Source organism: Aestuariispira insulae (assembly GCF_003385955.1).
Lineage (GTDB): Bacteria > Pseudomonadota > Alphaproteobacteria > UBA8366 > Aestuariispiraceae > Aestuariispira > Aestuariispira insulae.
The window spans coordinates 56988-287673 of sequence record NZ_QRDW01000002.1; the positions used below are offsets into that span (position 1 = coordinate 56988).

222 protein-coding genes and 2 tRNA genes (2 of these 224 only partly in view) are annotated in these 230686 nt (G+C 56.4%); 125 read left to right on the forward strand and 99 right to left on the reverse strand.

Annotation, left to right across the window (positions count from 1 at the left end; genetic code table 11):
* On the forward strand, positions 1–690 hold the 3' portion of the coding sequence (locus DFP90_RS06230) for an FAD-dependent oxidoreductase (RefSeq protein ID WP_115935599.1). The gene continues 561 nt to the left of window position 1, outside the view; the window shows 690 of its 1251 coding nt (coding positions 562–1251); the start codon falls outside the window, past its left edge; it ends in the stop codon at positions 688–690.
* Positions 691–848: 158 nt separating this feature from the next.
* Positions 849–1394, forward strand: a complete 546-nt coding sequence (locus DFP90_RS06235; protein WP_115935600.1) for a hypothetical protein — start codon at positions 849–851, stop codon at positions 1392–1394.
* A gap of 110 nt (positions 1395–1504) precedes the next feature.
* On the opposite strand, the gene DFP90_RS06240 is transcribed toward DFP90_RS06235, so the two are convergent.
* Entirely contained in the window at positions 1505–2152 is a 648-nt protein-coding gene (locus DFP90_RS06240; RefSeq protein ID WP_218044599.1) for a LysE family translocator, read from the reverse strand.
* A gap of 499 nt (positions 2153–2651) precedes the next feature.
* On the reverse strand, positions 2652–3362 hold the full coding sequence (locus DFP90_RS06245) for a response regulator transcription factor (RefSeq protein WP_181905221.1): 711 nt from the start codon (positions 3360–3362) through the stop codon (positions 2652–2654).
* A gap of 317 nt (positions 3363–3679) precedes the next feature.
* Here DFP90_RS06245 and DFP90_RS06250 point away from each other — a divergent pair, with 317 nt between their 5' ends.
* On the forward strand, positions 3680–4018 hold the full coding sequence (locus tag DFP90_RS06250; protein ID WP_147300951.1) for a hypothetical protein: 339 nt from the start codon (positions 3680–3682) through the stop codon (positions 4016–4018).
* Between the two features lie 544 nt (positions 4019–4562).
* On the opposite strand, the gene DFP90_RS06255 is transcribed toward DFP90_RS06250, so the two are convergent.
* A tRNA-Met gene (locus tag DFP90_RS06255) sits at positions 4563–4638 on the reverse strand.
* A gap of 156 nt (positions 4639–4794) precedes the next feature.
* Positions 4795–5916, reverse strand: a complete 1122-nt coding sequence (gene mnmA / locus DFP90_RS06260) for a tRNA 2-thiouridine(34) synthase MnmA (protein WP_115935603.1) — start codon at positions 5914–5916, stop codon at positions 4795–4797.
* Between the two features lie 184 nt (positions 5917–6100).
* Between mnmA and DFP90_RS06265 the strand changes: the two genes are divergently transcribed.
* The 5 genes from DFP90_RS06265 (at position 6101) to DFP90_RS06285 (ending at position 10789) form a co-directional block, all read left to right on the forward strand.
* On the forward strand, positions 6101–6985 hold the full coding sequence (locus DFP90_RS06265) for a hypothetical protein (RefSeq protein ID WP_115935604.1): 885 nt from the start codon (positions 6101–6103) through the stop codon (positions 6983–6985).
* Between the two features lie 75 nt (positions 6986–7060).
* Positions 7061–7915, forward strand: coding sequence for a hypothetical protein (locus tag DFP90_RS06270; RefSeq protein ID WP_147300952.1), 855 nt, complete (start codon positions 7061–7063; stop codon positions 7913–7915).
* Positions 7916–7937: 22 nt separating this feature from the next.
* Positions 7938–8435 carry a hypothetical protein gene (locus DFP90_RS06275; protein WP_115935606.1) on the forward strand — a complete coding sequence of 166 codons (498 nt, stop codon included), beginning with the start codon at positions 7938–7940 and terminating at the stop codon, positions 8433–8435.
* 127 nt (positions 8436–8562) lie between these two features.
* Positions 8563–9177 carry a hypothetical protein gene (locus DFP90_RS06280; protein ID WP_115935607.1) on the forward strand — a complete coding sequence of 205 codons (615 nt, stop codon included), beginning with the start codon at positions 8563–8565 and terminating at the stop codon, positions 9175–9177.
* Between the two features lie 106 nt (positions 9178–9283).
* Positions 9284–10789 carry a hypothetical protein gene (locus tag DFP90_RS06285; RefSeq protein ID WP_115935608.1) on the forward strand — a complete coding sequence of 502 codons (1506 nt, stop codon included), beginning with the start codon at positions 9284–9286 and terminating at the stop codon, positions 10787–10789.
* Between the two features lie 2 nt (positions 10790–10791).
* Here DFP90_RS06285 and DFP90_RS06290 read toward each other — a convergent pair whose 3' ends face one another.
* The 3 genes from DFP90_RS06290 to DFP90_RS06300 form a co-directional block, all read right to left on the reverse strand.
* Positions 10792–11688: a tetratricopeptide repeat protein gene (locus DFP90_RS06290; RefSeq protein ID WP_115935609.1), complete on the reverse strand. Its 897-nt coding sequence runs from the start codon at positions 11686–11688 to the stop codon at positions 10792–10794.
* A 127-nt stretch (positions 11689–11815) separates the two neighbouring features.
* On the reverse strand, positions 11816–14719 hold the full coding sequence (locus tag DFP90_RS06295) for an endonuclease/exonuclease/phosphatase family protein (protein ID WP_115935610.1): 2904 nt from the start codon (positions 14717–14719) through the stop codon (positions 11816–11818).
* 370 nt (positions 14720–15089) lie between these two features.
* The gene (locus DFP90_RS06300; protein ID WP_115935611.1) at positions 15090–15407 is read right to left on the reverse strand and encodes a hypothetical protein; all 318 of its coding nucleotides are present in this window, start codon (positions 15405–15407) and stop codon (positions 15090–15092) included.
* A 212-nt stretch (positions 15408–15619) separates the two neighbouring features.
* On the opposite strand from DFP90_RS06300, the gene DFP90_RS06305 reads away from it, so the two are divergent.
* From DFP90_RS06305 to hisD, 6 genes are all read left to right on the forward strand, one after another.
* Positions 15620–16111 carry a hypothetical protein gene (locus DFP90_RS06305; RefSeq protein WP_115935612.1) on the forward strand — a complete coding sequence of 164 codons (492 nt, stop codon included), beginning with the start codon at positions 15620–15622 and terminating at the stop codon, positions 16109–16111.
* Positions 16112–16127: 16 nt separating this feature from the next.
* Positions 16128–16499, forward strand: a complete 372-nt coding sequence (locus tag DFP90_RS06310; protein ID WP_115935613.1) for an MmcQ/YjbR family DNA-binding protein — start codon at positions 16128–16130, stop codon at positions 16497–16499.
* Between the two features lie 83 nt (positions 16500–16582).
* Entirely contained in the window at positions 16583–17680 is a 1098-nt protein-coding gene (locus DFP90_RS06315; protein WP_115935614.1) for a TRAP transporter substrate-binding protein, read from the forward strand.
* 142 nt (positions 17681–17822) lie between these two features.
* On the forward strand, positions 17823–18647 hold the full coding sequence (locus DFP90_RS06320) for an amidohydrolase family protein (protein ID WP_115935615.1): 825 nt from the start codon (positions 17823–17825) through the stop codon (positions 18645–18647).
* 267 nt (positions 18648–18914) lie between these two features.
* Positions 18915–19577, forward strand: a complete 663-nt coding sequence (gene hisG / locus DFP90_RS06325; protein ID WP_115935616.1) for an ATP phosphoribosyltransferase — start codon at positions 18915–18917, stop codon at positions 19575–19577.
* Positions 19567–20871 carry a histidinol dehydrogenase gene (gene hisD, locus DFP90_RS06330; RefSeq protein ID WP_115935617.1) on the forward strand — a complete coding sequence of 435 codons (1305 nt, stop codon included), beginning with the start codon at positions 19567–19569 and terminating at the stop codon, positions 20869–20871. The genes hisG and hisD overlap by 11 nt, the downstream gene beginning before the upstream one ends.
* A gap of 78 nt (positions 20872–20949) precedes the next feature.
* Here hisD and DFP90_RS06335 read toward each other — a convergent pair whose 3' ends face one another.
* On the reverse strand, positions 20950–21600 hold the full coding sequence (locus tag DFP90_RS06335; RefSeq protein ID WP_115935618.1) for a hypothetical protein: 651 nt from the start codon (positions 21598–21600) through the stop codon (positions 20950–20952).
* Between the two features lie 277 nt (positions 21601–21877).
* On the opposite strand from DFP90_RS06335, the gene DFP90_RS06340 reads away from it, so the two are divergent.
* From DFP90_RS06340 to DFP90_RS06355, 4 genes are all read left to right on the forward strand, one after another.
* Positions 21878–22645, forward strand: coding sequence for an SDR family NAD(P)-dependent oxidoreductase (locus DFP90_RS06340; RefSeq protein ID WP_115935619.1), 768 nt, complete (start codon positions 21878–21880; stop codon positions 22643–22645).
* A 142-nt stretch (positions 22646–22787) separates the two neighbouring features.
* Positions 22788–25805 carry a response regulator gene (locus tag DFP90_RS06345; RefSeq protein WP_115935620.1) on the forward strand — a complete coding sequence of 1006 codons (3018 nt, stop codon included), beginning with the start codon at positions 22788–22790 and terminating at the stop codon, positions 25803–25805.
* Entirely contained in the window at positions 25802–26218 is a 417-nt protein-coding gene (locus tag DFP90_RS06350) for a response regulator (protein ID WP_115935621.1), read from the forward strand. The genes DFP90_RS06345 and DFP90_RS06350 overlap by 4 nt, the downstream gene beginning before the upstream one ends.
* Positions 26219–26307: 89 nt before the next feature.
* The gene (locus DFP90_RS06355) at positions 26308–26742 is read left to right on the forward strand and encodes a hypothetical protein (protein WP_147300953.1); all 435 of its coding nucleotides are present in this window, start codon (positions 26308–26310) and stop codon (positions 26740–26742) included.
* 91 nt (positions 26743–26833) lie between these two features.
* Here DFP90_RS06355 and DFP90_RS06360 read toward each other — a convergent pair whose 3' ends face one another.
* Positions 26834–27556, reverse strand: coding sequence for a PEP-CTERM sorting domain-containing protein (locus tag DFP90_RS06360; RefSeq protein WP_115935623.1), 723 nt, complete (start codon positions 27554–27556; stop codon positions 26834–26836).
* Positions 27557–27894: 338 nt separating this feature from the next.
* Between DFP90_RS06360 and DFP90_RS06365 the strand changes: the two genes are divergently transcribed.
* The 6 genes from DFP90_RS06365 to DFP90_RS06390 all read left to right on the forward strand — a co-directional run bounded on the left by DFP90_RS06365 (position 27895) and on the right by DFP90_RS06390 (position 31281).
* Positions 27895–28386 (forward strand): UPF0262 family protein, encoded by a 492-nt coding sequence (locus DFP90_RS06365; RefSeq protein WP_115935624.1) that lies wholly within the window; start codon positions 27895–27897, stop codon positions 28384–28386.
* A 50-nt stretch (positions 28387–28436) separates the two neighbouring features.
* Positions 28437–28925: an arsenate-mycothiol transferase ArsC gene (locus DFP90_RS06370; RefSeq protein WP_245956991.1), complete on the forward strand. Its 489-nt coding sequence runs from the start codon at positions 28437–28439 to the stop codon at positions 28923–28925.
* Positions 28926–28944: 19 nt separating this feature from the next.
* A complete protein-coding gene (locus DFP90_RS06375; RefSeq protein ID WP_115935625.1) occupies positions 28945–29529 on the forward strand; it encodes a Maf family protein in 585 nt (194 codons plus the stop codon).
* The gene (locus DFP90_RS06380) at positions 29526–30899 is read left to right on the forward strand and encodes a ribonuclease E/G (RefSeq protein ID WP_115935626.1); all 1374 of its coding nucleotides are present in this window, start codon (positions 29526–29528) and stop codon (positions 30897–30899) included. Before DFP90_RS06375 ends, DFP90_RS06380 begins: the two co-directional genes overlap by 4 nt.
* 4 nt (positions 30900–30903) lie before the next feature.
* Positions 30904–31092, forward strand: a complete 189-nt coding sequence (locus DFP90_RS06385; RefSeq protein WP_115935627.1) for a DNA gyrase inhibitor YacG — start codon at positions 30904–30906, stop codon at positions 31090–31092.
* Between the two features lie 113 nt (positions 31093–31205).
* Positions 31206–31281 (forward strand) — tRNA-Phe (locus tag DFP90_RS06390).
* 101 nt (positions 31282–31382) lie between these two features.
* Here the strand turns inward: DFP90_RS06390 and DFP90_RS06395 are convergent.
* The gene (locus tag DFP90_RS06395) at positions 31383–31871 is read right to left on the reverse strand and encodes a tyrosine-type recombinase/integrase (RefSeq protein ID WP_115935628.1); all 489 of its coding nucleotides are present in this window, start codon (positions 31869–31871) and stop codon (positions 31383–31385) included.
* Between the two features lie 139 nt (positions 31872–32010).
* Between DFP90_RS06395 and DFP90_RS06400 the strand changes: the two genes are divergently transcribed.
* Positions 32011–32673, forward strand: coding sequence for an SEL1-like repeat protein (locus tag DFP90_RS06400; RefSeq protein ID WP_115935629.1), 663 nt, complete (start codon positions 32011–32013; stop codon positions 32671–32673).
* A 24-nt stretch (positions 32674–32697) separates the two neighbouring features.
* Here DFP90_RS06400 and DFP90_RS06405 read toward each other — a convergent pair whose 3' ends face one another.
* Positions 32698–33552: a ThiF family adenylyltransferase gene (locus DFP90_RS06405; RefSeq protein WP_115935630.1), complete on the reverse strand. Its 855-nt coding sequence runs from the start codon at positions 33550–33552 to the stop codon at positions 32698–32700.
* Between the two features lie 243 nt (positions 33553–33795).
* Here DFP90_RS06405 and DFP90_RS06410 point away from each other — a divergent pair, with 243 nt between their 5' ends.
* From DFP90_RS06410 to DFP90_RS06420, 3 genes are all read left to right on the forward strand, one after another.
* Entirely contained in the window at positions 33796–34458 is a 663-nt protein-coding gene (locus DFP90_RS06410; RefSeq protein ID WP_115936091.1) for a class I SAM-dependent methyltransferase, read from the forward strand.
* A 33-nt stretch (positions 34459–34491) separates the two neighbouring features.
* Complete coding sequence (locus DFP90_RS06415; protein WP_115935631.1) at positions 34492–35442, forward strand: PEP-CTERM/exosortase system-associated acyltransferase; 951 nt, start codon at positions 34492–34494, stop codon at positions 35440–35442.
* Positions 35443–35527: 85 nt separating this feature from the next.
* On the forward strand, positions 35528–36601 hold the full coding sequence (locus DFP90_RS06420; RefSeq protein ID WP_115935632.1) for an OmpA family protein: 1074 nt from the start codon (positions 35528–35530) through the stop codon (positions 36599–36601).
* 57 nt (positions 36602–36658) lie between these two features.
* On the opposite strand, the gene DFP90_RS06425 is transcribed toward DFP90_RS06420, so the two are convergent.
* The 5 genes from DFP90_RS06425 to DFP90_RS06445 form a co-directional block, all read right to left on the reverse strand.
* Positions 36659–37165 carry a hypothetical protein gene (locus DFP90_RS06425; RefSeq protein WP_115935633.1) on the reverse strand — a complete coding sequence of 169 codons (507 nt, stop codon included), beginning with the start codon at positions 37163–37165 and terminating at the stop codon, positions 36659–36661.
* A 113-nt stretch (positions 37166–37278) separates the two neighbouring features.
* Complete coding sequence (locus tag DFP90_RS06430) at positions 37279–38097, reverse strand: substrate-binding periplasmic protein (RefSeq protein WP_115935634.1); 819 nt, start codon at positions 38095–38097, stop codon at positions 37279–37281.
* Between the two features lie 87 nt (positions 38098–38184).
* The gene (locus tag DFP90_RS06435; RefSeq protein WP_115935635.1) at positions 38185–40749 is read right to left on the reverse strand and encodes a GcvT family protein; all 2565 of its coding nucleotides are present in this window, start codon (positions 40747–40749) and stop codon (positions 38185–38187) included.
* 149 nt (positions 40750–40898) lie between these two features.
* Entirely contained in the window at positions 40899–43667 is a 2769-nt protein-coding gene (locus DFP90_RS06440) for a cation-transporting P-type ATPase (RefSeq protein ID WP_115936092.1), read from the reverse strand.
* Between the two features lie 169 nt (positions 43668–43836).
* Positions 43837–44676 carry a helix-turn-helix transcriptional regulator gene (locus DFP90_RS06445; RefSeq protein WP_115935636.1) on the reverse strand — a complete coding sequence of 280 codons (840 nt, stop codon included), beginning with the start codon at positions 44674–44676 and terminating at the stop codon, positions 43837–43839.
* Between the two features lie 163 nt (positions 44677–44839).
* Between DFP90_RS06445 and DFP90_RS06450 the strand changes: the two genes are divergently transcribed.
* Entirely contained in the window at positions 44840–45475 is a 636-nt protein-coding gene (locus DFP90_RS06450; RefSeq protein ID WP_115935637.1) for a trimeric intracellular cation channel family protein, read from the forward strand.
* Positions 45476–45526: 51 nt separating this feature from the next.
* Here the strand turns inward: DFP90_RS06450 and DFP90_RS06455 are convergent, their stop codons facing one another.
* Complete coding sequence (locus DFP90_RS06455; RefSeq protein ID WP_115935638.1) at positions 45527–46630, reverse strand: mandelate racemase/muconate lactonizing enzyme family protein; 1104 nt, start codon at positions 46628–46630, stop codon at positions 45527–45529.
* A gap of 160 nt (positions 46631–46790) precedes the next feature.
* Here DFP90_RS06455 and pdxR point away from each other — a divergent pair, with 160 nt between their 5' ends.
* The 7 genes from pdxR to DFP90_RS06490 all read left to right on the forward strand — a co-directional run bounded on the left by pdxR (position 46791) and on the right by DFP90_RS06490 (position 54676).
* Positions 46791–48293 (forward strand): MocR-like pyridoxine biosynthesis transcription factor PdxR, encoded by a 1503-nt coding sequence (gene pdxR / locus DFP90_RS06460; RefSeq protein WP_115935639.1) that lies wholly within the window; start codon positions 46791–46793, stop codon positions 48291–48293.
* A 172-nt stretch (positions 48294–48465) separates the two neighbouring features.
* A complete protein-coding gene (locus DFP90_RS06465; protein ID WP_115935640.1) occupies positions 48466–49539 on the forward strand; it encodes an extracellular solute-binding protein in 1074 nt (357 codons plus the stop codon).
* Between the two features lie 81 nt (positions 49540–49620).
* A complete protein-coding gene (locus DFP90_RS06470; protein WP_115935641.1) occupies positions 49621–50730 on the forward strand; it encodes an ABC transporter ATP-binding protein in 1110 nt (369 codons plus the stop codon).
* 10 nt (positions 50731–50740) lie between these two features.
* A complete protein-coding gene (locus DFP90_RS06475) occupies positions 50741–51607 on the forward strand; it encodes an ABC transporter permease (protein ID WP_115935642.1) in 867 nt (288 codons plus the stop codon).
* Positions 51608–51611: 4 nt separating this feature from the next.
* Positions 51612–52463: an ABC transporter permease gene (locus DFP90_RS06480; RefSeq protein WP_115935643.1), complete on the forward strand. Its 852-nt coding sequence runs from the start codon at positions 51612–51614 to the stop codon at positions 52461–52463.
* Positions 52464–52469: 6 nt separating this feature from the next.
* Positions 52470–54098, forward strand: coding sequence for a GMC family oxidoreductase (locus tag DFP90_RS06485; protein ID WP_115935644.1), 1629 nt, complete (start codon positions 52470–52472; stop codon positions 54096–54098).
* Between the two features lie 140 nt (positions 54099–54238).
* Positions 54239–54676 carry a hypothetical protein gene (locus DFP90_RS06490; RefSeq protein WP_115935645.1) on the forward strand — a complete coding sequence of 146 codons (438 nt, stop codon included), beginning with the start codon at positions 54239–54241 and terminating at the stop codon, positions 54674–54676.
* Between the two features lie 34 nt (positions 54677–54710).
* On the opposite strand, the gene DFP90_RS06495 is transcribed toward DFP90_RS06490, so the two are convergent.
* A complete protein-coding gene (locus DFP90_RS06495) occupies positions 54711–55553 on the reverse strand; it encodes a substrate-binding periplasmic protein (RefSeq protein WP_115935646.1) in 843 nt (280 codons plus the stop codon).
* 184 nt (positions 55554–55737) lie between these two features.
* A complete protein-coding gene (locus DFP90_RS06500; protein WP_115935647.1) occupies positions 55738–56004 on the reverse strand; it encodes a hypothetical protein in 267 nt (88 codons plus the stop codon).
* A 65-nt stretch (positions 56005–56069) separates the two neighbouring features.
* On the opposite strand from DFP90_RS06500, the gene DFP90_RS23335 reads away from it, so the two are divergent.
* Positions 56070–56201: a hypothetical protein gene (locus tag DFP90_RS23335; RefSeq protein WP_281269691.1), complete on the forward strand. Its 132-nt coding sequence runs from the start codon at positions 56070–56072 to the stop codon at positions 56199–56201.
* 162 nt (positions 56202–56363) lie between these two features.
* Positions 56364–56594 carry an EF-hand domain-containing protein gene (locus tag DFP90_RS06505; protein WP_115935648.1) on the forward strand — a complete coding sequence of 77 codons (231 nt, stop codon included), beginning with the start codon at positions 56364–56366 and terminating at the stop codon, positions 56592–56594.
* 76 nt (positions 56595–56670) lie between these two features.
* Here DFP90_RS06505 and DFP90_RS06510 read toward each other — a convergent pair whose 3' ends face one another.
* From DFP90_RS06510 to DFP90_RS06525, 4 genes are all read right to left on the reverse strand, one after another.
* Positions 56671–57792 (reverse strand): MBL fold metallo-hydrolase, encoded by a 1122-nt coding sequence (locus tag DFP90_RS06510; RefSeq protein ID WP_115935649.1) that lies wholly within the window; start codon positions 57790–57792, stop codon positions 56671–56673.
* Entirely contained in the window at positions 57792–58553 is a 762-nt protein-coding gene (locus DFP90_RS06515) for an SDR family oxidoreductase (protein WP_115935650.1), read from the reverse strand. The genes DFP90_RS06510 and DFP90_RS06515 overlap by 1 nt, the downstream gene beginning before the upstream one ends.
* A gap of 164 nt (positions 58554–58717) precedes the next feature.
* Positions 58718–59440 carry a polyamine aminopropyltransferase gene (locus DFP90_RS06520; RefSeq protein WP_115935651.1) on the reverse strand — a complete coding sequence of 241 codons (723 nt, stop codon included), beginning with the start codon at positions 59438–59440 and terminating at the stop codon, positions 58718–58720.
* Between the two features lie 70 nt (positions 59441–59510).
* Positions 59511–60104: a DUF1287 domain-containing protein gene (locus tag DFP90_RS06525; protein WP_115935652.1), complete on the reverse strand. Its 594-nt coding sequence runs from the start codon at positions 60102–60104 to the stop codon at positions 59511–59513.
* Between the two features lie 112 nt (positions 60105–60216).
* Here DFP90_RS06525 and DFP90_RS06530 point away from each other — a divergent pair, with 112 nt between their 5' ends.
* Entirely contained in the window at positions 60217–60681 is a 465-nt protein-coding gene (locus tag DFP90_RS06530; protein ID WP_115935653.1) for a GNAT family N-acetyltransferase, read from the forward strand.
* An 8-nt stretch (positions 60682–60689) separates the two neighbouring features.
* Here DFP90_RS06530 and DFP90_RS06535 read toward each other — a convergent pair whose 3' ends face one another.
* A complete protein-coding gene (locus tag DFP90_RS06535) occupies positions 60690–62012 on the reverse strand; it encodes an acetyl-CoA hydrolase/transferase family protein (RefSeq protein WP_115935654.1) in 1323 nt (440 codons plus the stop codon).
* 103 nt (positions 62013–62115) lie between these two features.
* Here DFP90_RS06535 and DFP90_RS06540 point away from each other — a divergent pair, with 103 nt between their 5' ends.
* Positions 62116–62778 carry an HAD family hydrolase gene (locus DFP90_RS06540; RefSeq protein ID WP_115935655.1) on the forward strand — a complete coding sequence of 221 codons (663 nt, stop codon included), beginning with the start codon at positions 62116–62118 and terminating at the stop codon, positions 62776–62778.
* Positions 62779–62831: 53 nt separating this feature from the next.
* Here DFP90_RS06540 and DFP90_RS06545 read toward each other — a convergent pair whose 3' ends face one another.
* From DFP90_RS06545 to DFP90_RS06560, 4 genes are all read right to left on the reverse strand, one after another.
* A complete protein-coding gene (locus tag DFP90_RS06545) occupies positions 62832–63872 on the reverse strand; it encodes an HD-GYP domain-containing protein (protein ID WP_115935656.1) in 1041 nt (346 codons plus the stop codon).
* Complete coding sequence (locus DFP90_RS06550) at positions 63841–65430, reverse strand: ATP-binding protein (protein WP_115935657.1); 1590 nt, start codon at positions 65428–65430, stop codon at positions 63841–63843. Before DFP90_RS06550 ends, DFP90_RS06545 begins: the two co-directional genes overlap by 32 nt.
* Positions 65391–66548, reverse strand: a complete 1158-nt coding sequence (locus tag DFP90_RS06555) for a histidine kinase dimerization/phospho-acceptor domain-containing protein (RefSeq protein ID WP_181905222.1) — start codon at positions 66546–66548, stop codon at positions 65391–65393. Before DFP90_RS06555 ends, DFP90_RS06550 begins: the two co-directional genes overlap by 40 nt.
* 77 nt (positions 66549–66625) lie before the next feature.
* The gene (locus DFP90_RS06560) at positions 66626–67456 is read right to left on the reverse strand and encodes a phosphate/phosphite/phosphonate ABC transporter substrate-binding protein (RefSeq protein ID WP_181905223.1); all 831 of its coding nucleotides are present in this window, start codon (positions 67454–67456) and stop codon (positions 66626–66628) included.
* Between the two features lie 346 nt (positions 67457–67802).
* Between DFP90_RS06560 and DFP90_RS06565 the strand changes: the two genes are divergently transcribed.
* Positions 67803–68111 carry a DUF6984 family protein gene (locus tag DFP90_RS06565; RefSeq protein WP_425452149.1) on the forward strand — a complete coding sequence of 103 codons (309 nt, stop codon included), beginning with the start codon at positions 67803–67805 and terminating at the stop codon, positions 68109–68111.
* Here DFP90_RS06565 and DFP90_RS06570 read toward each other — a convergent pair.
* A complete protein-coding gene (locus tag DFP90_RS06570; RefSeq protein ID WP_115935661.1) occupies positions 68108–68917 on the reverse strand; it encodes a polyphosphate kinase 2 family protein in 810 nt (269 codons plus the stop codon). The genes DFP90_RS06565 and DFP90_RS06570 overlap by 4 nt on opposite strands.
* 93 nt (positions 68918–69010) lie before the next feature.
* On the opposite strand from DFP90_RS06570, the gene DFP90_RS06575 reads away from it, so the two are divergent.
* Positions 69011–69715 carry a hypothetical protein gene (locus DFP90_RS06575; RefSeq protein WP_147300955.1) on the forward strand — a complete coding sequence of 235 codons (705 nt, stop codon included), beginning with the start codon at positions 69011–69013 and terminating at the stop codon, positions 69713–69715.
* A 67-nt stretch (positions 69716–69782) separates the two neighbouring features.
* On the opposite strand, the gene DFP90_RS06580 is transcribed toward DFP90_RS06575, so the two are convergent.
* The 6 genes from DFP90_RS06580 to DFP90_RS06605 form a co-directional block, all read right to left on the reverse strand.
* Positions 69783–70442 (reverse strand): EF-hand domain-containing protein, encoded by a 660-nt coding sequence (locus DFP90_RS06580; RefSeq protein ID WP_115935663.1) that lies wholly within the window; start codon positions 70440–70442, stop codon positions 69783–69785.
* Between the two features lie 142 nt (positions 70443–70584).
* Positions 70585–71493 carry a substrate-binding domain-containing protein gene (locus DFP90_RS06585; protein ID WP_115935664.1) on the reverse strand — a complete coding sequence of 303 codons (909 nt, stop codon included), beginning with the start codon at positions 71491–71493 and terminating at the stop codon, positions 70585–70587.
* A gap of 212 nt (positions 71494–71705) precedes the next feature.
* On the reverse strand, positions 71706–73244 hold the full coding sequence (locus tag DFP90_RS06590) for a tripartite tricarboxylate transporter permease (protein WP_115935665.1): 1539 nt from the start codon (positions 73242–73244) through the stop codon (positions 71706–71708).
* Positions 73244–73723, reverse strand: a complete 480-nt coding sequence (locus DFP90_RS06595) for a tripartite tricarboxylate transporter TctB family protein (protein ID WP_115935666.1) — start codon at positions 73721–73723, stop codon at positions 73244–73246. The genes DFP90_RS06590 and DFP90_RS06595 overlap by 1 nt, the downstream gene beginning before the upstream one ends.
* Before the next feature lie 49 nt (positions 73724–73772).
* Positions 73773–74756 carry a Bug family tripartite tricarboxylate transporter substrate binding protein gene (locus DFP90_RS06600; RefSeq protein ID WP_115935667.1) on the reverse strand — a complete coding sequence of 328 codons (984 nt, stop codon included), beginning with the start codon at positions 74754–74756 and terminating at the stop codon, positions 73773–73775.
* Positions 74757–74982: 226 nt separating this feature from the next.
* Positions 74983–76092 (reverse strand): ABC transporter substrate-binding protein, encoded by a 1110-nt coding sequence (locus DFP90_RS06605; protein WP_115935668.1) that lies wholly within the window; start codon positions 76090–76092, stop codon positions 74983–74985.
* Between the two features lie 211 nt (positions 76093–76303).
* On the opposite strand from DFP90_RS06605, the gene DFP90_RS22795 reads away from it, so the two are divergent.
* Positions 76304–76480 (forward strand): hypothetical protein, encoded by a 177-nt coding sequence (locus DFP90_RS22795; protein WP_181905224.1) that lies wholly within the window; start codon positions 76304–76306, stop codon positions 76478–76480.
* Here the strand turns inward: DFP90_RS22795 and DFP90_RS06610 are convergent.
* Positions 76477–77229 (reverse strand): substrate-binding periplasmic protein, encoded by a 753-nt coding sequence (locus tag DFP90_RS06610; RefSeq protein WP_181905225.1) that lies wholly within the window; start codon positions 77227–77229, stop codon positions 76477–76479. The two genes, DFP90_RS22795 and DFP90_RS06610, sit on opposite strands and share 4 nt — an antisense overlap.
* Positions 77230–77449: 220 nt before the next feature.
* Between DFP90_RS06610 and DFP90_RS06615 the strand changes: the two genes are divergently transcribed.
* From DFP90_RS06615 to DFP90_RS06640, 6 genes are all read left to right on the forward strand, one after another.
* Positions 77450–77590 (forward strand): periplasmic nitrate reductase, NapE protein, encoded by a 141-nt coding sequence (locus DFP90_RS06615; RefSeq protein ID WP_115935670.1) that lies wholly within the window; start codon positions 77450–77452, stop codon positions 77588–77590.
* A 103-nt stretch (positions 77591–77693) separates the two neighbouring features.
* Positions 77694–78251, forward strand: coding sequence for a ferredoxin-type protein NapF (gene napF, locus DFP90_RS23420; protein ID WP_181905262.1), 558 nt, complete (start codon positions 77694–77696; stop codon positions 78249–78251).
* Positions 78238–78525 carry a chaperone NapD gene (locus tag DFP90_RS06625; RefSeq protein WP_218044601.1) on the forward strand — a complete coding sequence of 96 codons (288 nt, stop codon included), beginning with the start codon at positions 78238–78240 and terminating at the stop codon, positions 78523–78525. The genes napF and DFP90_RS06625 overlap by 14 nt, the downstream gene beginning before the upstream one ends.
* 11 nt (positions 78526–78536) lie before the next feature.
* A complete protein-coding gene (gene napA / locus DFP90_RS06630) occupies positions 78537–81029 on the forward strand; it encodes a nitrate reductase catalytic subunit NapA (RefSeq protein WP_115935673.1) in 2493 nt (830 codons plus the stop codon).
* A gap of 8 nt (positions 81030–81037) precedes the next feature.
* Positions 81038–81511, forward strand: coding sequence for a nitrate reductase cytochrome c-type subunit (locus DFP90_RS06635; protein WP_115935674.1), 474 nt, complete (start codon positions 81038–81040; stop codon positions 81509–81511).
* An 11-nt stretch (positions 81512–81522) separates the two neighbouring features.
* Complete coding sequence (locus DFP90_RS06640; RefSeq protein WP_115935675.1) at positions 81523–82110, forward strand: NapC/NirT family cytochrome c; 588 nt, start codon at positions 81523–81525, stop codon at positions 82108–82110.
* Positions 82111–82184: 74 nt separating this feature from the next.
* Here DFP90_RS06640 and DFP90_RS06645 read toward each other — a convergent pair whose 3' ends face one another.
* Together DFP90_RS06645 and DFP90_RS06650 are read right to left on the reverse strand one after the other, a co-directional pair.
* Positions 82185–83156 (reverse strand): fatty acid desaturase, encoded by a 972-nt coding sequence (locus DFP90_RS06645; protein ID WP_115935676.1) that lies wholly within the window; start codon positions 83154–83156, stop codon positions 82185–82187.
* A gap of 262 nt (positions 83157–83418) precedes the next feature.
* Positions 83419–83850, reverse strand: a complete 432-nt coding sequence (locus DFP90_RS06650) for a GlcG/HbpS family heme-binding protein (RefSeq protein WP_115935677.1) — start codon at positions 83848–83850, stop codon at positions 83419–83421.
* A gap of 332 nt (positions 83851–84182) precedes the next feature.
* Between DFP90_RS06650 and DFP90_RS23340 the strand changes: the two genes are divergently transcribed.
* Complete coding sequence (locus DFP90_RS23340; protein ID WP_281269693.1) at positions 84183–84311, forward strand: hypothetical protein; 129 nt, start codon at positions 84183–84185, stop codon at positions 84309–84311.
* A gap of 147 nt (positions 84312–84458) precedes the next feature.
* A complete protein-coding gene (locus DFP90_RS06655) occupies positions 84459–84953 on the forward strand; it encodes a response regulator (RefSeq protein WP_181905226.1) in 495 nt (164 codons plus the stop codon).
* Positions 84954–84974: 21 nt separating this feature from the next.
* Here the strand turns inward: DFP90_RS06655 and DFP90_RS06660 are convergent, their stop codons facing one another.
* Positions 84975–85610: a glutathione S-transferase family protein gene (locus DFP90_RS06660; protein WP_115935679.1), complete on the reverse strand. Its 636-nt coding sequence runs from the start codon at positions 85608–85610 to the stop codon at positions 84975–84977.
* Positions 85611–85876: 266 nt separating this feature from the next.
* On the opposite strand from DFP90_RS06660, the gene DFP90_RS06665 reads away from it, so the two are divergent.
* Positions 85877–87088 (forward strand): YHYH protein, encoded by a 1212-nt coding sequence (locus DFP90_RS06665; protein ID WP_218044602.1) that lies wholly within the window; start codon positions 85877–85879, stop codon positions 87086–87088.
* A gap of 74 nt (positions 87089–87162) precedes the next feature.
* On the forward strand, positions 87163–87741 hold the full coding sequence (locus tag DFP90_RS06670) for a hypothetical protein (protein WP_147300956.1): 579 nt from the start codon (positions 87163–87165) through the stop codon (positions 87739–87741).
* Positions 87742–87826: 85 nt separating this feature from the next.
* Here DFP90_RS06670 and DFP90_RS06675 read toward each other — a convergent pair whose 3' ends face one another.
* The 5 genes from DFP90_RS06675 to DFP90_RS06695 form a co-directional block, all read right to left on the reverse strand.
* Positions 87827–88183 (reverse strand): DUF6188 family protein, encoded by a 357-nt coding sequence (locus tag DFP90_RS06675; protein WP_115935681.1) that lies wholly within the window; start codon positions 88181–88183, stop codon positions 87827–87829.
* A 60-nt stretch (positions 88184–88243) separates the two neighbouring features.
* Entirely contained in the window at positions 88244–88456 is a 213-nt protein-coding gene (locus DFP90_RS06680; protein WP_115935682.1) for a hypothetical protein, read from the reverse strand.
* Between the two features lie 430 nt (positions 88457–88886).
* Complete coding sequence (locus tag DFP90_RS06685) at positions 88887–89363, reverse strand: HNH endonuclease signature motif containing protein (RefSeq protein ID WP_115935683.1); 477 nt, start codon at positions 89361–89363, stop codon at positions 88887–88889.
* Between the two features lie 269 nt (positions 89364–89632).
* Positions 89633–89878, reverse strand: coding sequence for a hypothetical protein (locus DFP90_RS06690; protein WP_115935684.1), 246 nt, complete (start codon positions 89876–89878; stop codon positions 89633–89635).
* 59 nt (positions 89879–89937) lie between these two features.
* Positions 89938–90702, reverse strand: coding sequence for an XRE family transcriptional regulator (locus tag DFP90_RS06695; protein ID WP_115935685.1), 765 nt, complete (start codon positions 90700–90702; stop codon positions 89938–89940).
* 143 nt (positions 90703–90845) lie between these two features.
* Between DFP90_RS06695 and DFP90_RS06700 the strand changes: the two genes are divergently transcribed.
* The 4 genes from DFP90_RS06700 to DFP90_RS06715 all read left to right on the forward strand — a co-directional run bounded on the left by DFP90_RS06700 (position 90846) and on the right by DFP90_RS06715 (position 93311).
* Positions 90846–91067 (forward strand): hypothetical protein, encoded by a 222-nt coding sequence (locus tag DFP90_RS06700; RefSeq protein WP_115935686.1) that lies wholly within the window; start codon positions 90846–90848, stop codon positions 91065–91067.
* Between the two features lie 19 nt (positions 91068–91086).
* Complete coding sequence (locus DFP90_RS06705; protein WP_115935687.1) at positions 91087–91533, forward strand: hypothetical protein; 447 nt, start codon at positions 91087–91089, stop codon at positions 91531–91533.
* Between the two features lie 145 nt (positions 91534–91678).
* Positions 91679–92461, forward strand: coding sequence for a cyclic nucleotide-binding domain-containing protein (locus DFP90_RS06710; RefSeq protein WP_115935688.1), 783 nt, complete (start codon positions 91679–91681; stop codon positions 92459–92461).
* Positions 92462–92495: 34 nt separating this feature from the next.
* Positions 92496–93311, forward strand: a complete 816-nt coding sequence (locus DFP90_RS06715) for a class I SAM-dependent methyltransferase (RefSeq protein WP_115935689.1) — start codon at positions 92496–92498, stop codon at positions 93309–93311.
* A gap of 85 nt (positions 93312–93396) precedes the next feature.
* On the opposite strand, the gene DFP90_RS23345 is transcribed toward DFP90_RS06715, so the two are convergent.
* From DFP90_RS23345 to DFP90_RS06730, 3 genes are all read right to left on the reverse strand, one after another.
* Entirely contained in the window at positions 93397–94884 is a 1488-nt protein-coding gene (locus DFP90_RS23345; protein ID WP_115935690.1) for a M10 family metallopeptidase C-terminal domain-containing protein, read from the reverse strand.
* Positions 94885–95090: 206 nt separating this feature from the next.
* Positions 95091–95891 (reverse strand): type 1 glutamine amidotransferase, encoded by an 801-nt coding sequence (locus tag DFP90_RS06725; RefSeq protein WP_115935691.1) that lies wholly within the window; start codon positions 95889–95891, stop codon positions 95091–95093.
* A gap of 104 nt (positions 95892–95995) precedes the next feature.
* On the reverse strand, positions 95996–96304 hold the full coding sequence (locus DFP90_RS06730; RefSeq protein WP_115935692.1) for a hypothetical protein: 309 nt from the start codon (positions 96302–96304) through the stop codon (positions 95996–95998).
* Positions 96305–96667: 363 nt separating this feature from the next.
* On the opposite strand from DFP90_RS06730, the gene DFP90_RS06735 reads away from it, so the two are divergent.
* Both DFP90_RS06735 and DFP90_RS06740 read left to right on the forward strand, forming a co-directional pair.
* Positions 96668–97933 carry a sulfite oxidase gene (locus DFP90_RS06735; protein WP_115935693.1) on the forward strand — a complete coding sequence of 422 codons (1266 nt, stop codon included), beginning with the start codon at positions 96668–96670 and terminating at the stop codon, positions 97931–97933.
* A gap of 85 nt (positions 97934–98018) precedes the next feature.
* Positions 98019–98327, forward strand: coding sequence for a hypothetical protein (locus DFP90_RS06740; RefSeq protein ID WP_115935694.1), 309 nt, complete (start codon positions 98019–98021; stop codon positions 98325–98327).
* A 7-nt stretch (positions 98328–98334) separates the two neighbouring features.
* Here DFP90_RS06740 and DFP90_RS06745 read toward each other — a convergent pair whose 3' ends face one another.
* The 3 genes from DFP90_RS06745 to DFP90_RS06755 form a co-directional block, all read right to left on the reverse strand.
* Entirely contained in the window at positions 98335–99159 is an 825-nt protein-coding gene (locus tag DFP90_RS06745) for an anti-sigma factor family protein (RefSeq protein ID WP_115935695.1), read from the reverse strand.
* On the reverse strand, positions 99156–99641 hold the full coding sequence (locus DFP90_RS06750; RefSeq protein ID WP_115935696.1) for an RNA polymerase sigma factor: 486 nt from the start codon (positions 99639–99641) through the stop codon (positions 99156–99158). Before DFP90_RS06750 ends, DFP90_RS06745 begins: the two co-directional genes overlap by 4 nt.
* 94 nt (positions 99642–99735) lie before the next feature.
* Entirely contained in the window at positions 99736–100989 is a 1254-nt protein-coding gene (locus DFP90_RS06755) for an MFS transporter (protein ID WP_115935697.1), read from the reverse strand.
* 151 nt (positions 100990–101140) lie between these two features.
* Between DFP90_RS06755 and DFP90_RS06760 the strand changes: the two genes are divergently transcribed.
* Positions 101141–101602, forward strand: coding sequence for a hypothetical protein (locus DFP90_RS06760; RefSeq protein WP_115935698.1), 462 nt, complete (start codon positions 101141–101143; stop codon positions 101600–101602).
* Between the two features lie 220 nt (positions 101603–101822).
* The gene (locus tag DFP90_RS06765) at positions 101823–106004 is read left to right on the forward strand and encodes a PAS-domain containing protein (RefSeq protein ID WP_147300957.1); all 4182 of its coding nucleotides are present in this window, start codon (positions 101823–101825) and stop codon (positions 106002–106004) included.
* Between the two features lie 29 nt (positions 106005–106033).
* Here DFP90_RS06765 and DFP90_RS06770 read toward each other — a convergent pair whose 3' ends face one another.
* A complete protein-coding gene (locus DFP90_RS06770; RefSeq protein ID WP_181905227.1) occupies positions 106034–106813 on the reverse strand; it encodes a substrate-binding periplasmic protein in 780 nt (259 codons plus the stop codon).
* Positions 106814–107321: 508 nt separating this feature from the next.
* On the opposite strand from DFP90_RS06770, the gene DFP90_RS06775 reads away from it, so the two are divergent.
* The gene (locus tag DFP90_RS06775) at positions 107322–108056 is read left to right on the forward strand and encodes a substrate-binding periplasmic protein (RefSeq protein WP_181905228.1); all 735 of its coding nucleotides are present in this window, start codon (positions 107322–107324) and stop codon (positions 108054–108056) included.
* A gap of 14 nt (positions 108057–108070) precedes the next feature.
* Here DFP90_RS06775 and DFP90_RS06780 read toward each other — a convergent pair whose 3' ends face one another.
* On the reverse strand, positions 108071–108865 hold the full coding sequence (locus DFP90_RS06780; protein ID WP_115935702.1) for a substrate-binding periplasmic protein: 795 nt from the start codon (positions 108863–108865) through the stop codon (positions 108071–108073).
* Between the two features lie 200 nt (positions 108866–109065).
* On the opposite strand from DFP90_RS06780, the gene DFP90_RS06785 reads away from it, so the two are divergent.
* From DFP90_RS06785 to DFP90_RS06805, 5 genes are all read left to right on the forward strand, one after another.
* Positions 109066–109857 (forward strand): substrate-binding periplasmic protein, encoded by a 792-nt coding sequence (locus DFP90_RS06785; RefSeq protein WP_115935703.1) that lies wholly within the window; start codon positions 109066–109068, stop codon positions 109855–109857.
* 139 nt (positions 109858–109996) lie between these two features.
* Complete coding sequence (locus DFP90_RS06790) at positions 109997–111952, forward strand: bifunctional 2',3'-cyclic-nucleotide 2'-phosphodiesterase/3'-nucleotidase (protein WP_115935704.1); 1956 nt, start codon at positions 109997–109999, stop codon at positions 111950–111952.
* Positions 111953–112176: 224 nt separating this feature from the next.
* On the forward strand, positions 112177–112425 hold the full coding sequence (locus DFP90_RS06795; protein ID WP_115935705.1) for a helix-turn-helix domain-containing protein: 249 nt from the start codon (positions 112177–112179) through the stop codon (positions 112423–112425).
* 32 nt (positions 112426–112457) lie between these two features.
* A complete protein-coding gene (locus DFP90_RS06800) occupies positions 112458–113720 on the forward strand; it encodes a type II toxin-antitoxin system HipA family toxin (protein WP_245956992.1) in 1263 nt (420 codons plus the stop codon).
* Positions 113721–113884: 164 nt separating this feature from the next.
* The gene (locus DFP90_RS06805; RefSeq protein ID WP_115935707.1) at positions 113885–115099 is read left to right on the forward strand and encodes a multidrug effflux MFS transporter; all 1215 of its coding nucleotides are present in this window, start codon (positions 113885–113887) and stop codon (positions 115097–115099) included.
* 49 nt (positions 115100–115148) lie between these two features.
* Here DFP90_RS06805 and DFP90_RS06810 read toward each other — a convergent pair whose 3' ends face one another.
* Both DFP90_RS06810 and DFP90_RS06815 read right to left on the reverse strand, forming a co-directional pair.
* The gene (locus tag DFP90_RS06810) at positions 115149–116651 is read right to left on the reverse strand and encodes a DEAD/DEAH box helicase (protein ID WP_115935708.1); all 1503 of its coding nucleotides are present in this window, start codon (positions 116649–116651) and stop codon (positions 115149–115151) included.
* 309 nt (positions 116652–116960) lie between these two features.
* Entirely contained in the window at positions 116961–117176 is a 216-nt protein-coding gene (locus tag DFP90_RS06815) for a helix-turn-helix domain-containing protein (protein ID WP_115935709.1), read from the reverse strand.
* A 120-nt stretch (positions 117177–117296) separates the two neighbouring features.
* On the opposite strand from DFP90_RS06815, the gene nhaA reads away from it, so the two are divergent.
* Complete coding sequence (nhaA, locus tag DFP90_RS06820; protein WP_115935710.1) at positions 117297–118481, forward strand: Na+/H+ antiporter NhaA; 1185 nt, start codon at positions 117297–117299, stop codon at positions 118479–118481.
* Between the two features lie 339 nt (positions 118482–118820).
* Here the strand turns inward: nhaA and DFP90_RS06825 are convergent, their stop codons facing one another.
* Positions 118821–119777, reverse strand: a complete 957-nt coding sequence (locus DFP90_RS06825; protein WP_181905229.1) for a putative metalloprotease CJM1_0395 family protein — start codon at positions 119775–119777, stop codon at positions 118821–118823.
* Positions 119778–120096: 319 nt separating this feature from the next.
* On the opposite strand from DFP90_RS06825, the gene DFP90_RS06830 reads away from it, so the two are divergent.
* Positions 120097–121173 carry a PepSY-associated TM helix domain-containing protein gene (locus DFP90_RS06830; protein WP_115935712.1) on the forward strand — a complete coding sequence of 359 codons (1077 nt, stop codon included), beginning with the start codon at positions 120097–120099 and terminating at the stop codon, positions 121171–121173.
* A gap of 2 nt (positions 121174–121175) precedes the next feature.
* On the opposite strand, the gene DFP90_RS06835 is transcribed toward DFP90_RS06830, so the two are convergent.
* Positions 121176–121763 carry a PAS domain-containing protein gene (locus tag DFP90_RS06835; protein ID WP_115935713.1) on the reverse strand — a complete coding sequence of 196 codons (588 nt, stop codon included), beginning with the start codon at positions 121761–121763 and terminating at the stop codon, positions 121176–121178.
* 441 nt (positions 121764–122204) lie between these two features.
* Between DFP90_RS06835 and DFP90_RS06840 the strand changes: the two genes are divergently transcribed.
* Positions 122205–123062, forward strand: coding sequence for an ion transporter (locus tag DFP90_RS06840; protein WP_115935714.1), 858 nt, complete (start codon positions 122205–122207; stop codon positions 123060–123062).
* Between the two features lie 44 nt (positions 123063–123106).
* Here DFP90_RS06840 and DFP90_RS06845 read toward each other — a convergent pair whose 3' ends face one another.
* The 3 genes from DFP90_RS06845 to DFP90_RS06855 all read right to left on the reverse strand — a co-directional run bounded on the left by DFP90_RS06845 (position 123107) and on the right by DFP90_RS06855 (position 125860).
* A complete protein-coding gene (locus tag DFP90_RS06845; protein WP_115935715.1) occupies positions 123107–123421 on the reverse strand; it encodes a rhodanese-like domain-containing protein in 315 nt (104 codons plus the stop codon).
* A gap of 52 nt (positions 123422–123473) precedes the next feature.
* Complete coding sequence (locus DFP90_RS06850; RefSeq protein ID WP_115935716.1) at positions 123474–123962, reverse strand: DUF2147 domain-containing protein; 489 nt, start codon at positions 123960–123962, stop codon at positions 123474–123476.
* Between the two features lie 101 nt (positions 123963–124063).
* Positions 124064–125860 carry a GGDEF domain-containing protein gene (locus DFP90_RS06855; RefSeq protein WP_115935717.1) on the reverse strand — a complete coding sequence of 599 codons (1797 nt, stop codon included), beginning with the start codon at positions 125858–125860 and terminating at the stop codon, positions 124064–124066.
* Positions 125861–126211: 351 nt separating this feature from the next.
* On the opposite strand from DFP90_RS06855, the gene DFP90_RS06860 reads away from it, so the two are divergent.
* The 30 genes from DFP90_RS06860 to DFP90_RS07005 all read left to right on the forward strand — a co-directional run bounded on the left by DFP90_RS06860 (position 126212) and on the right by DFP90_RS07005 (position 152006).
* On the forward strand, positions 126212–126562 hold the full coding sequence (locus tag DFP90_RS06860; RefSeq protein ID WP_115935718.1) for a hypothetical protein: 351 nt from the start codon (positions 126212–126214) through the stop codon (positions 126560–126562).
* Positions 126474–127916 (forward strand): terminase large subunit domain-containing protein, encoded by a 1443-nt coding sequence (locus tag DFP90_RS06865; protein ID WP_115935719.1) that lies wholly within the window; start codon positions 126474–126476, stop codon positions 127914–127916. Before DFP90_RS06860 ends, DFP90_RS06865 begins: the two co-directional genes overlap by 89 nt.
* Positions 127917–127939: 23 nt before the next feature.
* Positions 127940–128608: a hypothetical protein gene (locus DFP90_RS06870; RefSeq protein WP_115935720.1), complete on the forward strand. Its 669-nt coding sequence runs from the start codon at positions 127940–127942 to the stop codon at positions 128606–128608.
* 29 nt (positions 128609–128637) lie between these two features.
* Positions 128638–129024, forward strand: a complete 387-nt coding sequence (locus DFP90_RS06875) for a hypothetical protein (RefSeq protein ID WP_115935721.1) — start codon at positions 128638–128640, stop codon at positions 129022–129024.
* Between the two features lie 113 nt (positions 129025–129137).
* Positions 129138–130037 (forward strand): hypothetical protein, encoded by a 900-nt coding sequence (locus DFP90_RS06885; RefSeq protein ID WP_147300959.1) that lies wholly within the window; start codon positions 129138–129140, stop codon positions 130035–130037.
* Positions 130038–130122: 85 nt separating this feature from the next.
* Positions 130123–130680 (forward strand): hypothetical protein, encoded by a 558-nt coding sequence (locus DFP90_RS06890; protein ID WP_115935724.1) that lies wholly within the window; start codon positions 130123–130125, stop codon positions 130678–130680.
* Positions 130681–130803: 123 nt separating this feature from the next.
* Complete coding sequence (locus DFP90_RS06895; protein WP_115935725.1) at positions 130804–131451, forward strand: hypothetical protein; 648 nt, start codon at positions 130804–130806, stop codon at positions 131449–131451.
* Between the two features lie 111 nt (positions 131452–131562).
* Positions 131563–133185 (forward strand): portal protein, encoded by a 1623-nt coding sequence (locus tag DFP90_RS06900; protein WP_181905230.1) that lies wholly within the window; start codon positions 131563–131565, stop codon positions 133183–133185.
* Between the two features lie 87 nt (positions 133186–133272).
* Positions 133273–133728 carry a hypothetical protein gene (locus tag DFP90_RS06905; RefSeq protein WP_147300960.1) on the forward strand — a complete coding sequence of 152 codons (456 nt, stop codon included), beginning with the start codon at positions 133273–133275 and terminating at the stop codon, positions 133726–133728.
* A gap of 78 nt (positions 133729–133806) precedes the next feature.
* Entirely contained in the window at positions 133807–134670 is an 864-nt protein-coding gene (locus tag DFP90_RS06910; protein WP_115935728.1) for a hypothetical protein, read from the forward strand.
* A complete protein-coding gene (locus DFP90_RS06915) occupies positions 134615–135430 on the forward strand; it encodes a hypothetical protein (protein WP_147300961.1) in 816 nt (271 codons plus the stop codon). The genes DFP90_RS06910 and DFP90_RS06915 overlap by 56 nt, the downstream gene beginning before the upstream one ends.
* Positions 135427–135912: a hypothetical protein gene (locus tag DFP90_RS06920; RefSeq protein ID WP_115935730.1), complete on the forward strand. Its 486-nt coding sequence runs from the start codon at positions 135427–135429 to the stop codon at positions 135910–135912. The genes DFP90_RS06915 and DFP90_RS06920 overlap by 4 nt, the downstream gene beginning before the upstream one ends.
* A complete protein-coding gene (locus DFP90_RS06925; RefSeq protein WP_115935731.1) occupies positions 135905–136366 on the forward strand; it encodes a hypothetical protein in 462 nt (153 codons plus the stop codon). Before DFP90_RS06920 ends, DFP90_RS06925 begins: the two co-directional genes overlap by 8 nt.
* Before the next feature lie 86 nt (positions 136367–136452).
* Complete coding sequence (locus tag DFP90_RS06930) at positions 136453–136758, forward strand: Bbp19 family protein (protein ID WP_115935732.1); 306 nt, start codon at positions 136453–136455, stop codon at positions 136756–136758.
* Entirely contained in the window at positions 136751–137383 is a 633-nt protein-coding gene (locus DFP90_RS06935) for a hypothetical protein (RefSeq protein WP_115935733.1), read from the forward strand. The genes DFP90_RS06930 and DFP90_RS06935 overlap by 8 nt, the downstream gene beginning before the upstream one ends.
* A gap of 157 nt (positions 137384–137540) precedes the next feature.
* Positions 137541–138548 (forward strand): major capsid protein, encoded by a 1008-nt coding sequence (locus DFP90_RS06940; RefSeq protein WP_115935734.1) that lies wholly within the window; start codon positions 137541–137543, stop codon positions 138546–138548.
* 107 nt (positions 138549–138655) lie between these two features.
* Positions 138656–138799 carry a hypothetical protein gene (locus tag DFP90_RS22800; protein WP_181905231.1) on the forward strand — a complete coding sequence of 48 codons (144 nt, stop codon included), beginning with the start codon at positions 138656–138658 and terminating at the stop codon, positions 138797–138799.
* Entirely contained in the window at positions 138796–139392 is a 597-nt protein-coding gene (locus DFP90_RS06945) for a phage connector family protein (RefSeq protein WP_115935735.1), read from the forward strand. The genes DFP90_RS22800 and DFP90_RS06945 overlap by 4 nt, the downstream gene beginning before the upstream one ends.
* Position 139393: 1 nt before the next feature.
* Positions 139394–141184, forward strand: a complete 1791-nt coding sequence (locus DFP90_RS06950; RefSeq protein WP_115935736.1) for a phage tail protein — start codon at positions 139394–139396, stop codon at positions 141182–141184.
* 3 nt (positions 141185–141187) lie between these two features.
* Positions 141188–141616: a hypothetical protein gene (locus DFP90_RS06955; RefSeq protein WP_115935737.1), complete on the forward strand. Its 429-nt coding sequence runs from the start codon at positions 141188–141190 to the stop codon at positions 141614–141616.
* Between the two features lie 18 nt (positions 141617–141634).
* The gene (locus DFP90_RS06960) at positions 141635–144643 is read left to right on the forward strand and encodes a coiled-coil domain-containing protein (protein WP_115935738.1); all 3009 of its coding nucleotides are present in this window, start codon (positions 141635–141637) and stop codon (positions 144641–144643) included.
* Positions 144644–144889: 246 nt separating this feature from the next.
* Entirely contained in the window at positions 144890–145840 is a 951-nt protein-coding gene (locus tag DFP90_RS06965; RefSeq protein ID WP_147300962.1) for a hypothetical protein, read from the forward strand.
* On the forward strand, positions 145837–148176 hold the full coding sequence (locus DFP90_RS06970; RefSeq protein WP_115935740.1) for a DUF7483 domain-containing protein: 2340 nt from the start codon (positions 145837–145839) through the stop codon (positions 148174–148176). Before DFP90_RS06965 ends, DFP90_RS06970 begins: the two co-directional genes overlap by 4 nt.
* 12 nt (positions 148177–148188) lie before the next feature.
* Complete coding sequence (locus DFP90_RS06975) at positions 148189–148761, forward strand: hypothetical protein (protein ID WP_115935741.1); 573 nt, start codon at positions 148189–148191, stop codon at positions 148759–148761.
* Positions 148758–148970 (forward strand): hypothetical protein, encoded by a 213-nt coding sequence (locus tag DFP90_RS06980; RefSeq protein ID WP_115935742.1) that lies wholly within the window; start codon positions 148758–148760, stop codon positions 148968–148970. Before DFP90_RS06975 ends, DFP90_RS06980 begins: the two co-directional genes overlap by 4 nt.
* On the forward strand, positions 148963–149667 hold the full coding sequence (locus tag DFP90_RS06985; protein WP_147300963.1) for a hypothetical protein: 705 nt from the start codon (positions 148963–148965) through the stop codon (positions 149665–149667). The genes DFP90_RS06980 and DFP90_RS06985 overlap by 8 nt, the downstream gene beginning before the upstream one ends.
* An 86-nt stretch (positions 149668–149753) precedes the next feature.
* Complete coding sequence (locus tag DFP90_RS06990; RefSeq protein ID WP_115935744.1) at positions 149754–150233, forward strand: PAS domain-containing protein; 480 nt, start codon at positions 149754–149756, stop codon at positions 150231–150233.
* Between the two features lie 372 nt (positions 150234–150605).
* Positions 150606–150965 (forward strand): helix-turn-helix domain-containing protein, encoded by a 360-nt coding sequence (locus DFP90_RS06995; protein WP_115935745.1) that lies wholly within the window; start codon positions 150606–150608, stop codon positions 150963–150965.
* 158 nt (positions 150966–151123) lie between these two features.
* Positions 151124–151327 (forward strand): DUF6494 family protein, encoded by a 204-nt coding sequence (locus DFP90_RS07000; protein WP_115935746.1) that lies wholly within the window; start codon positions 151124–151126, stop codon positions 151325–151327.
* A 34-nt stretch (positions 151328–151361) separates the two neighbouring features.
* On the forward strand, positions 151362–152006 hold the full coding sequence (locus tag DFP90_RS07005) for a DUF2161 domain-containing phosphodiesterase (protein WP_245956993.1): 645 nt from the start codon (positions 151362–151364) through the stop codon (positions 152004–152006).
* Here DFP90_RS07005 and DFP90_RS07010 read toward each other — a convergent pair.
* Genes DFP90_RS07010 through DFP90_RS07030 form a run of 5 tightly spaced genes read right to left on the reverse strand, consistent with a single transcriptional unit; the run spans position 151992 to position 157272 of the window.
* The gene (locus DFP90_RS07010) at positions 151992–152948 is read right to left on the reverse strand and encodes a Rossmann-fold NAD(P)-binding domain-containing protein (RefSeq protein ID WP_115935748.1); all 957 of its coding nucleotides are present in this window, start codon (positions 152946–152948) and stop codon (positions 151992–151994) included. The genes DFP90_RS07005 and DFP90_RS07010 overlap by 15 nt on opposite strands.
* A gap of 2 nt (positions 152949–152950) precedes the next feature.
* On the reverse strand, positions 152951–154081 hold the full coding sequence (locus tag DFP90_RS07015; RefSeq protein WP_115935749.1) for an aminotransferase class I/II-fold pyridoxal phosphate-dependent enzyme: 1131 nt from the start codon (positions 154079–154081) through the stop codon (positions 152951–152953).
* A gap of 4 nt (positions 154082–154085) precedes the next feature.
* Complete coding sequence (locus tag DFP90_RS07020) at positions 154086–155054, reverse strand: threonine/serine dehydratase (protein WP_115935750.1); 969 nt, start codon at positions 155052–155054, stop codon at positions 154086–154088.
* Positions 155051–155656, reverse strand: a complete 606-nt coding sequence (locus DFP90_RS07025) for a helix-turn-helix transcriptional regulator (protein ID WP_115935751.1) — start codon at positions 155654–155656, stop codon at positions 155051–155053. The genes DFP90_RS07020 and DFP90_RS07025 overlap by 4 nt, the downstream gene beginning before the upstream one ends.
* Positions 155657–155700: 44 nt before the next feature.
* The gene (locus DFP90_RS07030) at positions 155701–157272 is read right to left on the reverse strand and encodes an AMP-binding protein (RefSeq protein ID WP_218044603.1); all 1572 of its coding nucleotides are present in this window, start codon (positions 157270–157272) and stop codon (positions 155701–155703) included.
* A 96-nt stretch (positions 157273–157368) separates the two neighbouring features.
* Between DFP90_RS07030 and DFP90_RS07035 the strand changes: the two genes are divergently transcribed.
* Positions 157369–158271: a LysR substrate-binding domain-containing protein gene (locus DFP90_RS07035; RefSeq protein ID WP_147300964.1), complete on the forward strand. Its 903-nt coding sequence runs from the start codon at positions 157369–157371 to the stop codon at positions 158269–158271.
* Complete coding sequence (locus DFP90_RS07040; RefSeq protein ID WP_115935753.1) at positions 158264–158914, forward strand: DUF3885 domain-containing protein; 651 nt, start codon at positions 158264–158266, stop codon at positions 158912–158914. Before DFP90_RS07035 ends, DFP90_RS07040 begins: the two co-directional genes overlap by 8 nt.
* On the opposite strand, the gene DFP90_RS07045 is transcribed toward DFP90_RS07040, so the two are convergent.
* Entirely contained in the window at positions 158911–162735 is a 3825-nt protein-coding gene (locus DFP90_RS07045; RefSeq protein ID WP_115935754.1) for a DNA topoisomerase, read from the reverse strand. The two genes, DFP90_RS07040 and DFP90_RS07045, sit on opposite strands and share 4 nt — an antisense overlap.
* A gap of 370 nt (positions 162736–163105) precedes the next feature.
* Here DFP90_RS07045 and DFP90_RS07050 point away from each other — a divergent pair, with 370 nt between their 5' ends.
* Positions 163106–163645, forward strand: a complete 540-nt coding sequence (locus tag DFP90_RS07050) for a hypothetical protein (RefSeq protein ID WP_115935755.1) — start codon at positions 163106–163108, stop codon at positions 163643–163645.
* Positions 163646–163651: 6 nt separating this feature from the next.
* Here DFP90_RS07050 and DFP90_RS07055 read toward each other — a convergent pair whose 3' ends face one another.
* Together DFP90_RS07055 and DFP90_RS07060 are read right to left on the reverse strand one after the other, a co-directional pair.
* Positions 163652–165832, reverse strand: a complete 2181-nt coding sequence (locus tag DFP90_RS07055; protein WP_115935756.1) for a DEAD/DEAH box helicase — start codon at positions 165830–165832, stop codon at positions 163652–163654.
* Between the two features lie 172 nt (positions 165833–166004).
* A complete protein-coding gene (locus tag DFP90_RS07060; protein WP_115935757.1) occupies positions 166005–166565 on the reverse strand; it encodes a helix-turn-helix domain-containing protein in 561 nt (186 codons plus the stop codon).
* Positions 166566–166670: 105 nt separating this feature from the next.
* Here DFP90_RS07060 and DFP90_RS07065 point away from each other — a divergent pair, with 105 nt between their 5' ends.
* Positions 166671–167858 carry a benzoate/H(+) symporter BenE family transporter gene (locus DFP90_RS07065; RefSeq protein WP_115935758.1) on the forward strand — a complete coding sequence of 396 codons (1188 nt, stop codon included), beginning with the start codon at positions 166671–166673 and terminating at the stop codon, positions 167856–167858.
* Between the two features lie 151 nt (positions 167859–168009).
* Here DFP90_RS07065 and DFP90_RS07070 read toward each other — a convergent pair whose 3' ends face one another.
* The 7 genes from DFP90_RS07070 to DFP90_RS07100 all read right to left on the reverse strand — a co-directional run bounded on the left by DFP90_RS07070 (position 168010) and on the right by DFP90_RS07100 (position 174705).
* Positions 168010–168360: a RidA family protein gene (locus tag DFP90_RS07070; RefSeq protein WP_115935759.1), complete on the reverse strand. Its 351-nt coding sequence runs from the start codon at positions 168358–168360 to the stop codon at positions 168010–168012.
* Between the two features lie 191 nt (positions 168361–168551).
* Positions 168552–169811 carry a S41 family peptidase gene (locus DFP90_RS07075; protein ID WP_115935760.1) on the reverse strand — a complete coding sequence of 420 codons (1260 nt, stop codon included), beginning with the start codon at positions 169809–169811 and terminating at the stop codon, positions 168552–168554.
* Between the two features lie 82 nt (positions 169812–169893).
* A complete protein-coding gene (gene mctR, locus DFP90_RS07080) occupies positions 169894–170532 on the reverse strand; it encodes a two-component system response regulator MctR (protein WP_115935761.1) in 639 nt (212 codons plus the stop codon).
* Positions 170532–171983 (reverse strand): cache domain-containing protein, encoded by a 1452-nt coding sequence (locus DFP90_RS07085; RefSeq protein ID WP_115935762.1) that lies wholly within the window; start codon positions 171981–171983, stop codon positions 170532–170534. Before DFP90_RS07085 ends, mctR begins: the two co-directional genes overlap by 1 nt.
* A gap of 72 nt (positions 171984–172055) precedes the next feature.
* Positions 172056–172550: a GNAT family N-acetyltransferase gene (locus DFP90_RS07090; RefSeq protein WP_115935763.1), complete on the reverse strand. Its 495-nt coding sequence runs from the start codon at positions 172548–172550 to the stop codon at positions 172056–172058.
* Between the two features lie 58 nt (positions 172551–172608).
* Positions 172609–173874: a GGDEF domain-containing protein gene (locus tag DFP90_RS07095; protein ID WP_115935764.1), complete on the reverse strand. Its 1266-nt coding sequence runs from the start codon at positions 173872–173874 to the stop codon at positions 172609–172611.
* A 180-nt stretch (positions 173875–174054) separates the two neighbouring features.
* Entirely contained in the window at positions 174055–174705 is a 651-nt protein-coding gene (locus tag DFP90_RS07100; RefSeq protein ID WP_115935765.1) for a PEP-CTERM sorting domain-containing protein, read from the reverse strand.
* Positions 174706–174985: 280 nt separating this feature from the next.
* Between DFP90_RS07100 and DFP90_RS07105 the strand changes: the two genes are divergently transcribed.
* On the forward strand, positions 174986–175801 hold the full coding sequence (locus DFP90_RS07105; RefSeq protein ID WP_181905232.1) for an aspartyl/asparaginyl beta-hydroxylase domain-containing protein: 816 nt from the start codon (positions 174986–174988) through the stop codon (positions 175799–175801).
* A gap of 85 nt (positions 175802–175886) precedes the next feature.
* Here DFP90_RS07105 and DFP90_RS07110 read toward each other — a convergent pair whose 3' ends face one another.
* Positions 175887–178901: a hypothetical protein gene (locus DFP90_RS07110; protein WP_147300965.1), complete on the reverse strand. Its 3015-nt coding sequence runs from the start codon at positions 178899–178901 to the stop codon at positions 175887–175889.
* Positions 178902–179693: 792 nt separating this feature from the next.
* On the opposite strand from DFP90_RS07110, the gene DFP90_RS07120 reads away from it, so the two are divergent.
* Positions 179694–180848, forward strand: a complete 1155-nt coding sequence (locus DFP90_RS07120; protein WP_115935769.1) for a helix-turn-helix transcriptional regulator — start codon at positions 179694–179696, stop codon at positions 180846–180848.
* A 111-nt stretch (positions 180849–180959) separates the two neighbouring features.
* Positions 180960–181952: a sugar kinase gene (locus DFP90_RS07125; RefSeq protein ID WP_115935770.1), complete on the forward strand. Its 993-nt coding sequence runs from the start codon at positions 180960–180962 to the stop codon at positions 181950–181952.
* A gap of 16 nt (positions 181953–181968) precedes the next feature.
* On the opposite strand, the gene DFP90_RS07130 is transcribed toward DFP90_RS07125, so the two are convergent.
* Together DFP90_RS07130 and DFP90_RS07135 are read right to left on the reverse strand one after the other, a co-directional pair.
* Positions 181969–183516 (reverse strand): HD domain-containing phosphohydrolase, encoded by a 1548-nt coding sequence (locus tag DFP90_RS07130; RefSeq protein ID WP_115935771.1) that lies wholly within the window; start codon positions 183514–183516, stop codon positions 181969–181971.
* 79 nt (positions 183517–183595) lie between these two features.
* Positions 183596–185113: a malonate--CoA ligase gene (locus DFP90_RS07135; protein ID WP_115935772.1), complete on the reverse strand. Its 1518-nt coding sequence runs from the start codon at positions 185111–185113 to the stop codon at positions 183596–183598.
* A 177-nt stretch (positions 185114–185290) separates the two neighbouring features.
* Here DFP90_RS07135 and DFP90_RS07140 point away from each other — a divergent pair, with 177 nt between their 5' ends.
* Positions 185291–186073, forward strand: a complete 783-nt coding sequence (locus tag DFP90_RS07140; RefSeq protein WP_115935773.1) for an FKBP-type peptidyl-prolyl cis-trans isomerase — start codon at positions 185291–185293, stop codon at positions 186071–186073.
* 44 nt (positions 186074–186117) lie between these two features.
* On the opposite strand, the gene DFP90_RS07145 is transcribed toward DFP90_RS07140, so the two are convergent.
* Entirely contained in the window at positions 186118–188769 is a 2652-nt protein-coding gene (locus DFP90_RS07145) for an ankyrin repeat domain-containing protein (protein WP_115935774.1), read from the reverse strand.
* 92 nt (positions 188770–188861) lie between these two features.
* Entirely contained in the window at positions 188862–189311 is a 450-nt protein-coding gene (gene folB / locus DFP90_RS07150) for a dihydroneopterin aldolase (protein ID WP_115935775.1), read from the reverse strand.
* Between the two features lie 129 nt (positions 189312–189440).
* On the opposite strand from folB, the gene folP reads away from it, so the two are divergent.
* From folP to DFP90_RS07165, 3 genes are all read left to right on the forward strand, one after another.
* The gene (folP, locus tag DFP90_RS07155) at positions 189441–190310 is read left to right on the forward strand and encodes a dihydropteroate synthase (protein ID WP_115935776.1); all 870 of its coding nucleotides are present in this window, start codon (positions 189441–189443) and stop codon (positions 190308–190310) included.
* A gap of 18 nt (positions 190311–190328) precedes the next feature.
* Complete coding sequence (folK, locus tag DFP90_RS07160) at positions 190329–190823, forward strand: 2-amino-4-hydroxy-6-hydroxymethyldihydropteridine diphosphokinase (RefSeq protein WP_115935777.1); 495 nt, start codon at positions 190329–190331, stop codon at positions 190821–190823.
* A gap of 328 nt (positions 190824–191151) precedes the next feature.
* The gene (locus DFP90_RS07165; RefSeq protein WP_115935778.1) at positions 191152–191403 is read left to right on the forward strand and encodes a helix-turn-helix domain-containing protein; all 252 of its coding nucleotides are present in this window, start codon (positions 191152–191154) and stop codon (positions 191401–191403) included.
* Between the two features lie 138 nt (positions 191404–191541).
* Here the strand turns inward: DFP90_RS07165 and DFP90_RS07170 are convergent, their stop codons facing one another.
* From DFP90_RS07170 to DFP90_RS07200, 7 genes are all read right to left on the reverse strand, one after another.
* Entirely contained in the window at positions 191542–192285 is a 744-nt protein-coding gene (locus DFP90_RS07170) for a substrate-binding periplasmic protein (protein WP_181905233.1), read from the reverse strand.
* An 80-nt stretch (positions 192286–192365) separates the two neighbouring features.
* Complete coding sequence (locus tag DFP90_RS07175; RefSeq protein ID WP_115935780.1) at positions 192366–193187, reverse strand: vWA domain-containing protein; 822 nt, start codon at positions 193185–193187, stop codon at positions 192366–192368.
* A 152-nt stretch (positions 193188–193339) separates the two neighbouring features.
* Positions 193340–195130, reverse strand: coding sequence for an acyl-CoA dehydrogenase (locus DFP90_RS07180; RefSeq protein ID WP_115935781.1), 1791 nt, complete (start codon positions 195128–195130; stop codon positions 193340–193342).
* Complete coding sequence (locus DFP90_RS07185) at positions 195127–196590, reverse strand: FAD-binding oxidoreductase (RefSeq protein WP_218044604.1); 1464 nt, start codon at positions 196588–196590, stop codon at positions 195127–195129. The genes DFP90_RS07180 and DFP90_RS07185 overlap by 4 nt, the downstream gene beginning before the upstream one ends.
* A gap of 64 nt (positions 196591–196654) precedes the next feature.
* Positions 196655–197596 carry an L-threonylcarbamoyladenylate synthase gene (locus DFP90_RS07190; protein ID WP_115935783.1) on the reverse strand — a complete coding sequence of 314 codons (942 nt, stop codon included), beginning with the start codon at positions 197594–197596 and terminating at the stop codon, positions 196655–196657.
* A 54-nt stretch (positions 197597–197650) separates the two neighbouring features.
* A complete protein-coding gene (locus tag DFP90_RS07195; RefSeq protein ID WP_115935784.1) occupies positions 197651–198202 on the reverse strand; it encodes a pyridoxamine 5'-phosphate oxidase family protein in 552 nt (183 codons plus the stop codon).
* Positions 198203–198347: 145 nt separating this feature from the next.
* Entirely contained in the window at positions 198348–199100 is a 753-nt protein-coding gene (locus tag DFP90_RS07200) for a substrate-binding periplasmic protein (RefSeq protein ID WP_115935785.1), read from the reverse strand.
* A gap of 80 nt (positions 199101–199180) precedes the next feature.
* Here DFP90_RS07200 and DFP90_RS07205 point away from each other — a divergent pair, with 80 nt between their 5' ends.
* The 5 genes from DFP90_RS07205 (at position 199181) to ppdK (ending at position 207674) form a co-directional block, all read left to right on the forward strand.
* Entirely contained in the window at positions 199181–199636 is a 456-nt protein-coding gene (locus tag DFP90_RS07205) for a MaoC/PaaZ C-terminal domain-containing protein (RefSeq protein ID WP_115935786.1), read from the forward strand.
* A gap of 125 nt (positions 199637–199761) precedes the next feature.
* Positions 199762–201618, forward strand: coding sequence for an SLC13 family permease (locus tag DFP90_RS07210; protein ID WP_115935787.1), 1857 nt, complete (start codon positions 199762–199764; stop codon positions 201616–201618).
* A gap of 312 nt (positions 201619–201930) precedes the next feature.
* Positions 201931–202803: a glycine--tRNA ligase subunit alpha gene (locus DFP90_RS07215; protein WP_115935788.1), complete on the forward strand. Its 873-nt coding sequence runs from the start codon at positions 201931–201933 to the stop codon at positions 202801–202803.
* A 17-nt stretch (positions 202804–202820) separates the two neighbouring features.
* Positions 202821–204917: a glycine--tRNA ligase subunit beta gene (gene glyS, locus DFP90_RS07220; RefSeq protein WP_115935789.1), complete on the forward strand. Its 2097-nt coding sequence runs from the start codon at positions 202821–202823 to the stop codon at positions 204915–204917.
* A gap of 90 nt (positions 204918–205007) precedes the next feature.
* Positions 205008–207674: a pyruvate, phosphate dikinase gene (gene ppdK / locus DFP90_RS07225; RefSeq protein WP_115935790.1), complete on the forward strand. Its 2667-nt coding sequence runs from the start codon at positions 205008–205010 to the stop codon at positions 207672–207674.
* Positions 207675–207769: 95 nt separating this feature from the next.
* Here ppdK and DFP90_RS07230 read toward each other — a convergent pair whose 3' ends face one another.
* From DFP90_RS07230 to DFP90_RS07240, 3 genes are all read right to left on the reverse strand, one after another.
* On the reverse strand, positions 207770–208354 hold the full coding sequence (locus DFP90_RS07230) for a hypothetical protein (protein ID WP_147300966.1): 585 nt from the start codon (positions 208352–208354) through the stop codon (positions 207770–207772).
* 431 nt (positions 208355–208785) lie between these two features.
* A complete protein-coding gene (locus DFP90_RS07235) occupies positions 208786–208965 on the reverse strand; it encodes a hypothetical protein (RefSeq protein WP_115935792.1) in 180 nt (59 codons plus the stop codon).
* A 72-nt stretch (positions 208966–209037) separates the two neighbouring features.
* Positions 209038–209247 (reverse strand): cold-shock protein, encoded by a 210-nt coding sequence (locus DFP90_RS07240; protein WP_115935793.1) that lies wholly within the window; start codon positions 209245–209247, stop codon positions 209038–209040.
* Positions 209248–209666: 419 nt separating this feature from the next.
* Here DFP90_RS07240 and DFP90_RS07245 point away from each other — a divergent pair, with 419 nt between their 5' ends.
* A complete protein-coding gene (locus tag DFP90_RS07245) occupies positions 209667–210323 on the forward strand; it encodes a 2OG-Fe(II) oxygenase (RefSeq protein ID WP_181905234.1) in 657 nt (218 codons plus the stop codon).
* Between the two features lie 74 nt (positions 210324–210397).
* The gene (locus DFP90_RS07250) at positions 210398–210790 is read left to right on the forward strand and encodes a GFA family protein (RefSeq protein ID WP_115935795.1); all 393 of its coding nucleotides are present in this window, start codon (positions 210398–210400) and stop codon (positions 210788–210790) included.
* Here the strand turns inward: DFP90_RS07250 and DFP90_RS07255 are convergent.
* Positions 210757–211452, reverse strand: coding sequence for an SGNH/GDSL hydrolase family protein (locus DFP90_RS07255; protein ID WP_115935796.1), 696 nt, complete (start codon positions 211450–211452; stop codon positions 210757–210759). The two genes, DFP90_RS07250 and DFP90_RS07255, sit on opposite strands and share 34 nt — an antisense overlap.
* On the reverse strand, positions 211449–212681 hold the full coding sequence (locus tag DFP90_RS07260) for an acyltransferase family protein (protein ID WP_115935797.1): 1233 nt from the start codon (positions 212679–212681) through the stop codon (positions 211449–211451). Before DFP90_RS07260 ends, DFP90_RS07255 begins: the two co-directional genes overlap by 4 nt.
* 256 nt (positions 212682–212937) lie before the next feature.
* Here DFP90_RS07260 and DFP90_RS07265 point away from each other — a divergent pair, with 256 nt between their 5' ends.
* Positions 212938–213450 carry a gamma-glutamylcyclotransferase family protein gene (locus DFP90_RS07265; protein WP_115935798.1) on the forward strand — a complete coding sequence of 171 codons (513 nt, stop codon included), beginning with the start codon at positions 212938–212940 and terminating at the stop codon, positions 213448–213450.
* Positions 213451–213456: 6 nt separating this feature from the next.
* On the opposite strand, the gene DFP90_RS07270 is transcribed toward DFP90_RS07265, so the two are convergent.
* A complete protein-coding gene (locus DFP90_RS07270; protein WP_181905235.1) occupies positions 213457–214272 on the reverse strand; it encodes a substrate-binding periplasmic protein in 816 nt (271 codons plus the stop codon).
* Positions 214273–214384: 112 nt separating this feature from the next.
* On the opposite strand from DFP90_RS07270, the gene DFP90_RS07275 reads away from it, so the two are divergent.
* Positions 214385–214888: a GreA/GreB family elongation factor gene (locus tag DFP90_RS07275; RefSeq protein ID WP_115935800.1), complete on the forward strand. Its 504-nt coding sequence runs from the start codon at positions 214385–214387 to the stop codon at positions 214886–214888.
* Positions 214889–214978: 90 nt separating this feature from the next.
* On the forward strand, positions 214979–215974 hold the full coding sequence (locus DFP90_RS07280) for a response regulator transcription factor (RefSeq protein WP_115935801.1): 996 nt from the start codon (positions 214979–214981) through the stop codon (positions 215972–215974).
* Between the two features lie 106 nt (positions 215975–216080).
* On the opposite strand, the gene pyrC is transcribed toward DFP90_RS07280, so the two are convergent.
* Genes pyrC through DFP90_RS07305 form a run of 5 tightly spaced genes read right to left on the reverse strand, consistent with a single transcriptional unit; the run spans position 216081 to position 221625 of the window.
* The gene (pyrC, locus tag DFP90_RS07285) at positions 216081–217115 is read right to left on the reverse strand and encodes a dihydroorotase (RefSeq protein ID WP_218044605.1); all 1035 of its coding nucleotides are present in this window, start codon (positions 217113–217115) and stop codon (positions 216081–216083) included.
* A 2-nt stretch (positions 217116–217117) separates the two neighbouring features.
* On the reverse strand, positions 217118–218881 hold the full coding sequence (gene asnB / locus DFP90_RS07290) for an asparagine synthase (glutamine-hydrolyzing) (RefSeq protein WP_115935803.1): 1764 nt from the start codon (positions 218879–218881) through the stop codon (positions 217118–217120).
* A gap of 1 nt (position 218882) precedes the next feature.
* Positions 218883–219908 (reverse strand): glycosyltransferase, encoded by a 1026-nt coding sequence (locus DFP90_RS07295; RefSeq protein ID WP_115935804.1) that lies wholly within the window; start codon positions 219906–219908, stop codon positions 218883–218885.
* Positions 219905–220657 carry a glycosyltransferase family 2 protein gene (locus DFP90_RS07300; RefSeq protein WP_115935805.1) on the reverse strand — a complete coding sequence of 251 codons (753 nt, stop codon included), beginning with the start codon at positions 220655–220657 and terminating at the stop codon, positions 219905–219907. Before DFP90_RS07300 ends, DFP90_RS07295 begins: the two co-directional genes overlap by 4 nt.
* Positions 220654–221625: a glycosyltransferase family 9 protein gene (locus DFP90_RS07305; RefSeq protein WP_115935806.1), complete on the reverse strand. Its 972-nt coding sequence runs from the start codon at positions 221623–221625 to the stop codon at positions 220654–220656. The genes DFP90_RS07300 and DFP90_RS07305 overlap by 4 nt, the downstream gene beginning before the upstream one ends.
* Before the next feature lie 134 nt (positions 221626–221759).
* On the opposite strand from DFP90_RS07305, the gene ygfZ reads away from it, so the two are divergent.
* From ygfZ to DFP90_RS07320, 3 genes are all read left to right on the forward strand, one after another.
* A complete protein-coding gene (gene ygfZ, locus DFP90_RS07310; protein ID WP_181905236.1) occupies positions 221760–222671 on the forward strand; it encodes a CAF17-like 4Fe-4S cluster assembly/insertion protein YgfZ in 912 nt (303 codons plus the stop codon).
* Positions 222672–222890: 219 nt separating this feature from the next.
* On the forward strand, positions 222891–224957 hold the full coding sequence (locus tag DFP90_RS07315; RefSeq protein WP_147300967.1) for an adenylate/guanylate cyclase domain-containing protein: 2067 nt from the start codon (positions 222891–222893) through the stop codon (positions 224955–224957).
* A gap of 155 nt (positions 224958–225112) precedes the next feature.
* A complete protein-coding gene (locus DFP90_RS07320; protein WP_115935809.1) occupies positions 225113–226279 on the forward strand; it encodes an acetyl-CoA acetyltransferase in 1167 nt (388 codons plus the stop codon).
* A 79-nt stretch (positions 226280–226358) separates the two neighbouring features.
* On the opposite strand, the gene DFP90_RS07325 is transcribed toward DFP90_RS07320, so the two are convergent.
* A complete protein-coding gene (locus DFP90_RS07325) occupies positions 226359–229565 on the reverse strand; it encodes a response regulator (RefSeq protein ID WP_115935810.1) in 3207 nt (1068 codons plus the stop codon).
* A 170-nt stretch (positions 229566–229735) separates the two neighbouring features.
* On the reverse strand, positions 229736–230383 hold the full coding sequence (locus DFP90_RS07330; RefSeq protein ID WP_115935811.1) for a type 2 periplasmic-binding domain-containing protein: 648 nt from the start codon (positions 230381–230383) through the stop codon (positions 229736–229738).
* Between the two features lie 260 nt (positions 230384–230643).
* Here DFP90_RS07330 and DFP90_RS07335 point away from each other — a divergent pair, with 260 nt between their 5' ends.
* On the forward strand, positions 230644–230686 hold the beginning of the coding sequence (locus tag DFP90_RS07335) for a tetratricopeptide repeat protein (RefSeq protein ID WP_115935812.1). Its footprint extends 644 nt past the window's final position; only the first 43 of its 687 coding nucleotides appear in the window; it begins with the start codon at positions 230644–230646; the stop codon falls past the right edge of the window.

Consider the following 230686-nt stretch of genomic DNA (forward strand, 5'->3'; position numbering starts at 1 on the left):
GGCGGCTATTATGTTAGGGAAGACCGGGTGGCCGACGCCAGGGCGCTGACCCATCAGCTGGGAATCCAGCTGTTGCTGCATGGCCAGGAGATCCTTTGCGAGCATGAATTGCAGGGCTTCGTCAAAGAAGGGGGGCGTATTTGCGCCGTGCGTACGAACCGAGGCGAGATTGAGGCTGATGCCTTCGTTCTGGCGCTGGGCCCCTGGACGGGCCAGGCCCTGCGGCAGTTGAAGGTGGGGTTTCCGATCAATCCGGCCAAGGGCTATTCCATGACGCTTTCGCTGCATGAAGAAGTGGCGCCCTTGCAGATCAGTGGCATGGATGCGGATGAATATGTCACCTTTGCCATGCTGGGTGACCGTCTGCGGGTTACATCCTATGCGCATTTTGACGGTTTTGACCTGTCCACGCCGGAAGGGCGCTTTGCCCGCCACCGGCGCGCGGTGGATGACAATTTCCCGGGGCTGGTGGACTGGACCGCGGAAACCAAGAAATGGTGCGGCCTGCGCCCCATGTCCCCGGACGGCCTGCCGACCATTGACCGGGTGCCGGGCCATGACAATCTTTGGCTGAATGCCGGCCATGGCTATCTGGGCTGGACGCTTGCGGTCTTGAGCGCCGAGATGCTGCGGGACCGAATGGACGGGGTGACCGGGGCGACGCCGGACGGCCTCGGCTGGCGCTGGTAAGTCTTCTTTGGAAACTGTCTGATTCTTTTACAGGTCTCATTTTTGGCGCGGATTGGTATTTTGATAAGTTGTTGAAATAAAATGAATTAACCATATTGGCATTATGCTTGCTAATAAGAAGGTGAAAAATTAGTTCAGTGATCGAAAGTCTGCACTCCATGAAGAATATCCTGTCCCTGCTGGCGGTTGCCGCCCTGACGGTTATGACGGCACCCCAGGCAGCTGATGCGGCCCTGGCCGACAGCTGCTCTGTTGCGACGGATCTGCCCTGCCGCGGTGCCGGGAATGATAAGAAGCAAGCGGTTGAAGACGCGCTCTATGATGTGGTCGGCATGGATTACGACCTTGATTATGTGTCCACCGGCAATGCCAATGACATCATGATTGACGGCTTTCAATTCACCTTCACCGTTGACCGCAAGGGCAAGATCAACGGCGGCAATTGGGTTGATACGCTGGGCCGGGGCATGGTGGATTTCCTGACCGTGAAATCCGGCCGTGAATTCCTGCTCCAGGAAGTGGCCAATCCCAATGGCGGCAGCTTTACCTTTTTTGAGAGCATCAATGGCGGCGGAAAATCCTATTTCCCCAGCATCTCCCATGTCCGTCTCTGGTGGGACGAGGCGGTTGATGTGCCGCTCGGCGGCATGTTGGGCCTGACCCTGGTCGGTCTGGCCGGCCTTGCGGCCCGCCGCAAATATTGAGTTCACAAGAAAACCGGATCCCGTCTTGGCCAAGGGCGGGGTCTTAGGATGAGAAACCCCGGTGGAATTGCACCGGGGGTTTGTTTTGTTCAATTCATTGAATTCGTTGATCAGTCCGTGATCAGCAGACGCAGGCCTGCGGCGGTAAACAAGCCGCCCAGGGCCGTTTCGATCCAGGATTTGGCCCGCGCATAGACCCCCACCATAACCGGGGTGGAAAAGACCAGCGCATAGCCGCCAAAAATAACCAGCCCCAGCAGGAAACAGCCCAAAAGGATCACAACCGGCAGGATGGCCGGGGCCTCGGCCGGCAGGGCCAGGGTGAAAATGGCAGCCCAGGATAAAACCGCCTTGGGGTTGGTCAGATGGATCGCCAGGCCGCGCCGGTAAAACGTACCGTGGCCGGTTTCCCTTTTGTTAAATCCGGCGACGGCTGCATCGGCGTGCAGGCCCTTTCTGGCCGATTGGAAGGATTTCCAGGCCAGCCAGAGAAGATAGCAGCCGCCTAACAGCCGCATGATTTCAAACGCGCCTTCGAAACGGGCCAGCAATCCGCCAAGCCCGAACGCGGCCAATGAACCCCAGAAGACTGAGCCGGATATCACCCCGGCGGCAAGAGACAGGCCGGCGGACCGTCCCGCCCGCATGGCTGTGCCCATGATCGCCAATGTGGCGGGGCCGGGACTGGCGGTGGCCACGATGTAGGTGCCAAAGGCCAGCAGAAATTGCGGCCAGTAAATCTGGATCATCTCGACCATGATCAATGCTCCTTTGTTACAAAGGCCATTGAAACCATCGTCAGGGGGAACAGGAAGCGAAGAATTGTTCCAAAGACAATTCTTTGTTTCAGCGCAAAAAAAAAGGGAGGATATCCTCCCGATTTTAACTGTGAAAAAATTTAAAGAACCTTCCCCCCGGCGCGGATATCGAGGGAGGATATCCTTTTGCGTCGCCGGACCCTGCCAGTGGTGCAGGGAAGTTATTTGCCGCGGCCTTTTGGGTCCTAGAGGCTTGGGTGATTTGGGATGGTGAGGAACCCAAACGGCCGCGGCAAAGAGGGTCAACATGTTGCGTGTTGACGGTGGGCCGGTGACCTGTCAGGGCATTTGATTGGTCATCAACCCGTAAAACAACAGTAGCCGGGCTGGCGGAGGATTTCTATCGAAGGAAAGTAAACCCAGAGATTACAATGTAAACGAGCGTTACAATGATTAAGATCTGTTAACCAACGCTCCCCATTAACAACAGGTCTCTTCACTATAGCGAGCTGTCGAAACGATAGCCCACCGGGCGCACGGTGATGATATGCTTGGGATCGTTGGGCTGCTCTTCCAGTTTTTTGCGCAGGCGGTTGATCAGAACATCAATGCTTCTGTCGCCCGGCTGCCATTCCCGTTTCAGGGCCATCTCGCACAGCTGGTCGCGGCTCAGGGTCGCGCCGGCATTCTGTATCAGGATGGAAAGCAAATCACATTCGGTCTGGGTCAGTGTGGTTGCCTCACCCTTGTCATCTATCAGGGACTGGCGACCGGGATCAAACTGCCAGGGGCCGATTGTAACCGTGTCACCGGATATCTCGGCCCCGTCCGATTGGGATTGCCGCCGTTTCAGAGCCTTCCGGATTCGGGCGCGCAGCACCTGGTGGTCAAAGGGCTTTCGCAGATAATCGTCGGCACCCAGCTCCAGGCTTAAGACCTCATCGGATTCTGTATCACGCGCGGTGAGCACGATTAGCGCACAACTCACTTTGGAAAAAACCGGCACCAGATCAAATCCGGATACATCCGGCAGGCCCAGATCCAGCAAGACCAGATCATAGGAATGTAATTGGAATTGCTTTTGGGCGGCCGCACCGTCCCCGGCAAAATCGATCCGATACCCCTCTTCCTTGAGGACGGCCTGGATCATTCTCTGGATTAGTGGGTCATCCTCCACCACGAGGATCCGTGATGAACCTACCTGCAACATTTCACCCGTTCTGTGCCCGTTAAAACTCATCAGTCCATATTATCGAATTCAGTGCCATTGTCCCACTAAAAACCTTAATAATTTGCAAATGCTTATGCATCTTATGCGATTAATTATTCAAGATAAATGCACTCCATAAGTGCTTACGTTATATTGCGCGTTTTGGATCAGTTTTTTTGTTTTTCCCCGGCAATTTCGGACCTGCGTCAATTTAGACCTTGGTGAAGGCAGGGGGGAGTCATTACCCTGTGGTGGCCGGAACCTTCGGCATGAAAAAAAACATAAAAAACAAAATAGAACAGAGGGAGCGCTGTCCCGTGAATATCTGGTTTCTCATCCTGGTGCTGGCCACGCCGGTGCCGCTGTATTTTGCCCAGTCCCGTCCGACCCTGGGCCAGAAGGTCTTCCTGATCTTCATTGGTATTCTGATTGCCAATATCTTACTGAATCTGGCTCTGGGGAGCATGTGGTCGGAGATCATCGCCGAAGTGAATGCCACGGCCGAGCCCAGTGCCGAACAAATCGCCGCCCGGGATCTGGCCCAGGTGCGCAAGACGACCCTGATGTTCGGCGGCTGGCTGCCGGCGGGCATGCTGGTCGGGATCTGGTGGTTGATCCTTAAGGTGGCGCGCCGGGCGAGTGGCCAGGCGGCCTGACGATTACCTAAAAAAACGGCCGGGAAAAATCCCGGCCGGGAAGGCTATTGATTACTCTTCGCGCAAAATGACAGGGGAATTCAAAGCCCGAACAAGGCATACCAGACGAGGCCACCGCTCAGGCCGAGGAAAACCGAAATGGCCAGCAGCGTGGAAACGATCTGTGTGACGTTAAGCGTTTTTTCCATTGGTCCCTCCCAATAAAACGGGTTAACGAGAACGGATGCGTTTTTTACAACCTATGCGCTTTATGTTAACAGAGCGAATGCGGGAGTCAAACGACAAAAAAACTAAGTAAACTCATTTCGCAGGGCAGCAAAAAACACATTGTCGGGATTCAATAACTTCCCGCGCTGCAACATATAAATGGGTTTATTACGATTAAATCTCCGCAACTATCGCCGGAACTGTTCGATTTAACCAACAGGGAATACCGGTTTGGGGAAGTGGGGCAAATATTCAACCGGGGCGAGTTTTGCCCGTAAAAGCGGAAAATCAATAAAAGCGAGGCCGCTCAACCCTTGCGGGGAGCGGCCTCAAGCTTTGGTGGCGGATCAGGGATTTGAACCCCGGACACATGGATTATGATTCCACTGCTCTAACCACTGAGCTAATCCGCCGTTTGTGTGCGCCCTGCACGGCCAATCGCCTGCTGCCGGGTGCGGGGCGGTTTTTACGTCTCAGGCGGGCTGGTGTCAAGCGGCGAGATCATAAAAATGTCACTTTTTTTCAAGTGCCCATTTCACACGAGAAGACGCGCTGGACGAATGCCGGGATCAGTCACGTGGTGAGAGGATCCAGCCGCCGCCCAGCATCCGGTTATCCTGGTAGAAAACACAAGCCTGGCCGGGGGATACGCCGTAGAGCGGATCATCGAAAGTAACCTTCACATCGCCCAGCGGCGTTGCTTCCACGCTGGCGGCGACCGGCTTCATGGAAGAGCGTACTTTTGCCATCACCTTGACCGAACCTTCAGAAAGCTTCGAATCGCCGATCCAGTTCACTTCCGTCAGCAGGATGGATTTCACCGCAAGCGCCTCGCGCGGGCCGACGATGACGCGCTGGTTTGCCGGGTCCAGCTTGATCACATAAAGCGGGTCGGTATCATCAATGCGTCCGCCGATGCCAAGGCCCCGGCGCTGGCCGATGGTATATTTGATAATGCCGTTATGGCGCCCAAGAACCGTGCCGTCCATATGGACGATTTCACCATCTTCGACCGCTTCGGGGCGCAGTTTTTCCACGATCGAGACATAAGACCCGTCGGGTACGAAACAGATATCCTGGCTATCGGGCTTGTCCGCCACTTCCAGGCCGAACCGGGCCGCATGCTCTCTGGTTTCGGCCTTTTCCATGCCGCCCAGCGGAAAGCGCAGGAAATCCAGCTGTTCCTGGGTGGTGGCAAAGAGGAAATAGCTCTGGTCCTTGTTCGGATCAGCACCGCGATGCATCTCCGCCTTTAGCGGTCCTTGCATCTGCTGGACATAGTGACCGGTCGCCATCACATCAGCGCCCAGGTCCTTAGCCGTTGCCAACAGATCGCGGAATTTCACCGTTTGGTTACAGCGCACACAGGGGATGGGTGTTTCACCGCGCGCGTAGGAATCAGCAAATTCCTGGATGACACTGTCTTTGAACTTGCTTTCATAATCCAGGACATAATGCGGAAAGCCCAATGTGTCGGCAACATTGCGCGCGTCATATATATCCTGACCGGCACAACAGGCCCCGGTTTTCTGGATCATCTCACCATGGTCATAAAGCTGCAGGGTAATGCCGACCACATCATAGCCCTGTTCATGCAAAAGGGCCGCGGTGACAGACGAATCAACGCCGCCCGACATGGCCACGACCACACGGGTGTCTTTTGGTTCTTTGTCGATTCCCAGCGAGTTCATGTTCCGTCTTCCAACTGTCTTGAGACCGGCCATCATACCGGATGTGGCCGGGTATATAGGTTTTCTGCGGTGAATGGCAAGGGGCTGTGGAAAAGTCGCCATTGGCGCTGTTAAGGCTTTCTTCGCCAAATGCTGGTATTCTTGCACTCTTTCAAGGCTGTAGGTTTATTCGGAGAATGGGGACATGATCTGTTTCCGGCGGATCGCATTCGTGATTATTGCAGGATTGTTTGGCGGTGTTGCCGGGGGGCCGGTCGGCCAGGGCTTTGCAGCCGACAAACCAGTCATCCATTGGATTTCCGGGCCGATCCCCGAGGCGGTCATAGAAGAAAACGGCCAGATGTCCGGGGGGTTCCTGTTTGAAACCGTACGCTGGTTTGCCAGCCGTATGCCGGGCTATACCCACCGTTACCAACTGGTGCCGCTGAAACGCACCCATCAATTGCTGCAAAATGCGGATAGGATTTATTGCGGCTTTTCCCTGCTGCGCAATGCCGCGCGCGCCAGGCTCTATCATTTCAGCGAGCCGATCCATTGGGCACAAGGTTTTCGTGCCGGATACCGGGCCGGGAACGAAGATGTGGAACATTCCCTGATTGAGGGTAAGGGGCTTGATATGGCCCAGTTCCTGGCTGGTACCGGCAAGGCAGGGCGGATATTGGGGCGGAGCTATAATCCGCAGCTGGATCTCTTCCTGGAAGAATTGAAAGGCCAGGGGCGCTTGCTGGAGGTGCCGGAACAGGCGGGCCTGATGGAGATGCTGGGGCGCGACCGGATCGATCTTCTGATCGATTACCCGCGCATGTTCCTGGGCACGGAAAAGCTGTCCACAGTATCGGTGATCGGGGTGAAACCGTATAACGCCATCCATTTTGCCTGTGCCATGACGACGGAAGGCCGGGCAGTGATTGACCGGGTTGACGGCATTATCGCGGATGAGCCGGCTTTGCCCGGCTATGCCGCTTTTCGCCTGCGCATGCTGCCGCCGGACCATGCCAGGGCGCTGGCCGATCAATTCGTGCGCTATCGTGAGGATAATAACCCTCAATCTTCTGACGAAGCGGGCTGAAGTCATTAATTCTTTATTGGCATTCGTCGGTTAGTCTTAAAAGGGCGGCCGGGGGGACAAGACGGTGCCATGGAGATGAAAGTTAAACTTGCCCCTTTTCAATTGGTCTTTGGCCTGATTCTTGGGATTGCCATTCTTTTGGGGCGGCCGGTTTCAGCAGCGGATCCACCGGTCATTCGATGGATTGCCGGGTTGGTGCCGGGGGCAATCACGGAAACCGACGGGTCCATGAGCGGCGGTTTCATGTATGAGACATCACTTTGGTTCGTGGACCGTATGAACGAATATGACCACCGGTTTCAGATCGTACCCTGGAAGCGCACTCATGCGCTTCTGGCCGGCGCAGATGAACTCTATTGCAGCTTTGCTTTGTTAAAGACTGCGGATCGGGCGCAACTCTATTATTACAGTGAACCGGTGCAGTGGGCCCTGGGCTTTCGGGCGGCGTTCCAGACCGGGAATGAGACAGTGGAGCGTGCGTTGTCGAAGGAAGATCATTTGGCAACGGACCTTTTTCTGGCAGGGAAGGGGCTGACCGGACGGGTCTTGGGCCGGACCTACAATCAGGTTGTGGATCAGTTTTTCACCCACATGAAGGATGAGGACCGTCTTATGGAAGTCAGTGAGCGTGCCAAGCTGTTGGAGATGCTTCAAAAGGGTCGCATTGACCTGATGATAGATTATCCCAGGGTGTTCCTGGCGGGAGATGGTTTAAGGACCGTATCCATTACGGGCGTGAAACGGTATAATTCGGTGCATTTTGCCCGTGTCCGAACGCCGGAGGGAAAAGAAGTGATCAGGCAGGTTGACGCTCTGATAGCTAAACAGCCGGTGCCGCCTGTCTATGCTGGGTTCCGTTTCCGGATGCTGCCGGATGATCATGCAAGAGAGCTTGAACAACAATTTCTGAATTATTCGAAACGGCCTTGAAGTCGGCGTCAGGAGGGGGAATATGAATGACCGTGAGTTGCTGCGCATCGCACGATTTTATGCGGAGAGCTTTCTGGAAATTGCACGGGAACCGCTACCAGACATAGCGGATTGCCTGGCTGGCATTGTCGGCGAAGAGGATGATATCGGCCTGTTGACGGCGGCGACCCTCTATACGCCGGTGATCCATTTAATGCCCAGCGAGGATTTCATCGCAAAAACCTATGGCAAGGATGTGTTCAACCTCCTGATGGAGACCACCTATGACCCGGGCCTGAATTTGGCCCGGCGCCACCGCGCGATCAAGGCGAGGGTCCGGGATATGGATGCGCGGACGAAGATTTTACAGCTTGCGGTGCTCCGGGGATATGCGCCGCTGGAGCTGTCGCTGATGCGATCGGCCGGCATCAACGCCAGGGATTATGTCCAATCGCTGGAATCCGTGGCCGCGTCACTGCGCGATACCTGTCCGGCCCTGTATGATCAATTCCTGGAAGATTTGGATAACGTGGCTTTGTGAATGCTGATTGCGTCCTGGCCTGGCTGTCGGCTGTTTCTGGCCATGGGCATGGTTTTTCGTGTAGAATTTAGAAATTGAAAACCGGATAGATCCGGAAAACCGGCCGCCATGCAAAAAGGATCGGCCAATGATGGGTTTAACAGAGACACCGGCACCGGAGGCCGGTTCGGCTGACCGGCTCCGCAACGCGCGCTATGTCGCGACATGTTACCTGGAACATCATCCGGGTGTTTATCATGATGTTTTTGACGAAATGCGCGGCCTGTTCCCGAAAGAGGCGGACCCGGGGCTGCTGGCCGCCGCGGCGCTCTATACACCGGTTGTTCATGTCCGACCCGCCGAATGGCGGATTGAGCGAGGGTTTGGACATGATGTTTTTCGCTTGCTGATGGAAACCACCTATGATCCGGCACTTGGGCCGCAAGACCGTTTGGCCGCCATGACAGAGCGCCTGCCCATGTTGAGCGATCGCGGTTTGATTTTACAGGTGGCGGCGCTGAAGGCCTATTTCGAACAGGATGTCTACCTCCACAGTCGGGTCTGCCCCGATGGGGATCTTGATTATTGCCGATGGCTGGAAGGGGTGCTGACTTCGCTGTCGGATATCTGTCCGGAATTGGCGGCAAGAACCGGCCGCATGTTGGCCTTTTATCTGCGCCGACGGGCGGATGCACCTTTCGGTGGGGAGCGAAGCGCCGGTATGGCGGGCTGGGTACGCTCGATTTTTACCCCCGGTAACTGATTGAAGAATTTTCGCGTATTTGTGGTACCATCCCCCCGACTATAATCATTATTGGTTGGTGGCAGCATGCTGTCACCGGCAGTCAGATCTTCTTATAGGGGGAAAGATGGAGCGTCAGGTAACGCCGGAAACGGCCCGCGAAGTTTTGAAAAACATCGAACCGGGTGATCATGTGCGGTTTGAAAAAGGCCATTACAAACAATCGCTGTTCATTCGCCTGGGCAACCTGCATGAGGAGGGGGCACCACAGACAATCTTCGACGCCGAAAAAGGTGTGGTGATCGGCGCAGGGGTTTCGGCCGATGATTTCCGGGAAGAGGGCAATGAGCGATCCATCCCCGACGGGACACCGGAGCATAGTTTCCCCGGGCTTTATCCCTTCATTGATGAGGCCCATGTGACGATACGCGAAAGCCGCGGCCTGGAATGGCGCGGCTTTCATTTTGAGGAGAGCTGGCCCACCCATATATTCCTGGATCGTGTGCGGGATGTGCGGTTGGTGGATTGCCATTTCCTGGATGCCACCTTTGCCATTGGCGCGACGGGCCGGGAAACCTATGGCATCGAGATCGAAGATTGCAGCTGGTTGCAGGACCGGGTGCCGGGCCGGATCTGGCGCAAGATCCCCTGGTGGCGAATGCATGGGGCGGAGGGTGACGGCTATCCGCCGGTGGATGTGAAGGGCGACTGGCGGATGTTTGACGGGGATTTCTTCCGCAGCCTCAACATCCGGGGCGGGGTGGCCATGCGGCGTTGCCGGATCGGTCAGGCTTTTAACGCCTTTCATATGTATAACGACGATTATGAGCCGGATGTCAGCCTGGATGTGGAAATTCATGACTGTGATTTCTTCGAGATCCGCGACAATGTGCTGGAGGCGGAACAGGCCTGCACCAACTGGTGGTTCCATAACAACCGGGTCTGGAACACCCATAAACCGCTCTCATTGGAAATCAGGGGCGGCGGCGGTCTGTTCCTGTTTGCCAACCGGTTCTGGTTCGATTCCGTGCAGGGGCCGCAGGGCTATGATGCCAACCGCGGCGGCGGCATGTTCAAATTTGGCAAAAAACCGCCGAAATCCCCGATGCAGCCCAGCTATTTCTTTCACAATTCCATCGCCAGCCGGTCCGATTATGCCCGCAAAGGCAGGCTGGCCGGATTGCAGCATTTCAATAATGCGTTGCGCTTCGTACGGCGCGGCACGGACTATTCCCATTTCATTGAGGATCTGCCGGAAATTTTTGGCAACCTTTCCGCCGATCCCAGCCTGCCGGAATATATTCGCGATCGTTTTGCGATTGATTGGGCGGAATATGACATTTCTTTTCGCAATGATGTGGTGTTCCATGAAGCCTGGCCGGGCATCCTGATGGACAATGGTTATAACGAGATTGCCTCCGCCTCATCCCAGGAACCGGGCTTTGCCGACTGGCTGACCGGGGATTTCCGCCTATCCGAAGGCTCGCCCTGCCGGGTCGGCAGCATGGCGCGCAGCCTGGCCCTGCCGGCCGGTGGCCATTGGACCCTGGCAGGCGGCCAGGATATTGGCGCCCTACAGGGCGAAAAACTGACCGAGGGACCGCCTTTCAAGGCGGTGGGGAATGACGGCTAAGATCAGGAACGGCCAGTGCTGGTGAAGCCGAGATGGTGTTCATACAAACCCAGCCAGACCTTTGATGCCTCCCGTGCGGCTGTTAGATCGGCGGGTGATGCGCCAGCTTCGTATTTCGCTTTTTTGGAAAGGACCTCCTCGCGTTCACGATCCCAGCTGGACGGGTCTTTTTTCTGGTGCAGCTCAATGGCGATATAGAGCCATTTCAAATAGTCGATCGGGTCCGGTTCACCGGTTTTTCCTTCAAAGCTCAAGTTGCTGACGGAATAGGCTGACGCTATGGCCCCTTTTCTCGCGGCTCTGATAAAGGAACGGCGTGCCTTTCGGTAACTTTGATCAATGCCAAAGCCGGTTTCGTAGAAAATTCCAAGATTGTTTGACGCACTTGCATGGCCAAGCTCGGCAGCTTTCTTGGTCCATTTTACCGAATTGGCGGGATCATTCTGTGTGTAGTAATAGGTGCCAAGATAGAACATCGAATGCATGTTGCCCTGATCAGCGGCTTCAGTCAGGTAAGGAACAGCTTTGGTGATGTTTTTTACAACACCGTTGCCGACATAGTAGGATTCCCCGACAAAGGCGGCGGCAGGCTTATAACCATTCTCGAACGCCTTTTTGGACCATTCAAAGGCCTGCTTTGAGTTTTGTTCAATGCCCAGGCCGCTGTTAAGATGGATGGACAAAGCATACATGGCTTCCGGGAAGCCTTCCTCCGCCAGCTTGAGATAGCCCTGGACTGCCTCTTCGGACTGATCGTTTCGATACATCTCCACATATCGGTCAAGCTCTGCCTGATGGTGGGGGGACGGCTCTGTTTTTGCTGTCGGCTGAACCTGGGACTGACAAGCCGCTATCATCAGAGACAGGGCCAATGCGGCCAGTTTTAGTCGGTTTTCCATGGTCCCTGATCCCTTAAAGCAATATGTCCGCGATCAAGGTAGTTTGCGATTAAGTGACCGGCAACCGAATTCCTGGAAACAATTGGCCGGGGCGATGTTACGCCCCGGCCATGATTTGTTTATTCAGTTACGAGCCGGCTGTGAGGATCGATGAAAACCCATCGGCTTTTTCGGAAACATATCCGGCGTCTTCGCCCGCCTGGCTGCCGGCAAAGCCCGCCATGGCGCTGACCAGATTGCCAACATCGGTGACCGGCAGGCGGGTGCCGTCATTCAGCTCGAACGCTTTCAGGTTCGGTCGGTTGCCCGCATACCAGTCGGCGATGGTAATGCTGTCGCCGCCGTCCAGACTGGCCACCAGATTATCGCCATCCTGCGCGAAACTGACCTGATCTGCGGTGATCCCGGTGCCAAAGCGCACGATATCCCGGCGGTCGGCATTGACCACCAGATCCTCGCCATCGCCATAGCCAAAGAGATAGACATCGCGGCCCTTGCCGCCGATCAGTATGTCATTGCCAGCTCCGCCGATGAGCGTGTCATTGCCTTTGCCGCCATTCAACAGGTCGTCCCCGGCCCCGCCCAGCAGCAGATCTTTGCCCTTGCCGCCGATCAGGGTGTCGTCGCCATCGCCGCCGAACAGGTCATCCCGGCCTTTGCCGCCCTCAATATAATCAGCACCGCCATTGCCGATCAGCAGATCGTCCCCCTTGTTGCCAAGGATGATATCGTCGGCAGCTCCGCCTTCCAGGATATCGTCGCGGCGTGTGCCGACCAAAACCATGGGATCGGCCTTAGGAATGGTGATCCGCGCCAGGATCGGTTCATGGTCGCTGGCGGCGTCGGCGAAATCCACATTGGTGTGGACCACATCAAATTCGGTGACATCGCGCAGGCTCTCCGACACCAGAAGATGATCCAGATTTTGCGAGCTGCCCTGATAATTATAGGTATAGACGCTGTCATCCCCGGCATCGATCAGGGCCTGGATCTGGTTATAGAGCACCTGGTTATCCTCTGACTCGCCCGAAAGATGGTCGATGGGGGTGGAGAAATCGAAATCATTCATATCGCCCAGCACGACGATCTTGGCGTCCGGATCGTCGTCCAGCATGGCATCGACCGCGGCATTAATGGCCTGGGCCTGGGCGATGCGATCTTCTTCACCCGCATTGATGAAGGGCTGGGTGTCGCCAAAGATCGGTGTGGAGCCGAATTTTGAGGAGAGGTGATTGTTGATCACGGTCACGGTTTCGCCATTGAACTCAAACTGCGCCTGCAGCGGAATTCGCGAGCCGTCGAAGGCCGGGTCATCCAGCCGCTGAACCGAATCCTCAACCAAGGTGACCCGCTCTGGATTATAGAGATAGGCGACCCGGATATTGCCGCCGGGCTGGCCGCCCTGGGTCTTGTCCTCGGGGTCGATATCAAAGAACTGGTATTCCGGCCCGCCCAGCGCCTTGATCGCATCGGCAAGCGCCTGCAGGGTCTGGTCGGCATCCACGGTACCATCATCGGTAGCGCCGGAATTATCTTGGACTTCCTGAAGCGCCAGGACATCGGGGTTGAGCAGATTATCGACAATCTGCTGGGCGATGGCCTGGATCTGGTCAGTGTCGGACGGGTCCAGGTTCAAGACATTATAGCTGGCCACCGTCATCTGGTCGTCATTGCCGGTGAGGCTGGTGATTTCCTGTTCGGTCAGGCCCGCTGCGGCATTGAGCGCTTCGGTGGCGAGGATCTCATAATTGCCATAGCTGTAGCTCATCACGCCGGTGACATCGCCCAGGCTGTCGCCGACATTGACATTGATCGATCCGCCCGGTGTCAGGGTGTTGTCGATCTGGATCTGGATGCGTTCGGGGTTGGTATCAGTCTCGCCCAGATGGATACCGCCTCGCTCATGCATGCCGGTGGCATTGTCACCGTTATCGGCCACGGTCCAGATTTCGCCATAGCGGTTGGTGGCGCCGACCACCTGGGTATCGGGCACGGTGACCCGCATGCCTTCCAGGCTTTCATAAAAATCAATGCCGTCGCTTTCCGGGTCATAACTGCCAAAGGCATCATCCTCGACAACGTCGGTCGGGGCCATGCGGCCGCCTTCGCCCAGGATCACCGCCGCGGGCAGATCATTGCCGGAAGAAAGCACATTGCCGTTGACATTGGTCAGCTGGGTGATGCTCAGGTTATGGGAGGAGGCACCGCCCGGCTGATATTCCTCAACCGTGCCGGATACCTCCACGGCGTCACCAACCGCCACGGTGGGGGCACTGCCGGTGAAGATGAAAATGGCGTCAGACGTGCCGATATTGCCATCGCCGGAGGCGTCTTGCAGGTAATAGCCGTTGCTGTCGACCGCGGTCACGATGCCGCTGGTTTTAACCGCCTGGCCGGTATAGGCGGATTGATGGGAAAGCCCCTGGATGTCGTAGATCGCCACAAAATCCGGATCGCCGCCACCATTGTTGCCATCGGTGCTGTTGGCGGCATTGGGGGTGTTGACCGCGGTACCGGCATCATGGCTGTCGGTGGAGCCGGGCAGGCCGTGGCCGCCATAGTCATTTTCGATAAAATCACCGGCGCTGTCGGTATCCTGGCCATCCACCAGGCGCGAGGCGCCGCCCATATCACCCAGAACCACGTCGGAAAAGACTGTGTCGGAGGCGCTGTCCTGGATCGCGACAGAATCGGCGATGGCCGAGAAGGGGCCGGTGACGGCCCCGCTGTCCGGGTCCAGGCTGACCATATCCCCGACAGAACCGGTGAAGTTTTCCACCAGCAAAAGGGTCACCGTGCCGTTTTCAAACCGGTTGGATGAAAAATCCAGGGTGAAAAAGCCTTCGGCATTGGTTTGTCCCAAGGTGTCGACACTGTCGATACGGCCGACACTGTTGCTGGCATCACCCTCGATCTGGATCAGGGTATATTGGCTGTAATCGGTGTCCGGCGTGCCGAAAAATTCGACAAACTCAAAAAGATCGCTGCCGGAATGGTCGAGCACGAATTCATTAATGACGGGTGATGGCATATGTCTTGTTCCCTCAATTTTTTTCTGACATTGGGGCGGGGATCAGGCAAAGCGCATCCATTGGCCCGCCGATGGTTGGCGGCACCTCAAAGAGGAACGATCCTGAAACTACCCCAGGTTTAAATCCCTGTTCTTGTCGGGATGGTCAGGATCTCTTTATAGTAGAATGATGTCAATTATATTAAGTAATAATGGGCGGTATTATGGGGTGCTTTTTTGAGGATCTTGAACGGTTGGCGAAATGGTGTTCTTCAAAAAATAATTAAATAACAAAAAGATATAATAAATTCATGGCAAGGGGGACGCCAACGGACAAAAGGATGAAAATGATTGGGGGAGAGACAATAAGGGCAGGAGGGCGATGCAATTTTTACGCGGCCCCGCCCTTCATCAAAAATCGAATCTCTTCCTGGGTCAGCAGCGGCTTGCGGCTTTCCCGGCGCGGAAATGGACCGGGCTTTTGCGACCGGCGATCCGATTTGCGGCGGTCGGGCTGATGGCGTTCCACCTCTTCCAGATGCAGCAGCCGGGTCCGGATCAGACGATATATCCGCATGCCGAGATGATCGTCGCGGCCGGTCCGGCGGTCTGCCTTCCGGCGGTCGCCCTGTCGGCGCTCCACCCCCCATTGATCATAAGGGGTGATGTCCTGGATATCCTCAATCGCCTCTTGCTTTGCTTCTTTCATGGCCGTGCCCTGTCATGATCCCGCTCTGCCTGCGGCTGTTCCCCATATGGTTGGTCTAGATAGAGATGGTTCAACCATGCGAATAGCATGCCAATATGGCGTGAATGGGGCGGTATTTCACATTCGATCAGATGGTGGCTGAGGCGGGCTTGCACCTTTCCGGTTGGCGGTTACAATCGCGGCGTGGAATGCCTGCATCGGGGGAAAGATATATGAAATTCAAACCTATGGCCCTGTCAATTGCGCTGGCGGGATTGTTATCCGCCTGTGTGACGGCCAAGCCGGTTGAGAACAGCCGGGGGCTTGAGGATCTGGTGAGCTGTCGGACACAAACAGCGGCGGCGGTTGATTTTGAATTGGAGGCAAACCGGGAATCCTTTGCCCGGCCGGATGAGGAAGCCGGCAATTTCCGCATTCCCAACGATCCGCTTTTCGCATTTGGTCAGCGGGTCCGGTTTTTTGGTTTCAAGGGTGTCGGCCAGGCGGCGGGCCCGAATATGTTCCTGGAAGCGGAAACGGCGACTGTGAAACCCCTGCTGGAGGAACGTCTGGGGCAGGCGCTGACCTATAATGAGGAGCATGAGCGCTATTATCATGCCATCAAGGACAAAAGCGGCCGCCGAACCCTGGGCTTTGTGATGCTGTTTGAAGAAAAAGAACAAGGCCTGGCGGTGGTTATGTGCGCCATCGTGCCGCGCTATTAACGGGGGAAGAAACATTATGATCCGTGAAGAATTTGATCGATTTTGCGGCTCCCTGCCGGGAACCAGCAATGTGATTCAATGGGGCAATGCCTCGGTCTGGAAAGTGGGGGGCAAGATTTTTGCTATCTGTTCCCATTGGGGCCCGGGCGAGGATCAGAAGATCAGCTTCAAATGTTCCGACATGTCCTATCAGGTTTTGATCGAACAGCCGGATATCATCCCGGCCCCCTATCTGGCGCGCGCAAAATGGGTGCAGCTGGCTGAGATGGACGCCATGACGGAAGAGGAAATCCGCGCCTATGTCACCCAGGCGCATAAAATCATCGCGGGCAAACTGACCCGGGCCAAACGGCGTGAGCTGGGCCTGGAGGAACTGGTGGCCGGATAAATTACAGTGACGGGAAAATTCTTGGCTGATAGCATTGATATCAATGTTTTATGGGTTCCAGAAACCGGGTGGGAGAGCAACAGATGAAAAGACGCCAATTCCTGAAAAATGCCGGGGCTTTTGCCGCCGGCGGTGCCGCCGCCAGCAGCCTGGCCGCACCGGCGATCGCGAAGAATAAAATCGAATGGAAAATGGTCATGCCCTGGCCCAAGGGCGCACCGGGAGTTGGTGTCAATGCCCAGCGCATCGCCGACATGATCACCAGCGCCAGTGACGGCCGCCTGACGGTGACCCTTTATGGTGGGGGTGAGTTGGTGCCGCCGTTTGAATGTTTTGACGCGGTTCAGAACGGATCGGCAGATATCGCCCATGGCACGCCTTATTACTGGTCTGGCAAAAACAGCGCATTCCATTATTTCACGACCTTGCCCTTTGGTATGACAGCCACCGAAATGGCCAGCTGGATCCGATTTGGCGACGGTCAGGCGCTTTGGGACGAAACCTATGGCAGCTTTGGCCTGAAAGGCTTTTATGCCGGCAGCAGCGGGGTTCAGACTGCGGGCTGGTTCAATCGCGAGATCGGTTCGCTCAATGACCTCAAAGGTCTGAAGATGCGCATTGCGGGTCTGGGGGGGGAGGCCATGCGTCGGTTGGGCGTGTCGGTTGTCATGATGCCACCGGGCGAGATTTACGGTGCCATGCAGTCGGGTGCGGTGGATGCCGCCGAATGGGTCGGTCCGTGGAATGATCTGGCCTTCGGCCTTTATAAGACCGCGAAATATTATTACATGCCGGCCTTCCATGAGCCGGGCCCGGCGCTTGAGGTTTTCCTGAAACAGGAAACCTATGAAGCGCTGCCCCAGGATCTGCAGGCGATTGTGAAAATGGCTGTGACGGCGGGTGCGATGGATACGCTCTCTGATTTCACCTATCACAATATCACCAGCCTCAAGCCGCTGGTGGAGGGTAAGGGCGTTGCCGTCCGGTCGTTCCCGGATGAGGTGGTTTCCGCCCTGGGTGAGAAATCCATGGAGATCATCGCCGAAACGGCGGGCAAGGATGATCTCTCGAAACGGATTGATGCCAGTGTGCGCGACTTTGTCGGTCAGGCGGTGGATTATGCCGACCTGATCGAGCGGCCGATGCTGCGCCAGCGCTCCATGGTCTGGAAACAGGGCTGATCTTCGTTTCAGGCTGTGCCACGACGCATGAATGGATGGCTTTCTCCGCTGTTGGCAGAGCCTGAATGGCCTGTTGCCGCGGGGAAACTCCGGCCTTATTGAGGCCGGGGTGGGAATCGCCATACTGAGTAGGAGCAAAACTATGCACCGTGTTTTGCGTGCTGCGGTTTTCCTAGCCGGATTGGCCAGCAGCTTTGGGACAGCGGCTGATGAGCTGCCCTTGATCGACGGCCATATCCATTACAGCCATGATGCCTGGGAAGAGACCCCGCCGGAACAGGCGATCGAAATCCTGCGGGCCGCCGGGCTTTGGAAAGCCTTGGTTTCCTCCTCTTCTGATGAGGGCACGCAAAAGCTCTATCAGTTGGCCCCCGATCTGGTGGTGCCGGTTTTGCGTCCCTATCGCAAACGCGGTGAGCTCGGCCGCTGGTTTCGGGATGAAACCGTGCCGGACATGCTGGCCGAACGGATCGCCCAATATCATTATCTGGGCATTGGGGAATTTCACGTCAGCGGCGCGGATGCGGACAGCCAGGTGATGCGGGCCGTGGTTCAACTGGCAAAGAAACATGACCTCTTCCTGCATGCCCATAGCGACGCCGACGCGGTGGACCGGATTTTCAAACAGGACTCGACCGCCCGCGTGCTGTGGGCCCATGCGGGCTTTGAACCGGTCGAGGTGATCCGGGCCATGATGGGAAAACATAAAAAATTATGGGCGGATCTTTCCTTCCGTACCCCGGAAACCGGTGATGGCGGGGTACGGCCCGAATGGCGGGCTTTGTTCGAAGAATTTCCGGATCGGTTCCTGATCGGCACCGATACCTATACCCCGGAACGCTGGTCCTATGTGGGGGCCTATGCGGATCAGGTGCGCAGCTGGCTGGCCGCCTTGCCGGAGGATCAGGCCATCGCGATCGCCCATGGCAACGCGGAACGCCTGCTGGCGGCGACAAGGACGCCTTGATCAGAGTGCGGTTTCTTCAACAGACGGTTTGAAAATCAACGGTGAACCGCAGAAAAACTATGTTGGCTCACTTATTAGAACGGGATTGGCTCATGGACTGGTCTTTCGAAGAGAGGCTTGATTTATAACCTCTGATGGAACAAGAGCTTTGAACTCTTGAGATATATCCGAAAACCGCTGGAAATTCAGGTGATCCTGTGCCAGAAAGGCCGCGCTTTTCTGTCCCCTTGGCGGGGGATTTATCTTGTCACCGATGGAGAGTGAGCGTTGAGCGCGGAAAACAACCTGGTACTGGCGGTACCGAAAGGCCGGATTTTGGATCAGCTGCGTCCCCTGATGGACAAGGCCGGCATCCATCCGGAGCCCGCTTTTGACGACCCCAAGGCGCGCCAGCTGCAGTTTGGCACCAATGTGCCGGGCCTTTCCATCGTGCGTGTGCGCTCCTTTGATGTTGCGACCTTTGTTGCCTTTGGCGCGGCCCATATGGGCGTTGCCGGCAATGATGTCCTGATGGAGTTCGACTATCCGGAGATCTATGCCCCGGTCGACCTTAATATCGGCCATTGCCGCATTTCGGTGGCCGAGCCGACCGCGCTGTCCCAGGAAGACGATCCCCGGCAGTGGAGCCATGTGCGTGTGGCCACCAAATATCCGGAAGTGACCCGCAAGCATTTCGCGGCCAGGGGCGTTCAGGCGGAATGTATCAAGCTGAACGGCGCGATGGAGCTGGCGCCGAAAATGGGGCTTTGCCGCCGTATTGTTGATTTGGTCTCCACCGGCACCACCTTGAAGGAAAACGGCCTGGTGGAGATCGAAGAGATCGCCCAGATCACCAGCCGGCTGATCGTCAACCGCACGGCGCTGAAAACCCAGCCCGATGAAATTGGCGGCTGGATCGAGAAGTTCCAGGAGGTGGTCAATGCCGGTTAATTTCTCAACCAAGGACGCTGATTTCGAGGCACAGTTCGACGCGCTGCTCAATTCCAAGCGCGAGATGGACGAGGATGTCGATAAAATCGTTTCCGACATTATCGCCGATGTGCGCAAACGCGGCGATGCGGCCGTGCTGGATTACACTACGAAATTTGACCGGCTGGAACTGACCGCTGAAACCATGCGGATCGGTGCCGAAGAATTAGCGGCGGCGGTTGATAAATGCGAGCCGCATGTGATCGAGGCGCTGAAGCTGGCTGCGGACCGGATCGAAAAATTCCATGCCAAGACTCTGCCGGACAATCTGGATTACCGGGATGAGCAGGGGGTGCGTTTGGGCTCCCGCTGGACCGCAGTTCAGGCGGCGGGCCTTTATGTGCCGGGCGGCACGGCGGCTTATCCCTCTTCCGTATTGATGAATGCGATCCCGGCCAAGGTGGCCGGTGTCGAACGTCTGGTGATGGTCGTGCCGACACCCGATGGGGTGCGCAATCCCCTGGTTCTGGCGGCGGCTCATATCTGCGGCATTGACGAGGTTTATGCCATTGGTGGCGCGCAGGCGGTGGCCGCACTGGCTTACGGTACCGAGACTATCGAACCGGTTGATAAGATCACCGGGCCGGGCAATGCCTTTGTGGCGGCGGCCAAACGCCGGGTCTTCGGCCAGGTGGGCATCGATATGATCGCCGGGCCATCCGAGATCTTGGTGGTGGCGGATCACGCCAATGATCCCGACTGGATCGCCATGGATCTGTTGAGCCAGGCCGAGCATGATACCTCCGCGCAATCGATCCTGATCACCGATGACGCGGGTTTTGCCACCCAGGTGGCGCAGGCAGTGGATAAAGCGTTGGAAACCCTGCCGCGCACCGAAATAGCGGGCCAGAGCTGGCGTGACCATGGTGCGGTCATTGTAGTGGAAAATATGGATGAGGCGGTGCCGCTGATCGATCGGATCGCGCCCGAGCATCTGGAACTGGCGGTGTCTGACCCGGATGCGCTTTCTAACAAGGTCACCAATGCTGGTGCGATCTTCCTGGGCCGTTACACGCCGGAAGCCATCGGCGATTATGTGGCCGGCCCCAACCATGTGCTGCCGACGGCGCGGAGCGCGCGTTTCTCCAGCGGTCTTGGTGTTCTGGATTTCATGAAGCGCACAACCTTTGTCGGCTGTGACGCGGAAAACCTGCGTGCCATTGGCCCGGCGGCTGTGGACTTGGCGGTGACGGAAGGCCTTGGCGCCCATGCCAGGTCTGTGGCGATCCGTTTAAACCTGCCGGTTGAGGATTGAATGCTGAAATAAAAAAAAGGCGCTCGGTTCCGGGCGCCTTTTCTTTTTGGCATGAATTCTCTTTGAAATCCAAAGGCCTTACGGGCAGGGGACAATAGGTGACGATTCATTCAGGATCTGTTTGACCAGACTGTCTTCGGCTTTGGTCCCTTCATGAAGCCACCAGCCGTTCTTGACATTGGAACAACGGTTTTCGACCGGAATTCCGGCTAGATCGTATTTCTTCTTGATTTCAGCTAGATCACTCTCAAAATCGTTATCGATCCGCAAAGACATGCTCAGGGCTACCGCCTGGATGTGACCGATATAAGTGGCCTTGCCGGCTTCGACAGTGAACGTCGGATAAGAATCCAGTTTTAGACTGTCTCCGCGATAATATCTGTAGCGCCATTGGTCAATTTGATAGGTGCCTGCAGGTACTTCCAGAACAAAATACCGGCCTGTTCTATTGCGGCTTTTATAATCGGTGTTCCGGGCCGGCAGCAACAAGCTGGCCCCACGGGAGGCAGTGTCGACTGATGCCTTGATTTTGCTGTCGCCGTCGCCGGCTATCTGGGACATTCCAACATTAAGATGATGTGGCTGGGTTAAAAAACGCTCTTCGACATGGCCGATGATCAAGCCCATTGTTTGTGCACGGGTCGCTTCGAAACCGGCATCTGCTTGTGAAATACCTGTGCTGGTTGTCATGCAACCGGACAAGAAGAGAGAAATGGCTGCAACGCCCATGGCTTTTACAGCCAGAGAAAGTCTAAAAGCGTGTCTTATCATCGAACATATCACTTAAGAAGGTTATTGATGGCGCGGATCTTACTGATTGGGCGTGCAAGATCAATTTCGGGTTGTTTAATAAAATTGTCTGAAAATCCGAGCATTTTTTTCCGGCAGGAATTGTTGCCTCAAATAAATGCATATCATTGACAAGCTATTGATTGTTTGACTGTTTTTGCACTGTGCAATTAGCTCTTGCCCCAGTGATAACTGTTTTTGAGCGGGAGAGGTTGATATGCCGTTCTCAATTTCCGGAAAGAAGGTTCTGATCACTGGCGGCACCGCCGGGATCGGTTTGGCGACGGCGGCGCATTTTGTGGCCCAGGGCGCGGATGTGGTGATCTGTGGACGCCGTGAAAGCGGAGAAGAGGTTGCCCGGGAGATCGGCTGTCATTTTGTTCGGGCGGATATGACGGTTCCTGCCGAGATCGATGAGTTGTTTCAACAAACACTCGCCCTGCTGGGCGGGCTGGATGTGGTGATCAGTAATGCGGGCGGCGGCCTGGACGATCTGATCACGGATATTCCATTGGAAGATCATGATTTCACGGTCGCGCTGAATATGCGATCCGCTTTCAAGGTGCTGCAACTGGCGGCGCGTCATGTGACGGATGGCGGTGCTATCATCAATACCGCCTCTATCCATGGAATGCGCGGGGTGGCTGGGGTTTCCAGCTATGCCGCTACCAAGGCAGCGCTGATCAATCTGACGCAAAGTGCTGCATTGGAGCTGGGCGCGCGCAATATCCGCGTCAATGCCGTCAGTCCAGGCCTGATAAATTCAGAGATTTGGGACGGGGAAGCACCGGTTGAAAAAGCAAAGATTGTGACCGCCCTCGGGCGGATGGGTGAGGCAGCCGAGATTGCGACCGTCTTTCATTTTCTGGCCAGCGGCGCCGCGAGCTATATCACCGGGGCGAACCTGTCGGTTGATGCCGGTGTGACCGCTGGCACACCGCTTTCCCTGTCGGCGTTGCTCGAAGATAAGTTGCTCGAAGAATAAAGGAAATTTTGTTTCTGAGAACGGGTAGGTAGTAATTAAGGCCCAATTGAACAACCTAATATTTTGTTAATGAAATCCGTGATACTGTTCCAGCAGAGCTTTCCATACCGGAAAGCGCCGTTTTCGGGGTTCGGAATAAGCAATGGCTGTGCAGACACGAACTTTGAGGACTGATGGGGGAATTCTCGATTCAAGCTTTCTCGCTGTCTTTTCTCTGGTCTCCCTCCTGATTGTTGTGGTCAGTCTGCTTTGGGCAAAAAGCGATGAGCAGGCGGAGATTGATCGGATCGGGAGCACGGGCGTGGAAAAGAGCCTAAGGACGGCTCAATACTTTATGGCCAATCTTGAATCTGCAATCGTCGAGTTGGGCATTTTTAGCCGGCTGCCGGGGTTTTCACTTTATCTCTCCACCATGAAACCGGAAGACCGTCAGGCGGCACAGGCGGAGTTAGCCGCCCTTGCCCAGGCCTGGCCTGCCATAGACCAAGTCCGGTTCCTGGATCTCTCTGGACAGGAAAGAATCCGGGTGGATCGTCGTGAAGGTCGGATCGAGATCATTTCCGAGGATCTGTTGCAGGATAAATCTGCGAGGGAGTATTTCAACGAGACGATGAAATTGTCCGATGGTCGTTTCTATCTCTCGAGGCTGGATCTCAATGTCGAACATGAGGAGATTGAAACACCCTGGAAACCAGTGGTTCGGATTGCCCGCCAGGTGAAAGACCTGAGCGGCGCGGTTGTCGGGATGGTGATCATCAATCTGCATGCGGATTTCATTCTGGATGAGATCGCGCGTTATGATGCCGGGGATGAACTGCGCCCCGAGGTTATGTTGTTGGCGGAAGACGGATCCTGGCTGGTTGGGGGGGCACCCGAAAAAAGCTGGGGCTTTGTCTTTGGCAACGGCGAGGGGTTTGGAAAAGATTATCCGGATTTATGGCAGAAGATGCAGGAGAAGGATCAGGGCTATCTGATCCAGGATGGGGATCTGTACGCCTTTGCGACGCTTCAACCCGATGATGGCATCATGCTCAGACCTTCGCTCAAAGGACGTCTGCAGGGTTTTTCCAGCCCGGTCGGTTTTTGGAAGGTCGTTTACAGGTTAAAATCCCCGAGCCTACCTTTTTATACCCGGCCGCTCTGGTGGGGTGGTATGTTCTTGGCACTAATCCTGGCAGCGTGGGCCGTCTGGGGGGTGCGCAAGCTGGTCGCCGACCGGCGGGAGGCGCTGGCCCGTGAAAAAACAGCCATCACCCGCAATCGCCATGTGATGGACTTTGCGGATGCCATGATCTGGATCACCAGCTTGGACGGCACGCTGGCCTTTGCCAATCAGACCTATTGTGAATTACTGGATCGCGAGGCCGATGATTTGCTCGGGAAGCGGCATGACGACAGAATTTCTGCGGCCCTGAAGAAAGCGAAGCATGCGCGCAGGATGGGACAGTATCAGGGGGTGATGCCGGATGATGAGGAATTGACGATCGAGTTTCAGGCCAAAGGCCGAAAGCGGATATTCCTGGTCAGCATGCTTGCCCTGCATAATAGCAGGGGGCAGGTGGATTCGCATTGCGCCATCGGGCTCGATATCACCCAACTCAAAGAAACCGAGGAATCGCTGTTGAACGCACGCGGTGAGGCTCTGGAGGCCAGCGCATCAAAATCCAAGTTCCTGGCCAGCATGAGCCATGAATTGCGGACGCCGCTGAATGCCATTGTCGGCTATACAGAGCTTTTGGATGAGGAGGCGGAGGAAGACGGCCTGGAAGGGTACAGGAAAGATCTGCGACGGATCCTGGATGCCAGTAATCATCTGTTGTCATTGATCAACGATATCTTAGACCTGTCCAAGATTGAAGCGGGTCAGCTTGAATTGAATGTTGACGAGTTTCCGCTTGGAACCCTGTTGGAAAATATCGAAAACACAGCCTCACCGCTGATGGCTAAGAACAGCAATCGATTCCGCGTTGACTGTCCCGACCGGGCCTTGACGCTTGTCGGGGATCAAACCCGTCTTCGCCAGATCCTTTTGAATTTGCTTAGCAATGCCGCCAAATTCACCGACAAGGGAGAGGTTATCCTGTCCTGTCAGTTCAAGGGAATCAATGGCCCCGATGCCCGGATCCTTTTTGAAGTCGCGGATTCAGGTATTGGAATGAACCCGGAGCAGATGGCGCGTTTGTTTGAGGATTTTCATCAGGCGGATGCCTCCATTGCCGGCCGGTTTGCAGGCACGGGGCTGGGGCTCTCCATCAGTCGTCAATTGGCCCGAAAGATGGACGGGGATATCCGGGTGGCAAGCGAGGAAGGGAAGGGGGCGGTCTTCACCGTGGAAATTCCCCGTATTCTTGAGGAGGGGTTGGGCATTTCCCTGTCTGAACCGGTTGAGTTGAAAATAGAGGACGAGAGCGATGCGGTTGTCCTGGTCATAGATGATGATCCGGATGCACGCGAATTGCTGGTGCGCCATATCACTTCCGCTGGCATGGGGGTGATGACCGCCTCCAATGGTCGGGATGGTCTGAAACGTGCCTTCCAAGTGAAACCTGATGTGATTTCGCTGGACCTGGTGATGGATGCGACTGATGGCTTTCAGATTCTTGAACTGCTGAAAGACGCCGAGGAACTGAGGGATATTCCGGTGGTCATGTGCTCAATCTCCGATGAAGCGGAGAAATGTATGTCGATCGGCGCGGTGGAGGTGCTGCGCAAACCGGTCAACCGCAATGAATATCTGGATGTGTTGCGCCGGCATGTCCGTCCCGCCCCGAAGGCTCCGATTATGCTCATCGATGACGATCCTGTGATCCGGGAAATGATCAGCCGCCAACTCAGCGGAGACGGTTATGCAACGGTTGAAGCGCAAAACGGGCGTGATGCATTGGAAATGCTGGCGCAGGATTGCAGGCCGCAATGTATCTTGCTTGATTTGATGATGCCGGAAATGAACGGCTTTGAATTTTTGGAAAAACTTCGGTTGAAAGAGGAATGGCAGGAGATACCGGTCTTTGTTGTGAGCGCGATGGAGCTCAATGATGGTGAACGGCAGTTATTGAAGAATTCGGCGGCAGGCGTCATTGAGCGTGGCGGTCGGCGGATTGCGGAGATTTTGAGGGAGGTGCGACAAGGAGTTGAACACGGGATGGAGAAAATGGAATGACGGAAACCGAGTATTCGGCGCAAGTGTTGATCTTGTTGGTAGAGGATAACGAAATGAATCGGGATATGTTGTCCCGGCGGTTGCGCAAGCGCGGCTATGAGGTCGTTCTGGCGGAAGATGCCGAAAAAGCGCTGGAATACCTGTCCAAAACCCTCCCCGACATTGTATTGATGGATATCAGCCTGCCTGGTATGGATGGGCTGGAGGCGACCCGCCGGATCCGGACTTTCGCCAGCAGGAACGAGTTGCCCATCATTGCCCTTACCGCCCATGCTACGATCATGGATCGCGAAGTGGCCATGCAGGCCGGATGCAATGCGTTCGAGACTAAGCCCATCAAGCTGGCCAATGTGTTGTTGAAAATGTCCGATTGCCTTGCGGCGCGAACACGCTTCAGGGAGCAGAATCTATGACGCCTCAAGGGCAATGGAAATCCTGTCGGCAGCAAATCTCGCGTTTGCTGCAGAAAATCCATGCCCGAACTTGGTCTTTGCGAAAGATCATGAAATCCGCAAAGCGGGAGGCGTATCTGCCCGATCTTTTCCGGGTGGTCGAAGCCCTGGAAAAATTGAAAAATCAGATGGGGGACCGAACCTTATCGGGCCAGCAGAACAAGGCTTCCCAGTCACAGATTGTGCGGGACGATTATGTCATTCTTCGGGACCAGGGGCATGATCTTAGAAATACCGTGACAGCCCTGCACGGTTTTGCCGAGCTGATTGGGGAGGAAATCACGGAGAATGACGAAGCGGTTCTTTTGCCACCGATCCAGGAATTGATCACCCTGACGGGGCGGCTGGAGCAGGCGGTGGAAAGCTATGTAAGGCAATTGATGGAGGAACAGGAAACCGTTGCGCCTGATGAAGCCCCTGTTGCCACCGTTGGGAAGACCGGCCGCCAGGAAAGCAGAAAGAAGACAGAAAAAGACCTGCATTGACCAGGGATTGGTATCGCAGACGGGGCGTCTCCCGAAACAAAAAAGGCGTGGGATATTCCCACGCCTTTTTTTGATAATGTCCGATCTCGGATCATGCAGCCTGACGGCGGCGACGATAGAGACCCATGCCGGCGAGGCCAAACAGAACCAGGCCAGCCGCAAACGGCTCCGGCACGTCCGGGATAGAACCGATATCCAGGGTGGCATAGCGAATGACGCTGCCTGCAACCAGATATTCACCTACGCCGTCACCGTAGAAGGTTACGGTGGTGAAGGTTGCGGAAGTATCGATACCGGCGACAAAGTTGGTGAAGACACCGTCTTTGGCAAAACCCGGGTTGTCGTTGGCGTTGTTTGCAACAGCCACCTGGCGGGTAGCGCCGCCGTCAAACGCGATATAGAGCGCGGACGGGAAGCAACAGGTTGCCCAGTCACCAACTTCCAGACCAAAAGCGTTGATCGCGGTGTTGAAGGTGAAGGTCAGGCCGGAACCGGCAGCATTATTCGTCGGGTTGATGCCGATGGAGTTGCCGGTCAGGTTGCCATTATAATTGTTGTCGATAGGACGATTGGTGCCATTGGTGGAAGAGATGGTGTAGTCACCACGGTTCCAGGTATTGCCGTTGGACAGGTTGGAGAGCGTGTCGGTCTGGACAACGCCGCCAACACCGGTCACAGCATTATCAAATGCGGCGGTGCCATCAGCAATGGAGTCATTGTAGATTACAGGCGCTGCGGACGCGGAGAACGCGAAAAGAGCAACGGTACCAGCAGCTGCCAGAGACAGGCCTGCTTTTTTGATAACATTCAACATGTTTACCCCCAGGAAAACAAAAAAAGAATAAGTGCGATACTGCCCCACACGGCCTGCTATGTGCAGCTTCCGTGCCAATAAATTAAGTTGTTGTTTTTAAAGTATAAAAAATTAGGTCCTTTGATTTTTTTGAGATGATTGTAAAACTTTCTGACAGTATTTACGGGGGATGGCTAAGAATATAATTGAATAATAAAATAATAGATAACTAATAAATAAATATACGAGTTACGGTGGCAGCATTCGGAAAATGTCGGATTGTGGGGAATCCATGTTTCCCCCACCGTGCCAAGCAGCTAAACTCGCCCGAAAGTGTGGTCGCGAATAGGGAGTAGGTCATGTCCGACTGGGATAGTGAAAAGGACAGAATCACGGATATCAAGCTTGAGGAAGGCTCTGTGGTCCGACGGTCTCCCGAGGTGGAGCATGAGCGCGCAGTCGCCATGTATGACCTGTTGGATATGAACCGGTTCAGGCCCGTCGGCGCGGAAATCAGCGGTCCTTATAAAGTGATGCTGGCGATTGAGGACGGCAAGCGGCTGCATTTCAAGATTAACAATGAGGCGGATGAATTATTGTCCCAGGTGATCCTGGCCATGTCGCCCTTTCGCCGGTTGATCCGGGACTATTTCCAGATCTGCGAAAGCTATTATGATGCCATCAAACGGCTGTCCCCCTCTCAGATCGAAACCATCGATATGGCCCGGCGCGGCCTGCATAATGAGGGATCGGATCTGCTCCGCGAACGCCTTCAGGGCAAGCTGGAGATGGATCAAGCTACCAGCCGCCGCCTTTTTACACTGATTTGCGTGCTGCATATCCGGGCGTGAAGATTTGAAGCGGTCCTCTAAAAACATCAATAAGCGAGCGGGGTCACGTCATGGCCCCGACTGATGTGGGTTTCATACCGGGCGCGCCTGGGCTTGATGATGATTTTGAGATGCCCGATGCGGTATTATTCTGCTGCACGCTCAATGCCATACGCTCACCCATGGCCGAGGGGATCCTGAAAAAGTTATTGGGCACAAAGATCTATGTGGATTCGGTCGGTGCCCGCTCTTCGGATTATGCTGATGGATTTATGGTTGAGGTCATGCAGGAAATCGGTGTGGATATGTCCGATCATGCACCGAAGATCTTTGACGAACTGGAAGATGGCTATTATGACCTGATCATCGCGCTCTCACCGGAAGCACAGCATCATGCGGTGGAGATGACCCGGACCATGGCCTGCGATGTGGAATTCTGGAACACCCTGGATCCTTCCATTATCGAAGGCAGCCGGGATGTCCGGCTTCAGGCCTATCGGCAGGTGCGTGACCAGTTGATGAAAAAGATCAAACAGCGTTTTCGGATCGAAGACGACTGACAATACGAGAAAGTCTTAAATGACCAGATTTGTTTTGGCTTCGGCCAGCCCGCGCCGCCTGGATTTGCTGGCGCAGATCGGCATCAAGCCGGACCAGGTGGATCCGGCGGATGTGGATGAAACGCCCCTGAAAGATGAAAGCCCGCGCAATTTGGCCCTGCGCCTTGCGAAGCTGAAGGCCGAAGCGGTGCATGCCAGTCATGCGGGTGCGGTCATTCTGGCCAGTGATACGGTTGTTGCCCTGGGCCACCGTTCGCTTGCCAAAGCCTCTGACGAAGGGGAGGCGCGGAAATTCCTGGGCCAGTTGTCAGGACGGCGCCACCGTGTTTATACCGCGGTAGCGGTGATTGATGGTGAAAACAACATGCATGCCCGCGTGGTACGCACCGATGTGAAGCTAAAACGCCTGAGCCCGTCGGAGATTGACGCCTATATCGATAGCGGCGAATGGCGCGGCAAGGCGGGTGCATACGGTATCCAGGGTCTGGCGGCGGCCTATGTTAATTTTATCAGCGGCAGCTATTCCAGTGTGGTTGGCCTGCCGCTATTTGAGGTTTCCCAGATCCTGAGCGGGATCGGATATAAAGGATTGAAATCCGCATGAGCAAAGCAGTGTTTGATACCCTGATTGAGGTTTCACCGGGTGAGGTGCGAGCCGCCAGGGTCGGTGAAGATGGCAAGCTGCATGAATTGATCATTGAGCGCATTCATGAAAAATCCCTGGTTGGTGGTATTTATGCAGGCCGGGTGAAGCGCGTTGAAAAGGGCATGGACGCGGCTTTTGTCGATATCGGGGAAGGGGAGCTTGCGCTTCTGAACCGGGCCAAGGGCATCTCGGAAGGTCAAAACCTGATCGTGCAGGTAACCCGGGATGGGCGCGATGGCAAAGGCCCGGCAGTCACCCGCAATCCCAGCCTGTTGGACCGCTATCTGGCCCTGGTGCCGGGACGCAAGGGACTTAACTGGGCGCGCGCGGTCGGCAAGGGGCGCGATCGCGCGCGGCTGGAAGATTTCATGACCGAGTTCCTGGATGGCCGCGAAGGCTATTCCGTGCGCGGGGCCGCCGTCGCGGCCAGCGGCGGTGCCCTGGAGGCCGCGGTCGAGGGGCTGGAAAAGCGTTGGAACGATCTGCAGGCGGCCCACAAAGCGGATCAGTCACCGCGCTGCCTGGAAGAGCCCATGGATCTGATCGCGCGTCTGATGCGCGATGCCGGGGCCAATGCCCGATTTGCCATCGATGATCGCCAGGCCTATCTAAAGGCGGAAAAGGAAGCCAAAGCCACCATGACCGACCTGGTGGAAGGGCTAATGTTCTTCAACGGCAAAACGCCTTTGTTTGATGAGCAGGAAGTGGAAGAGCAGATTGATGAAGCGCTTAGCCGCGAGGTGTATCTGCCCGGCGGCGGCAATATGGTCTTCGATGCGACAGAAGCGCTGACCGTGATTGATGTCAACATGGCCGAAGGGGCCAAACAGGGCGATGATGCCATCTTCCAGGTCAACCGGCGTGCGGCGGAGGCAATCGCCCGGCAGGTGACTTTGCGCAATGTCTCCGGCCTGATTGTGATTGACTTCATCTCGATGAAAAACAAGGGCCGTGCCAAGAAACTGGTGGAGATCCTGCGTGGCCTTTTCCGCGATGACAGCCGCCATACGGATGTGTTGGGCCTGACAGCGGCGGGATTGATGGAAATCACCCGCCAGCGTGAGGGCCGCAGTCTGGAAACGCAGATGCTGAACCCCCGCTGGCCGGCGATAGAGCCGAAGCCGGCGGCACAGGCCTGTGCGGTGATGCGCGCGGCCCTGCGATTGACCGGGGCCGGCAAGCCGGTGGCTTATGCATCCTCGGAAGTCCAGGCGGTTCTCAATGGCGAGATGGCGGATGCGATGGCGGATGTGAACCGGCGGCTGGGCCAGCCCTTGATCCTGAAAGAGGGCGAGGATCTGGTGCCGCCACAGGTGGAGATGGAATAAGGCAATGGGGCAGGCAAAGAGTGAAACCGGCCAATGTAGCATCTGCGGCAAGCCGTCCGAGGAGAAATACAAACCCTTTTGCTCGCGCCGCTGCGCGGATGTGGACCTGCATCGCTGGATGGGCGGAACCTACCGGATTCCCACCGAAGAACCGGGTTTCATCAATGATAATGATGAAGAGCAGGAATACTGATCCGGGCCTTTTAAAAAAAACTTTAACAAAGTTGAAATTCGGGCTGGACAGACCCGGTCAAACTCTCTAAATCAGTCCCCGCACCGAACGATGGCCCGGCCATCCGGTCCGGCGCCCAGGTAGCTCAGTTGGTAGAGCAGCGGATTGAAAATCCGCGTGTCGGCAGTTCGATTCTGTCCCTGGGCACCACTCCAAAACCCCGCTAAGCCCCTGCGCTGGCGGGGTTTTCGATTTTTTCGTCTGAAACGGAAAATCCGGGCCAACAAAAGTTTTACACTGCGGTTTTACAATCATGACCGATTCTCCCATTTTCGCATGGCAGATTGGGCGAGCAATTTTCGCTGAGCGTCACGGGTGTAATGCTGAACCATTGCCATGGTTTTATGGCCCGTGATCGCCATGATTTCTTTTTCGGTACAGCCCGCCTCGGCGAGCGCCGTTGATGCGTTTTTCCTCAGCCCATGGATTGTGCAGCCATCATTAGACGTTCTCCCGCCCAGGCCGCAGGCGTTTATTTCTTTGTGGAATACGGACCGGAATCCATCAGCGGTGTAAGCCTTGCCTTTCTGGTTTACGATAATGAAATACCCGAGCTTGTCGCCCATGGCGTGCTTGTATGCCCGAATCTCGTCCTGGAGTGTGGGATGCAGGGGAATCCAGGTTGTTGTTCCTGTTTTCTCCTGAACGACTTCGATCACGTTGCCTTTGATATGTTTCCAGGTCATTTTCAACACATCAGAAATTCGCTGCCCGGTGTACAGAGCCAAAAAATAGACCATTCTGCATACTGGATGGGCCACAGTACCCTCAAACCAAAGAAGCTCCTCTGGCTCCCAGGTTTTATACCCCGGCCCTTTCTTGGAGAAAAAGAAGCCTGTAAACCAGTGGTAGTTTATTCCTAATTGAATGAGAGCTTGAATGCTGGCTAATCTGAAAACACTCTTGATGTCTGTTTTGGCAGTCGTTTTTCTGAGCCAGGTGGCGTGGGGGCAAACGCCAACGGCCTTGCTGCCAAAGAATGAACTATTGTCTCTCTATCAAGATGAAGACGGAATAGAGAGGGAAGTTCAACAGCTTCATAAGGGGCAACTGTTGGACCTGGCTAAGGGGGGTGATGCGGAGGCGCGTTTTCTGCTCCATTCGCTCTACGGATCGGAGAATTCTGTTTTTGGGTTTGATGGGGGGAAATCGGAACACTGGCTTCACGCAGCCGCCGAAGCGGGGCATGTGGAAGCCATGCTGCTGACCGGGCTTTATGCATTCACCAGCAGTAAAGAGAATTTTTTTAATGCGCAGAAATGGCTGCTTGTGGCCTCAGCTATCGGAAATGAAGAACAGGCGGTACGCGCGAACCAGAATCTTAACAACATGCTTGTATTCACACCGCTGGAACGACAAAAGGAGATCCGGGCTGGTGCAGCACAATGGCTGACGCAGAGGGGCAGCAAAATACCGGATCTCTGGGCATGTTATGGTCGGGATAATTTCTCAGAATGCTGGGTGGGGCTTATTAATTGCCTGACGGCAGCCGGTTCGAATGAGGCGATGCGTGCGGTTTGTATTCACGAAATTCAGCCGTGATTCAGAATGATCGATTTGCCTGCCTCATCGGTTCACCATCTTCCGGACGATGCGGATTTTTAGCCGGTTGATCGGGTTCCGGTTGCCCATGAGATTATAAGTCTTGTGATAGCGGTTTTCATACATATCGAACTGTTTGACCCAGGGGGCGGCATTGATGGTGCCACGGTTCAGGAGGATCTTCAGTGCCTCGCCGCCGATCACCGCCGCACAGGCCATGCAGGCCGGGGCCAGCGAGGGGCCTTTCTGGGCCATCAGGTCGACATAGGTCATGTCGACAATATGGTGGCGGTGGCGCAGCTTGGGGGATAATCCCACCAGGAATCGGACCGCCTTGTCGAGATCGCTTCGCCCGCAGAGTTGGAAATATTCCTCGAACGCCATGCCTTGTGGATCGAAGACCAGCAGGGCTGTGGAAAGGCCGATCGGGCCCGCAGTGATCGCAAAGATCCCTTTTTCGCGGCATCTTTCAAACAGTTTTGCCCGCAGGTCCAGCACGAAGAAATCAAGCCCGTCGGCATAAAGATCAACATCGTCCAGAAAAGCATCCAGATTTTCCTCTGTGACGCCATCATTGAAAACCGTCACGTCCGCTTCCGGATTGATTGCCAGGATATCCTGTTTGATGACCTCGACCTTGCTCTGGCCGATGGTGTTCATCCGGGCACCGACCTGTCGGTTGAAATTGGCCAGTTCAAAAACGTCCATATCCGCCAGATGGAATTTTTCAATACCCATGCGCGCCAATGTCTGGGCGTAGAGGCCCCCGACACCGCCAACACCGGCGATCGCCACTTTCTTGCTTTTCAGGATGTTTTGTTCCGCCACTGTCACCAGGCCGAGATTTCTGGAAAAGGCGGAGTCATATTGGAAGGTCATGATCCATTCACTGTCGATGATTTTAAATAAATTTTTCTAATAAGCTATTTTGCATATGAATAAAATTAAATCATTTGCAAGAAATAACTCGTTTTAATACCTACAAAAATATCGTGATAAAGAAAAGATATTGGTTGCGTAATAATATATAAATAACTAATTATTACGTTAGGAGAGTTTAATATTTATAGAATGCACATGATTACATGCATTCAATTCGTGTTGATTGCGAATTTTGGAGGAATGATGACAAGTAAATCACTTGGAACTATGGAAGACGCCTATGACTCACCGCCTTGGTGGTATGATATCCGGGGCCTGTTTATCCTGACCTTTGCTTATAACGACACTTTGTGGCGTCAGGTGCGTTTCTTTTCAGGCCATATCGGCGACAATCATCTGGATGTCGCCTGCGGAACCGGATCTCTGTTGGATCTGGCCTACCGTTATCGGCAGATGTCCGGGCGCGTCAACAACAGGATCACGGGCATTGACTATGCCCAGGCCATGTTGGTCGGTGCTGTGCGGCGATTCCGGAAACGCGGGAATGTGGCGTTTCATCAGGCGGATGCCGCCGCCATGCCGTTTGACGATTGCGCCTTTGATGCCGCAACCATTCTCAATTCCCTCCATGCATTGCCGGATCCGGCGGGCGCGCTTCGGGATATTCACCGGGTGCTGAAACCCCAAGGAACCCTGGCGGCCAATATCCTGCTGCAGCCCGAAGGCACAGGGCTGCTTGCCCGATTTGCCAACCGTATCAACCGGTGGGGCCAGAAGAAGGGGATATTGAACCGGGCTTATAGGATAGACGAGGTGGAAAGGCTGCTGTTGGACGCCGGTTTTGCCATTCGCGAAAGTTTCCGTAAGGGCAATTGTTTCTACGTCCTGTCAGATAAACCATAACAAAAAAATGCACTGTCGGAGGGAGCCGATCTGATGACTATTTTGAACCCAGTCCTGTATGGCGAGGGGGGCCCGGTGGCATCCTTTCACGAGCCGCCTTTCATCGAGCGGGAGCGTGCATTGGTGATGTTCAGGCTGTTTTACAAGATTTTCGATGTAGTCCATGCCGACAGCCCCGCGTTGCTGGAACAGGCGAGGCGCCTGCGTTATCGCGTTTTTTGTGAGGAATTTGACGGTTATGAGAATCCGGACGACCATCCGGATGGCCTGGAGCGGGACAGCTTTGACGCTCATGCGGAGCATATTCTATTGGTCTATAAGCCAACGGGAACGGCGATCGGCACGGTCAGGCTGATCAAGCCCCGTCCGGACAATTGGCAGCGGTCTTTCCCTGTGCAGGGGCTTTGTGACTTTGAACATCTCCGGGATGCGGAATTCATCCGGGGGGCTTGTGAGTTTTCACGATTATGCATCTCAGGTAGCCTTCGGGCCGAAGCAAAGGATCATTTGCAAAATGTCTATGCCAGGTCACGCCATCTGGCGTCTTACGAGAGGCCGCTGGTAAGGAATATCATCTCGATGACCATGTTGGGAATCATCGGTGTTGCCTTTGAGCGCGCCTTGAAAAACGGCCTGACCAATATTCTGGGTATCATGGAACCCTATCACATCAACCGGCTTCACCGCAGCGGCATGATCTTTCACCCCATCGGACCACGGATCGATTATCACGGCACCCGCCAGCCGTTTGTAACCAACATCCTTGAAACATTTCGCCATGCCGTTGAGCATCACAATGATATCTGGGCCGTGGTTAGCCAGCTTGGACGCATTCACAGTCTGGCGTTGGAGGTGGAGCAGTTGCATCGTGAAAAAGGCTCGGGAACGTTTGTTCCGGAAATCGACTATTCCCTGCCGACGCAATGGCGTCGGCGGTGTGGTGATGTCCTGCCGTCACATCTGGCCTGGTTGTTAGCCATGTAATCAATTGAATTATATTGCCAATTTCCTCGATTTGGCCTAGCGTTTGCGCCAACAATCAATCGTTCATTGGGAATGAGTACCCGCCATGCGCACCAGAATGCTGACCACTTCTGCCTTAACATTGATCCTGCTGACCGGCGCAAGCCTGAGCCAGGGGATGGCGCAATCATCCGGCAGTTATCTCGCGCTGGGGGCGGGCTTTGACTTTCAAAACGAAGCCGATCTTGATGGCAGCGGCATAGACAGCACGATGGACATCGATACCGGTTGGGCCGGGCTGTTTGCCTATGGGTACCGCTATGATCCTAACTGGCGCGCCGAGATCGAGTTTTCTTATGCCAATGCGGACGTGGATTCGATCAGTGGCGGCACGGATCCGGCTGGGGATGTTGCGATTTTCGCCGGCATGGCAAATGCGCTTTATGATTTCCAGACTGACAGCAAATTCACCCCCTATGTCGGGCTGGGTCTCGGTCTCGCGCAGGTCGATTATTCCGGCGTCACACCAGTAGGCGGCAGCCGGATAGATGATCGGGATACGGCATTCGCTTTTCAGGGGATCCTGGGGGTTGCTTATGACATGGGCGACGGTGTCTCTCTGACCGCCGATTACCGGCATCTGAGAACCACGGATCTGGATCTCCGCAGTGATAACGGCACCAGGGTCGACAGTGACTATGCTGACAATCGTTTCATGATCGGCTTCCGCTGGTCGCTTGGGGTGCCGGATGCGCCCGCAGCGGAGCCGGCACCAACGCCGGTGGTACAGGCCCAACCGGCACCGGAACCCGCGCCGGAACCTGCCCCTGAGCCAGTGGTGGTGCCCAATACCTATCTGGTTTTCTTTGACTGGGACAGCGCCTCGCTGCTGCCGGGCTCGGCCGCTGTGGTTGAAGAGGCCGCGGCCAATGCGGGCAGGGCCAATATCACGCGCATCGTTACCACCGGCCATGCAGACAGTTCCGGTTCTGATGCTTATAACTTACGGCTCAGCAAACGCCGGGCGGAGGCTGTCAAAGCAGCCCTGGTCGGTCTGGGAATTCCGGAAAGCGAGATTGACGTTCAATGGAAAGGGGAGCGTGAACCCCTGGTGCCGACAGAAGATGGCATCCGCGAGCCGCAGAACCGGCGTGTGGTGATTGATTTCAGCGGAAGCTGAGACCAGAATCGTTTTCCCCTTAGGAAAATCAACCGGGCCCCGTTCATCAAAATGGGGTTAATTGGATTGGGAGATCAGCAGTTCCGTGCCACAGACGGCGACGCCGTGTTGCTGGCTGAAGGGGTGTGCGGCGGCAAAGTCGGATAATTCACCTTCGGGCAAGGCTATGGTCTGACTGATCAGGCTGGTGGCGTTGTCGCAATAGTCTGCGTTACGCAGACTGCGCATGGAAGCTTCGTTGGCCAGGCGGGTGATAAACCGGTTCAAGCGCTTTTCCGCATTCTTGCCATGTATCCGGTTGAATGTGCGTTTCAGCTCTTTGCCCTGATCGACAAATTCATCTTTGAATTTGCTGATGATCTTGTTGTAGCCCGCGCGTTCTTTACAGGTGAGTGCCGCGACCATCAATTCTGTCTGGAACAGACGGGTTTGCAAGGCAGGAAGCTCCGTCTGCTTGACGCAGATCTCAGCCAGAGCCGTACTGAAGGGCAGGCAGGACATCAACAGGACCGCGCAACCTCTGGAAAAGGAGGCAGAGTTTTCCAAAACAGCACGGAATGCCAAGACCTTCTCCCTCCTGATTGCTGTGTGAAAATCAAGTTCTCTTACTATCTCACGCCTGGAAACGCGAGGCAATATAATGCGTGCAGGCATATTAGGGAAGAGAAACGGTCGTTTCAACCGGGGCAGCGGTTGAGGCTGGCCGGTTCCAGATCGTCCGGGAACTGAAACCGGTCCAGAATCCGGGCGATGGTGCCGTCTTCCAGCATTGCCTTATGATGCCGGTTGATTTGCTCAACCAAGGCGGCCCCGTCCTTGATCGCCCGGGAAATTGGTAAATGCAGGATGTTGCAGCTATGGGCCGGCTCCGCAATGGTCAGGTCATTCGCAAACCCGGCGATATCCGGATCGCTGATGACCAGATGCCGCAGCATCAGGCGGTCGATCAGAATGGCATCGACCCGGCCAAAAAACGCCATTTTCAGGCCGCGGGGATAATCATTGAACGGATCGACCTGATAGCCTTTTTCCGTCAAGGAATCCTGGAGGGAGGTGCCGCGCAATGCGCCGACCAGATTGTTGTCCGTCTTCGGAAAGGCTGTGTCCTGTTTGTGGACAAAGACCATCTCCAGCCTTCCGATGGCTTCGGTATAATGATAGTCACCTTCACGCTCTGCGGTCTTGAAGGCCCCCAAAATACCGGTGTAGGAGCCGACTTTGGTGCCTTCCAATGCCCGTCTCCAGGGCACATAGGCAATTTTTAACTGATGACCCGACCGGTGCAGGGCCTCGCGTGTGATGGCGGCCAGTAATCCGTCTTCCGGCATGTGGGCAGAGGCATAAGGGATATAATCGACACTGGCAAAAACGAGGGTCTCCGCCTTGGCAGCGAAGGAAACCAAACAGAAGACGAAAGTTGTCAAAATCCGTTTCTTCATGATCCCGGCCCGGTCTGTTACGGTCTCAGGATAGTTGAAAAGGATATTGGATGCCAATGATTTAGCCGATTGGTGCAAAAGAAAAGCCGCCGGAATATTCCCATTCCGGCGGCCTTGCTTTTCTGCGCTTAAGAAATCCGGATCTTAGGATTTCATGCGTGCGTTGGTCGGGTCGTAGAGTGCTTTCATGCCAACGCCTTCGACAATGATCGGGAATTTCTGGTTGAAATACTCGATCTCCAGGGTGCGGCCTTCCTCACAGTAATCGTGCGGCAGGTAACCCATCGCGATGTTTTTGCCGACGGACGGGCCATAGGCAAAGGAGGTGGTGTAGGAACGACGGCCCTTGCCATCGATCAAAACCTCATTGGTTTTCGGATCGATGATCGGACAGTTGCCCATCATGAAGCGGGCGACGCCGTCTTTATCGATATTGTCGGTGACCGACATGGTGCAGAGCATGGCAACCTGGTTGTCCAGCGCGCGCTGGGCAATGTTGGCTTCCTTGCCGCGGAAGTCAGCGGCCTTAACCTTCGGACGGGCCAGGCCGGCTTCCAGAAGGTTGTAGTGGCTGAGCAGGTCCGCATTCTGCAGACGCAGGCTTTTCTCCAGACGGCGGCTGTTGGCATAGGTTTCAACACCAATGGGCGTGATGCCGACTTCGCGGAACATATCCCACAGCGCCAGGCCGTAAGACATGGAGAAGTGCAGCTCCCAGCCCTGCTCACCTACGTAGGAGATGCGGAAACCTTTGACCGGAATGCCGCGCAGGGTGAAGTCCTTGCAGGCACCAAAGCCGAAATTGTCGATATCCAGGAATTCCGGACGATCGGCCAGTTTCTGCAGGGTCGCACGGGCATTGGGGCCCCAGACACCGATACAGCCGTAATGGTCGGTCCGGTCCTCAACAAAGACATCCCAGCCCTTGTCCTGGGCCATGCGGCGCAGATAGGTGGCGTCACGGTTGCCCGCGTCCCCGCCGTCGATCATCTGGAAGCGGTTTTCGCCCAGACGCAGCACGGTCAGATCCGCGATCACGCCGCCCTGGTCATTGAGGAAGTTGGTGTAGACCCCTTTGCCGATGGCGGTGTCACCAGCGACTTTGGAGGAGGATACATATTCCATCAGGTCGGCCGCATTGGAACCGGTGATGTCATAGATGGCAAAGTGAGACAGGTTCACCATGCCGACATTCTCGGACAATTCCAGATGCTCGGCATTGGAAACACGCCAGAAATGACGGTTGTCCCATTCGTTCAGACGCTCTGGGATGCGGTCAGCGTATTTTTCCAGCAGATGATCGTTGCAGGCATAGCCGTGCGCGCGTTCCCAACCGGCGATTTCCATGAAATGCCCGCCCAGTTCCTTTTCACGCAGGTAATAGGGCGCGGTCCGCAGGTTACGGCCAAGGCCATAGGGCTCGCGGGCATGGACCGGCGGGTTGTAGATCTTGAACGCGGTCTCATAGCAGCGGTCATAGATGTATTTTTCCGATTTCTGGATCGGATAATAGCGGGCATAGTCGATTGGCGCATGGTCGATTTCGGTCTCACCGTCGGTCATCCAGTCGGCGATCACCTTACCGGTGCCGGGGCCGTCTTTGACCCAGACGGATACGCCGTACCACAGGCCGCGCACATCCGGGGATTCGCCGATGGACGGGCCGCCGTCAGCGGTCACCTGCAGCAGGCCGTTGAAGGAATGCTTTTCGTTGTACCCAAGCTCCGCGAGGATCGGGGTCAGCTCCATGGCGCGTTCCAAAGGCTCGATGACCTGTTCCATTTCCAAATCGCGCTGGGACGGGGAGAGGCGTGCCTCTTCCTTTTCCAGGATGTCGCGCGGATGAACCAGGCGGGGTTCTTTTTCTTCGTAATAACCCCATTCGATCTGGCCGCCCTCGGTGGTGCCGGCGGCACCGGTATCACGCAGGTAAGCGGAGTTGCCCTGGTCACGGAGCAGCGGATAACCGATTTCCTTGCCGGTGCCTTCGAACTCGTCGTAGGGCCCGAAGAAGGTCAGCGGATGGTCAACCGGCATGACCGGCAGATCTTCGCCGGCCATTTCGGCGATCAGGCGGCCCCACAGGCCGGCGCAGACCACGACATATTCACAGGCGATATAGCCTTTTTCGGTGTGAACGCCCTTGATGCGGCCGTCTTCGATGTCGAGGCCGGTGCAGGAGCAGTTCGGAATGGTTTCCAGCTTGCCGGTGGCTTCGGCTTCCAGGATCATCTCGCCGGAGACGGTCTGGGACCGCGGGGTGACAAGGCCGGCGTCCGGGTCGTACAGCGCGCCCTGGATGACGGTCTCGTCGATCAGGGGCATCATTTCCTTGGCTTCTTCCGGGGTGATCATGCGCACGTTGGAGCCGAAAGCCCGGCCGGAGCTGACACGGCGCTCAAGCTCGCCCATGCGCTCGTCATCATCCTTGCGCGCAACCTCGATGCCACCGATCCGCTCATAGCGGCCGCGGGCTTCGAAGAAGTCGATGGAATATTTCGTGGTGTAGACCGTCATCTGGTCATGGGCGGTCATGAAGCAGAAGTCGGATGCATGACCGGTGGAACCGATATCGGTGGGGATCGCAGATTTGTCGATCCCGATGATGTTGTCCCAACCCCGTTCGATCAGGTGATGGGCAACTGACGCCCCGACGATGCCGCCCTGTCCGATGATAACGACCTTCGCGCTTTTGTTAAACTGCGCCATAGATACCGTCTCCGTATTAGAAGATTTATTTGAATAGTTTGCCGCAACGATTGACGTCGGCGTCCCGCCCGGTGCGGGGTTTCCCGCTTGAATATCCGACACGCTGCGTCATCTGACCCAGAAAACTATACTGGCGATTGTCTCAAGACTTAAAGCCTGACGACATTTTCTTTTGATTGAGCGGACTCGGGTGATCCGGTGCGGAGCTGTTTTGCTTCCCGGCTTCGCCTGAAGCTCAGCCGGATCTGTTTTTCCCCTTCAATGACGACAAACAACAGAATACCGGTCAATAGGATAAGCAATCCATCAACAAGGGGAACCGATTGCGTGCCGAAGAGCTTTTGCAGCGGCGGCAGATAGGTCATGGCAAACTGGGCTGCCGTGACGGTCAGCACAGCGATCCATACCGCCCTGGTGCCCTTGATCGCATCCAGGGACAGCGAGCTGCCATGGATGTTGCGGATGAAAAAGAGGTTGAAGATCTCCATCACGACCAATGTGTTCAATGCCATGGTTCGGGCCAGTTCCAGGGAATAGCCCTGTGCCAGTGCGTAATTATAGATGCCAAAAACGCCGCCCAGAAACAGCAGGGATACCAGAATGATATACCAGGCCAGTTCTGCACTGAGGATGGATTCCCCTTTGGGGCGGGGCGGGCGGCGCATGGTGTTTTTTTCGGTCGGCTCAAAGGCCAGCGCCACTCCCAATGTCACTGCCGTGATGAGATTGACCCAGAGGATCTGGATCGGGGTGATCGGCAGGGTCATGCCAAAGAGAAGGGCGACGATGATGGTCATGGCCTCGCCCGCGTTGGTGGGCAGGGTCCAGCTGATGACCTTTTTGATATTGTCGTAAACCGTGCGGCCTTCGCGCACGGCGGCAGCGATGGAGACGAAATTATCATCCGCCAACACGAATTCGGCGGCTTCCTTGGCAGCCTCACTGCCTTTCAGGCCCATGGCGATCCCGGCATCGGCCCGTTTGAGCGCCGGGGCGTCATTCACGCCATCCCCGGTCATCGCCACCGTCATGCCCCGTGACTGGAGCGCCATCACCAGGCGCAGTTTATGTTCCGGACTGGTCCGGGCGAAAATGTCGGTTTCTGCCACGGCGGCCGACAGAGCCTGATCGTCCATCCGGTCCAGGTCCGCACCGGTCAGAACCCTGTCGGGATTGTTCAGGCCGACCTGGCGGCCAATGGCGGCGGCGGTGCCCTGATGATCGCCGGTGATCATTTTCACTCTGATTCCGGCCCGATGGCATTCTGCCACCGCGTCGATCGCATCCTGCCGGGGCGGATCAATCAACCCGACCAGGCCGATCAGCGTTAGTTCCTGCTCCACATCCGCATAGTCGAGAGTGGTCTTGGTCTTGTCGACCGGCTTCACCGCCAGGGCCAAGACCCGCTGGCCACGTGAGGCGATGGCCTCAGCCTCCTGTTGCCAATAGCCCAGATCCAACGGGCCTTTGCCATCACCGGCAATGCGCTGATGACTGCACATGGACAGGATTTTTTCCGGTGCGCCCTTTACGGCGATGAATGCGTTTCGTTCATGATCGTGATGGAGGGTTGCCATGAAACGATGTTTGGCATCAAAGGGGATGGTGTCGGTCCGGGGCAAGCCTGATAACTCCCTTTTGGGATCCATGCCAAGTTTGCCGGTCAGCGCCAGCAAAGCGCCTTCCATGGGGTCACCCTCCACGATCCAGGTTTCATCCCGTTTTTGCAGGACGGCATCATTGCATAAGGTGGCGATGCGGCCGATTTCGCGTAAGGGGTCATGTTCGCTGAGGCTGACTTCGGTATTGTCCAGGTGGATTGTGCCGCGCGGCTCATAGCCGCGCCCCCGGAGAGAAAACAGATGCTGGTCGGTCACGACAGAAACCACCATCATCTCGTTGCGGGTGAGGGTGCCGGTTTTATCGGAACAGATGACCGAAACCGATCCGAGTGTTTCTATAGCGGGTAAGCGGCGCACGATGGCATTACGCCGGGCCATGGCCTGAACCCCGAGTGCCAGTGTGATGGTAAGGACAGCAGGCAGACCCTCGGGAATGGCGGCGACAGACAAACCAACCACTGCCATGAAAATCTCTGCAAAGGGCAGGTTTACAACCACATGGCCATAAACGAGCAGAAGCATGGCAATCGCCAGGATCACCCCGGTCAGCCATTTTGCAAACCGATCCATCTGCAAGATCAGCGGTGTTTTCAGGGTTTCGACCCTGGCCAACAGGCGACTGATACGGCCAATTTCCGTCTCTGCGCCCGTTGCGGTGACGACACCGCGGCCCAGTCCGCTAGAGACAAGCGTGCCGCTGAACGCCATGCAGGTCCGGTCCCCCAGGGCAGCATCCGGGTCAACAGAGGAAACCTGCTTGTCGACCGGCAGGGATTCACCGGTCAAGACAGCCTCCTGAACCTGCAGGCCATGAGCGACCGTGAGCCGCAGGTCAGCCGGGATTTTCTCTCCGGCTTCCAGCAGGACGATATCGCCGGGCACAAGCGTTTCGGCATCGACGGTATGGCGCTCACCATCACGCAGAACCGATGCCCTGGGGGCCAGCATCTGACGGATGGCGTCCATTGCCCTTTCCGCCTTGCCTTCCTGCAGATAGCCAATCACGGCATTGATCAGGACCACAGCGGCTATGACCGATGTGTCGAACAGATGGCCCAGCAGGCTTGTGATGGCGGCGGATGCCAAGAGCACATAAATCAGAATATTGTGGAATTGCGACAGGAAACGCCGCCAGGCCGGACGTTTTGGCGGGGCGGGAAGCCGGTTTGGGCCAAATTTACCAAGGCGGATGGATGCGGTCTCCTCCGCCAAACCGGCGGGGGTGGATTGTAGTTTCACCAAGGCGGCTTCCGCTGGATCGCAATGCCAGCGAGCTGTCCGGTTGTGTTCCTGCATGCCCGTCATCTCTTTTGCCCCGCAGCCGATCTCACACAATCACAGAGGGAGAATAGTAGGAGGACGGGCGCTTTTATAAGCTGACCTGGATCAATCTTTTATGAAAATATTTTGACCCGCCTTGGCCCATGCATGACAGCCGACCGCCAGATTCGGTCCAAAGGAAGATCTAGGGGTCGATCCCAAAATCCTTCGCGACCCGAACCAGCGTCTGCTGGACCGTCGCATAGCCGTAATGGTCTCGTATCTTGTAGAGATAATATCGGATTGACCGGACGGGAATGGCGGTGATGATGGAAATTTCTTCCATGGTCTTACCGGCGATCGCCCATTTCAGGGTTTCCATTTCCTTGTCGCGGAATTTGGGTTTGGGCGGCGACATTTTCGGATGGCTGTCGTCATTGGCTCTGTCCGGCCGGCGCCAGAGGCTGGATAGCAGGCTGGCCAATTGCACGAAAACACCCATCTCCCGCTCCCGGACCTTGCGTCCCAGGGCGAAATTGATGGTCGAGATGATCTTGTTAGGATCGCTGACCGGCAGTGGCACGCAGACCGAATCCTGGTTGACTATGCCCGCCACATTGGCATTTTCCGAATAAAGGAATTCCAGGAAAGGGCGCTCGTCGCGCGGTAATTGCGAATAGGCATAGGGTTGTCCCATGCGCAGGGCGGTGCCGGAAAAACTGGTGTCATCCTCATAGGGGGGCGTTAGCGGGCTGCTTTTATGCGCTGCCCCCAGATCATCCAAGACCGCCCGGCTGTATTCATCGGTAAGGAAAATTTTGTTGACCCGGACCTCGTCCCTGTCCTTGCCGTTATGCGGGGCCAGAAGACGGTCTTTCCAGGTGACGGCCTGAATGCCGTGACGCTGGAAGAAAGAGCGTATTTTCGCGTCCGTTTCGGGGCCCTGTTCAAGGGCTGCCAGTGATTTCCAGAGAATGCTGTAGGCTTCGAAAAACTGCCCAGGCACAAATTGACCGGGCAGGAGCTGATTATAAACCGCACCCATACTAACCATCCAAATTCTAACACCTACCGCCCAGGACACTATAATCGGATTTGGGGGGGAATTACCACCAGTGAAACAGCGGAAACAAAACTCTGTGCATGGTTGCCTGCCTGGTCAAAGCCGACTAGCCTTTCAAAATCGGTAAAAAAGACGGTGTGATCAGATGCTTACCATTATCTCCTGGTTGGATATCATCGGGGTGGCCATCTTTGCGGTCACCGGTGCTCTGGTCGCGTCCAGAAAGCAGATGGACATTGTCGGCTTTGTCCTGATTGCCACCTTCACCGGCATTGGCGGTGGCACGATCCGGGACCTTTTGGTCGGGGCAACCCCGGTTTTCTGGGTGAAGGAGCCGCTCTATCCGCTGACCTGCCTGGCCAGTGCGGTGATCGTTTATTTTACCGCCCATTTCTTTGAAAGCCGCTATCGAGTGCTGCTGTGGCTGGATGCGTTGGGTCTGGCCATGTTCTGCATCACGGGGGCTGCCAAGGCCCTGTCTTTGGGGGTGCATCCGGGCATTGCCATGGTTCTGGGCATGATTTCGGCAACCTTTGGCGGGCTGGTGCGGGATGTGGTTTGCAACGAGATCCCCTTGATCATGCGGCGCGAGATCTATGCGATTGCCGCCGCGCTCGGCGCCGTGCTCTATGTTGGGCTGGTACAGCTGGATCTCCCGGTCGGTATTCCGGCCCTGATCGCCTTCCTGGCGGCGTTCGGCCTGCGCGCTTCCGCCCTGGTCTGGGGCTGGGGCTTTCCGGTCTATAAAGCACGACCGGGCCGGGATTATCCAAACGAATAAAAAAGCCCCGCCGGCGAACCAGCGGGGCTCCAAGTGGTGGGAGAGCAGGGATCATTCCATCCGGCTGACGGCGTAGGTTGACCGTTCAAGCCAAGCGGGGTTGATCTCCACCCCCCAGCCGGGGGTTTCTGTCACGGTGGCCATGCCATCGGTGATTTTGTAGGGGTCTTCGGTAAAGAGGCCATATTGCCAGGGGTAATAATCCTCAACCTCGATGTTGAATTCGAGATATTTGCCGGCATTGGGAATCGCGCGCAGCAGATGCATGGTAAACAAGGTCACCATGGACCAGTTGGCGGCGTGCGGTGTGCAGGGCATGCCCGCTTCCTCGGCCATTTTTGCGACTTTGAGCGTGCGCGACAGCCCACCCAGGTAACAGATATCGGGCTGCACGATATCAACCACTTTGGTTTCGATCATCTGTTTCCAGACCGCCAGCTCACAATCCTGCTCACCGCCAGTGACATCGATATCCAGCGCGGCCGTTACTTCTCTGGTCTGGTCATGCTCCCAATAGGGGCAGGGTTCTTCATAATGGCTGATGCCCCATTCCTGAAGCATATGGCCTACGTCAATGGCCTTTTTCGGGGAATAACAGCTATTGGCATCCACCAATAGGGCGATCTTGTCGCCCATCGCCCGGCGCATGGTCGGCACGATCTCTTCCGTGCGGCCCGGCCATTCATCCCGGTCGCGGCCAACCTCTGCCCCGATGCGGAATTTGAAAGCGTCAAAACCCTTTTCATCGCGCAGCCGCACCAGGCGGTCCGCCTCATCCTTTGGCGTGATGTCGCGCTTCATGGAAGACCCGTAGGCACGGACCTGTCCCGGTGTGCCGCCGATCAGTTCGCAAACCGGCTTTTCTTCCATCCGGCCACGCAGATCCCACAGCGCGGTCTCCACACCGCCCAGCGCCCGGTAAATATAGGAACCTGGGAATTTATGCTCGCGCTCGGGAATCAACCGGATCAGTTCCTCTATATCCAGGACATCCAGGCCCAACGCATGGGGCGCCACCTGGCGGTGCAGCACCTGGGCGGTGATGTCGGCATGATAAGGGGCGGTCTGGCCCCAGCCGTGGCGGCCGTCATCGCTGGTGACACGGACGAAGCAGACGTCCCGTGTGGTGAAGGTTTCAATGCAGGAGATTTTCATTGCAGGCCACTCATTCGGTTACCGGCTTGGCGGGATAGGGGCACAAGCCTCATTGTTTCCAGAATATGAAATATTGGTTTCAAAAATAGATCCATTGTGACAAATCGACGATACCAATTATAATTAGGCATAGATTGTATTCGGTTTTAAGGTCATCCCCATGAAATATTCCGGCGGTGCGCTGCTTTCTTCCATCCGGCTCGAACACGGGGCGGATAAAAACCTGAACGCCCAACTTTACATGGCGATCCGGGATGTGATTTTGTCCGGCGGGGTGAAGGCTGGGGAACGCCTGCCGGCCAGCCGGACGCTGGCCAATGAATTGGGCATATCCCGGACCACGGTGATTAATGCGCTGGACCGGCTGATGGCGGAGGGCCTTTTGGAGGCCAGGCAGGGGGCCGGTACCTATGTCAGCGAGGCAATGAATGCCGAACGCCCGGCACCGGGGCCGACGCCACAACGTACCATCGCGGACAAGGAGCCGCGCCTGTCCCATACGGCGCACCATTTCACCAAACATTTCACCCCGCGCAACCAACTGCCGACACAGGCACGTGCCTTTGTTACCGGTTTGCCGTCCTTTGATACCTTCCCGATGGCGCAATGGTCGAAACTGGCCGCTAAACATTGGCGCAATGACCGTAATCTGGTCATGGGCTATGGCGACCCACGGGGCGATCCGGCCCTGCGCCGGGCCATTGCGTCGCACGTCAATGCCAGCCGTGGGATCCAATGTGACCCGGATCAGATCTTCATCACAGGTGGCGCACAGCAGGCCTTCCAGATGATCGGCGCGATGCTGTTGAATCCGGGAGACCGGGTCTGGTTCGAAAATCCCGGTGCGATCGGGGCGAAAAATTCCCTGCTGTCCTGTGGGGCGGATCTGGTGCCGGTGGATGTGGATGACGAAGGGATATCCGTGGCGGACGGGCTGGAAAAAGCCCCGCATTTCCGCATGGCCTTTGTCACACCGTCCCATCAGCAGCCGCTGTCCATGGTGATGAGCCTGCGCCGTCGCTTTGCCTTGCTGCAGGCGGTAGAAGAAGCGGATGCCTGGGTCATCGAGGATGATTATGACAGCGAGTTTTATTTTGGTGGTCAGCCCCTGCCGACCCTGAAAAGCGTCGATACCACCGGCCGTGTGATCTATGTCGGCACCTTTTCGAAATCCCTGTTCCCCGCCTTGCGCGTGGGGTTCATTCTCTCTCCGCCCAGCCTGGTGGAGATGTTCGAGCGGGTATCAATTTCGTCGCAATCAGGAATCGCCAACAGTTTGCAGGCGACCATTGCCGATTTCATGGATGAAGGTTTTTTTGCAACCCATATCCGGCGCATGCGCCAGGTTTATGCGGAACGGCATGAGGCCCTGATCACGGCGGCCCGGGACAAACTGGACGGGCTTTTGGATGTGCGGCGGACCTTGAGCGGCCTCCATACGGTGGGTTATCTGGCCGAAGGCCTGGATGAGGGCGAGGGAGCCCGCCTGCTGGATGAGGCCGGGATCGCGGTTTCCCCCTTCGCCCGCTATTGCCTGTCCCCGATCGACAGACAGGGCTTTGCCCTTGGCTTTGGGGCGGTCAATCCCCAGGAAATCGGGAGCGGTGTCGCCCGGCTAGCGGAAACCCTCAGGACTCTGCAACGCAACAAATCCTTACGTTAAGCGGAAAAATAAATTGGTATCGTCATTTATCTAGAATGGATATATTTTAGAAACCAATGAAGTAATAGGCTTCTAATAGGGATCAAAAATACCGGCCCGGAATGCGGACGATCCGAAAACAAGAAACCGGTAAACCGGGCAAAAAACAAGCGTTTAACAGGGAGTGAATCAAATGAAGAGAACAGTTCTGAGCGGCGTGGTTGCGGCCGCGCTGCTGGCTGCGGGTACATCCGCCAATGCGGAAACCCTGCGTCTTCTGACCTGGGGCAGTTATGCGCCGGAAAAAGTCATCGAGATGTTCGAGGAGAAATATCCCGACATCGAAGTGGAAGTGACCTTCTCCAACAATGAAGAGATGATTTCCAAGCTGCGGGCCACCGGCGGTGCCGGTTTCGACCTGGCCCAGCCCAGCCATGACCGCGTTCATGCGGCGCAGTTGGAATACAATATCTACAAGCCGTTGGATATTTCAAAGATCAACACCGCCAATATGGACCAGACCCTGTTGGCCGGCGTGAAAACCAACACCACCATTGAAGGCGATCTTTTCTCGGTCCCGCATCAATGGGGAACCTCTGGCCTAATGGCGGATAAATCCAAAGCGCCGAATTTCTCCAGCTGGGCGGATCTTTGTAACCCGGAATATCAGGGCAAGACCTCTATGCGCCTGAAGCGCACGATCCTGCTGGGTACCGCCTTTGCCATGGGCGAAGATCCGTTTGCCGCCTATTCAGACCTGAAGAAATATCAGTCCATCCTGGACCGGGTGGCCGACAAGCTGATCGAGTGTAAATCGAATATCAAGGCCTATTGGAAAGGCGGGGATGATCTTTCCAGCATGATGCTGTCCGGCGAGATCGTGGCGTCTGAAACCTGGGATTCCACCGCATATAAGTTGTTTGACCAGAATAAGAACATCGTCTTCATTCCGCCGAAGGAAGGCGCATTGGCCTGGATCGACACCTTCACCCTGCCACGCAAGGGCAAGGCGGATGACGCGGCCTATAAATGGATTAATTTTGTCATGCAGCCGGACATCGTGCCGCTGGTTTCCGGCAGTTCCGGTGCCATTGCCGCAGTCAACGGTGGTGTTGATTTGATGCCGGAAGACAAACGCGCCGCCGTTAAGGCCGCCTTTGATGACGCGGCCATCGCGAACCTGAAATTCTTCGCCAATATCCCGCCGGGCATCGAAGATATGGAAGGCAAGACCCTGGAGAAAATCAAGGCAGCCACCGGCGGCTGACACCCCTGATCCCAGTCAATTACCTGCAGGGGAGGTCGCTTCGGTCCTCCCCTCCCTTTTTTCTGTCTTGAGTAAGGTGCCATGGAATACGATCTCACCTGCGAATCCGTCTGCAAAAAATTCGGTGAATTTACTGCTGTCGACGATGTCTCTTTCCAGATCCCGAGCGGGTCCTTCTTTTCAATCCTCGGCCCGTCGGGATGTGGCAAGACCACATTGATGCGTATGATCGCAGGCTTTGAGAGCACCACCAGCGGGGATATCAAGATCAAGGGTAATTCCGTGCTTTCCCTGCCGCCGAACAAGCGCAATGTGAAGATGGTGTTCCAGCATCTGGCATTGTTCCCGATGATGAATGTGTTTGAAAATATCGCTTATGGCCTGCGCTGTCAGGGCGTTGGCAAGGAAGAGATCAAGCGCAAGGTCCAGGATGTGTTGGAACGGGTCAGCCTGCCGGATGTGGGGAGCAAGGAAATCAGCCAGCTTTCCGGTGGCCAGAAACAACGTATTGCCATTGCACGCTGCATGGTTCTGGACCCGGATGTCCTGTTGCTGGATGAACCGCTGGGCGCGCTGGACCTGAAATTGCGCGAAAGCATGAAGATCGAGCTGAAGCTCTTGCAGCATCAGTTCAACACCACCTTTATCTATATCACCCATGACCAGTCGGAAGCCCTGGTCATGTCGGATAATGTGGCGGTGATGAACCAGGGCCGGTTCGAACAGATCGGCACCCCGCAGGCGCTGTATCACAAGCCGGCCTCCGCCTTTGTTGCGGGTTTTGTCGGTGATGCCAACCGCTGGTCCGGGCGAGTGGTAGAAGGTGCTGACGGCGCGGTGAAGGTCCAAACCGATGGGGGCCTTTCACTGGTCGGCACAGCTGCCGGCGGCAGTCTTTCCGGCAGCGGCACCGATGTTGAGATTTTTGTGCGTCCGGAATTTATCACGGTTGCGCGCGCGAAAGGCGATGCCCCGGCCCAGGTTAACGGCCAGAACCATCAGCGTGGCGTGGTGGACAGCCTTTTGTTCAACGGTGCCAACAGCCGGGTCCTGGTGCGTTCTACCAACAACCAGCTGATCGAGGCGGATTTCCTGCTGACCGGAGGCACGGACGATCTGAAACCGGGCGATGCGGTGGACCTTTCCTGGTCGATTGAGCGCAGTGCCTGTTTCCAGGCGGCCAGAGGCTGACGGGGGTTCCATGGACAAGGATATCAAAAGGCTCAGCCTGATCCTGCTGATGGCGCCCTTTGCGCTGTGGATCCTGCTGCTGATTATCATTCCCCATGTGGGCATTTTCCTTCTCTCGCTCCGGGAGAAGATATCCTACAAGGAATTCACCTATGGCCTGGGGAACTATATCGAATTCCTGAACGAGCCGATTTATTGGAACACCCTTTTGCGCACCGGCTCCATGTCGCTGCTGGTGACCATTTTGGCGCTGCTGATCGGCTTCCCGGTCGCTTATTACATTGCCAAAGTGGCCCGTAAGAAAAGCAAGGGCGCCTTGTTCCTGCTCTGCCTGCTGCCCCTGTGGGTCAGCGAGTTGATCCGCACCTTTGGCTGGATCCTGCTGCTACGCGAGACCGGGGTGGTCTCCGGGTTCCTGCAAACAATCGGCATCATCGATCAACCGGTGGAATTCCTCTATAACGATGTCACTGTGATCATGGGGCTGGTATACACCGTCATGCTGTTCATGATCGTGCCGCTGGTCTCCACCCTGGACGGCATGGATGATGCCATGGTCGAGGCGGGTTATAACCTGGGCGGCAGCGGTTTCACTGTCTTGCGCCGGATCATCATTCCCTATGCCATGCCGGGCATTGTGGCCGGTTCCATTGTGGTCTTCATGCTGGCGGCAGGTAGCTACCTGACACCGATCCTGCTGGGCGGCAAGAATAGCAGCTGGTTCACCGAACAGATCTATGACCAGTTCATCACCCGCTATAACTGGGAATCGGGCGCAGCCTTCGGTTTCCTGCTGCTGGCATTCACCTCCATCGTTGTCTGGTTGGGCCTACGGCTCACCGGCCAGTCTCTGGCAACTACCGTGGCGAAGGACTGAGGCTATGATCAAGAATCCTGTATTTACCCTGGCCTATCGCTGCTACATCCTGGCCTTTTTCCTCTTCCTGGCGGCCCCGTTGGCGGCGGCGGGCATGTTTGCCTTCAATGATTCCCTGTTTCCGGCATTGCCCTGGCAGGGGTTCACGCTCGACTGGTTCTTTAATGACACCGAACCGAAACTGGGCATGTTCCATGATCGCAGATTGCTGCGCGGGCTCTATTATTCCTTCATTATTGCGAGTTGTGTCTCCCTGATGTCGGTTTTTGTCGGCACCTGCAACGCCTTCCTCTTCACCAGGGGCCAGTTTCCGGGCAAAGGCGTTCTTTACATCCTGATGGTGGTGCCGCTGGTGATCCCCGGTGTGATCCTGGGTATTTCCATCCTGGTGCTGGCCAGCACCATCGCCAATGGTGTGGAAGAAGCCTATGGCTGGGAATGGGATTTCCTGCGGCCGGGCCTGCCGCTGGTGGTTTTGGGACAGTTTTCCTTTGTCACCACGATCACCTCCCTGGTGATCACGGCGCGCCTGCAAAAGCTGGATTTCTCGCTGGAAGAGGCGGCCTTTAACCTAGGGGCCAAGCGGCTGCGCGTCTTGCGCACCATCACCCTTCCCTTCCTGAAACCGGCTCTGATCGCCAGCGGCCTGGTGGCTTTTCTGGTCAGTTTCGAAAACTTCAACACCACATTGATGGTGGTGGGATCCGAAGCACCGCTGACCGTCACCATGTTTGACCGCATGGTGAAGGTAGGCTCGACACCGGTTTTGAATGCGGTTTCCTTCTTCCTGATGATCGGCTCAGGGATCCTGGCGTTGGCCATGGTCTTTGCCCAGCGGAACAGCAAGTCGGAATAGGGGCAGATGGGTCAGTTTGACTTTGTTATTGTCGGGGCGGGCTCGGCCGGCTGTGTGCTGGCCAGCCGCCTGAGCGAGAATGGCAAATATTCAGTCTGTCTGTTGGAGGCGGGGGGATCGGATCTCAATTTCTGGATCCAGATGCCGATCGGTTATGGCAAGGCGTTTTATGATAAACGCATCAACTGGATGTACCAGACCGAGCCTGAACCCAATCTGGACAACCGGCGCAGCTATTGGCCCCGGGGCAAAGTGCTGGGCGGATCCAGTTCCATCAATGCCATGGTCTTCATCCGCGGCCAGGACCGTGATTATGATGAATGGCGTGATCGGGGCAATCCGGGCTGGGGCTATTCCGATCTTCTGCCCTATTTCAAGAAAATGGAAACGGCGGGCGATGGCGCGGATGATTGGCGCGGCGGCGACGGGCCATTGCATGTGACCGATCCCAGTGCCGATACCCACCCTATTTGTGAGGCCTTCATCAAGGCGGGCGGGGCGCTTGGCCTGCGCCATACCCCGGATTTCAACGGCGCGGATCAGGAAGGGGTCGGCCGGTATCAGATTACGGCCAAGGGCGGCATCCGTATGTCGGCCAGCCGGGCCTATCTCTGGCCGGCCAAAGGGCGCAAGAACCTGACCGTCATTAAGCATGCGCGGGCCAGGCGCATCCTGCTTGAAGGTAGACGGGCGGTTGGCATTGAATATGACTGCAAGGGCAAGCGGCAGGAAGTGCGTGCCGGGCGAGAGGTCATCCTATCGGCGGGCGCAATCAATTCACCGCAGCTTCTGATGCTTTCAGGCATCGGGGCGGGCGCGGTGTTAAAAGAACCGGGCCTGGATGTGCAGCTGGATAATCCAGCCGTCGGGCAGAATCTACAGGACCATCTGGCGCTGGATTATCTCTATAAGGCGAAAGTGCCGACCCTGAATGATCAGTTGCGGCCCTGGTGGGGCAAGCTGATGCATGGTATCCGCTATGTCCTGGCGCGACGCGGGCCGCTCTCTTTGAGCGTCAACCAGGCAGGCGGCTTCTATCGCAGCCGGGAGGGCCTCGACCGCCCGAACCAACAGCTGTTTTTCTCGCCCTTGAGCTATACCAAGGCCCCACCGGGTAGGCGTCCGCTGATGAACCCCGATCCTTTCTCGGGTTTCCTGTTGGCGACACAGCCAACCCGGCCGACCAGCCGGGGCCATCTGACCCTGGCCAGCGCCGATCCGGATGCGGCTCCAAGGATTTATCCCAATTATCTTTCCACGGATTTCGATATCCAGGAGATGTTGGAGGGCGCGGCTTTCCTGCGCAGGCTCGCGGCAGCACCGGGCCTGGCCGATGTGATTGAGGCGGAAATGGCACCGGGGCCGCATATTCAATCGGAAGAAGATCTTCTGGCCGATATCCGCGCGCGCAGCGGTACCGTCTTCCACCCGGTCAGCACATGCCGCATGGGACCGGCGGATCAGGGCAATGTGGTGGATGCGCGCCTGCGGGTGCATGGTCTTGGTAGTCTTCGGGTGGTGGATGCCTCCATCTTTCCCACATTGATCGCAGGCAATACCAATGCGCCCGCCATTATGGTGGGCGAAAAGGGTGCGGATTTGGTCCTGGAGGACCAGGCAGAGTGTAGGTTTTAAGCTCAGAAGGCTATGCCGGTGCTCTGTCATTTGTGACAATTGGATAACTTTCCAACCGCCGCTAAAATACGATTATGTGAAGAAAGGACAAAGCTATCCCAGAACGTTAGCCGAAGTCAGTTGATTGAGGGTGTCTTGAGATGAAACAGCAGGTCATTTTTCCCCCGTTGCGGCCGGGCCAAGGGATCGGAACCTTGGAAGAAATGGATTTCGATCGCCGTTCAGGCCCTGACCGGCGCGGTAACCGGCATGATCGGCGTGGCGAGCGGCCGCAGCCGTCCATTCAGGACCATGCTCAGAATGAACAGATCCGTGATTTTGGTGACCGCCGCCAGCCGATGAAAGAGGAACCGGCGATGATGGCACCTACTGCACTTATTGAGGCAGAGGCATCAATGAGTGCACGGGAACCACAAGATATCGATCACTTGCCGCCGCTTAGCCAGTTAGTGAAAATGATACTCGTTTCCGCTAATGATGACAGCATTTCCAACCATGACCTGAAGGTGGAGAACAACCTGTTGAAGGGGCTGATCAAACAGCTGATCACGGAACTTGATAACCGTCGTTCTGGTTGAACCTGTCTAATCAGAAAATATTGGGTAGGATCGCTCAGTTGCCTGCGATGTGAAAACCCTTTTCCGGGGCATAAGCCATATCCATATTCAGGATCGCGCTCCATTTCCGCGCGGCCTTTTCAAAAAAATCGCTGTTTTGCATATTCTGGAAGGTGTGCCGCCAGTTTTCGATTATTGCCTGTTCGGTGCCTTTAGACAGCATGATGAAGCTGGGCGCTTCGCGAAAAACCAGAGCGGGTTCGATGGAACCGGGATCGATGGCAAGCTCGCGGGTTATTGCCGGCATTTCAATGTCGGAAGAAATCCATAAATCAGTGCGGCCAAGACTGAGCTGTTTCAGGCCGAGCGGAAAACTGCTGGTTTGTGAGACCTCTGCGCCCTCCGCCAGGAACAGACGGGTGCGCCAATCCTCACGCATGCCGGAAATCATCAGACGCCGCTGCACCACATCGTCAATGGACCGGATATCAAAGTCGGATTCACGCCGTTTCCATAATATATGCTTCCGGCTGATGATGGGGCCGATGAAATGAAAGCCAAGATCAATGCGTTCCTGCGTGTGGCCTGCGGTGAAAATCACCACATTGGGGGTGGTTTTGGCAATCAGGAAGGCCCGTGGCCAGGGTCTCAGTTCTATTTTGACATCCAGGCCCTGGCGGTTGAGAATTTCCCGGATGATATCGATGGTGGTGCCGATCAGCTCGCCATTTTCCAGGTAATTGGCAGGCGGTTCCTCCGCCGTGACGATCCGGAGGCCGGTTTGATCCTGGGCCTGGGCCGGTAGATGTTGCGCGGTGTATAGGGCCAGACCAAGGATCATCTTGGCCAGCCAACCGGCTCGGCCGACGCTGAACTTGAAAATCACACCAAAGGCCATATTCAAGATAACATCCGTATATCCTTAAAAAAACACTCCCATATTTGATGAAGTTATAACTGATCGCAATGAAATAGTCCGGCAAAATAGAACGGAACCCGCAGCTCGCTGCTGCGGGTTCCTTGCCAGATAGTAAAAATGACTTTTCAGAATAACGGGTGGATCGAAAGCCCGGACCAAACAGTCAGCCGGGATAGGCGGTTTCCGGATCGATGCCGCAGGCTGTGATAAAATGTTTGACCTGTTGGACCTCTTCTTTGGGCAGGCTGTGTTTGGGCATGGCGAAGTTCACAGTGCGACCGTTTAAGGTGACATGAACCTTGCCGGCATGGCTGGTGCTGATATCCGCGCCCAGATCCCGCAACAGGCTTTCAACATCTTTCATTTTGATATTGGCACTGACCGGATGGGCAAAAAGCGCTTGCATGGTTTTTTTGTGGTGATGGTTCATGGCAGACCCCTTTATCTGGAAGTTTGTTTCTGGAATCAGGGTAGGGCGGACCAGGCGCGCAGGCCTTGATCCAGATCATCAGCGAGCGGGTTTTGCCAAAAATTTTGCCGGGCGATCGGGAAAAAATAAATCAAGGTATCTGGGTAAGAAACCGCTTGACATGGAAAATTGGTGCTTTTGCGCCGATTTCTGGTTAATTAGTTGTTATTGTTAAGGAAATAAGTCATGAAAAGGACATAATTGGTCGCAGATTTTGCCACATTGCGGCGAGAAAACAGCCACCGCCGGACGGGGCAGGATTATTCAAGTCCGCGAGACCGGCAATGAACCACAATGATCCAAATTCAAGGACCTAGAAAATGACCATGAAAACCTTCTTTGCTGTTTCCGCTGCTGCCATGATCGCTTCCTCCGCTGCTCTGGCGGGCGGTCTGGATTTCGAAACCACCGATCAGAATGCCGATGGTTTTGTCAGCTTCAAGGAAATCCAGGCTGTTGCAAAAGACATTACCGCTGAATCCTTCCTGGAAGCCGATGGCGACAAGGACGGGGTCCTGAGCACAGAGGAATTCTCTGCTCTGGTGAAATAAGGGCGCTCCCTCCCTTATTACCCATTACGATACCCCTTCCGGACCGGGACGTGCCTATTGACGCGTCCCGGTTCGTCTATTGGGCCGTTACCCGTAATTGCGGGGATAGATGCGCCGACTGTTCCTTGCCTGATGTCTGGGAATCCAGGATGCGCAGCTCGCCTACCACCATGGTGGTGAATTCATCCGGCGTGAGGCCGGCAAGCCCCCGCTGGCGCGACAGCTCATCAACCGGATCGCCAGGGCCTTCCGCCGTCAGCGGGAAGGTGCCCCAATGCATGCCGATTGATTTTTTCGCGCCAATATCCCGGTGCAGTTTGACCGCTTCCTCTGGATTGACGTGATAAAGCTTCATGAAAGATCGGGGCGCATAGGCACCGATCGGGATCAGCGCCAGATCAATCCCATCGGCTTTCTCACCGATTTCCTTGAATTGCTTGTCATTGTAACCGGTATCCCCGGCAAACCAGATCTTCTTTTCATCAAAGGTCATCAGCCAACTGGCCCAAAGCGTGGTGCGCCGGTCGAACAATCCTCTGGCCGACCAATGCTGGGACGGCATGGCCTGAAATGTGACATGGTCAAAACCGGCCTGGTCCCACCAATCAAATTCCCGGACACGTTCTCTCGGCACGCCTTCATCGGCGAACCAATCGGCCAGGCCCAGCGGCACCAGATAGACCGGTCTGTCGCCCAGGACTTCCACCGCCTTGTCATCCAGATGGTCATAATGGTTATGGCTGATCACCACATAATCGATTTTCGGCAGCTTTGCGTAATCGATCACATGGGGGACATAGCGTTCCGGCCCGGAAAAGGAAAAGGGTGAGGCCCGGTCGGAAAAGATGGGGTCGGTCAGGATATTGATGCCATTCACCTGGATCAGGAAGGTGGAATGGCCGAGCCAACTGATCTGGGGCGGGGCATCGGGGCCGATATCCAGCTTTTCCGGGGACAGGCGGGTGACAGGCACCTCGCCGGCACGTGCGGCATGATCGGCCCATTTTGTATCGCCAAAGGCGCGCATGGCCAGGAAATGGAAAAAGGTCTTATTGGGATCGGTGATCTCGGTATTGCGAAATCCACCCTCCACATGATGGGCTGGGCCGATGGGTTCAGTGCCAACCGAGCTGCAACCCGATAGCAGTGCCACAAACGCCAATCCGGCCAGACAGGTACCGCGTTTTGCCAAGGTCATCAGGCAACACCCGCCAACTGCCGTTCGCGTTCACCGCGCAGGGAAAAATCACCGCCGTCAAATTCAGCCGCCTTCTCGGAACAAAGGAAGGCAATGGCGCGCCCCGCCCATTCCGCCGGGATATGATCCTCCCATTCCAGCTCACTCACCGGGTTGATACCGGATTTCTTGATTTCACGCTGCATGTCGGTGGCCACGGTTCCGGGGCTCATGCCAACAACCCGGATGCCTTTATCGGCATATTCAAGATGGGACGCCCGGGTTAGGGACAAAACCGCGGCCTTGCTGGCGCAATAAGCGCTCCAGCCTTCCAGAACCTTGGTGGCGGCTCCGGAGCTGACATTGACGATGACACCGGATCCCAGTTTTTCCATGATCGGCAGGGCGGCGCGCATGCCGTGATAAACCCCTTTGACATTAATGTCGATCAGCCGGCCCCAGTCCTCGGGGTCACTGTCGCCCAACCGGTCGATAGGATCGATGACACCAGCATTATTGATCAGGAAATCCAAACGGCCGAATGTATTCACACAGGCATGGACCGCGTCCGAGACCTGGTCGAAATCGGCGACATCACATGCAATGGCATCTGCCTGATGGCCCGCTTCGCGCAGGGTGTCGGCCAGTGCCTGCAGAGCGTCCCCGGATCGGGCCGCCAGCATGACGGAAGCCCCGGCCTGGGCCAGGACAATGGCGGCGGCGGCCCCGATGCCGCGGCTGGCCCCGGTGATCAGCGCGGTTTTGCCGGTAAAATCCTGCATGATGATAGTCTCCCCTGTGTCGAGTATGGCTGATCCCTATTTAGGGATCTTGCGGGGAAGTTGCACGGGGCTATTGGCAAATAATTTCAATATCCTGTGCTTCATAGGCGCGGGATGTTGCTGATGAAGCGGGGGCGGCAATTGATGGCATGCGGCGCGGCCTTCTATTGCCTTGGAGTGCCTGCGATATAGATGGTCTGGGTAAACTCGTTATGCTGTAGGGGGTTATGAAAGGTCACCTCTTCCGCGCGGGCGGTTTCAAACACCTGGGCCAAGCGCTCGGTGAAACCCGGGTCGGCCCGGTCGTTGGACCAAAGGGCAAAGACGCCCTGCGGTTTTAGATGATGAGCCATTTTTGCCAAACCGTCCGGCGTGTAAAAAGGCGCATTGCCGGGATCTAGCAGAAACTCCGGGGAATGGTCGATATCCAACAGGATCGCATCAAACTGTCGCCCCGGCTGGTCCGGGTCATAGCCATCCGTGCCCGCCGAAAGTTTGAAAAAGTCGCCTAGCACAAACCGGCAGCGGTCATCGCCGGTGAGTTCCGGCCCCAGTGGCAAAAGGCCGCTTTCATGCCAGTCGATAACAGCCTCCATGGCATCCACAACCAGCATGGCCCCGACCGTGTCATGATCAAGGGCTGCCTTGGCGGTGTAGCCGAGGCCCAGCCCGCCGACCACGACCTCCAGATTGTCGCCTGCCAGGTCCGCCAGGCCCAGATTGGCAAGGGCAATTTCGGATTCCGTGAACAGGTCGGACATCAAAAACTCGTCACCCAGCTTAATTTCGATGACGTCAACGTCCAGCGACAATTCCCGGCGGCGGCGCAGGCTCAACAGCCCGATGGGGGTATGCCGGTAATCCAGTTCCTTGAAAAGCAGGCTCATCCGGCAATTCCTTGATCCATGAAACAAAAGCGGCTGCAAGGGTGACAGCTGCCGCCCGCCAGATCAACCGTCATCCGCCATAGCGGTAATGGCCGGTGATGCGGTAATCGAACAGCATGTTTTCCAGCATCGGGCCAAAGCCGATATTGTGGATGATCAGGGGGGTGCCGTTTTCTGCATGCTGATCGGAGACGATCCCGATATGGGGCAGGTTGCCGCGATCGCGCAGGTTCCATGTGACAATGTCGCCCGGCCGGTAATCTGAGGCGTGGCGGCTGGGCGTGAGGGCCTGGCCGTGGCGTTCGAAAAAGACCCGCAAATTTGGCACACGGCGATGATCGATATTGGCGTCGGGGCGTTTCAGCCCCCAGAAATTGGGGTAGGCGCTGAAATGCCGGGACATGTCCTCATGGACACGCTCTTGCAGATCAATGCCAAGCGCCCGGTAGGACCGGACCACAACATCGCTGCATACCCCCAGATAATCCGGGACATCGCCATTGGGATAGGCGATTTTGCGATAGGAGCCATCATAAATCACCCGGTGGTCGGTCCGGTCCATGGCGGCTTTCGCCAGGGCGGCGGGAAAGGCATCGTCAGCCTTGGCAGGGGACAAGGCATTGACCAACAGCATCAACAGCGTGACAAAGAAGATATACAGCATGACATAATCTCCCCTCGAAAAAGCAGCGTCAGGCTGATGGTGAGGGTATCGTCAGGCTTTGCCGGCATTGGGGCCGGTTTGGGGCGAAAATAGGGCAGGGAGAATTTGGAATATGACCAACACATTCCGGATGATTGAAATGGGCGACCGCGCGCAGATGCGGGATATGGCGGGCGAGGTCTATGCCTATTTCCGGGGAATCGCCGGGAACGGGGATATTGCGGCAACGGAAAGAGAGCGGGACGATTTTGCCGATCTCAGCCTGGGCGATGATCCGCTTTGTAACTGCCTGCTGGCGCTGAATGGGGATCGGATCGTCGGGTATATGGCCTATTATTATGGGACGTTTGACACCGATCGTGCCTTTTATATTGCCGGGCTTTTCGTCCGGGAGAAGGCCAGGGGACAGGGGCTGGGCCGCCAGTTCATGGATCTGGCATATGGCCTTGCCGAAAAACGTCGGGCGCAGCGCATTGTCTGGCAGGTCTGGGTGGAGAACGACCCGGCCTTGCGTTTTTATGAGGGCCTGGGGGCTGAATACATCCCGGAAGAAAAGCTGATGACGATCCGGCTCTGATACCGGGGTCATATCAATCCCCGTTCCCGCGCCCGGGCCGAGAGATCATCGCGGAAATCCGGATGGGCGATGTTAATCAGCGCACGGGCGCGTTCGCCAAGGGATTTGCCCTTCATATCCACCGCGCCAAATTCGGTCACCACATAATGGGTATCCATCCGGGGATCGGTCACAGTGCTTTCCGCCAGATGGGGCACGATCCTGGAAATCGACCCGCCTTTGGCGGTGGAATGCAGTGCGATGAAGGATTTCCCGCCAGGGCTTTCAAAAGCTCCGCGCACAAAATCCAGCTGGCCGCCGGTGCCGCTAAACTCCCGGCCATTGATGCTTTCCGAATTGACCTGGCCCGAGAGATCCACCTGGATCGCGGCATTCACCGAAATCAGGTTCTTATTCTTGCGGATGACCGCCGGGTTGTTAACCCAGCTCACCGGGTAGCCGGTGATCGACGGATTGTCATCCATGAAATCGAACATCTCGCGGTCGCCCAGTGCCAGGGTGAAGACATGCTTGTGCGGCAACAGGGTCTTGGTCGCGCCATTCATGACACCTTTCTTGATCAGGCGCACCATGGGCGGCGAAAACAGTTCCGAATGCAGGCCCAGATCCTTATGCCCTTCCAGCCGCTCCATCACCGCGTTCGGCACCGCGCCCACCCCCATCTGGATGGTCGCGCCATCGGGGATCTCGGCGGCGATCAGATCGGCGATGGCCAGATCCTCCGCACAGGCCTGACGGTTGCCAATTTCCATCAAGGGCGTGTCATGCTCAATCACATGATCGACGGCGGACACATGCAGCAGGCACTCGCCAAAGGTACGCGGCATCTGGGGATTGACCTCGACAATCACGCGCTTGGCCTTGCGCACCACACTGGCGGAATAATCCGCATTGGTGCCCAGTGAAAAATGCCCGGATTTATCCATCGGCGAGACCGTGATGGCGATACAGTCGGGGGTGATCTGTTCGGAGAGCAAACGCCCGGCCTGGAAAAAGACGCAGGGCACGAACTGGACCCAATCCTGGCCCGCTTTATGGCCCGCCTCCGCCAGCGCCCGGTCGTGGGAGGACATGAACAGCGGATGGGGTTTGATCACCTCCATCAATTCCGGCACCAGCAGGGTTTCCGCCGCCGCCGGAGTGGAATGCATGTAATAAAGCTTCAGCAGGCTCAGATCGCCCGCATGGGCGCGTTTGGCCAGCGCCGCCATGAAGGCGGGCGGCATGGCAACCCCCATGCCAAGGATCAGATTGGACCGGTCGGGCACGCGGGCGGCGGCCTCGTCATGGCTGACCAGTTTTTGTTGGTAAAGGCTTTCCACTTCGGTCATGGTGTCGATCCGTTTGAGACAGGGGCTTGAAACTGACGCTTGAGTCTAACTATTTTGCGCTGCACAAAAATTGAATTTTTAATGACAATGGGGGAGGGGATCAATGCTGGTGATTTTTGATTGCGACGGCGTTCTGGTGAACAGCGAAGCGATCTATATCCAGGCGGAGCTGGACCATCTGGCGGCGGCCGGGCTGAATTTTGACCGGCGCGATTACATGACCGCTTTTACCGGCATGCCGATGGATGCCTGGGAGCGCAAATTGACCGAGCTGGCCATGACACGGTTCCAGGTGGAGCTGGCCAGCGATTTCTTCGACCGGCTGGCCCGCCAGGTGAAAGATCAGATCGAGCGCGATCTGGCCATGGTGCCGGGGGCCAGGGACCATATTGAGGCGCTGGAGCGGCCGGTCTGCGTGGCGTCCAGCACGGGCCTGGAAAAGCTGCATTGGAAACTGAACCATACGGGACTTGCCCCGCTGTTTGGCGAAGGGATCTATTCCGCCGACATGGTGACCCACGGCAAGCCGGAACCGGACCTGTTCCTGCATGCGGCGCGCGAGATGGGCGCGAAGCCGAAGGATTGCATCGTGGTGGAGGATAGCAGCAACGGCGTGCTGGCCGGCAAGGCGGCCGGCATGACCGTGATCGGCTTCACCGGCGGCGCCCATTGCCTGGACGCTCATGACGCAGACCTTATCAAGGCCGGGGCCGACCATGTGGCGGCGGATTACCCGGCGCTGCAGGAGATGTTGGGGTATTTGTGAGAAGAGTTTTTACTTGTATTAGTTCCGATCTAATCTGACACAGGTCAACCCAGTCAGTAAGAGATCACCCTGAATTCTTCTTCGCGATTCCATTGATCACGAATCTCAATAATCCCATCCTCCATTGTCAGGAAAAGCCGCACCAATTCCGGGTCAAAATGCCGCCCGGCCCCTTCTCGGATCGCACTAAATGCTTCTTCTATCGACCATGGTTCCTTATAGGGTCGTTTCATGGTCAGGGCATCAAACACATCCGCGATCGCCACAATCCTAGCGGATTCCGGTATATCTGTTCCAGATAAACCGCCCGGATAGCCGCTGCCATCCCATTTTTCGTGATGACATTGCGCGATCTCAGATGCCAGATAGAAAAGCGGACTGTCGCTTTTTCGGAGGATTTGCGCACCGATCTCCGCATGGCGCTTCATGATCTCCCATTCCTCCCTGTCCAGTTTCCCGGGTTTCTTCAGGACGGAATCCGGAATACCGATTTTACCGGTATCATGGAGGGGGGCTGCCAGTTCCAGGAGGCGGCTGTCCTCCTCGGACCAGCCGGCGGCGGTAGCCAGAGCCTTGGCATAGGCCGCCATCCGCCAGATATGGACACCTGTGTCCGTGTCGTTATAGTGCCCGGCCTCTCCCAGCATTTCGATGGCTGTTTCCAAAAGGCGCTGATGCTGGTCCACCTGCTGATGTACTGATTTTCGCAAGCTGATATTCATGCGTGGCAGCTTCAACTGGGTCTGCACCCTTGCCATCACCAGGGCAGGACTGACCGGTTTGGCGATGTAATCCACCGCCCCAACCATGAACCCTTCTGCCTCGTCGGAAATATCCGACATCGCGGTTACAAAAATGACGGCAATATCCAGGGGCCGGCAATCTTTCTTTAATGCCGTGCAAACCTCATATCCGTTCATTCCGGGCATCATGATGTCCAACAAGGCTATATCAGGCGCATGTTCCTGAGCCAGTTCAATAGCTCGTATACCCTCTTTGGCAAAAAACAGTTCGAAATCCTCTTCCAGAATACCCTTCAGCAAGGCGAGATTGGCTGGTTCATCATCCACCAATAGTATTTTGCCTAACTTCATGGCAATCCTCCTCAATGTTCGCCCCGTTTTGGCCTGCCAGATCGAATATCAGGGCCGCCGCTTTCTCAAATTCGAACTCATCCACATATTCGGCCAGGGCCCGCCGGTCCTTCAGGCAACCCGCGTGTTCCAATATTGACAACACCTCTTTCAAGGATTGTCCGTTCACTTGGCCTGAAGATAACTCATTGGAAAGGTTGAGCAGTTTCTCCTTTTCCCGAGCGAGCTCCGCATAGGTAGGCATAGTATTGGTCGGGACTTCGGGCACCGGCTTGATCGAGTTTTCAAGCAGTTCAATGGACTTCAGAACCTGTTCAAGGGATATTGTCAGTTCCGCCGAGGCCTGACGAATAGCGCCAGGCAGGATTTCTTTGTTTTTCAGTAAATCCTCATATTGCTCAAACTGGTCCCAAAGCTTATCAAGCGCCAGATTGCCAGCAAGGCCTTTTAGCGCATGTGCCTTGGCCAACGCCTCACCCCGGTCCCCGCCAATCGCTGCACTCAGCAGGCCGAAGCCCGACAGGGCATGGTTGTTTTTAAATCCGACAAGTGCCTTTAAATAAGCTGCCCTGTTGCGCCACCTCTTGAGGCCCACAGCCACATCGGCAACCCCATCCAGCAGGGCCCAGTTGTGGTCATCGGATATCTCCAATGTCCTGCCTATTGTCTTGCGTGTCCGCCCCTTGCTTTCTTCGACCAGTTCCTCCATCAGGGATGAAACTCGTTCAAAATCCACCGGTTTTGCCGCGACAACATCCATCCCGGCCTCAAGGCACAGGCTCCTTTCCTCCTCCATCACCGAGGCGGTCAAGGCGATGACAGGTGTTCTCGGCAGATTGTTGTCATCCTCGTAGGAGCGGATTTCCCGGGTGGCTTGCATGCCATCCATGACCGGCATCTGCACATCCATTAAAATCACGTCCGGCTTCTGTTCGACATAAGCCCTGATGGCCAATTGTCCATTCTCGGCGGTCAGGACGCGATGCCCTTCCTCATTCAGATTCAAAATGCATAGATCCAAGTTTTCCTGGATATCGTCCACAACCAAAACCAGGAATTCCCGTCCAGGCTGATTGGCGGCGGGCGCCGGGGCAAGCCCTGCATCCTGCCTTAGACAGACCTCACAAGTCGCATCGTCAAAACTGATGGTGAAGAAAAAGGAACTGCCGATGCCCGGCTGACTTTCCAGCCAGATACTGCCCCCCATCAGTTCCACAAGCTCCTTGCTGATTGCGGTTCCAAGACCCGTACCGTTGTAATGCCTGGTGGATGCGTCATCGACCTGCGAAAAACTATCGAATATGGTCGCCTGCTTATCCGTTGGAATGCCAATTCCGGTATCGCGCACCTCAAAAGAGATCAGGTTCATAATCTCTGTTCCGCCCGCGTAGACGGAAATGCCGCCCGTTTCCGTGAATTTGATGGCATTGCCGATCAGATTGTTCAGGACTTGGCGAATACGGTCGGCATCCCCGACAAAGCAGCTTGGCAGATTGGCCGCCATTTCATATTGCAGGGTCAGGCCTTTTTGCTGTGCGGCATATTCAAATCCCTGCATGACCTCTTCCAGTAGGGTCGGCAGGTGTAGACGGAAATGCCGCCCGTTTCCGTGAATTTGATGGCATTGCCGATCAGATTGTTCAGGACTTGGCGAATACGGTCGGCATCCCCGACAAAGCAGCTTGGCAGATTGGCCGCCATTTCATATTGCAGGGTCAGGCCTTTTTGCTGTGCGGCATATTCAAATCCCTGCATGACCTCTTCCAGTAGGGTCGGCAGGTGGAAACATTCCCGGATCAGTTTCCATTGCCCGCTTTCAAGCTTGCTGTAGTCGAGTATGTCATTGATGACGGTCAGAAGATTGCGCGCGGACTGGTTGGCCGTTTTCAAATGCTTGACGACTGTTTCCGGCAAGCCCTCGGATCGTAGGGACACGTCCAGGAATCCAAGCACTGAGTTCATCGGTGTGCGTATTTCGTGGCTCATATTGGCAAGGAAGCGTGATTTTGCCAGGGCCGCATCCTCAGCCCGTTTTTTTGCCGCTTCCAGATCCGCAGTTTTTTCGCGAACCATGTTTTCAAGATTATCACGGTGATTGCGCAGCTGTTTTTCCCGGTCTATTACCTTGTCGGCCATATCTCCCAATGTTGCAGTCAGTGAAGAGATTTCATCCTTTCGTTCATCTACCAGGATTTCGACTTCTCGGCCGACCGAGACTTCCTCAGCCAATGTTGCCAATCTGCTCAGCCGGAGAAGCATCAATTTGCTCAGGTAAAAATAAAGAAACAGAACCAGCACAACCAACACTGCAAGAATTGTTCCTCCAAGAATCCGGACCGTCTTGGTTTCAATTCTTGTGAGCGCTTCCCGATCCAGCGCCAAGCTCATTCTGGCGAGCGGTGCCGCCGCACTTCCGATCAGGACCTCCAAGGGTTCTTGCTCGGGGGAACTGCCGACTTCGCTCATCATCGGATAAAGTATGATGCCCTGGGGATTTTGAACGACGACCCTGCTCCAGTTTTCCCGTTCCTTTTCAATCTGCGCTAAAGTCTCCTGGATTTTGGCCAGATCCATGGCGATCACATCCGGCTCCAGCGCCAAGGCAAGGATCCTGAGGAAAGATTTTTCCTGTTCCAGTTGCCCCTCAACACGTTTGGTCACATAAAGTGGGGACACCACAGTTTCCCATAACAGAGCAATCAGGACTGTTACGATACAGATTGGAACCAGGATTTTACTGCGCAGCCCTCTGATCATGAGCGGACAAAATAATTTTCGAGGGACAGGGTTTCCAATGTCTTCAGGTCACCTAAACCTGCAGTGCCATTTTTCTTCATTGGAATTTTGGAAAGCATATTCTGACCCGCCGGTGTTTTTCCCAGCTCCAAAAGGTGACTTTGTATCTTCTGCCTGACTTCCGCGTTCAGTCGCGGGTGCGCAATAACGGGATGTGGGGGAACCGCAACGGTCGTATGGATAATCGTCAAGGCGTTTCGAACGGATTCCGGCTGCGCTTCAAAGGTTTTTTTCACCCCGCCCCCTGCCGCAACAAAGCCGCTCATTACATTAAGATAAACCGAACTGTGGCTCTTGACGTATCTTGGCTCAATCTCAATGGAAAACGTGCGGTCAAATTCCGCCCGCGGTATCAAGGCAGCCCCGAGCGCGTTTGGTGCGGGAAATGCAACTTTGCGGCCGTTGAGTTCCTTGATGGATCGAATCCCGCTATCTTTGCGGACAACAATAATCCCGGAAAGGGATCTACCAATATCCCTGACTACCGGCAGATATCCGTTTTCGCGATGCGCGACCAGGGCATGGTATGGGTTCGCGTAGGCCAAATCATAATGGCCTGCCGCCAGCTTCTTCTCAAAATCCGGGATATCCTTAGCATTTTGCAGCGTGACTAAAACACCGCTCTCTTGAGATAGGCTTTCTGCAATAGGAGCCCATATCTGCTGGATTTTCCGGGCGTCAAACTGGGGGACAACCCCAAGAATCAGTGTTTCGGATTTTGCTGTATTTCCGGAAATGGCTAACGCAAAGAGACAGCTGATCGTTCCCAAACGCTTTATTAATGACATGGCATACTCCCACGGCCACCACCGCCCGGACCGCCCTTGGTCCACCATCCCATGCCTGAATTAAAATGCTTATTGCTCCCCAATTCATCAATTGAGTTCCTCTATATTAGCAACCAATAATTAACAAAAATTTAGAGATACTCACTTTTTTGTAAACGCAATGTAACATCAGGTAACCGAGCCATTTACATTCGTTCTTGGTGCCCTAGAACTTTCCAAAATTGACGTCGCAATCCCCAACATTTTCTGGATGTCTCACTAGTTTGAGATTTTTCATTTATAAATCAGTATCTTAAGATGCTAAGTCTCAAGGCCTGCTCTTTGCTATTCTTTCAATAGCGCCCTGTTGGCGGCCGCAGACCCTAAATGGCACCATTTCATCGACAGCCTTTCTTCGGCCAGGGTTGCGGACATGGATGATGGCGGCATGGGGAGCCTGCTGTTTGATCCCGATTGCCCGGAAGAGCGGCGTCTCGGTGAGCAGATCAGCGAAGGTGTTTTTTTCGACATCGACGGGGTCGAGGTCTCGGTGGCGCTGAATGTGGACAACCTTGGCGCGCTGTATGAGTTGGATGTTTGGAAAGTCACCTTCGAAAAGACAATCCAGTTGCCGGATGACATTCGTGAATTCAAGGTGACTGGCCCCGTTCGCTAGCCCTGCGCGGCCTTCTTATCCTTCAATTCCTGTTTCAGGGCCTGGGCCATTTCCTCCACTTCCGGGCTGAGCGGCGGGGAGGAGAGATCGACGCCGCGTTTCAAACGCCGGATCACCGCTTTCAGGATGGCTATCCTGGCATATTTCTTCTGTTCGGAAGAGATTAATATCCAGGGAGCCTTGCGGGTCGAGGTCTCCTTGAGCATCTGTTCGATGGCGGCCTCATAGTCCGCGCGCTTGGCCCGGTTGCGGAAATCCTCGGTCGAGAGCTTCCAGCGTTTGACCGGGTCATCCATGCGCGAAACAAAGCGCTTCGCCTGTTCCTTTTCCGAGACATGCAGGAAAAACTTCATCACCGTGATGCCGTCATCGGCCAGCATGCGCTCAAATTCGTTGATTTCGCGGTAGGCGCGTTTCCATTCCGACGGCTGGGCCAGGCCCTCAACCCGCTCGACCATCACGCGCCCGTACCAGGACCGGTCGAAAATGGCGGTGGCGCCCGCTTCCGGCAGGCGGCGCCAGAAACGGTAGAGATAATGGTTGTCCTTTTCATGGGGCAGGGGCGCGGCAATGGGCCAAACCCGGCACATTCGGGGGTCAAGGTGATGGACAAGCCGCTTGATCGCGCCGCCCTTGCCTGCGGCATCCCAGCCTTCAAACACGATCACTGTGCGCAGCCCGGCCCGGAACCTGGCCTGCTGGACCACCATCAATTCGCCCTGCAGCCGGCGCAATTCGCCCAGATAGTCGTCGCCGTTATAGAGCTGTTTCAAATTGACAGTTTCCAGCATCGGTTTCTTGGCCATCGGATTTTCCCTGTTGATATTCTTGGCGACAGCAGTTTGATCTGTTGCCGGCTGCAAGGCAAATTATAGAGCGGCATGAAAGGGGTGGCATTGATGGAAATCAGGAAGACCGGCATTGGGGACCTGAAGCGGCTGCAGGATCTGCTGGGACGGGCGGTACTGAATAATATCCGCTGGTGTGAAGCGGTTTGCCGAGCCCATGGCACAGGCGCTGATATGGAAGCGGGCTGGTGGCGGTTGCGTGGATCACCGCCGCCTTTTTATCCTCATGCCATCAGCCTGAAGAAGGATATTTCGGTGCCGCTGGATCTGCCGCCCGGTGCAGCGGTCAAGGACAGTTATGACCAATTGGCGTTTGATCCGGCCCAATGGACCCGCCTTTTCGGCGCGCAATGGTATGGCTGTGAATGGGGGCCGCTGCAGGCAGATGCCGGTGAGGTCATCCGGGCAGATGGACCGGAGGGGCTGGCGGTCTGGCTGTCGGCTTGGGGCGGCACACCGGAGGGGCAGGTGATCTTTCGTGATGAATTGCTGCGTAACCCAGCCGTCCGGTTCCTGATGACGGCGGATGGTCTGGCCGGTCTGGCGGCCTATCGCGAAGGGGAAGAAGGTGCGCGCCTGGTCGGGATTTCCAATCTTTTTGGGGTGATAGAGGGGATTGCCGCCTGCCTGAATGCCCTGGCGAGGCCGGGAGATCAATTGGTCGGTTATGGTGATGCGGAGGAATTGGCCCTTTTGGAACCATACGGTTTCCGCGCATTAGGGCCTTTGTCGGTCTGGCTGCGCAAGGCAGGCTGACCGGCAGATCAAAAAAGGACGGGGAGGTTATCCCCGTCCAGGTCTGCCGGTGTTATTCTTGTATCCGTCAGGCGGCCAGATCCATGCCGGCTTCATCTGTTTTGCCGGTCAGGCTGTCGAGCAGCATATCCATGTCGGTTGGGGCATTGCTTTCTTCCTGGATATCAAGCAGGGCGCGCATCATCTCGCCGCGCATGGCCATGCGTTCCTGATGCGACAGTTCACCATCGCCATCCAGGTCTGCCTGATCTTCAAACCCTTTGCGGAAGCCCAGACGTTCTTCGCGACTGATCTCGCCATCCTGGTCGGTATCCAGGCTATAGAGGATCTGTGCCTGGATATCGGTGCGCGCCGCCGAGATATCTTCCGGCGTTAATTTGCCGTCTTCATCCTGGTCCAGCTTGGAAAACAGCTGGGTCATGACCGCGTCCTTATCATCGGCTCCGGCGGTCAGGCGGGCTTCCAAAGGCGTGCCTTTGATCCCTTCCATAAACTCGGCCTCGGTCAGGAAGCCATCCCGGTTGGCATCCATAGCCTCCAGCGCTTTCAGGGAAAGCGGGGCGGAATGGTAGGCCTGGGTCTGTTGGTCGGTCTCACGCATCAACTGGGCAAAAGATGACCCGTTGCCGCTGACATTCTTCCTGTCATATCCGGCACGGCCATAATCGCCGATCCCTTGCCCCATCAGGCGGTTTACAAGGGATTGCATGTTATTTTCATTCAGCATCCTCAGGTCTCCTTACAAGAAAAGAGCGGTTGAAAATGCGTTCTCGGTGGGATTTTTTTGCCGTTCTGGCGCCCGGAATTGAGTTGCTGGCTATAGAGAAGCAAGTCCCATACCAGTTTTCTGGGAGCCGGTTTAAGGAAGTTCAGAAAACTTCCAAATTGGCCATGTTGAGGAAGGTATGGCCGGTGAAGACCCGGGAGGGCACCGGTTCACCCTGGCGGATGCGGTTGGCCAGCATGACACTTTGATACCCCATTTGATAGGGATCCTGGATCACGGCACCAAACAGGGCCTCATTTTTGATGGCGGCCCTGATTTTCGGGCTGTCATCGAACCCCACATGGATCGGCCGGTCCTGGGTGAGAATGCTCAGCGCCTCGATCACGCCTTCTGTTGTGGATTCGTTGGAGGTGAAAACGCCGTTGATTGGCGGGCCTTCATATTGTCCAAACAGCTCCTGCGCGCGCCAGAGCGCCTCTTCATGGGTGGTGCCCAGATAGGCCTCGATCTGAATGGGCCGCCCTTTTTCAATCATGAAATCGCGAAAACCATTCTCCCTGGCATCGGTAGAGGTCACGCCTTTCTGCAGTCCCAATAGCGCGATAACGGCATCCGGGGGCAAAATGGCATCCAATTCCCGTGCGGCATCACGCCCGGCCTGGTAATTATTGGTCATCACCAGGCTGGTGATGCGGGATTGGCCAAAGGCCGGACGGTCAACATAGATGGTCGGCACATTATCTCGGTCCCAGTTGTTGACCAGGGCGTTGATGCTGCGGTCAACCGGCGCGATGACAAAGGCGTTGCAGCCATATTTGCGGATCGAGAGCATTAGTTTGATCTGCTGGGCGGTCTCGCCTTCCTGGCGCGGGGCGCGGAAAACCAGTTTCTGGCCCAGCTCCCGTGCGGCTTCCTGCCCTCCCTCAACCAGGCTGTGCCAGAAATTATGGTGCCATCCGGCGGTGATCAGACCGATGCATTTGGCCTGGGCCGAAGACAGCGTCCAGGTGGCAAAAAACAGGCTCAATCCCGCGAGAAAAAATCGGTTCATTATCCTTCTCCGTCAGGCGGCAATGCTAGTATTCTTCAGCAGGCTATCAACAGAGAATTGATAATTAACTAATATGCAATTGGCTTGCGAAACGACCGGGCGCCGCGTTGACGGCCGGGACAGCTGGCGCTTTATCGAGGCGTGAGCAAAAAAAAGAGGGGGAAGCATGAAGCTTCCCCCTTGATCGAGGTGAAACAAGTTGGGGTTGGGGATTACAGTTCGCCATCCATGGCCAGCCGGTCGCGAAGGCGTTTTGCCCGCATTTCCCGGAAGGTGCCGATCAACGGCGCCATCAGAAGGAGAATGGTTACAATCAGAATGGAAAGCGTGATCGGGCGCTCCCACAGGAAGGAGATGCTTTCGTCATTGATGGTGATCGCCCGTCGGAAGTTTTCTTCCATCATGCCGCCCAGGATGAAACCCATCAGCATCGGGGCCAGCGGGAAATCCATCAGGCGGATCACGATCGCCACCACGGCTACAATCACCATAAGATGGATGTCAAAGGTGTTGTTGGACAGGAGATAGACCCCCATTAAGGAGAAGAACAGGATCAACGGGGTCAGGATCTGCCGCGGCAGGGCCAGCAGGCGCGCGATATAGGGAATCAACGGCAGATTCAGGATCAGCAGGATCACATTGCCGATATACATGGAAATGATCACAGACCAGAAAACGGTCGGGTTTTCCACAAACAGGCGCGGGCCTGGCTGGACACCATAGGAAATCAGTGCGCCCAGCATGATGGCCGTGGTGCCGGATCCGGGAATGCCCAGGGTGAGCAGCGGCACGAAAGAGCCGGAGCAGGCGGCGTTATTCGCGGTTTCCGGCGCGGCCAGGCCCCGCAGGGATCCTTTGCCGAATTTCTCTTTTTCTTTTTTCGGGGCCAGGTTGCGTTCCATCCCATAGGCCAGGAAGGAAGCAATGGTCGCCCCGGCACCCGGCAGCACGCCGACAAAGAAGCCGAGCAGGGAGCTGCGCCCGACAGTGGGGGCAAGGTCCTTGGCCTCATCCCTGGTGATTTTCATGCTGCCCAGCTTGCCCTTCGCGGCAGCCTCGGATTCCTTGGTGTCTGATTGCGGTTTCAAAACCACCATCAGAGCTTCGGACAGGGCAAATGTCGCCATGGCCAACAGCAGAAAATCAAGCCCGTCATAGAGGTCGGCGATACCGAAATGGAAGCGCGGCACGCCGGTCTGGTCCTGGCCGATGGTGGAGAGCATCAATCCCAGCAGGGTCATCAGGATCGCCAGCAGGAATTTGCCTTTGCCGGCGAATGCGGAAACCGCCGTCAGGCCCATGATCATCAGCGCAAAATAGTCTGATGATTGGAAGCTTTTGGAGACACTGGCCAGGGCAGGGGCCGCGATCAAAAGCAGGATCGCCGAAATGGTTCCGCCGGAGAAAGAGGCATAGGCTGCCAGCGCCAACGCCTTGCCCGCATGGCCCTGCTTGGCCAGGGGATAGCCGTCAAAGGCGGTGGCGACGGTCCCCGCCACGCCCGGCGCATTGATCAGGATCGATGATGTGGAGCCGCCGAAAATCGCGCCGTAATAGACGCCTGCCATCAGGATCAAGGCGGTGGAAGGCTCGAAACTATAGGTGATGGGGATCATCAGCGCGATGGCCGAGATCGGCCCCAGGCCAGGGAGCATGCCGATGAAGGTGCCGGCAAAACAGCCGATGAAGACCATCATCAAATTGACCGGGGTTGCCGCCGTGGTGATCCCCTGCAAAATTCCTTCAAGCATCAGTAGATCCCCAGTTTGTAGAGCAGTTCACCCTTGGCCAGCCCGCTGTCGAAAACCTCGTTCATCAGAAACCAGGTTCCACCGGATGCCGCCAGGGAAATGCCGGTGATCAGCAACAGGCGGCGCTCACCCAGCGCATAGATCGCGGCAAAGAGGAAAAATGCGGTCGAGAGCAGGAAGCCCAATTGATCCAGCACCAGGCCATAGAGCGCCATCAAGGCGATCAGCAGGATGGCCCGGGGCCAGTTCAGCCCGCGGAAGGCGGCAATGAAATCGCCGCTGCTATTCTTGTTTGGCAGGATCAGGATGAGGGCCGATACAATGCCCGTGGCCCAGGCCAGGATCAAAGGCATGGTTCTGGCGGTCAGCAATTCCTCTTCAAAACCGAATGGCAATCGGATATTGCGGGCTGCCATCCCGTAGGCGATGGCCAGGACGAGGAAGAATAACGCCCCGGCCTTTTCCTTGCTGATAGTCATCGTATCGGTTCCCTCTCCTAGATCTTCTTATTTGTCTGTTGAGCCGGGCTTACAGGAAGCCCAGTTCCTTCATCAGGTCGCCGATGACCTGTTCCTGGCCTTCCAGGAAGGAGACGAATTTGTCGCCCGGATTGTAGATCTCAACCCAGCCGTTACGCTTGCGCACTTCTTCCCATTCCGGGGTGGCATACATTTTTTCCAGGGCGGCCTGGAAGGCAGCGACCTTATCGGCGGAAATGCCGGGGGCCGCAAAGAAACCGCGCCAGTTCACGAAGGTGGCGTCCACACCCTGTTCCTTCAGGGTCGGCACTTCCGGCGCGTCCTTGATGCGTTCTTCGCCGGTCATGGCCAGGATCCGCACTTCACCGGCACGGGCCAGGTCGAGCGCCTCGGACAGGCCGGTGGAGAGCATGGAGGTCTCACCGGAAAGCAGGCCGGCCATGGCTTTGCCGCCCGCGTCATAGGGAATGTATTTCACTTTTTTCGGATCACCGCCCGCCGCCTTGAAGGCATAGGCCGCGACCAGATGGTCCATTGAGCCGCGCGCGGAACCGCCGGCCACCTTGACCGAGCTGGGGTCGGCCATGAAGTCAGCAATCACTTCGGAGAAATTCTGATATTTGGAATTGTTGGGTACCACGAAAGCGGCATAATCACCGATGGTGCCGGCAACAGGGGTCAGGTCCCGGAAGGATTGCGGGAAGACCTTGGTCAGCGAGCGGATGACGATCGGGGTGGAATTGACCATCAAAGTGTCATCCTGGCGGCCCGCGGTTTCGATCAAATGGGCAATGGCCTTGCCACCGCCGCCCCCGGACATGTTTTCATAGGATGCCTGGCCGACGATACCGGCCTTGGTCAGCGCCTCGCCGGTGCCGCGGGCGGTGCCGTCCCAGCCGCCGCCGGCGCCGCCGGGGATCAGGAAATGGATCTTTTCAACATCGGCCGCCTGGGCGGATGCCATGCCGACAGTCGCGCTGAGGCCGACAGCGGCCATGGTCGCAACAAAAGAGCGGCGGGAAAGAGTAAACATCGAGTGAGCCTCCAGTTAGAAAATTCATTCAAAGCGGGGCATCGCGAATTCGGGCAGGTCTGACTTTGGCCGACAGCGGACGGACCGGTGCCGGATGATTGCTTCTTAGTCTCCCTGACCGCTTGAATTGTTGTTTTTGCGATGCGGCCACAGTGCCACCTTAGGGGGGGAGCCTGTCGTGAACCTGTCACAGGGAAAAAAAGTTGGCTTGCGAATGAAATTCAGCTCAGCGCGGAGACAGCGCGCGCTGCCATTGTTCCAGGATGCGCCGCCGTTTGGCCTGATCCAGATAGACCAGAAGGCCTGGGCCGACCTTGATCGGGCGCAGGTTGTTCCGGTTCATGCCCTGAAGGCCCTGGGCGGTATGCGGCCCCTGGACTGCCGGGTGGATCGCATTGAATTGTGCGGTATCGGCCATGACCCGCTGACCATGCTCGGACATGAGATATTCCAGGAAGAGCCGGCCGGCCTCTGGTGCGCGCGCGCCTTTTGGCACCAAGGCAATGCGGGAGAAAACCACGGTGTAATCTTCGGGCAGGATAATGCCGAGATCCGGGTGATTGTCGATCTGGGAGGCGGCATAGGATCCCAACACATTATAGCCAAGGATGGCTTTCCCGCTGGCGACCTGATTGATGATCTGGGAACTGCTGGGAAAGAGTGCGACCTGGGTCAGCCCCATCGCCCGGACCAATTCCCATGTGGCGCTGAACTGGCGGTCGTCACGGGCCAGGAACAGATAGCCCAGGCCGCTTTTTTCAATATCGTAGGTCGCGATCCTGCCCTGAAGCTCTGATCGGTTTTCCAGCAGGAAATCAATCAGCTCGGTCCGGTTCTTCGGCAACGGACGGTTCTGGAAGGATGGCCGGTGGTAGAGGATGACCGAAGGTTCAAAGGTGATGCCGAAGGCTTCGTTGCGCCACACCGCCCATTCCGGCATGGAAGAGGCGGAAGGGACATTGACCCGTTGGGCGAGACCATCATTGGCGAGCTTCATCTGCAGATCCATGGCGGAACTGATGGCGAGGTCGGCGGTCGGCACCTCGCGTTCGATCTCGCGCAGGATCCGGTTATAGAGCTCCAGGCTCTGCAATTCGTGGTAATGGACCGCGATGGTCGGGTTGAGGGATTGAAAATCCAGGATCAATTCGCGCACGGCGGAATGATCCGCAGTGCTGTAGACGACAATCCGTTCCGGTCGCTCGTTACCGGCATCCTCGCCTTCGCCAACCGGGATTTTCGGGTTGAGCGGGGCATGGCGGAATTCCCGCGCCGCCACCTGGAATGAAGAAACAGTGAAACATAGAAAAGCAATAAAACTGAGAACCAAACGCATTCTACTTTTTCCGGTGTTTCCTCAGCTTTTGATGTCCAAAGACAGCCACCCCGCATCTAATCGGAAAATGAAGGCAGTCAGGCTGGCTTACAGTGATCAGCTTTTGTGTTTCTGTCAAATGGCGGTATGATAGGGTGTCGCTGCGGTCTTTGGGGAGGCCTGCATGTCAATTGCCCTCTCGGGCGCAAGATTAATGCAGAGTATTGGAAAGATGGCGAAAAGACGTATGAAATGGATGGCGCTGCTGTTACTGATGCCGGTTCTGACCGGCTGCGATACCATCAATTGGAAGGATTGGGTGGGGAATACCCTGGAAAATCTCTGTGATGAAGCCCGTGAATGCAAACCGGGCAAGCAGGATCCGGATGAAATTTCCCGACTGGATTAGGGATAGGCATATTTGCGGGCATAAAGCGCCGCCACCGTGCCATCGGCATGCATTTCATTGATCGCGCTGTTGATGCGCGTCATCAGGGTGGCATGCGCGGTGTTTTGGGCGGTTGCCAGATACATGGCGCTCTCACCGACTTTGCGCGGCAGGACGGTTAGATCTTCAATGTTGGTGTTAAAAAGCTCCGGAAAATAAGCGATCATGGATTGCGCGAAAATAGCGCCATCCAGCCGCCCCATCATTAATTTCTGAATTCGGCGTGAGGTCTGGGTGTCGGGATCCGGATTGAAATATCGTTTGAGATTTTCAAACTCCGGACCAAAGGTGCTGCCATTGAGATATCCGATCTGCCGGCCCGTCAGGTCCTCGGCCCGGTCAAAGGGAATTTCATGCCCGTTACGGGTGACGAGGATCATGTTTTCATTCACCAACAAATCAGAATAGGCGAAGTCATGGGCCCGGGTTTCGGTATAGGAAAACCCGGTGATGAAAGCGTCGCCATGTTTGGCGATCGCCACTGCCCGTGCCCAGGGATACAGCTTGACCTCCACCTCCAGCCCGGCCCGTTCCATGGCGGTCCGGGCGATTTCGATGGCAAAGCCGGTGGGGCCGGCTTTGCTTTCATACATGACAGGGATCACATTATGGCCGCCGGTCAAAACAACCTTCTGTGCCTTGGCGGGCAGGCTGGCCAGGGCCAGCAGCAGCATGGTGAACAGAAGGACGATCAGTCTCATCTTTTTCATATTGCGCCTTTCCATGGTTGTTATTCAGGCTCAATACAATTCTAACGAAAGCTGATTAACAGCCGGTAAAGGTCGTAAAAAGCAAGTTCTTGCGAGTTGTTTGCATATTTGTAATCGCTAATTGATGTGCGTCAAATACATGTATTTCGTTTCGATCTAATTTGGGGCAAACCGGCGGCAAAATGAAAATCCCGCCGAGAGGGACAAACAGGATCGAACAATGACCGACCAGCATAACGACACACGAAAAACGGAAGAAACCAGGGCCTTTTTGTTTCTGACGGTATTTCTGGCTCCAATTTTGTCCGTCGCCCTTGTTGGTGGATACGGACTGCTGGTCTGGCTGGCCCAATCGATTTGAAGAGCAGCTGTAGGAGGCCTGGGCTGGAAAGTCCGGCTGCAGGGCTTTGGTGCAATTGGCAATCTGTCCAATTAGCCTGGAGAGAGAGATGACAGCAGGAGAAATGGATCAGTCCAGAAGATCATTCCTGCGTGGGAGAGTCAGGGCTGATGTGCTGAGCAGGAAACACGCTGCGCCTAAGATGCCCTGGGCAGATCCATTAGCGTTTTTTAAGGATTGCACCCGGTGCGGCCGCTGCGTGGATGCCTGTCCGGAACAAATTCTCAAGCTTGGTGATGGCGGCTTTCCGGAAGTGGATTTTCTACGTGGGGAATGCACGTTTTGCACCCATTGCCGAGCGGCCTGCCCTGAAGGGGTGCTACGGCGTCCCTTGGACCAGCCTTGGGATTTCACCGCGAGCGTATCCGGCAACTGCCTCTCGGTGCAGGGGATCAGTTGCCAAAGCTGCTGCGATAGTTGCGGCCAGTCGGCGATCCGGTTTCGCCCACAATTGGGGGGGCGGACAATTCCAGAGGTGGATGAACTGAAATGCAATGGCTGTGGTGCCTGTCAGGCCCCCTGTCCAGTGAGCGCGATAACCGTAGGCCTTCCGGATCATAGGGCAGGGGAGGTTTTAGCTGAAACATCGAATGTCGGAGGAACGCACAATGGCTGGGGATGACAGCCTCGACGAATATCACATTGCCAGTCTGGTCGTGCATGCCCGACCAGACCAATTGGCGCAGGTCCGTTGGGCGATCGCGGAGCTCGCTGGGGCTGAACCGCATGATGAAAGTGATGATGGTAAAATCATCGCGACCATTGAGGCGGCAACAGAACAGCATGTCTTGGATAGAATTAAAGAAATTCAATTAATTAACGGCGTTTTGTCAGCTGTCATGGTGTATCACCAAGTGGATGGGTCCGGGCAACGCGAAATGACAGAGCAAGCTTGAGGAGGCTTAAAATGAAACTGAACCGACGGGAAGCCATCAAAGCCAGTGCCATAGCAACGGCCGCCGCTGCGGCGGGCATGCAGTCGGCATCTGCCACTAACATTCTAACGGCGTCCGATGCCACCAATCTGAAATGGTCCAAAGCGCCCTGCCGGTTTTGCGGCACCGGCTGTTCGGTCATGGTTGCCACAAGGGACAATCGGGTCGTCGCCACGCATGGTGACACCAAAGCCCCGGTCAATCGGGGATTAAATTGTGTGAAGGGGTATTTCCTCTCCAAAATCATGTATGGCAAGGATCGACTGACAAAACCGCTATTGCGTATGAAGGACGGCCGTTTTGACAAGAACGGCGATTTTCATGAAATCACCTGGGATCAGGCCTTTGATATCATGGAGGAGAAATACAAGGCCGCGTTGAAGGATAAAGGACCAACATCGGTTGGTATGTTCGGATCGGGCCAATGGACGGTCTGGGAAGGGTATGCGGCGGTCAAGCTGATGAAGGCCGGGTTTCGGTCCAATAATATCGATCCCAATGCCCGCCATTGCATGGCTTCCGCCGTTGGCGGGTTTATGCGCACTTTCGGCATAGATGAACCCATGGGCTGTTACGACGATTTTGAGCATGCGGATGCTTTTGTCCTTTGGGGGTCCAACATGGCGGAGATGCACCCCATCCTATGGACACGTTTGACCGACCGCAGATTGAGCGCACCCCATGTGAAGGTGGCGGTGATGTCGACTTTTGAGCATCGCAGTTTCGATCTGGCTGATATACCGGTTGTCTTCACGCCGCAAACGGATTTGGCGATTGCGAATTACATCGCCAATTACATTATCCAAAATGGTGCGGTGAACGAGGAATTCGTCTCAAAACATGTGAATTTCAGGATCGGCAATGACGATATTGGTTATGGTCTCCGCCCCGATCATGACTTGGAGAAGAAGGCCAAAAATGCTGGAAAGGCAGGCGGTTCCAGGGAGTATAGTTTCGAGGAATATGCTCATTTCGTGAGCGGCTATACGGCTGAATATGTTTCCGAACTGTCCGGCGTCCCGGTGGCGCGCCTCGAGGAGCTGGCCAAACTCTATGCCGATCCCGACATTAAGGTGATGTCTTTATGGACGATGGGGGCCAACCAGCATACCCGCGGCGTCTGGCAGAATAACCTGATGTATAATATCCATCTGCTGACGGGAAAGATTTCGGAGCCTGGCAACAGTCCGTTCTCTCTGACCGGGCAGCCGTCGGCCTGCGGTACTGCCCGTGAAGTTGGCACCTTTGCCCACCGGTTGCCGGCGGACATGGTTGTGATGAAAAAAGAACATCGCGACTATGCGGAAAAGACCTGGAACCTTCCTGCGGGAACGATCCCGGAAAAACCCGGTTTCCACGCGGTCCTGCAGAACCGGATGCTCAAAGACGGCAAGCTGAATGTCTACTGGGTACAGTGCAATAACAATATGCAGGCGGCACCCAACATGAATGAGGAGGGGTATCCCGGCTACAGGAACCCGGATAACTTCATCATTGTTTCCGACGCCTATCCGACAGTCACGGCCCAGGCGGCTGACCTCATTCTACCCACGGCCATGTGGGTCGAAAAAGAGGGGGCCTATGGCAATGCGGAACGCCGGACCCAGATGTGGCACCAGTTGGTCGATGCGCCGGGCGAGGCAAAATCCGATGTCTGGCAATTGGTTGAATTTTCCAAACGGTTCAAAGTCGAAGATGTCTGGCCGGAAGAACTGTTGGCCAAGAAACCTGAGCATCGTGGCAAGAGCCTTTATGACGTGCTTTACGCCAACGGCGTGGTGGACAAATTCCCGCTTTCTGAGACCGCACCGGATTATAACAATCAGGAATCGAAGGATTTCGGCTTTTATCTGCAAAAAGGCCTGTTCGAAGAATATGCCTCCTTCGGCCGGGGGCACGCCCATGACCTGGCACCTTTTGACCGTTATCACGAAGAGCGCGGCCTGCGCTGGCCGGTGGTGAACGGTCAGGAAACCCGATGGCGCTTCCGGGAAGGCTATGATCCCTACGTGAAAAAGGGGACTGGCGTACAGTTTTACGGTAAGCCGGATGGCCGCGCCGTGATCTGGGCATTGCCCTACGAACCGCCGGCAGAAGCCCCGGATGACGAATTTGATCTTTGGCTTTCCACTGGTCGTGTTTTGGAGCATTGGCATTCCGGATCTATGACCCAACGTGTGCCGGAACTTTATAAGGCGGTGCCGCATGCAGTCTGTTACATGCATCCCGATGACGCGGAGAAACGCGGCCTTCGTCGCGGTGATGAAATCAAGGTGATTTCGCGCCGCGGTGAGATCCGGACCCGTGTGGAAACGCGGGGTCGTAACAAACCGCCCAAGGGGCTTGTTTTTGTGCCCTGGTTCGACGCCAGCCAACTGATCAACAAGGTCACGCTGGATGCCACGGATCCGCTTTCCAAACAGACGGATTTCAAGAAATGCGCCGTCAAAATTGAAGCTGTGTGAGGTGCGTCATGACGAAAAAGACAAGCATTAAACTGATGATTGGCATGCTTTTCCTGGCGGGGGCGACGTCGCCGCTCGTTGCGGGCGATATTGGGGACGGATATGCCACGCTGCGTTCCGGGACAGAGCTTACCGTGGAAGAGGCGGCACCGGAAATGGCGAAAGTCGAAAATTCCGACAAGCGTAAGGCGCGGAACTATCCGGAACAGCCGCCGACCATTCCTCATCAGATCCGCGACTACCAGGTGGATTTAAACGCCAATAAATGCCTGTCCTGTCACAGCCGGACCCAGGTTGAAGAAAGCCAGGCTCCGATGGTTTCTGTGACTCATTTCATGGATCGGGATGGCCAGGTGCTCAGTCAGGTTTCACCACGACGATATTTTTGCACCCAATGTCATGTGCCCCAGGAAAATGTGACACCGCAGGTGGAGAACGAATTCATTGACGTGGATTCCCTGCTGAAGAAAGCGGGACAGTAAGGGAGCATGACATGAAACTGCTGAAACGTTATCTCAAACAACTGATGCGGCCCAGCGTCCATTACAGCTTGGGGTTCCTGACCATTGGCGGGTTTATCGCCGGGATCATCTTCTGGGGCGGGTTCAATACGGCCTTGGAATATACCAACACGGAGCAGTTTTGCATTGGCTGTCACGAAATGCGTGAAAATGTTTTTGCGGAGCTGAAGCCAACGATTCACTATTCAAATCGTTCCGGGGTTCGGGCAACCTGCCCGGATTGCCATGTGCCACATAACTGGACAGATAAAATTGGCCGCAAGATGCAGGCTTCCAAGGAAGTTTGGGGCAAAATCTTTGGCACGATCGACACACGGGAGAAATTCCAGGCCCATCGGCGGCAGTTGGCGGAAAACGAATGGGCGCGGATGAAAGAGAACGACTCGCTTGAATGTCGCAACTGCCATGCTGAAAAATCAATGGACTTTACCTTGCAGTCCGCACGGGCCAGTGAAGCCCATAGCAGTCTTCTTTCAACCGGGGAAAAGACCTGTATCGACTGCCATAAGGGGATTGCCCATGAGCTGCCGGACATGGAGGGGGTTGAAGGCTGGCAGTGACCGCTTCTTCTTTTGATGAATAAAAGTGGGCGGCTGGAAATCACAGCCGCCCTCCTTGTTGATCGACAGGGCGGTTATTCGATAAAGGAATATTCCGGATGCCGGATCGGTTGGGTGAGCGGCCGGCTTGGGGCGAGCAGGGGGCCTTTGAACTGCTGGCCGACGATCCGAACGAAATGGCCGTCATAGGTACCATCGGTTTTATCAAAATAGTCCGGCAGCTGACGCCAGGGCACCGATGGATATTGGTGATGTACCCGGTGCAGGTTGAAGTTCAACCAAAGACGGGCGGTTTTTCCCGAGAGGCCTAAATTATAGGAAAAGCCGGTATCGTTCATCGGGGTGCCGTAATGGGGGGCATTGTCGAGAATGGAGATCAGCAAGCCGCGACCGACAAGGGCCGCCAGCAACATCGGCCACCAGGCGCCATAAAGATAGAAGGCCAGTGCGAAGAGCAGAACCGTGCCCAGACAATCCAGGCGCTGTTCCCGAAGGTTTTTATGTTCGCAGATGGCTTTTTCAGCCATGGCACCGGTATCGACCGATTTTTCAGCGCTGCCAAACAAATGGCGCGCCAGTGGGCGCACATAACGTTCCGGCAGCCAAAGAAGGATCAGGGCGGAGAGTTCGCTGACATACATGCCCATCAATAGATTGGGATAATATTTCAGAGCAGCCTTGCCCCAACTGGTTTTATTCGGGTCATAGACTTCGACACAATCATAGCTGGTTCGGCTCATTTTGTGATGCATCAGATGGGCAAAGCGCAACAGTCGCCAGGGCGAGCCGAAGAAAATGCACAAGATGCGCCCCAAAACACGGTTGGTTTTGACATCGGGATGCATCAGCCCGTGAAAGCTCTCGTGGACCAGCGCCCAAAACGTTGGAGTTGTCAGGGCGATCGGCACCAGAATCAAGCCCCACATCGGATCCAGCGGCAAAAGGAATGCCGGCAGTACCAGGAACTGGACAATATTCAATGTAAGAAAAAATACCACCAGTGCCAGATTCACCCGAACCGGGATCACTTTCGCAGCCCGCAACATCCTCTTTGACTCCCAAGTCTCACTTATGCAGCGGCCGGAGTGTAGGTCAGCCGTATAAAAGTTTCATGACAGTCTGTCATATTTCAATCGCCTCTGAAAAGAGGTTGAAAAAGATTTTTGATATTAAAGGGATACGTGTCAGGGCTTGAGGATAAGATGTGCGGGCTTTTGTTGGAATATGTAAGAAATGTTACAAATTGTAATGTTGGGCGCACCGATTCTGTTTTTCAGTGCGCCTAATGTTATGGAAATTTGACCTTATTCAGGCGGCCGCTTGGCGGGTCAGGAAATGATCAATTGCGGCACAGGCGACATCCATGTCCTGTTGCGGAGTGCCGGAAGAGATACCGATCCCGCCGACGACATTGCCGTCAACGATCACCGGGTATCCGCCGCCAACAACACAGAGCCTGCCGCTAAGGGCGGTATGGATGCCAAATGCCAGGCTGCCCGGTTGGCAGGCTTGGTTATATTCATGGGTCGCCTTGCGCGCGGCTGCTGCGGTGAAGGCTTTGTCGGTGGCAATGGTGATGCTGGTGATTTTGCCACCATCCATTCGGTCAAAGGCAATCAGATTGCCGGACTCGTCAACAATGGCAATGCACATGGCTACGTTGATTTCTTCGGCGCGGCGGGTTGCGCCGTCAATCAGGATCTTGGCATCGGCCAGGGACAGGCGGGGTATGGACAGCATGTATATTGGCTCCCAAAAAAAGACATTTCAAAGAACCTCCCGAAGATTTCGGGCGATCTTATTTTGCCGCCCGTTTGTAATTTTGCCTGCAAATTAACGCCAAATCCCGGTGCCGGTCAAAAACCAAAAGCATCAAAAAACTTAATTCTGTTTTCGGATTGTAGGAATTGCATAAAAAAACACGCAAAAAGAGTATCAAGCGGCTTGGCAAAGGAATTCGGGTTATGCTTATATGATGATCAGGATACCGCATCACAGTATGCGGGCCGCTGCAGGTATGGGGACCGCGCCGGTTAGGGAAAACACATCTGGCGTTTTTGAGGGGAAGACGAATGATCCGAGATATCGGACGGGGCAATGAGCAGGCCTTTGATCGCAATTTCTGGCGTGTTGTTGAGGGGGTAGCCTTCACGATGGTTGTGTTTTTAGCAGGGCTTCTTGGTGTCGTGACACTGGCCTAGGGCCTATTGGGCGGGGTGACCGCCGAAAAGGGTGCCGGTCAAAGGGCATTAACGCTTCTTTCGCATTATTGTTTGATACTGGGTTGGCCTCTCTGACAGGGGATGGCCAGGTTATGTTCGAATGCCGTCTTGGGCGAAGGAGCAGACATGCGCGTCGATGAATTGCTGGATATTAATCTCGCCATTTTTGATCTTGGAGCCCATACCATTGGCCTGACAAAAAAAGCCCTGTCCGACACGGGCTTTCGCCATATCACCCTGTTTCAGGATCCGGACGGCCTGCTGGATCAATGCCGGCTGGAAAAGGTGGATCTCATCATTATTGATGATACCCATGAAACCCAGCAGGCCCTGTCGGTGATACGCCGGTTGCGTGACCCTGCCGAAGGGATGGTGACCAACAGCAAGATTGTCGCCCTGTTGGCAGAACGGTCGGAGAAAAGTGTCGGCAATGCCATTGCGTGTGGCGTCGACAACATACTGGTCAAGCCGTTGCAAGCCGACAAAGTGCGGGCAAGCCTGCTGCAAGTAATGCGGGATGATCGGCCCTATATGACGTTTGACGGCTATATCGGACCGGACCGGAGGCGGCGGGCGTCCCAGCTGGATTATACCGGGTCGGACCGCCGCTTAGGCGTTTAGGAAATATAGCCTTATCTGTTGTTATTTCGGCGGCGGGGGCGGCAGAGTGGCCCGGGCGCTGTCGCGTTCACCGATGCGTTCCATATACCCTGACAGATGATTGCTGTCTGCGATCATGGCCGACGATTCCGGTGTTTGTGACAGGTAAAAGAGGATCGGGAATAGGGCGAGGTCAGCATAGGACAGCTCTTCCCGGGCCAGATGCCCATAGGCCCCGATGGATTTATCCGCCAGATTCAGACATTTTTCGACGCTTTCCAGGGCTGTGTCGATCCTGGCGCGGTCCGGCTGGCCATCCTCGGTCTTGGGGAAAATATAGCCAAACAGATAATCCAGAATACAGGGGCGGTAATATTCGGTGTTAATCCGGGAGATCCACTGATCGACACTGGCCGCTGCCATGGGATCTGTTGGCAGGAAGGCCGGGCCTTGGGGGAAACTTTTTTCCAGGTAACGGGCGATGGCCTCCGATTCTGCGAGCTTGAAATCGCCATGGCGCATGACGGGGACTCGACCGAATGGATTGATGGCGGTGACCGCATCGCTGTGCGGCATGGCCGGTTCATGGATATGTTCGATGCCTTTTTCCAGGCACAGCATGCGGATGGAGCGCACATAGGTGGATTGCGGTATGCCGATGATCGTCAGATCTGTCATGAGGGCCGAAACTCCCTGGAATGTTATTTATTTAACAATATAGTTAAATAAATATAGAAGAAAAAAAACTGCGAGGCAAGGGTGAGTTGGTTTTTGATGAAGTTATGGTTGGAAACTGTCAGATTTTCCACTGGTCACCCCGGCGCTGTTCGATGATATGATCAAGGTCGCATGGATTTGCCTTCCGAGTTTTCCATAAGGAAACGGATCAGGCGCATGATGCCTTTGGGGCAGGCTTTTCAAGTCAAAGGACCAGTGACATAACGATGAAATTAATTGGTAAAATTGCCGCTTTCCGCCGGCGGCGGGGACGATTGTTGGTGGGGATGGTGATCCCGGCGGCGCTGATGGCGGGTGCATCCGGCCAGGGGATGGCCCACGGTATCAAGGAGACAGGCAATCATTATGAAGGGGCAACCAAACCCGAACCGATGATTGATATCCTCAACCTGCTGTTTTCCACGGCCGAGGCAGAGGCCCGCATGCGGATCGATGAGGCCGGTGGTTATCGCTATATCGAGGCGGACGGGTTGCCGGATCACGACACCGGCAGTTTTCCCAACAGGTCCAATCCCAACCGCATCACCGCGCAGGAATATAAATTCCGCATGACATTGCGGCCGGAGCAAAGCGGCCGGGTGGAATGGATCGGGCATATGCCCTTTGGAATCGCGATCAATGGCGTGGTGTTTGATCCGTTGACCGCGGAATATTGGAACCGCGACCGGCGCTCAGGCTGGAATATCGATGCCCTGAGCGGCGTGATGCTGGGGCTGGACCAGAATAACGCCCATGTCCAGCCGGACGGTAGCTATCATTATCATGCGGTGCCCACCGGCCTGATCAATCAGTTCGACCGGTCCAGGCCGGTCTTGCTGGGCTATGCGGCTGACGGCTTTCCGATTTATGGCCCGGAGGGCTATGCCAGTGGCAAAATCGGGCCGGTCCATGAATTGAAATCCAGCTGGCGTCTGAAGGATGGCAACCGGCCGGGCGGCAGCGAGGGGCCGGGCGGGCGCTATGACGGCACCTACACCCGGGATTTCGAATATGTCGCCGGGCTAGGGGATCTGGATGAATGCAATGGCCGCTTTGCGCCGACCCCGGAACATCCCGATGGCATTTACCATTATGTGCTGACCAACAGCTACCCCTATATCCCGCGCTGTTTTTCCGGCACCCCCGACAGCAGTTTCCGGCGCAAGCCCGGCGGAGGCGGCCAGGGGGGGATTGCCAATATGCCCGGTGAAAAGGTTCGCGGTGTCCGCGACCGGCAGGGAGGGCCGCGGATGGGCGGAATGCCGCAGGGCGGCGGCGGTCGCCCGGATCTGAATGCCGCGGCTCAGCGCCTTGGCATCAGCATGAATGAATTGCGCGCGGCCCTCGGCCCTCCGCCGCCCAATTTTGAACAGGCGGCGCGAACCCTCGGCATTCCAGTGGAGGATCTGATGCGGGCGCTGCATCCGGATCGCTATTGATTGTTTTTGCCAGCTGATTAAAAGGAGGGGCAGCGGGCTGATGGTTGCCGCCGGTCACGATATGGGGAATGAAATTGAGCAGGCTGTTTTTTGTGGTGCCGCTGATCTTTTTGGTGGCGGCTGGCGCGCAGGCCCAGGAAAAAGACTCTCCCCAGCAAGAATATATGCATGACGCCATTGAGATGGTGAAGTTGGGCTATGGTGAATATCATGGCACGCATCTCAGAATGTCGCATTTCATGACCGAGGAAGTGACGGTTGCCCAGGCCCAGGCACTTGTCCGGTTGGTTCCGTCATACAACGCCTTTGTCGGCGATCTGGTCGCCACCGGATTGGCGCGGTTTGACGGGCGGGTGCGTGGGGTCAGATTTGGCCGGCGCGGCTCACCCGTACTGGAAATCCTATTGCCCCATACTCAGCCTGGAAACGGTTTTCCAGCGGACAAAACTGGGCAAGAGACAGCGGGCGCTCGGCGCTCGGCTGACGATTTGCTGATCGGGTTTTCCAAGGATGATGTCAGGGAAGGCAAGGCGCTTCGTGTGCAGGACGCACTGCTGGTCGCGGAGTTGCGCCAAATGTTTGAGGGGCGTTTGCTGGCGGATGGTTTTGCCTATTCCGCCAGGCTGCGAAAGGTGGTGGTCCGCTGGGACTGAGAGGGCGGGCGCACAGAATTTGGCGGGATAATAATTAGGGGCCGCTTGATGCTACGCCAGCTTTGCGGCCCCTCCAGCCACACAGTCAAACGGCAATATGGTTTTCCCAGTCGATGATGCTGTAGCATTCATATTTGTCGCTGGCCCCCAGCAGGGTTAGGTGGCGGGCGCCCGAAAATTCAAGCAGCAGATTGGCCTCATCCACCGGTTTTGCCTGCTCGATCTTCTGGTCGAGCAAAAGCGCAAGCTCTTTGCTTTCCGCCGGATTGTTGGCGGAGATCGCTTTCAGGTCCGCACCGATGCTCAAAAGGCAGTCTTCTTCGACGGTGATGGTTAGGTCCTGGTCAAAATTCAAAAGCACCTGATGGGATTCCACGCAGACCTGTCGCAGGGTGCGGCCGATCAGGAAGCTCAGGTCGATATTCTTTTCCAAGGGGTACATGGATGTGACCTCTCATTTATGCAGGTAAGTCGTTCAAGCGGTTATTGTCTGGTTCAAACCTCAGCCATAGCGTCGGAGCAGGGAGACCGTTTCTTCCAGGCCTTCCTGACTAATGGTGCCGCTGTTCAGGGCGGCGAACAAAAGTTTTAATGCATCCTCACTGGTGCGGCAGGTGGCCATCATCAGCTTGGCTTCCATCAATGCATTATCGCCATCGATCGTGATTTGCGGCGGTGAAACAGATTGCGGATCGTCAACCGGGACATTTGACATGTCACCCGTTCCTCCTTCGTGCAGCCGCAAGTCTCTTTTCCGCTGCCATCGGAAGACTTGCAGTATTCAACGATACCCATCCACGAAAGTGAAGCTAACGCCGAAGCAAGGGGTTGTAAACGATTATAGATTGCAATTTAGCTAAATTTTTCGGGAAAACTTCACGCAATTTCAAATGGTTGGATAACTAATTGCGACACGGGTAGGGGAGTCGGCTTGTTCTGCTGTAAGCTTAAAGATGTGCCATTTTCTGTGGTGGATTGCCTGGTGGCGAGGGCTTGAGAAAAATGGGAAATCAAACCGGATCAAAGGGTTTTGCCGGGCTTGTTGACGCGGATAGGTGGTCTGGGTAAGGGCCTATGCCACCTTAGTGCTGCGAAAAAAGCCGGTAATGGGAATCACAAAAATCTAGGGGGGAGGCGGGCTGGAATCAGTCCTCGAACCTCAGATACTGATGGCGGCCGGCACGGATGGTGGTGATGGTGCGATAACCTTTTCGTTCCGGCATGGGTTTGGCCTGGACGCCTGCGGCGATCCGGTTGCGAATTTTTGCCATCGAAGGCCTCGCCAGCAGGCTGCGCTGCAAAACGCCGCCCTTGCGGTTCTGGTTTTCCGGTTCCGGCGCGCGCACCAGATAAAGATGATCCGGATTGACGCAATTGGGATTGCTGCAGCGGTGATGAATGGTCATGCCGTCTTGGACCGGGCCATTGAACAATTCATAGGCGCGTTTATAGGCGGTAACGATCGGTGCACCCGGATGCAGACCGATGGCGGCGACCAGCCCTTCGTGGCCAAGGACCTGCCGGCCTTTCCAGACCCAACAATCCTCTGGGTCCTGATCCGGGACATCGACAAATTCCAGGAAGGACTGCTGTGGGTCGGGCTGATAGCTTTCGTCTTGCATCGTGCGTTTCAATATATGCCAGGGTCAAAAAAAGGCCGGTCCGCCGTCCGTATTCATGAAAAATGCGTTTGGCGGATAAGCTGCGACTCCTAGGGGAATCGCGACCGAATCGAGTATCACCTTGAAGTGATTTGATTCCTCGGTCAAGAGTCCCCTTGACTCTTTTCGGAATCGGACGGAATCGGAAATCAAACCGGTTCCGCAACCGTCCTTGCTAAGCCCCACGCTCACGGCATCCGGTGTCGGGAATTTTTTTTGAGAAATCGCCGTCAGGGGGCCTGGGAAGACCGGAGCAGGGCTTGTTCCTGGCGCTGCCAGCGCGACTCGGCACGACCCGCCTGTTCAAGGCGCTCATTTTCGCAGGTGATGTTCGGGCCGAAGGCTTCATCAACCCCATCGGACAGATAGCTTTCCAACTCATCGTGATCCAGGTCCGGTTCACGGGCGCAGGCAAAGGCCATCAGCCCCTGTTTCAACCGGTTCTTCCGGTCTGCAATGTCCTGGCAATGCAGCATTTTTCCCCCATGTGATGTTGGATATTCATCATAATGATGAATATATACATCGTCAAGAGTCAGATACCCATCAGTTCGTTTAACGGCAGGATACGGTGGATGGCGCGTACGTCACCCAGGGGAAGTTCCAGATTGGTCTTGGGGTTAAACTGTTCCAGATAGAGGGTCTCGTCACTTTTGCGGATCAGTTTTTTACAATAGGACTGGATTTCGGCATGCAGGCCGTTTTGCATCTGGATGACGACAAAATCGCCGGGCCGGGCGGGGCGGTGCGGGTTCACATAAACCAGCTCGCCCGGATAGAAACGCGGTTCCATGCTGTCGCCTTCGATATAGACCGCATAGACATCGGCGGCATTGGCAATGCCGGGCGGGCGTCGAACATAGTCGACCGCGGTCATTTCCAGGGAAAAGGCCCCTTCACCCAGAGAGCCCGCAGCGGTCCCGAAAACCGGGACATTCAAAGGCATTTCATGGCGTGGGGGAAAAGCGGATCCACCTGCCGGGCGCGCGGCTATGATCTCAGAAGATGCAGGATGACCGGCGGGTGCAGCAGGAGAAGGCCCGGCGCCGGAAACCAGCCATTCAAAGGTGCAATCGAGCACGTGGGCCAGTTTCAGCAATGTATCCGCCCGCGGGTTTTTCGAACGTCCGTCTAATATGGATTTCAGGCTGGTCCGGTCGAGGCCGGCGCGGCTGGAGGCGGCATTGGCGCTGATCCCCAAGGTTTCCAGCCGCTGGCGGATCCGGCCAGGCAGATCCTCGGCGGCGATGTCGGCCGGGTCGGAATGGGTGATGGATTGCGGTGTATTATCCTCTGGCATGGCGGGGTCTCTTCTTCCCGTAGGAGTGGAAAATTTTCCTTGACGATGATGTATAAAATCATCATAGTGGAAAACATTCAGGAAATCAACAGCCAGACATTGCCATAGGCACAGCGCCACCGTTTTCGGGGAAAGGATCCTTCATGACCTATTGCCGGAAGCCGGATTACGATCCGGCAACCTTAAAAAAGAACAAAACAGAAACAAAAGAAAGAAAACTGCGCCGCTGCCTGGCCGGCGGCTGTGGGCGGATGTTCCCCAGCAGCTGGGCGGGGGAACGGATCTGCCCGGACTGCCGGCGCGGTGATGCCTATCAGGCCGGGGAAAACCCGTTCGAGGAAATCGTGCAGTTTGGCCATCACTGAAGCGGGAGGCAGGGGGAATATGACGGACAAGAGAAGCCAGCGGTTGCGCCGGGATGTGATGGAAAAGCTGGAGGCGACGGGACGGCTGAAATCCGATCAGCTGATGGCGGTGGAGGATATCCGCCGCATCTGGCATGCCTTTGGGCGCGGATTGTTTCCGGCGGCTCGTGATATTTCCAGCCCACGGGTGGACGGGACAAGGCGCTTTGTCGATCCCATTGCCCGAATGCGGGATGGCGAGGCGGCGCTTTATCGCAACCGTTACAAGGCTTGGGCCGATTGGGCGGGCAGACAGGAAATTGCGAACCGGGGTGGGAAGCGGCTGACCCTGCTGCAGCTCACCTATGACATGGTGATCGACAATTGGGGGCCGCGGCAATGGGAGGATTGCCATAAGGTGCGCCATGGCACAGCAACCAGGCAGCTGGCATTGGCGCTGGATCGGTATCTCGACGGGTTTGATTGATGAGTATTCTCCTGTGTTAAGCGGGATTGGGGAGGGGCCGACGGCCCCTCTTTTTTTGTACCGATAGTTTGATGCGCGTCATTGACGGTTGCCGGATCGGGAGGCATCTTTTGGCAGGTTTTTTACAACGAGTGCGGGTGACGGGATGAAACATCGGGCACAGGTGTTTCCGCAGGGGCAGGCTTTGTTTCTGGAAGGGGACCCATCAGACAGTGTGATGGTGATCGTGCGTGGGCGGATTGCCCTGCAACGTCATTTGGAGGGGGTGGAAAAGACCATCGCCCATCTGGGTGCGGGCGAAATCCTGGGTGAGGGGGCGGTTTTCGGTCAGCATCGCCATACGGTGACCGCCAAGGCGGTGGAGGAAACCGAGGTGCTGACGCTGTCCTCCCGGGAGGCACGCAAGCAATTTGAGAAGGCCCCGCAATTCGTGCGCAAAATGGTGGCTTCCTTGTCTGACCGGCTGCGTAACGCCTATGAGTTTCCTGACGGCACCGGTCAGGAGGTGCCTCATGCCCATCTGCTCAATGGTTGGGGCGGCGAGGGGGTCGAACTGCCCTATGGCATCCGCATTGAGGCGGCCACGCCGGAAGTGGCCGAACAACTGCATGAAGGTATTGATGCGGAGGTCCTGCCATTCACGGTGGCCAATGCACGCGGTAACGGGGCGGCAGCCTTTAACCGCAATTCGCTGAAACTGTCGCTGCCGACCTGCGGTGATTTTGCCAGCCCGCATTTTGAGTTGATCTACCGTCATGACAGAATTTGTGTGCGCGATCTGGGCGGGCGCGCCGGAACCCGGGTCAATGGCAAGAAAATAAGCCGCTTTGACCGGGCGGCGGTGGAAAAGCTCAGCCCCGGCCCGAACCGGGTGATGGCAGGCGGTGATGATAGCGCGGTCGGTTTCATCATCACGCTGAGTGAGTAGTAAAACCATCAGCTTTAACGGGGGAAGTGTATCAATGGATTATCAAAACTATTATGAGGCGAACCGGCGACATTGGGATGAGAGTGCCGATATCCATGTAAAATCGACCACCGGGGTCTACCGGGTGGATGATTTTAAAAAGGGCGCGGATATTCTGCTGCCGATCGAGGCGCGGGAGTTGCCGGATATCACGGGCAAGAGGATCCTGCATCTGCAATGTCATTTCGGGCTGGATACCCTGAGTCTGGCCCGGCGCGGTGCGCGTGTGACCGGGGTGGATTTTTCGCCCAGCGCGATTGGTCACGCCCGTGCACTCTCTGAGGAAACCGGGGTGCCCGGCACCTTCGTTGAATGCAATCTCTATGACGCACGGGATCACGTGGATGGTTTGTTTGACGGTGTGTTTGTCAGCTGGGGCGCGATTTGCTGGCTGCCGGACATTCCGCGCTGGGCGGAGATCATCGCTGAATTTCTGAAACCCGGTGGGTTCTTCTATATGGTGGAAGGCCATCCGGCGGCGCTGGCGCTTGATGAGGTGGAGGGACGCTATGTGCCGAGCTTTGATTATTTCCAGGGATCAGAGCCGGTGGCCTTTGACGAGGCGCATACCTATACGGGTGACGAGGATGTGCTGGAAAACCAACGCGGTTATTTCTGGATCCATCCCCTGTCGCGCATCTTGAACAGTTTAATGGCGGCGGGTCTGGCCATAGAGATGTTTAATGAGCATGACACGCTCTGCTGGTCCCTTTTTCCCTCCATGGTCGATGCGGGCGAGGGCATGCTGCGCCTGCCTGACGGCGTGAGCGGTTTTCCGCTTTCATTTTCCCTGAAGGCGGTCAAGGCCTGACGGATCCTATTGGGCGGATTAATAAAAAGGCAGCCCCGGCGGATCACCGGGGCTGCCACGCATTCCGGGCAAGGGAGGGGGCAGGTTAGGCCGCCCGGGAATGCCAGCTGGAGGCGAGGATCACCTCATGGGCACCACTGGCCGCCTGCATGCCGGTTGCCATGGCAGAGGAAACCGCACCGGCTGCGCCAAAGCCGGATATGGCCTGTACCAACAGGCTGATATTCTCGGAAGACAGCAGATAGAAACCGGCTTCACCATTGCGGTTGGTGTCGATCTGGACTTCCTCAATGGCGCTGTCCAGTGACAAGGTGGACCCGTTGGAGAAGGTGAATTCCAGTGCGCCATCATCCAGGCCGGCCATGAGGCTGTCGCCGCTGTCGGTTACAATTACCCGGTCGAACCCTTCTGAATCGACAATGGTGACACTGCTGCCGGACGACAGGTTGCCATATTCATAAATGTCGTTCCCGGCACCGCCATCCAGATAGTCGGCCCCGTCGCCGCCCACCAGGGTGTCATTGCCGTTGCCGCCATAAAGATCATCATTGCCGGCCCCGCCATAAAGGATATCGTCGCCATCTTCGCCATAGAGCCAGTCAACGCCGTCATTGCCGTAGAGCGTATCGTTGCCGGCCCCGCCGAACAGGTCATTATCCACATCATTGCCGGTCAGGGTATCATCGCCGGATCCGCCGCGTGCGGCCTCGATGGTCGCGCCATAGGCGATGGCGATATTGTTGATCCCGCCGATCGAGCTGAACTGCCCGTCGCCCAGGTTGATTTGCACGCTCTGGCTATGATTGGAGGCATCGAAGGTATCCCAGCCGCCGGCGTCCCAGATGGCCTTCAACTCTGTTTCGGTAGAGAAGCTATAGGTATCGTTGCCGGTGCGGGTGGTCATGTTGGCACCATAGAGCCTCTGGATCGCCGCGATGTCATAGAGCATTGGCGTGACCGGCGATTCATCCCGGCCATATTCCGGGTGGCTGTGATAGGACATGACCGAATATTGGTGGCTGTCCTCATTTTCCGGCAGGTAGGGGCCAGGGGTGCCGCCACCGCCCGCGTTATAATCGCCCGGATGTTTCAGGCCCAGCGCATGGCCGATTTCATGGATCAGGGTGAGGTGGCTCCATTCGCCCTCAACGGGGGTGAAATTGGCCTCCCGGTCGGCATTGACCCAGATATCGCCGCTCAGCGGGGCGATCTGCGGGTCGTATTTGCGTTCCAGGCTGGGATAATAGGCATAGGCGCCAACCCCTTCGCCCATGGAATGGTTGCCAAAGGTCATATCGCCAACACCGGTCGAATCCTCGATGAAGGTGATGTTGGCGATCTCGGAATACATTTGCAGAATATCCCGCACCGCATCGCGTTGCGCGGTGGTGAAGGCCGAGAAGTTATTGGACGGATCTTCCGCCCCCAGCGGGATCAGATCGTCATAGTAACCGGGGATAGAACTCAGAAAGCTGTAGGTCACTGTGGCACCGGAGCCAATCCGTCGGCGGCCCCATTTCAGATTGTCCGGATTTGTGACCGCATCCAGGCGGTCTTGCGGTGCAGTTGCCATCTTTCACTCCTTGTTTAGGCTTGATTTATAGTTGTTACCTATTCGGCGTTATGTTTACCTATAGGTGAGTGAAGGCAGCATGAAAAATACAACCTGTAAATAGTAAAAAATATTCGAAACATATTTATGAGGGTGCTTTTGGTTGCGGTTTTTGGCTTCCCGCCAGGGGTTGGGGCAAGCGCGCGATATTAAAATTTTTTCAGAATTCAGGTGGCGAGCATAGAGAGCCAATTGGCGAGTTCACGGCTGCGCATGGCGGGTTCCAAGTCATCTTCGGATGCACCCAGTCGCCGGGCAGCGTCGCCTTGCGGAGCCGAATCGGCGACCCGCAAATCATCAACCAGATCCCCGCCTTCGGCAAAAATGCAGCCGGGGAGCGAGATCAGGTCCGCAAATTCCCGTAAGGTGGCTTCGGGGTGATATTGCATGCCCCAATAGGTGACGCCGCCCGTTTCATAGACCATGGCCTGGACCGGTGTGTGCTTGTTCCAGGCGGTGAGGACGGCCCCATCCGGCAATCTTCTGACCTCATCACGATGGACACAGGGACAGGCAAAGACCGGCCGCCTGCCGGAATGCAACGGATGGCTGCGGCCTTCTTCCGTCAGAGTGATGCCACGGGCAATGCCCAACTCCATGCCGTTTGGTGATTCCGCAACCTCCCCCCCCAGCAACAGGGCGGCCATCTGCATGCCGTTGCAGGACCCGAGCACGGGCGTTCCGCTGCGAAAAGCCGTTTCCATCGTGACACGCAAGGGGCGCGCATCCGGTGCGGCCACGGACCAAGGGACGTTGGATCCGGTAAAAACAATGCCGTCAAACGCGTCCGGCAGGAATGCCTGCAGATCGAAGCCGGCGGCATAGGGTTCCACCACACTGATCTTCAGGTTTGGGTCAATGGCCAGCAGGCTGCGGGCATAGATACCGGCATTGCCGGGCAGGCCATGACGCGCCGCCCGATCCAGCAGATCGGGTGTGTCCCCTTCGACGATCAGAATTCTGGGCATGGTCTTATCCGTTTGTTGGCGATTAGGCTGGTGAAATTGTCACCTCCTCCCATCTCGCCAATAATACAAACGGACAAAAAACCCTGTCCCGGAAACGACGCCTTTTATACCTGATCCTGCAGCCGGGTGCGCAGTTGGTCGCGTCGCTGGATCATCTCTTCTAGATCGCCGCAATTCCAAGCATCCTGACATGCGGAGGCAAACGCGCGGCTTTCCTCGCTTTTCTTCCGAAGGCGCTTGAATTTCTGATCAGATAGCTCCCAGCTTTCCTCCAGTTTCTCAATGGCGCCGGCGATGCGTTCAAGATGGTCGTAATTGGCCTGGATGGTTTGGTTGGCCTGTTTCAGCCTCTCCACATTGGTCTGGGTCTCCAGACCGGAGATTTCCGGTTGGGTTGCTTTGGATTTCAACATAATATTCCCCCATATGTTGCAGCCAGATTCCATCATTAACGTATGACGGTTAAAGTTTGATTAAGTGGAATGGGGAAGCTAGCGCGCAGGAAGAAAATGCCTGCCATCTTCACCCGGTCAAACACCGGAGCCCAAGATCTTCTGCCAGGCGAGCACCCTTATAGCGTTGATTAGTATGCATATCATTGATTTTTAAGGGAAAAATCTCCTTTCTTCCTTATGGTTCGCAGGTTAAACGGGTGTGGTTAAAAGCCATTTTAACCATGGCGGGATGGCTGCCCGTCTTGTTCAACAAAAGTTGGAATGAAATAAGCGGCTCAGCCGTCTTATGGGTATTCACAACGGAATCACTGGAGAGACTTAATGTCCGAAATCAGCAATGTGCCCGTGGATAGGGAGGAAAAAGGAGATCAGTTGCAGGGAGCGGGGAGACGCCGCTTTCTCAAAACAGCAGGCGGCGTGTCGCTGGGCGCGCTATTGGGGATGTCGGTGCCGTTTGCCCGCAATATGCCGTCCGGCATCATGCCGGTGGCTCTGGCGGAAGACATGGATGTTCTTGCCGGGAAAGACGGCCTGACCCTGCTCAATGACCGGCCGGTTAATGCGGAAACCCCGCCGCATCTTCTGGATGATGCGATCACGCCGACCAACCGCCATTTCATCCGTAATAACGGTCTGCCGCCGGAAGAGATGGATGCGGATAGCTGGACCCTGACCATTGACGGTCTGGTGGAAAAGCCGATGACGCTGAGCATCGCCGATCTGAAAAAGAAATTCCCGGTCCATACCATGGCGCTGACCATTGAATGTGGTGGTAACGGCCGGGCGGCCTTTGACCCGCCGGCCAAAGGCAACCAATGGACCCTGGGCGCGGTGGCCTGTTCCAACTGGACCGGGGTGCGCCTGCGGGATGTGTTGGAGGCGGCCGGTGTTCAGGATGGTGTTGTTTACACCGCCCATGAAGGGGCTGACAGTCATCTTTCCGGCGACCCGGACAAGCTGCCAATCTCCAGGGGGCTGCCCATTGCCAAGGCGATGAGCGACAATATCCTGATCGCCTTTGAGATGAATGGCGAACCGCTGCATCCGATGAATGGTGCGCCCTTGCGCCTGGTGGTGCCGGGCTGGCCCGGCAGTTGTTCCCAGAAATGGCTGAAGCGGATCTATCTGCGCGATATCGTGCATGATGGTCCGAAAATGACCGGCACCGCCTATCGCGTACCGAACCGTCCGGTGGCGCCAGGTGAAAAGGTCGATAAAAAGGATTTTGTGATCATCGAGCGCATGCCGGTGAAATCCCTGATCACCTATCCGGCCACAGGCGCTGAAACCAAGGATCGGGCCATTGAGATACGCGGTCATGCCTGGTCCGGGGATCGATTGGTCGATCATGTGGAAGTGTCCTTTGATTTTGGCGCGACCTGGCAGCGGGCAGAGCTTGACCTGCCGGTGAATGTGGGGGCCTGGCAGAATTGGCGCGCCACGATCCAACTGCCGCAGGCGGGGTATTATGAGGTCTGGGCCCGTGCGGTGGATGATGCGGGCGAGGGCCAGCCCCATGCCATCAAATGGAACCCGAAAGGCTATCTCAATAACAGCATGCACCGGGTGGCGGTTAAGGTTGTCTGATCCAGGTGGAAGCCGGTGAACCGGGTGCGGCAGGGTCCAATGACCGGGCCGGCCGCATCCGTCACTTTTTAATGTGAGGGTATCAATGAAAAAGACTGTTCTTGGTTTCAGCGCATTCCTGCTGACGGGATTATTTTCTCTGCCTGCCGGTGCCTCTGAATATGGTATTCTGGTGGAAGATACCGGGGTTGAAGAGGTTTATGGCTATTGCAGCGCCTGCCATTCCGAGCGCATCGTCGCCCAGCAGGGATTGAGCCGGGAGAGCTGGATCGAATTACTGGACTGGATGGTGGAGGAACAGGGCATGGCCGAGATTGAGGAGCCAGATTTTTCCCTGGTGATCGATTATCTCAGCAAAAACTATAATACCGACCGGCCAAATTTCCCGAACTGATGTAATGTCAGGCGCAGGGCGGATAATCCTGCACCGGCAATTGCGCGATCAGGTTGTCGTCGCGCCGGAACCATTGAGACAGGCTTTGCCGGACCGCGCGGCTGGCATCGCGGAATTTGTCATCTGCCATTCCCTTGGACAGGGTTGCGATCAGATAACCGCTTTCCTGCCAGAGGGTGCGGGTAAGGTCGGGGTCTTCAGCCTCCGGCCAGGCTGTGGCGGCTTCGGTTCGATACAAAAAGACCGTCAGGCTGCATCCGTTGCGCCCGCGATAGTGAAACCCGATCCGGGTTTTTTGCCCGACGGTTTCATAAAGATGATCCACAAGCGCCAGGCCGGCAAAGGTGAGGTCTGGGGCGGTTGGCAGGGCCGGATCGGACGGCCGGGCGGCATTTTTCAAGCCTGCCGCAAAGGGCGTATAACCCCGCTGCATGAAGGTTTCATGCAGACCGTCAGCGAGCGCGATTGGCCCGGTTTCAATTTGCTCGGGCGATAGGATCGCCGCTCCCGCGATCAACGCGGCCAGCCCTGCGGCTAACGCCACCTTGTGGAAACGCTGCTGCCCGGCAGCTGTTCGGGTTGTCTTCCGGACGGGATCGGCAGCAGGTTGATATTGGTCGCCCACGTATAGCGCACGCATTTTGGCCTTGCTCGCCAGGATTTTCGCTAAGGCTTCAGAGAATGCCGGGTCCCGGGCAAGGCGCTGATCAATTTGCAGGCGGTCTTCGACCGAGAGCGCGTCATCGGCATAGCCATTCAGCAAAATCCAGTCCTGCTCGCTCACCGCCGCCATGTTTGGTTGCTCGTCATTGTTCTTGCCTGGGGCCATCATTTTGACTTTCCGTCGTCACAAAGCGCAATCAGAGCGGCTCTGGCCCGGCTGATCCGGCTCATCACCGTGCCGCCGGGAATGCCCATGACCTGGGCGGTTTCTTCGTATGTCATCCCGGCGATATCGACAAGATAGAGAATTTCACGATGGGCCAGGGTCAGTTTTTCAAAGGCCCGGCGGAAGGCGATCATGTCTTCCGGACAGATGGCCGGGCTTTGCACCTCTTCATTGAGACGGCTGCGAGCCTCAAAATATTCCCGGCGCACCGCTCGTTTGCGCACCAGATCCAGATGCAGGTTACGGATGATGCGAAACATCCAGGACCTGATCTTGGTCAGATCCTTTGGCGGGCTGGAGGTTGTCATAGCCCGCACAAAGGCGTTTTGAACCAGGTCGCGGGCATCGTCCCGGTTGCGGCAAACTGCCAGCGCATAGGCCTGACATTCCGGCTGCAATTCGGCCAGGATCGTTCTGTATGACATGGCTTCAATGGCTCCCGATAGGATGTCAGGATCGGTTTATATTAGAATATTGTCAAGAACACGCCCGTTCAGGGGGCGTGGCGAAAACGGGATGTCAGTGGGTATCTTCCTCTTTCTGGCCGGAATCGGAAAGCGCTGCGGTATAGAGCTGTTTGCTGGAGGTGCCCATGGAGCCAAGAGGCAGAAAGGGGGCCTTTGGCCGGACCGCCCGGCGACGCTGGGTCATGCGCACCAGGATGAATAAGGCCAGGAAGCAATAGATCCCGGTCAGGAAATAGAGAAAGCCGTCGGCACCGAAACGCGCCATGGCCTGGGCGGCCAGGATCGGGCCCATGCTGGCGCCGATCCCATAGGCGATCAGCAAGCCGGACGCTACCTGTACCAACCGGTCGGGATCGGCCAGGTCATTTACCTGTGAGGAAGAAATTGGATAAACCACAAAGGCAAAACCGCCATAAGCGGTGATGATCAGCACCAGGATGATAAAGGGCTGGTCGGTGGCCCAAAGGGCTGCCTGGGCCAAAAGGGCGGTGAAGACAGAAGCCCCGATCAAAACACTACGCCGGTCAAACCGGTCGGACAGCCGTCCGATGGGAAACTGGAGCGCGATGCCGCCCAGAATGGTCATGGCCATGAAGGTGGAAACCTGGGCGACGGACAGTCCGATTTCCCGGGCAAAGACCGCCCCCATGCCATTGAGCGAGGCATTGGCGACCCCGGCACAGATGGTGCCCATCACACCGACGGGCGACGTCAGGAATAGATCCTTAAAGGGCATGCGCTGGGGCGAGCTGGGTTTCGGCGCGCTGGCCCTGGAGAGCAGGACCGGCACCAAGGCAAAGGAATAGACCATGGAGGCAATGATGAAGAGCTGGTATTCGGCCGGATCACCGATCAGCATCATGAACTGGCCAAGGCCCGCACCCAGATAGTTGGTAATCATGTAAAGTGACAAGATGCGCCCGCGCATGGCATTGGTGGAGCGTTCATTGACCCAGCTTTCCACCACCATCACCATGCCGGACATGCAAAAACCGGCCATGACGCGCAGGACAAACCAGGCGACAGGATCAACAATCAGCACATGGGCCAGGACCGCCACCGATAAAAGCGAGGCCAGGGCGGCAAAGGCGCGGACATGGCCGACAGTTGCGATCACCCGGACCGCAAACAGCGCGCCCACCAGCATGCCGATGAAATAGCCTGACATGATCAGGCCGGTGATCTCGGTTGAAAATCCCTCAATCCGGCTGCGCAGGCCCAGCAGAATGCCCATCATGCCGTTGCCCAGCAACAGCAAACCGTAGCTCAGCAGGAGGGAGGAAATTGATTTGATCGCGGTCCACATGCCCGATGCCCCGGTTACAAGAATTGTTTGGCTGGAACAGCTTAACGGTCCTAAGATCAACAGGCGAGAGTAAAATCGGGTTTGTTCTAGACGTTGAAAACGAGTCTCCGACAGAATAGTAGAAGTAGATACGAACACTGGGGGAAATGAATTGGGGCTTGAGGAGTTGAAGGGGGCACCTGAGGAGCGGGAAACATTGTTCCGTCTCTTTGTGGGGGATAATTCCGATCGTGTGATTGAGATTTTCCGGGCTCAGGAAAAAGGGGAGATTGGGATCTTCCTGAACTGGGCGGTTATCCTGTTTGGGTCGGTTTGGTTCTTTTACCGGAAAATGCCCTTCATGGGGGGCCTCTATTTTGTTATTCCAATCTTGGTATTCATCATTTTTCCCAGGAATTCGGTGATTTTTTTCCTGTTGTATAACCCGATGGTCGCTGGCGTTGCCGACGCATTGTTTGTGTGGAAGGCGAGACGCTGCATCAACCGGTCAGAAGTGATGTTTTCTGATCAGGAGCAACGTGAAGCGTGGATAGAACGTAAAGGCGGCTATTCGATGCTTGGTCTGTTGTTGGGTGTGGGCGTGGAGGGGGGCATGCTGCTGTTGGCAACTTAACAGAAGGGTTGGAAAGAATTTCGCTGACCTGGTTTCAACCGACGGGGCCGGGACTTAACCCTAATTTCACCATTATCCGTCATAAATTCTATCGAGTGCCTCATTTGACTCCAGCGGAGGTTGGATGACGTCGTGAACCAAACAAGATGGTGCGGGATTGGCGCTTGTCTGCCTGTTTCGCGTAGTCTAGTGGGATCTGGCAAAAGTTTAGGAGTGGTGTTTGAGATCTCTTTCTCCGGATAACTCGGCCGAAGAGGCATCGGATCCGTTGGCCTCTAAGACGGATCGAGCCTTCAGGATAATGGCCGACCGGTCCAGCGCGGGGATTCTGATCCATCGTGATCTGGTGCCGCTTTATGCCAATCTGTCCTGTGCCCGCTTGCTCGGGTTCGAGGGGCCGGCGGATATCCTGGCGCTTGGCCATTTGGGGGAATTGCTGTCTGAGGCGGAACAGGCCCGTTTGCGGGCCTATCAGGAGCCGGGGGCGGACAACAATCTTGCCGACGAATATTCCATGGAGATCCATGCCTGTGAAGGACAGGTCATACGGCTGAAAAATGCCTCGCACCGTTTTGAGTGGGACGGTGAGCCCGCAGTCTGCACCAGCCTGTTGAAAGGGGCGGATGTGGGACCGGATCCTGAAGCGCTGGCGGAAAAAGCCGATCTTCTGGAAATGACCATGGAGGCCATGGAAGACGGTATTGCGGTCTTTGATCATGATGGCCGCCTGATGCATTGGAACGAAGCCTATTTCGAGATGTTTGGATTTCCGGATCGATTCCGGAAAGTGGGCATCGATGGAGATGTTTTTTTCAAATATGACCTGGAACGCGGGATTTTTCCGGAGCGGGATCTGGAGGCCTATGGCGCCGAGATCACGGCCTGTTTGGAACGCGGGCAGGTCCATCGCGAGGAAGTGCCTCTGACGGATGGGCGGGTGATCCTGATCCAGCGCAATCCGATGCCGGGTGGCGGGCGGCTGAATATGTTCCGGGACATCACCCATCAATGCCAGATGGAGCAGGCGCTTAAGCAATCGGAAGAGCGGTTCCGGGATATCGCCGAAGCGACGACCGACTGGTATTGGGAGACTGATGACGAATTGCGCTTTACGTTCGTTTCGCGCCGTTTCTTCGAGGTGATGAATGTGGATCCAGCCGATGTGATCGGTCACACCCGTCAGGAATTTGTGACGGAGGAACAGATTGCCGAAGATCCTAAAAAATGGCTCGGCCATTTTGCCGATCTGGAGGCGCGCCTGCCGTTCCGGGACCTGGATTATGCCATCACAGGCCAGGATGGTGAAATACGCTATCTGCGGGTCAATGGCATCCCGGTTTTCGAAAATGGCCGGTTTTTGGGCTATCGCGGCGCTGACACGGATATCACCAGTCAGAAAGAGGCGGAGCTGGTTCTGCAGGAACAAAACAAAGTCATCCAGGTGACCTTTGAAAATATGTCCCAGGGCATCTCCATGATCGATGATGACCTTAACATGCGATTCTGCAACCGGCGCTTTTTGGAATTACTGGATTTCCCCGAAGAACTGGCGGCCACCGGCACCCCGTTGGAGGCTTTTTTCCGCTATAACGCCGAGCGTGGCGAATATGGCGAGGGCGATGCCGACGAACAGGTGCGCGAACGCCTGGAATTGGCTGCCAAATTTGATGAGCATAAGTTCGAGCGTATCCGCCCGAATGGAAGGATCCTCGAGATTGAGGGCCGCGCGGTGAATGGGGTTGGATTTGTCAGCACCTATACCGACATTACCGAGCGACGGTTGGCGGAACAGGGGTTGGAGCGGCAATCAGGCCTGATCCGTTTCCTGAACCGGATTGCCCGGGTCACCAACAGTGCGCGCAATCTCAGTCAGACCATGGCGGAATGCCTGGAGGAGACCTGCACGTTTTTCGGCTGGCCGGCGGGGCATGCCTATCTCTGGCCGACGGGGGCAGAGGACCGGCTGGTTTCGGACGGTGTCTGGCATGTGGATGATGAAGAGGCGCGCTGGCCATTGATGGAAATCACCGTGCGCTCTGAATATCTGCCGGGCCAGGGCATCACCGGTCGGGTGATGGAAAGCCGCCAGGTGGAACATGGCGAGATTGGCCAGGGATATCTGGGCGCCCGGGAACAGCTGCTGCTTGACGATGGCTTGCGCTATTTGTTCGCGGTGCCTGTGTTGGTTCGCGATAAGGTGACTGCGGTCCTTGAATTGTTCTGTCCTGAGGTTGAAAACCCGGATGAACAGACCCTTCAAACCTTGCTGGATATGGGCATGCAGCTGGGTCGTGTGGCCGAACGCAAGGAGGCAGAACGTTCCTTGTGGATTGCCAAGAATAAGGCAACCATCGCCAATGATGCCAAGTCGGTCTTCCTGGCGACCATGAGCCATGAGATTCGAACCCCGATGAATGGGGTGATGGCGATCGCGGAAATCCTGGAACAGACGGAGTTGAGCGAGGATCAGCGCCATCTGTGCAGCACCATTCGAAATTCGGCTAACAGCCTATTGAACATCATCAACGACATCCTGGATTTTTCCAAGATCGAGGCCGGAAAGCTGGAGCTGGAATATCTTGGTTTCTCGCTTGTCGAGACGGTTGAAAGCGTGATGGACCTGTTGGCGGCGAGGACAACCGGCAAAAATATCCAGCTCTATGGTTTCGTGGACCCGAACCTGCCGGATCATCTGCGTTCTGACCCGACGAGACTGCGCCAGGTTCTGCTCAATCTATTGGGCAATGCGGTGAAATTCACTGAAAATGGCTCGGTGACGCTGCAGGTAAATGGCCGGAACGAAGGCGGTGACAAGGCGGTTCTTGAGGTTTCGATCACCGATACCGGCATCGGCATGACCCCGGAACAAGTGGATGGCTTATTCCAGCAGTTCAAACAGGCGGACAGCAGCACGGCGCGGAAATATGGCGGTACGGGCCTGGGGCTGGCGATATGCAAGCATCTGATCACCATGATGGGGGGCGAAATCGGGGTGGACAGCACGCCGGGTCAAGGATCGCGTTTCTGGTTTACCCTGCCGGTGGATGTCCTGGAGGAACGCCGGCAGAGCGAGCCGCCTGATTTACGGGGGCTGAATATCCTTCTGATTTCTCCTTGTGCGCAGGCGGAACCGTTGATCGGCGGCTATCTTACTCATTTTGGCGCGAATGTGACCCAGGTGAATGACCCGGCTGATGCCGGAAACTGGCATGAGGCAGATGAACGTGAGCTACCGGGTTACGACCTTGCGATCATTGATGATCTGATGCCGGAAGCGGATGAAATCGCCGGGCTGATCGAAGCACGAAACGAGCAATATCCAGAGCGCTTTACCGCCATATTGGGGTTGAGCGGGCTGGAAGGCGTCGGTGAACAAGAGGATGCGCTACGCAAGGTCAAGAAGCCCTGTCACCGGGAAGCCTTGGTGATGGCGGCGGCTGCGGCGACCGGACGTATCCGGGAAGAGGATATCCCAATCCGGGAAGGAAAGGCGCGGGAACGCTATCAGGCACCAAGCGTGGAAGAGGCACTGGAGGCGGGCTGCCTGATCCTGGTGGCGGAAGACAATATCACCAACCAGGTGGTGATCCAGCGGCAGATGGCGCAGCTGGGTTTTGCCATTGAAGTGGTTTCAGGCGGCAAGGAAGCACTGGAGCGGATCATAACTGATCCCCGCTATGGCATGCTGTTTACCGACTGCCATATGCCGGATATGGACGGATTTGCGCTGACCCGGGAAATCCGTCATCTGGAGGAAAGCGGCAGCCTGCGCCGAAAGGGTGGCGAGGCGCTTCCGGTGGTGGCGTTAACTGCAGATGCGCTGAAAGACTCCGAAGAAGCCTGTTTCAAGGCCGGCATGAGCGATTTCATGACCAAACCGACAGACTTGGTCAGCCTGGAAAAGCGGGTGCGCCAATGGTTGCCAAAAGCGGTGGAGATGCGAGTTGCCGACGGTGAGGCTCCAGTGGGACCGGCATTGGCGGCGGGCGTTGTGGAAACCGGGGGCGACGGTTTCTCCAGGCCATCGGAAACCGCAAAAAATGAAGGCGAGCCTGCCCTGTTTGATTTCAGCAGCCTGACAGCGGCCTTTGGCGCGATCGACGATACCGCCATCAGCTTTCTGGATGATTTTGTCTTTACCATGCGTGATCAATTGGCCGGACTGCGAGACGCTTCTGCCAGGCAGGACCGCAGGGGTTTGTTTACTGCCGCGCACGCGATCAAGGGGGCGTCATCTTCCGTTGGTGCCTTCCGCCTGGCGGCGCAGGCGGCCAAAGTGGAGGATTTGTCCAAAGCGGCCGGGTTTGATGAGATTGAAGAAATGATCGATCTGCTGGAAGATACTTTGGAGGAAACCGATGCGGCGATCCCGGATCAGGGACAGGGGGCAAATGCCAGCTGAACGATATGTCGGTGCAAGCGATCGGTTTGTCAGGGGGCAGCCTTGCAGGGGCGCTTGTTCCAATTCTCCAGATATTTGGTAACAATCTGCTCCCGGACCCCGTCCCGATTCAGACGGGAGAGGGCATTTGATACATGCTGGGCCGTTTCGGCCGGGGTTGGCAAGCTCATCACCAGCCAGAGCGGCCGAGCAAGTTCAGTGATGGGCAGGACCGGTTCCAACTGATCCCCATCCAAACCCATGCTGCAAACAGAAGAACGGGCAATGAATCCAGTGAGCGGGATCATATCAAGACGCCTGGCAAACAGCATCTTCACCCCCTGATGATAATCGGTATAGGTAACAATGTTGTTGGTTGAGGCAAGATCCAGGCTTTCCATCAATCGCTGAAGGCTCGAACCGGATTGCAGGCCAATTCGATGATGGCCGTTTCTGAGGTCGGACAGACGGGAGACGGTGATGGCTGGATGGGATTTCAATTTAAAGAAAAACTGGCCGTAGGGCGAAACTTCTCCGATCCAATGAAACCAGGATTCACGTTCGGCCGTCCGTGAAACGGAGAAAAAAAGCACATTCGGTTTGGTTTTGGCGATCTCCATGGCGCGCTTCCAGGGCAGGAACTCGACGGGCAGAAAACGGATCGGGCTGTCTTGCTCTAGAATGCGGGCCATTTGGTGGAGTGTTTCAACCACATACCCGCGGGCCCGGCCGTCTTGCGGATATTGCAATGGAGCAAAGCTCTGGGTCACCAACCGGATTTCGAGAGATTTGCCGTCACGCTCTTCCGCATGTGCTATAAAAACAGGCATGAGCATTGAAAAAAACAAGGTCGCCAAGGAAACGACCAAATGGTGGCGGGCGCCAATCCAACAGTCCAAATATGCATTAAAGATATAGCGCAATAAAACAGCCCCCCCCCACAGGTATTTTGCCGCCGATCCGGCTAGGCCCCTATAACCCCCACCGATCCATGGATTAGGGTGACGAGCAGGCGGGCGCTATCGTAACAAGCCGATCCAACATCCTATCTGCCGGATGGTAATCTCGGTCGATCATCGGAAGTTGATGATTTCGCAGGTCCCAAATTCACCTCTCTAGAATATGCCTAATCCCATTGTAGGGAAACGATTATTTCGGTTGGTGGGTAAACCTTGCCGGTCCTGTTTAAACGGTGGCGTGGCGGTATCGAGCACGCTGATGACTAGAAAGCTTCTCTTCCCGGCTTCATAAATTTCGTCAGCCATGTATAATCTTGCCAAAGAAACATTCATGGGTAAGGGGAACAACGGGCGGATCCGGAAGGAAAGTTACGCTGCCATGAAATATTTTGCTGCCCTGTTGAGCCTGTTGCTGATGCCCATGGCGGTATTGGCGGAAGAGCTGATGGTCGTGACGGAAGAGTTTCCGCCATACAATTATCAGGATCATGGTGTTGCCAAAGGACTGTCGACCGAGATGGTTCAAGCTGTCTTGGATGAGGCGGGTTTATCAGCCGAGTTTAACTTCATGCCCTGGGCCAGAGCCTATAAGACAGCGGAAATCCGCAAAAATACGCTGATTTTCTCCATTGCCCGCATTCCTGAGCGTGAGGATTCGTTTATCTGGGTTGGTGAAATCGCGCCCTATCGCACATCGCTCTATAAATTGCGCGAGGCTGATCATGTTCAGATCGGTTCGCTTGAAGAGGCGGCCCGGCACCGGGTCGGGGTGTCCATCGAAGATGTGATCTACACCTATCTCAAGCGGGTCGGGTTCGAGCAACTGGAACTGGTGGGCAGCGATACCGGGAACATCCGTAAGCTGGCGGGCAAAAGGATCGATGTGATTGCCTATGACGAAGCCTCTTTCGGGCATGTGGTGCGCGAATTGGGGTTGGATATCAATCAGTTCGAACGGGCGTTGCGGTTGGATGAGCTATCAGGATCCCTTTACATGGCAATGAATAGTCAATCGGATCCGGATTTGGCCGACCGGTTGAAAGATGCGCTGGTCAGGGTTCATGAAAAAGGGATCTATGAAGAGATCCAGTCCCGTTATCTGCTGTTGAACTGAGCCTGGATATTGGTTCAGTCCATTTCATCGCAAGGCCAAAACGGCATATTGTGTTTTTCCATGATAGCGGCGAAGTTGCCGTCTTCCCGGTTTTTCCGGATGATGGCGCGGAATTTTTCGATCTGGTCTTGCAGATTTGATTGGCGCGACAGGGTGACCTCGACCCGATATAAGGCATGTACAACCGGCTCGCCGAGCTTGTCACGCCAGTTGCCCGGATAGCGTTCCGGCGTGCCGGTGGACCGCAACAATCTTGCGTAATGCCCGGAATGGACAACGGCCAGATCAATGCGATCCCTGGCCAGCAGTCGCAATACGGTCACGGTATCCTGGACGGGAAGCTTTTCAAAGCGGTTATCGTCTCGGGTGGCGCGGTCGAAAACGGCGTTTTTGAGAAAACCGACCCGCAAGCCAGCCAGGGAATCCAGGTTGCTGACTTTTATTCCCTGCCGGGGAATGAAAAGATCGGCCAGACAGCCCATGAGCCCCAGATAGTGGAGCTTGGGTTCCAGCGATGAGAGATGGAAAAAATAGGCTATGTCATATTGATTGGTGCCGACACCGGCCATGATCCGCGGCCAGTTGCTGACCTCCAACTGGAACGGTTGGCCGTAATCCTGCTCGAGAAGCCGTGTGAAATCGACCAAGGTGCCCTGCAAATCCCCGGCTTGATCCCGATAGGCTTCGGGAAAAGCCTCCCAAACCACGACACGCGGTGCCTCCCCGGCTTTGGTTTGATGGGGAAAAGGCAGCCAAACAGCCAGCAGCCATGCGGCAAAAAGACCGGATCTGTAGGTGTTTATTTTCATGACGGCCTCAAGGATCTGATGCTTTGGACAGAATCGAGAGATTGTAAACCATCAGGAATAAAGAAAATCTTAGCATTGCCCCTTGTCTTCGGCAAAAATGAAGGCTGTCTAAGTTATTGTAGTGTGGCGGTTTTTCACCAAGCATTAAGATTTATAACCTATCATGCGATTTCTATCTTCTATGATCGGGGCTGGATTTCATGAGATTGGGGCAGCATTCCCAGACGATATTGAGCAGGGGATTATTGACCGCTCTGGCCATCTTGTTTTCCGTGGCGGCGCAGGCCGCCATGTGTGAACGTGCCTACACGATCCGGGTCACCAAGAATTTCCCGCCATATTACATGACCGACGAGTCCGGGACGCATAGCGGACTGGAAGTGCAGTTTGCGCGCATGGTCATGAAGGCGGCTGGCTGTGAATTCCGTTTGGTTATCCGGCCTTGGCGACGGGCCCTGTTGCAGTTGGAAATGGGAGATCTCGATATTTTGGGCGTTGCGTCCAGAACCCCGGAACGGGAAGTCTATTCTCATTTCTCAACCCCCTATCGGCGCGAGGTGGTCGGTTTGGCGGTGCGCCGCATGGATCTGAATCGTGAGATCAAATCACTGGAGGATCTGGCACGGATGAATCTATCCGCGGTTTATCTGCGCGGGGCCTATCACGGGCCTAACTTTGCTAATTTTGAAAAGACCGAGGCCCATGACAAGGCCTTTCGTCCGGTGACAACGGTGTTTGATTCTGTGATCGCCCTGCAAAAGGAGCGGATCGACGCGATCCTGACCGATATGATCGCCATGTCGATTTATTTTGATGATCAGGGATTGGACGATGTTCTGGCGGTGCATGATTATGTGGAATATGAAAATAACGTGCATTTCATGTTGAGCCGGAAATCAGTATCGGATGGAGAGGTTCACATGATCAATGCGGCTATTCAGCAGGTGCTGGCCAATCCTGAAAATCCGTTCGCGCGCTGGCTGCCGAAATAAAAATTTCAAATATTTCCCCAAATTGTAACCGTGGCGGGCTATGCTCGGACGATTCCTGACGAAAGGGACAGGAATGCCTGAACGGGCAGATGGTTGAACTGGCGGGGGCAAATGTTCGCCGCATGATTGGGGAAGATCTATGAGAAAAACGCTGGGTAAGGGACTTGCGGCGGGGACCGCGCTTTGGGCGTTGGCTGCGGCAGGTGCCGCCTGGGCCGATCCGACGGTGGAATTGCGGATCCTGGAAACGACCGACATCCATGTCCATCTGGTGGATTATGATTATTACCGGGACGCTCCATCGGATACGGTGGGGCTGGCCAAGGTGGCGAGCCTGTTGAAGCAGGCACGTGCCGAAGTCCAAAACAGCCTGCTGTTTGACAATGGTGACCTGATCCAGGGCAATCCGCTGGGTGATTACATGGCCAAGCGCAAAGGCTTGAAGGATGGCGAGGTGCATCCGGTTTACAAGGCGATGAACCTGTTGGGCTATGATGCGGCCAATATCGGCAATCATGAATTTAACTATGGCCTGGATTTCCTGGAGAAATCGCTGAAGGGTGCGGATTTTCCCTATGTCAGTGCCAATGTGATGGTTGATGACGGCGACGATGATGCCAGCAATGACAAACCCTATTTCACCCCCTATCTGATCCTGGACCGGCAGGTCAGCGATACCGATGGCAATAAACATGATCTTAAAGTGGGGGTGATCGGCTTCACCCCGCCTCAGATCATGCAGTGGGACAAGGCAAACCTGGAAGGCCGGGTTGTGGCCCATGACATTATCGAGACCGCCAAACGCTATGTGCCGGAGATGAAGGCAAAAGGGGCCGATATTGTGATCGCGATTCCGCATTCCGGTCTCTCCACGGTTAAACGTGAAGGCATGGAGGAGAATGTGACCTCTTATTTGGCCACGGTGGACGGGATCGACGCGATCCTGTTCGGCCATGCCCATACAGTTTTTCCATCCGACAAATATGAGGGGTTCCCCGGTGCGGATCTGGAAAAAGGCACGTTGAACGGTGTGGCCGCGGTCATGCCCGGTTTCTGGGGCAGCCATCTGGGCCTGATCGATCTGACCCTGGTGAAAGAGGGCGAGGGCTGGACTGTGGCCGACAGCCAAAGTGCGGTGCGGGCCATTTACAAGCGTGACGGCCGCAAGAAGGTCCCGCTGGTGGAAGCTGATCCGGCTGTTGTTCGGGCGGTGAAGGCAGAGCATGACGCGACCATCGATTATATGCGCGAAGCTGTTGGTCAGAGTTCTGCCCCGATCAACAGTTTCTTTGCGTTGGTGGCGGATGATCCCTCGATCCAGATCGTGACCAATGCGCAGAAATGGTATCTGGAAAAGATCCTGGAAGGCACCGAATTTAACGGTCTGCCAATCCTCTCCGCCGGTGCGCCGTTCAAGGCCGGTGGCCGGGGCGGACCGGACTATTTCACCGATATCCCCAAAGGCGAGATCGCGCTGAAAAACGTGGCGGACCTCTATATCTATCCCAATACCCTGCGCGCGGTCCTGCTGGATGGGGCCCAGGTACGGGAATGGCTGGAAATGTCGGCGGGCCAGTTCAATATGATCGATCCGGCAAAAGGCGGCGATCAGGCGCTGATCAACACGGATTTCCCAACCTATAATTTCGATGTGATCGATGGGGTCGGCTATCAGGTCGATGTGACCAAGCCCGCGCGTTATAACAAAGAAGGCCAGATCGTGGCCCCTGACAGCCATCGGATCGTCAATCTGACCTATCAGGGCAAGCCGATTGACGAGACGCAAAAATTTATTGTCGCCACCAATAATTACCGCGCCGGGGGCGGCGGCAAGTTTCCGGGGCTGGATGGATCGACCGTCATTCTGGAAGCGCCGGACGAGAACCGCACGGTACTGGCCAATTACATCCTGGATTTGAAACAGGTGGACCCGGCGGCGGATGGCAACTGGTCCTTTGCCCCGATCAAGGGGGATGTGAATGTGACCTTCACCTCAAGCCCGAAAGCGGCCCAGTGGGCCGGCAAGGAAAAGGGTTTTGTGGAGGATGGCCTGACGGAAGACGGCTTTGCAAAATTCAAACTGATCTTCGAATAACATGATCAGGTCAGATGATGCTTTAGGGTTAGGCGGGGCATGTGCCCCGCCTTTTCTTTTGAGATGATCCGGCAGGGCCTGGGAGGATATTCTCCAAAATCTGAAATATTACGGTTTTCCGTATTTTTTGACTTTATACGAAAAAACGAATAAAAAGTTTTTATTCGGATAACCGTAAATATTCGGATAACCGGAAAAAAACGGATAACCGGAAAAATCGTGAAATGAGTGAAATTGTCAGAAATCAGAAACAACTGGGCCAGGTCTTACGGTTCCATAGGCAGAAAAAAGGTTTGAATCAGGCGGATGTTGCAACAAAAGCTAATCTGCGCCAGTCGACCATCTCTGACATTGAAAATGGGATTGGCGGCACGATCACGACCATCTGCGAGATCATGAGGGTGCTGGATATAGAGATGGAAATCCGCCCCAGAAGCAAACTGACCTCCGATGATCTTCTGGACATGCTGTGATGGGCCGGCGGCGTATCCACAGGCCGTTGAACGTGTTTCAGAACAACCGGCATGTGGGCCGTTTGGAAATGCTTCCGAACGGCGCGACCAGTTTTGAATATGACCGTGCGTGGCTTGATCGTGAAAACGCGTTTCCGATCTCCCTTTCCCTGCCGCTGCAACATAGGAAATTCACCGGCAGGACAGTTCGGGCTGTTTTCGAAAACCTGTTGCCTGACAATGAACGGATCCTGACCCGGATTGCGGAGCGGGTCGGGGCCGGGGGACTTGATCCTTATCACCTGCTTTCCAGGATCGGCAGAGACTGTGTGGGGGCCCTTCAGTTCCTGCCTGATGGGGAGGATCCGGGACCGTTAAGGCCCCCTCAGGGTGAAGCGGTCAGTGAGGAAGACGTGGCCCGGATGATCCGAGACCTGGCCTTGCGTCCCCTGGGAATGGGGCCGGATGAACAGTTTCGCATATCGGTTGCCGGCGCCCAGGAAAAAACATCATTATTGAAGATGGATGGGAAATGGTACCGCCCGTTGGGGGCATCCCCCACCACGCATATTCTAAAACCGCCCATTGGCAGATGGGATAACGGAATAGATTTAAGCCATAGTGTGGAAAATGAGCATTTTTGCCTGACGGTTCTTGGGAAACTGGGCCTGCCGGTTGCAAAAACCGAAATCCAGTTCTTTGAAGATCAAAAAGTGCTGTCGGTCGAGCGTTTTGACCGGAAATATCGGGGGGATGGTACATTAATGCGGCTTCCGCAGGAAGATTGCTGCCAGGCTTTGGAGACACCGCCGACCAATAAATATCAGGTGGATGGCGGGCCAGGGGTTCCGGAAATCATGGAACTTTTGAAAGGAGGAGACGAGCCGGAAGGGGACCGGGCGGCATTCTTCCGCGCCATTCTTCTATTCTGGCTGATGGGGGCAACGGATGGACATGCAAAAAATTTCAGTATTTTTCTCATGCCGGGCGGGCGGTATCACCTGACACCGCTCTATGATGTGATATCGGTCCAACCCACCTTCGACCGTGGTGAGATTGAACGGCGGCATTTCCGGATGGCCATGCGATATGGGGAAAATAACCATTACCGTATGGATGAGATCGTGGGCCGTCATTTGATCCAGACTGGGGAATCAGCCGGTCTGGGGAGGCTGGCCGCTTCGATCCTCGAAGAGGTCAAAGATCGTTTTGCAGGGGCGGTTGATGCCGCTATGAATGAGATGCCGAAAGGTTTTCCGGAGGAGATCCACAGATCGATCCGCCGGGGGGCGCTGGTTCGGCTGCAAACAGCCTAAGCCCATCTCTGGCCGTTACGGCAGATCAAGAACGAATTTTGATAAATGGGAATCTTCGTCCCGCTCGCCGGGTTATGACCGGGCGGAACAGCGTTCTGGCCGGATAATTGTTTGTGCCGACTTTAAGGGGATGTCAGGCTGGCGACAATGCGAGTGGAGAAGTTATGACAGTCCCCCATCACAATGCGGCGCGCCGGTCTCAATTGACCTTGCCCGAGTTCATCGCGCTCTTTGCGCTGATCACCTCACTGACCGCACTCAGTATCGATACCATGCTTCCGGCTTTGCCGGTGATTGGCGAGGCGCTGGGTCTGGTTGATATGCGTGATACCCAGCTGATCGTTTCCATGGTGATCCTGGGCATGGTGGCAGGCGAGCTTTTTGCCGGTCCTTTGTCCGATGCGCTGGGGCGGCGACCGGTGATCCTGGCCGGGATCGCGGTTTATTGCCTGGGCGCGGTGCTGGCCATGGTTGCCCAGTCGATCGAGATGCTTTTGTTTGCGCGCTTCATCCAGGGGATCGGGGTGTCGGGGCCGAAGATAGCCTCGCGCGCCCTGATCCGGGACCGGTTTGAAGGTGACGGCATGGCGCGGATCATGTCGCTGATCATCATGATTTTTATCCTGGTCCCGGCCATTGCCCCGGCCCTGGGTCAGGTGATTCTGCTGGTGGCGGACTGGCGGGCGATCTTTCTGGTATTCCTGATCCTGGGCGCGGTCGTGGCCGTCTGGTTCGGCCTGCGCCAGGAAGAGACTTTGCCACAGTCGGCTAGGCGGCCGTTTCGACCTATGACGATCCTGAAGGATGCAGGCGGATTGCTGGGGCATCGCATTGTTATGGCCTATACGCTGTCTGCGGGCCTGATCTTCGGCTCCCTGCTTTTGTTTTTAAGCACCGCTCCCCATGTTTTCCGGGATCTATACGGGATAGAGGAAAATTTCCCCATCTATTTTGCCGCCCTGGCGCTGGGTATCGGTTTTGCCGGCATGGTGAACAGCAAGCTGGTCCTGCGCGTAGGCGCGAGACGGCTGAGCCTGATCGCGCTCGTCAATCAGATCATATGCGGTTCCGTCCTGCTCTGGCTGGGCCAGGCCCATGGCGGGGTGCCGCCGCTTTCAGCCTTCATGATCCTGATGTTCCTGCTGTTTGCCGGGTTGGGCTGCCTGTTTGGCAATCTCAACGCGTTGGCCATGCGGCCATTGGGTCACATGGCAGGATTGGGCGCATCTTTCATCGCCAGTTTTTCCAGCATCATGGCTTTTTTGACCGCGACCCTGATCGGGCGGTTTTATGACGGCACGGTTTGGCCCTTGGCGGCCGGGTTCCTGGGAACATCAATCCTGGCCCTGATTGCCATGCGGGTCGGCCGGCATTCCTGAATGGTCGAAGATTTCCCCCGAGGTCTAACCCCGGGGGAAGCGATGATTTTTATGCGCCGGTGCTTTGTTGGCGCGGGCGGCGTTTCTTATTGGCATTATTCAGCATGCGGGAAAGACCCGCGCTGTCGCCTTCGGAACCGGGGCGCTGTTCGCCCTGGTGCTTTTGGTTCCGGTTGCGGCGCGGCTTGCTGCCGGCCGGTTTCTGGGGCTTGTTGCCGCCGCTGTCAGGGCGTGCAGCCTGGTTGCGCGCGCCTTGGCCCTGTGTTTTCTGACCCTGTGCGCTCTGGCCCTGGCCATTTTGGCCACCGCGGCTGTTGCGCTTGCGGCCACGGCTGCGGCGGCGTTTTGGTTGCTGGCCATCTTCTTGGGGTTTGGACTCCGCACCCGTTTCGTTCGCGGCGGGGGCAGAACGGGCCGGCAGATCCGCCAGGTCAATCTGGGAAACGGTCAGGCCGATGCCGGTGAGGCGTTCAATCCGCTTTAGCAAGTCTTTTTCCGTCGGATCACAAAGGGTGAATGCAATGCCGCTCTTGCCCGCCCGGGCGGTACGGCCAATGCGGTGGACATAAACTTCCGGCACGTCCGGCAGGTCGAAATTCACCACATGGGAGACATCGTCGATATCGATGCCGCGGGCGGCGATATCGGTGGCCACCAGGATATTCAGCTTGCCGTCACGGAAGCCATTGATGGTGTTCTGTCGCGCATTCTGGCTTTTGTTGCCATGAATAGCGGCGGATTTCAGGCCGGCTTTTTCCAGGAATTGCGACAGTTTGCTGGCACCATGTTTGGTGCGGGAAAAAACAATCGCGCGTTCGAGGTCATCATCACCCAGCAGGCTGAGCAGCGCGCGTTTCTTATCCGCTTTCGGCAGATGGATCACTTTCTGGTCGATCCGCTCGATCGGTTTGGAAACCGGAGCCACGGCAATTTCCACCGGGTTTTTTACAAACTGGTTTGCCAGTTTGCGGATCTCTTCCGGCATGGTGGCTGACAACAGCACGGTCTGGCGGCGCTGCGGCAGTTTTTTCAGGATGCGGCGGATGGCCGGCACAAAACCGAAATCCAGCATCTGGTCGGCTTCGTCCAGCACCACGCAGCGGGTTTCATCCAGGCGGATGTCGCCCGAGGACTGGAGGTCTTCCAGGCGGCCGGGGGTGGCGACCAGGATGTCGACACCTTTTTTCATCTGCTGGATCTGGGGATTGGCGGAAACCCCGCCGATCACCATGGCAACGCTGGCCTTCATATGACGGCTGTAGATCTTGATATTGTCGACAATCTGGACCGCCAGCTCACGGGTCGGAACCAGGATCAGCGTGCCACAGGCCTTGGCACTTGGACGCGCCGCGCCGTTGGCAATCTGCTGCAGCAAGGGCAGCACGAAAGAGGCGGTTTTGCCGGTGCCGGTCTGAGCGGTGCCCAGGATATTGCGGCCCTGGCTCATAGGCGGCACAACTTCAGCCTGGATCGGGGTCGGATTCTCATAGCCCGCTTCATTCAGGGCGCGCAGGATGTCGGCGTTGAGGCCGAGGTCTTTGAATGTGGTCAATCGATATCTCTTATAAAATCAGGTCGGCGGCCGCAAAAAGCGCGGTCTTGCCTGCACCAGGCGGCGGGCCGATGGTTTTCAACGTTTGTGTTGAGGAATGGCGAGCCAGCGGAGATCAGCTTCCGGGGTTCATGTTTCCCTGGCCGGTTCGGCCCAATCGGGAGACTTGTCGTTCGGCAACGATCCATCCGGACGGTCGCTCGCGTCAGGGCCTGCTAACGGGTTTGCCATTATCTACGCACAGGCTGCCTGTAAAGCGCAAAGACCATATCTGTTGTTGGAAAGCAAGATAATAATATTTCAAGGGGGTCAGTCCTGGCTGGTGGTGCTGCCATCCGCCCCACCAGGTTGGTCACTGGCATGGGATTGGATATAGGATTCCAGATCTTTCTGCGCCACCCGCCATTCACGGCCGAATTTATAGGCACGCAACTGACCGTTATTGATCCAGCTGCGGATTGTGCTTTCCTTGATCTTCAAAAGCTCTGCCACTTCGTGCAGGGTGAGCATGGGTTTGGATAACATGGTAATATACGCTTTTATGTCGGTTTTTATCGGTTTGAAGCGGTTGAAATCTGTTTCCGAGGGTTTATATAGGCATAAATTGATTTGACTTCAATAAAAGCCAAATAGTTAGGGAAAAGAATGCTGGGCAAATTGAAACTGAGCGGCGATACGGTCGCCGGCATGGCGCTAATGCTGGCGGCGGTAGCGGCCATGCTTATGGAAAATTCACCCTTTTCCGGACTGTATGACAAATTTCTGAGCACGGTGGTTAATGTGTCCGCAGGTGGTGCCGGAATCGAAAAGCCCCTGCTGCTTTGGATCAATGACGGCATGATGGCGGTTTTCTTCCTACTGGTCGCGCTTGAGATCAAGCGGGAGTTTCTGGAAGGCAAACTGTCGACGGTGAAAGATGCCATGCTGCCGGCGATTGCTGCTGTCGGCGGTATGGTTGTGCCAGCATTGATCTATTATGGACTGAACTCGGGCAATCCGGATGTCATCAATGGCTGGGCCATTCCTGCGGCGACGGATATTGCCTTCGTGGTCGGGATTCTGGCCCTATTTGGCAAACGGGTCCCACCGGCCCTAAAGATTTTCCTGCTGGCGCTGGCGATCCTGGATGACCTGGGCGCGATTGTCATTATTGCCCTGTTTTACACCGCCAACCTGTCGCCGGTTGCGCTGGGCCTGGCCGGGCTGGGCCTGCTGATCCTGCTGGCCTTCAACCGGTTTGGGGTGACACGGATCTCGCCCTATGTCCTGGTCGGTGTGGTGGTCTGGGTCTGTGTTCTGAAATCCGGTGTGCATGCCACGCTGGCCGGGGTAATGGTCGGGCTGTGCATTCCGCTGCGCCGGACCAACCGGTACGAGGCCTCGCCCCTGAAGGTTATGGAGCACGGCCTGCACCCATATGTGATGTTCCTGATCATGCCGGTCTTTGCCTTTGCCAATGCGGGTGTGTCGCTGGAAGGCTTTACCCTGGACCGTTTGGCAGACCCGATTCCGCTGGGCATCTCAGCCGGCCTGTTCCTGGGCAAGCAGATCGGTATTTTTGGCGCAGTGGCCATTGCGGTGATGCTGGGTGTTGCCAGCCTGCCGAAAGATGTGAACTGGGCCCAGCTCTATGGTGCCTCCCTGCTGGCGGGTATCGGTTTCACCATGAGTCTCTTCATCGGCACTTTGGCCTTCAGTGACATTTCCTATCAGGCGGATGTCAGGATCGGGGTATTGGGCGGGTCGATCCTGTCCGCGGTGATCGGCTATCTGGTACTGCATTTCACCCTGCCGAAAAAAGCGACGCTGGAGGCCACCAAGCCAGCGTGACTGTGACGGCGGGAAAGCTGTCGAAGAATCTTACAAATATGTTACGAATGCCAGCGGGTTTCCTAATAAGCATCTGATGTTTATCGAGGAAATTCGCTGGCATACTCGTTGCAATTATTCCCCTAATGAATTTTTTCGTGGGATTTCCATGAAGAAACTGACGGCGTTATGTGCCTTGTTCGGGCTGCTGTTGTTTGCATCCGCCGCACAGGCCCGGCAACGTCGGAAGTAAACCAGTCGATAGCGCCCTGCATTGCATGCTGGTTTCTGAGGGGCAGAAACGGCAGGAAAACCCCCGCGGTCCAGGATCGCGGGGGTTTTTTGCGATCTAGTGCGTGATCAGGAGATTTCCGAGGTCACAATCGCCGGGGCGGGCGTGTCTGTGGTCAGCTTGTCGGCGGCGTCAAAGGCATTGGCACTGCTTTGTGCAGTGATGCTGCCATCCTCATAAGGGGTGGGGCCGGCAAACTGGACCGCGGTATTGGAGGGAACGCGGCGGGTTTCCTCACCGGAAGCGGACGCGTTCTGAGCCTCGTTGCGAGCCTTTGCCTCGGCACGGCTTTCCGCCAACTTGGCGTCGGCCTCCTCACGGTTCGCCTCGGCGCGTTCCTGCAACTGCTGGGCCCGCAGCTGGGCTTGCGCCTGGGTGATGCCGTTGGAGGCTTTACTGGCAATGGCGCGGTCCTGGGTGGAAGGTTCGGCAGGGGCCAGCGCCGCATTTTTCACGATGGATAACTTGCGGATGGTGGCTTCAGGATTGCCGGCAATAGGCGTATCGTTGAAGGAAACTTCGCCGCTGATCGCATATTGGCGGTTATCGGGGCCGGTCTCAAATTCATAAGAAGGGCTGCCGGCATATTGGCCGCCGACCCGCACATGAGCCTCTTCATTCAAGCGTACCTGACTATCCTGCAGGCTAAGCTGTCGGATGCGGGCGAGATCCGCTTCTGTCAATTGAGCGAGATCGGTTGGCGCATTGTCTTTCTTGCCATCCTCTTGAGCGTCTGATTTGGCATCTTGCGCATCTGCGGTGCTGCCGCCTTCCGCCGCCTCGGGATCTTTCGGCTGGTTTTCTTCCAAGCTGGCCAGAAGCGTATCGAGTGACAGCAGGGCAGTATTGGTCGACTGGCTGGCGGTTTGCAGCTTTGTGGTTTCGGCGGAGGTACTGACACCGCTGCTGGTGTTTTTTTCGGTGGTTTTGTCCTGGCTGGTCCGGCTTGAGGTCGCACCTGTAGTCGCCGCCACGGTTTGTGACGCCGACGAAATCAAATTCGTGCTGCCGATCGCTTCTGTCACGGTTCCGGCCTTCTGCCGCTTGTTCTTCTGTTGCAAGCCCCGATTATTCATTGCGGAACCGGTTCTGCTTCTGCAGGGGCATCCGCGTAAATCAATGGCTTAACTGCATATGAAGATAGCATATCCTGGTTGGGATTTTAAGAACTGAATCCCCGTAAAGCGGATGAGAAGCGGGAAAAAGCATCCGGCTATTACCTTATAAATAGAAACTGGTTTCCTGGATAAACTCTATGGTGGATTTGAAGTCCGGCCTTGACCTTCCATCAGGGGGAAGCTGTAGGAGAGGTGGCATTGTAAGACGAGATCGGATAAATGGGATATGGCACGGAAAATTCACCTGGCGCTGGCGCTGTCCTTTGGCGTGCTGTTCACGGTTTTGGGGCTGAGCGGGACAATATTGGTGTTTCGCGCCGAAATCCGGCAGTCGGCCGAGCCGCATATGCCGGAAGATTATCTGGATCGCAATGAACAGTCCTTATCCGCCATCTTAGACGCGTTGGCATCGGACTATCCCGAATTGGCGCTACGCAGCCTGACACTGCCGGGCAACCCCCGATCCTATTACCGCGTGGTCATCCGTTATCAAGATGGGACGGAAAAGCGGCAAGCCCGTCTGTTCCTGGACCCGTTGAGTGGCAAAGCGATGGAACAGGACCCATTTCACAGCGGTTTTGAACGTGCGGTCTATGCACTCCATGCCACCTATTTCTGGTCCGGCGGCGGGGTTTATCTGGTCGGTTTCACCGGGCTCGGGATCCTGGCACTGATCGGGGCCGGCCTGTTCCTGGCCTCGCCGAAGCGGGGTGGTTTCCATAAAGTCTTTGTGCTTTCAAGCCGGTTGCGTGGGCGCGCATTCAGCAACGGCCTGCACCGGGTGTCGGGGATGTATCTGGGCCTGTTTTTTCTGCTGGTGACGGTGACGGGCATCCTGCTGGCATTCCGGGCCGATCTGTTGGATCCGTTCCAGGAAGAGATGATGCAAAACCAGGTCTTGGAATCAGACCAGCTGACGGGCCGTTGTTTTGCCGCCGGGAGCCCGGAACGCATCCTGATGCAGGCGGAAGCCGTTTTCCCGGAGGCCGAGGTGACTTTTGTGCATTGGCCTAGACGGGCGGCGCAACCGGTTTTGGTTACGCTGCGTCACAAGGCAGAACTGGCGTCACCGTTGGGGTTGAGCCAAGTAGCCCTGGATCAGGATTGTCTGCGGCCCGTTTGGTGGCGGGACGGGCGGGAGGCCTCGGTCCGGCAGCTGCTGACCGAATGGGTCATGGCACTGCATAACGGCCAGGCCTTTGGCATGGCTGGAAGGCTTATATATGCGGTTCTGGCGGCCAGCCCGCTGCTGTTCCTGGTGACGGGGGTGGTATGCTGGCGCGGCCGACCGAGGCGGCGCTGACGTCATTCAGGCGTGGGAAGCGGCCCGGCCGGGACGCCGGCTCCGATATCGATGAATTTCAAATCCAGGATATTGTTGGTCGGCTGGTGACCTGGTTTTTTATGGAGAAACTGCGGTTTTGACACCGCATGGCGCAGGAACAGGACCAACGGGCCGCTGATGCCATCGCCATCTAGGGGCAGGCCGAGCATTTCAGAGCGAACGGCCTTGCCTTCGGGATAATGTTGTTCGGTCAGCGCCCAGACCCCACAGGGCTGACGGTGGGTGGTCCAGATGTTCATGGAGGCCAGATGGCGGCGGCTCTGGTCGACGAAATCAAGGTAATTCACACCTTTGGGGTCGAAACCAAAATTCTCGACCACTTGGGAGCCTGCCAGGCGGGTCAGGATCTCGTCATCGGAAATCAGCTCAACCAGGATGAAGCTGCCGAGCAGTTGCGGGATTTCCTCCGGCAGGAAACTGCGGCGCGACGGGACCAAGGAATCATCACGCAAACCATTCCAATAGTTGAAAAATTCAAGGCAAACCGGATGGCAATCCCGACTTTTGCACGGGTCGGCCTGCAATCTATTCTGATATCCTGTTTCCATTTGGTCTTCCCGCTGACACCTGGAACACAAACATGCCGCCGGGGCACAGCCGGCTGCTTTCCCCTACCTCCCTACCGTATTTTGGTCGGTTAAAAAAGTGTCGAATAAGACGGTAGACCGAGAAACTGCGCCAATTTTGCTGCTTTTGCGGGAGCGCGTCGGAGAAACAGCCTGGGAAATCATGTACATGCTTGAGATTTGAAAGGCAGACCGGAATAGTGCATCGGCGCTCTTGGAGTTGGGATTCTGGAGGGATAGATCCTATGCATATTCTGCTGGGGATTGCTGCCGCCGTCGTTGCCGACATCTTTTTTCTGTACCGTTTGGACATAGCGGCCAATGCGGCCCCGAACTTGGGTTGTTTTGGGTGAATTTGGGCTTGCGCCCGGATAATTGATCCTTACATAAGAGCTGGTCCATAGCATTAAACCGGTAAAGACCATGACCAGCATACAGGAAAGTCGCAACGGCACCCGGCAGGGGCCGGTGGAACGAGTGGGGCGCTTTGTCGAGAGCGAGCCCGTGCAGAAAGTGATTATAGCCCTGGTGGTGATCAATGCGATCATCTTGGGGTTGGAGACCGTGCCGCCGGTCTTTGAAGCCTATGGCCGGATCCTGGTTTTCCTGGATCAGACGATCCTGGCCGTGTTCGTGGCGGAAATCCTGGCCAAGCTGGCCTGGCGGCGGCATCGGTTCTTCCTGAATGGTTGGAACCTGTTTGATTTTGTGATTGTCGGGATCGCCCTGGTACCGGCGTCCGGCGGGTTGAGTGTTCTGCGCGCGTTGCGCATTCTCCGGGCCTTCCGCCTGATCAGCGCGGTGCCGCAGATGCGCCGGGTGGTTGGCGCGTTGTTCAGCGCGATTCCCGGCATCATGTCGGTTGGCGCGATCATCATGCTGATTTTCTATGTCTCTGCTGTGCTGGCGACCAGTTTCTTCGGGCCGAAATTCCCGGAATGGTTCGGTGGCCTGGGCGAGAGCTTTTATACCCTGTTCCAGGTCATGACCCTGGAAAGCTGGTCCATGGGGATCGTGCGGCCGGTGATGGCAGAATATCCGCTGGCCTGGGTCTTCTTCGTGCCTTTCATTCTGATCACCAGCTTTGCGGTTTTGAACCTGTTTATCGGGATCATCGTGGATGCGATGCAAAGCCAGCATGAAGAAGAGGAAGAGCATATCCAGCAGGGCATGGAGAAATTGCTGCGCGAACAGCGCGACGAGATCCGAGCGCTCCGCGAGGATATGGCGAAACTGCGTGAGGCGGTGGAAGAGCGCCGGGCCAATGGCAGGGCAGATTAGTCGCGTGGCGGGCTAATAGCGGGGCAGACTAATAGCGGGGCAGACTAATAGCGGGGCAGGCTGGGATCGATCTGGACCGACCATTGGTCGATACCGCCGTCCAAGTTCAAGACATGTTCAAACCCCTGGCCCAGCAGGAACTGGGTCACCTGCATGGACCGGCCGCCATGGTGGCACATCACCACGATGGTCCGGTCCCTTGGCAGCTCGGCGACCCGTTGCGGCACCTGCATCATCGGGATATCCAGGCTGCCGTCCAGGCGGCAGGTTGCCAGTTCTTGAGGCTCTCTGACATCCAACAGGATATGGTCGTCTCCGCGTTCGCGCAGGGCGGCATAATCGGTGATGGAGATCTGCATGGAAAAGCCTCTGTTCCTGTAGGATTGGATGATTGAGGCCTATTCAGCCCGATCAGGGGACCCGTGTCCAGATCTGTTCCTTGCAGATGAATAAAACACAGCCTTCCACCTTCAGATTGCCATCCTCTAGCAGAGCCATTTCGGAACTGTAACTGTTGCCGTCCGAAGGGTTGTAGATGGTCCCGTCATCGAAATGGTTGTTGTCGTCGCCGGGCACAAAACCATTCAGCATCGTCAGCCCGAGCAGGGGCCTGGTTTTCAGCTTGTCATCCTTGTTCAGCCGATCGAGCTTGGGCTGCCCGTCTTCTGTCGTCGGCTCTTTCAGCCAGACGATCTTGCCGCAGATACCATCTTCGCAATTTTCAATTTTGACATGGCTTTTGCCATCTTTGGTTTCCCAGGTGCCAAAGACGGCACTGTCGTCGGCCCTTGCATCGGTCATGCCCATCATCAAGATGGCGGCGGCCACCCCGATCAGGGTGCCAAGCCCCATAATCAGCGCCGTTTGTTCCAGCGCATTCGCCCGTGATTTCCGTTTCATTGCCTGTCATTCCCTCTCGTTTACCGCGCCTGTTCGCCGAGATCGGCTAGTTTTTACGCATAAGTTATATTAATTACCTATAGGTAATCAAGAGGGATGGGTCAGTGATCTCGCGGGGTCATCAATTCCATGGCGATCTTTTCCGGGGCCGCCTTGGCGCGTTTTTTCAAAACCGCGATGGCCTTGACCAGGCGATCATGATCAAGCGCGTCCGCCACCGGCGGCAGGGCGATCAGGGCCGCCGCGCAGGACAGCATGGGGAACTGGCGGGTTTCGCCGTCCCGTCCGGTGGTTTCGATATAGCCGCGCTCCCGGTCGGTGGCTTCATAGAAGCTTTCGATATCGTTGGCGAAGGAGTTGAGCACGCCCTGGACCCGGCGGCGTACTTCTTCCAGGTCGGTCTGGGCGAAGGCGGCAAAGAAATCGTCTCCGCCCACATGGCCCAGGAAAATACCCGGATCGGTCAGGTGGCGCTGCATGATCTCGGCAAAAAGCAGGATCGCACGGTCACCCTGGCGGAAACCATAATAATCGTTGAAAGGCTTGAAGTCATTGAAGTCGAAATAAACAAAGATGTTCGATTCCGGTTTTGGTGCGGCCAGGCAGGCGGCGACGTGATCGCTGATGGAATGGTTGCCGGGCAGCTTTGTCAGCGGGTTCTGGTCACGGGCCTGTTCCAGGCGCTTTTCATAGACCATATGCAACAAAGACTGTGCCGAGAGGAAACCCAGATAGCGAAACTCATCGACGACCAGGATCCCTTCCGGGTTGCGGGCCTGTGCATAGATTTCCAGGATTTCGTCGATGGAGCTGCTGACCTCGGCGATCGGGCATTTGCGGATGAACCGGTCCTGGGGATTGCCCAGGGCCTTGTTGGTCAACAGGGCATGGCCGAACCGGTTATAGATGATCGATTTCAGATCCTTTTCCTGGATGATGCCGCGTGGGTAACCGGAATGGTCAATCACCGGCAAAAGGGAGAGATCGGCCTTGCCACCGAAAATCTCCAGCACTTTTTCCATGCTCTCAGATTCCCGGACGGTCGGCAGCTTTTCCACATGTTCGCGCACCAGGTTGAGGTCATCTTTTTGTTTCTTGCGCCGTCGGTCGCCTTCATTGATCAGCTGGACCTGGTCATAAACCTCCTGCAGCTGGGTCATGTCCAGCAGTGGCCGCTCGACCAGATAGCCCTGGACCAGATCACAGCCCATATTCTTACAGGTGAGGAAGTCCGCTTCGTTTTCAACACCTTCCGCGATCACGGTAATGCCCAGCATATGCGCCATCTTGACGATGGTGGAAATCATCAGGGCTTTTTTATTATCGGTTGCGACCCCATCAATGAAGAAACGGTCGATCTTGAGATAATCGGGCTGATGTTCGTAGAGCATATGAAGCTGGGAAAAACCCATGCCATAATCATCAATGGCGATCCGAACCGATTGCTGTCGATAGCGGTCGAGCAGTTCGGTCACATGGACGGCGTTGTGATTGTCATGGCGCTCCGACAATTCCAGGCAAAAGGCGCTGGCCGGGATTTTATATTTCTTGAGAATGCCCCGGGTACCTTCGGGATGATAGTCGGGTGATTCAAAACAGCGGCCATCAAGATTGTAGAACAGACGCTTTGTCGCTGCCTTATGCAGCTTGGAAAACATGGAAAGCGCCAGTTCGCGCAGGTAGAGATCCGCCTGATGCAGCACACCGAGCGAGAAGGCGGTGTCAAAAACATCCTGGATGGTTTCAAGCCCCATGTCGCGATGTCCGCGCAACAGGGCTTCATAGCCATAGATCGTGCCGGTATGGGCATTCACGATCGGCTGGAAAGCATAGCGGGTATGTTCATACAGACTGGCCAGAAAGGTCTGGTCCGCTGCCAGGTTTTGCGCCTTCATCATGAGTTTTATGTCTTTTCACTGCCACTTCCCAAGGCGGGCATCCTTTCACAGGCCAAGACAGTTAGCAGTATATTTTTTGTGAAGTTCCTATGACAAAAAACACGGGATTTTAGGTATTTAGCCCAAACCGTTTTAACCCTTGAATCATTTTTTCTATTGACAGCGGGGACGAAAATGTTTATGTTTTGTTCACAATACGAAACATGGGCCCGCACCGAATGGTGGCGGGCCTTTTTCATTGGTGCCGGTGCAGGCCCATTCCAGAAATCAGCAAGAAGAAACTCACTGTATCCGGCGACGGATAGAGCCGGTTTTCTTCATGCGCTTGGAAAGAGAGGGGACGTGGCGGAAATGGAGCGGAAGAGGGGCCGCCCGAAAGGGGCGCGCAATAAGGTGACCGCCGCGATGCGGTCAGCCGCGAGGAACCACAGCAGCGAAGCGCTGGAAACCCTGCTGGCCTTGATGCGCGGCGGTGATAAGCGGGTCAGCCTGTCGGCGGCGCAGGAAATATTGAACCGGGCCTGGGGCCGGCCGGGGCCGCTGGCGGAACCGGTAGAGGGCATGGAAGAGGGCATGGCAGACAGGCTCTCGATATTGAGCGACGGGGCTTTGGATGAACGGATCAGGCGATTGCTCGACGAAACCGGATTTGATCCGGCTGTTGGAAGAAAAGAGAAAGAGGATCCGGCAGCGGCGGATTGAGGCTTATTTCCCGGACAGTGGTCCGCTGCGCCGGGCGCTCTATAAGAAGCATCTGGCGTTTTTCGAAGCCGGTGCGACCAGGCGCGAACGCTGTTTCATGGCGGCAAACCGGGTCGGCAAGACGGAAAGCGCCGGGGGCTATGAAACGGTTTTGCATATGACCGGGCGCTATCCCGCCTGGTGGGTGGGGCGGCGGTTTGACAGACCGGTCAAGGCCTGGGCGGCAGGCGACACGGCCGAAACGGTGCGCGATATTCTGCAAGGTAAGCTTTTGGGGCCGCAGGGTGCGATCGGCACGGGTCTGATCCCGGCAGATACCTTGGTGCGGACCACCAGGCGCACCGGGGTCAGTGACGCGGTGATGGATATCCATGTCCGCCATGAAAGCGGCGGAATCAGCCAGTTGACCTTCAAATCCTATGACCAGGGGCGCAAAAAATTTCAGGGAACCGAAATTGATCTTGTCTGGCTGGATGAGGAGCCGCCGGCGGATATTTACGGCGAATGCCTGGTGCGGACCATGACCACGGGCGGGCTGGTGATGCTGACCTTCACACCGCTTATGGGTGTTTCGGCGGTGGTGGAGGGATTTATGAAAGAAACAGAAGGCACCAAGGCGCTGATTCAGGCGGGATGGGATGATGTACCCCATCTGGACCAGGCGGCGCGGGAGGAATTGAAGAAAGGGTTGCCGGATCATGAGGTTGAAGCACGCTCTCAAGGCATCCCGTCGCTGGGGTCGGGCCGGGTCTTTCCGGTGGAAGAGGCGGCGGTTGCGGTGCCGCCCTTTGTCCTGCCGGATCATTGGCCGCGGATCTGCGGTATCGATTTCGGTTGGGACCATCCGACCGCTGCCGTCGAACTGGCGTGGGACCGTGACCATGACGCGCTGTATGTCACAAGGGCCTATCGCCGGGCGCACGCAACCCCTGCCGAACATGCCGCAGCATTGACCCGTTGGGGGGGCTGGCTGCCCTGGGCCTGGCCCCATGACGGCTACCAGCATGACAAGGGGTCGGGCCGGACCTTGCGCGACCAATATGCCCAGGCCGGACTTAATATGCTCGATTGCATGGCGACCCATGCCGATGGCGGCAACGGGGTCGAGGCCGGGATCATGGAGATGCTCACTGCCATGCGCGAAGGGCGGTTCAAAGTTTTTTCCAACCTGGCGGAATGGTTCGGGGAGTTCCGCCTCTATCACCGCAGGCAAGGGCAGATCGTCAAGCTCAAGGACGACCTGATGAGCGCCACCCGATACGCCATGATGATGCGGCGTGAGGCGGTGACAAAGCCGCGATTGGCAAAAGGGGATCTCTATCAGGCGGAAATGCAGTATCCGCCGGAATTTTGACAAGGGAAGAGGGTAAAACGGACATGAGCGATCAGCGACAGAATTTCACCTATTATGACCCGAAGACCGGGCGGTTCACCGGCGGCCGGATTGGCGCGGTGGAGGGCTATCCTGAAAAGGGCTCGACCGCCTGGCGGGCGTCCAATGACCGGATCTTCATCAAGGCGGTCAATGATTATAACCGATCCTTCGGTTACCGGCCCGGCGATGACGGGTTTTGGACGCCGCATCTTTTGAAAACACAGGCGATGATCGAGGCAGGCGGATCCCACCATAAAGAGGCCTTTTTGAGTGATCCGCTGCAGGTGAATAAGCCGCTGGACTGGGTGCCGCGCAAAGCCAGCCTACTGGGATTGGAACGCGGCGATAAGATGACCCCGGAAACCAGTGCCAAGGCTGCGCTTCTCTGGCTGGATTACAAAGGCTGGCAGCATGACGGCAACGGGGACAAGACCCGGTGGGAAGGCAATGCCAAGGCGTTGTTTGATTATAACGGCAACCGGGCAATCCACCCCAAAACCGGCGGCGAGCACCGGCAATGGTATGCGGACCGGATCAGCGAGATGGCGGGCAATATGCTGGCCGCGCAGGGGCTGGACCCTCACGGCCGCCATAATTCGGCCTCATGGAGCGCAGACGGACAGAGCCTTGATTTGATGGCGCGGGAGGGGGATGATCCGTCCGGTTTTTGATGCAATCTCCTTAGACAGGGTGGGAATTCGTGAAAAAGAGTGTGGTGATCGCGGGCGGGATGGCCCTTGGGGTGGCGGTGCTGTTGGGGGTGCATTTCGGCGGACAGCAGCTGTTTTCGGCCTGTGAGCGGATTGAGCGCGGGGCGTTTCCGTCCCCCAACGGCCAGTTTGAAGCGCGGCTGATCGAGGTGGATTGCGGCGGAACCACGCCGCTTGGCACCCATGTGACCGTGAGTGACCGGACAGCGCAAGAGACCATGACGGTCCTGATCGCCAAAGACAGGCAGGATCTGCGCCTCGAGTGGGACAGCAATGAAACACTGGATATCGGCCTGCCGGCATTGCCGGATGAGGCCCTGGTGCGCCAGCTTGGCAGCTGGAACGGGATCACGGTTCGCTATCAACCGGCCGAATAAGGATTTTCACCTTTTATCATGGGAAACGGAAAGCCGCCTTTTGGGCGGCTTTTTTTGTGATCTTTTTTGAGCGCTTTGTTCAGCGGCGCAACCAATTGAAGGAGCGGAGAGACATGCCAGATTTTGGACGGGGCGGCCCAGCCGGGGCCATGGCGGGCGAGCGGCCCGACGGCAGCCATACGGGCGGCAATAATGGCGGTCCGGGGACCGGCGGCAATGGTGGCGGCGACCGGGATAAACGGACACCGACCGCCGCGGATTTTCGGGAAATTACGCTGAATAGCGGCACCTATCGGGTGGGCAATGCACCGCCGACCGACCGCGAGAATAAGAATGCGGCCGGCCATTCCATTGCGCTGGCCATTAACAGCGGTATGTTCACCGAGCGCAAAAAAGGGTTCGGTGAGCAGCTGGGCGATTGGCTGGGCTTCAAGACCTCCAAATTCACCTATGATGAAGAGGATGAGGATTTGGAACGGGAGGTTGAATTCGACTGGAGCGACAGCGCGCTGGTCGGCGGGGCGCTCAGCCTGGCCAATCCTTTTGCCGGGCTGGCCTATGGGGTGGGGACTAGCATCTATCACGGCCGCCCGCTCTCGGCGGCGGCGTCATTGATGACCTTGGGCCGCGCCGCACCGATCGGCTATAGCCTGCAAACCGGGATCGGCGTGCATGACCTGATTGCCGATGAAAAGCTAGATGAGAAGGTGGTGGGGGTGATTGAGGGGAGTGGTAACTCATACTCAGCGTCAAAAAAGGATGCCCTTTTCGGCGTGCACCAAACCACAGGGAATTTGACTGCGCCTCCAGAAAAAGAAGGGCCGAAAGAGTTCTTTGTTGCCCGTCAAAACAATTCTGCCGTTACTAATGAACCAGTCAAGGCCGCGAAGGATAACTCTGAACAGACGGATCGTTATGTGCAGACCAGGACATTGGGGGCCGCCAATATCCGGCGGGCGGAATATGCCGGTCTGCCGCTGATGGGGTTTCTAGAGGCTTTAGGCTATGGTTGATATTATAAGGAAAATAATCCATTGAATTGTAATGTGATTTGCGCCACGTTTTATGCGTGTGCCGAATAAAGTCTTGGGGGAAAGAATGAGGAAAATACTGTCGGTCATCCTGTTACTATTGCCGATTTCAGCATTGGCAGAGGTTGACTATGAGACTGAGCCAGGCTGGCAGGCGTTCCAGCGTGTTTGCTTGGAGCAGGTTGGTGATGTCAAAGAAGCGATGATCAGTATTCCTAAGCTTGCTCAGGAGTTAACGGGAGGCACAAAGATTACAGATGTTGCATATCGTAAAGAGCAACTAATTCCTGATGGAGATGATGCGTGGTCATATAATGATGGTGTACGCTGGTACATGATTATTACCGATTATGGTTCATGCGCTGTCAGGGTCCCAGGGAAGTTTAAAGGTGCGGACGAAGCACTATCTGCTATGGGGTATAGCCGTTTTGGTTCGGTCAGTAGTAAGTGGACAGAACATGAGTTTTATTACTCGATAGATCCGGGGGCTCCAGTAGTAAATTTGATACACGCCGTTCGAAATGGTGAGGCGCGGTTAGCACTTATCGCGATCAACAGGCAAGCTTATCAAATAGCTGTAGAAAAACATCCCGAAGACAATCCCCCGCTGCCTGACAGCGATTGAATTCATCACAGCTCCAAGCCAAACCCCGTGTCCGCGGGGTTTTTTTATGCGCTGAATTTGCCTGTGCCGGTTGTGTGCGGGCTGTTTTGCTTGGCCGCCTGCTGGCGGTGAGAAAGGTTATCCATGACAACAAAGAAGGTCAGCCAGCCGGAGCCATTGACGGTTTCGGAGATGGGTTTTTTGCAGAAACTGGCGGAAAGCAAGGATCCCAATGCGCGCGTGCACTATTATCAATTCCTGAGCGATAAGGGCTATGCTTATGGGGCCATGGCGCTTGGGGTGGCCCGCAATGACACGGTCCTTGGCAGGACAGCCAACAACTTCATGAAGGATTTTGCCGTGGATATGGGGAAACCGGTCAGTGCCTTGCGGGAAAGGGCGATAGGCCGGGATTTGATGCGCGCGGATTTTGAAGCCCGCAAAGCGCTTTGGGAGCAGGATCCAAAGGCGGTTATCAAACTGAAGGTCCGGGATATCCGGGATTATCATTCCCGGATTTTCAAGAACCATGGATTGGCGCCAGAAGCCTGGACCGCATATCTGCCGACGAAATTGGCCGGTCATGAAGGGGAGGAGGCGCTTTGGCAGGAGATGCTGAGCAATGCCCGGGGAGACGCCTGGGATCAGGCCAAAGACGGCGTGGGTTTGCTTTTCGATCCCTTTAGGCTGGATCGCCCATGGAAAGAGCAGGAGGCCTATGCGGGTTGGTTCGGCGACGCCGGTTGGGCCGGCACCAAGGCTGCGTGGGAGACTGCGTGGGACGCGCAGTAAAGCCGATTTGACTGAGACTGACCCGTTTTGCTGCGGCCAATATAGGCCCGCATGCGCTTCCGACCCAAACCGCCCCAATGTCCGGGCGGTTTTTTTCATGGAGAGAAAAATATGACAGTTGCACAGGATGTGCTGGACACGGTTTCAGCCATGAAGGTTGAGCGCGCCCGGTTTGAGCCGGTCTGGGCCCAGGTGGCGGAGCGGATGGACCCCTATGGGGCGGCCATGGAGGGGCGGATGGGCGATATGTCGCGGATTTTTGGCGCCAGGCCGCTGCTGCTGCCGGATATGTTTGCCGCCGTCTTCACCTCCCTTCTGATGCCGCGCGGCACCTTCTGGCATGCGCTCTCCCCTTTGGATGAGGGCTTGCGGGAAAACGGCCAGGTGAAAGCCTGGGCGGCCAAGATGACCAGGCTTTTATTCCGCTATCGCTATGCGCCGCTTTCGGGTTTTGCCGGACTGCCCCGACGCATGGGGCGCTCGCTGGCGCTCTATGGCGCGCAATGCCTGTTGGTGAAGGAGGAAATGGCCGGGGAGGAGGGCGGCAAGCCGCTGCCGCCGATCCTTTATGAATTTGTGCCGATCAACCAGGTCTGCCTGGCGCGGAACCATCGCGGGCAATATGACCGGGCGGCGCGCGAGCATGAGATGACCGCCCGCCAGATGGCCCAGGCCTATGGCGAGGCCGCCCTGCCGCCCGCAGTGCGCGACGCGCTCAACAGAAGCGGGGAGCAGGAGCGGTGTTTCACGGTGGTGCATCTGGTCCAGCCCGCAAGCGGTGCCAAGGCCGGCCATGCCTTTGAGAGCCTGCATGTGGAGCGTGACAGCCGGACTATGTTGAAACGCTCAGGCTTTCATGAATTTCCCTTCATCGCCTCGGTGATGAATGAGGTGCCGGATAGCGCCTATGGCTGGGGACCCGCCATGTCGGCCCTGCCGGATGTGAAGCAATATTACGCCATGGCGCGCACCACCACGCGGGCCATGGAAAAGGCGGTCGACCCGCCCATGGGCATCCGGGGCAAGCTGGAGCGGCGGATCAATTTGAATGCGGGCGCGTTCAACCCGGACCTGATCGACGAGCAGGGGCGGCCGAAATTCGCGCCCTTGCAATCGGGCGCGCAGCCGGTTCTGGGCCTGGAGGGGATGGAGCGCAAATCCGCTGAGATCGGCGCCAGTTTCTCGGAAAACCTGTGGCAGGTCCTGGCCAACAAGCCGGGCATGACCGCCTATGAAGCGGCGATCCGCGCCCAGGAAAAAGGCGACCTGATCGGTCCGCCCTTTGCGCCGCAGGAGGAAATGCTGGGATTGCTGGTGGAGCGGGAGCTGGCGATTTTGGAACGTAAGGCGCGCTATGGCGAGATCCGCCTGCCGGAACGGCCGCCTGTGCTGGAAGGCCAGCCGGTCACCCTGGAATTCACCTCGCCCATGGCCAGGCTGCGCAAGGCGGGCGAGACCACGGGTCTCTACCGCGCGCTGGAATTTGTCCAGGCGGCGGGCCAGATGGATGCCAAGGTGCCGCGCATGATCGACTGGGACAAGGCGGCGCGCATGGTGGCCGATAATGAAGGGGTGCCGGCGGACCTGATCGTGCCGGCGGAAGAGCTGTCGCGCCAGATGCGAGACGAGGAGGCAGAGCGCCAGCAGCAGGCGCAGATGATGCTGATGCAGCAGATGGCGGCCCAGCAGCCAGGCGCGGTGCCGGAAACGGGCCCCGCCCTCGAAATGCCTTAATTATGTTCTTTAAATGTTCTCGGTATTGTGATTGCATTGCAGCTAAAGGGAGAAAGATGGATGGCACATTCTGGGATGGGAAAGGCAATGGCGGCTTGGTTCTGGCGTGTCGCCAAATGGGCGGGCGGGGTGGTGATAACCCTGGTCGCGGTTGGTTCCGCTTACGACTATTTTTTTAATCCTTGGGGGGGGATTTTCTGCCCAACCCATGAGGGCAGGGCAGAATATAAGATAGAATCCGCCTACTGTGAGGCCAATTCGCCCCTGCCCGCTACCCACTTGGAATATTCCGGAATGTATCACATGGCTCTTCTGAAGTTTGGCGATGGATTCTATCCACGTTGCCTCTGGGTCAATGTGAATGACTATGACATTGATGCCCGCCCCGTGGTGGATAGACCGAAAGACGATCCGATCCTGACGGACAGTGGCCTGCAGCATAGCTGCATGGAACCCAGCCAAGTTACCATCACTTATCACGGGCGGGGACCGCAGCGCCTTAACAGCCCAGACATGCGGGATACCCCTGATAACCAGGAATAGGCCGCCGGCATCAGATCAGCCGGGCGGCTGTCTGGAGGAGCGGCATAACTGTAATTTTTGGATCTAAGGAAGAGACGGATGAGCGACTATTGGAAATTGTTCCAAGGTTGGAACGCTGTTGATCAAACCATGCAGCAAAGAGTGATTGATTGGTACAACAGTATTCATGAGGTTCCGATATCAGATCTCCGGGGCAAAGGGGATCCGAACGCCCGGGTTGGCGATCAGATTGATGCTTGGCGCCATACCGGCATTGCTGCGCTGCTGGCATATGAGCACGGGTACGGTCATACTATCGAGCTCGGCAATGCCTTGGAAGATCACTATCCTGGAACGCCGGAAGAGAACGTTCAAGATTACCATAATAACGCACTAGGCGCACGGATCGGCAATGCTGCGCGTGTTTTAGGATTGAGTGAAGAAGAACTCGGCGCCGTACTTAAAAAAGCCTACGCGGATGGTCTGTTCATCAAAGATGCTTATCAGCCAAAATTTAAGCCTTCGGCAGATATTGATATCCATGATGGCATCATTCTGCGTTTCAATAATGAACTCCTGCTAAAAAATGGTGTTACCATTGATGCAACCCAAGATATTGATTTTGATGATGGCAAAGCATCAATCATCGGCGTTGATACGAATGATGAAGAAATTGAAGTCATCCTTGATCAGGGGAATGTAAGGCGGTTTATCCTTCCCGATCAGGAAGGTCGTTTGGATCAAGACATCAACAAGAAGAGATATGCTTCAAACGTCACAATTTCGAATATGAACGGTCATGCCGTGCCTCTGACTGCAACCGACATGGGCAAGTTGCAGCGTATCGTCGACCGAGGCGATCACTCGACGGCGAAGGATTACCAAAATTTGTTGCAAGAAAGAGGTTATGGCTTTGGCCCATGTAAAAGCCGATTTTGCTGCGCGCAAAGCAAGGTGGGATGAAGATCCTAAACAGAGTTTGGAGCTGACGGACCTTGGCTCAGGGATTCTTGCAGGACGGACAACTGATTCTGTTATGCCGCAGGAAACTGGATTGAATATGCGACGTTTGTTCCAGTCTGACCCGAACCAAGAACTCGCGGAAATCGAACAGGCCATGGAGTTTTATGGTGATCGACCGGAATTCCAAAAACGGTTGGAGCAGAAATACGATACTGGGCGAGAGGGCTCCACAAATGCAGGCGGCATCCGTCGTCCGGTTTTAGGCATGTGGGGCAATATCATTCGTGATCAGTTGGATGATCCCTTTGCGATCAGAATGTTTGAAAGATACTGGCGCGGTTTTGGTGATTACCAAATGGGGGACCAAGAGTTTGCGGCGTTGCTGGAGAGCCTGAAAGACGAAAGCGGCAATCTGAAAACCCGACCGTCAACCGATGGCATTGGTAAAAGCACCGAGCCTAAATTTTTTACGCAAAACGGTAGAATATACCGGGCGGAAAAGACCGAGTTTTATGATTCACAAGCGGAAAGGGCGTTGGGGGATGCCTGGCTGATCTATGAGCAAGGCGATGACGCCAAGAAGCCAGTCGGTCTCTATGATGAATATGATTTCAACTGGAAACCGTTTTTCGGAGAAGGCAGTCGACGAAAATTCAAAAGCGAAATCGATACCAGGCTTGTAAGTATGGCAAGCCTAGCTGAACCGAAGACCCGCGACTTTGTCATTCGATACGGTGTTTCTCCAGAGAAATTGCCATGATTGAAGAAAATCATACAAAGAAAAAGGGCCTTTGGCAGTTGATGGGCACCTCTACCTATTGGATCCAGATCCTGTTCTATGGACTGCTCTTGATGCTGATCACCATTGTTGGAGATTTTGTTCCAGATTTTGACCTGGATTTGCTGTCCTGGATCGATCCCTATTATGACTGGGTCATCCTGGCCGAGGTTCGGGAACACTATCCGGTTGAGGGGCCGTTTCCGGAACAGACCCTGGGGCCAGTGGAACGCTATGCCGGGGTTATCAGGGACATTGGCTATTATCAGGCGTTTCAGATAGATGACGGGCTGAGCTATTGCGGAACATCTGGAATAGGCACCGTTGTCCCGGCTCTGAATGGCCTGGAAATTGCCCAGGACGCGGCGGCCTGTCACTATGATTATTCGGAACCCGGTGGTGTTTTCATTCGCTATCGTTTTACGGAGAACAGCCTTCTTACCTATTACCTGACGGATGATTAAGGCCATGTTCTTGCGCTTAAAAGAGAACCCGTTTTCTGCTGATCTGACGATAACAATCGGCTTTCTGGTTCATATTCTTCTAGCTGCCTTTGCGTGGTTTTTCCTCTTGCTTGTCATCATGATCGGGCCCGGAGAAAGCGATCGTTATCAGGAGATCCTGGAAGAGGCTTCCGTGCAACTGCCTGAATTGGAACCTAATTCCTTCCTGCTGATGACACGAACACAAAGCAGGCCCGGTTTTGAAAATATCAAAGGATACAAGCTGCCTTCTGGATTTAACGGGCTGTCTTTTTGCGGGCAGAACGGTTTTGAAACCGTGAGCGGAATGCCTCTTTCCAACCATAGCCTCCGGCTTGTCCAGGGGTGCAGGAAATGGGTCAAGAAAGACTTTTTCAACGAGATATCGGTCATCGTGACCCGCGACAAGGCATTCATCACAGAATATTACCGATGATGGGGGTGTCGAGACACCCATCAACCCGATGGGATCTGCCATCGAGGCCCGTGGGTGTCTGAGGAGAAAGGACAAGGATAAACATCATGAAATCTGGAGACGGGAACAGGTTTGGCGGCTGGCGGTCCTTCACCCGTGCGGGCCGCGCGGTGGCGGCGACGGCGGGGGCCTATAAGCGGGTGTTTGCCAGCCCGGACGGCAAACAGGTGCTGGACGATCTGGCGCGGGCAACACGCTATTTTGAAATTGCCGACAGCGGCAGTGCCGCTGAACATAACGCCATGCGCAGCGTCTATCAGCATGTTTTATCCATGCTGGCCTTCACGGAAGCGGATTTGCGCCAGCTGGCAGAAGCGGATTATGCGGAACAATTGGAGATGAGCCATGAATGAAGACGATATTCAGCCAGTCCCCGGCATAGAGGGGGGAGAAGAAAACGCCGTCCAGCCGCTGGGCGGCGTTTTTGATTCAAGCGTGGAAATTGATGCAGCCCCCGAGAACCGGGACGGGGGAGAGGACTATACCCTGCCCGAAGGCATGGATGATACGGCAGGGGCACCCTTCCTGGAACTGGCGCAGGATCTTGGCCTGAGCGGGGAGCAGTTTGAGCGCCTGTTATCGGTCCGGGACAAACGCCTGGCGGGCCATGATGAGGCCATGCGGGCCGAAACGGACAACCAGATTGCGGAGGCAACGGTTGCCCTGCGCGAAAAATGGGGCCGCAATTTTGCCGCCAACGGCCGCCTGGCGGAACGGGCGCTGTCCCACTTTGCCGGGCCGGAGCTGATGGCGGATTTGCAGGCGGGCGGCTGGACCCGTGCGCCGGCTTTCATTGAGTTTCTGCATGCGGTGGGCGCGCGGCTGGGTGAGGATGACCTGACCCGGCCCGCAGGCGGACCGGGTGGCAACCCCTGGCGCACGGACAATCCCAACCTGACCGAGCAGGGCCGGTTGATGCGCGAAAACCCCGCCCTGGCCCGGAGCCTGGCGGCGCAGGCGGGGATCAGCCTGGGTTAGTTCGTTTGCCTGAGACTTGGAGTGCCGGGTCATGCCCGGCAATGACGATGCTTGGGCTGAGTATAAATATCACGTCGTTCCCGGTCTTTATCCCGGGTTCCGCCGGCAGGGATTTCCCTGCCGGTTTTTTTCCAAAACCTGAAACAGGAGCAGCCACATGGCAGAAACCCGTTTGGCGGACATCATCGAACCGAAGGTGTTCACCCCTTATATGTATTCCAAGACCAAAGAACTGTCGGCCTTTTTCCAATCCGGGGTGATGGTCACCTCCAAGGAGCTGGATGCGAAGGCAAAAAGCGGCGGCAACACGGTTACCATGCCGTCCTTCAAAGACCTCTCCAATACGGAATCACGGATCGGCAGTGACGACCCATCCGACAAGGCAACCCATGAAAAGATCGAAAGCTTTGCCGACCAGGCGATTGTGCACCGGCGCAACCAGTCCTGGTCCGGCATGGATCTGTCGGTCGATGTGGCGGGGGCCGATCCCATGGGCAATATCGCCGACCGGGTGGCGCGCTATTGGAACCGGGACCACCAGCGCACTTTGGTAGCCAGCCTGCGCGGTGTGCTGGCGGCCAATATCGCCAATAACGGCGCGGATATGGTCTACAGCCTCTATGACGATGTGGCAGCCCCGGGGGATGCAACCCTGATCAGCGGACCGGCGGTGATCCGGGCGGCCCAGACATTGGGCGACGCCAAGAATGACCTGGCGGCCATTGCCATGCATTCGGTGGTTCATGCCAGGCTGCAGGAACAGAACCTGATCCAATTCACCGAAACTTCGGACGGCAAGATCGGGTTCGAGACCTATTTGGGATACCGGGTGATTGTGGATGACGGCCTGCCGGTGGTGGCGGGGGCGAACAGCCCGAAATATGTCACCATCCTGTTTGGCAAAGGCGCGGTCGGCTACGGCGAGGGCGCGATGAAAACCCCGACCGAAGTGGACCGCATCCCGGAAGCGGGCAACGGCCAGGGCCAGGAGGTCCTCTATTCCCGGCGCAATTTCGTGATCCATCCCATGGGTATCAAATATACCGGCGCGAGCCAGGCCGGGGTCAGCCCGACCAATACGGAACTGGCGCTGGGCGGCAACTGGACCCGTGTCCGGCCCGAACGCAAGCAGGTGCCGATTGTCTTCCTGGAAACCAATGGCTGACGTGGGCGGCCCTAACCCCTGAACAGCGTTCCCGGATCCCCCTATCCGCCCTGCGGTGCGGCGGGGATCCGGGGCGCACAATTTTCACAGCGGAATTGGAGGCGGCCATGAAAGGCAAGCACAGGACGAAGCGGTGTGATCGTATTCTCAGCCTGGCGGAAGCCAACCGGGTCTTTTTCGAGCAGATGCGGCGGCGCGATGCGGAAGAGGAGTCAAAGGACAGCACACATGAAAAAGGGGAGAATCAATGACCTCGATTGTGGATGTCTGGAACCTGGCGCTGGCGATGCTGGCCCAGGATGAGGAAATGACCGACCCCCAGGACCGGTCGACCAAAGCCGGCCGCCTGTGCGGCCGTTTCTGGCCGCAGGTCCGTGACGAGGTTTTGCAGGCGGGTGCCTGGGCCTGTGTGACCAAGCGCGCCAGCCTGGCGGCGGACGGCAATCCCGTGGCGTTTCAACATAGCGGCAGGACCCGTTTTCCCTTGCCGTCTGATTGTGTGCGGCCGTTGGCACTCAGTCAGGATGGGGAAGCAACCGGGGCACCGGTTCCTTTCGAACGGGAGGGGCGGAGCCTTCTGGTGGCGGCTCAGGCCCCGCTCTTTATCCGCTATATCTCGCGTGATGTGCCGGTGAATGCCTGGGATGCGGAACTGATCCATGCGGCGTCAAGCCTGCTGGCGAAATATCTGGCGGTACCGCTGACGGGTAAAAATTCCGAGCGCGACCGGATGGAGGTGGAGGCGCAAAAAGCGCTGATCCTGGCCGAGGTCAGGGATGCGAAATCGGCCCAGCCGCCAGACGTGATGCCGGGCGGCTGGCTGGATGCCAGGGGGGAGCGCTGATATGGCGGTGATCAAATCCATCCTACCTGCTTTCAGCCGGGGTGAAATCTCACCTCTGGTGCAGAGCCGGGTTGACCTGGAGAGCTATCGCACGGGTCTTTCTGTCTGTGAAAATTTCCAGGTCATGGCTCATGGCGTTTTGATGCGCCGTCCCGGCACCCGCTTTATCGCATCGGCCAAACATGCGGATAAGGCCGTGCGCCTGATCGCATTCGAATATTCCGTGAATGACACCTATATTCTCGAATTCGGCGATCTTTACATGCGCGTCTATCGGGATGGCGGGCAGATCCTGACGGATGAGGACGAGATTTACGAGCTGGCCACCGGCTTTGGCGAGGATCAGCTTTTTGAATTGGACTACGCCCAGGATGAGCGCACGCTCTATATCGTGCACAAAGATCACGCGCCCAAAAAACTGGTGCGCAACGACCATGATGATTGGACGATTGCCGATGTCAGCTTCACCTCAAAACCGTCGCAATGGACGGCAGGGAACTATCCACAGCGGATCGGTTTTTTCGAACAGCGCATGGTTCTGTGCGCGACCCCAGGCCAGCCTTCGACCTATTGGCTCTCCAAATCGCCGACCGGCACCGCGCAAGATCTGCGCCTGACCAATTTCGGTCTGGGCACCAATGCGGATGACGCGCTGAAATTCACCACCACGTCGGGCATGGCCCAGGAAATTCAATGGGTGGTCGAGGATAAGCATTTGATCAGCGGCACAACGGGCGGAATACGATCCGTTGGCGGTGCCGGTTTCAACACGCCATTGTCGATCACTTCGATTCAGAACCGGATGCAGACCAAGGAAGGATCCGCCCCGGTCCGGCCGGTCAAGGCGGGCGATGCGGTGCTGTTTTTATCGCGCAATCGCAAACAGTTGCACGAGACCCGCTTCACCTTTGAAAAAGAGGGCTGGCTGAGTCCGCCGATCTCCCGGGCCTCGGAACATGTGACAGGTCCCGGCATCCGCGAAATGGCCTTTGCCGATGAGCCGGATGCGGTTTTGTGGATGCTGCGCGATGACGGGCAATTGGTCGGTGTTACCTATGAGCCCCATGAACAGGTATTGGCCTATCACCGGCATCTGATCGGCGGGCGCGGCATGGATCAGGATTGGGCCGAAGTGGAGAGCATTGCCTGTGTCTTTGAAGGCCAGCGCCGAGCGCTTTACCTGGCGGTACGCCGCAAAATCAACGGTGAGGCGCGGCGTTTCATCGAACGGCTCGACCCGCTGTTTCGCACCTCTGAAAACCAGACAAGGGCGGATGCGTTTTTTGTTGATGCGGGTGGCAGCTATCAGGGCGAGAGCACCGGCCAGGTCACCGGGTTCGGGCATCTGGCGGGGGAGCAGGTGGATATCCTGGCGGATGGCGCGGTCCTGCCAAGGGTGACGGTGGCCGAAGACGGTTCGGTGACCCTGCCCAATGGGGCCACAGCATCGACCATCCAGGTAGGCCTTCCGGCGCCGGCGCGGGTGGTGCCGCTGGAGCCGCTTTACCAGACCAGGGAAGGGGCCAGCAAAGGCGATCTGAAACGGCCGGTTTCGGTCACGGTGGATCTGTTTGAAAGCGGGGCGATCGAGGTCGGTGTGGAAGGTAAGGGGCGCGAGCGCAAGCCGCTGCGGCCATCAGAACTGCCGTTTGGGGCGGCGGAGCCGCTCTACAGCGCGCTGGTGAAAGTCAAATTTCCCAGCGGCCATGACCTGGTGCCCCGGGTGGAGATCGCCGCGCGCGAACCGCTGCCCTGCACGATCCGAGCAATCATTCCGGAAATGGGAGTTTAGACAATGAGCTGGGGCGATATCGCCAAATTGCTGAGTGTCGGCGCCACCGCCCTGCAGGCGGGCGCGTCGATCTATCAGGCCCGGGCCAGCCGCAAGGCGGCCAAACGGCAGGCCAGTTATGAGCGCAAGGCCGCAGGTCAGGAGGCAGAGAACCGCCGCCGGGACCTGCGGCGCAGGATCGGCCTGCAACGGGCCAGTTTCGCGGCCCAGGGCATTGATCTGGAGGGGTCGCCGGGGCTTCTGATCGACGAGACCGAGCGCTATGGCCAGCAGGATATCGACGACATCTTGTCCATGGGGGAGATGCGGGCCGGGATGGCGCGCCGCCGGGGCCGGTCAGCAGCCATAGGTGGCGGCATCAATGCGGCGGGATCCCTGCTGGGCGGGGCCTTTGATTATTACAAGACATTTGAATGGGATCCCACAGATTGATCCCGGGAAAGGAATGACATGGGCAATATACCGGACAGCAACCGGGCATTTCGCATGCCGGGTATGGATCTGGGCAGTGACGGCAGCGGCTTCATTGCCAAGTCGGTGCATAACCTGGGCGAAACCTTTGGCCGGGCTGCACCGTTTATCCAGCAGGCGCATTTGCTGGATCTGAAGAACCGCCAGATGGAGGCGCTGCAATCCTTCCATGAATATGCCGGTGCCCGCCTGGCGGAAGCTGGTCAAGAAGGGGGCAGCGGTGTTTCGGCAATTGGTGAAGAAGAAAAGCAGCGCCTGCTGATGCAGGACCTGGAGAATGAACGTGATCGCCTGTTGGAGGGGATTGAGTTTTACCGTGCGGAAGAACGGGAGGCCTTTCTCGAGGAAACAGATGAGGCGATTGAGACCACGGGTCTGATGATGGGCAAGGCGCGTGAGGAGGAAATCCGAAACCAAACCCTGCGCCAGCTGTCCAAGGAGCTGTCCGGTATGGCATCGGCGATCCAGTCGGGCGACCTGGGCCCCGATGATGGCCTGGCCGGGGCGGTCCGGATGCTCAATCGCCTGGAACCCGCGGTAGACCCGGGCAATCTGGAGCAAACAAAGCGGATGATCGGCCGACGGTTCCTGATGGCATACCGGAACCATCTGATCGGCACGGGCGATTTTGAGCAGGCTGCAAGCCTGTTTCGCGATCCGGATGAAAAGGGGCTGGTTCCGGCACTTTTTAGTGAACAGGAACGGGCGGCCCAGGCGGACAAGATCGAGGCTGGCCGGGACCGGTTCGGTGCTGTCAAACAAGTCCAGAACGGCCATGCCCTGCGCCAGGCGACGCGTCATATTTCCACGCCGGAAGAAGCGGCGGAATTACGCGCGGTGGTGGATGAAGGGGTGGCAAGCGGGAAGGTGTCCGAAGCGGCCGCAAGCCGGGTTCATGCCAAGTTGGACCGCCGGGAACCGGCTTTACAGGCCAAGGCAAAGGCCAGGGCACGGGTATTTTCCGTGCTGGAAGGGGCCGAAAACACCCTGTCGGTGGAAAAACCGGAAGACCGGCGCGCCGTGGATCAAGTTTATGGTGAGTGGCTGGAGGCACGCAGGGGCCGGTTCGGCATGGAACTGGCGGAAACAGATCTAGCCATCGATCTTTTTGACGAAACCGGCATTTTGCCGCGCCAGGCGGCGATGCGCGTGCGCAAGGCGCTGTCCGGTAGACGGGGCAGTGAAATCCTCTATGCCATGGACTGGATTGAAACGCTGGAGGCGGAAGGCCAACTGGGTCAATTGGAGTTGAGCGACGAAGAATATGCCCTGGCGGTGCTCGCAAGGCAGGAAAGTTTCCAGGAGAGTTTCTCGGAAGAGGATGTTTTGCGGCTTCGCGCCACCACCAGGCCTGACGAGGGGGAGCTGAAGGCAAGGCAGGAACAGTTACAGGCCATGCAGCCAACATTGCAGGAATGGTCAGGCAGAGCCTTGTCAAAAATTTTCGAGCGCCACCGCCAGCCCATGCGCTTTGCGCAATATCTTTCCGATGATTTCAACCGGAGTTATGCCAACTGGTATCTGAAGACAGGCGATGCAGAGCTTGCCCGTGACATGGGCACACGCGAGATGCTGGCGGTGTGGAGCGGTAACGGTGCCGGGCCGGATGACGCCGAAGGCCCGTCCATCATGGCCCGGATCGGTGCTGATATCGCGCAGTTTTTTACCTCCGAAGATCCGCTTCGGCTGATCACCCATTCCATTCCCGAAGCCGGGAAGCAAATGCTGCACAGCATCAATGATCTTAGCGATTGGCTGGGCGAGAAAATGGGTGTCGAGGATACCCGTGGCAGTGACTATTGGGCCCGTTTGCAAGGCATTCGTGAAGAGGATTTGCCCGCCTATCGTGAGCAGATGAAACAGCGCTATGCCGAAGTGATAGAGGCCATTCCGCAAGGGGAAGAACCGGAAACCGGCACCGGTAAGCTGGTGGGGGCAGCTGTCCAATTCCTTGCGGGTTACGGAGCGGCGCGCAAAGCCCTGGCAATGGCGGGAGGCTCTGGCGGCCTGCTGGAAGCTGGCGCGGCGGGGATGCTGTCAGAGGCGACCGCATTTGATCCCCTGGAAAACCCGGTCAATGCTTTGGTCGAGGCATATCCCACCTTGGATTCTCCGGTGACTGACTTCCTGGCGGCGGACCCGGACGACCCGATGGCGGAGAACCGCTTGAAAAATGCCTTGGTTGGCGCTGGTTTTGGCCTGATCACCGAAGGCCTGATGCGAGCATTCAGGCAGATGCGTTCGCTAAAGCGAAGAACTTCAACGGAAGATGGCCGGTTTGAGGAAACGGACCGTTCGGCAGCCTTAGAGGATGCTGCGGATGAAAAGCTTGAACAGATTGCCGATGCCCTGGAACAGGCGCAGTTTTCTGCTGATGGGCGTCAGATCCTGGATGTTCAGGACACGGAACAAATCTCCCGTTTTGGAGATGTCCTGAACGCAGGTGCAGATGCCGTTTTCGACAGGCAGGTCGTGAAGGAAGGGGCAGTCCTTCCAAGCGACCAGATTGTTCCTTATGTTGAGAGGCTGACAAAGAATTCTGACGGATATGTCGATATACCGAGATTCCTGTTTGAACTTCCGCCACTGCCGGATGAAGTCCGTTCACATGCGGCCTTGTTAAGGCCGGAATTTGATTCAGTGAACAGCGCCCGGATGGTTGTGTCCAATGAAGTGATTGATAAGCTTTATCGGAAAAACGGTCCAGATGCGGACCGGATCCTGCATTATCTGCCGGAGTTGCTGAAAGGGGCGGACGAGTTGCTGCCCGATCATCAAAATAATAGCAAGGTTTTGCTGGCCAAGGAGATATCCAAGCGCCCGGGCAGTAAAAGCAAAGATAGGAAAAGTGCGGTCATTGTTATTGAAGTGGCCAAAACCAAGGAGGGCTATGAAATAGCCAGCATCCACAAAAGCCCGTTTAGAACATTACGTCAGGCAAGGGAAAAACTGCGAGAGATCCTGGCGGACCTTCTGTCGTTGAAGTGAGACCATGCCTGAGGGGCCGCGGGTCCTCATACGGCAGGTGCAAAACACCCCGGTGGCAGCGGCATCCGTGTATCCGGACTTTCCAACCATCGACATGATCTCAAGGCCAACATAACGGGTGGCAAAACGACTTGTCAATAGTTGTTCTTGTATTGTTCTTATTTCGAAATCAACCGAACCAGGCGGCCCAGTGCCGCTTTTTATTTTGAGGCGGCCTTTCAGCTGCCTTTTCTTTTGCGAGGTGTCATGACTGTTGAAACCGAAAACTCGACCCAGGTCTATCACGGCGATGGCGAGAGTGTGAGCTTTGCCATCCCGTTCTATTTTCTGGACAAGGCCGATTTGAAAATTGTCCGGCGGCTGGATGACGGCACGGAAACGACCGAGGTGCCGCAGTCGGTCACCGGCGATGGCGTGGCGGATGGCGGCAGCCTGACCCTGTCGTCACCACTGGCGGCAGGGCAAGAGCTGCATATCATCCGTTGGCCGGCAAAGACCCAGCTGACGCGGCTGGTCAATGCCAACAACCTGCCGCCCGAAACGGTTGAGCGGCTGGCTGATCGATTGCTGATGCTGCATCAGGCCAATTGGAAGCAGATCGAGAAAGCCGTGCGCCTGCCTGAAACTTATTCCGGTGATGCATTAACCATACCGGAACCACCGGGGGAAGAAGCCCTGATCGGCTATGATGCGGCGGGAAAGCTGGTGGCCAGCACGGGATTTGCCGATACCGCCAATGCAGCGCACGCAGCGGCGGCGGAGGCGGTGGCTGCGGCGTCATCGGTAAACAACCCTCTGGATAAGACACAGAACCTTGCGGATTTGCCGGACAAGGAAGCGGCGGTTGCCAACTTGTTTTCCGGTGGTCTTACCAGCGGGGTGATCCTGGCCCCGAAGAAGAATGGAGACAGTAATGCTAGTTTTATGATCGATCACAGCGTCAATGGGTTACAGACTCTGACGATCACACAAAACCTGTCGATCACTCCTGATCTTGTGCATGAAGGAATCACGGAGCTGCTGTTCACCAATGACGGTACCGGCGGTTACACAATCGACAGCAGCACCTTCACCCATTCTCTGGAAGGAGACTACAACAACGCGGCGAACGCACGCCATCACCTAGTGGCCTATTCGGTCAAGGATGATGCGGGTGTGATGGTGACCTGGGGCTATATCAAGGAATTGGGGGCATGAGCCTGATTAGACATTATCCCGTTGGTATGGGGGACAACGGTTTTAGCCATAACCTTTATAACCGGTCCGGCCTGTTCGACGGGGCCACCGGCTATCTGAGCAAGAGCCTGACGGGCGGCACGTCGAATGATCACAAGACCTGGACGGTGGCCGCCTGGCTGAAACTGGGAAATCTGAGCGGGAGTGAGTATGTATTCGCCCGCACGGTCAATGGCTTTAATGATAGGGCTGGCATCTACATCAACGCTCCTACGGGGGATCTTTACTACCAGAACCGGGTCGGCAATTCTCCGGCGCAATCCTTGCAGGCCCCCATCGGCTTGACCGATCCAACCTCATGGTTTCACCTGGTGGTGCGGGTGGATACCACCCAGGCCACAGAGGCGGACCGGATCCGGATGTATGTAAACGGGATCCAACTGACCGGTTTTTCAGCCGCGACTTACCCGGCCCAGGATGCCTTGATGTATATCGGGGGGGATGACGCCCACTATATCGGGGCCTTGAACAATACCCCATACCAGCCCTGGTCCGGGTATATGGCCGATTTCCATTATGTTTCCGGCCAGTCTCTAGGACCGGAGGCTTTTGGTTCGGTTGACCCGAAAACCGGGTGGTTTGTGGCCGGCAATGTGGGGGCGCTTGATGGCGGGCGCGGTGCCTATGTCCTGGACCCGGCCAGCCCGCCGAGCGATTGGGCTAAGTCCGGCGCGATCACCTCAAGCCAGGATTCGCCCAGCAATAACCGCCCGGTTTTGAACCCGGCCACCAGCCTTCATGATTTTAGCGCGGGGAACCTTCGGGCCACGGTTTCCGGTAGCTCGGACCATTTTGTCTTAGGGTCTCTTGCAGTCAGCACAGGCCGGTATTTTTACACGGTGACGGTCCATTCATCGGCCCATGCGGAATATGTCGGCTGGGCGGATGTTGGCCGGGTTAAACCAACCGCCAGTTCCGAGGCATTTCGGGCGGGGTCCGGCGTTTACGCCATGCCGACGGGTATAAATAATCAATACCGTGAGGATGGCGGGGCGGGGGCCAGCCAGTCGGAAAGCTCTGTTGGCGGCGGTAACAGCCTGGCGGTCGCGATTGATCTTGATGTCGGCAATATCTGGTACGGGACAATTACCGGCGGTGCGGTGACCTGGTGGGGAGGCGGTGATCCTGTGACAGGGGCCAATCCCGGCTCAAGCTTCACGCCGGGCGGCCGTTTCAAGCCCTTCCTGGAAATGCGCAATGCGGCCAGCGATGTGACCTTTGCTTTCACAGAGGCTGACTGGGCCGCCCCGGTCCCTAAGGGTTTCAAGGCCCTTTGCACGGCGCATATGCCGAAAGTGGGCCTGCTGCCAAAAGGGCAGATTGCCCAGGGGAGCTATGATGGCAATGGAACCAACTTGCAGGTGACAGGACTGGGGTTTCCTCCGGGGCTATTGTTCATCAAGAAAGATCAGCCATCCTCATCCTGGCAGGTGGTGGACAGCCTGCGCGGGCCGGGCAAGGAATTGGACAGCTCTTCAACAGCGGCGGAAACGACCCATGGAGAGCTTGTTTCCTTTGATGCGGATGGTTTTACGCTCACCCATGCCGGGGGCTATCTGAATGCCAACGGGGTGACGCATCATTTCCTGGCCCTGAAATTCGGGCCGGTTTGCCAGGCGGTGACCTACACCGGTGACGGCGCGGCCAGCCAGACGGTTCATCATCCTCTGGGTGATATCCCGGCCCTGGTGATCGTGAAGCCGCGCAACGGCATTGGCAGCTGGTATTGCTGGACCAACAATATCGGCATGTCCCTGGCGGCGGGCCATTATCTGGCGTTGGATCTGCCCAACGGTTTGTTCACGGACGGGCTGAATATCCATGGCGGCCAAGCGCCCACAGTGGAGGCGGTCGAGATCTTTGCGCCGCTCAATCAGGCCGGGGTCGATTATCTCATGATCGTCATGCCGAATGTTCCGGGGCTGTTGGATATCCGCGCCCGCACCGGGGCCGGGGTGCCGCAATTCGCCTATAAGGGCGGGCGACCGCTGGTGGAGATCATCAAGGGAACCAATTTTTCCTTTGATTGGCATATGTGGACCGATGCCATGAACCCGGACGGGAAATGGGTCAACAAGGTGGAACCCAACACGACGGAAGCGGTAACAGCGTTGGCGACCAGCGAGCATTATCCGCACACGACCGGGGCTTATCTCAAAGGCACTTCCGGCGCGCATAACGGCAATACCAGCTCGGATTATCTGGATATCGTCTTCCTGACTGGACCGCCCGGTGGCGCGAATATCCCGCCCGCTTTGGCCGGGCCTGTGCCTGTTTCAACAATCGTGACATCCTGATTGGAGACATAAATGGAAATCGTCATTACACAGGGGGACCGGATTGTATCCGGCCCGCGACCGGTCAGTCATGGCCAGCGTCTGGAACTGCCGGGCGGCAATGTTGTCTCGGGCCTGCCCAAACTGCCGTTCGAATACCATGGGCAACAGGATGCGCAAGCATATATGATCCGCCGGGTTATTCGCAAAACACCCCCCTATGATCGCCGCACCCAGCGACCGGGTGGGCTATCAATCCAGATATCGGGAGAGATTTGTGAGATCACGCAAACAGCTGCCGACAGGCCGGTTGAGGAAATCCGGGCGGAATTGACGAAAACGGTTAAGGCGATCGCTCAGGCGAAGATCCTGGCCATCATCCCAATTTGGAAACAAATCAATCTGACGGCAAGAGCGGCTCAACTGGCCATGAAAGGGAGCTTGTCGCCGGAGGAACAGGCAGAATGGGATGCGGGAGAAGCGATCTGGAACCGGGTTGCCCCGATCCGGGCGGCATCTGATTTGATCGAAGCAGAGATTGCGGCGGCGAATATCCCGCAAATGCGGGACATTGTGCTGGAGAGTGATCACAGGTGGCCGCAATGAAAGAGAATATCGTGCATAAGGTGACGGAAAACGGCATGGCCGTCAGCACCGTCAGTGGCGGTGGCTGGCTGACCTATGAAGCGGTGACACAGGGCATGAATTTGTTTGCGGCGCTGTTGGGGGTGATCTCTGCCTGTCTGGCCATCTGGTGGTGGCTGATCAAAATCGGTAAGGAAAGACATGATGCCGGCGGAGGGAAGCGTGACTGATGCATTGATTCTTGTACCCGGATATAACCATGATCCTGATGATCCCCATCATAGCCCGTCGCGTATTCCGGACGGGCATTTTTATCTCTGGCAGACCGGCGCTTTTTCCGGCCGGCCGGTCATTCCGTTCCCCTGGTATAGCGGGCGGCAGTTCCGGGATGTCCTGCGGGCCTGGCGGGCGGGATATTGGGACACCTATAAATGGGCCTATGGGGATTTGTCTGTTGCGGCGGCCAAAAGGCTGAGCCGGATGCCGCCGGGGCATCCGGTCTTTGCCCACAGCCTCGGCAGTCGGGTCGTTATGAAAGCCCTGGAATTTACGCCAGGGCTTTTTTGCAGGGTCATACTGTGCAATGGCGCGGTTCACCAAAAAGAGGCCCTGGCGGTAATGGAGTCCAATCCCGGTGTCGAATTTTTGAATGTCGCCGTCAAAACTGACCATGTTTTATCCCTTGCCGGTGCCTGGTTCGGTCCGGCACTGGGACGCGAGGCAACGGTCGGTACAGGCATCGCAAAATATCCAGGTAACGTCCGGCAGGTTGTGCTGGATGATCCCGAGAACCAAGCCTGGTACAAGGATCATTATGGATGGTCTCTGCAAGGGGATGATCCGAATAGTGTTGGCGATCATAGCTATTCGTTCCAGTGGCCCGGGAATTGGCCATTGTTTCACGCTTTCCTGCAAGACGGCTTGTGATGCCGGTCGTGCTACTCTTTCCAGTTTATGTAAAAGAGGTTAGTCTGCTATTCAGGTTGGGTGGGTGACTGTGCCGGAAGGATTGAATGGATAAACCGGATTTCGGAGAGCTGGAGAGAGAGCGGCTCGATGGTGATGCTGTTTTTGCTTCGGCCATCAATAAACGTCTGTTCACCTGGTGGCATGGCTACCAACCGGCTCTGCCGACCCGATCCGATTTCGATATTCTCGATCACATCCCGATTGCAGAATATATTTATCTTTATCAGAGGCTTGCGCCGGGCGTCTTTCAATATCGGTTGCATGGTGAGCAGGTACAGATTCTCACAGGCGAGCGGCCGGACGATCTGGTGTTCAGCATTGATGATGGGGTTGCGGTCTTTGCGGCCCTTGCGGAATATCTGGAAATGATTGTGCAAACCGGCCATCCACATCGTTGCCGCGGCAGTTTACTGCATCTGGGCAAGGGGCATGTTGCATTTGAATCGATCGACTTGCCGCTCGCTGATGAGAATGGTGGCATCAGCCATGTTATCGGCACGATCAAGGATGTTCCCAAGCCTTGATTAGGTCCATTAAGGGCTTTGGGAAATACAATTAAAGGTTTTTGCTTCCTTTTTGAAATTTGTGGAATTCCTAACCGTCTCTCCTGAAGGGGCTGAGCTTCCGGTGGCGATAGACAGTTATGATTGCATGGAAGTCGAAACCTGCCTCATCAGTGGGATCGGTTTTATCCATCTGATTTTCAGTCATAAAACTTCTAAATCCTTGTTGGGAAACCGGGCTGGCGATTAACGTTAAAATCGTTTTTGCTGTTCATTTTTACCTTTTTTGCTTGTGAGCGGAGGGGGATGATAATATGGACATAGAATGGAAAGGGTGATTGGTTTTGCCCTTTCTGCGAGTGGTGTCTGGGTCGTGAATATGGGGAAATCTTTATGCCGCATCCTACCGATGTTCATGTGGGGCAGAAGATCCGCGAGGTGCGTATTGAACGGGGGCTTAGCCAGGATCAGCTGGCCGGCATGCTGGGCATCAGCTTTCAACAGATCCAGAAATATGAAAAAGGCACCAACCGGATCGGCAGCAGCCGCCTTTACGCGATTTGTCAGGCCCTAGAGATCCCGGTGAATTATCTGTTTGATGATTTGAGACGCGGAGACGGTGACCCGTCCATGCCATCGCTCCGGTCTATTCAGGTGGCGCGTGACCTGGAGGCGATCCCGGATATGGAAGTCCGGAACCGATTGCTTAGCCTGATCCGGGCGATCCAAGAAGATTTGACAGACCTGAAATAATAACCCAGTCGGCTGGGGTTCCCATTTGTCCCGGGCTTCCGTTTCTTGTTATTCTCAGAAGAGAGATAACAAATGCCCCCTATGGCATTTTGTCAGGGGGCCGCAGCGCAATGGCTGTGCCTGTTGCGCAAAAAGAGAAGAACAGAGGGAGACATCGCATGAACGAAGATATCTTCAATATGAGCACACGAAAATTCCTCAAGAAAGTGGGCATCACCACCCAGCGGGAATTGGAAAAAGCGGTCTGGAAGGCGGAAGAGGAAGGTGCCTTGGGGGAAGGGCCGCTTAAAGTGGAAATGAAGTTGAGCGTGAATGGGGTCGCGTTGGATCTTGCGATCCAGGGCGAGATTGAATTGAGCTGATCGGTCGGTGCGGGAACAGGATTTATACCCTCCGGTGAAAGCCTTCCTGGAGGCGCAGGGATACGCGGTCAAGGGCGAGGTCGGTGCCTGTGATGTCATGGCGGTCCGGGATGGAGAACCGCCGGTCGTGGTGGAGTTGAAACTGCGCTTCAATTTGGATGTAATCCTGCAGGCGGTGGATCGTTTGAACATTGCCGACAATGTCTATATCGCCGTGCCGAAACCCAAGGGGCCTGCCTGGAAGAAAAACCGTAAACGCATCCTGAAGCTTTGCCGGATGTTGGGGCTGGGCCTGATCATGGTGCGCGCAGATGGGGCGGAGGCGGTTTTGGATCCAGGTCCCTATCAACCGCGGATTAACCCTAAGAAAAACGGGCGTTTGCTCAAAGAGTTTTCCGAACGGGTGGGCGATCCCAACCAGGGCGGCACCACCGGTGTCAAACGCATCACCGCTTATCGACAGGATGCTTTGCGCCTGATCGCCATACTGGATCAAAAAGGCGAAATGAGCCCGGCCGGTTTGAAGATGGAAACAGGCGTGGACCGGGCGGCGGCCATCCTGCAGGCCAACCATTACGGCTGGTTCGAACGGGTTCGGCGTGGGGTTTATGTGCTGAGCCCAAAAGGTAAAGAAGCGCAGATATCGTATCGGTCCGAGATTGATCTACTGATCGGGTAGTCTAGCCCTCACCAGATCCGCCATGGCGATATCCTGGGCCGCGAGGCCGGTCAGGTCGGCAATGGTGATCTGATCAGGGGCCGTGCGCCCTGCTGTTTGCCTGGAAAGGATATGGCCCAGTTCGGTGGCCTTTGTTTCAGGCACATGGCCCGCCCGGACCGCATGGCCGAAATCCCCATGGTCCAGGCATTGATCCAGGCTGTCGCACAGGACCGTGTCTGCACGGGCGAAGAGGGTTGGATCCAGCTCCTGTTTTCCGGGGCTGTCAGCGCCCATGGCGACGATGTGGCTGCCGGGCCGGACTTCGCTTGCGGGGAAAAGAGGGGCTTTTGCCGGGGTGCAGGTGATCACGAGATTGCAGCTCTGTAAAAGATCCGCAGTGTTGGGCGAGGCTTTGGCCTGAAAGCCTTCTTGACTGAGCTGTTGGGATAGAGCGCCTGCTTGCTCGGGACGTCTGGCCCAAACGTGGATATTCTCAATGCCCATCAGCCTTGCAGTCCATCTGGCTTGCAGATACGCCTGCTCCCCCGCTCCGATGATGCCGAGCGCGGAAATTTGGGCCGGAGCGGCGGCATGGGCTGCCAGCGCACCGGCGGCAGCGGTGCGCATATTGGTCAGCCAGCCTTCGTCATCCAGCAGGAGGAGCGGGCGGCCGGTCCTGGCATCCATCACCAGGATCAGGCCGCAGGTGACTGGCAATCCCTGGCCCGGATTATCATAAAAACCGGTGGCGACCTTGATCGCAAAAGTATCCGCGCCCTGGATCGCGCCATATTTGATATGGCAGTCGCCATTGGCGGCCTCGAACATCAATTGGCCCGGCGGTGGGGCCTTTACATGACCTTCAGCCTGGGCGATCAGGGCCTGCCTTGTGGCTTCCAGGATGTCCTTTTCGCGCAAAACTGCGGTGATGCGGTCTTTCGGGATGACGGCCAGGGCCATGGTCAAACAGGCCCGTTGGTCATGATATGAGCGCGCCAGGCGGCCAGGCCCTCATCGATATTGGCCCGGCCAAAACCGACCCGGAAACGGTCATATTTCACCGGCAGCAGGTCAGAATGATAGAGCCGGGGGGGTAACAGCAGGACGCCGCTTTTTTCCACCAATCGGTCACAGAATTCATCGGTGCTGCCGGGACCTTTGTAGCGCGGGAAGGCGACACAGCCGCCATCGGGCCGCTGCCAGTCGAACAGGTCGGGGAACTCCGCGAAAAAGGCGTCCAGCTTTTCCACATTGCCCGCCAGCAGGGCGCAGTTGCGTTCCAAAATGCGGTCGCGTGCTTTCAAGGCGATCAAGGCCAGCCGTTCGCTGGGCGCGGAATTGCAGATGGAGAGATAATGTTTGTAGCGTTCGATCTCTTTCAGCATCCCCCGGTCGCGGCAGGCGATCCACCCGACCCGTAGGCCCGGCAGGCCATAAGCCTTGGACATGACATTCAAGGACAGGCCCTTTTCATAAACATCGGCCACCTGGGGCAGGCGGATCGCGGGATCGCGCTCAACCCCGCGGTAAACCTCGTCACTGAACAGCCACAGGCCATGGTCGCGGCAAAGATCGATCAAGGCGTCAAACCGGTCGCGCGCCAGGACCGCGCCGGTGGGGTTTTGCGGGAAATTGATCGAGACCAGCTTGGTATTGGGCCGGATCGCAGCGCGGACCGCATCGATATCCAGGGACCAATTGTCATCTTCATCCAGCGCCACGCCGGTCACATCGCAAATTTCCAGCGGCACAGTTTCGGCGGCCTGGTAATTGGGCACGACCACAATGGCATGATCGCCCTTTTCCAGCATAACCCGCATGGCGGCATAGACGCCCTCTTCAGCCCCGGCCAGACAGAGAATATCTTCCGCCTGGCAATTGTCATAGGTGTTGGCGATTTCTGTGCGCAGGGCCGGAAGGCCGAAGGTTTCCGTATAGCCCAGATACAGGTTTTTAAAGGCGGCACGATCCTCGTCACTGGCCATGGCCAGCAGTTCCGGGATGGCGAAGCTCTGCATGTCGGAGGCAGTCATATGGTATTTGGCGGAAAACTCCCATTTGGCAAAATGGTCTTCCAGTTCAAACTTGCGCATGGGGTTATTCCTCGTTGATGACAGATTGGAAGGTGGAGAGACTGATATTGCGGCCACATAAGATGACGGCGATCCGGGCCCCTTTGTAATCGTGCGCGGTTTTCAGGGCTGCGGCCACGGCAACGGCGGCTGCCCCTTCAATGATATAGCGTTCATGTTCTGCCACCCGGCGCATGGCGGATTTGATTTCTTCTTCGGTGACGAGAACCTTTCGGGAGATCACTTGCTGGCAGATCGGGAAGGTGGGCGTGCCGACCTCCACACCGCCGGCGGAACCGTCGGAGAGGGTGTCGGTTTCCGGCACATCCCAAATCTCGCCCCGTTCCAGGCAGTGATACATGGCAGCCGCCTTTTCCGGCCAGCAGCCGATGATTTCGCAATCAGGCCTGGCGGTTTGCAGATAGCTGCCGATACCGGAAATCAGGCCGCCGCCGCCGACACAGGCATAGACCGCGTCAAAATCATCCAGCTGATAGGTCAGCTCCAGCCCGATGGTGCCCTGGCCTGCGATCACATCCATGTCGCCATAGGGCGAGATGTAATAGCGGCCTTCCGCTTGCGCGGCCTGATGAGCAGCACGTTCCGCATCAACACAGTTGCCCGGCACCAAAACGGGTGTCGCGCCAAGCCGTTTGATATTGGCCAGTTTCAACGGTGATACGGTTTCCGGCAGGTATATGGTGGCTTCCGTTCCGCCCAGCTTGGCCGCGCGCGCCGTCGCCATGCCGTGATTTCCGGACGAAGCGGTGATGATACCCTGCTGCTTTTGCTTTTCCGTTAAGCAGAGCACTTTGTTCATGGCCCCACGCATCTTGAAGGAACCGGTCAGTTGCAGATGCTCACCTTTGAGCAGAAATTCGGTACCGGTCTCGTCCGAAAAGATCCCGGCAGTCTCCAGCGGCGTGGTTTGCACCCCATAGAGTTTGATCCGTTCATCGGCTGCCTGTATCGCCTTGAATAGCCCGTTGGTCATGCGCGCAGTTCTTTCAGATATTTATAGATGGTGGCCCGGCCGAGGCCGAGGCAGCGGGCCACATAATTGGCGGAACCCTGTCCGGCAAAAGCGCCCTTTTCCTCCAGCGCGCTGACCAGGTTGCGCTTGTCCTCGCGGCTGAGCGCCTGCAGGCTCAAGCCTCTGTCATGCAGCCATTCCTGCATGGAGAGATTGATCCGCTCATGCCAGTCATCCTTGAACAGGGCATCAACCGCCTGGTTTTCCTGAGGCGCGTCCAGCATCAGGCCCAGCACTTTATGCATCCGGTCCATGTCTGACATGTCCATATTGATGCACAAAAGCGCCTCCGGCCTGCCATCGGCCCCATTCATCACGATGGAGATGGATTTCAGAACCCGGCCATCCCAATTGATCTTGCGATAGGGGCCAATGACGGTTTCGCCCTCGGCAAAATCAATCTCTTCCAACAGGGAGGGGGAGCCTACTTCCCGATTGGAGTAGTTATTGGCCAGATAGGCGATCTGCTGGCTTGAAAGATCATGCACCACCACTTCCGCATGGGGATGCATGAGGGCGGCAATGCCGTCGGCGGTGCGTTTATATGTGTCTAGATAGTCCATAAGTAGACGAATAGTCTAAAAATGGATCAAGAGTCTAGAATTATTTAGAGCTGGAACAGTTTTGCCAGATCCCCCTTGGCCGGTTTGCCGCTGGGGGTGCGGGGCATATCCGCCAGAATTGTCAGGCCGGTGGGTTGCATGAAGCGGCTCATCCTGCCCTGACAGAATTGGGCGAGCGCCTCGATGGTGAGGCTGGTGCCTGGGCGCAGGGTGGCAAAGACATGCACGGCTTCTTCGCCATAATCGTCCGGTCGGCCCAGAACGGCGCAATCCTCGACCGATGGGTGGGTTAGGACCACCTCTTCGATCTCATAGGCGGAGACCATTTCGCCTTTGACCCGGATGCGTTCGGAAATGCGCGCGACCCAATAAAGATCGCCTTCGTCATCCAGGCGGGCCAGGTCACCGGTATGGAACCAGAGATTGCGCCAGGCCTCGACCGTCTTTTCCGGCATGGCGAAATAACCGCTGGCCATGATGGCGGGTTCCTTTGGCCGTATCACCAGCTCGCCAACCTGGCCGGCGGGCAGGGGATGGTCATGTTCATCGACGATGGCGACCTCATAGCGATCGAGCACTTTGCCTGCGCCCTTTTTGTCAAACAGCGGGAGCGCGACCGAACCCGCGTCGGTCGAGCCATAGCCGCCCCCACGGGCCAGCCTGACATTGAACCGTTTTTCAAAGGCATCATGATCAACCGGCAGCGGCGTACCCCAGATGAAGCGCATTTTGTGGGCCGTTTTTTCCGCACAGGGTGGCGCGGCCCAGAGAAGCTGCTGAACTGAGCCCAGGCACATGAACCAGGTGGCACCAAATCGGGCCACATCGGGCCAGAAATTGCTGACACTAAAGCATTCCCTCATCACCGCACGACCGCCAACCATCAGGGCGGGCAGAATATCGTAATGGGCGGCGCCCACATGGAACAGGGGATAGGGGCTATAAACACAATCATCGGCGGTCAGGTCAAATGCCTCCAGCATGGATTCCGCCGCCCGGATGGCACAGCGGTCCGGCAACAGGCAGCCCTTTGAAACCCCGGTTGTGCCGGAAGTGAACATGATAACCGAGGATACGTCATCAGGATGATCGCCCGCACAGTCGCTGTCGTCGTTTGAGAGCATCTCTTCAAATTCCATCCGTTCCAGATGGGGCAGCAGGCGTGCGGCTTCCGCCATACCATCGATCAGGATCAGGCGTTTCAGGCTGGTCAGGTCGCCTGCAATCTCGGCAAGGGCCTCAAGATAGGATCGGGACGTGATCAATGTTTCCAGGCCGGTCAGATTGATCATCCGGGACAGGGAAATACCCCGGAAGGTGGCGTTGATCGCCACCTCGACAGCACCCATTTTTTTCAGGGCATAGGAACTGGCCAGAAAATCCGGGCTGTTGGACAGCATGATGCCCAGATATTGGCCTGGCCGGGCTCCAGCCGCTTTCAGCCCATGGGCGATGCGGTTGGTACGGGCGTTGAAGGCACGATAACTCAGTTGCGCGTCTGTTTCCGCCTGGGTCAGGAACAGGTTGTCACCATGAAGGGCGGCCTGCCGTTCCAGCAGTTGGCCCAGGTTTTCCTGGCGGGTTTGATAGGCTGAATGGTTATGCAGCATGTTCATGAATTTGGCTCCTGATCCATTATTTTCACAAAATATGAAGGATCTGGGGCCTCGGTCAATTTGCATAATACTGCCTTTTCGCATATCAATTTTGTTATGGTAAATTTGCGAAAGAAAATCCCGCCCCTGAGTGCGCTGATTGCCTTTGAGGCCTGTGCAAGGCATCTAAGTTTCACCCGGGCCGCGGATGAGTTGGGCGTGACCCAGGTGGCGATCAGCCGCCAGATTAAAGCCCTCGAGGATCATGTCGGGGTGAAGCTGTTCGACCGGCTGCACCGGGCGATCCGGCTGAATGCGCAGGGCCAGGAATTCCGCGATGTTCTGGTGCCGGGCCTGACCCGGATTGCTGATTGTGTCGACGGCCTGCAAAAAGGCGGGGGCGGCAACCGCCTCACGGTCGGGACTACCACGGGATTTTCCGCCTATTGGCTGATGCCGCGCATCGCCAAATTCAGTAGCCTCCATCCGGAGGTGGAGCTGCGTTTCGCGGTGGCGGATCAATGTGTGGATTTGAAAGCGTCAGGCATTGATCTTTCAATCCGCTATGGCAACGGGGCCTGGCCGGGGCTGGATAGCCAGTTCTTCTGCGCCAGCCATGTGCGCCCGCTCTGCGCGCCCAGCTATTGGGGAGACCGGCCGGTGACCGATGATCCACGGGATCTCCTGGGCGAAACCCTGATTGATTTCGACTATGTGGTGGATTCCAGCTGGGCAAATTGGTTTGCCCATATGGGGGTGGATCTGGAGAAAGATCCGGCCACGATTACGACCAACGCCTATACCTCCATGGTGCAGGCTGTGCAAAATGGGCAGGGTATCGCGCTTTTGAGTGCGCCCCTAATCCAGGATCTGATCAATTCGGACGCATTGATGGAACCGAGCAGCCTGCCGCCGCAGGAACTGCCGGGCGGCTATTATCTGGTCCAGCCGAGGGGGGCGGGGGAATGTGTTGCCAGAGAGACGTTTATTGAGTGGATTAAGGCCGAGATGAATGACTGACAAGTTATCTGAGCTTTTTCCCGATATGTCTTGCGAAGGCTCCCTGTTTTATTACTGGCCCATTGGCATACGATTTGAGATTGCAGATCCTGAAATGCCCTACCTGCTTGAAACAGGGACATATAACTCAGACTATTTTTCCCGTGCTTTGGCCCGTGCCGAAGCGGTATTCGATGCAGCCTTTTCGGCAGATGATGAGATCACTGTCATTTACGATCTGTTTTCTTATGGTCGCAGGCGAATCAAAAAGAGATGTCTGGTATTCCAGCAAATAGCAGAGCCATCATCAGCCGATTATCTGTATCAGGATCTGGACTCTATCTGGTTAGATGAAAATGATCCCAAATGTTATTGCCTGAAGAGAGTGCAGATCAGTACTTCTGTCCGAAATGTCCATCGCACTAAGTTGATTGAAGCGTCCCTGCACACAGATTTTCCAGATAGAAAGCCTAATTTCTCAGGTCGGTGCTATTTCCTCAATCGGACGCGTGGAATTATCTATTGTCTTTATGACGACCGGGGGCTGGACCTCATCGCTACTGAAAAAAGCAGTCTTGCAGATATCTATCGGAATCTCGGTCACTGGATACTGGAGCATGACCGAGAACGCATTGATGAATGTTTCCGGGAGGAAGAGAACTAACCTATCGATAATGAAAGTTCCGGCCCCGATGCCAGCGCGTCATAGACCGACGGCCGATCCGCGCTGCTAAGGATGAGTGTACAGCGGGCCTGGATTGAGCGGGCCTGGTCCAGGCCCAGCGCATAGGCCGGTTCCAGTATATCCAGTTCGTCAAAGGCTAGATCCAGCTTGGCCTTGCCGAACTGGATCGTGGCGCGCTGCGGTTCCGGGTCGATATCCTTGCAAATGCCGATCTCGCCTTCCGCAATGCCACTCGCCAATTGATCGATCTTCAGAATCAATTTATCCCCCACCCGGAAGCGCCAGCCATAGCGGTCGGCATGCAGGTGGTCCGCCTTCATATTGAGCTGTTGCGATAGGATCGGGTTAAGTTTGGCTGGCGACAGCGGGCCGCTTTCATCCATGGTGATTACCTGGATGTCTGTTACCGGATCCAGCTTAAACTTCTTCGGCAAGCGGTTCTTTGCCACTTCAATCAGTTTCCTGATCGTATCTTCGGGGCCATTGGCGGCAATGGCGAAGAAATCTGCCTCTATGCCTTCCGGTGTTTCGATGGCCAGCGCCTCACCCGCTTTCACCCGCGCGGCATTGGCCAGCACCAGGCTTTTTTCCCGGCCGGGCCGGATGGATTTTAACGTGATGGTATGGAGTGTGCCGTCATTGCACAGGTCGATCAGGCTGTGGCCCGCGCGGGGGGCTGGTCTTTGGTCCAGATCCTCCACCAGCACCAGATGGCCGCCTTCGGGCAGGGCTTTCAGCGCGGCATTCATCACCGCCCGGTCGATTTTTGCCGGATCGCGCAGGATCAGGACCTTACCGTCCAGCGGTTTTTTGGCCGTGCGCTTGAATTTGCCGGTCTTATCGTTCCATTCCAGCAGCTTGTGCAGCGAGGCGGCCTCTTCATCAGTGGCGTCGCCCAAGGCCTTGGCGGCGGTATTGTCCGCGCCCGCCAGTTGGAAGGTAACCTTCTTCGCTTTCAGAATGCCGGCCAGGGCCTGTATGGCGGTGTCACGGCCGGTGCCGGGCCCGCCATTGATCACCAGAAGCCGGGTGGAAAGGGCGGAGCCCACGGCCTGTTTCTGGTCATTGGTGAGGGTAAGCTTCATCTGGCCTTCGATCCAGCCCAGCGCCTTGTCAATCTCCATTTCCGGCAGGGCGGAAGCTTCCTTGGCCATGGCTTTCAATTGCCGGACCAGGCTGTCCTCTTCCTTTTTCATCGCCGTCACATGGACGATTTCCACCGATCCCTTTTTCTTGACGCTCAATGTACCGCTGTCGCATTCGCTGTCCAGGGCAGTCTCCAATGCGGCGGGCGAAAGGCTATGGGCCTCGGCCAACTGGTTGAGCAAAATATCCTTGCCGCGAGCACCGCCAACATGGATGAGGCGGTGGAAGAGCATCGCGCCCAGCCGGTCCTGGCCCCGGTTCAGGTTGCGGGCCAATTGATCCGCCAGGCCAAAGGGCAGATGCGGCAGTTGCCGTGCGATTAGATAGGGATTTTCGCTGATGGTCTTAAGTGTTTCCTCGCCAAAGGCCTGATACAGCCTGGCGGCATAAACCGGGGCGACCCCGTTTTTCTGCAGGAATGCTGCGATCTGGCGGCAGGCGGCCTTTTCAGCAACTGCATCGGTGATGGCAGTGACGATTTTGGCGCTGATGCCTTTGACACTTTTCAGCTTTTCCGGCTCATCCTTGATGATTTTATAAACATCCGCGCCAAAGGCCTCCACCAGCAGCTTGGCCTGTTTGGGGCCAACGCCCTTGATCACGCCGCTGCCCAGTTTCTTTTCAATCGCGACCAGTGGATCGGCGGGTTTGCCGCCCAGATGTTCATCCAGGAATTCCCGGCAGGTATCAAAGTTGCTGCCAATCCCCTTGGGCAGTTTCAGGCCTTTGCGTTCGGCAACCGACTTGGCGGTGGCCAGCATCTTTTCGGTCGGCTTGCCGCCTTTCATCTTATCCTTGGGCGCTTTCACGCCGGTCGGGATCTTGGGCGATTTCGGGCCATTGACCTTGATGATCTCAATCAGGCGTCGGGTTGCCTCGCCGATACCGTCCCAGACCTCCCGGGCGGTCTGGTTGCCCATCAGGATATCATCCAGCTTCATTTCCCAGACGGCTGTGACACCGGGATCGACCAGTTCGGGCGCGGCGATTTTCAAGGTGTTATACAAGGTCATGCCGGAATCGGTCGGCACGATATTCTTGCCCTTCTGGACCAGGAAATTTTGGTGTTTCAGGCCGGAAATAATGGCGGCCCGTGTTGCCGGCGTGCCGATCCCCTTGGCCTCTTTCAGCTTTTCCTGCTGTTCCTTATCCTCGATGAAACGCCAGGCATTTTGCATGGCATCAATAAGGGTTCCCTCGTTGAAGCGCGGCGGGGCTTTGGTTTTCTTGGTGTCCACCTCAACGGGATTAAGGGTGGCCATGTCGCCATCCTTAACGGGGGGAAGCTCGCCCGCATCCTCCTCCTTCTTTTCCATCTCATCGGTATAGACCGCTTTCCAGCCCAGCTCTTTCGGGATGTTACCGGTGATCTTGAAATCCAGTTCCTGGCCGTCGGGGCCCGGCACCTTCATGGAGACGGTGGTATTTTCATAGACATAATCGGGCATCAGGATCGCCAGATAGGAACTGGCGACCAGGTCGAACATCTTCTTTTCATCCTGCGTCAGGCGCGGATAGATGTCCCGGATCTTGTCCATGGTGTTTTTGTTCGGGATGATCGCGTGATGGGAGACGCCTTTCAGGGCAGCATCGGAGAAATGCCCCGCCTTGCCCTTGCGCACTTCCGGCTTGTCCAGTGGCACATCTGCATAATGGGACAGGCCTTTCAGACCCTTGACGATCTCGCTGATATCGGCGATCTGGTTTTCCGCCAGATAGCGTGATTCCGCGCGCGGATAGGTCTGGATCTTTTTCCCATCCCCATCATAAAGCTCCTGCGCCACTTCCAGGGTTTTGTCCGCGGTCCAGCCCCATTTGCGTGCGCAGATTTTTTGCAGTTCCGGCAAATCCAGAAGTTTTGGCGGCTTGGTCCGCTTCATCTTCTTGACCGCACTTAGCGGTCCTTCATGGCCTTCCACATGGGCGCGCAACGTTTCGGCGTTGGCGGGATCGAGGATCTTTTCCTTCGGCGCATGCTTCAGGGGCAACTGGCCCGCCTCGGTATTGGCGGTGGCGACGATATGGTAATAATCCTGCGGCTCGAAATTGAGGATTTCCAATTCCCGGATACAGACGATGGCGAGCGTCGGTGTTTTCACCCGGCCAATGCCGATCACGCCATAGTCGCCCGGCTGTTTGAGTGCCACGGTGGCTGCCCGGGTGAGGGAAAGGTTATAGACCTGGTCCGCCTGCTGGCGTGCCAAGGCCGCCTGGCCCAGGTTATTGTAGCTGTCGTTGGGCTGCAGGTTTTCAAATGCCTCGCGCAGGGTTTTTTCATCCTGGGCGGTGAACATGGCGCGGCTGACCTTGCCGCCAAACCGGTAATGGCGCAGCAATTCCTCGCCGATCAGCTGTCCTTCGCGATCACAGTCGGTGGCAATGATGACCTCTTCCGCTGTTTTCAATGCCGCCTCAATGGCAGCCAGTTTGGCAATCGCCGAGGGTGAGGCATCCTTGGCCGGGCAGGTGGGATAGAAATCGTCGGGTTTTAGCAGGTCAAAGGACCATTTGCCCCAGCCGTTATTGACCTCATGGGGCTCCTGTAAACTCAGCAGATGTCCTTCCGCCGGCAGGATTTGGCCATAGCGGTTGCCGATCGCGGCAAAGAGGTCTTTCTTCTGCGAGGTTTTTTCCGTGATGATGATGCGGTTCACGGGCGTATCTCTACAAGCTTCATGGCAGACGGCATCATGGTTGGGTACAGGTACTTCATTGTTCTTGTCATTCTGGGCAAGCTATGACGATTCTCACCCGCTGGTCCAGATGGTGGTTTCACACAACTGTGATGGTAGATTTTGTTGATCGTTAGCAATTATTTGTGGCAAAGTTTAGTGACTGGTTATGTTTAGTCACCCTAACTAGTAGCAGTTTTAGTTCCGGCCGGGCCGGACAGGGAGCCCCTCTCTGTCCGGCCCGGCTTTTTTGCGTTTCCTGTCAGGCTGTGATGATTAGGTGCTGTTCGCTGTCATATTCCGCTGCTAAGAAGGAAGGAGTGTTTCTTTAGCCCTTGAGGATTTCCCGCCGATGCAACTTGCCCCCTTTCAAGCCTGGTCCGGTGTGCCGACCACAGACAGCCGCCGGGCGTTGGCCCGAAACCTGATGGATACGGGCAAGGCTGCGACGGAAGAGATCCTGAAAGGCTTTGAAGAGATCCTTGCCGTCGAGGGGCCGATGCTTTCCAACCGCCTGTTTTCGCTCTACAGCAAGCAGGGCGGGCTTTCCAAGCTCACTCCCCAGGCCAAGAAACGGTTTTCCCAGGCCCTGAAGGAAGGCGGGCTCAATGGCCGCTTTGGCTTTGAACAGGATCCCGGCCATGACGGTGTGGTGATCCTGCTTTGGCTGCCGAAGGCGGAAAAAGTAAGCCCTCGTGAGCTTGGCAACCGGTCCATCATGGATGTGCCGTTGAATGAGCTGACTGAGGTGATGTTCGAAGTCTCGACCGAGATCAATTCGGAAACCGAAAAGCAGTTGATCAATGCCATGGCGGCGCTCTACAAAATCAACCGGCTCTCGGCGGATGCGGAGAGCCGGTTGCAGCGGGCCTATGACCAGCTTTTCAGCTGAGCGGCATTAAGCGTCCGATTTCGGGCCTTTGCGTTTTAAGGTCGCCATGCCGGACAGATTGCCGGATTTTCCCTTAGCGGCTCTGGCGGCCTTTGTGCGCTGATCCTTCTTGCCTTTGTCCCAACGCTGTTTCTTGCCATCGGGGCCCTTTTTTCCCTTGGGCGCTTTCGAGCCTTTGGCAAAGGCTTCGCGTTTTTTCTCGCGGAATTCTTTCTTGCTGCGCGGCTTTTCCCACAGGCGGTCGCTGCCGATCAGATCGTCCGAAGGTGCAGCCGGTGCCTGTTCGGCGGCGGGTTCCTGCTTGCGCGGGGCTTCTCGCCGGGGCTTTTCCGTCCGTTCGGATCGCTTGTTATCCTCGAAGCGGGCCGGTTTGCCGTCGCGGCGGTCGCGGGATTTGTCATCTGGGCGTCCGCCATCGCGCGGGCCGCGATCCTGGAAACCACCTTCACGCGGTGCACGATCTTTGGAACCACGATCACGGGGAGCGCGATCCCGGGGGCCACGGTCTCGGCTGTCTCGATCCCTCGAGGGCGGGCCGCGGCGCTCGCGCTTGTCTTCCGGCACGCCCTCCAGGCGGTCAACGGTGACGGTTTTTTCGATCTTGCGCGAAGGGCCGATCGCTTCCAGGAACTGATCCACCACATGGGGCGACAATTCCACATGGGTATTGTCCTGGTTGATGCGGATCGCACCAATGCCGTTCTTGGTCACATGTCCATTGCGGCAGAGCATGGGGATGATCCAGCGGGGTTCCGCATTATGCTTGCGGCCGACTGACAGCTGGAACCAGACGCCATCTTCGAAATCCTGGGATTTGCCGCGCTGCTTGCGCTCGCCCCGTTCCCCACGGTCCTGGTCCGGGCGGCCCGCAGGCCCCTGGTCCAGCAATTCTTCCGGTGCCGGACGTTTGGACTGATGCTGGCGGATCAAAGCCGCAGCCACCTGTTCCGGGCTGTGGCTGTCCAGCAATTCACGGACGGCGGTCATTTCCTCATCACTGATGGGCTCGGCCAGGGCCGGGCTGGCGAGGAAGCGCTCGCGGTCACGCTGGGCGATTTCTTCAACCGAAGGCGGCTTGCCCCAATTGGCCTGGACCTTGGCGGCTTGCAGCAGCCGTTCGGTCCGCTTGCGCCAGTTATAAGGCACCACCAGCGCGCTCACCCCTTTGCGGCCGGCACGGCCTGTGCGGCCTGAGCGGTGCAGCAGGGGCTCCGGGCTTTTCGGGATATCCGCATGGATCACCAGTTCCAGTTTCGGCAGGTCGATACCGCGGGCGGCGACATCGGTGGCGACACAGACCTGGGCGCGGCAGTCGCGCATGGCCTGCAGCGCGTTGATTCGCTCTTTCTGGCTTAATTCGCCAGACAGCGCCACCACGGAAAAACCCCGGTTGTTCAACCGGCTGGTCAGGTGATTAACGGTGGCTCTAGTGCCGCAAAAGACGATCGAATTGGTCGGTTCGTAATAGCGCAGCAGGTTGATGATTGCGTTTTCCTTGTCATTAGGCGCGACCGAAAGGGCGCGATATTCAATATCGCTGTGCTGTTCTTTTTCAGCCTTGGTGGAGACCCGAACCGCGTCTTGCTGATAGCGCCTGGCTAGGGCTGCGATGGATTTCGGAACCGTCGCGGAAAACAGCAGGGTGCGGCGGTCGGGGGGCGTGGTGTCCAGGATATATTCCAGGTCATCCCGGAAGCCCATATCCAGCATCTCGTCCGCTTCATCGAGAACAACAGCGCGCAGGAAGGTAACGTCCAGTGAACCGCGCTCGATATGGTCGCGCAGGCGGCCCGGTGTGCCGACCACGATATGCGCCCCGCGTTTTAGCGCCCGGCGCTCGCCGCCCATATCCATGCCGCCAACACAGCTGGCCAATTGCGCGCCGGTCTCACGATAGAGCCATTCCAGCTCGCGCATCACCTGCAGGGCCAGCTCGCGGGTCGGGGCAATGATCAGGCCCATGGGCACATCGGCCCGGCCGAAGCGGTCTTCGCCCAGCAGCAGGTCCGGGGCCATGGCCAGGCCAAAGGCAACGGTTTTACCGGAACCGGTCTGGGCGGATACCAGGGTATCCTTGCCGGCAAGGTCCGGGGCGATCACCGCCTGCTGGACCGGGGTCAGGGATTCATAGCCGCGATTGGCCAACGCCTGATTGAGCGCCGGGAGGACGCCTTCGAAATCTGTCATAGAGTATCTGTCTTTCGGATAGTCTTAAGTCCGTGCGCGTCAACCGCCATCGGGAGTTCCGTTTTGACCTTGGTCTGCACGGGGCGCACATCGCCATCAACATAATGGCGGGACGGGTTGTTTCTCCGCCCCTTTTAAGCGTTACTGTCACGGAATGCAAAGGAAACAGTGATCAGCCCGGATAATGGATCAGGTTGAGGATGCGCGCGGGGTGGTCTGTCAGGTTCCGGTAGCCATGCTCGCGGTCGGCGGCGAAACGCAGGGACTGGCCGCTTTTCAGCTGATACCAGATGCCATCGGCCAGGATCTCCAGCTCCCCTTCGATCACGGTGATATGTTCGACCACGCCATGATCATGGGGATCTGATATCCGGTTGCAACCGGGTTCAAAGACAATATCAAACTGCTCAAAGCCAAATTGTGGTTCAAAGGGGAACAGGGTGGCGGCGGCCAGACCGCTATCATCGGCCGGCTGGCGGAGATCCTCCGCATCTCGTTTCACGGTCCGGTCCAGCCGGGGCAGGGGGCGTTCCAGAAAGGCGGAAAGCGGCAGGCCGCTGCCGGTGGCGATCTTCCACAGCGTGGCTACGGTCGGGCTGGATTCGCCGCGCTCGATCTGGCCCAGCATGGCCTTACTGACCCCGGTCTCCTTAGACGTGCGGTCCAGGCTCCAACCCAGGTCGGCCCGGCGCTGTTTCAGGGTTTGCGCGATATGCGGCCCCGGATCTTTCATGTTTCTATCTCCATAAAAATCACTTGTGCGTTATAGCGCACGCTGTTACGGTCGTCCAGTTCGTGCGTTATAGCGCACAATTGAGATGTTGAGGGAGTGACGGACATGTTCAGGCATCTTGTACCGGGCCATATATCGGCAGGGTTTGTTTCGGTCCTGGTCGGCTATACCGGTGCGGCGGCGATTGTTTTTCAGGCGGCGCAGGCGGCAGGCGCGACACCCGACCAGGTTGGATCCTGGATGCTGGCTCTGGGCCTCGGGATGGGGCTGTGCGGCATTGGCCTGACGCTTTGGTTCAAACAGCCGGTCCTGATTGCCTGGTCGACACCGGGCGCGGCCCTCCTTACGGTTAGCTTGGCAGGGGTGAGTATGGCCGAGGCGGTGGGCGCTTTTCTCTTCTGTTCGGCATTGATCACGATTTGCGGGCTCACGGGCCTGTTTGACCGGTTGGTGAATTTGATCCCGAAGACACTGGCCAGCGCCATGCTGGCGGGGGTTTTGCTGCAATTCGGTCTGAAGGCCTTCCTGGCCCTGGAAACCGGCTTTGCCATAGCGGGCGGCATGATGGCCGCCTATCTGGCCGGGCGGCTGTTCTGGAACCGCTATGCGATACCGGTCACCTTCCTGGCGGGTATATTGCTCTCAATGGCGGGGGGCATGGGGGATGGCCTCACCCTGCCGGTGGCGCTGACCATGCCGGTCTTTGTGATACCGGAATTTAACCCGGCGGTCCTGATCGGGGTTGGGATTCCGCTGTTCATCGTGACCATGGCCGGCCAGAACCTGCCGGGCATCGCGGTGATGCGGGCCCATGGCTATGACGCTCCGGCCTCCCCCCTGATCACCTGGAGTGGGATCACGGGGCTGGTTCTGGCACCAATCGGCGGCTTTGCCTTTAATCTGGCGGCGATTACGGCGGCGATCTGTATGGGGCGTGATGTGGATGAAAAACCGGAACGCTGTTACCTGGCTGCCGTTTGGTGCGGGGGCATCCATGTCTTTGTCGGTCTTTTTGGTGCGACCATTGCCGCTCTTTTTGCTGCTTTCCCACAGGAAATGGTCCTGGCCATAGCGGGGTTGGCCCTGCTGGGCACTATCGGCGGCAGTTTGAAAACGGCGATGGCGGAGGATGGCGAGCGCGAAGCCGCCATGATTTGTTTTACCATCACTGCATCTGGCCTAAGTCTGTTTTCCATCGGGGCTGCTTTCTGGGGGATTGCGGCCGGCATGGCCGTGCATGGCCTGATGTCCTGGCGGACAAACCGGTCTTTAGCCCGGCGTGAGCAGGCCTGACCCCATAGGCCTGTCTCCGGCCCTCTGCCGGGTTGGGCGGCCATCCCGAAGTGGATTGGCCGCCCTTTTTTATGCCTGGCATGGATATAAGAAAAAACCCGGCCAGGGGCCGGGCATTTTAGTTGGTCTTGCCGTATCTCTTATGATGGGGTCAATCAGCGGCGGCGATGATCCCAATCTCGACCTTGAATTCGGGGCGCGCCAGTCGCGCCTCGACACAGGCGCGCGCCGGTGCGTCGCCTTGCGGCACCCAGTCATCCCAAATGCTGTTCATTTCTTCGAAATCATCCATATCAGCCAGCCAGATCGTGGCTGAAAGGATCTTGGTTTTGTCCGTGCCGGCGCCAGCCAGAAGGCTGTCGATCCGGGCAAGGATCTGTGCGGTCTGTCCCGCCGTTGACTGGGTTGCGTCATCGGCCACCTGGCCTGCCAGATAAACGGTGCCGCCATGCATCACAACCTGGCTCATCCGGGCACCGGTTTTCATCCGCACAATTTTCATCTTGTCCTAGTCTCCCTATCAAACACTCTTGAGCGCCGGGTGTTGTTCATCCGGTCATTCTTCTTGTTCAACTGCCAGGCAGAAGAGTGTGTGGAAATTATGACAAAGACCATTGCCGATTTTGCATGGCAGGCATGCATGATCGAAAATACGGCGGTCCAGGTTCCGGAATCCCTTAAGGTCGGACAAATCTATCCCCCAGCCAGTGTGATGGCTTTGGCAAGCTGGGGATCTGTCTGAAAACTATAATCATGTTTGACCTGAACGTCCGGCTGGACGCCATCAAGCAGTTCGCGGCCATCCATACGATTGATCCGGGCGATTGGCACCAGGGCGGTTCCGCCGGCAGCTGTCTCGATAGATTCCAGCAGGGATACGCCGCCGGCTGTCACACCGCCGATCAATGTCGCCCGTTCATTGTCCCGCAAGCTGAACGCGAGCAGCTCAGCCATCTGGCTGGTTTGCTTATTCACCACCAGATAGACCGGGTTGGCATATTGGCGTTCGCCGAGGCTGTAGAGTGTTTTGTAGTCGTTGCGATAATATAACCTGGCGAGCGGGGTGTCCCTGGGCAGGAACAAACCTGCAATCTTGGCTGTTTCGGTAGGTGTGCCTGAAACCGGGCCGCGCAGGTCCAGGATGATCGGCCTGGGTGTCTGGCCAGAAACCTGACCGGCGAGGATCAGCTCGAGGCTGTTCAGGGCATGGAGATCAAAACGCTGAAACTTGAAGACCAAGGCATTGCTGCCAGCGTCGGTCATCTTCAAATTTTTTGCTTTAAGGGCGGCTCTTTCCAGGGAGAAAGCCTGGGCGGGCTGATTTTGCCGGGGCTTCAGAAGGATGTCGGCCTTGGTACCGATCAGGCCTTCCTGCCAGCCCGATTTCTCAGAGATCATCATACGTTCGACAGATTTCCCGTCGATGCTGGCGATAAAAAATCCGCGCGGGACTCCGGCCACTTCAGCGGGCGAGCCTGGAATGACATCTGCAATATAGAGCGATTTACCGATCTTCCAGGTGACAATCCCCAATGTCCCGGTCCTGCCTTCGCGGGAGCGCTTGCTGGCGGCCGGTGGCCGATAGCTTGAATCCCACATGGCCCGGGCCAGTCCTTCCAGCAGCAGCTGGGACAGCTGCTCTCGGGAGCCGGGTGGGGAAGACAACACCAGCATTTCAACCTGTTGATGGGTTTTCCCAATGATTTTCTGACGGTCCCACTTTACATAATTATTGCGGGCAAAGGTGTCGAGCAGGCTAAAGACTTCCCTGACATCTCCCGCCAGAACATCGGGTGCCTGGATGCCGTAGGTCTCGAGATAGGGACTATAAAGCGCGGCGATGATTGCGGGGTCTGGTTTCATGGCCTTGGTCGTACGCCCGCCATCTTCTGTGGTCTTGCACGCCACGAGCAGTAACAGGGCAGCCATGGCCCCGATCAGATTTGGTCTCATCCCGCTTGTTCCCTTCCCAATTCATGTGTTGCGGAGCAAGTTAGGGGAAGCAGGGGCATGATCCAAGTGTGATCTTCCCTATTCAGACCAAGCCGCACTCAATCGCATATTTGGTCAGGCCTGCGGTGGTGGAAATTTTGAGCTTGCGCTTGATATTGCGGCGGTGGGTTTCTGCGGTTCGGACAGAGATATCCAGTTCTCTTGCCACATGCTTGTTGCTTTTGCCCTGGGCTAGCAGGATGAGGATTGTCTGCTCGCGTGTGGTCAGCGGGTTGGCATTGTCGGAATCCATGGAATTGAGCAGGATGTCGGACACGCCGGAGGAAAAATAGGTGCCGCCTTGATGGACCGAGCGGATCGCGGTCACCAGTTCCTGGGACGGCACATCTTTCAAGACAAAGCCACGGGCCCCGGAATTCAGCGCACTGGTGATATACTCCCGGTTGTCATGCATGGAGAGCATCAACAGCTTGATGGCTGGATAACGTTCCCGGAAAACCTCGGTCGCGTCCAGGCCGTTCAACTCCGGCATGTTGATATCCATCAGCACAATATCCGGCTGGCTTTCCGCCGCCCGCTCCAGGGCTTCGCGTCCGGTTCCCGCGGTGGCCACCACCTCAATATCCTCATTGATTTCCAGGCAGGCGCGAATGCCGTCCAGGACCAGGGGATGGTCATCGGCCAGCAGGACACGGATCGGTTTGTCGGCGGGATTACCCATTATATGGCCTCTTTGATCTTGGAGGTTTCTTCTGATTTGAAATCGGGCAGGTCGGCGGGTTCCGGCGGGATATCACCCTGATCCGGGCGACGCAGGATATCGCGCGGCAGATGGGCGATGATCGTGGTGCCGCGGCTGCCGGAGGATATTTTCAAGGAACCGTCATGATATTCCAGCCGTTCCTGCATATTGCGCAGCCCCATGCCGCGATGCGGGTTGCGCGTGGTTTCCAGTTCCTGCAAATCAAAACCGACTCCGTCATCGGAAATTTTCAGCTCAACCCCTTTGTTGGAAGAAGATAGGCTGATATCGACATTCGCCGCATCCGCATGGCGCTCGATATTGGTCAGGGTCTCCTGGGCGATGCGGAAGAGGGTGGTCTTCACGTCATTGGGCAGCAGGTTGCGGAACACCACGGTTGAAATGGCAACATTGATGCCTGTTCGTTCGGAAAACTCGTTGGCCAGGCTTTTCAAGGCCGGTGACAGGCCGAGATCATCCAGCATGCTGGGCCGTAGATCACGGGAGATGCGCCGGACTTCCTTGATCGCGGTATTCAGACCGTCGGAGCCCTTTTCAATGGCTGGCAGTGCGTCGGCCGAGGATTTGGAGGCATGGCTCTTGGCCAGCTCCAGCGCATATTTCACCGACACCAGAAGCTGGCTGATACCGTCATGCAGCTCGCGCGCAACGCGGCCGCGCTCTTCTTCCTGGGTGGCAACGATCCTCTGGGTCAGTTTTTTAAGCTTGAGATCCGCCAGTTTCTGTTCGCGCAGATTAATGATGATCCCAATCACAAAAACAATGGTGAGGGCTGCCAGGGTGATGCCGGCGATCAAAAAGAAGGTCTGTATCCGGCGGTTGGAAACCTCGCGTTCAATGGTCTGCATCTGGTCGACCACGTCATCGATATAGATGCCGGTGCCCAGCATCCAGCCCCATTTTTCAAGGGCGACGACATAGGAGATCTTGTCCGCCATTTTGCCGGTGGAGGGTTTCTCCCATTTATAGCGGTGATAGCCACCGCCTTCGCGTGCGGTCCTGATCAGGTTCTGTACCACTTTATCGCCGTTGGCATCCTCCAAATCCCACCAAATCAAGCCAACCCGGTAGGGCTGGGCGGGGTGGACCAGCCCTTCGCCGTCAAAGTCATAGACAAAGAAATAGCCATCGGTACCAAAGGTAATGTCATTCAAGATGGTCTTGGCTTCCGCCTTGGCGATTTGATCATCGGGAGTGGCGTTGCTGTAAATATGATCAATGGAGGTCAGGGCAAGCTGGATGTAGTTTTTCAGTTCCGATTTTTTGGTATCCAGCAGGCTGCGCTCAAAAGTTCGAACCTCCGCTTCCGAGAGATAATGCTCCTGATAGGTAACCCATAGGGTGATCGCGGAAACGGCAATCACCAGGGGCACGGTGGCGAGCAATATGATCTTTTGCCTGAGATTCATGAATGTCCTTTGCAAGGGCCGCTTGGCCGGTCAGGCGATTTTATCACCGGCTCCCGGAAAAAGCCCTACCCATTAATCGGTAGGGCTATCCGGCTGACTGGGGGGAATGGGGGCCAGTTGCATCCGGAAATTGCGTAATATCTGGCCGCGTAGTGGAACGTCCTGTGCTTTTATCACCTTGAAACCGGCATGTTCAAAAAAGGGCTTTGCGGTAATGCTGACATGGGCATCAATGGCGTCCAGGCCCTGCTGGCGGGCTTGATCGAGGATGCGTTGCATGAGTTTACCGCCAATGCCTCGACCCTGATGATTGCAGGAAACGAAGAACATATCCAAGAGGCCCTCATCGGAAAGATCGGCAAAGCCCAGCATCTCTCCATTTTCCTCTATCTTGAAACCGGTTTTTCCGGCCATGGCCATGTGCCAGTCCTGCGGGGCTAGATCAGCCGGTGCCCAGGCGTCCAACTGGGCTTGACTGTAATCCCGACAGTTCACCCGATGAATGGTGTTGCGGAACAGGGTCAGGGCCGCCGGCAGGTCTGCCGACAATAATGGTTCGGTTTTCATAGGCTTGTTCCATCGTGCGGCGTAGGAGGGGCGGATATAGCCGTTTCGCGGGGAATTGTCACTCTTGGCGCGTATTCTTTTCCTCGAAAGCGGCGCATGTGCCGCCGCCTCTGCTTTTGGCGTCGGCCAGGGCCGTTTCTGCTGCGACCATCAGGGCGGTGCTGTTGTTTTTTTGAGCAGGGTAAAAGGCGGCTCCAATGGAGAGACTTATGGTGATCTGATGCTCGTCTATTGTGATCGGTTTTTGCAGCGCATCCAAAATCCGGTCTGCGGGCGTATGTTCGAGCCCTTGCCGGTCCAGTGTCGTGACAATGACCGCAAATTCGTCGCCGCCGGTCCTGGCCACGGTGTCAATGGTCCGGCATTTTTCCCGCATCCGGCTGGCGATTTCACGGAGGACCTTGTCGCCAGTTGTATGGTCGAACAGGTCATTCACCTGGCCAAACCGGTCAAGATCAATCACCAGCAACCCGAACGCTTGGCCGGTCCGCTTGGACAGCTCAATGGCCTCATTCAGGCGGATTTCGAAATGCTGCCGGTTGGCCAAACCGGTCAGTTGATCGGTCATGGCCAGTGACTGGGCCCGCCGCTCGGCGGCGCGGCGGATCTGGATCTCGTGCTGTAACTCCTGGTTCAGCGCTTTGATCTCTTCTTTTTCCGCCATGACCTCCTGCAGCAGGTCCGCATTTTCGTGGCGCAATTGCAGACTGGCCATCAACTGGGCATGGCTGCGTCGGAAGGCGATCAACAGGAACAGGAAATAACAGGCCACAATCATGGCCAGCGTGATCTGTTCAACATCGCCTAAAATGGCAAATCGGAAAGAAAGTGGCAGCAAGATTGGACAGATGAAGCTGAAATAACTGGCAGGGTCAGCCGCCATGCTGGTCATGGCGGCGGCACAGACCCCCCCCAAAAGAAAGATGGTGATCAACTGATGGGATGGCAGGTCCAGGGGAAGAAAGCCGAAAGCGGCTGCCCCCCATCCGGCACCTTGCAAAAATGTTCCCAACACATAGAGATGATGCCATTTGCGCAGATAGGAAAGATCAGCCTGCTGTTTATCGAAAAGGCTTACCAGGACCACGCGCAGCAAGCTGATGATGACCATGTAAAACAGCCATGGCCAGATGAAGCCTTCCTCCGTGTTGTCATATTGCAGGAACACAATGACAGCCATGACCACCAGGGTGGATATGGTGGATGTGACCTGGGCCGAAAAGAGGATTTGCAGACGCTCGGCAAAACGGGCACCAGCCATTTTGTCGATAAACGGTGTTCTGTCAGTTTTCCTGACTGGCTCTGCGGCGTTTTCTGGCTGCATGGGGTCCCGGGGCTTGATCCTTCGAGAATGGCGTAAAACGCTGTTCCAGCCTAAAGCCTGCTGGTTAATTTTTTGGAAAAACCCCGGTCCTTTGTGAACGAGGGCGGGTATATGAAAAAGGGCGGCACCTGGGGATGCCGCCCTTTTACCGAACCGGAACGCAATGCGCCTCGGAAAAGATTAGTTGGCCTGATGGCGGCGTCGGCGACGCACAGCCCCCATGCCGATCAGAGAGAGGCCGATCAGCCCCGCCATGGCGGGCTCCGGAACATCCGTCCCGGTGCCGGGCCGGTTGGTGCCGGAAACGAAAGTTTCATTGGAAATATCCACGATTATCTCGTCGCTGCCGAAGGCCCGGGCTGACATATCGAAAAAGACCTTGTGGCTGCTTTGAGGGTCGTAGGAAAGCGCGCTGGATTGGCCGGAACTGGCCAGAACGCCATTGATGAAGACATCGATCATGTCGGTGGCATAGTCGATCCCGATGGCGATCTGGTTCGTGACCGATCCAAAGTCGAACTGCGCATAGCTGCTTTCGCCATTGAACCCGAAATGGCCGATTTCACTGTCGGTGATGTGGAAATAGGACAAGACCATGGAACTGCCGGCAAAATTTCCGCTATACCCTAGATAGAGATGGGGGTTGCTGCCGGCATCATTGTCATAGTTCTGAATGGTCATATCAAAGGTCAGTAGGAACTGGTCCGAGGACATGCGGTTCTCGCTGGGAACTTCCAGGCTGTTGGGAACATTTGAATCCAGGATGGCCGCCTGGCCGGTACCAAAGGACAGCAGCATTATGGATGCCGCGAAAGCAAGTTTCTTGAACATGGTCTAAGACTCCAGATTAATGCAGGTTTTAATGCGCACCCATGGCCAATCACATCGATGCGCAAGATGCGTTTTTGTCTACTGCTGGAGACGTAAAGGCGGAACGGAGAAGCGTCATACCCCAATTGGTGTATGGGACGGGGATTAGCTGACATTTTATTGAATTTTGAGGGAAAATTTTCCTATGTCTTCAGCTGGCATTCAGATTGATCGCGTTTGAATTTCCTCACGAAATCGATTATCAGCGAATTGGGTATTTAATCGGGAGATGGCAGGGGTAATGGCAGATCGCAGTTTTAACTATGTCAGACGGAAGCTCGCGCGTCATTTGATTGCGGTGGTTTGTGTCGGGGCAACAATTTATTTCCTGCCCTATCTCATCCCGGTTTATGCCATTTTCGGGCTTCTGGATATTTCGCGCCATGAACGGATCGATTATGTCACCTTCAAACGCTATTTCTGGGGCAACGGCTTTCCGACCCTGCTGCTAGCGCCGTTTAACCTGTTGATCGACCTGATTTCGAAGCGGAATCACTATGTGTTCCGGATGCAGGATCTGCCCGAGGATTACCAGGCGGAAATCACCCATGCGATCACGAACCTCAAGGATCGCCGGGAAGAATTGATTGATGCCATTGACCAGCGCCTGGCCGACAACCGCCGCGGCATGCTGTTTTTGAAATGGTATGACAAAAAAATGGATCAATCGGTCTTCGAATTTGACCAGGATTATCGTTATATCAAAACCGTCGCGGTGTCTGTCTTTAACAAACATCAGCAGACAAAGCTGCATTTCGGCCCGCTGCGCCTGACATACAGGGTGCTGTATAATCTAACGCCGGTGGACAGCGATCAGGTCTATATCCAGGTGGGTCAGAAAAAGCATTTTTGGAAAGATGACCCCTTATTCATCTTTGATGATACTTTGATCCATAAATCGGCAAATCTGACCGACAATGTGCGCTATTGCCTGTTCATGGATATTGTCCGTCCCAGCCGTTTTCCGGCCATTCTGGAATTTCTGCTCCACCGGGTGAATTTTGTGATGCAGGGCATCAAGACCGTTTTTTATAAAAACTGGGCGGTGATCCGCTGAGGCGCTTCCCGGTTGGATGATCAAGAAAAACCCCCGGCGCATATCGCGCCGGGGGTTTTTCAGATCCGGTGCCCGGTGAGGGGGATCAATACCAGATGTCGGTGCCCGCCGTCAGCTGGTTCGCATCGACATTTTCCAACGTCGTGATGATGAAGTCACCGGAGGTCGGATCATTCATCCAGATCTCGGCCCCGGTTTCACCCTGCCGGATGGCAACATCGGCGTTTTCACCTGCCGCCAGCATCAAATGACGCAAATCCAGCACATCCTTGCCGGTGTCAAAGCCCGCAATCTGGCTGCCCGTTTGCGCCACGTCCCGGTAAATGAACATGTCTGCCCCTTCCATGTTATCCTGTTCACCCTGTATTGCGGTAACGATATACCCCGGATCCGGATTCGAGGAAAGCGAAACTGCATCAGTAACATTTCCCGGATTGCGGGTTTCTGTGCTGCCGTCGGAAAAGGTGACAATCTCGGTGCCATCGGCGGCGATCATGCCGCTATTGCCCCATTCATCCTGCCACTGTTCGGACCCATCCGAATACCAGGTCCTGACATTGCCGTTGCCGTCATACCAGGTTCGGCTACCGTCGGCAGCAGTCGACCCGCCAGACCCATCCGGCATCTGATAATCATAGCTGCCGTCCGCATAATGGTTTTCAATTTTGCCGTCGGCATGGGTGGTGGTGGCATTGCCCTGGCCGTCCCAACTGTGGCTGCCGCCGTCAGCCCATTCGGTCCAGCCGCTGCCATCATTATTGTGATGTTCAACCGTGCCGTCAGACAGTGTGCGAACCTCATTGCCGTCGGCGTCTTTCCAGCCCGAGACGCCCCATTCGCTGGTCCAGGATTCGGAACCGTCTGCGTACCAGGTGCGGCTGTTGCCATCCAGGCCGATCCAGCCGTGGTCGCCATCGGGGTTTTCCCAGCCACCGGTGCCGTCCGGCATATACCAGCTATGCCGACCATCCAGCTCAAACACCTCATGCTTGCCATTGTCATGGATCAGGGTGCGTTGGCCTTCCGCGCTTTCATATTCGGTGATTCCCCAGGGATAGTCCCGGGAGATGGTGCCATCGGCATAGGTGGTGACAATGGTGCCGTTGTCGAGGGTTTCGACCACGGGGCCGGCAGGATTTTCCCCCGGATCTTCCCCCGGATCTTCCCCCGGATCTTCCCCCGGATCTTCTCCTGGATCTTCTCCGGGATCCTCTCCCGGGCCTTCAACGGGGTCTTGATTAACCAATTCCGAAACCGGTACCGCGTCCTGACCGGCGAAATTGATGGTTTCCACATTGGTGACCATTACGGGGCGGCCGTCATGGGTGATGCGGATGGCTCCCCCCTCCAACAATTCAATCCCATAGGCTTCCCGGTTTTCAGGCAAAAGCAGCACATCGTCACCGGCGCCGCCGTCAATGGTTTCGGAATCCTGGCTCAAACGGTAAATGAGGTCATCCATTTCAGACCCGTTAAGTGCACTCATGCCGTCGCGTCCGACAATCACCTGGCCATTGGTAAAGACATCTCCATCCCGGTCATCCCACCAGACGTCACCATTTGCATTGAATGCCAGAATGGTTTCCGATTTCGGTGTCTCCGTTTCCTGAAACCGGTTTTCCCAAATGCCCCAGTTGCCATAGCGGCTGGATTCGGAGATGCCTTTGTAATACATCAGCTCGCCGCCACCGGCGGCTTCCCAGGCAGTGAACATCTCGTCAATGAGGCTGGCCATTTCCGGGTGATTGTTGATCGCTTGGTAAAAGGCGGTCAGTTCCGGATCATCGGCACCAAATAAATCAACCACGATATGCGGGCCGCCTTCATAGGCGACCATGCGTAATCCATGTTCGGCGGCAACCTGACCATGATAGGTCATGGCGTCGGCCAGGCCTTCAAGACTATCCCCGGTCTCAAGATGGCGGCCATCGCGGATCTGTTCGAAGGCCCGTTCAAAGCCGCCGTCGGGATCGTTCATCCATTCGCGGACCGTATCGTAATTCTCCGGGCTGTAGAGGCCGCCGGAGAAATAGGTCGTGGTGGCATAAAGGTCGAAAACTTCGCTGACCTCGCCTTCAATCACCTCGAACATATATTGTTCCAGCCCCAGCCAGCCGGGATGGGTGGCTAGAACAGTCTGTATGCCCGGCCCGTCCGGCGCTTGGGAAAACTCCTCTTTCCAGATATTGGCCACTTCCTCCGACCGGTGGGCGTAATATTTGACCCATCCACCCTGGACATCCTCGCCCCAGATCCCGACCGCTTTTTCCTGCGCATAGTGTGACTGCTCGAAACTCCAGTTCCAAACCTCGTTGGAATACTCGATGGAGGCGGTGAGTTCGGGATCGAGATTGTCCCGGACCAGCTTTGCCATCTCCCGGACATATTCGTCCGTTGCGTCATGGGGGATGTTGAACCAGGGATCTAGTTTCAATTCGTTCGCCAGTTGGATCTGGGCCTCGATCGGCACACCATAGGGGGATGTATAGGTGGCGTCCTCCAGAGTCGGCCTGTCTTCCCATTCGGAAAGGTCATTGCCGTTGGTGGATCCCCAATTCATGAAGCGAATGGAACGGAAATCCTCCATTTTGTCCAAATAATCCGCATCAAAGGCCTGCCCGGCATCCAATAGGGGCTCATAATCCTCGCGCACCACCTGGACATCGCGCACATAGTTGCCGGTGCCATTGGGGTCGGTCTCCCGGATCTGCAGATGCATCCAGCCGGTGTCCGTATCGGCCAGTTCCACCACCAGCCGTCCCGGTTTCGATGAAATGACGGTGACACCCGACATGGTGACGTCACCTTCGCCGTCATACCGGATCACATAGCGACCGGGGGCAAAGCTGCCTTCGTCCTGGGCCATGACGATGGCTCCCAGATAATCGGTGTTTTCTGGGATTTCCAGGGGCCAGCCATGGTCGTCGGACAGATGGTCAATGCCCGGATCCCAATGGTCCAGGTCATCGGGAGACCAATCCCGCTGGGCCATGAAGGGGCGGGCCATTTTGAACATATCCAGGAATGGGGCGTTGGATGTCCAGTCATTGACGAAATTGGTGTTAACACCCAGGGCAGGGCCGTTTTCTGTTTGCGGCATGGTCTCTTCCTCGGTCCGGGCCGGCAAATGCGCGGCCAAAATCTAATTCAAGAGATGCCGTTTCCGGGAAAAGATGGCTGGATGGGATCAGAATAGGCTGGCGTCCAATGGCCCCTGGCCATGAAAAACAGCATGCATTCCAAACCCGTCCGGGCTGATCACCCGTCAGCGGCATATGCATGCCCTGTCCCCAATGGTGCCTATATACCGCGTGAAATAGGCGCTGCCAAGAATTTAAAGATAGTAATTCATCTAAATTTTATTGATAATTCAACTGGTTACATTTTTTTGGTGAAACGGCATTTATTGCTTTGTCATACCCCAAATGGGGCATGACGGTTGGGATGCCGGCTCATAATTTCCGAGGCAGGGCGGAAGAAATCGGACCCGATTGCATGAAATCTATGCTCTGTCCCCAAATGACCATCGTTTCATGTGCCGGGTCGCCACTGATTGTGGTGTATTTCTTCCGCCCGACCTTCCTTCGAGCGTTTCTTAACAAATTATTAATCATGCTGTGATCGTGGTCACAGACTCTCTGGACAAGATCCCGGAAATAGGGCGCAACCAGGAAATCGGTACGCGCGGATCTCGTCGTGGCGGGTCATCGGATAAAATGTCTGCTGGCCCCAATGGGCTTTTTGAAGCTAATATTCACGAGATTGGCTGGGGGATTGGACCGGATTTCCAGGTTTGCCGCTGTTCCGCCAAAGCGGATGCGGCAGGAATTGAAGCAGGTTCCGGCCAAAGGGGCCTGTATGTAATATGGCTGCAGACTGAAGTTCTTGATAAATGAAGATTACGCAGGAAATGCTGGATCTGATTGGGGGCATCTATGATGTCACCATGGAACCTGAGGCGTGGAACGGCAACCTTGGTCGGCTGGCTCAGGTTGTCGGGGCGAAAGCTGCGACCATCTCATCCATTGATGAGGCGGATCCCTTCCTGAAAATCTGGGGTCGCAGCTATGATATCGGTGCAGACGCGGTGCGCCAATACCGGGATAATTTCAAGGATCAGGAAGCTGAACTTTATGCCAAGGTCGGGCGACTGCCGGCCGGCGTATTTATGCCTGAGCAGGCCTTGCGGGAAACCATCCCTGCCCTGAGTGGTCGGGAAAGCGGTTCCCAGCAATGGAAAAAGGAATGCCTGGGACTGGGGGAACGTGTTCATGCCCGCTTGAAGGCTGATGACGGGGCGCCAGAAATACTGTCCTTCTCATTTGGCGTCGGTGAGGGCGGCTTGACCCGTGCCGGCCAAGAACTCGCGTCTGTCTTTTTGCCGCATCTTGAGCGTGCGGTACGTATTTGTCAGCCAATGTCCAGGCTCAAGGCCTATTACAGCTCGCTTATGGATGCGCTCAATCATCTGCCGATTGGGGTCATGTTCCTCGCCGGCGACGGCTCTGTTGTGGCGCGCAATGAAGAAGCGGACCGGGTTCTTGAATTGAAAGACGGTCTGGTCCTCAGCAATCGGGAAGGGTTGGTTGCGATCAATAGCCGGGATCAGAGCAAACTTGGCGCTGCCCTGAGCGAGGCCATTGCCACAGCCCAGGGAGAGGCCATCGGCGCCGGATCGGTTTTCACCGTGGAACGCCGTTCGGGCCTTGACCCGTTTTTGTTGGAGGTGGTGCCGCTGATCCATCCGGATCTGACCGGCAGTGATGCCTATCGCGGCTGTCTGTTATTTGTGATCGATCCGGAAAACAGGTCGGTGATTTCGGTGGAAGGGATGCGCAACCTTTATGGGCTGACAAATGCGGAAGCCGAAATCTGCCGATTGATTGTTGAATGTCACAGTACCCAGGAAATTGCCGACATTCGGAAGGTCTCGGTAGCAACCGTGCGGACCCAGATGAAATCGGTTTTTTCCAAAACCGGTCTGCATCGGAAATCCGATCTTGTGCGTCTGGCTCTGAATGTGAATTTGCCCTTGGCATCGAACTGACAATCTGATGGCCAATCGAGGTCAATAGGCATCAATTTGAAATTATAGGTTGTATCGGGTATCATCACTGCCTTGTCAGGGCTTAGAGATTCTGTAATTCCGGGGGGAAAAATGCAGACACTCACCATTGCCTGTATCGGTGAAGCCATGCTGGAAATCTCCGAAGACCCGAAGGATCCGGGGCATTTGGACCGGCATGCGGCGGGCGATGCGCTCTTCACCGCCCTTTATCTGGCGCGGTTGCTGAAGGGCCAGGCCCGGGTCATGTTCGTGACCCAGGTCGGCGATGATACGCAAACAAAAACGATGATTGAGAGCTGGCGCCAGGCTGGCCTGGATGTCAGTATGGTGCATCAAGTGCCGGATGGCATGACCGGTCGATATGCTGTCGAAACGGACGAAGATGGCAGTCGCCATTGCAGTTTTTGGCCAGGCAGCGATCCTTTCCGCGATTTCTTTCGTAACGAAACCACCTTGTCCTGGCTGGACCGTCTGCGACGGGTGGATCTGTTGTATTTTTCCGGAGCCACTTTGGCCGCCCTTCATCAGGAGGGCCGGGAGACCCTGATGTCTTTGGCCGCGAGAGTGCGTGCCGCCGACGGAAAAGTTGCTTTTGACGGCAGTTTCCGTCCGGGCAAATGGGAGCATGCGGATATCGCTGCGGATTGGGTGGGGCAGGCGTATAAACGCTCTGACATTGCCTTGCCGACCTATGATGATGACAGCGAGCTGGCCATTTTGGAAAGCGGAGGCGTCATGCTGAACCGCTTCTTACTGATGGGCTGCAGCGAAGTGGTGATCAAGCGGGAAGCAGAGCCCTATTTTGTCGCTTGCGATGGTGAGCGGCATATTGTGGAAGCTGGATATTTGCCCGAAATGATGCAGACCCCGTCAACCTGTGATTCCTTCAATGCTGGATATCTGGCGGCGCGCCTGGTTGGTTGGGGAGGGCGCCAGGCAGCGCTTTTAGGCCATGAGGTGGCGGACCGTGTGAATGAAGGCGGTGGATCGTTCCTGGCACCGGGGGCCATTTCCGATTTGCGGCCGCGTGATCTTCGCGCCCTAGGCCAGCATCCGGTCGACTTTTTCCAGCAGCGCCCCTAATCGGTCACTAATCCCCCTAATCGGGGAACTGATGTTTCAGTGCAACAAAATCGCCAAACCGGTTTAGCAGCAATTCAACAAGGTCGGGATCGAAATGCCGGCCTCTCTGTTCAATGATATAGGCATGTACTTTTTTGTCTGTCCAGGCATCCCGATACGGCTGTCGGGAGGTGAGAGAGTCAAAAACATCGACGATGGCGACAATACGCGCAGCGATATGGATCGCGCCCCCTTCTAGCCCGACCGGATAGCCGCTGCCGTCGAATTTTTCATGATGCTGTAGCGCGATTGTTGCCCCCAGCTGCATCACCGGGCTGGGAAATCCGCGTAACAACTCATATCCGATATTGGGATGGTTCTTCACCAGTGACCATTCATCCGCGGTCAGTCGGTCCGGCTTGATCAGGATATCCGATGGGATGGCGCATTGGCCGATATCGTGCAACGGTGCCGCTTGTTTCAGATATTCGGCTTCGCGGATATCCATGCCATAGTCCAGCGCAAGCCATTTCGTATATTCCGCAATCCGTCTGATATGTCCCGCCTTATCACAGTTGCGAAGTTCAATGGCGCTTGCCAGGGCGGATGAAACCTCCAGCTGTGTATCATCCATGCTCTGGGCCATCAGCAGATGTTTGAAGGCGGCATCCAGGTTTTTGACATGCAGATTGAGAAGGGAGCGGCTCTCGGTGGACAGTTTCTGGACATTCTTCACAAAAATCAGGTTCCGAATGCCAGGACGGCCCTCGAAAACGATGATCAAGTCGCCCTGATCTTCGAACATGGCCGCAGTGTCTATAGGGCCGCGCATATAGTCCAGGGCCCGGCCCGGGATCACATAATTGGGGTCTTTTCCGATGAAGGGGGCATAATCACCGGTGGCGGCTACAATCCGGGTCTGATTGCCTTTTTCCATGGCGGTCAGGGAGGAGTATTTTACATAGGCGCTGTCTGAATCCTGTAGGAAGGATGCCAAAAGCTCCAGCGAGCCGCTGGCGAATTCCTCCAGAAAATGGGTGGCAAAAATTTCACTGCTGGCGGCAATGATTCGTTCCAGGCCTTTTCGGTTCCGTTGCAGGGCCATAATGTCGCGATAGGCCCTGACTGCGCTCATGCAAATAGTGCGCAGTTTCTGGGCCGTCAGTTCCGTCTTGTCCTGATAATCATTGATCTCGTAAGCCTGGATCACCTTATCTGGTGGCGCATAACCCGGCTGACCGGTGCGCAGGATGATGCGGATATTCTGATTGTTGAGTTCTTCGCGGATCCAGCGTGCGATATCCAACCCTTCATGGGTGGTTTCCATCACAACATCGAGGAACACGGCCGCGAGATCTTCATTTTGTTCCAATAATTCCCGGCCTCTTGCGCCGGAATGGGCGCTCAAGATCTCAATCGGTCGCCGGTCAATCAGGAAATCCTGAAACGCGACCTGGGTTGCCCGGTGTACGCTGTCTTCGTCATCAACCACCAGGATGCGCCAGGGGGCCCTGGGGATAAGCGGCTCTTGCAGCTCATCTTCTTCCAGGAAGACCAGCTCTTCATCTTCTTCCTTCTTGCCCATGCTTTCCTTATCCGAGGACTATTTGGTTAGCATGATAACATTTAGAAGGTTAACAAATTAGAACCGGATAGTCGGTATTTTAGGCCTGATACAGATGTTTGTATTCCTGTCGCAGGGCAGCTTTTTGAACCTTGCCCATGCTGTTGCGTGGCAATGCGTCCCGGATGATCATTCTTTTGGGTTGTTTGAAACGGGCCAAAGCCTCGCTCAGGGCCCGGATCAGGTCCGCTTCCACAAGCTCATCACTGCCGTCGGGCACGATAATGGCGGTGACCGCTTCGCCGAAATCCCGGTGCGGCAGGCCTATCACAGCGGATTCCAATATACCTGGCAGGCCGTCGACCGCCAGCTCAACCTCCTTGGGATAGACATTATAACCGCCGCTGATAATCAGATCCTTGGCCCTTCCGATGATCGAGACCCGTCCTTCCTGATCCATGCAGGCGATATCCCCGGTGATGAACCAGCCACCGGGCCGAAATTCACCCGCGGTTTTTTCCGGCATCTGCCAATAGCCTTGGAATAGATTGGGTCCTCTGATTTCCAAGATACCGTTTTCGCCTGGTGGCAGCAGCTTTCCGTTTTCATCGGCGATCCTGGCCTCTACATCGGGCAGCGGGAAACCAACTGTGCCGGCTATCCGAGCGCCCTCAAGCGGGTTTGAAGTGATCATTCCGGCCTCGCTCATGCCGTAACGTTCGAGAATTCGCATGCCGGTCCGTTTTTCAAAATCATGGAAAGTCTGCTCCAACAATGGGGCGGAACCGGAAATGAAAAGGCGCATGCCGGTGCAGGCCTCTTTGGTGAAGGAAGGCTCATCCAGCAAACGGGTATAAAAAGTCGGAACCCCCATCAGAACCGTGGCGTGTTTCATCAATCCGGTGATCGCCTTGGCGTCGAATGCTGGTAAAAACCACATGGCGGCACCGGCAACGAGCACGCAATGGATTGCCACAAACAAGCCGTGGACATGGAAGATGGGCAGGGCATGGATCAACATGTCATCCCCGCTCCAACCCCATATCCTGTGCAAGGTCATGGCATTGCTGGCCAGGTTTCTATGGCTCAGCATCGCCCCCTTGGACCGGCCCGTGGTACCGGAAGTATAAAGGATTGCGGCCAAATCATCGGGATCGCAGACTTCAACCGCGGGGGCCGGGCTGCATTCCGCTAAGGCCTCGATCAGGCTGCCTTTACCGTCGGCATCCAGGGTCATCAACAGGTTGACAGCATGTTTCTCACAGACCGGAGCAAGCGTTGCCTGAACGTCGGAGGCACAGACAAAGATGCTTGGGCCGGCATCACCGATGAAGTAATCAAGTTCGGCGGCGGTATAGCCTGTATTCAGGGGCAAATAGATGGCTCCGACCCGCAGGCATCCCAGATATAAGAAGACTGCTTCGACGGATTTCTCCACCTGGACGGCCACCCGGTCTCCCTTGCGGATGCCGGCTTGGCGCAGCCATCCTGCATATTGCGCGCTTAACTCATCTATTGCCTGGTAGCTCAGATCCGGGCGGCCTGGTTGTTTGATACAGGGGCGGCTCAAGTCTTTTGGAAAGCGGGATTGAAAAAGCGCATAGAGATTTCCGGACATATCGGCCCCTGTGATGATGTTTTAGACCATCATAGTTTTCCGCCCGGGCCTGGAAAAGTTCCAAATGCGTCAAGATGATGGGGAAGGCGTCGGGCCGCTGTGACATAAACGTCATTTGTCTGATCGGCCAGGATGGGTAGAATGGTCGGATGACTGTTCTCCCTGAAAGGATCTTCCATGAAATTCAGAAATTTTCTTGTGGCCCTGCTGGCGGTGGCCGTAATGCCTGTTATGGGGATGGCTGAGGAGACCGTCACCGAATTGCAGATTGAAGATACCCTGGTCGGCACGGGGGAGGAAGCGGTGCTGCATTCCCAGGTTCAAGTGCATTATACGGGCACTTTAATGGACGGAACCAAATTTGATTCCAGCCTGGACCGGCAGCAGCCGTTTGAATTCCTGATCGGTTTTCAGCAGGTGATTGCCGGCTGGGAACAAGGGGTCCAGGGCATGAAAGTCGGCGGCAAGCGCGTGCTGGTGATCCCGCCGCAGTTGGCCTATGGCGAACGAGGCGCAGGAGAGGCGATCCCACCCAACGCGACCTTGCGGTTTGAGATTGAGTTGCTGGCCGTTGAAGGACCGGGCTATACCAATGTGGATGCGGCTACCATGCGCGGCCTGATCAATAAGGGAGCCAAAATGGTGGATATCCGCGGTTCTTCCGAGTGGACGGTTACTGGTGTGATTGAAGGGGCCAGCCTGCTGACCGCCTTTGGAGATAACGGGCGGATCCAACCGGGATTTCCGGAATCCTTCGAGGCGGCGGTTACCCGCGAAGACAAGGTGGTCCTGATTGGTTCCGAGGATGAGCGTTCCTCCCTTCTGGCGCTGATCCTGGTTCGGCAGGCCGGTTATCCGGATGTCTATAATCTAACGGGCGGGGTTTCCACCTGGCGTCGGGATGGCGGAGATCTGATTGCACCACCGGCCACCGCAGAGCCGGAAGCCGGTTCACAATAACGCCTTTAGCTCCATGAAAACACGGCGACCCGATCCAGCAGGCTTCAACCGGCCTGGAACGGGTTGCCGATCAAGACCCGGTAATAACCGCTGCCCGCGTCATAGCCCGAAAGCTTCAGATGAATGAAGATCGGCACGCTCTGATCCTTGTCTGACCAGTAATTATAATAAGCCCCGGTGTTGCTGCCCGGCTGCAGGCTGGTGAAGAAATTCGGCCCATCCATGGCCTGGCGGGCCTGGTGCGGTTGTGCGGATCCCGGCAGGCGTTTTTGAATTTCCAGCGCCACTTCTTCAAATCTCTCTTTTGCGGTCTCCGGGCTCTGCATCAGGGTGCTATCCACCTGGATCGAAGCGAGGGTGCCACCGGCCCGGTTGTCAAATTGCACGATCACCCGACCATCGGGCAGCCAGTCCGCATCATTCAAGAGACAGGCAGTGAAGCCTTCGGCAACCGTCTGGCAGCGGCTCACCCGATCCTGGACATCCGCCAGCCGGTCACGCCAGCTCAGGCCGAACATGACCGGTCGGAATTTTTCTTCGTGGTAAGCAACGGATATGCGTTCCAGGATATCGGTCCGTCCGGCCCCTTTGGCGAAATCCAACACCGTTTCGCCTTTGTCTGTTTTGAACGTGATATCCGCGCCCCTGGCCAGCAACCGGTCAACCGCTTTCAAGTCGGCCCGGATCACGGCCCGGATCAGGGGCGTCATGCCCTTGACCACGCTGTTGACCTTGGCACCGTTATTCAAAAGGAAATTCGTGACGGCGGCAAACTGGGGATTGCCATACTGATCCAGCGCCAGATGCAGCAACTGGTCTGTCGGCTGGAATCCGGCGGCAGACAGGTCCTTGGCGGCTTCCAACTGGCCCTGCATCAAGGCGTAATCCATGATCGGCCGCTGGTTGCTGCCCCATTGATCGCTGGCGGCGACCCTGATGTCCGATGGCGCAATATTATCCGGCCATTCCTGGAGCATATGACGCAGGGAATGGAGGTCCTGGCGGTCGATGGCATGCTTGAGATAGTCGGATAGTTTCGCGGCATCCAGAATTGGTTGGGCGGCAACCTCCGGCACTGCAGGCCGTTCCGGCGGTCGGATGGCCAGTTTATCCCGATCCGGATCCACATTCGGTTCACCCTCAGCCACAGTGGCAGGCGCGCTGTCCAGAATTGATGAGGGGGATAGAAACTGATCAGTGCTCACGTCCTGATTGTCCGCCGGTTCCGGAAGGCTGGCCGGTTTCTCCAGCCTGTCGGAGGGGATCATGTTTCTGGCGATGGCGGTCGGCAAATCTGAGGCAGCTGAAGAATCGGTCTCTTGGGTTTCTGACGTCTCCTCATCAATGCTGACGAGCTGTCTGTTTCCTTCTCTGATCGTTTTTTGCCGGGATTGATCCTGGGCCAGCACGGCATTCCTGTCGGCCTGAAGGGCGGATAGACGGTCGAAAATATCGGGATGGGAAGCCGCCAGGTCCATGGGCCCCAGGTCGCAGCCGGGCATTGCCTCCAGGGATGCCCCGCCGCGGGCGAGTGCCAGGCTGCTGCGCAAGCGGCCATGGGCGATTGCGGTTGCGAGCGGGGACAGGCATTTTTCGGTGATCCGACCGGAATCGGGGCGTGCTCCGCTGGCCAAAACTTGTTTGATCGCCCCGACATCCCCGTCCTTAGCCCAGGTATGCAGGATGCTGCCTCCCGGTTGGCGTTGATGAGGGTCAGCGCCAGCTGCCAGCAACAGATCCAAAATGGCATAGGCCTGCCGGTCGGTGGCAATCATCATGACAGGCCGGCCATCCCAATCCCGCATATTCGGATCGGCCCCCTGTGCCAGGGCCCGGGCCACGCCATCCGTATCTTTGGCGCGGATCAGGCTCGGTAGGGCCGGGTTGGGCAACATCAACTGGATCTGGTCGTAAAGATCCATGGCTAGATGCTTGCTTTGACCGGGATGGGCATAAATGGCGGCGCTGCCGACGGCAACGATGCCAAACAGCAAACTTGCCGCCAACAGCTGTTTGGCCCAGGACGGCTTTAACCGTGCCCGGCGTTCCGGGGCAGGGGATATTTCCGGAGGAAACGGGGGGCTGAGCGGTGGTTTATCCCGCCAGCGGTCCTGTTGCGGGATAAAACTGGTCCGATAGGCCTCATCAAGACTGCGGGGCGCTGGTGGTGGGTCCGGGGGCGTTTCGGCCACCATTGGCCATTCGGGGCGGGGGGCCGTTCCCATGGATCGGCCTGCCTTTTCGGGGGCGACATTTCTCTGATGAAGATCCTGCATATCCAACAGGGGAACCTGTTCGGCAGCAGGACTTTCCGGTTCGAATAGTGGGATCTGGGCGTCAGGTTCCGTATCATGATCCGGATCCCAGGGCCGGGTCTGCTCCAAGACCTCGGCCAATTCCTCCGCATCCGGATTTCTGGTGCCGCCGCCCTCGAAGGATGCCATATGACTGTATTCAACTTCACCGGTAATGGCCGAAGTCCTGGCCATGATCAGGCGCAGCTCGTCATGTTGGTCATTGATGATTAATAACTGGAGATGCCGGACGGCGCGCAGGGGGTCTTTATGGCTTTCAATATTCCGCCATTTTTGTCCTTGCCGACCTTGAATCCAATAGCTGGACAGGTTCAATAATGTATCGTCCGGCTCATATTCGTCCATGGCGCCCAGATCGCCTTCTGATATTTCCCTGATCACATGTGATCCCTCATCGGGCTGATTACAGCCCGATTCGATCTCTCATGCCAAGAAAAACTGCCGGTTCAAACTGGGGAAGCCAGGGAGATGGCTCAGGCCCCGTTGGCTTCCAGCCAGGCCCGGTCGCGGCTGATCTCGACCCCGACCGTATGGGCGTTTTTGAGCGCTTCCGGTTTTTCAATCCGCACGGTGGCAGAGCGGACCCGTTCATCCTCCAGGCAAAGCAACGCCACTTTATGGGCGAGGGTCTCAACCAGTTTGATATGGCCTTCGGCGGCCAGCACACGGATGCGTTCGGCGATATCGGCGTAACAGACGACCTGTTCATAATCATCGGCGTTGGGATCGAGCATTTCGGTCGCCTGCAGATCCAGGTTGATCCGCACGATCTGCACCCGCTCATATTCATGATCAAAGACGCCGATCGACCAGGCCACATCCAGATCACGCACCAAAATGCGATAGAGAGGCCTGTCGGCCAGGGCCGGTTCAGGCTGATGATCGTTCAGATTTTCAACCACATTTGAACTTGCGGCGGACATGGTGCGTCTCCTCGAAATTGGCCAGCCCAGATCTGATTGGGCTTGGCAAAGCGCTGCACGGGCGTTATCGACTGCGGCCAGAAGCTATCCTAACATAGATCATTGGCCAATCGGCAGGGCGACACTGATATGCGACTGAACGACCATTTTCAATGGGGATCCCGCTGCTTTGTGATGGGAATCCTGAATGTGACCCCGGATTCTTTTTCCGGTGACGGCCTGATTGCCACCAGCGATGTGGTGGCGGGGGCGCTGGAACAGGCGGAACGGTTTTTGGCGGATGGTGCCGATGTTCTCGATATCGGCGGTGAGAGCACCAGGCCCGGTGCCGCCCTTGTGGCGGAACAGGAAGAGCTGGATCGGGTCGTGCCGGTGGTTGAGGCGATTTCCAGGAAATTCCCGCAGGCGGTCATCTCGCTTGATACCTACAAGGCCCGCGTGGCCGAAGCTGGCCTGAAAGCGGGCGGTCATATCATCAACGATGTCTGGGGTTTTAAGGCTGATGCCGATATGGGGCCGCTGGCGGCAGAAACCGGCGCGCCGGTGATCCTGATGCATAACCGCTCCAAACCCGGCCATGCGGAGATTGACCGGCGTTTGGGCGGGTCCTATGTGGCCCCCGATTACAAGGATTTCCTGGCCGAAGTGCTGGCGGAAACCGAGGCATTGGCGCAAAACGCGCTGGCTTGCGGCGTGGCGAAGGATCAGATCATGCTCGATCCCGGTGTCGGTTTCGGCAAAACGGTGGAACAGAATATGGCCCTGATCAATCATCTGGATGCGTTTAAGAAATTGGGCTATCCGGTGCTGCTGGGGGCCAGCCGCAAAAGCTTTATCGGCAAATATCTGGATGTTCCGGCCGATGAGCGGCTGGAAGGAACGGCCGCGACCACCGCACTTGGTGTGGTGCGCGGCGCGGATATGATCCGGGTCCATGACGTCCGCCATATGGCCCGCATCGTGCGCATGACCGATGGCATGATTCGCGCCCACGGTTGAATGAGAAGGTATTGAAAAATGACGGATAAGCCGATCGACGTCTTTGTGGCGCTGGGCACCAATATGGGCGAACGCGCGGAAAATCTGGAAACCGGAATCGAACGCCTGGGGGAGTTGATGACTGTTACCGGGCGATCCAGGCTGTATCAGTCTGCGCCCATGTATGTGACCGACCAGCCCGCCTTTTTGAATATGGCGGTCAGGGGCACAACCGCCCTGACGCCGGAAGAATTTCTGGACGGGTTAAAGCGCCTGGAGCATGAGATCGGCCGTCGCCCGACCTTCCGCAACGGCCCCAGGGTCATTGATCTGGACATTCTCTATTACGGCGATCTGCTGATGGATACGGAACGGCTGAACATTCCGCATCCGCGCATCGCAGAGCGCGGTTTCGTGCTCGAACCCCTGCGCGACCTGGCCCCTGAATGGCACGATGTGCGCATGGGCAAAACCATCGCGCAAATGGCCGATGATTACGGCCCGGAAGACGGGTTGGAGGTTTTTGAGGGTTGAATTCGCAGCCCTGGCCCCCGGCGCGAGGGCCGGGGTGGCGCTTTGCTGATTTGCCGGCCCTTTGCGGCACGGACCCAATGAGGTCGGAAATTGTGAGTGTTGCCCCTGAAATGCATGGCTGACCCATGATTTTTTCGTTAGCCATGCACATAGTGCATCGCTGATATGCAGAAACTGAAATTGCCCCGAAACCTCATGCTGGTAAGGTGGGGTTATTCACAAATTCGTAACATAACGAAGCCGGTTGCTTCCCTGAAGGAATGAGCCGGGTGAGGCACTTTTGCGGTTTTCGTTATGGTAAAAAAAACAGATAAGAAGGAATGGGTTCATGGCGGGACTGAAAGAAATTACCGGCGGTGTTTGGCTAAAAGAGCTGCGCGAGGAATGGCAGATCACCCGGGCCGAACTGGCCGAGCAGGTTGGTGCCTCCGCGGAGTGGCTGGCGCGCGCCGAAGCGGGTGAGGAATCCGTTGCGGCGAACTTCTTCAAGGATTTTGCCCGCAGCTTCAACATGACTGTTGCTGAATTTGCAAACCGTTATGCCCGTGCCTTTGGCGCGGAGCATGAACAGGCGGCCTGATCTCGATCAGGAAGACCTGTTTCAATTCGTGCGGAACGGCCCGTGAGTGTTTCACTCACGGGCCGTTTTGCTTTTAATTTCCGGGGCCGCGAGTGTTGCACTCACGGGCCGTTTTGCGTTTGAAATTAGGTTTCATGCTCAGCGGTAGGAATCCCAGATCTTCTGGTAGCGGCCATCATAGCGCAGCTGGCGCAGGCCACGGTTGAAATCCCGGATCAGCTGTTCGGCATTGGCCGTCTGGCGCGACATGCACAGATAATAAGGCTGGCTGTTGATCTCGAAATAATGGATGTCGCCCTTGGCGCCGGAGAGCGCATAATTATACAGCAGGATATCCCGGTAGGTGTAGACCGCATCCACGCGCCCGGCCAACAGCATGCGCAGAAGCTGCCGGTCATCATTAGCTTCGAAAACCTCGATATTGCGATTTTGCAGGTCCTTGACCACGGCATAGCCCCGGACAGCGGCAACCCGCAAGCCGGCCAAATCATCCAGGCTGGCAATCTGGCGGTTCATGGCCTGGTTGGCTAAAAAGACCCCCTGGCTGTGAATGCCCAGGATATCGGAAAAGACAAATCCGGCCTCCCGTTCCGGCAGGTAGGAACAGCCGCATAAACCGTTCACTTCGCCTAATTCCGCCATCTTGAGTGTGCGTTTCCAGGGAAAGAAGCCAAAGCTGGCGGAATATCCCACTTCCTTGAAGGCCTCGCGGGTGACTTCAACATCAATGCCCAGGCGACTGCCGGTTTCATCTTGGATCTTGAAAGGGGGGAAAGAGGTGCAAGCAAGGCTGATCGGGTCGGCGGCAAAGGCCTGGCCCCATCCAGTGAGAAAGATAATCCCGCATATCAGCATGCGGAAGCCAGTTAATCGTGAAAACATACATTGTCCCCGGCTGATTGACCTGTTCATCCTACGGACCTGTGCATAATAAGCAATCAATTGTCTTGGAAATAGTATCGTCAGACCATTGGCCGACGGCCGCAGGTATCGATGATGGTGGCGATGGCGTCCGCCGTGCCATGGCCGGAATTCTGGACCTTGGCAAACAGGCCCCCGGTGATCAGCGCATAATCACGCATGATATCCTCAACCCGGGGAATGAGGCCGTAAAAGCTGGTCGGCACATAAATGGATGAAATCAGGATATCCCGTTTGAAGGCGGCATCGGCGACCTCTGCCGCGGCGCGGTCATCCTCACCATCCTTGAAGGTATCATCAAAACCGCCGGGCAGATTGTCCGTGATAAGCACGATGATCTTGGTCCTGGCGGTGAATTTCCCCTGGAAATCGCCTGTCTGTTCCCGGCCCTGGGCGGGCAGGCCGAAAATCACCGTGCGCAGGGCTTCATCCGAGGCTTCCGGTCCGGCGGCCCCGGCGCTGGCGGCAAGGTCATGGATGATCCGGCGCACGACCTCTTTTTTCTCGCCGGGGGTCGGCGCAGCGTTCAGATCGGCATCCACTTCAACGAAATCCTTGAAGGTGACCAGGCCGATCTGGAAATCCCCGCCGGACACCTCGTCCAATAGATCCAGCAGGCGCTGGGATTCCAGCTTCATGTCATAGATCGCGCCTTTCAGACTGAAGGTGTCATCGATCACAAAGACCAGATCGGTGGATTTGCATTTGCCGCGCCGATCGTTAACCGCATCTTGTGCCTGAAGGGAGAAGGGGGTGAAGAAGGCAATGAGGACACAGATCGCCATGCCCGCTGTGACACGGCACCAGACTCGCGGACGCGCCCGCAAAATATAAACTGTCAAACGAGCCAGCTGCGCTGTCATGTTGATCCCTATAAAGCCTTTAAAAGACTACCATATGGATCAAGTTTACCGGAATACCCTATAACGGCTGGTTAACAAATAAAGCGAACGAATAAATCTTTTGTGAGGGAAAACAGGCCCGCCTGGAAGTCCCGGCGGGCCTATGGATTCTGTTATAGTATCTCTTCGTCGATGGCGGCCAATGTCTTGTGGCCTTCGGTGATCGGGATCAGCAGGGCCGGGGCCTGGCTGAGGACATTTTCCGCATAAAAGCGCGCGGTTGCCAGTTTTGCGGCGTAAAACTTTTGGTCGCCTTCACCGCTTTCCAGCTTGGCGCAGGCCACCACGGCGGCTTTCGCCAGCATGATGCCACCCGCCACCGTGCCGAACAGGCGCAACAGATAGGCTGCGGCCCCGCCGGCCGCGTCCGGGTCTTTTTTGCCCTCTTCCAACAGCCAGTCACCGGCTTGTTCCAGAGTATCGATCCCGGCGGCCAGATATTTGCGGATCACCGCGATGTCGTCGTTGCTGAGCCCGTTCAGCCGGTTGATGAAACTATGGGCCTCGTCCAAATATTCATCCAGCGCCTTGCCGTCATCAAACATTATCTTGCGCCCGACCAGATCCATGGCCTGGATGCCGTTGGTGCCTTCATAAATTGGCAGGATGCGCGAATCGCGGAAATGCTGGGCTGCGCCGGTTTCCTCGATGAAGCCCATGCCGCCATGAACCTGCACGCCCATAGAGGTCAGCTCGACCGCCAGATCCGTGAACCAGCCCTTGATCACCGGCGTCATCAAGCCGACGCGCCTGGTCGCCCAGGCATACCAGCTTTCTTCGCCATGGCGTTTGGAGATATCCATCAGGCACATGGTGTCGGTGATGACCGCGCGCATGGCCTCCGTATAGGCGCGCATGGTCATAAGCATGCGCCTGACATCGGCATGTTCGATGATCGGGGCGGCGCCGGCCTTGGGATCATGGCCGCGGCCCTGGCGGCGTTCCCGGGCAAAATCGGCGGCCTGCTGATAGGCACGTTCAGCCACGGAAAGCCCCTGCTGGCCGACGGCGAGCCGGGCATTGTTCATCATGGTGAACATGCAGGCCAGGCCCTTATTCTCTTCCCCGACCAGATAGCCGATCGCGCCCTCATTATCGCCATAAGACATGACACAGGTCGGGCTGCCATGGATGCCAAGCTTATGTTCGATCGAGACACAGCGCAGGTCATTGCGCTCACCCGGCGTGCCGTCGTTGTTCAGCAGAAATTTCGGCACCAGGAAGAGTGAGATCCCTTTCACCCCTTCGGGCGCGTCGGGCAACCTGGCCAGCACCAGATGGATGATGTTGCCGGTCATCTCATGCTCACCATAGGTGATGAAAATCTTCTGTCCCTTGATCCGGTAATGGTCGCCGTCCCGCTCGGCGCGTGATTTGACCAGGGACAGATCCGATCCGGCCTGCGGCTCGGTCAGGTTCATGGTGCCGGACCATTCGCCTGAAATCATCTTTTCCAGATATTGGGCTTTGAGATCATCACTGGCATGGGCGGTGATCGCCTCGACCGCGCCCTGGTTCAGCAGCGGGCAGAGCGCCCAGGCCAGATTGGCGGACTGCCACATTTCCTGGATCGAGGAAGAAAGCGCCCAGGGCAGGCCCTGGCCACCGTAATCAGGCTCAAAAGGAACCGAATTCCAGCCGCCTTCCACATAGGCTTTATAGGCCTCTTCAAACCCGTCGGGCACCCGTACAACGCCGTTGTCCCATTGCGCGCCCTGGCGATCGCCTGGGCCGTTGGTCGGCGCGATCACGTCGGTGGCAAGTTTGGAGGCCTCATCCAGCACCGCATCCAGCAGGTCGGCAGTGACCTCTTCACAGCCGGGCAGGCCCTGGAGCTGTTCCAGGATGCCCATTTCCTTATAGATGAACTGCAGATCTTTCAGCGGTGCGTTATAGACGGTCATGGCCTGTTCTCTCTTATGGGTTTCTTGTCGTTATCGTTTGTTTCGGTCGGCAATAATATGCCGGGATTCATGATATTGTCGGGATCGAGCGCTTTCTTGATAGCACGCATCAGATCCAGGCTCACCGGATCGCCATAGCGGGCCAGGTCATCGCGTTTTTTCCGGCCGATTCCGTGTTCCGCGCTGATCGATCCGCCAAGGCTTTGGGTGATGTCATACACGATCCGGTGCAAATCCTCTTCTCTCGCTTTGAATGCGGCGGGGGCCATGCCCTCGGGCTGGCTCAGATTATAATGGATGTTGCCATCGCCCACATGGCCGAAAGGATAGGGGCGGATGCCGGGGCAGGCCTCGGTGACGGCCTCATTGGCCTGGCGGATGAAGGCGGGAACGGCCTGGACCGGGACAGAAATATCATGCTTGATCGAGGCGCCTTCCGGCTTTTGCGCGGCCACAATGGCTTCGCGCAGACGCCAGAGGTCCGACCGCTGGCCTTCATTCTGTGCGATCATGGCATCCGTGATCAGGCCTGCCTCAAACGCGCCCTCCAAGAAGCTCTCCAGATCCTTGTTCGTGGATGGGGCCGCGCCGCTGCCGGAAAATTCCAGCAGCACACACCAGTCGGGAATATCATCGAGCGGCGGCCGGGTGTTTGGCACATGACGGGAGGCGAATTCGACCGCCCGGGCCGGGATCAACTCAAAAGAGGATACGGCATCACCGCTGTCGGCACGGGCACGGCCCAGAAGGTCAACGGCAGAGTCCAGGCTGTCCAGCGCGCAAAAGGCGGTCGCCTGGCTGGTCGGGCGGGGGAACAGCCGCAGGACCGCTTTGGTGATAATGCCAAGCGTGCCTTCGGATCCAATCAGAAGATGTTTAAGATCATAGCCGGTATTGTCCTTGCGCAGCGCGGTGAGTGCGTTCATGACCCGTCCGTCCGGCATGACCGCTTCCAGTCCAAGAACCAGATCACGGGTATTGCCATAGCGCAGGACGTTGATACCGCCCGCATTGCTGGCCAGGTTGCCACCAATCTGGCAGGAACCCTCCGCGCCCAGGCTGAGGGGGAAGAAACGGTCGGCATCCGCTGCCGCCTGCTGGATATTTTGCAGGATACAGCCTGCCTCCACCGTGATGGCATGGCCCTCGGGATCGATCTCCAGGATATTATTCATCCGGGAAAGATTGATCAGCAGGGCGGTGCCCGTTTCGTCCGGGGTCGCACCGCCAACCCGGCCCGTATTGCCGCCCTGGGGCACGATCGGGATCCGGTGATGGGCGCATAGGGTGACGATCCGGGAAACTTCTTCCGTCGTGGCGGGCAGGGCCAGACCGAGACAGCGGCCCTGATAACTGCCTCTGGAATCCACCAGATGCGGCGCAAGCATGCCATCTTCGTCGGCCCAGCCTTTGGACCCCAGAATCTGTTTGATTTGTTCAATCGCCGGATGCGGCGGCATGATCATCTCCCTGTATTCTCATGGAGATGTACCGCATCGCACAAAAACAGGCAAGCATGTTAACCTATAGGTAAGATGCACGACGTATGCGATCATTTATCGCCAGGCCCAATCCGGTTTCCGGGATTGGCGCGATGGCAATGGCGGAAAAGCGCGGATTGTCCAGCTGATGCAGCATGATGAATAGGTTGGCTGCCGCTTCGCGCAGATCCCCCGAGGGGCTGAGATTAAGGGTCGCGCTGGGGCAATCACCCAGGCCCAACCAGGCTTCGCCAGCGTTTGGTTCGGTCACATTCAGCCTGACCGGTAGGCCCGGTGCATAATGGGATGACAGCATGCCGGGCGATTTCGGCGCGTGATCGTCGCTGGCTGCCCGCAAGAGGGTGACCCCCAAGCAATCCTCAATCGCCTCAACCGCGATGCCGCCCGGCCGCAGCAGGGTGGGCCTGTCGCCGGATGCATCAATAATGGTGCTTTCAACCCCAACCTTGCAGGGGCCGCCATCCAGGATCATGGTGACCTTTTCACCAAGGGATGCCGCCACATGGGCTGCTTCCGTCGGGGACAGCCTGCCGCTGGCATTGGCGCTGGGCGCGGCAATGGGCCTGTCGGCCACGCGTAAGAGATCACGCGCCCCGCCATGGGCGGGCACCCGGACCGCGACCGTATCCAGACCGGCACTGACCAGCTTTGACAATCGGTCCTTTTTCAGACGCGGCAGCACCAGGGTCAGGGCCCCCGGCCAGAAACGGTCGGCCAGTTTATGCCCGATCTCGGTCATCTCCGCATAGCGGGCAACCTCCCGGGCGCTGGGCAGATGCACGATCAGAGGATTGAAGCTGGGCCGCCCCTTGGCCTCATAAATCCCGGCCACCGCATGATCATTGGTGGCATCCGCCCCAAGGCCGTAAACGGTCTCGGTCGGAAAGGCCACCAGCTCGCCCGCCCGCAGCGCCTTAGCCGCAGCGGCAATGCCTTTGTCATCCATGGGTGTGATCATGCTCATGAAACGCCTTTGATCACAAAAACAGGGGTTTTGGCAAGTGCGATGGCGGATGGATCAATCATCGAAAATGCCGGTGGGTCTGCCGTCCACGCTTGTTTGGTTTTTCCGCCGCCAATAAACCATGACCCGATCCGGACCCATTTTGGCATAGAAGGGCTCTAATTCCTCAGGCCCACGCTGCCCCTGGTAATCAAACAGCGGCACGCCGGTGCCACAGGAAACCTGGACCAGATCGATTGTCAGGTCAAAGATCTGCCGGGCACCTGCCATGGCGGGGAATAGTCCGGCCAATTCCTCCCACGCATCATCGCGTGGGTGAATGGTTTTTGCCTGCCCATAGACCCGGATGATTTTGGCCATCCCCTCAAAGGCGCAGAACATCAGGGTCATCCGATCCGATTCAAGAATGTGGGCCGCTGTTTCATTGCCACTGCCCGACAGGTTGAGCCAGACGAGACGACCTGGCGACAGGACTTTCAGGCTGTCCATGCCCTTGGGCGAAAGATTGACCCGTCCGGTGGGCGCGGCGGTGGCGACGAAAAACATATGCTGGGCTTCGATGAAACGGATGAAACTGGCGCGCAGTTCCGTTGGTTTCTTGGCCATGGCGGATTGCCTCCCCTGTTATGATGCCGTTCTTTTCTAAGCCCAGACTGCTGACAGCCTCATGTCAGCATGTGACGCTGATCGCGGCCATGATTAACAGGAACAGGGAGGGCCGTTTCGTCTTATCTCACTGGCTTTTTTAGAATCAGTCCAGATACCGGGAGATTATTTCGGCAATTTCATGCTCCGCCCACATGGTTTTGAGCGCCTGGTCGATCCGGTCCCGCAATGCGGGCATGCCTTCGGCCGCCTTGCTGTAGCCGATAAAGGCCGGTGTGCGGTTCAGGGGCGGTTCCAGGATGGTGACTTGGCCCCGGTGGCCGGTTGTCTTCAACAGATAGCGGATGGTCAGGCGGTCGGATGCCATGGTGGCAATGCGGTTACGCGCCAACATGCGTATACCGGTAACACTGTCCGGCACGTCGATCTTTCTCAGCATGCCATCGGTGAAGGCCTGATCGATATTCTTGCCGAGGCTGAATCCCATGGGGGTGCCGATATCCTGATCCGCAAGCGATTGCAATGTTCCGTCATAGCGGATGGGCTTGCCCCGCGGTACCGCAAGCACGATCTCCTCATAGGAGAGCGGTTGCTTGGCATAATGCATGTAGGTGGCGCGCTCTTCGGTATAAAACAGGGTGAACATCAGGTGCGATTTGCCCGACCGGATTTCAGTCAGGGCCCGTTTCTGCGGCACATGGAACAGCTCAAGCGGTTCACCAGCCCTACGGAAGGCCGCGCGAACAATATCGGTGACAATCCCGGTGATTTCCTGGTTTTGCACAATCATATAGGGTGGATAATGCACGGTGACGCCGCGATAGGCCTCTTGGGCCTGTCCGGGCGGGGAGATCGCGGCTATCCCCAGGGCTGCCGCGAAAATTACTGGGAATCGCATGGGTTTCGGGCCTAAGCTTGGGATAAGAATATCCGGATGATAAACCGGAACTATTAAATTTAGCTGAATGGGGAGAGGGGATGCATTCCAAATATCTTGATGAGTTTGAAGCGGGGCAGGCCTACACAACCGCCAAGGCCAGCCTGTCGGAAGGCCAGATCCTGGATTTTGCCATGATGTATGATCCCCAGCATATGCATATCGATCATCAGGCGGCGGAAACCGGGCCTTTTGGCGGGGTAATCGCCAGCGGCTTCCAGACCCTCTCACTCTCGTTCCGCCTGTTTTACGATTTGGGCCTGATCCGGCAGACCAATATCATCGGGGTTGGCATGGATGAATTGCGCTGGACTGCGCCGGTCTATCCGAAAGATGCACTGCAGGTGATGGCCCGGGTGACAGAGGTGCGCCCCAGCGCGTCAAAGCCGGACCGCGGCACATTGAAATGGTATTTGGAAACCATCAATCACAAGGGTGACATGGTAATGCATGTGGATCTGATCATGATTTTGCGCCGGGATCCATCGCAGGCCTAGGGGAGGTGCAGCAATTTGGAAATTGTTTTTATTTCCAAGGGCCGTGCTAAGGTGCTAATCAAGCGGAAGGAACCGGGACCGTAGAATTCCGGCGCGTAGGGAAATTTAAGGGAGCAGCCGTTTACATGCACTTTGGCGATTTGGCCATGTTCCAGATGGGCGCGGTCTATGTACTGATTTTGATCACGCTCGTGCTTTATGCGACCGAAGCCATGCCACTGGAACTGACATCCTTTTGGGTGATCTGTTCACTGCTGGTTCTTTTCCATCTTTTTCCGGTGCCCGATGCCTATGGCAACAACCAGTTATCCGCCAAGGTGCTGTTGTCGGGTTTTGCCAATCCGGCTCTGCTGACGGTCCTGGCGCTATTGGTGCTGGGTGAGGGGCTGGCCCGCACCGGGGTTCTGGATTCCGTTGCCGTCTTTGTTCATACCGTCGCCAAGGGGCGGCCTGGCCTGGCGATTGCCATTGCGCTGCTGGTGGTGGTGGTGGTTTCCGCTTTCCTCAATAACATTCCAGTGGTTGTGATCTTCGTGCCGATCATGCAGGCTCTGGCGTCCAAGATCGGCAAGCCGTCCAGCCGCTATATGATGTCGCTCAGTTTCGCGGCCATCCTGGGGGGCATGACCACCCTGATCGGGTCTTCGACCAACCTTCTGGTCTCTTCCGCGCTGATTAAGCTGGGTGAGCCCGGTTTTGAGTTTTTCTCTTTCACGATTCCAGGGCTGGTGGTGGCCGGTGTCGGCCTGATCTATGTGATGTTCGTTCAGCCGCTGATCCTGCCGGACCGGGTGACTTATGACGGCGAGGCCAGTGGCACCAGCGCCAAACAGTTCCAGGCCCAGGTTAAGGTGATTGCCGGATCGAAGCTGGATGGCATGGCCTCGGTTAGCGGGTTTTTCCCGGACCTGAAGGGAATCACCGTCTTGATGGTGATCCGCAATGATGAACAGTTTTTCCCGCCCTATGACGATATCGTCCTGAATGAAAGCGATATCCTGGTGGTGGCGGCGACCCGGGAATTGCTGGCGGAATTGCTGGGTGAGGATCCGGCCCTGCTGCGCCCGGATCTTGCCAATGCCAAGGAATATGAGCGCAAGCAGATTGCCCAGGCCTGGCACAAGGGCGAGCAGACCATGGCCGAAGCCATGGTCAAGCCGCATTCCCATTATGTGGGCAAGACCATCAAGCAGATCGACTTCAAGCGCGCCTCCAACACCATGATCATCGGGATCGAGCGCCGGTCCTCCATGAAGCGCACGCGGGTGACGGAAACGCCGCTGGAGGCGGGTGATATCCTGCTGATCCAGGGTGAGGAACAGCGCATGGATGACCTGCGCAACAATAAAGACATTTTGTTGATGGAATGGTCTTCCTCCAACCTGCCAAAACCTTATCATGCCAAGCGCGCGGCCCTGATTTTTGCGGGTGTCGTCGGATGCGCCGGCTCCGGCATCCTGCCGACCGAGATTGCGGCCCTGGCCGGGGCGGCGGTGATGGTCCTGGGCGGGGCTTTGTCATTGGAACGGGCCTTTAAGGCGATTGATCCGCAGATCATCATGCTGATCGCGGCGGCCTTGTCCCTGGGCGTTGCCATGGAAGTGACCGGCGGCGCGGCCTTCTTGTCGCACAGCATGATCGTTGCCTTGGGCGGGGCCAGCGGCCCGATCATCCTGTCGGCCTTTTTCCTGCTGGTGGCGATCCTGGCCAATGTCATGTCGACCAAGGCAACCGCAGTCCTGTTCACGCCCATTGCCGTGGCGGTGGCGCGCGAATTGAACCTGCCGGTGGAACCTTTTGCCGTGGCGGTGGTCTTTGCCGCCAACTGTTCCTTCGCCAGTCCCGTGGGTTACCAGACCAACCTGCTGGTCATGGCACCCGGCCATTACCGTTTCGTCGACTATATCAAATACGGCACGCCGCTGATCCTCATCTGCTGGCTCGCCTTCAGTCTCTTTGCCCCCTGGTGGTATGGACTCTGATGTCTGGCTGGTGACTTGGATTGCCGGGTCAGGCCTGGCAATGACGAAACTGTAAAACTGTCATCCCCGGGCGTGACCCGGGGATCTCTATGGCAAAGCCGCGGAAGGGCCATTTGCGACTTTTCAAATGACGACAATGGACCAGGGGGGGCCGGATCGGCGATATATCCAACGAAAAGGGCGGCTTTGCGCGATTCCGCCGTTGACCTGAAAGGGGGCGCTGGTTATTTTGCGCCGCACATTTTCCAATAATGCAGGCGGGAAACCTCCCGCTTTGTTTGATACGGGCGGAAGGCCCCAAGGCATAGCACAGTGGCAACCGACAATAGTCTTCAATCGATTATTCTAAATCTCCATAAATACTGGTCTGACCAGGGCTGCGCGATCCTGCAGCCTTATGACATGGAGGTCGGTGCCGGCACCTTCCATTGGGGTACCACCCTCCGGTCCCTGGGGCCGGAGAACTGGAAAGCCGCTTACGTTCAGCCGTCCCGGCGTCCGACCGACGGGCGCTATGGTGAAAACCCCATGCGCTTGCAGCATTATTACCAGTATCAGGTGCTGATGAAGCCCTCGCCGGAAAACAGCCAGGAGCTGTATCTGGGCAGCCTGGAAGCCATCGGCATCGATCTGAATAACCACGATATCCGCTTTGTTGAGGATGACTGGGAAAGCCCGACGCTTGGCGCCTGGGGCCTTGGCTGGGAAATCTGGTGTGACGGCATGGAAGTGAGCCAGTTCACTTATTTCCAGCAGGTCTGTGGCTTTGACTGCAACCCGGTCTCGACCGAGCTGACCTACGGGCTGGAGCGTCTGGCCATGTATGTCCAGGGTGTTGAGAATATCTATGATCTGAAATTCAACGACACCTATTCCTATGGCGATGTCTATCACCAGGCGGAAGTGGAATATTCCAAGCATAATTTCGAGCTGGCCGATACCGACATGGTTCTGCGCCATTTCGAGGATGCGGAACGTGAATGTGCCAGACTGGTCGAGGGCGGTGTTTCGCTGCCCGCCTATGACCAATGCCTGAAAGCCAGCCATCTCTTCAACCTGCTGGATGCCCGTGGCGTGATTTCCGTCACCGAGCGCCAGGCCTATATCGGTCGGGTGCGCGCCCTGGCCCGGATGTGCGGGGAGGCCTATTTGAAGGCCCGCGGCCATCTGGATGAAAACGCGTGAGCGGGGGGAAAGAGACAATGACTGAATTGCTGATTGAACTGTTCTCCGAAGAGATTCCGGCGGGCATGCAGACCCGCGCGGCGGATGATTTCAAAGGCCTGGTGGAAACCGGGCTGAAGGCGGAAAACCTAACCTTCGACGCGGTCCGCGCCTATTCAACCCCGCGCCGCCTGACCCTGGTGGTCGAGGGCCTGCCGCTGGCCCAGCCGGATGTCAGGGATGAACGCAAAGGCCCGAAAGTGGGCGCGCCCGAACAAGCGGTTGCCGGTTTCCTGCGCGGCGCCGGTCTGGAAAGCCTGGACCAGTGTGAGCAGCGCGAAACGCCGAAGGGCGCTGTCTGGTTCGCGGTGATCGAGCGCAAGGGACGTGCGACTACCGAAGTGCTGCCGGGTATCATTCTGGACGCCATTAATAAGCTGCCCTGGGCCAAGAGCATGCGTTTCGCCGATCAGGCCTTCCGCTGGGTCCGGCCCTTGCGCCGGGTGAATGTGGTCTTCAATGGAGCGGTTCTGGACGGCAGCCTGGATATGGGCGGCCGGGTGATGGCATTTGGCAATGAGACCGAAGGCCACCGTTTCCTGTCACATGGCACGGTTACTTTCACCAGCTTTGACGACTATGAAAAAGGCCTGCTGGAAAAGCAGGTGGTGCTCGACCCGGCCAAGCGCCGCGAGATGATCGCCTCTGCGCTCGACATGGCGGTGCGCGCCGAAGGATTGACCGTCAAGGATGATCCAAAATTGCTTGATGAAGTGACCGGCCTGGTGGAATATCCGGTGGTCCTGATCGGGAATATCGATCCGGAATTTATGGAAGTGCCGCGCGAGGTGCTGACCTCATCCATGCGCGCCAACCAGAAATATTTCACGCTTGAAAATCCCGATGGCTCCATGGCGACCAAATTTGCGCTGGTCTCCAACATGGTGGCGAAAGACGGCGGGGCGGCTATTGCCAACGGCAATGAGCGCGTGCTGCGTGCGCGCTTGGCCGATGCCAAGTTTTTCTGGGATCAGGACCGTAAAAAGCGTCTGGAAGACAACCTGCCCAAACTGGACAAGGTGATTTTCCATGCCAAGCTGGGCTCTGTCGCCGAGCGCGTGGCCCGGATGGAAGAGCTGGCGGAAACGCTGTGTGATCATATCGAGGGCGCGAACAAGGCCGAGGCCCGCCGTGCGGCCCAGCTGTCCAAAGCCGACCTGGTTTCCGAGATGGTTTATGAATTCCCGGAAGTGCAGGGGATCATGGGCCGCTATTACGCGATCCACCAGGGTGAGAATGAGGCGGTCGCCAATGCCATCGCCGACCATTATTCCCCGGCCGGTCCCAATGATGCCTGCCCGACCGCGCCGGTCTCGGTCGCTGTGGCGCTGGCGGAAAAGCTGGATACGCTCTCCGGCTTCTGGGCTATGGATGAAAAGCCGACCGGGTCCAAGGACCCTTATGCGCTGCGTCGTGCGGCATTGGGCATTATCCGCCTGATCCTGGAAAATGGCGTCCGGGTCAATCTGGCACCGGTCCTGCGCCGCCAGATCGGCCTGTATAGTGAAATGTATAAGATGGGCCTGGGGCCGGAGGGCGAACATGCCGCAGCCGATGACCTGCTGGCTTTCTTCGCCGACCGCCTCAAGGTCCATTTGAAATCCGACGGTGTGGCCCATGACCATATCCAGGCGGTCTTTGCCCTGGGCGGTGAGGATGACCTGGTGCGCCTGCTGGCCCGCGTGAAGGCGCTGGGCGCGTTCCTGGGCAGTGACGATGGTGCCAATCTGCTGACCGCCTATCGCCGGGCCGCCAACATCCTGAAAGCTGAAGAGAAAAAAGACGGCCGCAGCTTTGACGGTGAGGCCGATGCGGCGCTCTGCCAGCAGGATGAGGAAACCGCGCTGGTCAAGGCGCTGGAAGGGGTCGAGGTCTATAAGGACCTGCTGGCCAAGGAAGATTTTGAAGCGGCCATGTCGGCGCTCGCGACCTTGCGGGCCCCGGTTGATGCCTTCTTCGATCAGGTGACCGTCAATGCCGATGACCCGGCCTTGCGGGAAAACCGCCTGAAACTGTTGAGTCGCATCCGCGACATCATGGGATCTGTTGCCGATTTCGGCCAGATTGAAGGATGAAAAGGGGCGGAACTTTCGGGTTCCGCCCTTTCTCTTTCGAAAAAGAAAAACGTGCGTAATAGTTCATTCGTTAATAGACGGAACATACAAATGACTAAATGGGTTTACAGTTTTGGTGACGGCACGGCGGAAGGCCAGGCCGACATGCGCAACCTGCTCGGCGGCAAGGGCGCGAACCTGGCCGAGATGAGCAATATCGGCCTGCCGGTGCCGCCCGGTTTCACCGTGACCACCGAAGTCTGCACCCATTATTACGCCAATGAAAAAAGCTATCCGGGTGAGCTTTCCGGCCAGGTGGATGAGGCGCTGGCCAAGATTGAAGATATTGTCGGTGCCAAGTTCGGCGATACCGCAAACCCGCTGCTGGTTTCTGTGCGCTCCGGCGCGCGGGCATCCATGCCGGGCATGATGGATACGGTTCTGAACCTGGGCCTGAATGACGAAACGGTTGAAGGTCTGGCGGTGAAATCCGGCGATGCCCGTTTTGCCTATGACAGCTACCGCCGTTTCATCCAGATGTATTCCAACGTGGTGCTGGAAGTTGAGCATCACCTGTTTGAGGAATTGCTGGAAAACAAAAAGGAAGAGGTCGGCGCGGTTCTCGATACCGACCTGACCGCCGATGATCTGAAAGCCCTGCTGGCGGATTATAAGAAACTGGTCCGGGACGAGCTGGATGAGGATTTCCCGCAAGATCCCAAGGAACAGCTCTGGGGCGCGGTCGGCGCGGTCTTTTCCAGTTGGATGACCCACCGGGCGGTGGTCTATCGCAAGCTGCACAAAATCCCGGAAGAATGGGGTACGGCGGTCAATGTCCAGGCCATGGTATTCGGCAATATGGGTGACGATTGCGCCACCGGGGTTGCCTTCACCCGTGACCCTTCCACCGGCGAGAACATCTTCTACGGCGAATATCTGGTCAACGCCCAGGGTGAAGACGTGGTGGCAGGCATCCGCACGCCGCAATTGCTCACCATCGCCGCCAAGGAAGGCCAGGGGTCCGACCTGCCGGCCATGGAAGAGGTGATGCCGGAAGTCTTTAATCAGCTGAATGATGTGCGGCTCAAGCTGGAACGCCATTATGTGGACATGCAGGATATCGAGTTCACCGTCCAGCAGGGCAAGCTCTTCATGCTGCAAACCCGGAACGGCAAACGCACCAGCCAGGCGGCGATCAAGATCGCCTGTGACATGGTGACCGAAGGCCTGATCAGCCAGGAACAGGCGGTGATGCGCATTGAGCCGCAGTCGCTCGACCAGATCCTGCACCCCAGGCTTGACCCCAGTGCCGAGCGCAAGGTGATCGCCAAAGGCCTGCCGGCCAGCCCCGGTGCCGCCAGCGGCATCGTGGTCTTCACTGCTGATGATGCGGAACGCCGCGCCAATGACGGTGAAAAGGTGATGATGGTCCGCATTGAGACCTCGCCGGAAGATATTCACGGCATGCATGCGGCCCAGGGCATCCTGACCACCCGTGGCGGCATGACCAGCCACGCCGCCGTTGTGGCGCGTGGCATGGGCCGTCCCTGTGTCTCCGGTGCCGGTTCCATCCAGGTGGATTACAAGGCCAAAACCTTCACCGTCTCCGGCGTCACCGTCAAGGAAGGCGACTGGATCACCATTGATGGCGGTTCGGGTGAGATCATGCTGGGCCAGGTGCCGACCGTGCAGCCGGAGCTTTCCGGTGATTTCGGCCGCATCATGGAATGGGCCGATGGCGCGCGCCGCCTGAAGGTTCGCGCTAATGCGGAAACCCCGGAAGATGCCGCGACCGCGCGCAATTTCGGCGCGGAAGGCATCGGCCTGTGCCGGACCGAACATATGTTCTTTGAAGGCGACCGTATCGTCGCCATGCGTGAGATGATCCTGGCAGAAGATGAAGACGGCCGCCGCAAGGCGCTGGCCAAGATCCTGCCGATGCAGAAGGCGGATTTTGTCGAGCTCTTTAAGATCATGGCCGGCCTGCCGGTGACCGTGCGCCTGCTTGATCCGCCGCTGCATGAATTCCTGCCCCGTGAAAAGGCGGATTTCGACCAGCTGGCCCAGGATCTGGGCGTGCCGGCGGAAAAAATCCAACAGCGCGCTGCCCAGCTGCATGAATTCAACCCCATGCTGGGCCATCGCGGCTGCCGCCTGCTGAACAGCTATCCGGAAATCTGCGAAATGCAGGCCCGGGCCATTTTCGAAGCCGCCATCCAGGTCGGCGAAGAAACCGGGGATCAGCCGGTCTGTGAAGTGATGGTCCCGTTGGTCGGTATCCAGAAAGAGCTGGAGCTGATGCGCGCCGTCATCGAGCGTGTGGCGGAAGATGTTGAGCGTGAAACCGGCAAGAAACCGGTCTATCAGATCGGCACCATGATCGAGCTGCCGCGCGCGGCGCTGCGTGCCACCACCATCGCGGAAGCGGCTGAGTTTTTCAGCTTCGGCACCAACGATCTGACCCAGACCACCTTCGGCCTGTCCCGCGACGACGCCACCAGCTTCCTAGGGAGTTACGAAAAACGCGGCATCCTCAAACATGACCCGTTCGCGACCCTGGACAAGGAAGGCGTTGGCGAGCTGATCGAAATCGCCGCGGAACGCGGTCGCAAAACCCGGCCCGGCATCAAGCTGGGCATCTGCGGCGAACATGGCGGCGATCCGGCCTCGATCGATTTCTGCGAGGAAACCGGCCTGGATTACGTCTCCTGCTCACCCTTCCGCGTGCCGATCGCAAGACTTGCGGCGGCCCAGGCATCGATTGCCCGTAAGGGGTGATTTGAGGGCTTTTAGGAGCCTTATGAAATGGGAAAGCCCCGCCGATTTTGGCGGGGCTTTTTCATTTAATTCTTTGCAGCTTGCTTATAACAGTATCATTTTGGCGGAATTAGGTTTTGTAAGTCATGAACAACTTCGTCAATTTTGTTGGCAAGGGAGCGAAGATCTGCTGGCGAAAGCTCATAGTGCTCGCAAGCGTGCTCGCAAGTTACCTTCTCTACTGAACGGACGAATGACCATCTTCCATGGACAATAATGTTCCGCCAATCCGATAGTCCTTTGTGCTCGGTGCCTTCCGTTGGAACTATTTTTTCTAAGCATTTATTAATAAGGCGACCTAGTTTTGAACCGTTTACGTCATCTGTGAATGCATCTAATACCGCCGCTTTTAGTTCGGACATTCTTTTCTTTTTGTGAAGCTTTGTCATGTCATCGGCAAAGTTCCCTTTTATTTCGGGATCTTTTAGCCGTTTGATGATCAATTTAAGCATATATTCTAGTTGTCCATGCGCAGCTACAACCGCACCAATTTCCCTCAAAAATTCATCAGGAAGATGTTTAATTCCTATGTGCCAAAAGCTAGGGGTTTGAACTGATGAATATACTGAAACGTCTCTGTCTGAGGATAAAGTTGTAGAGGCCGCGGTCGCAGTCGAGCAATATATAATTGTTTCAATCATTTAATAGTCATCCAGCCAGGGTTAAAATCTCATCTTACACTGATTCGGTGTATTTTCTTGCGAGATAACTTCACACAAACTCTGCCCCACGCCCCTGGACCCCGGATCAAGTCCGGGGTGACGGTTGAGAAGGGGGAACGGTTGTGTGGGTAGGCGAGGGGCTGGGGGCGTCAAATATCCCCGCCGTCATGCCGGACTTGATCCGGCATCCAGGGCTGTAGGCGCTGGGTCTGACAGGTTCAAGTAGCTGTCGTGATAGCGCGAGGATCTCGCCCCTGCCAAAGGCACGGCGGCACAGCGGCTAGCGCCGAACCGGTTCTTTTCAGCTGTTTCATGGTGAGGGCGGCAATGCCAATAAAAAAGCAGGCGGTCCGTGAGAATGACGCCTGCTTGATACGGTCAGTCAGTCAATTTGCTGACGGTCCAATTGGTCAGATGACCTGGACCAGGGCTTTGCTCTGATACATCTCGCGGATAATGTCGCGCGCATGTTGGATCATCTTATGGCTCATGAGGCCATCGATGGAGAAAATGTTCCGGCCGTTGGACTTTGAAAAAGTCACATAGTGATGCAGGCCGTAACGGGTCAGTAAAACTGTTTCTAAGGTCATGTAGTTCCTTGTTTCTGTTGGTCCTTGTCGCGGCAATAAAAAAGGCGGTCAAAAGACCGCCTTTTTCAAGGATCAGTCTTCGACAGTCAAATTGTCGGCTGACATCTTGCCATCCCGGCCGGAGACCAGTTCATAGCTGACATTCTGGCCTTCATTCAGTTTGGAGAGGCCGGCGCGCTCAACAGCGCTGATATGGACGAATGCGTCCTTGGAGCCGTCCTCGGGCTGAATGAAGCCGAAACCCTTGTCAGGGTTGAACCATTTTACGGTGCCTTTGGTCATGATCTATTCCTTTCACGACAAGTTTAAGATGTTCCGCTGCCCTATGCTGCGGAACCTGGGTAACGCTCAAATTGTCGGGGAAGAAAAATCAAAATCCGCCTTCGCGGGATAGAAATAGTGCATCTGCGACGTCCAAACGTGAAGCGACCCTAGGCTTATTTTCGGAAGAAAACAAGTAATTTTATTTCTCGGCCTGGCCTGGCGGTATCATCCTGTTGGTTTCCCTCGGCATTCCGTGATTGCGCAAAGTTTAAATCTCTGCCATGAGAGAGATTAAGGCTGTCCCACTTTTATGCGTTACCGGGGCCGCCGGGCCTTTTCGACAAACTGAACCCTCCGGCCGTGAAACCGTTTTGACCTGGTTTCCGGCGGATCGCCCTGTCCGGCTTTTTCCGCCGGATGCGGGCCAGGACCCTTTGATGCCGATAGAGAACAAAAATAAAACAAATATCACGCTATCGATGCCTGTGGCCTATAAGGCGGGCACGGTGGCCGATGCCCTTGTCCATCGGGGGTTTGCCCATGTGACCGGCCTGTTGGAAGAGGCGCTGTTTCATCAGCTGCGCGCCGAGCTGATCGCGCTAGACGCACAGGATCAATTGGACCGGGCGGGGATTGGCCGCGGCGATGATTTCACGGTGAAAACAGCGGTGCGCGGTGATTACACCAAATGGATCGATGGCGATACCTTGGCGGAATGTTTGCTGCTGGAGCGGCTGGAACAGGTGCGCCTTGAGATGAATGAACAGCTGATGTTGGGCCTGTTCGAGGTGGAGGCGCATTATGCCGCCTATCCGCCGGGCAGCTTCTACGCCCGCCATACAGACAGTTTTCGCGGCGCGAAAAACCGTATCCTCTCGCTGGTGATGTATCTCAATCCCGATTGGCGGGCGGAGGAGGGTGGCCTGCTCACCCTCTTTGCCGATGAGGCGGCGCAACGCCCCTTCACGGCGGTTCGCCCGGAACTGGGCCATGCGGTCTTGTTTCTGAGCGAGGAAATGCCTCATGAGGTGACAAAGGCACAGCGCAGCCGCTACAGCATTGCCGCCTGGTATCATTGTCATCAGCCTTTGTGATTTTTCCTAGCCATGCCGATTTAAATATGTTCTATAAATGTTCTCAAATAATTTTCATTCAGGGGACATGACACATGATCGAAGGCAGCTGTTATTGCGGGGCGGTGAAATTTGCGCTGAAGGCGGAGCCATCCATGATGGGCACTTGCCATTGCTCGCGTTGCCGCAAGGCTGGGGCCAGCACCATTATCTTTGTCAAACGCGACGATCTTTTCTGGCATCAGGGCCGGGACAATGTGGCGCTGTATCATCCGGAACCGCCCCATAAATATGGCCGCTGTTTCTGCAAAAGCTGTGGCACGTCATTGGGAGAGATTTTGTCTGATGAAGAGACATTCCCCATTGCCGCCCATGCGATTGATACGCCCATGGTCATCCGCAATCAGTTTCACGAACATGTGGCGGACAAGCCCGACTGGTATGAGATTGCTGATCAGGCCGGGCAGTCGGAAGGTGATCCCGCCTGAGGCGTAAGCGCACGGTTCAATTCGCCAATCAACAGATCATAGCCGGGCCTGTTCAGATGGATCCGGTCCGGCTCCAGATAGTCCGGGCGATAGTTCCGCATGGGGGGCGGCGTGATCATTCGGCAATTGGTGCGGGCCTCACAAAGACTGGCGATGCGTCGGTTCCATAGGGCGATATCGGGCGGACTGTCCAGGCCTTCAATAGGCCCCACATGCTGGTGCGCGAGCATCAGAATCGGTTTCTCCCGGGGCAGGCTGTCCAGAATTTTTACCAGGGTGGTTTCCAGGCCATCTGTCCGGCCCTGCAACAGGTTATTAAGACCGGTTTGGACGATGATGGCGGCGGCCTGATCGATAGAATGGTAATGGGACAGGCGGGCCATCAATTCTTCTGCGGTCTCGCCGCCAATGCCGAAATTGCTGGCCGGGCAGGACAGGCGGGCCGTATCGATCCCCTGGATCGTGCTGGCCCCGAATAGCAGCACCCGGCCCGGAGGCAGGTTGCGGTCCTGACGCAGTTGATGCGCGGTCAGGATTTCGCGATAACCGTCCTGGCGGAGGCTGCCCTGGAATTCATGCCAAAGCGGTCGTCCCGCCATCAGGCCGATGCCCGCCAGCAGGAGGGCGATCAGCAAGAGCAGGCCCCAGCCCCTGCGGGTCATGACGCACCGGTTTCTTTCAGTACGGGCTTTGGCTTGGCAATGGAGCGCGGCGTGCCGGTCTGGCCGTTGATGATGAAGCGCATGATGGTGGACGGCTTGACCAGGAACAGATGGATCGCCATGGCGGCACTGACCGAGGCTGTCACGATGATGGCCCATTCGATGAAGACAGGCCAATGGATGGAAACGAAGAAATCACCCAGCAGATAGACAAAAACATGGTGGAAGACATAAACGGTCATGGTGGCATCCGACATATGCAGCAAGGTTTTGCTGGGCTTGTCCCGGAAATAATGATGGAACAGCTTCAAGGTGGTCAGGATGGTGATCCATTTCAGAGCCAGATGCAGGCCGAAGACAGCATTTTCCAGGGCGGTCGGCAGCTCGAAAAACTCCGGCTTGATCTGCAGCGCCAGGCTGACGAGCGCCAGCGGCACCATCCAGATCTCCCATTTGAAGACAGTTTCATACAGCCGGTTGTTCCAATAAAGGCACAGACCGGCCAGGAAATAGACGAAATAAAAGGCGAAATTATAAGGGCTGATGATGCCGATCCCGGCCACCTGGAAAGGGCTATAGGGCGCCGGCAAAAGGGTGCTCAGGGTGATCGCGGCAAATTGCAGGCCGGTCAGGCAGAGGATCAGGGTCAGCACCGGCACCGGGCCGAAGGTGGCGATCCGCACCAATCGATCCAGGATTTTCAGGAAAAAATCGCCTTTGAGCTTCAACTGCTGGAAAATTGCGCAGCCGGTGATCACCACCAGGAATGAAAGCGCCAGTTGGACCAGGAACCAGATATGCAGCCATTCGCCCTGGGCAAAAACCTTTGCCAGATGATCGGACGAAAGGTAGGCCCAGAAATCAAGCGCGCCATCCCGGGGCGCGAAATGGTCCCGGTAGCGCAAGAAATGTTCCAGCACATTGACCGTCAGCAAGGCAAAAACCATCGGTATCCCGACACGGGAGAACCTTTTCAGGACGAATTTTTTCAGCCCATAACGTTCCAGCAGAAAGATCGAAAAAAAACCGCCAACGATGAAAAAGGTCGGGGAGATGAACATATGCAAAGCGGAAGAGAACCAATCGAAGATGTAAAATCTCTCCGTATTGGCCGTACGCATCGGGTCATGGGGACTGTAAACATTGCTGCCATGAATAAAGACCGCGACGAACATCACAAAGGTCCGGGCCGCATCAATGTCGTAATATCTGACGTCTTTGTTTTTCATGGACTTGCCGCAATTTATGTTGGAGCCCCCACCCCATGAAGGGCCGTTATAGGCGAAACGGATCAGAATTTAAACTGCTTGTTTCACATTTTCTTAAAATTTTAACGATCTTGTCCTGAAGGGCTTCTTTTGGCTTTTGACCATTAGGGAAAAATTGTTTCTCCTTTGAGTCAGAGCGACAAAAGCTGCCGCATTGCTTGCGGACAAATTAAAATAGCTGTCTAATCTGTTGCCAGTTTCCATAACGAATGACGGTATGATGCAGTCAGTATTCCATTTTGGGCCGCCTTTGCTTTCCCTGTTGTGCAAGATCAATCTCGACCGGCTGGGGGTCGATGCGGGCATGTCGCCGGATTGGTTGCGTGGTGCGGAGCAAGCTCTGGAGGCGGTTTTCACCTGTTCGCGTCGTCTGGCGGTCTATGGCACGCTGGCACCGGGAGAACTGCATGGCCGAAAGCTGGCCAATCTGAATGGCAGTTGGCAGGACGGGCTGGTGCGCGGCGACCTCTATCGCGATGGCTGGGGAACGGAGCGGGGCTGTCCGGGTTTGAAATGGGAACCTGACGGTTTGAAAGTGCCGATCAAACTGCTGACCGCCCGGGACCTGCCGGAAGAATGGGAACGTCTTGATTCCTTTGAGGGCGAGGATTATGTGCGCATCCTGGTGCCGATTGAAAATGACAATGGCGTCATCGCCATCGCCAATCTTTATGCCATCCGCCATCACATGCTGGATGACCGTGAAAAGCTGCTGATGGCCGGGCGCTGACCCGGATCAGCCGTTGGCGTCCGGATAATCTTCGCCATAATTGTAATGGCGGATCAGCCGTGGCAACAGGTCCGAGGCCAACAGTTCGCCGAGTCGTCGGTTGATATGGCGTTTCAAGGCGGCGGGCGCATTCCGGTTGAAGCTGAGATGCACCGGCTGGGCCGGGATCTGATGGCTGAAATCCTGCAGGCTGATCTCGTCATGGGAATATCCCATGGCATGCATGGACCAATGCGCCCGCTTGGTCCCGGATAGGAAGAAGTCGGCCCGATGTTCGGCGATCATGATCATCGCGTCGGTCCGGCTGGTCACATAAAAGGGGATGATGCCGCCCCTGTCGCTGTCCAGGTGCAGATAGGGCTCCAACTCGGGGTAGCGGTATCCCTGGATCAATACCAGCCGACGGCCGATCAAATCCTGGATCTTACTGACCTTGATGGCGGGCTTGCTGGATACCAGCGAATAATGCAATTCAAACAGGGGCTGCTCTGAAAACTCGAACTGCTCTTCAGATGGGCTGTCCTTATGCCAGGCAGGTGAACCATAAGTGATCCAGTTGCTGTCCAGACCGGATTCCAGCAGGCGCAGGAATTTCTCTGACGGGATTTGCTGATATTCCAGCTGGTAAGGGGTCTCGCGGAATATCTGGCGTACCACATCCGTGATGATGCCGCGGACCCGGTTCTTCTTGGCAATGATCAAGGGTTCGCTGGCACTGTAGGCAACAAAGGTCACATGGCGGTCATCCTTCGCCAGGGCTGGCGGCGGACAAGCCCCCCACAACAGGGTTGTTAACCCTATCAGGCTGAAAAGACGTATCATTGGCGCTGGCAATCCACTTCCTGCTGCACATTTGATAGTTGATTTTAGTCGCCATATCTTAACATTCGCTAAACGATACCGCCGAACCGCGGCGCGCGGAGGAAACACAAATATGAGCAGAGCTTTTGTCAAGGAACCGGACGGGGACGCCGTGCAGGATGACACGCCCGACATTCCGATCAGCCCGCACCCCAACTATGTGACGGCAACGGGATTGCGCCAACTGGAGCAACAGCGCGATGACCTTGTGGCGGAACGGGCAGCCCTAAAGGCTGGACCGGATCCGGTAGCGGTGAAATTGGCGCTTTTCCCCGTTGAACGTCGTCTTCGCTATATCCTGGCACGGCTGGATAGCGCGATCTTGAAATGCCCGGTCCAGACGGAAACAGTGGCGGTTGGTCATGCGGTCCTGGTGGCCGATGACGCGGGGGAGGAACAGCGTTATTGGATCGTCGGAGAGGATGAGGCCGATATCAAAGCATACAAGGTCAGCTGGGTGTCGCCCCTGGCCAGAGCTCTGATCGATCGCGAGGTGGGGGATCTGGTGAAATGGCGACGGCCCGCCGGAGACCGTGAGCTGGAAATCCTGGAAATCTCCCTTCCCGGTGGAGCCTGAAGGCCGGCATTATTCCGCCGCCATTGTGGGAATTGCGCATATTGCCTATAGTTGGCAAAGACCGCGACAGGGGGCAGGCGGGAAAGGTACATGGCTGTCAAAAGACATATGGGCAAGAATGACAACGCCAAGAAGGTTGTTGTTTATTATGCGGAATCCAAAAGCGACCTGCGCCTGACCATGCGCAATACACTGGCGCGCGAAGGGTTCGAGTCCACCCTGGATTTCGGATCATTGGCGGATCTGTGGGCGGCGGTGCAATCCAGGGCCCCGGATCTTGTCCTGGTGGATGCGGAAATGGTGACGGCGGAAGCCGACGGTGCCAAATTCATGCGCGATATCCGCTATGGGCGCCTCGGGGACAATCCCTATATCCCGATCATCTGCACGGTCTGGAATTCGGAACTGGACTATATTCGCCGTCTGATTGATGCCGGGCCCGATGACCTGTTGGTCAAACCCTTTTCGCCCAAGGACCTGTTTGACCGGATCGAGGCGCTGGTCTCCCGGCGAAAGCCTTTTGTGGTGACATCGGATTATATCGGCCCGGACCGGCGCAAGGACACGGTGCGCGAAGATGATGACAATCTGATCGAAGTGCCAAACACGCTCAGCGACAAAATGGCGGGCCGTCCGGTCAATGCCGCCCAATTGCAGCGGGCGATCCGCGGTATCAATGCCGAGATCAATGAAATGAAACTGCGGCGCAACGCCTTCCAGATTTCCTTTCTGGTGGAATTGCTGCTGCCCCAGCTTGAACAGCGGGAACCATTGACGGACGCCCAGGAACAGCTGCGTCATCTGCGTCAGGTGGCGCGGGATACTACCGCGCGGATGGACGGCACCCGTTACAGCCATGTGGCGGATCTAGCGCAGTCGCTGCAGGAAATCGCTCGCTCGCTGGAAGAGACGGTCGACCTGCCGGATGTGAAGGATATCAAACTTCTGAAACGGCTGTCCCAGGCCATCTTGCTGGCCTTTAACCCCGGCACGGATGCCGAGGCGCTGGCCGGCGAGATCTCCTCGGCGGTCTCAAAATATGACGCAAAGCAAAAAGCCAAGAAAAAAGCCGGGAAAGCGGAGTAAGGTCCCTGCTTGGCAGCATCCTTGCCGTTCTTTGGAACAGATACAGATATGTCACACCGGCCATCGAGCCGGTGTCCAAGCAGCTATTTAAAACTGATCGGTTGGGTTAATCCGCCAAACGCCAATTCAAGCTCTGACCCGCCATGAAGGGGATAATAGTGCCACCAGCCAGTTCCAATGTTTCCGGGATGGCGGTTTCACCCCGTTCCAGGGTGATCTTGCTCTGGTTCGGTGCCAGACCGTAAAAGGCTGGGCCGTTGAGTGAGGCAAAGGCTTCCAGATTGTCCAATTTGCCTTCCTCATCAAAGACCTGTGCATAGGCTTCAATGGCTGTGGGCGCATTGAAAATGCCGGCACAGCCGCAGGCGCTTTCCTTGGCATGTACCGGGTGCGGCGCACTGTCGGTGCCGAGGAAAAACCGCTTATGGCCGGAAACCCCGGCTTCGCGCACCGCCAGGCGGTGTTGTTCGCGCTTGGCGATCGGCAGGCAATAAAGATGGGGCCGGATTCCGCCTTTGAAAATGTCGGACCTGTTGATCATCATGTGATGCTGGGTGATGGTCGCGGCCACATTGTCGCCGGCGCTTTTGACAAACTCGACCGCCTGTTCGGTGGTGATATGTTCCAAAACCACCTTCAGGTCCGGATGGCGGCCGATCATCGGTTTCAAAATGGTGTCGATGAAAACCGCCTCGCGGTCAAAGATATCCACGTCCCCATGGGTAACCTCACCATGAATCAGAAGTGGCATGCCGATCTCGGCCATGCGGGACAGCACAGGATCCAGTCGGCCGACGTCGGTCACCCCGAAGGCTGAATTGGTGGTGGCATTGGCAGGATAGAGCTTTACCGCCGTATAAATCCCTTCCGCATGGCCAGCGGCCAGGTCATCCGGGTCGGTGCCATCGGTCATATAGGCGGTCATCAGCGGGGTGAAATCGCAGCCCGCCGGCACGGCGGCCATGATGCGCTCTCGATAGCTTGCAGCCATCGCTTTTGAGGTCACCGGGGGGGTCAGGTTTGGCATGATGATGGCGCGGCCGAACTGGCGTGCGGTATAGGGAACAACGGACTCCAGCATTGCACCGTCGCGCACATGCAGATGCCAGTCATCGGGGCGGGTGATGGTCAGGCGATCCATGATTATTTTTCCTCCAATACCTCAAAAACAGTGCCATGGCCTGGCGTGCGGCGTTCAATGTTGGCCCGGTGCCATAAGGCGTAGAACAGAAGAGTCCAGGCGGCGAAACCCTCGCGCTTGCCATTGGCATTGAATAGCGCAACCACCCGATCCGGATCGGCAATTTCCTGGATACAGTCACGATTGGCAACCAGGGGACCCAGTTTCTCCGAGCGGGAGCGAATCCATTCGCCCACCGGCACGGTAAAACCGCGTTTCTTGGTGAAGGGCTGGGCCTCGGGCATGACTTTTTCCAGCCATTTCCGCAAAACCCATTTGCCAAGCCGCTTATTGATCTTCAGATCATCAGGCAGGCGGAAGGCGGCATTGGCAACCTCCCGGTCCAGGAAGGGCGTGCGCCCCTCCAAGCCATGGGCCATGAGACAGCGGTCCAACTTGGTCAAAAGATCGTTGGTCAGCCAGTCCTTGCAGTCGATCGCCTGGGCCGCCTGCAGGCGGCTGCGGCCCTGGCTGCTGGACAGCGCCTGCTGGCTGGAAATGCTGTCGCGCCAGGCATGATCGGAAGCGCGTAGGACATCAAGCCCGTCAAAGGTGCCGCGATGTCGGATATCGCGTCCGCCCAGCCACCAGGGGCGCAGCACGCTGCGATAGCGGCCATAACCGGCAAAAAGCTCGTCGCCGCCTTCACCGCTCAAGACCACTTTCAGCTCCTGGGCGGCTTCGCGCGCCAGCTTCCAGGTGGGCAGAATGGCATAATCGGCTGCCGGATCATCCATATGGGCGGTGATCTGCGGCAGACTCTCCCAGAAATCCGCCTCGCCAAAATCCACCTCATGATGGTCGGCGCCGACCTTTGCGGCGAGCGCCCTGGCATGGTCGCGCTCATCATGGACATTCGTGCCGGAAAAACCAGCGGTATAGGCAATGATGGGACGGTCATTCAGATCGGACATGACGGAAAGCAGGGCGGAGGAATCAATCCCGCCGGACAGAAACAGACCATAGGGCACGTCGGAGCGCTGATGGATGGCAACCGAATCCCGGATTGCCCGGTCCAGCCGGTCAATGGCATCCGCTTCCGACAGTTTTTCAGGGCTTCCAGACGGCAGGGCCGGCAGGTGGCGGCGATCGATGATGCGCCCGCCGCGGATCACCAGCGTTTCGCCGGGCATGACCCGCTGTATGCCGTCATAAATGGTCTTTTCACCACAAGTGAATTGCATCTGCAGCAATTCCTGGCGGCGGCGTTCCAGGATCTCGGTGCCTGCCAGGCCGGCTGCGACCAGGGCCTGTGCTTCCGACGCAAAAGCCAGATAGTCTGCGGTTTCAGTGTAATAAAGCGGTTTGATGCCAAAAGGGTCCCGGGACAGAATCAGCAGGCCTTCAGCAGGATCATGCAGGGCCAGGGAATACATCCCGCGCAGGCGTTGCGCGAAATCGAACCCTTCCTCGCGATAGAGATAGAGGGGCGTTTCGCAATCCGACTGAGTCTGGAACGGGTGATCCTTTAATTCTTCCCGTAATTCCAGATAGTTGTAGATTTCACCATTGCCGACCAGTGCCAGGCCGCTTGGATCATAGAGCGGTTGATCCCCCGTTTTCAGATCGATAATGGCCAGGCGTGTTTGAACCAAGCCCACAGTCGCGGCAATATGTTTGCCCATGCCATCGGGGCCGCGATGGGCCAGCGCATCGGCCAGCCGGTCCAGGATGGCGACATCGGGCGAGCTGCCGTTGCGCATCATGATGCCTGCAATTCCGCACATGTCAGCCGGTCACCTTTTCAAAAAAATCCAGATAATCTTGCACAACCTTCGCTTCCGTGAACTTGTCCTGATAGCTTTCCGCGCCGCCGGTGGCAAGTTCCACTCGGGCAGCCGGATGATCGATCAGGTTGCGGATATTGGCGGCCATCGGCGCAGCCCGGTCTACGGGGCTTAGCAATCCATTGACCCCATGCCGGATATTCTGGCCGGGTCCCTGCGAATTGGCGGCAACCACCGGCACCCCTTGAGCCCAGGCCTCGATCACCATATTGCCCAGCGGCTCATGCCGCGAGGTGCAGAGGAAAATATCCGCAGCCCCGAAAAGTGCCGGTACATCATCCCGCCAGCCCAGAAAACGAACCCGGTCGGTCACGCCCAGGCGTTCGGCCAGTGCGATCAGCTCGTCGCGTTTCGGACCTTCGCCGGCGATCCAGTAATAGGCGTCTTTCACTTCGGCCAGCACTTCAAGCCCCAGATCAAAGGCCTTATTTTCATGCAGACGCCCCAGCCCCAGCAGCAAGGGGGCGTCTTCCGGCGTATCCAGCGCCGCACGGTCTTGCGGCGGCATGCGGGTATTGTCGACAAAGTTCGGTAGATGCCAAACGTTATCCTTTGGCCAGCCCTCCCGGATCAGATAGTCACAGATATCCTGGGTATTGCCGATCAGATGTTTGCAGGTCCTGTAGTATTTCAAGTCATAATAGCCGCCCAGGCGCGCCACGTTGACATGATAGCCCTTTGGCACAAATCGGGCCGCACGGCTCATCCAACCCAGGACCAGGTCCGGCTGGTAATCCCGGATGACCTGTTTCAGTTTCCAGCCGGTGGCAAAATCAAGCCGTCCGCCAAACCGCATCTCGGTAAAGGGAACGCCACTTTCTGTCAGAATCTCTGCGCGCATGCGATGGGTTCGGATCACGGCTTTCTGATCCAGGCCCGCGCGATGCAACGCCGGGACCAGGCGCATGAAAAAACCTTCTGCACCGCCCATGGCGGATCCGGCCATCATCTGGAGGACACGGGTCATTCATCCTCCAACTGAGCTTTGAGATAGGACAGGATTGGATAAAGTGCGGCCATCAACGCGATCAGGAACCCGTATTTACCTTCCCGATATCCCTTCCGGCTGACATAGCATTTGAAAAAACGCGAGAACATGCGGCGGATATTGCGGGCATAACCGATACCGTCGGGATTTTCCCGCAGATCACGCGCCTTGGCGGTGGAATAGCTATCCAGGCGTTTCAGCATGTCGGTGATATTGCGGTCGACATAATGATCTATTCGGCCGCTGAGCATCCGTTTCGGTCCCTTGAGGGTCAGGGCCGGATGAATACGCTGGTCCCCCCAGCGTTTGGCGCCGCGGGCGCTCAGCCTCGGAGCGGCGCTGACCCCCCAGGAGGCCCCCCAGCCATAGCGGACCCGGTGGTCCCCGATATAATTGTCAAACGGTACCAGGAAATAACCATCATCATATTTGTTGATTGTGGTGCGTATTTCATCGGCCAGGGCGTCTGTCACCCGCTCGTCGGCATCCAGTTCCAAAATCCAGTCGCCACTGCTTGCATCCAGGCCGGTGTTGCGGCGATGGCCTTCGATTGGCCAGGAGCCTTCTATCGTGATGGCGCCAAATCGCTCGGCGATTTCTTTGCTGCCATCGGTGCATTTGTCCAGAACCACGACCAGCTCGTCTGCAAAGCGCAAGGTTTCCAGGCAGGCAGCCAGCTGCTTTTCTTCGTTATGGGCGACAACCAGGGCGGATAATTTCTTGCTCATGCCAGTCCTGCTTTTCCTTCCGGGGCATTCATCAGGGCGATCGCGGCGTCGGCCACCGTCTCAACAGAAAGCGAGGTCATCATGGTTTCGGCATTCCGGTGGTCATAGCCGGGGCCGCCGACCAGTTCCTCATAAGCTTCCGGCGTGCGGACAAAGGCGCAATGGGGACCCCAGGGGGCATAATGCTCTGTCCGGGACGGGCCGAACAGCCCGAGGGTCGGCACGCCCACAGCGGCGGCCATGTGCATCAGGCCGGAATCGTTGCCCACATAAAGGGCGGCTTTTTCCATGCAGGCCGCGGCCGTCAGCAGATCGATCTTGCCGACCAGGTCGATCCGCCGGTCTTTTGGAATGGCGCGCAAAACCGGATTGGCCTGCAGGCGTTCGTTCGGTGCGCCAAAAACGGCCACATGCGCGCCGGAAAGCGGGCCGTCATCCCCGGTCAGGCGGGTGATCAGGTCGGCAAATTTCTCGGCCGGCCAGATTTTTCCGGCCCAATTTGCGGTCGGGCCAACGGCCAGGACCGGCTTGTCCGCAGGCATGAGTTTTTCCGCCAGCTCCAGATGCGGCCGGTTGAACCACAGCACCGGCGCAGGCGGGGTTTCTTTCAGGCCAAGGGTGCTGGCCAGCAGTTCCACCCGGTGCAGGGGGCCGTGATCCTTTGGCTGGATCGCGCGCCTGCCCGCCGGAAGCAGATAAGAGATGGCCGACCGGCGCAGATCCACGACCAGATCCCATCTTGTCATGACCGTCTGCCGCCAGAGGTCGAACCAATGCCGGGAATAGCGCCGCTTGCGCATGATGATGATCTTTTCCAGGCCCGGCAGGCCGCCGAACAAGGGGGCGGAAACCGGCCCGCAGGCTATGGTGAAGCGGGCATCCGGATGCCGGCCCTGCAAATGGGACAGCAGGCCGGTGGACAAGACAGCGTCCCCAATACGGTTGGATGAGATGAACAGGATGCGCATGGGCGGGAAACGGTTTCCTGGAACTTTTTGCTTGGCTTTGTTGGATATAGCCGCTCTGCCGGGTCTTGCCAACCACAGGCGCGATGCTTAACTCTGCTGGGATAAGAATAAAAAACACTATGATGGAGACAGGCATGTCAACGGGCCACTATGTCCGCCTTGACGGGCGCGGTATCATCACCGTTGCCGGCAAGGATCGTCTCGCGTTCCTTCAGGGGCTGGTCACCAATGATGTGGCGGCCTGTGGGGCGGACCATGCGATCTGGGCGGCGCTGCTGACACCGCAGGGAAAGTTTCTGCATGATTTTTTCATGACCGATCATGACGGCATATTCTGGCTGGATTGCGAAGCGGGTCGCCTGATGGATCTGGGGCAACGCCTGAGGCGTTATAAGTTGCGGGCCGAGATTGATTTGAATATCGGCCAGAATGTGGCGGCTTATGTATTGCCGGATGGGGATCCGGCCCTGTTTGGCCTGCCGGGGACTGCCGGTGCGGCAAAAACGATTCCCGGCGGTGTGATCTATGTAGATCCCAGGCTTGCCACTGTCGGTCTTCGGGCTGTTGGCGATCCGGTGAAACTTGAGCTGTTTTTCCGTGATTCAGGTTTGGAGCAAGGGGGCCTGGATCAATATGAGCGCGCACGCATTGGCTTGGGATTGCCCGATGGCAGCCGTGATATGTCGGTGGAAAAGGCAACCTTGCTGGAAAACGGTTTTGAGGAGCTTGGCGGGGTCGACTTCCAGAAGGGCTGTTACATGGGGCAGGAACTGACCGCCCGCATGAAATATCGTGGCTTGGTAAAAAAACGACTTCTCCCGTTTGAAGCGGAGGATGACCTGTTCGAAGAGGTTGATGTGATCATGGCGGATGGCCGGGAGATAGCGGAAATCCGTTCTCGTGCAGGCCGAAACGGCTTGGCGTTGGTGCGCTTGGACCGATGGCGTGAGGCCATGGCGTCGGGGAAGCAACTTGAGGCGGATAAGGTCGCGGTGCGCCTGATCCCACAGTCCTGGATGCGCCTGCCGGAAGAAAAACAGGACTGACCGGCTCAGACCCTTTTGAGCGTATCATTTTTCCCTTTTCGACAATATGTTGTAAAGAATTTGCCGTTAAGATGAGACCCGGCTGACAATGTCGGGGCCTGCTTTTGAATTTGCAAATTGCGGAATCCCCGTGCGTTGGAAGCGAATTCGTACTAGATAGATTAAGTAACTGTTTTGTTGAATCGAATTTGTGTCCTTCAACGAACGTGAGAGGCGGAATTGTCCAGCCGTTCGACCAATTATGAAGTTTACTACATGCAGGATGGCCGCTGGCACCTGCAGGCAAGCTATAATGGTGAAAAGCGGGAAGAGGCTGTGGAAGAGGCCAAGTCGCTTGAAAAAGAAGGGCATATGCAGGGGGCCTGCGTTGTGCGCGAGGCCTATAATTCGCACAGCAACGAATCGGTCGAGTCGGTCATCTACCATTCACCGCAGCTGAAATCCAAACCCAATGTAAGCAGTATTTCCGGTGGTGGCCCCGGCGGCAAAACGGTCAAAAATGCCCCGCCTGGTTCTGCTGCGGCCAACGCGGCCAAGGATGCTGCGGAAAAAGAGAAAAAGTTTCAGGCTGAACAGCGCGCCCAGATCGAAGCGGAGCGCGCCCAGAATGATCCGGCTTTGCGCCAGGTGCCAGATGGCACGGCAGATCCCTGCGTGCCGTCTCCGCCGTCCCAGCCGGATTATCAGGAAGTGCCCCAGGGCGTTGATGTGATCAAGCTGGCGATTTCCTTTTTCACCGCAAGCTTTGCAGCAACGCTGTTGACCGCGATTGTGTTCATGATTCTCCAGATGTTCGGCGGCAATATGATCGGACGCACCCTGGCCATGGGCATTTTGGCGGTGACCTTTGGCATGACCTTCCTAGCCTTTTTCCTGCCACGGCTGAAACGGATCATTCAGGAAGGGGCCGGGGTCAAACGGGTGAAACGCCGGATGGATATGCCGGGCATGCCGGATATTCCTGAAATACCGGGAGAGGCGCGGGAATATGTCAGCGTTTACCAACCGAACAAGGATGGCGACAGTGGTCTGAATATGGAAGGGCAGCCCGTACAAGCCGCGACGCCGGAAGAAAAAGTGGCTGCTGCCGTTATGGAAGAGGCGGGGATCAGCAGCGCCCAGTCTTCGGGCCAGACGGCGGCGAGTGCCGCCCCGGTTCCCAGCAACCCGTTTGCCAGCGCTGATGAAGTCAAATCGGTGGCGGATTTCGAAGATGTGCCCGACAGCATGAAGGGCCGGGATGACGGGCCGGTTACTGGCAAGGCCCCGTTGAACCGGGAACTAAAACGAATTGTCACAGAAGCGGAAAGCAAACTGGGCCATACGGTGCTCAATGACGCCTATGTCCGGTTTGGCATGATCCTGTTCCTGGCCGGCTTTGCCGAGCCGATGGCATTTTGCTGTCGTGTCTCCAAAGAAGAAGGCATGGAGGCGCTGGTCGAGAATGTGCAAAAGCTTGGCATCGACAATAGCCAGGCGCGCGGTTTCTGTTTGAATGTGGATGAATATCTGCTGGATGAGCGCTATTTCGGCATGTATGCCGCCGGTCGCCGGGCGGCCAATTGGCGCATTAATGACGAAGGGGCGGAAAGCGGCCTGATTGATGCGATGAAAGCCTGGCGTACACCGCCGCCGCCTGCGGAAAAGAAGCCGACAGACCATTCTGTCGTGCCCAGTGGCGGCCAGGCCAGAGAGGCCGGATCGGGCGAGGAAGAGCAGGCCGTGAACAAATTTGTGGCGGTCCTGTTTACGGATATTGTCGATTCTACCTCTCAGCAGCAGAGCAAGGGCGATGAATGGTTGATGAAGGTGGTGCGTGCCCATAATGAGATTGTCCGGGAATGCCTGCGGTTTCATAACGGCCGTGAAATCAAACATACCGGCGACGGAATTATGGCCTCATTCCCCGGCGTGGCGGAATCGGTCGAATCAGCGCTGGCCATGCAAAAAGGCTTTGCGCGCTTCCGGGCTGCGATGCCTGAATTGTCTTTTGGCGTGCGCGCCGGCATTAGTGCCGGCGAACCTATTCATGAGGACGGAGACATTTTTGGCACACCGGTCAATATGGCGGCTCGGGTGCTCAATCACGCGGGCGATGGCGAAATCGCGGTTTCCGGCATTGTCCGTGAAATGTGCCGGGGCAAAGGGTATGGCTTTGAATCGCTGGGCAATTTTGAATTAAAAGGCTTTGACGAACCCCAGCCGATTTACCGTGTCGCGTTGCCGGATACCATGGAAAAACAGCCGCCCGCCGCGGTGGATGTCGCAAATGCCTCACCGGAATAGGCCGTTCAAGAAAGCGGCGCTATCGATCTCTCTTCGATAAGTTTACGTTTACGTTAAGTTTACGTTGATTTCGTTTTGGTGCAGTGCAGCGCAATGCTATAAATCTGCCCAGAGAAACCTTCATGGATTTGAGATAGAATGCGGGAGAGAAGAATATGACCGCCTGTATGGTTGGCTGGGCACACAGCAAATTCGGCAAATTGGAAGAGGAAGATGTAGAGAGCCTGGTGATCCGGGTGGCGCGCGACGCCATCAAGGATGCGGGTGTTTCCCCGGAAGAGATCGATGCCATTTACCTGGGCTGGTATAATGGTGGCTTCTCCAAGCAGGATTTTGGTTCTTCCCTGGTGATTAATGGCATTGAAGGGCTTCGGTTCAAGCCATCGACCCGTGTTGAAAACGCCTGTGCCACCGGCTCTGCTGCCATGCATCAGGGCGCGAACTTCATTGAAGCGAAACAGGGCCGCTGCGTCCTGGTGGTCGGGGTCGAAAAGATGACAGCGACACCCGGGCCGGAAATCGGCGGTATTCTGCTGCAGGCATCTTATTTGAAAGAAGAAGGCGAGACCGAAGGCGGTTTTGCCGGTGTCTTTGGCCAGATCGCAGGCGGCTATTTTCAGAAATATGGCGATAAATCCGATGCATTGGCCCGGATTGCCGCGAAGAACCACAAAAATGGCTGCGACAATCCCTATGCGCAGATGCAAAAAGATCTGGGCTTTGAATTCTGCCGCGATATTTCCGAGAAAAACCCGATCGTCGCAGGCCCGCTGAAACGCACTGACTGTTCCTTGGTTTCCGATGGCGCGGCAGCCGCGGTTCTGACCGATGTTGAAACGGCGTTGGCCCATGAAAAGGCGGTTGTTATCCGTGGCCGCGCGCATCTCAACGATTTCCTGCCCATGAGCCGCCGCGACATGACCTTCCTGGATGGCTGTGCCAAGGCCTGGGAAAAAGCCCATGCCATGGCCGGTACAACGGTTGATGATCTGAGCTTCGTTGAGACCCATGACTGTTTCACCATTGCGGAACTGATGCAATATGAAGCCATGGGGCTCACGGAAAAGGGCGCAGGTGAAAAGGCGATTGCCGAAGGCTGGACCGAGCGGGATGGCAAATTGCCGGTAAACCCGTCAGGCGGGTTGAAATCCAAAGGCCATCCGATCGGGGCGACCGGCGTCTCCATGCATGTGTTGAGCGCCATGCAACTGCGCGGTGAGGCCGGTGGCATCCAGGTCAAGGATGCAAAGCTGGGCGGTGTCTACAATATGGGCGGTGCCGGCGTTGCCAATTACTGCACCATCCTGGAGGCGCTGCGCTGAGGCGTTTCAGGAATGTGATTATTTGATCACCAGGGCCGCCTTGATCAGGCGGCCTTGGTTTTTTTTGGAAGGGCAGGTTTCAGGCCTGTTCCAGATAATCCGACAAGGACTGGACGACTTCTTCGCGCATCGCCAGGAAGCGGGCGAGCGCTTCGTCAGCATCTTCCATCCGGTTATCCTTGCCGATCGTCTCCAGGACCAGGGCCTGTTCTTTGAGGCCGACCGCCCCCATCTGGGCGCAGACCGGCTTGATGGAATGAGCCGAGAAACGAAATGCTTTGGCGTCGCCGGATGCCAGTGCGGTTTCCAGTTCACCGGCGATGTTTTCCGAAAAGGTTATAAAGTCCCCCACCAGGCCATTCACTTCATCCCCGAAATATTGTCGCAGTTGGTCGATGGCGGAAAAATCCACCGGCGGTCCGTCATTTCCCACCGCTGCCGAGGCGTCCTTCGGCAGGGCGTGCGGATTGATCGGCTCGGCGGATTGGTGGCTGCCATCGTCCTTAACTGGATCCTTGTTGTCATCGGACAGCCATTGGGCCAGGGCTTTTTCCAAGTCCGAAATCTGGATTGGTTTGGGCAGATAGGCATCCATCCCGGCCGCCAGGCATTCCTCCCGGTCGCCCGCCATGGCATTGGCGGTGACCGCTATGATCGGTGTGCGTGAGAGACCTTGTTCCTTTTCATATTGCCGTATTGCACGGGTGGCTTCAAAACCATCCATCTCAGGCATCTGGCAATCCATCAGGATCAAATCGAACTGCCGCTTTCGAACCTCTTCAACAGCCTCAAGACCATTGCCGGCCGGTGTTATCAGGCAGGAAAACATTTTCAGCATATTGTTGGCAATCATCTGATTGATGGCATTGTCTTCTACCAACAGGATCTGTTTGCCGGAAAAGCTGGGGCGGATGGTGGCCGGACTGCAATGATGTTGCAGGTTATGCCGATTAAAAGGCCGGACCAGTTCCGGATTATCCTTGTTGGTCCAAATTGCTGAGAGCAGGTCGGCGATTTCTCCGGGGAAGATCGGTTTGACCAGATAGCCCTTGAAGCCGATTTCGGCCAGGCGCTTGCCGTCCCCCTTGCGCGGTGCGGATGTCAAGAGCACCATCTGCGGGCAGTTTTCAACATAATCCCTGGCAATGATTGCGCCCATTTCCTCACCTGACATGCCGGGCATGTTATGGTCACTGAGCAGCAGGTCATAGGGCTCATTTTGCGCCGCGGCTTTTTTCATCAGATCCAGCGCCACTTCGGGACCATCGGCGCTGTCTGTGTTGATTGCCAGTTTGGCAAGCTGTTCATTCAGGATATCACGTGAGACTTCGTTATCATCGACCACCAAAGCCTTTAGGCCCATCAAGCTTTCCAGAGACGCTTCTTCAAGCGGATAAGGGGCGCTGGAAAGCAGAAGCTCGATTGCAAGGGTAAAGCGGGATCCCTGGCCCGGTGTGCTTTCTACCTTAATCTCGCCTTTCATCATGCTGGCCAGGTTTTGGCAGATGGCCAGGCCAAGCCCGGTACCGCCAAACTTGCGCGTGGTCGAGCTGTCAGCCTGGCTGAATTTGGTGAATATCTGATCCCGCTTATCTTCCGGGATGCCGATACCGGTATCTTCCACATGAAATTCAATCCGGGCGGTTTCCGTATTTTGATCCGGCACATCGATTTTGAGAAGAATATGCCCGGTCTCGGTGAATTTGATCGCATTGCCCAGCAGGTTGAGCAGGATCTGGCGGATGCGGCTGGGATCACCGATCACATAACGCGGCAGGTCTGAGGGAGCCCGCATCAGCAGGTCCAGATTTTTCTCATGCACCTTGGGGACCAGAAGATGGGTCGTGCTTTCCAAAAGCTTGTTCAAATCAAACGGGATTTCCTCAAGTTCAAATCGCCCCGCCTCAATTTTGGAAAAATCCAGGATGTCATTGATCAGGTCCAGCAGGGCTTCGGCCGATTCCATGGTGATCCTGGCAAAGTCCCGTTGTTTGTCGCTCAAATCCGTATCGAGCAACAGGCCGGTTGTGCCGATGATCCCATTCATTGGCGTGCGGATTTCATGGCTCATGCTGGCCAGGAAATCGGATTTCGCCTGACTGGCGGCTTTTGCCTGTACTGCAGCTTCGTCCAGTTCTTTATTTTTGCGTTCCAGGGATTGATAGGCCTGATCCAGCTGTTCGGTCCGGTCCATGACTTTCTGGTTCAGGTTTTCATTCAGATCTTTCAGGCTTCGAGCCATGTCGTTAAAGGATTCGGACAGGACCTTCGCTTCATGCCATCCTTTCGAGATCGGTTTTTGGTTAAAATTACCCGCCTTCAACCGCAACACATTTTCGCGTAACTGGTCGATCGGCAAGGCGATATATTGCGAAATCAGGATACCGAGGAGGATGGCAATCCCGGCGGTGACCATGGTGGCGATGGTCAATAACTGGTTTGCATCCGCAATATTCTGGTTCACTTCCTCTTCGTTGATTTTTGCAACCAAACCCCAGTCCAGTTCCGGGATATAGCGGGTCGCGGCTAAAACCGGCCTTTCCACATAATCCGGCGCATCATGCATGATGATCTCACGCCCCAGCATCGCCTGGGTGATCGGCACATCCAGCCGGTCGCTGGCGACGCGGCGGATGAAGGCGGCGTTGGGGTCATATTTAAGCGGCACGGCAAAAAGCGCGTCGTCATTTTCCGCGCGGACCGCAAACAGCCATTCCCCGGTCTCACCCAGACCCGCTCGGTCGGCAACCATATCAAGGAGGAATTGTGCACTGAACCGGGCCAGCAGATGACCAACCAACCTTCCGTCCAGCATCAATGGTGTCAGACTGTCCAGATGCAGTCCATGCTCTCTTGTCAGTCGGATGGTGGATCTTTTAGCATCGAACTGGCCGTCATTTACATAGGCTGGCACTTTGCCGACGCTCACAATGAATTCTCCATCCGGAGAGAAGATGCTAATTGATTCTACCTTGGCGGCGCTCTTGAAGGTGTCGGTCAGAATGCGGGTGATGCGCATTCGGCTCGGGGCGTCGCCGGTTGTGACATATTTGTCGAGACTGATCCGCAATTGTGTGCGGCTCGTGATCAGGGCCGTATTGTCCTGGACTCGCTCAATGGCACCCTGGATGCGGCGTTTGGCGATTTGGGAGAGGGCGGACAGGCGGTCTTCGATTTGGGTGCGCTGTTGTTCCGCGATATGGGATTGCAGATATTGAAATCCCAACAGCATGGGGATGCCGGACAGGGCCAGGAATGACGCGACCAGAAGATGTTTCAGTTTCATGGTTTGACTGTAACCTGGCTTTCTTTCCCGGTATTGCCCTGGATGCCGGGGTCAATTGCTTGTTCGGGCATGGATATTCCGACGCCGCCGCTTGCCGATATCATAGGTCAGACAAGATTAACCAGCTGTTAAAAATTGGGGGTAATCTCTATTTTAAGTGGTCGCCGTAGTTACTTTAAGCGTTTTTCCACCGTGGTTTGCATGGCGGATTCCAGCGCCATTTCATAGCGGCCCTCACGGTGATAGCGCTCGATGAGTTCACCCAGCCGCAATGCGATATCCCTATGGCGGCGGTTGAGGTAATGAAACAGGGGTTTTTCATAAACCGGGGCACCGACGGCATGGATGCCGCTATCCGGGAAATGCATCTGGATCTGAAGCTGTCCGCCCAGCTCCTCCGCCAGAACGATCTGGATCTTGTCTTTTTCAAGGTTGGTGAACAGGGATATCAGGTTATTGGCAAAGCGCTGTTGATAACCTTCTGTTATCTGTTCGTGAATGAGAATGCCACGGACAACGCCAATATTCAGATCGGCGACATCTTTCAGGCTGTTAATCTTCCTGGTTTCCTGAATGGTGAATAATCGTCCCCGGATGAAAATCAGCGGGGACTGGACCGCGATTAGGTTAGGATATTCTTCCGCCACTTCCTTGATTCGGATGGTTTCGCCGTCGAGCATATTCTGGCCGGCCATCACCAGGGAACGACGGGCAGGGAAATCGCGGAAGACAACAGGAATGCCTAATTCCCGATAAAAACTCGCCAACAGGTTGGACGCGGTCATCGAAGAGGCGTCATTGGCGATCCGACCGATCATCAGCGGCGATGCAGGGGGGGCCTTTTTCTTCCGCCTGCGCGAAGAAGGACGCCAATAGCATGATTAAAGCGCATAATAATCCAAGAGAGCGGGTGGAAATCCGGATTTTTGCTGTCTTATGCCGCATAGGGTCACCATTTATCGGTTTGATAGGCACCGGCAAAATATATAACACCGCAGCCAAAAGCCTGTGTGGCTAATGGCTCGACCTTTCATGAAATTTACCATATAGTTCCGCGAGTTAAGCGGAAAGCACAAAAATGGCAGTGACAAACGGCAAGACCGAGAATTGGTTGCGTGGAT

Bases quoted from the DNA above. Each gene is read 5' to 3' on its own strand.
- DFP90_RS06235 (WP_115935600.1), top strand. From the start codon at position 849: ATGAAGAATATCCTGTCCCTGCTGGCGGTTGCCGCCCTGACGGTTATG.
- DFP90_RS06240 (WP_218044599.1), bottom strand. From the start codon at position 2,152: ATGGTCGAGATGATCCAGATTTACTGGCCGCAATTTCTGCTGGCCTTT.
- DFP90_RS06245 (WP_181905221.1), bottom strand. From the start codon at position 3,362: ATGTTGCAGGTAGGTTCATCACGGATCCTCGTGGTGGAGGATGACCCA.
- mnmA (WP_115935603.1), bottom strand. From the start codon at position 5,916: ATGAACTCGCTGGGAATCGACAAAGAACCAAAAGACACCCGTGTGGTC.
- DFP90_RS06265 (WP_115935604.1), top strand. From the start codon at position 6,101: ATGATCTGTTTCCGGCGGATCGCATTCGTGATTATTGCAGGATTGTTT.
- DFP90_RS06270 (WP_147300952.1), top strand. From the start codon at position 7,061: ATGAAAGTTAAACTTGCCCCTTTTCAATTGGTCTTTGGCCTGATTCTT.
- DFP90_RS06275 (WP_115935606.1), top strand. From the start codon at position 7,938: ATGAATGACCGTGAGTTGCTGCGCATCGCACGATTTTATGCGGAGAGC.
- DFP90_RS06280 (WP_115935607.1), top strand. From the start codon at position 8,563: ATGATGGGTTTAACAGAGACACCGGCACCGGAGGCCGGTTCGGCTGAC.
- DFP90_RS06285 (WP_115935608.1), top strand. From the start codon at position 9,284: ATGGAGCGTCAGGTAACGCCGGAAACGGCCCGCGAAGTTTTGAAAAAC.
- DFP90_RS06290 (WP_115935609.1), bottom strand. From the start codon at position 11,688: ATGGAAAACCGACTAAAACTGGCCGCATTGGCCCTGTCTCTGATGATA.
- DFP90_RS06295 (WP_115935610.1), bottom strand. From the start codon at position 14,719: ATGCCATCACCCGTCATTAATGAATTCGTGCTCGACCATTCCGGCAGC.
- DFP90_RS06300 (WP_115935611.1), bottom strand. From the start codon at position 15,407: ATGAAAGAAGCAAAGCAAGAGGCGATTGAGGATATCCAGGACATCACC.
- DFP90_RS06305 (WP_115935612.1), top strand. From the start codon at position 15,620: ATGAAATTCAAACCTATGGCCCTGTCAATTGCGCTGGCGGGATTGTTA.
- DFP90_RS06310 (WP_115935613.1), top strand. From the start codon at position 16,128: ATGATCCGTGAAGAATTTGATCGATTTTGCGGCTCCCTGCCGGGAACC.
- DFP90_RS06315 (WP_115935614.1), top strand. From the start codon at position 16,583: ATGAAAAGACGCCAATTCCTGAAAAATGCCGGGGCTTTTGCCGCCGGC.
- DFP90_RS06320 (WP_115935615.1), top strand. From the start codon at position 17,823: ATGCACCGTGTTTTGCGTGCTGCGGTTTTCCTAGCCGGATTGGCCAGC.
- hisD (WP_115935617.1), top strand. From the start codon at position 19,567: ATGCCGGTTAATTTCTCAACCAAGGACGCTGATTTCGAGGCACAGTTC.
- DFP90_RS06335 (WP_115935618.1), bottom strand. From the start codon at position 21,600: ATGGGCGTTGCAGCCATTTCTCTCTTCTTGTCCGGTTGCATGACAACC.
- DFP90_RS06340 (WP_115935619.1), top strand. From the start codon at position 21,878: ATGCCGTTCTCAATTTCCGGAAAGAAGGTTCTGATCACTGGCGGCACC.
- DFP90_RS06345 (WP_115935620.1), top strand. From the start codon at position 22,788: ATGGCTGTGCAGACACGAACTTTGAGGACTGATGGGGGAATTCTCGAT.
- DFP90_RS06350 (WP_115935621.1), top strand. From the start codon at position 25,802: ATGACGGAAACCGAGTATTCGGCGCAAGTGTTGATCTTGTTGGTAGAG.
- DFP90_RS06355 (WP_147300953.1), top strand. From the start codon at position 26,308: ATGAAATCCGCAAAGCGGGAGGCGTATCTGCCCGATCTTTTCCGGGTG.
- DFP90_RS06360 (WP_115935623.1), bottom strand. From the start codon at position 27,556: ATGTTGAATGTTATCAAAAAAGCAGGCCTGTCTCTGGCAGCTGCTGGT.
- DFP90_RS06365 (WP_115935624.1), top strand. From the start codon at position 27,895: ATGTCCGACTGGGATAGTGAAAAGGACAGAATCACGGATATCAAGCTT.
- DFP90_RS06370 (WP_245956991.1), top strand. From the start codon at position 28,437: ATGGCCCCGACTGATGTGGGTTTCATACCGGGCGCGCCTGGGCTTGAT.
- DFP90_RS06375 (WP_115935625.1), top strand. From the start codon at position 28,945: ATGACCAGATTTGTTTTGGCTTCGGCCAGCCCGCGCCGCCTGGATTTG.
- DFP90_RS06380 (WP_115935626.1), top strand. From the start codon at position 29,526: ATGAGCAAAGCAGTGTTTGATACCCTGATTGAGGTTTCACCGGGTGAG.
- DFP90_RS06385 (WP_115935627.1), top strand. From the start codon at position 30,904: ATGGGGCAGGCAAAGAGTGAAACCGGCCAATGTAGCATCTGCGGCAAG.
- DFP90_RS06395 (WP_115935628.1), bottom strand. From the start codon at position 31,871: ATGGTCTATTTTTTGGCTCTGTACACCGGGCAGCGAATTTCTGATGTG.
- DFP90_RS06400 (WP_115935629.1), top strand. From the start codon at position 32,011: ATGCTGGCTAATCTGAAAACACTCTTGATGTCTGTTTTGGCAGTCGTT.
- DFP90_RS06405 (WP_115935630.1), bottom strand. From the start codon at position 33,552: ATGACCTTCCAATATGACTCCGCCTTTTCCAGAAATCTCGGCCTGGTG.
- DFP90_RS06410 (WP_115936091.1), top strand. From the start codon at position 33,796: ATGATGACAAGTAAATCACTTGGAACTATGGAAGACGCCTATGACTCA.
- DFP90_RS06415 (WP_115935631.1), top strand. From the start codon at position 34,492: ATGACTATTTTGAACCCAGTCCTGTATGGCGAGGGGGGCCCGGTGGCA.
- DFP90_RS06420 (WP_115935632.1), top strand. From the start codon at position 35,528: ATGCGCACCAGAATGCTGACCACTTCTGCCTTAACATTGATCCTGCTG.
- DFP90_RS06435 (WP_115935635.1), bottom strand. From the start codon at position 40,749: ATGGCGCAGTTTAACAAAAGCGCGAAGGTCGTTATCATCGGACAGGGC.
- DFP90_RS06440 (WP_115936092.1), bottom strand. From the start codon at position 43,667: ATGCAGGAACACAACCGGACAGCTCGCTGGCATTGCGATCCAGCGGAA.
- DFP90_RS06445 (WP_115935636.1), bottom strand. From the start codon at position 44,676: ATGGGTGCGGTTTATAATCAGCTCCTGCCCGGTCAATTTGTGCCTGGG.
- DFP90_RS06450 (WP_115935637.1), top strand. From the start codon at position 44,840: ATGCTTACCATTATCTCCTGGTTGGATATCATCGGGGTGGCCATCTTT.
- DFP90_RS06455 (WP_115935638.1), bottom strand. From the start codon at position 46,630: ATGAAAATCTCCTGCATTGAAACCTTCACCACACGGGACGTCTGCTTC.
- pdxR (WP_115935639.1), top strand. From the start codon at position 46,791: ATGAAATATTCCGGCGGTGCGCTGCTTTCTTCCATCCGGCTCGAACAC.
- DFP90_RS06465 (WP_115935640.1), top strand. From the start codon at position 48,466: ATGAAGAGAACAGTTCTGAGCGGCGTGGTTGCGGCCGCGCTGCTGGCT.
- DFP90_RS06470 (WP_115935641.1), top strand. From the start codon at position 49,621: ATGGAATACGATCTCACCTGCGAATCCGTCTGCAAAAAATTCGGTGAA.
- DFP90_RS06475 (WP_115935642.1), top strand. From the start codon at position 50,741: ATGGACAAGGATATCAAAAGGCTCAGCCTGATCCTGCTGATGGCGCCC.
- DFP90_RS06480 (WP_115935643.1), top strand. From the start codon at position 51,612: ATGATCAAGAATCCTGTATTTACCCTGGCCTATCGCTGCTACATCCTG.
- DFP90_RS06485 (WP_115935644.1), top strand. From the start codon at position 52,470: ATGGGTCAGTTTGACTTTGTTATTGTCGGGGCGGGCTCGGCCGGCTGT.
- DFP90_RS06490 (WP_115935645.1), top strand. From the start codon at position 54,239: ATGAAACAGCAGGTCATTTTTCCCCCGTTGCGGCCGGGCCAAGGGATC.
- DFP90_RS06495 (WP_115935646.1), bottom strand. From the start codon at position 55,553: ATGGCCTTTGGTGTGATTTTCAAGTTCAGCGTCGGCCGAGCCGGTTGG.
- DFP90_RS06500 (WP_115935647.1), bottom strand. From the start codon at position 56,004: ATGAACCATCACCACAAAAAAACCATGCAAGCGCTTTTTGCCCATCCG.
- DFP90_RS06505 (WP_115935648.1), top strand. From the start codon at position 56,364: ATGACCATGAAAACCTTCTTTGCTGTTTCCGCTGCTGCCATGATCGCT.
- DFP90_RS06510 (WP_115935649.1), bottom strand. From the start codon at position 57,792: ATGACCTTGGCAAAACGCGGTACCTGTCTGGCCGGATTGGCGTTTGTG.
- DFP90_RS06515 (WP_115935650.1), bottom strand. From the start codon at position 58,553: ATGCAGGATTTTACCGGCAAAACCGCGCTGATCACCGGGGCCAGCCGC.
- DFP90_RS06520 (WP_115935651.1), bottom strand. From the start codon at position 59,440: ATGAGCCTGCTTTTCAAGGAACTGGATTACCGGCATACCCCCATCGGG.
- DFP90_RS06525 (WP_115935652.1), bottom strand. From the start codon at position 60,104: ATGCTGTATATCTTCTTTGTCACGCTGTTGATGCTGTTGGTCAATGCC.
- DFP90_RS06530 (WP_115935653.1), top strand. From the start codon at position 60,217: ATGACCAACACATTCCGGATGATTGAAATGGGCGACCGCGCGCAGATG.
- DFP90_RS06535 (WP_115935654.1), bottom strand. From the start codon at position 62,012: ATGACCGAAGTGGAAAGCCTTTACCAACAAAAACTGGTCAGCCATGAC.
- DFP90_RS06540 (WP_115935655.1), top strand. From the start codon at position 62,116: ATGCTGGTGATTTTTGATTGCGACGGCGTTCTGGTGAACAGCGAAGCG.
- DFP90_RS06545 (WP_115935656.1), bottom strand. From the start codon at position 63,872: ATGAAGTTAGGCAAAATACTATTGGTGGATGATGAACCAGCCAATCTC.
- DFP90_RS06550 (WP_115935657.1), bottom strand. From the start codon at position 65,430: ATGCAGGGATTTGAATATGCCGCACAGCAAAAAGGCCTGACCCTGCAA.
- DFP90_RS06560 (WP_181905223.1), bottom strand. From the start codon at position 67,456: ATGTCATTAATAAAGCGTTTGGGAACGATCAGCTGTCTCTTTGCGTTA.
- DFP90_RS06570 (WP_115935661.1), bottom strand. From the start codon at position 68,917: ATGGCCAAGAAACCGATGCTGGAAACTGTCAATTTGAAACAGCTCTAT.
- DFP90_RS06575 (WP_147300955.1), top strand. From the start codon at position 69,011: ATGGAAATCAGGAAGACCGGCATTGGGGACCTGAAGCGGCTGCAGGAT.
- DFP90_RS06580 (WP_115935663.1), bottom strand. From the start codon at position 70,442: ATGCTGAATGAAAATAACATGCAATCCCTTGTAAACCGCCTGATGGGG.
- DFP90_RS06585 (WP_115935664.1), bottom strand. From the start codon at position 71,493: ATGAACCGATTTTTTCTCGCGGGATTGAGCCTGTTTTTTGCCACCTGG.
- DFP90_RS06590 (WP_115935665.1), bottom strand. From the start codon at position 73,244: ATGCTTGAAGGAATTTTGCAGGGGATCACCACGGCGGCAACCCCGGTC.
- DFP90_RS06595 (WP_115935666.1), bottom strand. From the start codon at position 73,723: ATGACTATCAGCAAGGAAAAGGCCGGGGCGTTATTCTTCCTCGTCCTG.
- DFP90_RS06600 (WP_115935667.1), bottom strand. From the start codon at position 74,756: ATGTTTACTCTTTCCCGCCGCTCTTTTGTTGCGACCATGGCCGCTGTC.
- DFP90_RS06605 (WP_115935668.1), bottom strand. From the start codon at position 76,092: ATGCGTTTGGTTCTCAGTTTTATTGCTTTTCTATGTTTCACTGTTTCT.
- DFP90_RS22795 (WP_181905224.1), top strand. From the start codon at position 76,304: ATGGCGAAAAGACGTATGAAATGGATGGCGCTGCTGTTACTGATGCCG.
- DFP90_RS06610 (WP_181905225.1), bottom strand. From the start codon at position 77,229: ATGAAAAAGATGAGACTGATCGTCCTTCTGTTCACCATGCTGCTGCTG.
- DFP90_RS06615 (WP_115935670.1), top strand. From the start codon at position 77,450: ATGACCGACCAGCATAACGACACACGAAAAACGGAAGAAACCAGGGCC.
- napF (WP_181905262.1), top strand. From the start codon at position 77,694: ATGGATCAGTCCAGAAGATCATTCCTGCGTGGGAGAGTCAGGGCTGAT.
- DFP90_RS06625 (WP_218044601.1), top strand. From the start codon at position 78,238: ATGGCTGGGGATGACAGCCTCGACGAATATCACATTGCCAGTCTGGTC.
- napA (WP_115935673.1), top strand. From the start codon at position 78,537: ATGAAACTGAACCGACGGGAAGCCATCAAAGCCAGTGCCATAGCAACG.
- DFP90_RS06635 (WP_115935674.1), top strand. From the start codon at position 81,038: ATGACGAAAAAGACAAGCATTAAACTGATGATTGGCATGCTTTTCCTG.
- DFP90_RS06640 (WP_115935675.1), top strand. From the start codon at position 81,523: ATGAAACTGCTGAAACGTTATCTCAAACAACTGATGCGGCCCAGCGTC.
- DFP90_RS06645 (WP_115935676.1), bottom strand. From the start codon at position 83,156: ATGTTGCGGGCTGCGAAAGTGATCCCGGTTCGGGTGAATCTGGCACTG.
- DFP90_RS06650 (WP_115935677.1), bottom strand. From the start codon at position 83,850: ATGCTGTCCATACCCCGCCTGTCCCTGGCCGATGCCAAGATCCTGATT.
- DFP90_RS23340 (WP_281269693.1), top strand. From the start codon at position 84,183: ATGATCCGAGATATCGGACGGGGCAATGAGCAGGCCTTTGATCGCAAT.
- DFP90_RS06655 (WP_181905226.1), top strand. From the start codon at position 84,459: ATGCGCGTCGATGAATTGCTGGATATTAATCTCGCCATTTTTGATCTT.
- DFP90_RS06660 (WP_115935679.1), bottom strand. From the start codon at position 85,610: ATGACAGATCTGACGATCATCGGCATACCGCAATCCACCTATGTGCGC.
- DFP90_RS06665 (WP_218044602.1), top strand. From the start codon at position 85,877: ATGAAATTAATTGGTAAAATTGCCGCTTTCCGCCGGCGGCGGGGACGA.
- DFP90_RS06675 (WP_115935681.1), bottom strand. From the start codon at position 88,183: ATGTACCCCTTGGAAAAGAATATCGACCTGAGCTTCCTGATCGGCCGC.
- DFP90_RS06680 (WP_115935682.1), bottom strand. From the start codon at position 88,456: ATGTCAAATGTCCCGGTTGACGATCCGCAATCTGTTTCACCGCCGCAA.
- DFP90_RS06685 (WP_115935683.1), bottom strand. From the start codon at position 89,363: ATGCAAGACGAAAGCTATCAGCCCGACCCACAGCAGTCCTTCCTGGAA.
- DFP90_RS06690 (WP_115935684.1), bottom strand. From the start codon at position 89,878: ATGCTGCATTGCCAGGACATTGCAGACCGGAAGAACCGGTTGAAACAG.
- DFP90_RS06695 (WP_115935685.1), bottom strand. From the start codon at position 90,702: ATGCCAGAGGATAATACACCGCAATCCATCACCCATTCCGACCCGGCC.
- DFP90_RS06700 (WP_115935686.1), top strand. From the start codon at position 90,846: ATGACCTATTGCCGGAAGCCGGATTACGATCCGGCAACCTTAAAAAAG.
- DFP90_RS06705 (WP_115935687.1), top strand. From the start codon at position 91,087: ATGACGGACAAGAGAAGCCAGCGGTTGCGCCGGGATGTGATGGAAAAG.
- DFP90_RS06710 (WP_115935688.1), top strand. From the start codon at position 91,679: ATGAAACATCGGGCACAGGTGTTTCCGCAGGGGCAGGCTTTGTTTCTG.
- DFP90_RS06715 (WP_115935689.1), top strand. From the start codon at position 92,496: ATGGATTATCAAAACTATTATGAGGCGAACCGGCGACATTGGGATGAG.
- DFP90_RS23345 (WP_115935690.1), bottom strand. From the start codon at position 94,884: ATGGCAACTGCACCGCAAGACCGCCTGGATGCGGTCACAAATCCGGAC.
- DFP90_RS06725 (WP_115935691.1), bottom strand. From the start codon at position 95,891: ATGCCCAGAATTCTGATCGTCGAAGGGGACACACCCGATCTGCTGGAT.
- DFP90_RS06730 (WP_115935692.1), bottom strand. From the start codon at position 96,304: ATGTTGAAATCCAAAGCAACCCAACCGGAAATCTCCGGTCTGGAGACC.
- DFP90_RS06735 (WP_115935693.1), top strand. From the start codon at position 96,668: ATGTCCGAAATCAGCAATGTGCCCGTGGATAGGGAGGAAAAAGGAGAT.
- DFP90_RS06740 (WP_115935694.1), top strand. From the start codon at position 98,019: ATGAAAAAGACTGTTCTTGGTTTCAGCGCATTCCTGCTGACGGGATTA.
- DFP90_RS06745 (WP_115935695.1), bottom strand. From the start codon at position 99,159: ATGATGGCCCCAGGCAAGAACAATGACGAGCAACCAAACATGGCGGCG.
- DFP90_RS06750 (WP_115935696.1), bottom strand. From the start codon at position 99,641: ATGTCATACAGAACGATCCTGGCCGAATTGCAGCCGGAATGTCAGGCC.
- DFP90_RS06755 (WP_115935697.1), bottom strand. From the start codon at position 100,989: ATGTGGACCGCGATCAAATCAATTTCCTCCCTCCTGCTGAGCTACGGT.
- DFP90_RS06770 (WP_181905227.1), bottom strand. From the start codon at position 106,813: ATGCCTGTTTTTATAGCACATGCGGAAGAGCGTGACGGCAAATCTCTC.
- DFP90_RS06775 (WP_181905228.1), top strand. From the start codon at position 107,322: ATGAAATATTTTGCTGCCCTGTTGAGCCTGTTGCTGATGCCCATGGCG.
- DFP90_RS06780 (WP_115935702.1), bottom strand. From the start codon at position 108,865: ATGAAAATAAACACCTACAGATCCGGTCTTTTTGCCGCATGGCTGCTG.
- DFP90_RS06785 (WP_115935703.1), top strand. From the start codon at position 109,066: ATGAGATTGGGGCAGCATTCCCAGACGATATTGAGCAGGGGATTATTG.
- DFP90_RS06790 (WP_115935704.1), top strand. From the start codon at position 109,997: ATGAGAAAAACGCTGGGTAAGGGACTTGCGGCGGGGACCGCGCTTTGG.
- DFP90_RS06795 (WP_115935705.1), top strand. From the start codon at position 112,177: ATGAGTGAAATTGTCAGAAATCAGAAACAACTGGGCCAGGTCTTACGG.
- DFP90_RS06805 (WP_115935707.1), top strand. From the start codon at position 113,885: ATGACAGTCCCCCATCACAATGCGGCGCGCCGGTCTCAATTGACCTTG.
- DFP90_RS06815 (WP_115935709.1), bottom strand. From the start codon at position 117,176: ATGTTATCCAAACCCATGCTCACCCTGCACGAAGTGGCAGAGCTTTTG.
- nhaA (WP_115935710.1), top strand. From the start codon at position 117,297: ATGCTGGGCAAATTGAAACTGAGCGGCGATACGGTCGCCGGCATGGCG.
- DFP90_RS06830 (WP_115935712.1), top strand. From the start codon at position 120,097: ATGGCACGGAAAATTCACCTGGCGCTGGCGCTGTCCTTTGGCGTGCTG.
- DFP90_RS06835 (WP_115935713.1), bottom strand. From the start codon at position 121,763: ATGGAAACAGGATATCAGAATAGATTGCAGGCCGACCCGTGCAAAAGT.
- DFP90_RS06840 (WP_115935714.1), top strand. From the start codon at position 122,205: ATGACCAGCATACAGGAAAGTCGCAACGGCACCCGGCAGGGGCCGGTG.
- DFP90_RS06845 (WP_115935715.1), bottom strand. From the start codon at position 123,421: ATGCAGATCTCCATCACCGATTATGCCGCCCTGCGCGAACGCGGAGAC.
- DFP90_RS06850 (WP_115935716.1), bottom strand. From the start codon at position 123,962: ATGAAACGGAAATCACGGGCGAATGCGCTGGAACAAACGGCGCTGATT.
- DFP90_RS06855 (WP_115935717.1), bottom strand. From the start codon at position 125,860: ATGATGAAGGCGCAAAACCTGGCAGCGGACCAGACCTTTCTGGCCAGT.
- DFP90_RS06860 (WP_115935718.1), top strand. From the start codon at position 126,212: ATGGAGCGGAAGAGGGGCCGCCCGAAAGGGGCGCGCAATAAGGTGACC.
- DFP90_RS06865 (WP_115935719.1), top strand. From the start codon at position 126,474: ATGAACGGATCAGGCGATTGCTCGACGAAACCGGATTTGATCCGGCTG.
- DFP90_RS06870 (WP_115935720.1), top strand. From the start codon at position 127,940: ATGAGCGATCAGCGACAGAATTTCACCTATTATGACCCGAAGACCGGG.
- DFP90_RS06885 (WP_147300959.1), top strand. From the start codon at position 129,138: ATGCCAGATTTTGGACGGGGCGGCCCAGCCGGGGCCATGGCGGGCGAG.
- DFP90_RS06890 (WP_115935724.1), top strand. From the start codon at position 130,123: ATGAGGAAAATACTGTCGGTCATCCTGTTACTATTGCCGATTTCAGCA.
- DFP90_RS06895 (WP_115935725.1), top strand. From the start codon at position 130,804: ATGACAACAAAGAAGGTCAGCCAGCCGGAGCCATTGACGGTTTCGGAG.
- DFP90_RS06900 (WP_181905230.1), top strand. From the start codon at position 131,563: ATGACAGTTGCACAGGATGTGCTGGACACGGTTTCAGCCATGAAGGTT.
- DFP90_RS06905 (WP_147300960.1), top strand. From the start codon at position 133,273: ATGGCGGCTTGGTTCTGGCGTGTCGCCAAATGGGCGGGCGGGGTGGTG.
- DFP90_RS06910 (WP_115935728.1), top strand. From the start codon at position 133,807: ATGAGCGACTATTGGAAATTGTTCCAAGGTTGGAACGCTGTTGATCAA.
- DFP90_RS06915 (WP_147300961.1), top strand. From the start codon at position 134,615: ATGGCTTTGGCCCATGTAAAAGCCGATTTTGCTGCGCGCAAAGCAAGG.
- DFP90_RS06920 (WP_115935730.1), top strand. From the start codon at position 135,427: ATGATTGAAGAAAATCATACAAAGAAAAAGGGCCTTTGGCAGTTGATG.
- DFP90_RS06925 (WP_115935731.1), top strand. From the start codon at position 135,905: ATGATTAAGGCCATGTTCTTGCGCTTAAAAGAGAACCCGTTTTCTGCT.
- DFP90_RS06930 (WP_115935732.1), top strand. From the start codon at position 136,453: ATGAAATCTGGAGACGGGAACAGGTTTGGCGGCTGGCGGTCCTTCACC.
- DFP90_RS06935 (WP_115935733.1), top strand. From the start codon at position 136,751: ATGAATGAAGACGATATTCAGCCAGTCCCCGGCATAGAGGGGGGAGAA.
- DFP90_RS06940 (WP_115935734.1), top strand. From the start codon at position 137,541: ATGGCAGAAACCCGTTTGGCGGACATCATCGAACCGAAGGTGTTCACC.
- DFP90_RS22800 (WP_181905231.1), top strand. From the start codon at position 138,656: ATGAAAGGCAAGCACAGGACGAAGCGGTGTGATCGTATTCTCAGCCTG.
- DFP90_RS06945 (WP_115935735.1), top strand. From the start codon at position 138,796: ATGACCTCGATTGTGGATGTCTGGAACCTGGCGCTGGCGATGCTGGCC.
- DFP90_RS06950 (WP_115935736.1), top strand. From the start codon at position 139,394: ATGGCGGTGATCAAATCCATCCTACCTGCTTTCAGCCGGGGTGAAATC.
- DFP90_RS06955 (WP_115935737.1), top strand. From the start codon at position 141,188: ATGAGCTGGGGCGATATCGCCAAATTGCTGAGTGTCGGCGCCACCGCC.
- DFP90_RS06960 (WP_115935738.1), top strand. From the start codon at position 141,635: ATGGGCAATATACCGGACAGCAACCGGGCATTTCGCATGCCGGGTATG.
- DFP90_RS06965 (WP_147300962.1), top strand. From the start codon at position 144,890: ATGACTGTTGAAACCGAAAACTCGACCCAGGTCTATCACGGCGATGGC.
- DFP90_RS06970 (WP_115935740.1), top strand. From the start codon at position 145,837: ATGAGCCTGATTAGACATTATCCCGTTGGTATGGGGGACAACGGTTTT.
- DFP90_RS06975 (WP_115935741.1), top strand. From the start codon at position 148,189: ATGGAAATCGTCATTACACAGGGGGACCGGATTGTATCCGGCCCGCGA.
- DFP90_RS06980 (WP_115935742.1), top strand. From the start codon at position 148,758: ATGAAAGAGAATATCGTGCATAAGGTGACGGAAAACGGCATGGCCGTC.
- DFP90_RS06990 (WP_115935744.1), top strand. From the start codon at position 149,754: ATGGATAAACCGGATTTCGGAGAGCTGGAGAGAGAGCGGCTCGATGGT.
- DFP90_RS06995 (WP_115935745.1), top strand. From the start codon at position 150,606: ATGCCGCATCCTACCGATGTTCATGTGGGGCAGAAGATCCGCGAGGTG.
- DFP90_RS07000 (WP_115935746.1), top strand. From the start codon at position 151,124: ATGAACGAAGATATCTTCAATATGAGCACACGAAAATTCCTCAAGAAA.
- DFP90_RS07010 (WP_115935748.1), bottom strand. From the start codon at position 152,948: ATGGCCCTGGCCGTCATCCCGAAAGACCGCATCACCGCAGTTTTGCGC.
- DFP90_RS07015 (WP_115935749.1), bottom strand. From the start codon at position 154,081: ATGCGCAAGTTTGAACTGGAAGACCATTTTGCCAAATGGGAGTTTTCC.
- DFP90_RS07020 (WP_115935750.1), bottom strand. From the start codon at position 155,054: ATGACCAACGGGCTATTCAAGGCGATACAGGCAGCCGATGAACGGATC.
- DFP90_RS07025 (WP_115935751.1), bottom strand. From the start codon at position 155,656: ATGGACTATCTAGACACATATAAACGCACCGCCGACGGCATTGCCGCC.
- DFP90_RS07030 (WP_218044603.1), bottom strand. From the start codon at position 157,272: ATGAACATGCTGCATAACCATTCAGCCTATCAAACCCGCCAGGAAAAC.
- DFP90_RS07035 (WP_147300964.1), top strand. From the start codon at position 157,369: ATGGTAAATTTGCGAAAGAAAATCCCGCCCCTGAGTGCGCTGATTGCC.
- DFP90_RS07040 (WP_115935753.1), top strand. From the start codon at position 158,264: ATGACTGACAAGTTATCTGAGCTTTTTCCCGATATGTCTTGCGAAGGC.
- DFP90_RS07050 (WP_115935755.1), top strand. From the start codon at position 163,106: ATGCAACTTGCCCCCTTTCAAGCCTGGTCCGGTGTGCCGACCACAGAC.
- DFP90_RS07055 (WP_115935756.1), bottom strand. From the start codon at position 165,832: ATGACAGATTTCGAAGGCGTCCTCCCGGCGCTCAATCAGGCGTTGGCC.
- DFP90_RS07060 (WP_115935757.1), bottom strand. From the start codon at position 166,565: ATGAAAGATCCGGGGCCGCATATCGCGCAAACCCTGAAACAGCGCCGG.
- DFP90_RS07065 (WP_115935758.1), top strand. From the start codon at position 166,671: ATGTTCAGGCATCTTGTACCGGGCCATATATCGGCAGGGTTTGTTTCG.
- DFP90_RS07070 (WP_115935759.1), bottom strand. From the start codon at position 168,360: ATGAAAATTGTGCGGATGAAAACCGGTGCCCGGATGAGCCAGGTTGTG.
- DFP90_RS07075 (WP_115935760.1), bottom strand. From the start codon at position 169,811: ATGAGACCAAATCTGATCGGGGCCATGGCTGCCCTGTTACTGCTCGTG.
- mctR (WP_115935761.1), bottom strand. From the start codon at position 170,532: ATGGGTAATCCCGCCGACAAACCGATCCGTGTCCTGCTGGCCGATGAC.
- DFP90_RS07085 (WP_115935762.1), bottom strand. From the start codon at position 171,983: ATGAATCTCAGGCAAAAGATCATATTGCTCGCCACCGTGCCCCTGGTG.
- DFP90_RS07090 (WP_115935763.1), bottom strand. From the start codon at position 172,550: ATGAAAACCGAACCATTATTGTCGGCAGACCTGCCGGCGGCCCTGACC.
- DFP90_RS07095 (WP_115935764.1), bottom strand. From the start codon at position 173,874: ATGCAGCCAGAAAACGCCGCAGAGCCAGTCAGGAAAACTGACAGAACA.
- DFP90_RS07100 (WP_115935765.1), bottom strand. From the start codon at position 174,705: ATGTTCAAGAAACTTGCTTTCGCGGCATCCATAATGCTGCTGTCCTTT.
- DFP90_RS07105 (WP_181905232.1), top strand. From the start codon at position 174,986: ATGGCAGATCGCAGTTTTAACTATGTCAGACGGAAGCTCGCGCGTCAT.
- DFP90_RS07110 (WP_147300965.1), bottom strand. From the start codon at position 178,901: ATGCCGCAAACAGAAAACGGCCCTGCCCTGGGTGTTAACACCAATTTC.
- DFP90_RS07120 (WP_115935769.1), top strand. From the start codon at position 179,694: ATGAAGATTACGCAGGAAATGCTGGATCTGATTGGGGGCATCTATGAT.
- DFP90_RS07125 (WP_115935770.1), top strand. From the start codon at position 180,960: ATGCAGACACTCACCATTGCCTGTATCGGTGAAGCCATGCTGGAAATC.
- DFP90_RS07130 (WP_115935771.1), bottom strand. From the start codon at position 183,516: ATGGGCAAGAAGGAAGAAGATGAAGAGCTGGTCTTCCTGGAAGAAGAT.
- DFP90_RS07135 (WP_115935772.1), bottom strand. From the start codon at position 185,113: ATGTCCGGAAATCTCTATGCGCTTTTTCAATCCCGCTTTCCAAAAGAC.
- DFP90_RS07140 (WP_115935773.1), top strand. From the start codon at position 185,291: ATGAAATTCAGAAATTTTCTTGTGGCCCTGCTGGCGGTGGCCGTAATG.
- folB (WP_115935775.1), bottom strand. From the start codon at position 189,311: ATGTCCGCCGCAAGTTCAAATGTGGTTGAAAATCTGAACGATCATCAG.
- folP (WP_115935776.1), top strand. From the start codon at position 189,441: ATGCGACTGAACGACCATTTTCAATGGGGATCCCGCTGCTTTGTGATG.
- folK (WP_115935777.1), top strand. From the start codon at position 190,329: ATGACGGATAAGCCGATCGACGTCTTTGTGGCGCTGGGCACCAATATG.
- DFP90_RS07165 (WP_115935778.1), top strand. From the start codon at position 191,152: ATGGCGGGACTGAAAGAAATTACCGGCGGTGTTTGGCTAAAAGAGCTG.
- DFP90_RS07170 (WP_181905233.1), bottom strand. From the start codon at position 192,285: ATGTTTTCACGATTAACTGGCTTCCGCATGCTGATATGCGGGATTATC.
- DFP90_RS07175 (WP_115935780.1), bottom strand. From the start codon at position 193,187: ATGACAGCGCAGCTGGCTCGTTTGACAGTTTATATTTTGCGGGCGCGT.
- DFP90_RS07180 (WP_115935781.1), bottom strand. From the start codon at position 195,130: ATGACCGTCTATAACGCACCGCTGAAAGATCTGCAGTTCATCTATAAG.
- DFP90_RS07185 (WP_218044604.1), bottom strand. From the start codon at position 196,590: ATGCCGCCGCATCCGGCGATTGAACAAATCAAACAGATTCTGGGGTCC.
- DFP90_RS07190 (WP_115935783.1), bottom strand. From the start codon at position 197,596: ATGAGCATGATCACACCCATGGATGACAAAGGCATTGCCGCTGCGGCT.
- DFP90_RS07195 (WP_115935784.1), bottom strand. From the start codon at position 198,202: ATGGCCAAGAAACCAACGGAACTGCGCGCCAGTTTCATCCGTTTCATC.
- DFP90_RS07200 (WP_115935785.1), bottom strand. From the start codon at position 199,100: ATGCGATTCCCAGTAATTTTCGCGGCAGCCCTGGGGATAGCCGCGATC.
- DFP90_RS07205 (WP_115935786.1), top strand. From the start codon at position 199,181: ATGCATTCCAAATATCTTGATGAGTTTGAAGCGGGGCAGGCCTACACA.
- DFP90_RS07210 (WP_115935787.1), top strand. From the start codon at position 199,762: ATGCACTTTGGCGATTTGGCCATGTTCCAGATGGGCGCGGTCTATGTA.
- glyS (WP_115935789.1), top strand. From the start codon at position 202,821: ATGACTGAATTGCTGATTGAACTGTTCTCCGAAGAGATTCCGGCGGGC.
- ppdK (WP_115935790.1), top strand. From the start codon at position 205,008: ATGACTAAATGGGTTTACAGTTTTGGTGACGGCACGGCGGAAGGCCAG.
- DFP90_RS07230 (WP_147300966.1), bottom strand. From the start codon at position 208,354: ATGATTGAAACAATTATATATTGCTCGACTGCGACCGCGGCCTCTACA.
- DFP90_RS07235 (WP_115935792.1), bottom strand. From the start codon at position 208,965: ATGACCTTAGAAACAGTTTTACTGACCCGTTACGGCCTGCATCACTAT.
- DFP90_RS07240 (WP_115935793.1), bottom strand. From the start codon at position 209,247: ATGACCAAAGGCACCGTAAAATGGTTCAACCCTGACAAGGGTTTCGGC.
- DFP90_RS07245 (WP_181905234.1), top strand. From the start codon at position 209,667: ATGCCGATAGAGAACAAAAATAAAACAAATATCACGCTATCGATGCCT.
- DFP90_RS07250 (WP_115935795.1), top strand. From the start codon at position 210,398: ATGATCGAAGGCAGCTGTTATTGCGGGGCGGTGAAATTTGCGCTGAAG.
- DFP90_RS07255 (WP_115935796.1), bottom strand. From the start codon at position 211,452: ATGACCCGCAGGGGCTGGGGCCTGCTCTTGCTGATCGCCCTCCTGCTG.
- DFP90_RS07260 (WP_115935797.1), bottom strand. From the start codon at position 212,681: ATGAAAAACAAAGACGTCAGATATTACGACATTGATGCGGCCCGGACC.
- DFP90_RS07265 (WP_115935798.1), top strand. From the start codon at position 212,938: ATGATGCAGTCAGTATTCCATTTTGGGCCGCCTTTGCTTTCCCTGTTG.
- DFP90_RS07270 (WP_181905235.1), bottom strand. From the start codon at position 214,272: ATGATACGTCTTTTCAGCCTGATAGGGTTAACAACCCTGTTGTGGGGG.
- DFP90_RS07275 (WP_115935800.1), top strand. From the start codon at position 214,385: ATGAGCAGAGCTTTTGTCAAGGAACCGGACGGGGACGCCGTGCAGGAT.
- DFP90_RS07280 (WP_115935801.1), top strand. From the start codon at position 214,979: ATGGCTGTCAAAAGACATATGGGCAAGAATGACAACGCCAAGAAGGTT.
- pyrC (WP_218044605.1), bottom strand. From the start codon at position 217,115: ATGGATCGCCTGACCATCACCCGCCCCGATGACTGGCATCTGCATGTG.
- asnB (WP_115935803.1), bottom strand. From the start codon at position 218,881: ATGTGCGGAATTGCAGGCATCATGATGCGCAACGGCAGCTCGCCCGAT.
- DFP90_RS07295 (WP_115935804.1), bottom strand. From the start codon at position 219,908: ATGACCCGTGTCCTCCAGATGATGGCCGGATCCGCCATGGGCGGTGCA.
- DFP90_RS07300 (WP_115935805.1), bottom strand. From the start codon at position 220,657: ATGAGCAAGAAATTATCCGCCCTGGTTGTCGCCCATAACGAAGAAAAG.
- DFP90_RS07305 (WP_115935806.1), bottom strand. From the start codon at position 221,625: ATGCGCATCCTGTTCATCTCATCCAACCGTATTGGGGACGCTGTCTTG.
- ygfZ (WP_181905236.1), top strand. From the start codon at position 221,760: ATGTCAACGGGCCACTATGTCCGCCTTGACGGGCGCGGTATCATCACC.
- DFP90_RS07320 (WP_115935809.1), top strand. From the start codon at position 225,113: ATGACCGCCTGTATGGTTGGCTGGGCACACAGCAAATTCGGCAAATTG.
- DFP90_RS07325 (WP_115935810.1), bottom strand. From the start codon at position 229,565: ATGAAACTGAAACATCTTCTGGTCGCGTCATTCCTGGCCCTGTCCGGC.
- DFP90_RS07330 (WP_115935811.1), bottom strand. From the start codon at position 230,383: ATGATCGGTCGGATCGCCAATGACGCCTCTTCGATGACCGCGTCCAAC.